197 protein-coding genes, 4 tRNA genes, 14 pseudogenes and 1 riboswitch (2 of these 216 cut by a window edge) are annotated in these 229,516 nt (G+C 73.3%); of the genes and pseudogenes, 126 read left to right on the forward strand and 89 right to left on the reverse strand.

Annotated features, from left to right (window positions below):
• A protein-coding gene (locus QQY24_RS18055) for a DUF2165 domain-containing protein (RefSeq protein WP_301976277.1) crosses the window boundary here: on the reverse strand, positions 1-214 show its 5' end (the start). 311 nt of this gene lie to the left of the window's left edge; only the first 214 of its 525 coding nucleotides appear in the window; its start codon is at positions 212-214; the stop codon falls past the left edge of the window.
• Positions 215-508: 294 nt separating this feature from the next.
• On the opposite strand from QQY24_RS18055, the gene QQY24_RS18060 reads away from it, so the two are divergent.
• Positions 509-1,624: an ADP-ribosylglycohydrolase family protein gene (locus QQY24_RS18060; RefSeq protein ID WP_301973725.1), complete on the forward strand. Its 1,116-nt coding sequence runs from the start codon at positions 509-511 to the stop codon at positions 1,622-1,624.
• 48 nt (positions 1,625-1,672) lie between these two features.
• Here the strand turns inward: QQY24_RS18060 and QQY24_RS18065 are convergent, their stop codons facing one another.
• The 3 genes from QQY24_RS18065 to QQY24_RS18075 all read right to left on the reverse strand — a co-directional run bounded on the left by QQY24_RS18065 (position 1,673) and on the right by QQY24_RS18075 (position 8,118).
• Positions 1,673-3,241, reverse strand: a complete 1,569-nt coding sequence (locus QQY24_RS18065) for a sodium:solute symporter family protein (RefSeq protein ID WP_301973726.1) — start codon at positions 3,239-3,241, stop codon at positions 1,673-1,675.
• Positions 3,242-3,425: 184 nt separating this feature from the next.
• A complete protein-coding gene (locus tag QQY24_RS18070) occupies positions 3,426-5,267 on the reverse strand; it encodes an MFS transporter (protein ID WP_301973727.1) in 1,842 nt (613 codons plus the stop codon).
• A gap of 181 nt (positions 5,268-5,448) precedes the next feature.
• Positions 5,449-8,118 carry a D-alanyl-D-alanine carboxypeptidase gene (locus QQY24_RS18075; protein WP_301973728.1) on the reverse strand — a complete coding sequence of 890 codons (2,670 nt, stop codon included), beginning with the start codon at positions 8,116-8,118 and terminating at the stop codon, positions 5,449-5,451.
• 181 nt (positions 8,119-8,299) lie between these two features.
• On the opposite strand from QQY24_RS18075, the gene QQY24_RS18080 reads away from it, so the two are divergent.
• The 3 genes from QQY24_RS18080 (at position 8,300) to QQY24_RS18090 (ending at position 10,630) form a co-directional block, all read left to right on the forward strand.
• Positions 8,300-9,058 (forward strand): GPP34 family phosphoprotein, encoded by a 759-nt coding sequence (locus QQY24_RS18080; RefSeq protein WP_301973729.1) that lies wholly within the window; start codon positions 8,300-8,302, stop codon positions 9,056-9,058.
• Between the two features lie 333 nt (positions 9,059-9,391).
• Positions 9,392-10,249 (forward strand): helix-turn-helix transcriptional regulator, encoded by an 858-nt coding sequence (locus QQY24_RS18085; RefSeq protein WP_301973730.1) that lies wholly within the window; start codon positions 9,392-9,394, stop codon positions 10,247-10,249.
• Between the two features lie 189 nt (positions 10,250-10,438).
• Positions 10,439-10,630 (forward strand): DUF397 domain-containing protein, encoded by a 192-nt coding sequence (locus QQY24_RS18090; RefSeq protein ID WP_301973731.1) that lies wholly within the window; start codon positions 10,439-10,441, stop codon positions 10,628-10,630.
• Between the two features lie 253 nt (positions 10,631-10,883).
• Here the strand turns inward: QQY24_RS18090 and QQY24_RS18095 are convergent.
• Positions 10,884-11,391, reverse strand: a pseudogene (locus tag QQY24_RS18095) (glutathione peroxidase).
• Between the two features lie 335 nt (positions 11,392-11,726).
• On the opposite strand from QQY24_RS18095, the gene QQY24_RS18100 reads away from it, so the two are divergent.
• The 4 genes from QQY24_RS18100 to QQY24_RS18115 all read left to right on the forward strand — a co-directional run bounded on the left by QQY24_RS18100 (position 11,727) and on the right by QQY24_RS18115 (position 16,349).
• Entirely contained in the window at positions 11,727-12,446 is a 720-nt protein-coding gene (locus QQY24_RS18100) for a Crp/Fnr family transcriptional regulator (RefSeq protein ID WP_301973732.1), read from the forward strand.
• A gap of 123 nt (positions 12,447-12,569) precedes the next feature.
• The gene (locus QQY24_RS18105; RefSeq protein ID WP_301973733.1) at positions 12,570-13,322 is read left to right on the forward strand and encodes a hypothetical protein; all 753 of its coding nucleotides are present in this window, start codon (positions 12,570-12,572) and stop codon (positions 13,320-13,322) included.
• Positions 13,323-13,356: 34 nt separating this feature from the next.
• Complete coding sequence (locus tag QQY24_RS18110) at positions 13,357-15,465, forward strand: hypothetical protein (protein ID WP_301973734.1); 2,109 nt, start codon at positions 13,357-13,359, stop codon at positions 15,463-15,465.
• Positions 15,462-16,349: a hypothetical protein gene (locus QQY24_RS18115; RefSeq protein ID WP_301973735.1), complete on the forward strand. Its 888-nt coding sequence runs from the start codon at positions 15,462-15,464 to the stop codon at positions 16,347-16,349. Before QQY24_RS18110 ends, QQY24_RS18115 begins: the two co-directional genes overlap by 4 nt.
• Before the next feature lie 16 nt (positions 16,350-16,365).
• On the opposite strand, the gene QQY24_RS18120 is transcribed toward QQY24_RS18115, so the two are convergent.
• Entirely contained in the window at positions 16,366-16,905 is a 540-nt protein-coding gene (locus QQY24_RS18120) for a hypothetical protein (protein WP_301973736.1), read from the reverse strand.
• 100 nt (positions 16,906-17,005) lie between these two features.
• On the opposite strand from QQY24_RS18120, the gene QQY24_RS18125 reads away from it, so the two are divergent.
• From QQY24_RS18125 to QQY24_RS18135, 3 genes are all read left to right on the forward strand, one after another.
• The gene (locus tag QQY24_RS18125) at positions 17,006-18,277 is read left to right on the forward strand and encodes an OmpA family protein (protein WP_301973737.1); all 1,272 of its coding nucleotides are present in this window, start codon (positions 17,006-17,008) and stop codon (positions 18,275-18,277) included.
• Between the two features lie 55 nt (positions 18,278-18,332).
• On the forward strand, positions 18,333-19,580 hold the full coding sequence (locus QQY24_RS18130) for a hypothetical protein (protein WP_301973738.1): 1,248 nt from the start codon (positions 18,333-18,335) through the stop codon (positions 19,578-19,580).
• A gap of 380 nt (positions 19,581-19,960) precedes the next feature.
• The gene (locus tag QQY24_RS18135; protein ID WP_301973739.1) at positions 19,961-20,602 is read left to right on the forward strand and encodes a tyrosine-type recombinase/integrase; all 642 of its coding nucleotides are present in this window, start codon (positions 19,961-19,963) and stop codon (positions 20,600-20,602) included.
• A gap of 185 nt (positions 20,603-20,787) precedes the next feature.
• Here the strand turns inward: QQY24_RS18135 and QQY24_RS18140 are convergent, their stop codons facing one another.
• From QQY24_RS18140 to QQY24_RS18165, 6 genes are all read right to left on the reverse strand, one after another.
• Positions 20,788-21,324: a hypothetical protein gene (locus QQY24_RS18140; protein ID WP_301973740.1), complete on the reverse strand. Its 537-nt coding sequence runs from the start codon at positions 21,322-21,324 to the stop codon at positions 20,788-20,790.
• Positions 21,325-21,350: 26 nt separating this feature from the next.
• Positions 21,351-22,643 (reverse strand): NucA/NucB deoxyribonuclease domain-containing protein, encoded by a 1,293-nt coding sequence (locus QQY24_RS18145; protein ID WP_301973741.1) that lies wholly within the window; start codon positions 22,641-22,643, stop codon positions 21,351-21,353.
• 110 nt (positions 22,644-22,753) lie between these two features.
• Complete coding sequence (locus tag QQY24_RS18150; protein WP_301973742.1) at positions 22,754-23,221, reverse strand: hypothetical protein; 468 nt, start codon at positions 23,219-23,221, stop codon at positions 22,754-22,756.
• 99 nt (positions 23,222-23,320) lie between these two features.
• Positions 23,321-24,052, reverse strand: coding sequence for a hypothetical protein (locus tag QQY24_RS18155; protein WP_301973743.1), 732 nt, complete (start codon positions 24,050-24,052; stop codon positions 23,321-23,323).
• A 201-nt stretch (positions 24,053-24,253) separates the two neighbouring features.
• Positions 24,254-24,502, reverse strand: coding sequence for a hypothetical protein (locus QQY24_RS18160; RefSeq protein WP_301973744.1), 249 nt, complete (start codon positions 24,500-24,502; stop codon positions 24,254-24,256).
• A 21-nt stretch (positions 24,503-24,523) separates the two neighbouring features.
• Positions 24,524-24,790 (reverse strand): hypothetical protein, encoded by a 267-nt coding sequence (locus QQY24_RS18165; RefSeq protein WP_301973745.1) that lies wholly within the window; start codon positions 24,788-24,790, stop codon positions 24,524-24,526.
• A gap of 12 nt (positions 24,791-24,802) precedes the next feature.
• On the opposite strand from QQY24_RS18165, the gene QQY24_RS18170 reads away from it, so the two are divergent.
• Positions 24,803-25,093 (forward strand): hypothetical protein, encoded by a 291-nt coding sequence (locus QQY24_RS18170; RefSeq protein ID WP_301973746.1) that lies wholly within the window; start codon positions 24,803-24,805, stop codon positions 25,091-25,093.
• Between the two features lie 47 nt (positions 25,094-25,140).
• Here the strand turns inward: QQY24_RS18170 and QQY24_RS18175 are convergent.
• A tRNA-Arg gene (locus QQY24_RS18175) sits at positions 25,141-25,213 on the reverse strand.
• 277 nt (positions 25,214-25,490) lie between these two features.
• A complete protein-coding gene (locus tag QQY24_RS18180) occupies positions 25,491-26,765 on the reverse strand; it encodes a M6 family metalloprotease domain-containing protein (protein ID WP_301973747.1) in 1,275 nt (424 codons plus the stop codon).
• A 370-nt stretch (positions 26,766-27,135) separates the two neighbouring features.
• Between QQY24_RS18180 and QQY24_RS18185 the strand changes: the two genes are divergently transcribed.
• Complete coding sequence (locus QQY24_RS18185; protein ID WP_301973748.1) at positions 27,136-27,780, forward strand: TetR/AcrR family transcriptional regulator; 645 nt, start codon at positions 27,136-27,138, stop codon at positions 27,778-27,780.
• A 231-nt stretch (positions 27,781-28,011) separates the two neighbouring features.
• Complete coding sequence (locus QQY24_RS18190; RefSeq protein ID WP_301973749.1) at positions 28,012-29,550, forward strand: MFS transporter; 1,539 nt, start codon at positions 28,012-28,014, stop codon at positions 29,548-29,550.
• Between the two features lie 42 nt (positions 29,551-29,592).
• Here QQY24_RS18190 and QQY24_RS18195 read toward each other — a convergent pair whose 3' ends face one another.
• The gene (locus QQY24_RS18195) at positions 29,593-30,102 is read right to left on the reverse strand and encodes a MarR family winged helix-turn-helix transcriptional regulator (RefSeq protein ID WP_301973750.1); all 510 of its coding nucleotides are present in this window, start codon (positions 30,100-30,102) and stop codon (positions 29,593-29,595) included.
• Between the two features lie 144 nt (positions 30,103-30,246).
• Here QQY24_RS18195 and QQY24_RS18200 point away from each other — a divergent pair, with 144 nt between their 5' ends.
• Positions 30,247-31,059 carry a dioxygenase gene (locus QQY24_RS18200; RefSeq protein ID WP_301973751.1) on the forward strand — a complete coding sequence of 271 codons (813 nt, stop codon included), beginning with the start codon at positions 30,247-30,249 and terminating at the stop codon, positions 31,057-31,059.
• Positions 31,060-31,063: 4 nt separating this feature from the next.
• On the opposite strand, the pseudogene QQY24_RS18205 reads toward QQY24_RS18200, so the two are convergent.
• A pseudogene (locus QQY24_RS18205) lies at positions 31,064-31,563 on the reverse strand (N-acetyltransferase family protein).
• Positions 31,564-31,777: 214 nt separating this feature from the next.
• Here QQY24_RS18205 and QQY24_RS18210 point away from each other — a divergent pair.
• Positions 31,778-32,779 (forward strand): RNA polymerase sigma factor RpoD/SigA, encoded by a 1,002-nt coding sequence (locus QQY24_RS18210; RefSeq protein WP_301973752.1) that lies wholly within the window; start codon positions 31,778-31,780, stop codon positions 32,777-32,779.
• A 648-nt stretch (positions 32,780-33,427) separates the two neighbouring features.
• Positions 33,428-34,204: a TetR/AcrR family transcriptional regulator gene (locus QQY24_RS18215; protein ID WP_301976278.1), complete on the forward strand. Its 777-nt coding sequence runs from the start codon at positions 33,428-33,430 to the stop codon at positions 34,202-34,204.
• Between the two features lie 15 nt (positions 34,205-34,219).
• Here the strand turns inward: QQY24_RS18215 and QQY24_RS18220 are convergent.
• Positions 34,220-34,330 (reverse strand): annotated as a pseudogene (locus tag QQY24_RS18220) (transcriptional regulator); the annotation flags it as partial.
• 172 nt (positions 34,331-34,502) lie between these two features.
• Here QQY24_RS18220 and QQY24_RS18225 point away from each other — a divergent pair.
• The 4 genes from QQY24_RS18225 (at position 34,503) to QQY24_RS18240 (ending at position 38,994) form a co-directional block, all read left to right on the forward strand.
• Positions 34,503-35,264: a DeoR/GlpR family DNA-binding transcription regulator gene (locus tag QQY24_RS18225; protein ID WP_301973753.1), complete on the forward strand. Its 762-nt coding sequence runs from the start codon at positions 34,503-34,505 to the stop codon at positions 35,262-35,264.
• Positions 35,261-36,208 (forward strand): 1-phosphofructokinase, encoded by a 948-nt coding sequence (gene pfkB / locus QQY24_RS18230; protein ID WP_301973754.1) that lies wholly within the window; start codon positions 35,261-35,263, stop codon positions 36,206-36,208. Before QQY24_RS18225 ends, pfkB begins: the two co-directional genes overlap by 4 nt.
• Positions 36,209-36,421: 213 nt before the next feature.
• Positions 36,422-38,626, forward strand: coding sequence for a fructose-specific PTS transporter subunit EIIC (locus tag QQY24_RS18235; RefSeq protein WP_301973755.1), 2,205 nt, complete (start codon positions 36,422-36,424; stop codon positions 38,624-38,626).
• Positions 38,627-38,733: 107 nt separating this feature from the next.
• Complete coding sequence (locus tag QQY24_RS18240) at positions 38,734-38,994, forward strand: hypothetical protein (RefSeq protein WP_301973756.1); 261 nt, start codon at positions 38,734-38,736, stop codon at positions 38,992-38,994.
• A gap of 109 nt (positions 38,995-39,103) precedes the next feature.
• On the opposite strand, the gene QQY24_RS18245 is transcribed toward QQY24_RS18240, so the two are convergent.
• From QQY24_RS18245 to QQY24_RS18255, 3 genes and pseudogenes are all read right to left on the reverse strand, one after another.
• The gene (locus QQY24_RS18245; RefSeq protein ID WP_301973757.1) at positions 39,104-39,850 is read right to left on the reverse strand and encodes a DUF6227 family protein; all 747 of its coding nucleotides are present in this window, start codon (positions 39,848-39,850) and stop codon (positions 39,104-39,106) included.
• Positions 39,851-40,007: 157 nt separating this feature from the next.
• Positions 40,008-40,268: pseudogene (locus tag QQY24_RS18250) on the reverse strand (hypothetical protein); the annotation flags it as partial.
• A 47-nt stretch (positions 40,269-40,315) separates the two neighbouring features.
• Positions 40,316-41,365 (reverse strand): P1 family peptidase, encoded by a 1,050-nt coding sequence (locus QQY24_RS18255; RefSeq protein WP_301973758.1) that lies wholly within the window; start codon positions 41,363-41,365, stop codon positions 40,316-40,318.
• A gap of 177 nt (positions 41,366-41,542) precedes the next feature.
• On the opposite strand from QQY24_RS18255, the gene QQY24_RS18260 reads away from it, so the two are divergent.
• Positions 41,543-41,719 carry a hypothetical protein gene (locus QQY24_RS18260; RefSeq protein ID WP_301973759.1) on the forward strand — a complete coding sequence of 59 codons (177 nt, stop codon included), beginning with the start codon at positions 41,543-41,545 and terminating at the stop codon, positions 41,717-41,719.
• Positions 41,720-41,748: 29 nt separating this feature from the next.
• Here the strand turns inward: QQY24_RS18260 and mscL are convergent, their stop codons facing one another.
• The 6 genes from mscL to QQY24_RS18290 all read right to left on the reverse strand — a co-directional run bounded on the left by mscL (position 41,749) and on the right by QQY24_RS18290 (position 47,702).
• Positions 41,749-42,237: a large conductance mechanosensitive channel protein MscL gene (gene mscL, locus QQY24_RS18265; protein WP_301973760.1), complete on the reverse strand. Its 489-nt coding sequence runs from the start codon at positions 42,235-42,237 to the stop codon at positions 41,749-41,751.
• A gap of 137 nt (positions 42,238-42,374) precedes the next feature.
• A complete protein-coding gene (locus QQY24_RS18270) occupies positions 42,375-42,980 on the reverse strand; it encodes a hypothetical protein (protein ID WP_301973761.1) in 606 nt (201 codons plus the stop codon).
• A gap of 262 nt (positions 42,981-43,242) precedes the next feature.
• Entirely contained in the window at positions 43,243-44,076 is an 834-nt protein-coding gene (locus QQY24_RS18275; RefSeq protein ID WP_301973762.1) for an S-methyl-5'-thioadenosine phosphorylase, read from the reverse strand.
• 103 nt (positions 44,077-44,179) lie between these two features.
• Complete coding sequence (locus tag QQY24_RS18280; protein WP_301973763.1) at positions 44,180-44,497, reverse strand: FmdB family zinc ribbon protein; 318 nt, start codon at positions 44,495-44,497, stop codon at positions 44,180-44,182.
• 67 nt (positions 44,498-44,564) lie between these two features.
• The gene (locus QQY24_RS18285; protein ID WP_301976279.1) at positions 44,565-45,791 is read right to left on the reverse strand and encodes an MFS transporter; all 1,227 of its coding nucleotides are present in this window, start codon (positions 45,789-45,791) and stop codon (positions 44,565-44,567) included.
• Positions 45,792-46,157: 366 nt separating this feature from the next.
• Complete coding sequence (locus tag QQY24_RS18290) at positions 46,158-47,702, reverse strand: potassium/proton antiporter (protein ID WP_301973764.1); 1,545 nt, start codon at positions 47,700-47,702, stop codon at positions 46,158-46,160.
• 236 nt (positions 47,703-47,938) lie between these two features.
• Here QQY24_RS18290 and QQY24_RS18295 point away from each other — a divergent pair, with 236 nt between their 5' ends.
• Entirely contained in the window at positions 47,939-50,737 is a 2,799-nt protein-coding gene (locus tag QQY24_RS18295) for a penicillin acylase family protein (RefSeq protein WP_301973765.1), read from the forward strand.
• Positions 50,738-50,822: 85 nt separating this feature from the next.
• On the opposite strand, the gene QQY24_RS18300 is transcribed toward QQY24_RS18295, so the two are convergent.
• Complete coding sequence (locus QQY24_RS18300) at positions 50,823-51,398, reverse strand: 5-formyltetrahydrofolate cyclo-ligase (RefSeq protein WP_301976280.1); 576 nt, start codon at positions 51,396-51,398, stop codon at positions 50,823-50,825.
• A gap of 133 nt (positions 51,399-51,531) precedes the next feature.
• On the opposite strand from QQY24_RS18300, the gene galU reads away from it, so the two are divergent.
• The 7 genes from galU (at position 51,532) to QQY24_RS18335 (ending at position 57,097) form a co-directional block, all read left to right on the forward strand.
• The gene (galU, locus tag QQY24_RS18305; RefSeq protein ID WP_301973766.1) at positions 51,532-52,443 is read left to right on the forward strand and encodes a UTP--glucose-1-phosphate uridylyltransferase GalU; all 912 of its coding nucleotides are present in this window, start codon (positions 51,532-51,534) and stop codon (positions 52,441-52,443) included.
• Entirely contained in the window at positions 52,440-53,762 is a 1,323-nt protein-coding gene (gene glp, locus QQY24_RS18310) for a gephyrin-like molybdotransferase Glp (RefSeq protein WP_301973767.1), read from the forward strand. The genes galU and glp overlap by 4 nt, the downstream gene beginning before the upstream one ends.
• A gap of 198 nt (positions 53,763-53,960) precedes the next feature.
• Positions 53,961-54,389, forward strand: coding sequence for a cyclic pyranopterin monophosphate synthase MoaC (moaC, locus tag QQY24_RS18315; protein ID WP_367658049.1), 429 nt, complete (start codon positions 53,961-53,963; stop codon positions 54,387-54,389).
• On the forward strand, positions 54,386-54,892 hold the full coding sequence (locus tag QQY24_RS18320; protein WP_301973769.1) for a molybdenum cofactor biosynthesis protein B: 507 nt from the start codon (positions 54,386-54,388) through the stop codon (positions 54,890-54,892). Before moaC ends, QQY24_RS18320 begins: the two co-directional genes overlap by 4 nt.
• A 20-nt stretch (positions 54,893-54,912) precedes the next feature.
• Positions 54,913-55,524: a GNAT family N-acetyltransferase gene (locus QQY24_RS18325; protein ID WP_301973770.1), complete on the forward strand. Its 612-nt coding sequence runs from the start codon at positions 54,913-54,915 to the stop codon at positions 55,522-55,524.
• A gap of 174 nt (positions 55,525-55,698) precedes the next feature.
• Positions 55,699-56,919: a gephyrin-like molybdotransferase receptor GlpR gene (gene glpR / locus QQY24_RS18330; protein ID WP_301973771.1), complete on the forward strand. Its 1,221-nt coding sequence runs from the start codon at positions 55,699-55,701 to the stop codon at positions 56,917-56,919.
• 104 nt (positions 56,920-57,023) lie between these two features.
• Positions 57,024-57,097: transfer RNA gene (locus QQY24_RS18335), tRNA-Ala, on the forward strand.
• A gap of 49 nt (positions 57,098-57,146) precedes the next feature.
• Here QQY24_RS18335 and QQY24_RS18340 read toward each other — a convergent pair.
• The gene (locus tag QQY24_RS18340) at positions 57,147-57,623 is read right to left on the reverse strand and encodes a GNAT family N-acetyltransferase (protein ID WP_301973772.1); all 477 of its coding nucleotides are present in this window, start codon (positions 57,621-57,623) and stop codon (positions 57,147-57,149) included.
• A 71-nt stretch (positions 57,624-57,694) separates the two neighbouring features.
• On the opposite strand from QQY24_RS18340, the gene QQY24_RS18345 reads away from it, so the two are divergent.
• Positions 57,695-58,498, forward strand: a complete 804-nt coding sequence (locus QQY24_RS18345) for an exodeoxyribonuclease III (protein WP_301973773.1) — start codon at positions 57,695-57,697, stop codon at positions 58,496-58,498.
• Here QQY24_RS18345 and QQY24_RS18350 read toward each other — a convergent pair.
• The gene (locus QQY24_RS18350; protein WP_301976281.1) at positions 58,476-59,132 is read right to left on the reverse strand and encodes a MerR family transcriptional regulator; all 657 of its coding nucleotides are present in this window, start codon (positions 59,130-59,132) and stop codon (positions 58,476-58,478) included. The two genes, QQY24_RS18345 and QQY24_RS18350, sit on opposite strands and share 23 nt — an antisense overlap.
• Positions 59,133-59,334: 202 nt before the next feature.
• Between QQY24_RS18350 and QQY24_RS18355 the strand changes: the two genes are divergently transcribed.
• The 4 genes from QQY24_RS18355 (at position 59,335) to QQY24_RS18370 (ending at position 63,077) form a co-directional block, all read left to right on the forward strand.
• Entirely contained in the window at positions 59,335-60,888 is a 1,554-nt protein-coding gene (locus tag QQY24_RS18355; protein WP_301973774.1) for an NAD(P)/FAD-dependent oxidoreductase, read from the forward strand.
• Entirely contained in the window at positions 60,885-61,856 is a 972-nt protein-coding gene (locus QQY24_RS18360) for an alpha/beta fold hydrolase (RefSeq protein WP_301973775.1), read from the forward strand. Before QQY24_RS18355 ends, QQY24_RS18360 begins: the two co-directional genes overlap by 4 nt.
• Entirely contained in the window at positions 61,853-62,737 is an 885-nt protein-coding gene (locus QQY24_RS18365; RefSeq protein ID WP_301973776.1) for an SDR family oxidoreductase, read from the forward strand. Before QQY24_RS18360 ends, QQY24_RS18365 begins: the two co-directional genes overlap by 4 nt.
• Positions 62,738-62,825: 88 nt before the next feature.
• Positions 62,826-63,077, forward strand: coding sequence for a hypothetical protein (locus QQY24_RS18370; protein WP_301973777.1), 252 nt, complete (start codon positions 62,826-62,828; stop codon positions 63,075-63,077).
• Between the two features lie 67 nt (positions 63,078-63,144).
• Here the strand turns inward: QQY24_RS18370 and QQY24_RS18375 are convergent, their stop codons facing one another.
• Positions 63,145-66,546, reverse strand: coding sequence for a S41 family peptidase (locus QQY24_RS18375; protein WP_301973778.1), 3,402 nt, complete (start codon positions 66,544-66,546; stop codon positions 63,145-63,147).
• A 179-nt stretch (positions 66,547-66,725) separates the two neighbouring features.
• Here QQY24_RS18375 and QQY24_RS18380 point away from each other — a divergent pair, with 179 nt between their 5' ends.
• The 12 genes from QQY24_RS18380 to QQY24_RS18435 all read left to right on the forward strand — a co-directional run bounded on the left by QQY24_RS18380 (position 66,726) and on the right by QQY24_RS18435 (position 76,321).
• Positions 66,726-67,325 (forward strand): TetR/AcrR family transcriptional regulator, encoded by a 600-nt coding sequence (locus QQY24_RS18380; RefSeq protein WP_301973779.1) that lies wholly within the window; start codon positions 66,726-66,728, stop codon positions 67,323-67,325.
• Positions 67,326-67,428: 103 nt separating this feature from the next.
• Positions 67,429-69,633 carry an MMPL family transporter gene (locus QQY24_RS18385; RefSeq protein ID WP_301973780.1) on the forward strand — a complete coding sequence of 735 codons (2,205 nt, stop codon included), beginning with the start codon at positions 67,429-67,431 and terminating at the stop codon, positions 69,631-69,633.
• A gap of 301 nt (positions 69,634-69,934) precedes the next feature.
• Positions 69,935-70,339, forward strand: a complete 405-nt coding sequence (locus QQY24_RS18390) for a hypothetical protein (RefSeq protein WP_301973781.1) — start codon at positions 69,935-69,937, stop codon at positions 70,337-70,339.
• Positions 70,340-70,503: 164 nt separating this feature from the next.
• A complete protein-coding gene (locus QQY24_RS18395; RefSeq protein WP_301973782.1) occupies positions 70,504-71,733 on the forward strand; it encodes a helix-turn-helix transcriptional regulator in 1,230 nt (409 codons plus the stop codon).
• Between the two features lie 98 nt (positions 71,734-71,831).
• Positions 71,832-72,230, forward strand: a complete 399-nt coding sequence (locus tag QQY24_RS18400; RefSeq protein WP_301973783.1) for a recombinase family protein — start codon at positions 71,832-71,834, stop codon at positions 72,228-72,230.
• Between the two features lie 26 nt (positions 72,231-72,256).
• Entirely contained in the window at positions 72,257-72,409 is a 153-nt protein-coding gene (locus tag QQY24_RS18405) for a hypothetical protein (RefSeq protein ID WP_301973784.1), read from the forward strand.
• 85 nt (positions 72,410-72,494) lie between these two features.
• Complete coding sequence (locus QQY24_RS18410; protein WP_301973785.1) at positions 72,495-73,130, forward strand: hypothetical protein; 636 nt, start codon at positions 72,495-72,497, stop codon at positions 73,128-73,130.
• A gap of 102 nt (positions 73,131-73,232) precedes the next feature.
• Positions 73,233-73,919, forward strand: a complete 687-nt coding sequence (locus QQY24_RS18415) for a hypothetical protein (RefSeq protein WP_301973786.1) — start codon at positions 73,233-73,235, stop codon at positions 73,917-73,919.
• 70 nt (positions 73,920-73,989) lie between these two features.
• Positions 73,990-74,343 (forward strand): hypothetical protein, encoded by a 354-nt coding sequence (locus QQY24_RS18420; RefSeq protein ID WP_301973787.1) that lies wholly within the window; start codon positions 73,990-73,992, stop codon positions 74,341-74,343.
• 11 nt (positions 74,344-74,354) lie between these two features.
• Entirely contained in the window at positions 74,355-75,023 is a 669-nt protein-coding gene (locus tag QQY24_RS18425) for a cupin domain-containing protein (RefSeq protein ID WP_301973788.1), read from the forward strand.
• Between the two features lie 131 nt (positions 75,024-75,154).
• A complete protein-coding gene (locus QQY24_RS18430) occupies positions 75,155-75,439 on the forward strand; it encodes a hypothetical protein (RefSeq protein ID WP_301973789.1) in 285 nt (94 codons plus the stop codon).
• Between the two features lie 303 nt (positions 75,440-75,742).
• Positions 75,743-76,321 carry a hypothetical protein gene (locus QQY24_RS18435; RefSeq protein ID WP_301973790.1) on the forward strand — a complete coding sequence of 193 codons (579 nt, stop codon included), beginning with the start codon at positions 75,743-75,745 and terminating at the stop codon, positions 76,319-76,321.
• Here the strand turns inward: QQY24_RS18435 and QQY24_RS18440 are convergent.
• Together QQY24_RS18440 and QQY24_RS34790 are read right to left on the reverse strand one after the other, a co-directional pair.
• Positions 76,318-76,725: a hypothetical protein gene (locus tag QQY24_RS18440; protein WP_301973791.1), complete on the reverse strand. Its 408-nt coding sequence runs from the start codon at positions 76,723-76,725 to the stop codon at positions 76,318-76,320. The genes QQY24_RS18435 and QQY24_RS18440 overlap by 4 nt on opposite strands.
• A gap of 402 nt (positions 76,726-77,127) precedes the next feature.
• On the reverse strand, positions 77,128-77,259 hold the full coding sequence (locus QQY24_RS34790; RefSeq protein ID WP_367658005.1) for a hypothetical protein: 132 nt from the start codon (positions 77,257-77,259) through the stop codon (positions 77,128-77,130).
• Positions 77,260-77,291: 32 nt separating this feature from the next.
• Between QQY24_RS34790 and QQY24_RS34795 the strand changes: the two genes are divergently transcribed.
• Positions 77,292-77,672 (forward strand): hypothetical protein, encoded by a 381-nt coding sequence (locus tag QQY24_RS34795; RefSeq protein ID WP_367658006.1) that lies wholly within the window; start codon positions 77,292-77,294, stop codon positions 77,670-77,672.
• A gap of 980 nt (positions 77,673-78,652) precedes the next feature.
• Here the strand turns inward: QQY24_RS34795 and QQY24_RS18450 are convergent.
• Positions 78,653-79,078, reverse strand: coding sequence for a DUF2000 domain-containing protein (locus QQY24_RS18450; RefSeq protein ID WP_301973792.1), 426 nt, complete (start codon positions 79,076-79,078; stop codon positions 78,653-78,655).
• Positions 79,075-80,757, reverse strand: a complete 1,683-nt coding sequence (locus tag QQY24_RS18455; protein ID WP_301973793.1) for an alpha-keto acid decarboxylase family protein — start codon at positions 80,755-80,757, stop codon at positions 79,075-79,077. The genes QQY24_RS18450 and QQY24_RS18455 overlap by 4 nt, the downstream gene beginning before the upstream one ends.
• A 209-nt stretch (positions 80,758-80,966) precedes the next feature.
• On the opposite strand from QQY24_RS18455, the gene QQY24_RS18460 reads away from it, so the two are divergent.
• The 6 genes and pseudogenes from QQY24_RS18460 to QQY24_RS18485 all read left to right on the forward strand — a co-directional run bounded on the left by QQY24_RS18460 (position 80,967) and on the right by QQY24_RS18485 (position 85,996).
• Entirely contained in the window at positions 80,967-82,076 is a 1,110-nt protein-coding gene (locus QQY24_RS18460) for a CdaR family transcriptional regulator (RefSeq protein WP_301973794.1), read from the forward strand.
• Positions 82,077-82,258: 182 nt separating this feature from the next.
• Positions 82,259-82,780: a hypothetical protein gene (locus QQY24_RS18465; RefSeq protein WP_301976282.1), complete on the forward strand. Its 522-nt coding sequence runs from the start codon at positions 82,259-82,261 to the stop codon at positions 82,778-82,780.
• Positions 82,781-82,814: 34 nt separating this feature from the next.
• A pseudogene (locus QQY24_RS18470) lies at positions 82,815-83,261 on the forward strand (EamA family transporter); the annotation flags it as partial.
• Between the two features lie 45 nt (positions 83,262-83,306).
• Positions 83,307-84,200, forward strand: a complete 894-nt coding sequence (locus tag QQY24_RS18475; protein ID WP_301973795.1) for an NAD(P)-dependent oxidoreductase — start codon at positions 83,307-83,309, stop codon at positions 84,198-84,200.
• Positions 84,201-84,262: 62 nt separating this feature from the next.
• Positions 84,263-84,529: pseudogene (locus QQY24_RS18480) on the forward strand (transposase); the annotation flags it as partial.
• Between the two features lie 285 nt (positions 84,530-84,814).
• A complete protein-coding gene (locus tag QQY24_RS18485) occupies positions 84,815-85,996 on the forward strand; it encodes a PP2C family protein-serine/threonine phosphatase (protein ID WP_301976283.1) in 1,182 nt (393 codons plus the stop codon).
• Positions 85,997-86,658: 662 nt separating this feature from the next.
• On the opposite strand, the gene QQY24_RS18490 is transcribed toward QQY24_RS18485, so the two are convergent.
• Together QQY24_RS18490 and QQY24_RS18495 are read right to left on the reverse strand one after the other, a co-directional pair.
• Positions 86,659-86,832, reverse strand: coding sequence for a hypothetical protein (locus QQY24_RS18490; protein ID WP_301973796.1), 174 nt, complete (start codon positions 86,830-86,832; stop codon positions 86,659-86,661).
• A 35-nt stretch (positions 86,833-86,867) separates the two neighbouring features.
• Entirely contained in the window at positions 86,868-87,224 is a 357-nt protein-coding gene (locus QQY24_RS18495) for a PRC-barrel domain-containing protein (RefSeq protein ID WP_301973797.1), read from the reverse strand.
• Between the two features lie 663 nt (positions 87,225-87,887).
• On the opposite strand from QQY24_RS18495, the gene QQY24_RS18500 reads away from it, so the two are divergent.
• Positions 87,888-88,952, forward strand: coding sequence for an acyl-CoA desaturase (locus tag QQY24_RS18500; RefSeq protein ID WP_301973798.1), 1,065 nt, complete (start codon positions 87,888-87,890; stop codon positions 88,950-88,952).
• 4 nt (positions 88,953-88,956) lie between these two features.
• Here the strand turns inward: QQY24_RS18500 and QQY24_RS18505 are convergent.
• Positions 88,957-89,220: pseudogene (locus QQY24_RS18505) on the reverse strand (hypothetical protein); the annotation flags it as partial.
• Between the two features lie 105 nt (positions 89,221-89,325).
• On the opposite strand from QQY24_RS18505, the gene QQY24_RS18510 reads away from it, so the two are divergent.
• A complete protein-coding gene (locus QQY24_RS18510) occupies positions 89,326-89,601 on the forward strand; it encodes a DUF1876 domain-containing protein (RefSeq protein WP_301973799.1) in 276 nt (91 codons plus the stop codon).
• Here the strand turns inward: QQY24_RS18510 and QQY24_RS18515 are convergent.
• The 4 genes from QQY24_RS18515 to QQY24_RS18530 form a co-directional block, all read right to left on the reverse strand.
• A complete protein-coding gene (locus tag QQY24_RS18515) occupies positions 89,591-90,775 on the reverse strand; it encodes a serine hydrolase domain-containing protein (protein WP_301973800.1) in 1,185 nt (394 codons plus the stop codon). The two genes, QQY24_RS18510 and QQY24_RS18515, sit on opposite strands and share 11 nt — an antisense overlap.
• A 110-nt stretch (positions 90,776-90,885) precedes the next feature.
• A complete protein-coding gene (locus tag QQY24_RS18520; RefSeq protein ID WP_301973801.1) occupies positions 90,886-91,650 on the reverse strand; it encodes an energy-coupling factor ABC transporter ATP-binding protein in 765 nt (254 codons plus the stop codon).
• Entirely contained in the window at positions 91,638-92,399 is a 762-nt protein-coding gene (gene cbiQ / locus QQY24_RS18525; protein WP_301973802.1) for a cobalt ECF transporter T component CbiQ, read from the reverse strand. Before cbiQ ends, QQY24_RS18520 begins: the two co-directional genes overlap by 13 nt.
• Position 92,400: 1 nt before the next feature.
• Entirely contained in the window at positions 92,401-93,453 is a 1,053-nt protein-coding gene (locus tag QQY24_RS18530) for an energy-coupling factor ABC transporter permease (protein ID WP_301973803.1), read from the reverse strand.
• A 149-nt stretch (positions 93,454-93,602) separates the two neighbouring features.
• On the opposite strand from QQY24_RS18530, the gene QQY24_RS18535 reads away from it, so the two are divergent.
• A complete protein-coding gene (locus tag QQY24_RS18535) occupies positions 93,603-93,941 on the forward strand; it encodes an SsgA family sporulation/cell division regulator (protein ID WP_301973804.1) in 339 nt (112 codons plus the stop codon).
• On the opposite strand, the gene QQY24_RS18540 is transcribed toward QQY24_RS18535, so the two are convergent.
• From QQY24_RS18540 to QQY24_RS18550, 3 genes are all read right to left on the reverse strand, one after another.
• Positions 93,942-95,606 carry a penicillin-binding transpeptidase domain-containing protein gene (locus QQY24_RS18540; protein WP_301973805.1) on the reverse strand — a complete coding sequence of 555 codons (1,665 nt, stop codon included), beginning with the start codon at positions 95,604-95,606 and terminating at the stop codon, positions 93,942-93,944. It abuts the gene before it with no gap.
• 96 nt (positions 95,607-95,702) lie between these two features.
• Positions 95,703-97,370, reverse strand: a complete 1,668-nt coding sequence (locus QQY24_RS18545) for a penicillin-binding transpeptidase domain-containing protein (protein ID WP_301973806.1) — start codon at positions 97,368-97,370, stop codon at positions 95,703-95,705.
• 249 nt (positions 97,371-97,619) lie between these two features.
• A complete protein-coding gene (locus tag QQY24_RS18550; RefSeq protein WP_301973807.1) occupies positions 97,620-99,368 on the reverse strand; it encodes a dolichyl-phosphate-mannose--protein mannosyltransferase in 1,749 nt (582 codons plus the stop codon).
• 105 nt (positions 99,369-99,473) lie between these two features.
• Here QQY24_RS18550 and rsmI point away from each other — a divergent pair, with 105 nt between their 5' ends.
• From rsmI to QQY24_RS18600, 10 genes are all read left to right on the forward strand, one after another.
• Positions 99,474-100,325 carry a 16S rRNA (cytidine(1402)-2'-O)-methyltransferase gene (gene rsmI / locus QQY24_RS18555; protein ID WP_301973808.1) on the forward strand — a complete coding sequence of 284 codons (852 nt, stop codon included), beginning with the start codon at positions 99,474-99,476 and terminating at the stop codon, positions 100,323-100,325.
• A gap of 403 nt (positions 100,326-100,728) precedes the next feature.
• Complete coding sequence (locus tag QQY24_RS18560; protein ID WP_301973809.1) at positions 100,729-101,163, forward strand: hypothetical protein; 435 nt, start codon at positions 100,729-100,731, stop codon at positions 101,161-101,163.
• A gap of 57 nt (positions 101,164-101,220) precedes the next feature.
• A complete protein-coding gene (locus QQY24_RS18565) occupies positions 101,221-102,117 on the forward strand; it encodes a TatD family hydrolase (protein ID WP_301973810.1) in 897 nt (298 codons plus the stop codon).
• A gap of 112 nt (positions 102,118-102,229) precedes the next feature.
• Positions 102,230-103,594 (forward strand): resuscitation-promoting factor, encoded by a 1,365-nt coding sequence (locus tag QQY24_RS18570; RefSeq protein WP_301973811.1) that lies wholly within the window; start codon positions 102,230-102,232, stop codon positions 103,592-103,594.
• A gap of 106 nt (positions 103,595-103,700) precedes the next feature.
• Positions 103,701-104,573, forward strand: a complete 873-nt coding sequence (rsmA, locus tag QQY24_RS18575) for a 16S rRNA (adenine(1518)-N(6)/adenine(1519)-N(6))-dimethyltransferase RsmA (protein WP_301973812.1) — start codon at positions 103,701-103,703, stop codon at positions 104,571-104,573.
• Positions 104,570-105,472, forward strand: coding sequence for a 4-(cytidine 5'-diphospho)-2-C-methyl-D-erythritol kinase (locus QQY24_RS18580; protein ID WP_301973813.1), 903 nt, complete (start codon positions 104,570-104,572; stop codon positions 105,470-105,472). The genes rsmA and QQY24_RS18580 overlap by 4 nt, the downstream gene beginning before the upstream one ends.
• A 125-nt stretch (positions 105,473-105,597) precedes the next feature.
• The gene (locus QQY24_RS18585; protein WP_301973814.1) at positions 105,598-107,406 is read left to right on the forward strand and encodes an ABC-F family ATP-binding cassette domain-containing protein; all 1,809 of its coding nucleotides are present in this window, start codon (positions 105,598-105,600) and stop codon (positions 107,404-107,406) included.
• 286 nt (positions 107,407-107,692) lie between these two features.
• Positions 107,693-109,420, forward strand: coding sequence for a PQQ-binding-like beta-propeller repeat protein (locus tag QQY24_RS18590; RefSeq protein WP_301973815.1), 1,728 nt, complete (start codon positions 107,693-107,695; stop codon positions 109,418-109,420).
• Between the two features lie 91 nt (positions 109,421-109,511).
• On the forward strand, positions 109,512-111,347 hold the full coding sequence (locus QQY24_RS18595; RefSeq protein WP_301973816.1) for a PQQ-binding-like beta-propeller repeat protein: 1,836 nt from the start codon (positions 109,512-109,514) through the stop codon (positions 111,345-111,347).
• Between the two features lie 230 nt (positions 111,348-111,577).
• Entirely contained in the window at positions 111,578-112,252 is a 675-nt protein-coding gene (locus QQY24_RS18600; protein ID WP_301973817.1) for a response regulator transcription factor, read from the forward strand.
• A gap of 68 nt (positions 112,253-112,320) precedes the next feature.
• Here QQY24_RS18600 and QQY24_RS18605 read toward each other — a convergent pair whose 3' ends face one another.
• Positions 112,321-112,692: a hypothetical protein gene (locus QQY24_RS18605; RefSeq protein WP_301973818.1), complete on the reverse strand. Its 372-nt coding sequence runs from the start codon at positions 112,690-112,692 to the stop codon at positions 112,321-112,323.
• 21 nt (positions 112,693-112,713) lie between these two features.
• Positions 112,714-114,405, reverse strand: a complete 1,692-nt coding sequence (locus QQY24_RS18610; RefSeq protein WP_301973819.1) for a sodium:solute symporter family protein — start codon at positions 114,403-114,405, stop codon at positions 112,714-112,716.
• A 203-nt stretch (positions 114,406-114,608) separates the two neighbouring features.
• On the opposite strand from QQY24_RS18610, the gene galT reads away from it, so the two are divergent.
• The 3 genes from galT to galK are packed head-to-tail and all read left to right on the forward strand — an operon-like array spanning position 114,609 to position 117,795.
• Entirely contained in the window at positions 114,609-115,670 is a 1,062-nt protein-coding gene (gene galT / locus QQY24_RS18615; RefSeq protein WP_301973820.1) for a galactose-1-phosphate uridylyltransferase, read from the forward strand.
• Positions 115,667-116,629: a UDP-glucose 4-epimerase GalE gene (galE, locus tag QQY24_RS18620; protein ID WP_301973821.1), complete on the forward strand. Its 963-nt coding sequence runs from the start codon at positions 115,667-115,669 to the stop codon at positions 116,627-116,629. Before galT ends, galE begins: the two co-directional genes overlap by 4 nt.
• Positions 116,629-117,795, forward strand: a complete 1,167-nt coding sequence (gene galK, locus QQY24_RS18625; protein WP_301973822.1) for a galactokinase — start codon at positions 116,629-116,631, stop codon at positions 117,793-117,795. The genes galE and galK overlap by 1 nt, the downstream gene beginning before the upstream one ends.
• A 14-nt stretch (positions 117,796-117,809) precedes the next feature.
• Here galK and QQY24_RS18630 read toward each other — a convergent pair.
• Positions 117,810-118,264, reverse strand: a pseudogene (locus QQY24_RS18630) (GNAT family N-acetyltransferase).
• A gap of 256 nt (positions 118,265-118,520) precedes the next feature.
• Between QQY24_RS18630 and QQY24_RS18635 the strand changes: the two are divergent.
• A complete protein-coding gene (locus tag QQY24_RS18635; protein ID WP_301973823.1) occupies positions 118,521-119,258 on the forward strand; it encodes a response regulator transcription factor in 738 nt (245 codons plus the stop codon).
• A 112-nt stretch (positions 119,259-119,370) separates the two neighbouring features.
• Here QQY24_RS18635 and QQY24_RS18640 read toward each other — a convergent pair.
• Positions 119,371-119,867 (reverse strand): annotated as a pseudogene (locus tag QQY24_RS18640) (MarR family winged helix-turn-helix transcriptional regulator).
• An 88-nt stretch (positions 119,868-119,955) separates the two neighbouring features.
• Between QQY24_RS18640 and QQY24_RS18645 the strand changes: the two are divergent.
• Positions 119,956-120,768 (forward strand): trans-aconitate 2-methyltransferase, encoded by an 813-nt coding sequence (locus tag QQY24_RS18645; protein WP_301973824.1) that lies wholly within the window; start codon positions 119,956-119,958, stop codon positions 120,766-120,768.
• 49 nt (positions 120,769-120,817) lie between these two features.
• Here the strand turns inward: QQY24_RS18645 and QQY24_RS18650 are convergent, their stop codons facing one another.
• Positions 120,818-121,495, reverse strand: a complete 678-nt coding sequence (locus QQY24_RS18650; RefSeq protein ID WP_301973825.1) for a TetR/AcrR family transcriptional regulator — start codon at positions 121,493-121,495, stop codon at positions 120,818-120,820.
• Positions 121,492-122,499, reverse strand: a complete 1,008-nt coding sequence (locus QQY24_RS18655; RefSeq protein WP_301973826.1) for an acyl-CoA desaturase — start codon at positions 122,497-122,499, stop codon at positions 121,492-121,494. The genes QQY24_RS18650 and QQY24_RS18655 overlap by 4 nt, the downstream gene beginning before the upstream one ends.
• A gap of 301 nt (positions 122,500-122,800) precedes the next feature.
• Here QQY24_RS18655 and ppc point away from each other — a divergent pair, with 301 nt between their 5' ends.
• The gene (gene ppc, locus QQY24_RS18660) at positions 122,801-125,533 is read left to right on the forward strand and encodes a phosphoenolpyruvate carboxylase (RefSeq protein ID WP_301973827.1); all 2,733 of its coding nucleotides are present in this window, start codon (positions 122,801-122,803) and stop codon (positions 125,531-125,533) included.
• 334 nt (positions 125,534-125,867) lie between these two features.
• On the opposite strand, the gene pth is transcribed toward ppc, so the two are convergent.
• The 6 genes from pth to QQY24_RS18690 all read right to left on the reverse strand — a co-directional run bounded on the left by pth (position 125,868) and on the right by QQY24_RS18690 (position 130,974).
• On the reverse strand, positions 125,868-126,470 hold the full coding sequence (gene pth / locus QQY24_RS18665) for an aminoacyl-tRNA hydrolase (protein ID WP_301973828.1): 603 nt from the start codon (positions 126,468-126,470) through the stop codon (positions 125,868-125,870).
• Positions 126,471-126,539: 69 nt separating this feature from the next.
• Positions 126,540-127,127 (reverse strand): 50S ribosomal protein L25/general stress protein Ctc, encoded by a 588-nt coding sequence (locus QQY24_RS18670; protein ID WP_301973829.1) that lies wholly within the window; start codon positions 127,125-127,127, stop codon positions 126,540-126,542.
• A 212-nt stretch (positions 127,128-127,339) separates the two neighbouring features.
• A complete protein-coding gene (locus QQY24_RS18675; protein ID WP_301973830.1) occupies positions 127,340-128,320 on the reverse strand; it encodes a ribose-phosphate diphosphokinase in 981 nt (326 codons plus the stop codon).
• Between the two features lie 139 nt (positions 128,321-128,459).
• A complete protein-coding gene (gene glmU / locus QQY24_RS18680) occupies positions 128,460-129,908 on the reverse strand; it encodes a bifunctional UDP-N-acetylglucosamine diphosphorylase/glucosamine-1-phosphate N-acetyltransferase GlmU (RefSeq protein ID WP_301973831.1) in 1,449 nt (482 codons plus the stop codon).
• Between the two features lie 116 nt (positions 129,909-130,024).
• Positions 130,025-130,095 (reverse strand) — tRNA-Gln (locus QQY24_RS18685).
• Between the two features lie 6 nt (positions 130,096-130,101).
• Positions 130,102-130,974 (reverse strand): helix-turn-helix domain-containing protein, encoded by an 873-nt coding sequence (locus QQY24_RS18690; protein ID WP_301973832.1) that lies wholly within the window; start codon positions 130,972-130,974, stop codon positions 130,102-130,104.
• A 166-nt stretch (positions 130,975-131,140) separates the two neighbouring features.
• On the opposite strand from QQY24_RS18690, the gene QQY24_RS18695 reads away from it, so the two are divergent.
• A complete protein-coding gene (locus tag QQY24_RS18695) occupies positions 131,141-132,454 on the forward strand; it encodes a sensor histidine kinase (RefSeq protein ID WP_301973833.1) in 1,314 nt (437 codons plus the stop codon).
• A gap of 182 nt (positions 132,455-132,636) precedes the next feature.
• Here the strand turns inward: QQY24_RS18695 and QQY24_RS18700 are convergent, their stop codons facing one another.
• Positions 132,637-133,131 (reverse strand): SUKH-3 domain-containing protein, encoded by a 495-nt coding sequence (locus tag QQY24_RS18700; protein WP_301973834.1) that lies wholly within the window; start codon positions 133,129-133,131, stop codon positions 132,637-132,639.
• A 48-nt stretch (positions 133,132-133,179) separates the two neighbouring features.
• Entirely contained in the window at positions 133,180-133,695 is a 516-nt protein-coding gene (locus QQY24_RS18705; RefSeq protein ID WP_301973835.1) for a YwqJ-related putative deaminase, read from the reverse strand.
• Positions 133,696-133,981: 286 nt separating this feature from the next.
• Between QQY24_RS18705 and QQY24_RS18710 the strand changes: the two genes are divergently transcribed.
• The 7 genes from QQY24_RS18710 (at position 133,982) to QQY24_RS18740 (ending at position 148,073) form a co-directional block, all read left to right on the forward strand.
• A complete protein-coding gene (locus QQY24_RS18710; protein WP_301973836.1) occupies positions 133,982-134,977 on the forward strand; it encodes an SMI1/KNR4 family protein in 996 nt (331 codons plus the stop codon).
• Positions 134,978-134,987: 10 nt separating this feature from the next.
• Positions 134,988-137,975: an SUKH-4 family immunity protein gene (locus tag QQY24_RS18715; protein WP_301973837.1), complete on the forward strand. Its 2,988-nt coding sequence runs from the start codon at positions 134,988-134,990 to the stop codon at positions 137,973-137,975.
• A gap of 205 nt (positions 137,976-138,180) precedes the next feature.
• On the forward strand, positions 138,181-139,068 hold the full coding sequence (locus QQY24_RS18720; protein WP_301973838.1) for a cellulose-binding protein: 888 nt from the start codon (positions 138,181-138,183) through the stop codon (positions 139,066-139,068).
• 619 nt (positions 139,069-139,687) lie between these two features.
• The gene (locus tag QQY24_RS18725) at positions 139,688-140,476 is read left to right on the forward strand and encodes an ABC transporter ATP-binding protein (protein WP_301973839.1); all 789 of its coding nucleotides are present in this window, start codon (positions 139,688-139,690) and stop codon (positions 140,474-140,476) included.
• On the forward strand, positions 140,473-143,052 hold the full coding sequence (locus tag QQY24_RS18730) for an ABC transporter permease (protein WP_301973840.1): 2,580 nt from the start codon (positions 140,473-140,475) through the stop codon (positions 143,050-143,052). Before QQY24_RS18725 ends, QQY24_RS18730 begins: the two co-directional genes overlap by 4 nt.
• A gap of 402 nt (positions 143,053-143,454) precedes the next feature.
• Positions 143,455-146,988, forward strand: a complete 3,534-nt coding sequence (gene mfd, locus QQY24_RS18735) for a transcription-repair coupling factor (RefSeq protein WP_301973841.1) — start codon at positions 143,455-143,457, stop codon at positions 146,986-146,988.
• Positions 146,989-147,356: 368 nt separating this feature from the next.
• On the forward strand, positions 147,357-148,073 hold the full coding sequence (locus QQY24_RS18740) for an HNH endonuclease family protein (protein WP_301976284.1): 717 nt from the start codon (positions 147,357-147,359) through the stop codon (positions 148,071-148,073).
• A 56-nt stretch (positions 148,074-148,129) separates the two neighbouring features.
• Here the strand turns inward: QQY24_RS18740 and QQY24_RS18745 are convergent.
• Positions 148,130-148,489, reverse strand: a pseudogene (locus tag QQY24_RS18745) (hypothetical protein); the annotation flags it as partial.
• Between QQY24_RS18745 and QQY24_RS18750 the strand changes: the two are divergent.
• The 12 genes and pseudogenes from QQY24_RS18750 to QQY24_RS18805 form a co-directional block, all read left to right on the forward strand.
• Positions 148,489-149,646: pseudogene (locus tag QQY24_RS18750) on the forward strand (N-6 DNA methylase); the annotation flags it as partial. The pseudogenes QQY24_RS18745 and QQY24_RS18750 sit on opposite strands and share 1 nt — an antisense overlap.
• A gap of 149 nt (positions 149,647-149,795) precedes the next feature.
• Entirely contained in the window at positions 149,796-150,473 is a 678-nt protein-coding gene (locus tag QQY24_RS18755; protein ID WP_301973842.1) for a hypothetical protein, read from the forward strand.
• 38 nt (positions 150,474-150,511) lie between these two features.
• A complete protein-coding gene (locus tag QQY24_RS18760; RefSeq protein WP_301976285.1) occupies positions 150,512-152,005 on the forward strand; it encodes a serine/threonine-protein kinase in 1,494 nt (497 codons plus the stop codon).
• A gap of 337 nt (positions 152,006-152,342) precedes the next feature.
• Complete coding sequence (locus QQY24_RS18765; protein ID WP_301973843.1) at positions 152,343-152,990, forward strand: SurA N-terminal domain-containing protein; 648 nt, start codon at positions 152,343-152,345, stop codon at positions 152,988-152,990.
• Between the two features lie 121 nt (positions 152,991-153,111).
• Positions 153,112-154,125 carry a nucleoside triphosphate pyrophosphohydrolase gene (locus tag QQY24_RS18770; protein ID WP_301973844.1) on the forward strand — a complete coding sequence of 338 codons (1,014 nt, stop codon included), beginning with the start codon at positions 153,112-153,114 and terminating at the stop codon, positions 154,123-154,125.
• A gap of 204 nt (positions 154,126-154,329) precedes the next feature.
• On the forward strand, positions 154,330-155,610 hold the full coding sequence (locus tag QQY24_RS18775) for a cytochrome P450 (protein WP_301973845.1): 1,281 nt from the start codon (positions 154,330-154,332) through the stop codon (positions 155,608-155,610).
• 247 nt (positions 155,611-155,857) lie between these two features.
• Positions 155,858-156,937, forward strand: a complete 1,080-nt coding sequence (locus QQY24_RS18780; protein ID WP_301973846.1) for a transglycosylase family protein — start codon at positions 155,858-155,860, stop codon at positions 156,935-156,937.
• Between the two features lie 182 nt (positions 156,938-157,119).
• Positions 157,120-157,287: riboswitch (cyclic di-AMP (ydaO/yuaA leader) on the forward strand.
• Between the two features lie 4 nt (positions 157,288-157,291).
• Positions 157,292-158,038: a transglycosylase family protein gene (locus QQY24_RS18785; RefSeq protein ID WP_301973847.1), complete on the forward strand. Its 747-nt coding sequence runs from the start codon at positions 157,292-157,294 to the stop codon at positions 158,036-158,038.
• Positions 158,039-158,403: 365 nt separating this feature from the next.
• Positions 158,404-159,684, forward strand: a complete 1,281-nt coding sequence (eno, locus tag QQY24_RS18790) for a phosphopyruvate hydratase (RefSeq protein WP_301973848.1) — start codon at positions 158,404-158,406, stop codon at positions 159,682-159,684.
• A gap of 101 nt (positions 159,685-159,785) precedes the next feature.
• The gene (locus QQY24_RS18795; protein WP_301973849.1) at positions 159,786-160,271 is read left to right on the forward strand and encodes a septum formation initiator family protein; all 486 of its coding nucleotides are present in this window, start codon (positions 159,786-159,788) and stop codon (positions 160,269-160,271) included.
• 46 nt (positions 160,272-160,317) lie between these two features.
• Entirely contained in the window at positions 160,318-160,923 is a 606-nt protein-coding gene (locus tag QQY24_RS18800) for a DUF501 domain-containing protein (RefSeq protein ID WP_301973850.1), read from the forward strand.
• Positions 160,920-161,873: a Ppx/GppA phosphatase family protein gene (locus tag QQY24_RS18805; RefSeq protein WP_301973851.1), complete on the forward strand. Its 954-nt coding sequence runs from the start codon at positions 160,920-160,922 to the stop codon at positions 161,871-161,873. Before QQY24_RS18800 ends, QQY24_RS18805 begins: the two co-directional genes overlap by 4 nt.
• 36 nt (positions 161,874-161,909) lie before the next feature.
• Here QQY24_RS18805 and QQY24_RS18810 read toward each other — a convergent pair whose 3' ends face one another.
• Both QQY24_RS18810 and QQY24_RS18815 read right to left on the reverse strand, forming a co-directional pair.
• The gene (locus QQY24_RS18810; protein WP_301973852.1) at positions 161,910-162,179 is read right to left on the reverse strand and encodes a type II toxin-antitoxin system RelE/ParE family toxin; all 270 of its coding nucleotides are present in this window, start codon (positions 162,177-162,179) and stop codon (positions 161,910-161,912) included.
• Positions 162,176-162,448: a type II toxin-antitoxin system Phd/YefM family antitoxin gene (locus QQY24_RS18815; RefSeq protein ID WP_301973853.1), complete on the reverse strand. Its 273-nt coding sequence runs from the start codon at positions 162,446-162,448 to the stop codon at positions 162,176-162,178. The genes QQY24_RS18810 and QQY24_RS18815 overlap by 4 nt, the downstream gene beginning before the upstream one ends.
• 562 nt (positions 162,449-163,010) lie before the next feature.
• Here QQY24_RS18815 and QQY24_RS18820 point away from each other — a divergent pair.
• Both QQY24_RS18820 and QQY24_RS18825 read left to right on the forward strand, forming a co-directional pair.
• Positions 163,011-164,387, forward strand: a complete 1,377-nt coding sequence (locus QQY24_RS18820) for an NAD(P)/FAD-dependent oxidoreductase (RefSeq protein ID WP_301973854.1) — start codon at positions 163,011-163,013, stop codon at positions 164,385-164,387.
• 203 nt (positions 164,388-164,590) lie between these two features.
• Positions 164,591-165,883 (forward strand): cyclopropane-fatty-acyl-phospholipid synthase family protein, encoded by a 1,293-nt coding sequence (locus QQY24_RS18825; protein WP_301973855.1) that lies wholly within the window; start codon positions 164,591-164,593, stop codon positions 165,881-165,883.
• Positions 165,884-165,941: 58 nt separating this feature from the next.
• On the opposite strand, the pseudogene QQY24_RS18830 reads toward QQY24_RS18825, so the two are convergent.
• Positions 165,942-166,330: pseudogene (locus QQY24_RS18830) on the reverse strand (ABC transporter permease); the annotation flags it as partial.
• Positions 166,323-166,739: pseudogene (locus QQY24_RS18835) on the reverse strand (ATP-binding cassette domain-containing protein); the annotation flags it as partial. The pseudogenes QQY24_RS18835 and QQY24_RS18830, both read right to left, overlap by 8 nt.
• Positions 166,740-167,216: 477 nt before the next feature.
• Here QQY24_RS18835 and QQY24_RS18840 point away from each other — a divergent pair.
• A tRNA-Leu gene (locus QQY24_RS18840) sits at positions 167,217-167,299 on the forward strand.
• A 492-nt stretch (positions 167,300-167,791) separates the two neighbouring features.
• Positions 167,792-168,652, forward strand: coding sequence for a Bax inhibitor-1/YccA family protein (locus QQY24_RS18845; RefSeq protein ID WP_301973856.1), 861 nt, complete (start codon positions 167,792-167,794; stop codon positions 168,650-168,652).
• A 57-nt stretch (positions 168,653-168,709) separates the two neighbouring features.
• Here the strand turns inward: QQY24_RS18845 and QQY24_RS18850 are convergent, their stop codons facing one another.
• Positions 168,710-168,940: a DUF4287 domain-containing protein gene (locus QQY24_RS18850; RefSeq protein ID WP_301973857.1), complete on the reverse strand. Its 231-nt coding sequence runs from the start codon at positions 168,938-168,940 to the stop codon at positions 168,710-168,712.
• Between the two features lie 99 nt (positions 168,941-169,039).
• Between QQY24_RS18850 and QQY24_RS18855 the strand changes: the two genes are divergently transcribed.
• Positions 169,040-169,351, forward strand: coding sequence for a hypothetical protein (locus QQY24_RS18855; RefSeq protein ID WP_301973858.1), 312 nt, complete (start codon positions 169,040-169,042; stop codon positions 169,349-169,351).
• Between the two features lie 64 nt (positions 169,352-169,415).
• On the opposite strand, the gene QQY24_RS18860 is transcribed toward QQY24_RS18855, so the two are convergent.
• From QQY24_RS18860 to QQY24_RS18870, 3 genes are all read right to left on the reverse strand, one after another.
• On the reverse strand, positions 169,416-170,216 hold the full coding sequence (locus tag QQY24_RS18860; RefSeq protein ID WP_301973859.1) for a hypothetical protein: 801 nt from the start codon (positions 170,214-170,216) through the stop codon (positions 169,416-169,418).
• 273 nt (positions 170,217-170,489) lie between these two features.
• Positions 170,490-171,710 carry an acetyl-CoA C-acetyltransferase gene (locus tag QQY24_RS18865; protein ID WP_301973860.1) on the reverse strand — a complete coding sequence of 407 codons (1,221 nt, stop codon included), beginning with the start codon at positions 171,708-171,710 and terminating at the stop codon, positions 170,490-170,492.
• A gap of 196 nt (positions 171,711-171,906) precedes the next feature.
• Complete coding sequence (locus tag QQY24_RS18870; protein ID WP_301973861.1) at positions 171,907-172,923, reverse strand: SGNH/GDSL hydrolase family protein; 1,017 nt, start codon at positions 172,921-172,923, stop codon at positions 171,907-171,909.
• A 160-nt stretch (positions 172,924-173,083) separates the two neighbouring features.
• Between QQY24_RS18870 and QQY24_RS18875 the strand changes: the two genes are divergently transcribed.
• The 3 genes from QQY24_RS18875 (at position 173,084) to QQY24_RS18885 (ending at position 176,662) form a co-directional block, all read left to right on the forward strand.
• A complete protein-coding gene (locus QQY24_RS18875; RefSeq protein WP_301973862.1) occupies positions 173,084-174,475 on the forward strand; it encodes a cystathionine beta-synthase in 1,392 nt (463 codons plus the stop codon).
• A 649-nt stretch (positions 174,476-175,124) separates the two neighbouring features.
• Entirely contained in the window at positions 175,125-175,967 is an 843-nt protein-coding gene (locus QQY24_RS18880; RefSeq protein WP_301973863.1) for a MurR/RpiR family transcriptional regulator, read from the forward strand.
• A 110-nt stretch (positions 175,968-176,077) separates the two neighbouring features.
• Positions 176,078-176,662: a hypothetical protein gene (locus QQY24_RS18885; RefSeq protein WP_301973864.1), complete on the forward strand. Its 585-nt coding sequence runs from the start codon at positions 176,078-176,080 to the stop codon at positions 176,660-176,662.
• A gap of 13 nt (positions 176,663-176,675) precedes the next feature.
• On the opposite strand, the gene QQY24_RS18890 is transcribed toward QQY24_RS18885, so the two are convergent.
• The 5 genes from QQY24_RS18890 to QQY24_RS18910 form a co-directional block, all read right to left on the reverse strand.
• Entirely contained in the window at positions 176,676-177,050 is a 375-nt protein-coding gene (locus tag QQY24_RS18890; RefSeq protein ID WP_301973865.1) for a hypothetical protein, read from the reverse strand.
• Between the two features lie 9 nt (positions 177,051-177,059).
• Entirely contained in the window at positions 177,060-177,560 is a 501-nt protein-coding gene (locus tag QQY24_RS18895) for a roadblock/LC7 domain-containing protein (RefSeq protein WP_301973866.1), read from the reverse strand.
• A 31-nt stretch (positions 177,561-177,591) separates the two neighbouring features.
• Positions 177,592-178,413 carry a transcriptional regulator gene (locus tag QQY24_RS18900; protein ID WP_301973867.1) on the reverse strand — a complete coding sequence of 274 codons (822 nt, stop codon included), beginning with the start codon at positions 178,411-178,413 and terminating at the stop codon, positions 177,592-177,594.
• Positions 178,410-178,799 (reverse strand): hypothetical protein, encoded by a 390-nt coding sequence (locus QQY24_RS18905; protein WP_301973868.1) that lies wholly within the window; start codon positions 178,797-178,799, stop codon positions 178,410-178,412. Before QQY24_RS18905 ends, QQY24_RS18900 begins: the two co-directional genes overlap by 4 nt.
• Before the next feature lie 135 nt (positions 178,800-178,934).
• Positions 178,935-180,350 carry a diaminopimelate decarboxylase gene (locus tag QQY24_RS18910; RefSeq protein WP_301973869.1) on the reverse strand — a complete coding sequence of 472 codons (1,416 nt, stop codon included), beginning with the start codon at positions 180,348-180,350 and terminating at the stop codon, positions 178,935-178,937.
• Between the two features lie 140 nt (positions 180,351-180,490).
• On the opposite strand from QQY24_RS18910, the gene hutU reads away from it, so the two are divergent.
• The 4 genes from hutU (at position 180,491) to hutI (ending at position 186,052) form a co-directional block, all read left to right on the forward strand.
• The gene (hutU, locus tag QQY24_RS18915; RefSeq protein ID WP_301973870.1) at positions 180,491-182,155 is read left to right on the forward strand and encodes a urocanate hydratase; all 1,665 of its coding nucleotides are present in this window, start codon (positions 180,491-180,493) and stop codon (positions 182,153-182,155) included.
• A gap of 149 nt (positions 182,156-182,304) precedes the next feature.
• On the forward strand, positions 182,305-183,507 hold the full coding sequence (locus tag QQY24_RS18920; RefSeq protein ID WP_301976286.1) for an allantoate amidohydrolase: 1,203 nt from the start codon (positions 182,305-182,307) through the stop codon (positions 183,505-183,507).
• Entirely contained in the window at positions 183,504-184,883 is a 1,380-nt protein-coding gene (locus QQY24_RS18925) for a formimidoylglutamate deiminase (protein WP_301973871.1), read from the forward strand. The genes QQY24_RS18920 and QQY24_RS18925 overlap by 4 nt, the downstream gene beginning before the upstream one ends.
• Positions 184,880-186,052 (forward strand): imidazolonepropionase, encoded by a 1,173-nt coding sequence (hutI, locus tag QQY24_RS18930; RefSeq protein ID WP_301973872.1) that lies wholly within the window; start codon positions 184,880-184,882, stop codon positions 186,050-186,052. The genes QQY24_RS18925 and hutI overlap by 4 nt, the downstream gene beginning before the upstream one ends.
• Positions 186,053-186,186: 134 nt before the next feature.
• On the opposite strand, the gene QQY24_RS18935 is transcribed toward hutI, so the two are convergent.
• Positions 186,187-187,083: an RNA polymerase sigma factor SigF gene (locus tag QQY24_RS18935; protein ID WP_301973873.1), complete on the reverse strand. Its 897-nt coding sequence runs from the start codon at positions 187,081-187,083 to the stop codon at positions 186,187-186,189.
• A 248-nt stretch (positions 187,084-187,331) separates the two neighbouring features.
• Between QQY24_RS18935 and QQY24_RS18940 the strand changes: the two genes are divergently transcribed.
• Positions 187,332-187,709: an STAS domain-containing protein gene (locus tag QQY24_RS18940; RefSeq protein WP_301973874.1), complete on the forward strand. Its 378-nt coding sequence runs from the start codon at positions 187,332-187,334 to the stop codon at positions 187,707-187,709.
• Positions 187,710-188,006: 297 nt separating this feature from the next.
• Positions 188,007-188,567, forward strand: coding sequence for an ATP-binding protein (locus tag QQY24_RS18945; RefSeq protein ID WP_301973875.1), 561 nt, complete (start codon positions 188,007-188,009; stop codon positions 188,565-188,567).
• A gap of 194 nt (positions 188,568-188,761) precedes the next feature.
• Here QQY24_RS18945 and QQY24_RS18950 read toward each other — a convergent pair whose 3' ends face one another.
• Positions 188,762-190,267, reverse strand: a complete 1,506-nt coding sequence (locus tag QQY24_RS18950; RefSeq protein ID WP_301973876.1) for a peptide MFS transporter — start codon at positions 190,265-190,267, stop codon at positions 188,762-188,764.
• Positions 190,268-190,790: 523 nt separating this feature from the next.
• On the opposite strand from QQY24_RS18950, the gene QQY24_RS18955 reads away from it, so the two are divergent.
• The gene (locus tag QQY24_RS18955; RefSeq protein WP_301973877.1) at positions 190,791-191,468 is read left to right on the forward strand and encodes a response regulator transcription factor; all 678 of its coding nucleotides are present in this window, start codon (positions 190,791-190,793) and stop codon (positions 191,466-191,468) included.
• A gap of 113 nt (positions 191,469-191,581) precedes the next feature.
• A complete protein-coding gene (locus QQY24_RS18960) occupies positions 191,582-192,859 on the forward strand; it encodes an ATP-binding protein (RefSeq protein ID WP_301973878.1) in 1,278 nt (425 codons plus the stop codon).
• Here the strand turns inward: QQY24_RS18960 and QQY24_RS18965 are convergent.
• The gene (locus QQY24_RS18965) at positions 192,856-193,371 is read right to left on the reverse strand and encodes a GtrA family protein (RefSeq protein ID WP_301973879.1); all 516 of its coding nucleotides are present in this window, start codon (positions 193,369-193,371) and stop codon (positions 192,856-192,858) included. The genes QQY24_RS18960 and QQY24_RS18965 overlap by 4 nt on opposite strands.
• A 183-nt stretch (positions 193,372-193,554) precedes the next feature.
• On the opposite strand from QQY24_RS18965, the pseudogene QQY24_RS18970 reads away from it, so the two are divergent.
• The 3 genes and pseudogenes from QQY24_RS18970 (at position 193,555) to QQY24_RS18980 (ending at position 196,395) form a co-directional block, all read left to right on the forward strand.
• Positions 193,555-194,693 (forward strand): annotated as a pseudogene (locus QQY24_RS18970) (5-(carboxyamino)imidazole ribonucleotide synthase).
• Positions 194,690-195,211: a 5-(carboxyamino)imidazole ribonucleotide mutase gene (purE, locus tag QQY24_RS18975; protein WP_301973881.1), complete on the forward strand. Its 522-nt coding sequence runs from the start codon at positions 194,690-194,692 to the stop codon at positions 195,209-195,211. The pseudogene QQY24_RS18970 and the gene purE overlap by 4 nt, the downstream one beginning before the upstream one ends.
• Positions 195,208-196,395, forward strand: coding sequence for a dipeptidase (locus tag QQY24_RS18980; RefSeq protein WP_301973882.1), 1,188 nt, complete (start codon positions 195,208-195,210; stop codon positions 196,393-196,395). Before purE ends, QQY24_RS18980 begins: the two co-directional genes overlap by 4 nt.
• A 62-nt stretch (positions 196,396-196,457) precedes the next feature.
• Here the strand turns inward: QQY24_RS18980 and QQY24_RS18985 are convergent, their stop codons facing one another.
• Together QQY24_RS18985 and QQY24_RS18990 are read right to left on the reverse strand one after the other, a co-directional pair.
• Entirely contained in the window at positions 196,458-196,850 is a 393-nt protein-coding gene (locus tag QQY24_RS18985) for a VOC family protein (RefSeq protein WP_301973883.1), read from the reverse strand.
• 65 nt (positions 196,851-196,915) lie between these two features.
• On the reverse strand, positions 196,916-197,275 hold the full coding sequence (locus tag QQY24_RS18990) for a VOC family protein (protein ID WP_301973884.1): 360 nt from the start codon (positions 197,273-197,275) through the stop codon (positions 196,916-196,918).
• Between the two features lie 115 nt (positions 197,276-197,390).
• Here QQY24_RS18990 and QQY24_RS18995 point away from each other — a divergent pair, with 115 nt between their 5' ends.
• Positions 197,391-197,897, forward strand: coding sequence for a CGNR zinc finger domain-containing protein (locus QQY24_RS18995; protein ID WP_301973885.1), 507 nt, complete (start codon positions 197,391-197,393; stop codon positions 197,895-197,897).
• A gap of 108 nt (positions 197,898-198,005) precedes the next feature.
• On the opposite strand, the gene QQY24_RS19000 is transcribed toward QQY24_RS18995, so the two are convergent.
• Complete coding sequence (locus tag QQY24_RS19000) at positions 198,006-199,349, reverse strand: UDP-glucose/GDP-mannose dehydrogenase family protein (RefSeq protein WP_301973886.1); 1,344 nt, start codon at positions 199,347-199,349, stop codon at positions 198,006-198,008.
• Positions 199,350-199,541: 192 nt separating this feature from the next.
• On the opposite strand from QQY24_RS19000, the gene QQY24_RS19005 reads away from it, so the two are divergent.
• Positions 199,542-200,699, forward strand: coding sequence for an acyl-CoA dehydrogenase (locus QQY24_RS19005; protein WP_301973887.1), 1,158 nt, complete (start codon positions 199,542-199,544; stop codon positions 200,697-200,699).
• A 175-nt stretch (positions 200,700-200,874) separates the two neighbouring features.
• Complete coding sequence (locus tag QQY24_RS19010; protein WP_301973888.1) at positions 200,875-201,237, forward strand: four-helix bundle copper-binding protein; 363 nt, start codon at positions 200,875-200,877, stop codon at positions 201,235-201,237.
• A gap of 60 nt (positions 201,238-201,297) precedes the next feature.
• On the opposite strand, the gene QQY24_RS19015 is transcribed toward QQY24_RS19010, so the two are convergent.
• Both QQY24_RS19015 and QQY24_RS19020 read right to left on the reverse strand, forming a co-directional pair.
• Positions 201,298-202,923 (reverse strand): LCP family protein, encoded by a 1,626-nt coding sequence (locus QQY24_RS19015; RefSeq protein ID WP_301973889.1) that lies wholly within the window; start codon positions 202,921-202,923, stop codon positions 201,298-201,300.
• A 524-nt stretch (positions 202,924-203,447) separates the two neighbouring features.
• Entirely contained in the window at positions 203,448-204,764 is a 1,317-nt protein-coding gene (locus QQY24_RS19020; RefSeq protein WP_301973890.1) for an LCP family protein, read from the reverse strand.
• Between the two features lie 119 nt (positions 204,765-204,883).
• On the opposite strand from QQY24_RS19020, the gene QQY24_RS19025 reads away from it, so the two are divergent.
• Positions 204,884-205,432 (forward strand): acyl-CoA thioesterase, encoded by a 549-nt coding sequence (locus tag QQY24_RS19025; RefSeq protein WP_301973891.1) that lies wholly within the window; start codon positions 204,884-204,886, stop codon positions 205,430-205,432.
• A 40-nt stretch (positions 205,433-205,472) separates the two neighbouring features.
• Here QQY24_RS19025 and QQY24_RS19030 read toward each other — a convergent pair whose 3' ends face one another.
• Entirely contained in the window at positions 205,473-206,849 is a 1,377-nt protein-coding gene (locus QQY24_RS19030; protein WP_301976287.1) for an LCP family protein, read from the reverse strand.
• A gap of 248 nt (positions 206,850-207,097) precedes the next feature.
• On the opposite strand from QQY24_RS19030, the gene QQY24_RS19035 reads away from it, so the two are divergent.
• Positions 207,098-208,141 carry a glycosyltransferase family 2 protein gene (locus QQY24_RS19035; protein WP_301973892.1) on the forward strand — a complete coding sequence of 348 codons (1,044 nt, stop codon included), beginning with the start codon at positions 207,098-207,100 and terminating at the stop codon, positions 208,139-208,141.
• 85 nt (positions 208,142-208,226) lie between these two features.
• On the opposite strand, the gene QQY24_RS19040 is transcribed toward QQY24_RS19035, so the two are convergent.
• From QQY24_RS19040 to QQY24_RS19050, 3 genes are all read right to left on the reverse strand, one after another.
• On the reverse strand, positions 208,227-209,975 hold the full coding sequence (locus tag QQY24_RS19040) for an LCP family protein (RefSeq protein WP_301973893.1): 1,749 nt from the start codon (positions 209,973-209,975) through the stop codon (positions 208,227-208,229).
• Between the two features lie 231 nt (positions 209,976-210,206).
• Entirely contained in the window at positions 210,207-211,373 is a 1,167-nt protein-coding gene (locus QQY24_RS19045; RefSeq protein ID WP_301973894.1) for an LCP family protein, read from the reverse strand.
• Between the two features lie 204 nt (positions 211,374-211,577).
• On the reverse strand, positions 211,578-212,333 hold the full coding sequence (locus tag QQY24_RS19050; RefSeq protein WP_301973895.1) for a TIGR03089 family protein: 756 nt from the start codon (positions 212,331-212,333) through the stop codon (positions 211,578-211,580).
• A 243-nt stretch (positions 212,334-212,576) separates the two neighbouring features.
• Here QQY24_RS19050 and QQY24_RS19055 point away from each other — a divergent pair, with 243 nt between their 5' ends.
• Positions 212,577-213,659 (forward strand): NDP-sugar synthase, encoded by a 1,083-nt coding sequence (locus tag QQY24_RS19055; protein WP_301973896.1) that lies wholly within the window; start codon positions 212,577-212,579, stop codon positions 213,657-213,659.
• 197 nt (positions 213,660-213,856) lie between these two features.
• Here QQY24_RS19055 and QQY24_RS19060 read toward each other — a convergent pair whose 3' ends face one another.
• The 4 genes from QQY24_RS19060 to QQY24_RS19075 form a co-directional block, all read right to left on the reverse strand.
• The gene (locus QQY24_RS19060; RefSeq protein WP_301973897.1) at positions 213,857-214,876 is read right to left on the reverse strand and encodes a DNA-3-methyladenine glycosylase; all 1,020 of its coding nucleotides are present in this window, start codon (positions 214,874-214,876) and stop codon (positions 213,857-213,859) included.
• Positions 214,877-215,007: 131 nt separating this feature from the next.
• Entirely contained in the window at positions 215,008-216,339 is a 1,332-nt protein-coding gene (locus tag QQY24_RS19065; RefSeq protein ID WP_301973898.1) for a coenzyme F420-0:L-glutamate ligase, read from the reverse strand.
• Entirely contained in the window at positions 216,336-217,295 is a 960-nt protein-coding gene (cofD, locus tag QQY24_RS19070; RefSeq protein ID WP_301973899.1) for a 2-phospho-L-lactate transferase, read from the reverse strand. Before cofD ends, QQY24_RS19065 begins: the two co-directional genes overlap by 4 nt.
• A gap of 33 nt (positions 217,296-217,328) precedes the next feature.
• Positions 217,329-217,823 carry a cysteine dioxygenase family protein gene (locus QQY24_RS19075; protein WP_301973900.1) on the reverse strand — a complete coding sequence of 165 codons (495 nt, stop codon included), beginning with the start codon at positions 217,821-217,823 and terminating at the stop codon, positions 217,329-217,331.
• Between the two features lie 638 nt (positions 217,824-218,461).
• On the opposite strand from QQY24_RS19075, the gene QQY24_RS19080 reads away from it, so the two are divergent.
• The 3 genes from QQY24_RS19080 (at position 218,462) to QQY24_RS19090 (ending at position 224,150) form a co-directional block, all read left to right on the forward strand.
• On the forward strand, positions 218,462-218,725 hold the full coding sequence (locus QQY24_RS19080) for a WhiB family transcriptional regulator (RefSeq protein WP_164338682.1): 264 nt from the start codon (positions 218,462-218,464) through the stop codon (positions 218,723-218,725).
• Positions 218,726-218,895: 170 nt separating this feature from the next.
• Positions 218,896-222,624, forward strand: a complete 3,729-nt coding sequence (locus QQY24_RS19085) for a glycosyltransferase family 2 protein (protein WP_301973901.1) — start codon at positions 218,896-218,898, stop codon at positions 222,622-222,624.
• Positions 222,621-224,150 carry a DUF5719 family protein gene (locus QQY24_RS19090; RefSeq protein ID WP_301973902.1) on the forward strand — a complete coding sequence of 510 codons (1,530 nt, stop codon included), beginning with the start codon at positions 222,621-222,623 and terminating at the stop codon, positions 224,148-224,150. Before QQY24_RS19085 ends, QQY24_RS19090 begins: the two co-directional genes overlap by 4 nt.
• Positions 224,151-224,229: 79 nt before the next feature.
• Here QQY24_RS19090 and QQY24_RS19095 read toward each other — a convergent pair whose 3' ends face one another.
• Positions 224,230-224,682 (reverse strand): metallopeptidase family protein, encoded by a 453-nt coding sequence (locus QQY24_RS19095; RefSeq protein ID WP_301976288.1) that lies wholly within the window; start codon positions 224,680-224,682, stop codon positions 224,230-224,232.
• Between the two features lie 293 nt (positions 224,683-224,975).
• Here QQY24_RS19095 and QQY24_RS19100 point away from each other — a divergent pair, with 293 nt between their 5' ends.
• The 5 genes from QQY24_RS19100 to manA all read left to right on the forward strand — a co-directional run.
• Positions 224,976-225,401, forward strand: a complete 426-nt coding sequence (locus QQY24_RS19100; protein WP_301973903.1) for a DUF3499 domain-containing protein — start codon at positions 224,976-224,978, stop codon at positions 225,399-225,401.
• Between the two features lie 183 nt (positions 225,402-225,584).
• Positions 225,585-226,949: a phosphomannomutase/phosphoglucomutase gene (locus QQY24_RS19105; protein WP_301973904.1), complete on the forward strand. Its 1,365-nt coding sequence runs from the start codon at positions 225,585-225,587 to the stop codon at positions 226,947-226,949.
• 124 nt (positions 226,950-227,073) lie between these two features.
• Entirely contained in the window at positions 227,074-227,244 is a 171-nt protein-coding gene (locus tag QQY24_RS19110) for a Trm112 family protein (protein ID WP_301973905.1), read from the forward strand.
• Positions 227,245-227,308: 64 nt separating this feature from the next.
• Positions 227,309-228,436: an SIS domain-containing protein gene (locus QQY24_RS19115; protein WP_301973906.1), complete on the forward strand. Its 1,128-nt coding sequence runs from the start codon at positions 227,309-227,311 to the stop codon at positions 228,434-228,436.
• A 110-nt stretch (positions 228,437-228,546) separates the two neighbouring features.
• Positions 228,547-229,516: the 5' portion of a mannose-6-phosphate isomerase, class I gene (gene manA / locus QQY24_RS19120; protein ID WP_301973907.1), read on the forward strand. It continues 182 nt past the right edge of the window; only the first 970 of its 1,152 coding nucleotides appear in the window; its start codon is at positions 228,547-228,549; its stop codon lies off the right edge, out of view.

The following is a 229,516-nucleotide window of genomic DNA, read 5'->3' on the forward strand; positions in this document are numbered from 1 at the left end:
TGGTGATCGCCCGCCCCATCAGGTCGTCGTCCTTGAACGTCGTGTCCATCGCCAGCACGTGCCGCACGAACTGCTGGTTGGTGCCGAAGTCGGTGATGTTCCCCAGGGCGACGAGGGCGATGTAAAGGGCGAGGATCCCCGTGAGCACACCGGCGGCGAGCGTGAGGCCGGTGGACCGGGCGGGGGTCGTGGAAGCGGTGGGTGTGGTGGTCATGGTCATGCCTGGATTCTTCCCGGCGCCCGCCCCCTCCGTCATGCGCTTGCGCCACTTGCCGGCCCCGGTCCGCGAACCGGGAGCGCGGCCCGGGAGGCACCGGTGACGGCGCGGGGGACGGCCGTGTCCGGGGAGCGGGGAGGACCGCTCTCCCGGCGACCGCTGGTGGAGGACCGCCCGGCGTTCGCGGCTGTACGGAAATGGTGCTGTGGAGGGGATCCGCCCCCTGAACGGACCGTTCCCGGTCGATTACAGTGCACAGCATCGGACGGGCGGTGCCGTGAGGAGGTCTGGATGGGTGCGACATCCGGTGCCGTCTGGGGCCGCGCCGAACAGCAGGACTTCCGCAGCCGGGTGCGCGGCGCCCTCCTCGGCGTCGCCGTCGGGGACGCGCTGGGCGGGCCCGCCGACGCGCTCGGCCTGGCGGAGATCCGGGCCGCGTACGGCCCGGGCGGCCTGCTCGACCTCGCCCGGGGGCACGGGCGGCGCGGAGCGGTCACCCACCACACCCAGCTCACCCTGTTCACCGTGGACGGGCTGATCCGCGCCCAGGTGCGCCGGGACACCGGCGCCTGGCACCCGCCGACCGACCTGCACCGCGCGTACCTGCGGTGGGCCGCCACCCAGCGGGACTGGGGGCCGGACGAGCGCCGCGCGGAAGACGGCTGGCTGGCCCGGGAGGAGTGGCTGTACGCCCGCCGGAACCCGACCCGGGCCCTCCTCCTCGGCCTCGGCGACGCCACCATGGGCACGCTGGAGTCCCCGAAGAACCCCGGTGAGCCGGGCCCGGAGGCGGTGGCCCGCTCGGCGCCCTTCGGCCTGCTGGTCGGCTGGGAGCCCCAGCTCGTCGTCCAGCTCGCCGTGGAGTGCGCGGCCCAGACCCACGGCCACCCCGTCGCCTGCCTGTCGGCGGGCGCGTACGCCGTCATCGTGCACGCGCTGGCCCGCGGCGACAGCCTGGACGGCGCCGTGCAGCGGGCCCTGGCGCTGCTCGGGGCCCGCCCCGGCCACCAGCCCGTCACGGAGGCCCTCCAGCAGGCGCTCGGCGCGGTCCGCCAGGGCGTGCCCGGCCCGCCCCGGGTCGAGGAACTGGCCGGCCACGGCACCGCGGACGGCCTGCTCGCCGCGTCCGTGTACTGCGCGCTGGTCGGCGAGGACGTGCGCCACGGACTGTGCCTGGCCGTCAACCAGAGCGGTCCCTCCGCGGCGGCCGGCGCCCTCACCGGCGGCCTCCTGGGCGCCCTGCACGGCGAAACGGCCCTCCCGCCGGCCTGGCTGGCCGAACTGGAGGGCCGCCCCACGATCCTGGAACTGGCCGACGACTTCGCGATGGAGATGACCCAGGGACCCGCGCTGCACGGCCCCGCCGGCTCCTCCCCGGGCTGGCTGGCCCGCTACCCGCGGGCCTGAGCCCGGGCGGGCACCCGCGGCCGGCGGCCGTCCGCGCCCGCCCGGCGCTCAGTCGGTCACCGGCGTCCCCGCCACGTCGTCTCCGTCCCCCGCCGGCACCGGCACGGCCGCCCCCGCGTCCCCGTCCGTGTTGATCCGCTCGATGAGCGCCAGCCGCTCCGGGGTGTCCTCCGGCTTGAGCAGACCGATCACGACGTACAGGACCAGGGAGACGGCCAGCGGGACCGAGACCTGGTACTGGAGCGGGACGCCCCCGTCGACGTTCCCGTTGACGGGGTAGTTGACCAGCCAGAACGTCAGCAGACCGGTCGCCCAGCTGGTGAGCGCGGCCGTCGGCCCCGAGCGGCGGAACGGCCGGAGCAGGCCCAGCATCATCGGGATCGCGATCGGCCCCATCAGACCCGCCACCCACTTGATGACGACCGTGATGATGTCCTTGAAGGCGGGGGAGTCCACCTGCGTGGCCACCGCCATGGACAGGCCGAGGAAGACGACCGTCGTCACCCGGGCCGCGGCCAGGCCCGAACGCTCGCCCCACGCCCGCGCCCGGGACGACAGCACCGGCGCCACGTCCCGGGTGAACACCGCGGCGATGGCGTTGGCGTCGGAGGAGCACATGGCCATGGTGTGCGAGAAGAACCCGACGACGACCAGGCCCAGCAGGCCGTGGGGGAGGAGCTGTTCGGTCATCAGGGCGTAGGAGTCGGAGCCGTCCGGCTTTCGCGCGTGGACCAGCAGCGGGGACATCCACATCGGGAAGAAGAGGACCACCGGCCACACCAGCCACAGGGCCGCGGACAGGCGCGCCGAACGCTCGGCCTCCCGCGGGCTGCCCGTCGCCATGTAGCGCTGGGCCTGGTTGAGCATGCCGCCGTTGTACTCGAAGAGCTTGATGAAGAGGAACGCGAGCAGGAAGACCGTGCCGTAGGGCCCGGCGAGCAGCTTGCCGTGCCCGTGCAGCGCGGGTTCGTCCCAGGCGCCGAGGAAGCCGATGCCCTTGTCGCCCAGCTTCAGCACGACCGCGACGAACATCGAGGTTCCGGCCAGCAACTGGATGACGAACTGGCCGAGTTCGGTCAGCGCGTCCGCCCACAGGCCGCCGATCGTGCAGTAGAAGGCGGTGATCGCGCCCGTGATGAGGATGCCCTGGTTCAGCGACACCCCCGTGAACACCGACAACAGGGTGGAGATCGCCGCCCACTTGGCGCCGACGTCCACGATCTTCAGCAGCATGCCGGACCAGGCGAGCGCCTGCTGCGTGGAGAGGTCGTAACGGCTCTTCAGGTACTCCAGCGGGGAGGCCACGTGCAGCCGGGACCGCAGCCGGTTGATGCGCGGCGCGAACAGCCGGGAGCCGATGGCGATGCCCAGCGCGATCGGGAAGGACCAGGTGACGAAGGAGGTGACGCCGTAGGTGTAGGCGATGCCCGCGTACCCGGTGAACATCACCGCGCTGTAGCCCGACATGTGGTGCGAGATGCCGGACAGCCACCAGGGCATCCGGCCGCCGGCCGTGAAGAAGTCGCTGACGTTGTCCACGCGCTTGTGCGACCAGACGCCGATCGCGACCATCACACCGAAGTAGCCGATGAGTACCGCCCAGTCGAAACCGTTCATGTGTCCCCTTCCAGGGTCCGCAGCCGGAGTCAGGCAGTCAGGCATGTGAACTCTGGTTTTGCAGGTGGACATACGGCAAGGAAGCGTCTGGTCAAGAGCGGGTAAAATCGTCCGCCGAGATGACCTGCGTTCACCTACATGAACAATTACGGTGGTAATCAGCCCTCGGCCGCGCGGCGCCGGCTCACGGCGTCCTCAGCTCGTCCGGACACGGCGTGCCGCGCGGCAGCTGGTACGGCGCCGCCAGCCGGTACGTCCCCGCACGCGGCGCGAGCAGCACCGTCCACTTGTCGCCCTCGGCGTCCTCCGGCGTCTCCATCAGGCACCCGTTGGGGTTGTCGTACGTCCTCGGCGTGCCCTCCGCCCGGTGCTTGGACGCCTCCGTCTCCCGCGGCGGTTCGAGGCTCCTGCCGTGCGCGTCGACGACGCTCAGCCACGGCGAGTACGGGATCTTGATCAGGATCCGCCCGGCCCTGCGCACCCGGAGCGTCATCTCGCCCTGCTCGGCCCGCTGCACCACCGCGCCGGGCTCCGCGAGCGGCGCCGGGTCCGTCACCTTGAACAACTGCCAGTTGGCGTCGCCCCAGACCTGCGTCAGGTACGGCATCCCGCGCTGGACCAGGGCCCGCTCGCGCTCACCGCCGTCCCCGTCCGGCTCGTCCTTGGGCACCACCACGAAGTGCACGGCCCACCGCTGGAGCCACTCGTGGTAGTTGGCCGAGTTGAGCGTGTCGTCGTAGAAGAGCGGGTTGCGCTCCATGTCGGCCTGCCGGTTCCAGCCGCGCGCCAGGTTCACGTACGGCGCGAGCGCGGAGGCCTCGCGGTGCGAGCGCGCCGGGACCACCTCCACCCGGCCCCGCTCCGCGCCGACCTCCTGCAACTCGTTCACCAGCGGGGCCAGCTCCCGGGCCCAGGAGGCCGCCGGGGTCGTGTGGACGACGTCGTCGACCGACTTGAAGCCGATCCAGCCGGCGAAGCCCAGGAGCGCCAGGACGGTCACGTACCACTTGCGCGAGCGCGGCACCGTGAACGGCAGCGCCGCGATCAGCGTCGCACCCGCGAATAGCATCGGCAGTCGCGAGATGTTGGAGCCGATCTGCGAGCTGATCAGCCACACGAGCACCACCGCGAGGCTGTAGACGGCCGCCGTCAGCCGGACGGTGACCCACTGCCTGGGCACCAGGAACAGGCACAGCAGGCCGTACAGCAGCGGCATGACCACCGAGCCGAACGTCATCGGCTGGGTGCCGGAGAACGGGAACAGCCACGCCGAGACGGCCACCACGGCCGCCGGCGCGAGCCCCAGCGCCCAGGCCCCCGGCCGCCGCTTCTGCAGGAACAGCGCGACCGCGACCAGGCCCACGAACAGCCCCGCGACCGGCGAGGCCATCGTGGCGAGCGCGGCCAGCGGGGCGGCGACCAGCGCCTTGGCCCAGCGTTTGAACCGCCACCGGTGCGGCCAGCAGAACACGGCCGCGACCGCGCCGAGCGCGAACATCGTGCCGAGCCCGAAGGTCACCCGCCCCGACACGGCGTTGCACAGGAGCGCGAAGACCCCGGCGAGCGAGGCCCACAGGGGGTTGCGCACCACGCGGCTGCGGATCAGGACCACCGTCAGCAGGCCCGCCGAGACGGTGCCGGCGATCATCATCGTCGTGCGGACGCCGAGGACGGACATCAGGTACGGCGAGACCACGCTGTACGACACCGGGTGCATGCCGCCGTACCAGGCGAGGTTGTACGCCGAGTCCGGGTGCCGGCCGACGAACTCCGCCCAGGCGTCCTGGGCCGCGAGGTCGCCGCCGCTGTTGGCGAACGTGAAGAACCAGATGACGTGCAGGACGCCCGCGAGGGCGGTGACGGACAGTGCCGGGCGGCGCAGGAGCCGCCGGCGCAGCCGTTCCGCACGGCTGGGCGCGCGGTCCTCGCGACCACCGCCCGGATCAGTCGAGGACAGGCGTATTCGCGGTCCGGACCCCGGTCCCGGACCGGCGTCGTCGGCGCGTGTCGGCTCCGCAGTGGCCACCTGAAGGCACTCCCCGTGTCCCGTCTTCCGTTCTCGGCCGGGTTCCCCGGTGTCCCGGCCGCTTGCCGTCAGTTCGCGGCCGTGTCCCGCGACCGGCGACCTGCCCCGGTTCGCGACGCTAGCACGCACCCCGCCGCGGAGCTCCGTCAGCGGGGTGCGGTGCCCGGGTGCGGGGCCGGGTTCAGCCGAGGCGGGTCAGCTTGTCCGTGAGGCCGGGCTCGGCCAGGTCCTCCCGCAGGGCCACCGGCACCTTGACGGCACCGGCCGAACCGTCGCCCACGGTGAGCGAGCCGACCCGGGTCCCGGCCTTCGCGGTGTGCGGCAGGTCGCCCGCGCCGAACGACAGCCTCACCTTCAGGCCGGACCAGCCGGCGGCCGTGACGTCCTTCGTGGTCACGACCGGCGTACGGCCGCCGAGCCCGTCGTCGACGTACCCGACGACCTCGCCCTTCCTCAGCACCGTGGCCGGCTTCAGCGCCCTCTGCGCGGACCGGATGAGCTTGTCCGCGGCGTCCAGGGCCCCGCTGAGGATCGTGTTGTCCGAGCCGCCGGCGGGCTGGCGGATCACGGCGCCGACGATGGTCCGCGTCTGGCCGCCGACCTCCTGCTTGGCGGCGAAGACGAGGTTGCCGAGGGCGGAGGTGGTGGTGCCGGTCTTGATGCCGACGACGTTGTCGTGGCCGACCAGGTGGTTCCAGTTGGGGTGGTTGACCCCCTTGTAGTCGTCGTACGACATCATCGCCGCGACCTCGCGGAAGGCGGGCTCGGTCATCGCGGCCTTGGCCAGCTTCACCTGGTCCACGGCCGTGCTGACCGTGGAGTCCGTCAGACCCGACGGATCGGTGTACGTGGTGTTGGCCATGCCGAGGCCCTTGGCGGTCGCGTTCATCTTCGCCACGAAGGACTTCTCCGAGCCCGCGTCCCAGCGGGCCAGCAGGCGCGCGATGTTGTTCGCGGACGCGATGAGGATGCTCTCCAGGGCCTCGCGCTGGGTGATCGCGTCACCGGCGGTGACGTCGACGGTGGACTCCTGGCCCGCCTGCGACTGGTCCTGCGCCGCCTGGTCGATCTTGATCTTCGGCCCGCGGGCGCCGCTCTTGAGCGGATGGTCGCGCAGCACGATGTACGCCGTCATCACCTTCGCGACGCTCGCGATCGGCACGGGCTTCTGCGTGCCGGACGAACCGAAGCTGCCGATGCCCTGCACGTCCAGGGCCGCCTGGCCCTGCGCGGGCCACGGGATGCCGGCCTTCGCCCCGCCGAAGGTGAACGTGTCCTTCGCCGTGAGGTCCAGTGTGGGCGCGGGGAGCGGGCGGAACGCCTGCACGACCGCGAGGACGATCGCCAGGAGCAGGACCAGGGGGGTCCAGATCTTGACCCGCCGCACCAGCGTGCGCACCGGGGTCTCCGGCGGCGGTGGCGTGTTCGTCAGTTCCGCCAGCAGGTCCAGCGGCGGCTTGGGCGGCAGCGGCTGCTGGGTGGTGCGCTCCGGACCCACCTGGGGGACGGCCGTGGTGACGTCCGGCTTCACGGCCGGGGCGACGTCCGACTTCAACGCGACGAACTTGCTGGTGCGCTCGGGGGCGGGGGCGGGGGTGGGAGCGGGGGCCGGGGTCTTCTCGGCGGTCCCGGCCTCGGGTTCCGGAGCCGCGCTCTTCCCGGCGGCCGCGGTCCCGGCTGCGGCCGGGGCCGCGGCTTCCGGCTCCGCGGCCTTCCGGGCCGCGCCGGTCTTCAGCATGGTCGTCGGCTGGTCGACACCGCCCTTGCCGGGCCGCGCGGCCTTGAACAGGGTGGTGGGCTGGTCGACGGCCGCCCGGGGGTCGCCCTCGGCTCCGGCCGCCGCGTCCGGGCCCGCCTTCTTGCCCACCCCGGCGTCCGGAGCGGCCTCGTCGTCCGGCCCGCCCTTCGCTGCCCGGGAGGCCGTGGCGCCCGTCCTCGCGGCCGGGGCAGCCGTGCGGCCCGTGTCCGCCTCCGCGTCCGTCCCGGCGTCCTCCGCGGCCGGGGCGCCTGCACCGCCGGTGCCGGTGTGGGTGTCGCTGTCGGCTTCGGCTTCGGCCTTGGCGGCGGCGGTCGCGGGGCCCGCCTCGCCCTTCGCTGCCCGGGCGGCCGTGGCTCCGGCTCCGGCGCCCGTGTCCGCCTCGGCGCCGACGGCGTCCTCACCGGCCGGAACGGTCCCGCCGTCCGCCCGCGGCCCGGCCCCGACGCCCGGGCCCGCGTCCGGCTCCGTGTCGGGGTCCGGGTCCGCGTCCGCGTCGCCCTCGGAGGCCGGGACAGCCCCGGCGTCCGCCTCGGTCGCCGTCCCGGGCGTCACGGCCGCCTCCGTGCCCGACCCGGCGTCCCCGTCCGCCCCGGCCGCCGCGGGCCCCTCCCCGCCCCTGCCGACGGGCTCCTCCGCACCCCGGCGCCCGGAGCCGTCCCCGGCCGTCTCGCCGTCCCCGGAGGCCACCGGTCCGGGCTTCCCGGCCTTCGGCGCCTCCGCGTCCGGCTCGGTCCCCCTCGTGTCGTCCGCCGAGCGCACCCACGCCGAGACGGCCTCGCTCAGACCGGCGTCCTCGGCCGGCGCCGCGTCCTGTGCGGAGTCCGCCCGTGCCGGCTCCTCGGCCTTGCGCTTCCCGGACTCCGCCGCGGCCTTCACGCCCCGGGCCGAGAGGACCTTCGTCGCCGTGTCGGCTCCGGCGCTCCCGGCACCCCCGGCGCCCCCGGCCCCCGAGGAGTCCTCGTCGCGGGCCACCGCGAGACGCGGATCACGAGCCTCGGGAACCCGGCCCGCTCCCCCCGAAGCCGGTTCCGCCGACGACTCGTGCTGCTTCGACCTGTCGGGGGACTCGCCCGCCACCGGTGCCTCCTCCATGCGCCGCACGCCCACTCGCGCGCCCTGTCCGAACCATGTACCAGTGTCCTGTGTGGGGGCTTGTCCGCCGCGGCAGACGAGAACGACATACTTGCCGATTCCCTCGCAAACCGGTCACGCACCCTCGACAGACCAATGTGAGAGGGGTCACCCTGTCATTCATCCACGCGGGGAGGCATGGATGGGCAGGAGCCGCAGAACACTTCCGGAAGAGCTTCTGCTGCTGGCACTGGACCCGGCCACGGGTACCACTGCACAGCCGCAGTCGCTCGACCTGGGTCTGGCCGGTGCGCAGCTAGTGGAGCTGGCGCTGGCCGGACGGATAGCCCCGGACGGGGATCGTATCGCCGTGGTGGTGCCACGGCCGACAGGAGATCCGACTCTGGACTGCGCACTGGAATTGCTGCGAAGGCGCGGCGCTCCGGTACGCGCCGTCCACTGGATCGGCGGGCCGCGCCTAGGGCTCCGCCAGACCTACCTCTCGCACCTGGAGCGGTGCGGCATGGTGCATGCCGTGGCCGGCCAGATGTGCGGGGTGCTGCCGACGACGCGTTATCAGGCGACCGACAACGAGATCAGCCGGGAGATCCGGGCCCGGCTGGACTCCGCGATCCGCACCGGCGTACCACCGGACCCGCGGACCGCGGCGCTCGCCGCCCTGGCGCACGCCGTCGGCCTCGGCAAGCACCTGTATCCGGGCAACGAGGGCCGGTCCTCACGGTCCCGGCTGCGCGACCTCATCCGCCACGACCCCATGGGCGGACTGGTGGCGCACGCCGTGATGGACGTGCAGAACGGCGCCGTGGCCCAGCCGCGGCGCGGTCCGGCCGCCCCTGCCGGACGGCAGGCCGGGCCCGGGGCCGGGCCGGTCGCGGAACCCGCGCACGGCGTTCCGATGCAGCCGCACCACGGGTCCATGGCACGCGCCGTGGCCCACTGATCCGCACCCGGCCTCCCGGGGCCGGTTCGTAAGCCGCCGGTTCGAGCGGGGCGGCGGGACCTCCGTGGTCCCGCCGCCCCGCTCGACCGCGTTCACCTCTCCCGCATCCCCCTCCGCGCCGCCCCGGCCCGGCGCGCCCGGGCCCGCGCACCGGCTCGCGCACCGGCTCGCGCGCCGGTTCCCGCACCGCGCACGGCGCCCGCGCCCGAACGGACGCGTACGCGCCGCATATCCACCATTTCCCAGCGGTGGAAAGGGCGTTGGTGGCAGTCTGCTCAACAGCAGATACGCAAAGTGCCAGAGTGCAGGCAGGCAGCCGGAGGTGCGCGTCCCGTGGCGTCCAATGTCAATCCCACCGTCAGGCGGCGCCGGCTCGGCCAGGAGCTGCGCAGGCTCCGCGAACTCAAGGGCATGACGGCCGAGGAAGTGGCGGAGCGGCTGCTCGTGTCGCAGTCGAAGATCAGTCGACTGGAGAACGGCCGGCGTTCCATCAGCCAGCGCGACGTGCGCGACCTGTGCGGGGTCTACGAGGTCGAGGATCAGCGGATCGTCGACTCGCTGATGGAGATGGCCCGGGACTCGCGGCAGCAGGGCTGGTGGCACACGTTCGGGGACATCCCGTACAGCGTCTACATCGGCCTGGAGACCGACGCCGAGTCGCTGCGGGTGTACGAACCCCAGCTGGTGACCGGCCTGCTGCAGACCCACGCGTACGCGGAGGCCCTGGTGCAGGGCGCGCTGCCGGAGACGTCGGCGGCCGAGATCGAGAAGCGCGTCCGGGTGCGCATGCGGCGACAGGAACGTATCACCGCCGAGCACAACTTCCTGCGGCTGTGGGTGGTGCTGGACGAGGCGGCGCTGCGCCGGGTGGTGGGCAGCGAACTGGTGATGCGGGAACAGCTCGAGCACCTGATCGAGATGTCCCAGCTGCCGCACGTGACCGTACAGGTGCTGCCCTTCGAGGTCGGCGCGCACCCGGGGCTCAACGGCCAATACGCGATCCTGGAGTTCACCGACGCCGCCGACTCCAGCGTGGTCTACCTGGAGGGCGTCACCAGCGACCTGTACCTGGAGAAGGCGCAGGACGTGCAGAAGTACGCCGTGATGTACGAGCACTTGCGGGCACAGTCCCTCAATGTGGAAGCATCCCGGCAATTCATCGCCAAGGTGGCCGAACAGTACGTCGACTGAGTCCTGCCCGACAGAAGTGCCGGATCGTACACCGTTGGTCTGCTCCGGTGGAAGCCACACCCTGGATGTGCCATCCGCTTGAGTGAACGGCTCCTCCGGCGAGGGCGGTTGCCCGGTAGCGTCGATCGGGCCGGTCAATCGACCGGGTTGGCGTGAACCGCACCCCCGCAACTCGTAACAGGAGTGGACATGGCACTGATTCAGGGCGCTTCGGAGACGTGGACGAAGTCTTCATATTCCGCGGGCAACGGAGCCTGCGTCGAGGTCAAGGCGCCCACCGCCGCGGAACTCGCCGTACGCGACTCCAAGGTCCCCGAGGGCCCGATCCTGGCCTTCCCCACCGACGCGTGGACCGCCTTCGTGGCGTCGGTCAAGGCATAAGGACCGGTCACCGCCCCCAGGCCGTAGGCCCGTCGACGACACCTCGCACCGCACGTCTCCGCAGCTCCACAACTTCACAGGCAGCAAGCACAGAGCCCTCTCGACCATTCGCCGTCCTTGCCGAGAGGGCTCGGCCCACCCCCGGGTCGGGGCCCCCGGGGCTCACCTCACCGGGAAGGCCGCCTGACGGACCGGACCACCGGCGAAGACGCCCCCGCCCCGGGGGGTGAGGCTAGCCGGGATCCGCACGTCCCTAGGCCAGCTGGGCCTCGATCGCCGCGACGACCTCGTCCGCCTCGGGCTCGGTGCGCGGCGAGAACCGGGCGACGACCCGGCCGTCCCGGCCGATCAGGAACTTCTCGAAGTTCCAGCGGATGTCACCGCTGTGCCCCTCGCCGTCCGCGAAGCCGACCAGCCGCTCGTACAGCGGGTGCCGCCCCTCGCCGTTCACCTCGACCTTCTCGGTCAGCGGGAAGGTCACGCCGTAGGTCGCCGAGCAGAACGCGGCGATCTCCTCGGCGCTGCCGGGCTCCTGCCCGAGGAACTGGTTGCAGGGCACCCCGAGCACGGTGAACCCCTTGCCGGCGTACCGCTCCTGCAACCGCTCCAGCCCCTCGTACTGCGGGGTCAGCCCGCACTTGGAGGCCACGTTCACGATGAGCACGGCCCGTCCGCCGTACTGCGCCAGATCGGCGGAACCCCCCCCGGAGGGCCCCGATCTCCACATCCAGCACGGAACCGCTGTGGTCAGTAGTCGTCATGAACGGATGCTAGCCCCGGCGGGCGACGAGCGGAGCACGCCGCCCGCACGCCGCACCGGTCCGCCGAGGACGGCGGCGGGGAGACCCGGTGGTCCCGGCGGGGCCCGGAAGGTGACCGCCCCGGGGTTCCGCGCGGATCCCGCGGCAAGCGGTCACCGCACTGGCCGACGTGGGGCGCTCATTCACCCGGCGCGCGCCCCGGAGCGCGCTCGGGCGCATCAAGTGGGACCCCCGCGCACTCTGCCCTGGCGTCCTGGCAGCTGCTTCCCTGGAACACCTGGTCCCCGCCGATCGGAAACGGATCGGAGGCGTAGCGGAGAAGGAAAGGAAAGCCCTTGACGCCGCAGTTCACATCCCAGGGTCAGGAGGATTGGCCTGCCCGCAGTTTCCTCGGTGGCCTGTCGGAACCCGTCCGCAGCAAACTCCTCGGGATCGGTACCCGCTGCCGTTACTTACCCGGAGAGGTCCTGATCCGCGAGGGCGACCGCTCCAACCACGTGGTGCTCCTGCGCTCGGGGTTCGTCAAGGTCACCGCGTCCCTCGACAACGGCCACGAGGCGCTGCTCGCCATCCGGGTCGGAGGGGACATCGTCGGTGAGATGGCCGCCATGGACGACGGTGCGCCGAGGTCGGCCACGGTCACCGCTTGCGGGGAGATCGCCGCCAGCATGGTGCGCGAGTCCGATCTCCGCTTCTTCCTCGAGTCCCACCCCGAGGCGGCGCGCGCGGTCAACCGGATCGTCATCCAGAGGCTGCGCTGGTCGAACCAGCGGCGGGTGGAGTTCGGCGGGTACTCGGTCAAGGTGCGGCTCGCCCGCGTACTCGCCGAACTGGCGGCCTCGTACGGGCATCCGGTGCCGCGCGGAATCGTCATAGGGGTGAACCTCACCCAACCGGAACTGGCGGCGCTCACCGGCTCGGCCGAGGTCACCATTCACAAGGCGCTCGCCGAACTGCGCAGGGACGGGCTCATCACCACCGGTTACCGCCGCACCACGGTCCTCGACGTCAACCGGCTGCGAGAAACCGCCCGGCTGCGAAAGGCCGCCCCCTGACGCGGACGTCACCCGTCCCGCCTGCGAAAACCGTATTTCTACGATCCACTCGGCGTTCCCCGTCCCCTGGCGCACAGTTGACCCCCGACTTCGCTCGCCCACGGCAGATGGAGACCCGAGCCCATGAAACCGCACTTCGATGCGCAGGAGATCATCACACGCCACCTGTGCATGGCCGCCGACGTGGAGAAGTACAGCCGCCTCGACACCCCGGCCCAGGAGGCCTTCCAGTCCGACCTGGTGCGGGTGCTCGAGGAAGCGGCGGTGCTCAGCGGCCTGGACCGCACGTCCTGGGAGCGTCAGCCGCAGGGTGACCAGGAATTCGCCGTCCTGCCGCTGGAAACCCGCGAACCGCTGGTGGTGGGGAGCTTCGTGCGCAACCTTGCCGTCCGGCTCGGCGAGCGCAACGCCAACCTCGCCGAAGGAGCGCGGATGCGGCTCCGGCTCGCCATCGACTTCGGCGTGGCCCGCACGGCGGCCCTCGGCTACAGCGGGCCGGCCCCGGTCTCCGTGGCCCGGTACCTCAACGCCTCCCAGCTCAAGCGGGTACTGGGGACCTTGGACTCGACGGATCTCGCAGTGATCGTCTCCGACCGGGTCTACCAGGATGTCGTCCGGCTCCGGGGCGAGGGCGAGGGGCTGGACCCGGACCGGTACGTCAGGGTGCACGTCCAGGAGAAGGAGTTCAGCGGCTACGGCTGGGTCCACGTCCCCGAGCACGGCCCAGAAGAGCTGGAGCCGCTGGTGGCCGACCCGAAGCCGGACAGCGCCGCGGCCCCCGCGCCCACCCACGTCGTGAAGGGGAACAGGGACGGCGTCTTCCACTTCGGCAGCGGCGACGCGGCCAGGACCATGCACAAGAAGTACTACAGGTGACGGCGCGGCGACCATGGATGAAACGACCGAGCCCGTGAACGAGCTCGCGGAGCAGTTCTCGACGGAGCCGTCCGCGGACGGGGAGGCGGAGGTGCCCGCGCCCGTCGCCGTCGAGGCGTCCGAGGAAGAGGCCGACTACATCAGGCAGTTGCGGGAGCGGGGCTTGCCCCGGACCGTCGTCGAAGGAGGGGTGAGGGGGCGGGCCGTCGGCTTCGGCAGCGGTGACGCGGCCGGGACGATCTACAAGAACTACTACGGCACCCCCCTTGTCGATCCGGTCGACGGCAGGGTCCCCGAGGAGGACCTGGACCGGCTGCGTGAGCTGTATGTGGCGCCCAACACACACACCGCCCTGGTCGACCACCTGGCCAAGCACGGAGTCGCGGTTCTGCGCGGGGCCCCCGGTTCGGGGCGCTACACCACGGCGCTGCTCGCAGCACAGGAAGCGATGGACACCGCAGTGGTCGTCCTGGACGCGCAGGCGGGTGTGCGTCGACTGGTGCGGGAGGACGGGGGACTGCAGCCGGGCCGGGGCCACGTCATCGAGAGTGACGGCACGGAGTGGGCGAACGGGTTGCGTTCGCAGATGCTCATCCGGCTGCGCGAGGCGACGTACCGCCGTTCGCCGCTGGTGATCGTCGTGGACGACCAAGTGCCGGTCGGAGACCTGACGGGGCACGTGGTCGAGCACGAGGCGGCGGACCGAACGCGGTTCCAGGTGCTGGACCGGCACCTGACGGTGCTGCTGGCCAACCGCCCGCTGGACTGCCGCAAGCTGCTGGAGCACGAACGCCTCCGGGAGGACCTGCGCGGACGCAGGTCCATGGCGGAGGTCGCCGGCCTGGCCGGCCGACTGGCACGACGGGTGCGCGACGGCGACGACATCGACCAGATCGTGCAGGGGCTCGGGGCCGGGCTGCGGGACAAGGCGGTGAAACTCCTCGCCGGCTCGCAGAAAGCCGGGCCCGACGGTGTCCGGAGGCAGGAGGTGTCCCTTTGGTCCCGGGCGTTCCTGCTGGCCTGCGTGGTGCTCGACGGGACCACGCTGAGCCGGGTCAGCCGGGAGTCCCACCGGCTCGCGGAACTGCTGCACGGGGTGCGCTCACCCTCCTCGGTACCGGAGATGCCGCTGTTCGAGGAGAGCGTGCAGGACTGGCTGGACCACTCCGACGTGGAGTTCACCGACCGGACCGGGGAACCGGTCGGAGCACGGCACCCGGAGTGCCTGGTGCGGGTCAGCCAGCGCGGTCTCGGCGAAGCGGTCATGGAAGTGCTGTGGCACGACCACAGTGGTGCACGCGGCCCCCTGCTGGAGTGGCTGGACAGCCTGGTGGTCCGGGGGGAGGAGGACATCCGGGTGTCGGCCGCCCAGACGGTCGGTCTGCTGGCGACCTTCGACTGGGCCTACGTGCACGAGGAACTGCTCGTGCGGTGGGCGTCCGACAGGGGGGAGCACGCCGATCGCCGGCGATTCGCGGCAGCGTGGGCGCTGGAACGGGCGGTGGCCGATCCGCTGCTCGCCTCCCGGGTGCAGCGCCTGCTGTGGCGCTGGTCCCGGCGGCGTGAGTTCCGGACCTGCGCCCAGGCCGCGTACGGCACCCGGATCGGCGCGAAGTTCCCGGCCGAGGCGCTGAGCAGTCTGGAGCGGATCGCGGGGGCGGGGACGAAGAGCGTCTGGGCCCCGGTGCGGGAGATCTACGCGGCCGGATCACGCGTCCAGGTCCTGGAAAGGCTGGCCGAGTGGTCGGCATCGTCGCACCACTGGCTGCGCGACGATGCGGCGAAGTGTCTCCAGGGGCTGAGCAGGTTCCGCGGGGAGCGGGCGGTCACCGCTCTCCTGAGGGAACCGCACGCGCGTGACCACCTGCTGCTGCTCGGCCGGCGGGTCCTGCTCAGCAGCAACGGTCCGCACCGGCAGTGCGGCTGGGACGCCATGCGGCTGTGGGTGGAGCGGGCCGGGGACGAGCCGGGCCTCGACGAGCTGGTGGCCGGGTTCCTGGCCGACCTGCCCGAACCGGGCGCGGAGGGCGACGCCCTGCGTGAGCGGCTTCTGTTCTACCTGCGGTTGTGGAGCCACCAGCTCTCCGACGGCGAGACGGCCGTCCGGGTCCGTTCCCTCATGAAGGAAAGGTGGTCGATGTGAACAGCACATCGCGTCGTGGTCCGTTCGCCTGGTTGCGGGCCCTGTTCGGCGGTGGTCCGAAGTCCGTCGCCGGCGTGCCCTTCGAAGCGGTGACGGTCGACGTGCCGGAGATCGTCTCGGTGCACCGGAGTTCCACCGTCGCGTTCGAGACCCCCGCCAGGGGCGACGGGTTCGGCTTCCTGGTCGAGGTCCGCTGCGACTGGTGCGCCGAGGGGCGCCTCGACCAGGAGGGGCTGAGCCGCGCCATCGACGGTTACCGGGCGGCCATGCCCCAGCGGCTCGCCGAGCGGGTCCGTGACGTCGCCCGCGGCTACGAGCCGTTTCACGTGGAGGAGGCCGAACTCGCCGTCAACCATGCCCTGCGGGAAGGGGAGTGCTTCGAGAACGGGCTGGTGAGCTGCCGTACCGTGGCCCACCTCCGGCCCGCCCCGGAAGTGCTGGAACAGCAGCGCAGGGCGGCCCTGGAACTCCAGGACATCGAGCACCGGTACGCGAAGTCGGCGCTCCAGGTGAAGCTGCTGGGCGAGGTCGCCGAGAAGTGGCGCTCCTTCCTCGCCGGCGGGCTGGCGGGAGTGCAGCAGGACGGTGACGCCCTGTCCTGGCTCACGCCGTGGGCGGTGCTGCTGGCCGAGCAGCCGGACAAGGCGGCCACCGAAGTCGGTGACATGTTCCGGCAGCGGCAGGAGGAGGTCGACAAGTTCATCAAGATCCTGGAGAAGCAGGTGAAAACGTACCAGGCGCAGGACCTCTTCGAGTTCGTCGTCACCAACGAGCAGCAGCTCAGCCACGCGATGCGGCTGTTCGGCCTTCCCCTGCCGGGCGGGCTGGACTCCGGAGGCGGAGTGCCGGAGCCCCTGCCCCGGGCTCAGCCGGCCCGGGACTGAGGCGACGGACCGTGGCTCAGGCCAGCAGCGGACCGACGAGGAAGGAGAGCCCCGCGGTCACCGCCATCAGTCCCGTCCAGACGACCCCCTTGGCGATGTACCGGTGCTTGGCCATCGCCACCTGGGCGAGCACCGGGATCAACTGCCAGATCTCCTTGCGTTCGCTGTCCTCGTCCGGCGGGGGAGGAGTGCCGTCGGCGGTGGCCAGCAGGGGCAGGCTGAACCTGTTCGGGGCGGGCGGCGGCCCGAGGCGCGGGCGGAGCGCCTGGACCACGCAGTAGACGGCGGGCAGGAACGCCGCCACGTGCAGTGACAGCAGTCCGACGGCGATCCAGGCGCCGGGGCCGCCGCGCTCCCACGCCTCGCGTACGACGCCGCCCTGCGGGACGGCCATGGCCATCAGTCCGGCCTGGACGGCGCCGAGGATGCCGACCTTGGTGTCGGCGAACTGGGCCGACGCCAGGAGCGACGTGTAAACGGCCAGACCGGAGCGGAGGCCGGCCGCCCCTTCCTCTCCGGCGGTGCTGTCTCCGGCGGCGGGGACGGAACTGGACACGGAGGGCCTCCTCGCATCGAGTGACTGGGGACTCCCAGTAACTCCCCCGTCACCGTCCGAGAAAAGTCACAAATGCGTGTTTCCCTACTTGGAGGACCCGATGAGTTCCCTGCACCAGGCACGCCCCGGCCGGCTCCTGGCCACGGCGCTGTCGTTGGCCGCCCTCGCGGCGGCCAGCGGCTGTGGCGCGTTCGAGACGCCCGCGAGCCGGCCCTGCGCCTGGCTGGACCGCGGCTCCGACGGAGCGGACGGCGCCCGGCGGGAGACCGCCGTGCTGGTGGACCGGAGCCCGTCCACCCGGCCGGGCAGGACCCCTTCGGCACACGACCGGGCACCGGACTGGGCGGCCACCCTGTTGGCCACCCGGGAACTCGCGCCGTCGGCGTTGGAGGGCGGGTCGCTCTCCGCGGCCGGCTTCGACGGCACGAGGGCCACCGTCGACTGGCGGGTGGACGGCGCGTTCGTCACCCCCGTGAAGGGTGATCGGAGGCTGAGGAGGGACCGGTGGAACGGCCGGCGCGGCTGTCTGGAGAAGCGGCTGCGGCAGCTGTCCGCCGGAGCGCCGGGCACCGGTCGTACGGACGTGCTCGGCGCGCTCGCCGCGGCCGACGACCAGCTCGGCGCGGGGGCCGGCCGCCGCCGGATCGTGGTGGCGACCGACGGGCTGACCAACACCGGCTGCGCGGACCTGCGCTCCGCCGGATTCGACGGCACGGCGGAGATCGGGGCGGTGGTGGAGCGCTGCCGCAGATCGGGTGAACTGCCCGACCTGACGGGCGTCGAGGTCAGCCTCGTCGGCATAGGCCGCGCGGCACGCGGCAAGCAGCCGTCCTCACCGCAGACCGCCTGGTTGTCCACCCTGTGGACCAGGCTGTGCGGGGCCACCGGCGCCTCCTCCTGCGAGGTGGCCGCCACCGCCCGCATCCGCGGGGCGGGGGAGGACGCCGGCACCGCGAAGACGGAACCGGAGGTCGTGTTCCCGGCCGTCTCGGAGCGGTCGACCGGGCGGGTCACCAGGATCGTCCTGCCCGGTTCCGTCCTGTTCGCGACCGACCGGGCGGAGCTGTCCCGGGCGGCGCGCAACACGCTGGACGATGCTGCGCGCCGGATCAGGAACCTCGGTCCCGTCTCGGTCGCCGTCTCCGGGCACACCGACTCGCGCGGCACCGAACAGCACGGCAGGCGACTCTCGCTGGCGCGTGCCCTCACCGTCCGGGCCGCCCTCGCGGAGCGCGGGGTCGCGGTGGCCTCGGCCCGCGGCTACTCCGACGACCAGCCCCGGTGCACCCCCGAATACCGCCACGGAGCACCCGACTACGCGGCCATGGCGTGCAACCGCCGCGTGGAGATCACCGTAACGGTCCACGGCTGAACGCTCCGCCGGAGCTCAACCGTCCAAGAAGCCCATACAGCAAAGGACACCGTCCATGCCCCAGACCCATCGAGGCGTCCCGTGCCACCACGGCTGCGGATGCGACGTCCGCCACCTGGTGAAGAGCGCCGAGTACGGTCCCGAACGGGAGCCGGAGCACCTGGACAACGCTGAAATGCGGATGCTCCTGCGCGCGGCCCGCGAGGTCGCCGAACTCGTCGGCCGCAACCGCGAGCAGCTCGCCGCCGCCCGGGCCCGCGCGATCGGCGCTCACGCGCGGACCGAGGAGGCGGTCCAGTCCCTGGCGCGGTTCGAGGCCACCGCCGCTCTCCGGGCGGGCCGGGCGGCCCAGGAGGCGGTCGAGTCGCGGCACGCGGAGGACGGCGCCCACGACCGGCGCCGCCGCGAGATGTGGATACGCGTACTGCGCTGGCCGGTCGTCGCCGCCATGGCCGTCTTCGACGCCTGGTACTTCATGCGCGTCTTCCAGTACCTCACCGCCAGTGAGGAGACGGCCTCCCTGACCGAGCAGACGGTCGCCTTCCTGCCCGGTGCCGTCCTGGCGCTGGCCCTGATGCTGTCCGGGCACGCGATCGCGGCCCCGTTGTACCGGGTGCGCGAGGGGCTGCGGTCCCTCCGCGACCGCCGGCCCCGGCTGTCGTTGCTCGCTTCGCTCGCCCTGCCCGCCCTCTACCTGACCGCCGTGCTGGCCACCGTCACCGTGTGGGCGGTACTGCGGGCACGCGACGCGGGAATGGAGGAGGTCGAGGGCGCTCGCTACGCACCCGGCTGGGTGGCGATGCTGATGCTGGTGCTCGCGATCACCGCCGTGGCGATGAAGGCCGTCGCGCACAACCCCCATGCGGACAGCGCCGCGGAAGCCCGCCGTGGCCTCCTGCGGGCCCAGCTGACGTACGCCTGGCTGGTACGGCGGGTCGGTGCCGCCCTGCGCGAGCACGAGATGGCCTGGAGCGACCTGTGCGCACTCCGTGACGAACTGGCCTCGCAGGTGCGCCTGGAGAGCATGCGCGTCTGGGAGGCGGCCATCCTCACCGCCCGCATGCTGCACGGGCAGGCCGGTCACCTCCCGCCCGCTCCGGCCGTCCCGCCCGGCGGAGCGGAGGCACAGGCGCCGGCGGCCGCATGGGTGGCGCCGCTCTTCACCGGCGTGGTCGAGCCCCCACCGGAGCTCGGTCCCCTGGTCGAGGCCCACCGGATCGCCGTCACCTGTGCCCCGGCCGAGCTGCGCGCACGCCGGGCCGAGCTGATCAGCCGCCTCGACGTCCAACTCGGCCCGACGTGACGGTCGCGCGTCCACAACCGCGGAAGCCCGCCACGCTTCCGGCCGCCCCGCGCCCCGGCAGGACTCGAACCCGCGACACCCGCCCGAGGGGCCCGACCCGTGCCCCTCGGGCTGCGGACGCCGACCGGCGCGACGGCCGGACGGAGGCGCTGGTGCGCACCCGCGTCCGCGTCGGGGTTTGTACGGTGACCGGTGCGACTCCCCGGCTGAAAACGGCGGTTGATGACTGACGTGACGAGTGGCATCGAGGCCGGGGAGGCCGCTGCGGGTGCGACGAGCGCCGTGGAGGACGGGCTGGTGGCCCGGGCCGGGGGTGGCGGTCTCAGACCGCGAGGCGCTCCGCGAGCTGCTTCGCCTTCGCGGCGGCCTCCTCCAGGGAGGTGTACGAGGACGACCCCAAGACCGACGCCGGCGCGCGCACAATCGCGCTCGACTCCGACACGGTCCAGGCTCTCAAACGGCACCGAGCCCAGCAGGACAAGGACCGTAAGGAGTGGGAGAACGCCTGGGTGGAGACCGGACGCGTCTTCACCAAGGAGAACGGCGAGATGCTCCACCCCGCCAACGTCACACGGCGGTTCATCGAGCTGTACGAGGAGATCGATCTCCCGCCGGTCCGGCTCCACGACCTCCGTCACGGTGCTGCGACCCTCGCCCACGCGGCCGGGGCCGACCTCAAGGACATCCAGGAAATGCTCGGCCACTCCTCGATCACCATCACGGCCGACACGTACACGAGCCTGCTCCCCGGGGCCGACCTGGCGATCGCCGAGGCCGCAGCCAGGCTCGTCCCGCGCGCCCGCGCCACCTCCGAAAACACCGCCCCGAAGCGGAGGCCGAGCCCGACGACGCGGAGCATCCCGGCCCGGAGCCCGTGCCGGATGATGCTGATCCGTCGGGAGAAAATCCGGAGGTCAACTCTCCGTCCGCTCACACACCGCTCACGCAAACGGCCCCGGACGAGACGTCCGAGGCCGAGTAGAAGCCCACCCTGGGGGAGAAATCCCAGGTCAGAGTGGTGACGCGTCGTGCTCCCGGCGGGGCACCAGACAGATGGGAACCATTACGGGTCGTGGTCCCTGGGGTCACGGATCGCCATCGAGTCCACTCTGTGCCTATGAATCGGCTCGGCCGTCGGCCGCAGGTTCGAGTCTTGGGTCTGAGTCGCACTCTGCCCGGGGCGCCGTCGTCTCCGAACGCGACTTGTTCATTCGTCGTCTGCGTCGTCCTCGTCGTCCGGGGAGGGGTCCCGTACGAAGGACAGATCGAGGACGTAGCGTTCGTCGACGGGACACCGGTTCCATGCTTGCCGGATCTGTTCGGGTGGCCAGTCGTCGTCGATATTGCTGAGGGTTTCGTCGTAGTAGGCGGAGGCCGCTGCGCGCCCGGCCCACCACGCGTATCCCTCGTACACGCCCGGGCGGGGCAAGGTCATCTCGCCGGCCGGGCCCAGGGTTAGCTGACCGAAGACCAGGGTGCCGGTCGCGGACTCGATGTTGACCGGGACGTGGCCCTCGGCGTCGGCGGGAGGCTTGGGGGGCGTGTCCCAGACGCGGACGGTGATTCGTACGTCGATGTCGGGCTGGAGACTGAGGAGGTACAGGTGGTAGCCATTGCCCGCCACCACCTGTACCTCCGCGGCGCCCATGGCTTCTTCGTCGCCCAGGTAGGCGTCGGCGTCGTAGACCTCGACGAGCCGGCGGTCGGGGCTTGCGGTGACGCTGAATTCGGCGAGGAGCGCCATGGGATGCCTTTCTGTCGGATCGTCCGTCAGTCGGTGATCTTCACGTAGAAGGCGTCGCCGTCCAGGACGCGGTTGGTGGTGTACATCGCGTCGAGCCGGTTGCCGCCGTTGCGGTTGTCCGTGCCGCTGATCAGGCGGACGGAGTAGCGGTTGTCGCCCTTGTTCGACCCTTCCTTGGTGCTGGCGAAGGGGTGCTCGTCGCACTCCAACCCGCTGCCCGAATAGTCACCCCATACCTTCTTACACTCCTTGATGGACTTGGTGCGGTTGGCCTGCTGTTTGTCCTTGTCGATCAGCCGGTGAAGCGGGTCCTTCTCGCCGGGGACGGTCTTGCCCTGGAAGGACGGGAACGTGCGCTCCGGGCGCTTCAGCGCGTCGTAGATGTGCAGGGCGCTCTCCTTGACGGCGGAGTCCTTGCGGCTCATCACGAGCTGTACGCGGGCCCCGGTGAGGACGGTGCCCAGGAACTTGCCTGCCACGGGGCCGGCGTAGTCGAAGCGGACGGCCGAGTGGTAGGCGTCGACCTCCTGGTACGGGGAGACAGTGGGCGAGGAGACGGTGAGGTCCAGGAAGACCGTCGCGGCGACCTTCTGCTGGTTGCCGTTGTTGTACTGGGCTCCCAGGTCGGGGGAGGTGTACGTGAGCGTCCACGTGGGCTTCGTGTCCCAGACACCGAGGAGTTCGTCCCGCGAGACCGTGTCCGGGGCGGTCACCTGCGGGTTGGGGTCGCTGGAGCTGGCGTTGACGCTGTGCCGGAAGAACTGGCCCACGCTCCACTTGGTGGCGTCCTCGGTGCCGACGGTCTGCACGCGGATGTTCTCGACGCTGGCGACGTAGTCGACCCGGCGGCTGCCGTCGTAGGCGAAGCCCAGGGTCCACATATCGAACCAGAGGCGGCCGATGGCTTCGGTGCCGTTCTTGTCGCGAAGGACCAGGTCGTACGGCTTCTTCTGGCAGCTCTCGAAGCGGCTCTTGATCCAGCCGGTCTGGGTCTTCGCGGCTGTCGCCTGATTCGCGCACTGCTGGCGCAGGTCGGTCTGGTCGTCGGCGGGTGCGCGTCGGAGTGTGCGGTCGAGCGGTACGTGCTCGCCGTGCCGGCGCTGGTAGGTGGCAAGCCGAACGGGGCGGTTCAGCTTTTGGAGTTCGGACTTGGGGACGGCCGAGGCGTTGACGAATCGTGCGGCGGTGGTCCGTCGAGGGGTGTCCGTCCGGTCAGTAGCCGCGGTGGCCGCGGTCGTGGTCAAGAGGGTCATGGCGCAGGCGGCTGCCGCCAGGCGGGCCCAACGGACCAGTCGTATTCGATGGTTCAGGTGCTGCATGTGGAAGTGCTCCCTGTGAAGCGATGCGAAGTGGGGTGGCCTGGAAGGGGCGTTGGCTCGGAATGGCCCGTGACGGCCTTGGTCGACGGGGAGTTCCTGACCGTCTCCGGTCAGGAACGGCACATCCCGCCCCAGCACGCTTCGAGGAGCTGGCCGGTCTGGGCGGAGTAGATGGCGGTGAAGCCGCGGTAACGCCGGTGCTCCTCGTGCCCCAGCCCCGCTGTCATCTGCCGGGACGTGACGGTCCACGTCGTCTCCGCCTGCGCCGCGGTGCTCAGGGAGTACTCACCGTCGGCGGACGACTGGGTCAGGCTGATCTGCCGCGGGTCGACGGCGAAGGAGCGTGCCGCGCGCTCGCGGAGGGATGCCGCGCTGGGGGAATCACCTGAGTCACCCGTCCCGGCTGCGGCGCGGGTGGTCATGGCCTGCGGACGAGCGTGCACTGCGACGGCGTTGCACACGCGGATGGTTCGCACACACTCCGACAGGCCCGGAACCGTCCGGAGGCAGCTGTCGGGGTCCTGGTCCAGGCAGGCGGACAGGGCGTTCTGGTCGACGCCGTTGAAGGTGGTCGGCACATCATCGGACTCCCGTAGGGAGGCCCACGACGAAGGCGCGGTCGTGGCCCGTGCCGTGGTGGTAGAGGCCGCCGCGGGTTTGCGCGGCTTGCTCACCGTTCACTGCGTGAAGTTGGTGTTGTCCGTCAGCTTGCTCTTGAAGCAGTACGGCGGCTTCTTCGTGCTGCTGCACGTGGCCAGGGAGAGGACCTTGGCGACGTCCTTGGTGGCGACCTGGTGCCAGGACTTGTTGCCGTCCATGAACTGCATGCGGCTGGAGATGTCCGGGACGTTCGTGTACTGCGGGCCGGTCACCTCAAGGCCGACGTCGATGCGGTTCGTGTTGCCCCCGACGACCTTGAGCTGGTCGGTGGTGCTGCCCACCGTGTTGAAGTCGTACAACACGTCCCACTGATTGCCGCTGGCCTTGCGGACCAGCATGTAGGTGTGGTTCCGCTTGTCCTGCTTGGTCGGGTTGACTCCGGCGGTGATGGCCTTGGTGCGTCCGCCGTTCGCGCCGAGCTCGGTCCAGCGGGGCCCGTACGTCATGGTGGTCTTGCCGGTCTTCTCGGCGTATAGGCCGATCTCGATGTTCCGGCCGAACTCGCTGCTGGACGTATTGGGCGTGAGGCGCAGATAGTTCGACGTCTGCACGGTCGCGCTGGTGCTGACCTGGTCGTAGGTGATCGGTACGTTTCGCCAGGTGGCGAAGCCGCCGATCATGGGTTCGCCCGGGCGGGCGCACGTCATGGCCCAGAACGTGATCTGGGCGCTGTACATGGTGTTGCAGGCGGTCTTCGGAGCCACCGCCTGCGCCGGTGCCGCGCCGGTGAGCGGAAGGGCTATGCCCACGCCGACGGCGGATATGAAGGCCGCAAGTCTCGTACGTATGCGCAACGTTGTTCCCCCCTGCGCGTGAAAGTGGTGGTCGCGGGCAACGTATCGAGCAGATGATCTAACAGTCTGCTCATAGGATCGTGTCGCGTCGATCATGACGCGTGACAACCATCACGTGTAGCGGGTGCAGATGGTCGCGGGACCGTGCGGGTTCGATCACCTGCCGCCGATTGCCGACCAGACGGCGACCGTCAAGGCGGCGAGCCCCGTGAGTGCGCTGATGGTAGGGAGCAGCCAGCGGGTTCGCTCAAAGGCGGTTACACGGGCGTCGAGTTCGGCAATGGCCTTGTCGACCTGGTCGGATCGCTGGACCAGGAGCGCGAGTTGGCCGTCGATGCGCGCGAGCCCGACTTCGAGGGCGCGGCGGAGTTCGGCGAGCTCCAGGGCGATCTCTCTGTCGGGCATGGCGACTTCTTCGTAGGGGAGTCAGACGACGGGGGTGGAGGCCGGGTCGGTCTTGGCGGGGAGCCAGGAGGCTGTGCCGGTGCGGCCGAGGAGGGTGCCGACTGCTCCCTTCGCGACGGCGAGGCCGGCCGGGATCGCGGCGACGGCTGCCGACAGCACAGTGGACAGGTGGATGAGGGCGGTGGTGCCGGAGGCCAGGAGCAGTCCGAGGAACGCCTCGACGTACGCCGGTACGGTCCGTTCGGTGACGTCGGCGAAGAGCTTCCGGGCGCTGTTGTTGGGGGCCATGGGGTCACTCCAATGCTCGGCCACTCCTCGATCACCATCACGGCCGACACGTACACGAGCCTGCTCCCCGAAGCGGACCCGGCGATCGCCGAGGCCGCAGCCCGGCTCGTCCCGCGGGCCCGCGCGACCTCCGAAAACACCGCCTCCGAAGCGGAGGCCGAGCCCGACGACGCGGAGCATCCCGGCCCGGAGCCCGTGCCGGATGATGCTGATCCGTTGGGAGGAATTTCGGAGATTAACTCTCCGTCCGCTCACGCACCGCTCACGCAAACGGCCCCGGACGAGGAGTCCGAGGCCGAGTAGGAGCCCTCCCTAGGGAAGAAAACCCAGGTCAGGGCGGTAATGCGTTGTGCCCCCGGCAGGATTCGAACCTGCGACACCCGCTTTAGGAGAGCGGTGCTCTATCCCCTGAGCTACGAAGGCGGGGTGGTGTGGCTGTGCCACCGACCACAGTGTAGCGGCTGCTGCCGGGGCGCCCGGTGCGTCGGGTGGGGTGTTGTCGGGAGCAGGTCATGAAGGGGCTCGGTCTGGCCGACAGGGGACCAGCCGCAATGCCGCCCGCCAACTCGTCCGGCCGCTCGGGAGCAGACCGGCCGGCACGCCGGTCACGGTGCCCGAGCCCGGCCCGCCGAGCACCAGGGGCAGCGCCGCCCCGGCGCGTCCGCGCCCGGGCGCCCGTCGCCCCCCGCCCCCCGCCCGGCTAACTCCGCGTCACCCGTATCCGGTAGTTCCCCCCGTGGTCCAGGCCCGTGATCCGTACGGTGATCCCGTGCCGGGGGTCCTTGAAGGACTCGCCGGAGGCGAAGGGGGCGTCGGAGAGTTCGGCGTGGACGTTGGGGCTGCGGGTGCAGCCCCCGCTGTCGCGGTGGGCGTCGTAGACGGTGATCGGGCCGCGGCCGGTGTCCACGGACGAGTCGATCCGGTAGACGAGGACCCCGGGCCGGCACACCGCCTCGTCGTTGCCGCCCCGGGTGCGCAGTTCCAGCGCGTAGCCGGTGCGGCCGTCGACCGGCACGATCACCAGCTTCTCGCCGCCCGTCCGCGACAGCGGCGTCAGCGTGTACTCGGCGGTGCCCCGCAGCGCCGCGCAGGTGACCTGGTTCGCGTCCAGCCAGCCCAGCTTCCACTTGTGCCAGCCGAGCAGGTCGTTGTTGGCGCCCCAGTCCTCGCTCATGATGTCCCAGTGCCCCACCGCGCCCCCGCCGTCCTGGGTGTACAGGTCGGGCAGGCCGAAGGTGTGGCCGTTCTCGTGGGGCAGGACGCGGTAGCCCGTGCGGTCGTAGGTGCCGGAGCCGTCGTCCTGGCGGGAGTAGACGAAGGACGCGTTGGCGACGGGCACGCCGTCGGCGACCGGGGCCTCGCTGTTCCCGGCGAAGGTCACGGACAGCACGGTGTCCAGCGCGGACGGCCCGGCGTTCGGGGTGACCAGGACGTTCAGCAGGTCGTAGGAGCGGAAGTCCACGCCGGGGTCGGCGGCGGCCACGATGTCCCGCACCAGCCCCCGGTAGCCGGGGTCGAAGGGGGCGCCGCGCTCTATGCCGTAGGCGCTGAAGGGCTTCGGCATCCGCAGCCAGGTGGCGAGGGGTGTCTCGGGGCGGTAGTCGAGACGCCCGTACGACGCCCTGCGGAACCACTCCTGGGTCTGCGGGAAGAACTCGTGGAAGCGGTCGAGCGCGCTGCCCCTGCCGGGCGCGTCGGAGAAGTCGACCATGAGGGTCAGGGCGTGGACGGTGCCGGTGGAGCGGGAGTAGCCGGCCGGGGTGGGGACGCCCTCCGTCATCTGGACGTCCGGGCCGCTGCGGATCATGCAGGGCGCGAGGGCGGGGATGCGGGCCAGGCCGACCGGCCCCGAGGTCGTGCGCGCCGGCGGGCGCCCCGCTCCGGCCGAGGTGCTGACCGCGAAGGTCAGCGCGGTCATCGCGGCGAGGGCGGCCACACGGCGCGGGCGTATGCGGCGGGGCGACTGCGACTGCATGCACGGACCCTTCGCTCCACGGCAGCCGCGGGTCCGGCTGCACCCTTGCGCTCACCCTGGGTCGGCGGGTCGGCAGGCGCGCGCTGGAACGGACCGATCGTGGGAATCCCGTCCGGAGCGGGAGTGAAACCCGGCCCGAGCAGGTGTGGGGCGCCGGCTCAGGGGCCGGCGGGAGGCCGTCGGGCGGTCCCGGCGTCGGTCCGCCCCGAATGTGCTCCAGGTCACAGGGATTCTTTCCGGGAAGGGAAATAACCGGGGAGCCCTTCCCCGTTTGAACCTGCGTACGTGCGAAACGGGGACTGCTTCCCCGGATCGCCACCCCAGTCCGTCACCACTCCGTCGCACCACCCTCTGGCAGTTGGAGTACGCCGTGCAGACCGCAGCCCCCGTCCGGCGCAAGGTGTCCCGGCCCCGCGCCGACGCCCTGCGCAACCGGGAGCGGATCGTCACCGCCGCCCGGGAGATGTTCGTCGAGCACGGCCCCGAGGTGCCGCTCGACGAGATCGCCCGCCGGGCCGGCGTCGGCAACGCCACGCTGTACCGCAACTTCCCCGACCGCGACGCCCTCGTCCGCGAGGTCGTCTGCTCCGTGCTGGACCGGACGGCCGGGGCGGCCGAGCGGGCCCTCGCGGACACCGGCGACGCGTTCGCCGCCCTGGAGCGCTTCGTGCACACCACCGCCGACGAGCGGATCGGCGCGCTGTGCCCGATGGTCTCCAGCACCTTCGACCAGCGCCACCCGGACCTGGAAGCGGCTCGCGAACGCGTCGAGCAGCTCGTCGAGGAGGTCATGGACCGGGCCAGGGCGGCCGGGCAGCTCAGGCCCCACGTCGAGGTCAGCGACCTGCTGATCATCGTGGCCCAGGTCAGCCGGCCCCCGGCCGGCACGGACTGCCTCCGCGGCGACCGCTTCGTCCACCGTCATCTGCAGCTGTTCCTGGACGGGCTGCGGGCTCCGGCCCGCTCCGTCCTCCCGGGTGCGGCCGTCGCCGTGAAGGAGCTGCGCCGGCCCTGACGCCCATCCAGTGCGCCCGATGCACCCAGCGCACCCGGTGCACCCAGTGAGAACGTTCCCGAACGCCCGCCGGTGAGCGCCTGACCGCTCGGTCCGCCCCGCCCGATCCGCCCCGTACACCGGCCGTCACCGTCGACGCGCCGCCCTCCGGCCTTCCCGCCCTCCCTCTCTTTTCTTCTTTCCTCTTCTTCCTTACTTCTTCCGTCACGAAGTCCCGAAGTGGGTACCTCCATGTCCGAAACAGCCCTCAAGGCTCCCGGCGCCACCGTCCCGAGCGGGGACGCCAACCGCTGGAGAGCGCTCGTCTTCATCGCGCTCGCCCAGCTGATGGTCGTCCTCGACGCCACCATCGTGAACATCGCCCTGCCCTCCGCCCAGGCCGACCTCGGCATCTCCGACGGCAACCGGCAGTGGGTCGTCACGGCCTACGCCCTCGCCTTCGGCGGCCTGCTGCTCTTCGGCGGCCGGATCGCCGACCTGTGGGGCCGCAAGCGCGCCTTCGTCACCGGTCTGGCCGGCTTCGCCGCAGCCTCCGCGCTGGGTGGTGCCGCCACCACCGGCACCATGATGTTCGGCGCCCGCGCCCTGCAGGGCGTCTTCGGCGCCCTGCTCGCCCCGGCCGCGCTGTCCCTGCTGGCCGTGATGTTCACGGACGCCAAGGAGCGCGCCAAGGCGTTCGGCATCTACGGCGCGATCGCCGGCGGCGGCGGTGCCGTCGGCCTCATCCTCGGCGGTTTCCTCACCGAGTACCTGGACTGGCGCTGGACCTTCTTCGTGAACGTCCCGTTCGCCGTCGTGGCCGCGGCCGGCGCCTACTTCGTCATCCGCGAGCCGCAGGGCGGCCGCAACCGCTCGCCGCTCGACATACCCGGCGTGGTGCTGTCCACCCTCGGCCTGGTCGCGCTGGTCTACGGTTTCACCCGCGCCGAGTCCGACGGCTGGGGCGACTCGGTGACCATCGGCATGTTCGTCGCGTCCGCCGTGCTGCTCCTGTCGTTCGTCCTGGTCGAGTCCCGGGTGAAGGCCCCGCTGCTGCCGCTGCGCGTGGTCAGGGACCGCAGCCGCGGCGGCATCTACCTCTCCCTGGGCCTGGCGATCATCGGCATGTTCGGCCTGTTCCTCTTCCTGACCTACTACCTGCAGGTCGTGAAGGGCTACTCGCCGGTCAAGACCGGCTTCGCGTTCCTGCCGATGGTGGCCGGCATGATCACCGGCTCCACCCAGATCGGCGCCCGGCTGATGACCCGCGTCCCGGCCCGGCTGCTGATGGGCCCCGGCTTCCTGGTCGCCGGCCTCGGCATGCTGCTGCTGACCCAGCTGGAGATCGGCTCCTCGTACGCCACCCTGCTGCTGCCCGCGATGGTGCTGCTCGGCCTCGGCATGGGCACGGCGTTCATGCCGGCCATGTCGCTGGCCACCCAGGGCGTCCTGCCCCGGGACGCCGGTGTCGCGTCCGCGATGGTCAACACCTCGCAGCAGGTGGGCGGCGCGATCGGCACCGCCCTGCTGAACACCGTGGCCGCCTCGGCGACCACGTCGTACATCGCGGGCCACATCGCCGGTGCCACCTCCGGGCCGCAGCGGCAGCTGGTCCAGCTGCAGGGCATGGTGCACGGCTACAGCACGGCGATCTGGTGCGCCGTCGGCATCCTGATGCTGGCCTCGCTGATCGCCTTCACGCTCGTCAACGCCGGCCGTCCGGACACCACCAGGGTGGCCTCCGGCGAGGGTGCCCAGGACGAGGTGCCGGTGCCGGTGGTCGCCCACTGAGCCCCCGCGCGGTGCCCCGCCGCTGAGCCCCCGCGCGGGGGCTCAGCGGAGCCAGGGCAGGTCCGCCCCCGCTTCGTCGGGCTGGAGGCCCTCGGCGACGATCTCCATGATCTCGCCGAGGGCCTTCTGCTGGTCCGGGGTGAGCCGCTCGAACATCGCCTGCCGCACCGCGGCCACGTGGCCGGGCGCGGTGCGCCGCAGCACCCCGGCGCCTTCGTCGGTGAGCACCGCGAACTGGCCGCGCTTGTCGGAGGGGCACTCCTCGCGGCGGACCCAGCCGTTCCTCTCCAGGCGTGCGACCGCGTGCGAGAGCCGGGACCGGGTGATCTTCGACTTCATGGCCAGCTCGGTCATCCGCAGCCGGCGGCGTGGCGCCTCGGCGAGGGTGACGAGGAGGCCGTAGTAGACGTGCGGCATGCCCGCGTCGCGCTGCAGCTGCCGGTCGAGGTGGTCCTCCAGCAGGGTGGTGGCGTGCAGGTAGGCGCGCCAGACGCGCTGCTCCTCGTCGGTGAGCCAGCGGTGGCGGCCGCCGGATTCCGTTGCCGTGTTCATGTGTCCCACTGTACGGGGCATCTCTTTGAAATTTGAACAATTTGTACGTATGCTGAGGGGCAAGAGCTTGAGAGTTAAAGCAACTTGCCAGCCGAAGCACCCAGTACCCCCCTGGGGGTGGGCCGAGCACCGGGAGCCGCCGCCATGTCCGCCGCACCGCAGGAGACCTCCGCCGCAGGCCGCGGGCGCATGCCCGCCCTCTACCTGAGCCACGGAGCCCCGCCGCTCGCCGACGACCCGGTCTGGCCCGGCCAGCTCGCCGCCTGGTCCGCCGCCCTGCCCCGGCCCCGGGCGATCCTCGTGGTCTCCGCGCACTGGGAGGAGGCCCCCCTCGCCCTCGGCGCCACCCGCACCGTCCCGCTCGTCTACGACTTCTGGGGCTTCCCCGAGCGCTACTACCGCGTCCGGTACGCCGCGCCCGGCGCCCCCGGGCTGGCCGACTCCGTCCGCAAGCTGCTGCGCGCCCCCGGCGTCCCCGTCCAGGACATCCCCGACCGCGGCCTCGACCACGGTGCCTACGTCCCGCTCGTCGAGATGTTCCCGGACGCCGACATCCCCGTGCTGCAGGTCTCCCTGCCCACCCTCGACCCGGTCCGCCTGATGGACCTCGGCCGCAGGCTCGCCCCGCTGCGCGACGAGGGCGTGCTGATCGTCGGCTCCGGCTTCTTCACCCACAACCTGGCCGCCCTGCGCCACACCGGCGGCGGCGTGCCGAGCTGGTCCGCCGAGTTCGACGACTGGGGCAGGCGCGCGCTGGAGGCCCGCGACTGGGACGCCCTGCTGGACTTCCTCCACAAGGCCCCGGCCGGCCGCTACGCCCACCCGCGCACCGAGCACTTCGCCCCGCTCTTCGTCACCCTGGGCGCGGCGGACGCGGGCGGCGGGCCGGACGCGCAGAAGTCGGTGATCGACGGGTTCTGGATGGGCATGGCGAAGCGCTCGGTGCAGTTCGGCTGACGCTTCAGCCCGGCTCGTTCTCGTGCCGGGCCACGTCCCGGTGGCGGCCGAACTCGCGGCCCACCTCGTGGTGCGTGCCCACGTGCCGGAAGCCGAAGCGTCGTGCGGCCGCGTCGACGCCTCGTTCGGCTGGGCGGTCCCGGCGTGGGCGCGGTGCGCGTCCTGCCCGGCCAGCGCCTCGAAGAGGGCGCCGTGGAGCGGCGGGCCGATGCCGCGCCGGCCGGCGTGCGGGGCGACGTACACCGACGTCTCCACCGAGGTGGCGTACGCCGGCTTCGTCCGGTGGGGGCCGGAGGTGGCGTACCCCAGGATCCGGCGGGAACCGGTGTCGGTGGCAACCATCAGGCGGTGCGGGCCGTCCTCCGGGTGGGAGAGCAGCCGGGGGCGGCGCTCCCGGGCGGTGCGGACCGCCGTGCGGAATGTGACGGCCGTCTCACGCGCGTAGTGGTTGTAGGGGTTCGTGAGGGCGTCGAGGTCCGCCCCGGTCCCCGGCCTGACCTGCACCTCTGTACCTGCGGACGACCTCGCGCCCCTCTGCGTGGCGGAACAGGGTACTGCATGATCAGAAAATTTGAGGGACGGGTTGGGAATTCTGTCCGGATTCCAGTCGTTGTTTCCCTCGGATGCAGGGCACTCGAGAAGAGTTCCGGAAGTCGGACCCGAGTCCCCGAGCGTTCGTCAGGACCACCTGCCAGCCCACCATCGCAAGGGAGCACGCATGGCAACCCGTGCCGTCGCCCGTCGTCAGTCCGCCGCCTCCGGCGAGACGGCCGACTCGGCAAGCAGTGTTCGCGCACACGGCGGCGAGATCGCCGACCGTGATCTGGTCGGCATGTACCTCGACGAGATCGCGCGGACACCGCTGCTCGACGCGGCCAAGGAGGTCGAGCTGTCCCAGACCATCGAGGCGGGTGTGTTCGCGCGGCAGGTCCTCGACGGGTACGAGGAGACGAAGGCGGACGCCACCCGGGAGGAACTGGAGGTGCTCGTCGAGGAGGGTGAGCGCGCCAAGGACGTGTTCATCCGCTCCAACCTCCGGCTGGTCGTCGCGGTGGCCCGGCGCTACCCGCGCAGCGGCCTCCCGCTCCTCGACCTGATCCAGGAGGGCAACGCCGGCCTGGTGCGCGCCGTCGAGAAGTTCGACTACCGCAAGGGCTTCAAGTTCTCCACGTACGCCACCTGGTGGATCCGCCAGGCCATCACCCGCTCGATCGCCGACCAGTCCCGCACGATCCGGCTCCCCGTCCACCTGGTGGAGGAGCTGGGCCGCATCCGCCGCGTCCAGCGCGAGTTCAACCGCGAGAACGGCCGCGACCCGGAGCCCGCGGAGGTCGCCTCCGAGCTGGGCACCACACCGGAGCGCGTGACCGACGTGCTGGACTGGGCCCGTGACCCGGTCTCGCTGAACATGTCGGTGGACGACGAGGGAGAGACGCAGTTCGGCGACCTGCTGGAGGACACCTCCGCGGTCTCGCCCGAGCAGTCCGTCATGACCCTCCTGCGCAGCGAGGAGCTGGACGACCTGATCGGCCGCCTGGACCAGCGCACCGCCTCCATCATCAAGATGCGCTACGGCATCGAGGACGGCCGCGAGCGCACCCTGACCGAGGTCGGCAAGGAACACGGCCTGACCCGCGAGCGCATCCGCCAGATCGAGAAGCACGCCCTGCTCGAACTGAAGAAACTGGCCCGCGACACCGGGTTCGACGCGGCGGCCTGACCGCCGCGGGCGTACGGTGGCCCGGTACGGCCCCGTGATCGCCCCGGGCGCCGCGCGGCGGCGGATGCATGCCGCGTGCGCCGGGTGGCGAAAGACGGCGCAAACATGGCGCGGTACCGCCGCTTCAAAGACGGGGAGCGAGGGAAAAGTCCTGCGGGCCCGGGAACCGGACCCGCAGGACCGCACTCCCCGCTCCCTCCGCACCCGGCCCGCGGCACCCCGCGTGCCACCGCAACCACCGTGCCGGCCGGACCGGCTCGGCCGACCGAGCCACGTCCCGACGCAATCCCCCCGGCGCCGGGACCTCCCAGAGCCGGGCCTCGGCGCCTATCCCCCCCGGGCGCCGGGGCCCGGCCTCTTCCGTCAGGACCCGGACAAGGGCGGGCCGCGGCGGGGGGAGGGCGCGGGAACCGCGAGCCGGACGGGCGGGCCGGCGGCGGGCGGAGGGCCGGACGGCAGGCCGAAGTGGGGGTCACCCCGTACCTGAACCCCGGGGTGACCCACCGGATGGCAGATTCTGCCACAGCGGCATAGCCTGCCGACGTGAGCACCCCCCGCAACACCGGCACCACCGCAGAGCAGTCCGTTTCCGCCGCGCCCCCGCCCTCCGCCCCCTCCCTCACCGAGCGCCGCAAGGCCGAGACCCGGATGGAGATCGCCCGTGCGGCGGCGGCCCTCTTCGTCCGCCAGGGTCTGCGGGCCACCCGCGCCGAGGACATCGCCCAGGCGGCCGGCGTCGCCCCGCGCACCTTCTACCGCTACTTCGCCGCCAAGGAGGAAGCGGTGGCCCCCCTCTACGCGGCGGGCGCCCAGCGCTGGACGGACGCGGTCCGCGCGGCCCCGGCCGGCCTGTCCGTCCCGGCGGCCCTGGAGCACGCCGTGGAGCACACCCTCACTCCGGGACAGGGGGTCACCTCGGCCTCGTGGGAGTGGGTCCGCACCCTGATCCGCCTGGCCGACGCGAGCCCCGCGCTGCGGAAGGTGTGGGCGGAGGTGTGCCAGGCGTCGGAGGTGGCCCTGGCGGGGATCCTGGCGGAGCGGCAGCGCGAGCGGGTGCGGCGGTCGCCGGGTGGGGGAGGGGCGGCCGGCGAGAGGGGCGACGGGGCGGCCGGCCGGGCGGGCGATGCCGGGGACGACGCGGCCGGAGGCCGGTCCGCCGGCACGTACGGCACCGGCGACGGGGCCACCGACCCGCCCCCCGTCACGCCGCAGCTCCGCTTCGCCGCCGCGGTCGCCGGGGCGGCCGTGCGGGTGGCCGTCGAATGCTGGGCCGCCACCGGGGCCGCACCCACCGGCCCGGACGGCCCCGCGGCCCTGGCCCTGCGCAACCTGGCGGCGCTGGGGGACTTCGGCTGGGACGAGGACGGCCCGAAGGGTCCCGCCCGCCCCGCGGGCGGACGGCGGGATCCGGACGAGGCACCCTAGGCCCGCGCGCCCCCCCGCCCTGCTCGGCCGTCCGCCCAGCTCCCGGACGCACACCACGAGCTCCTCCGGCGCCCGCACCACGAACTCGCACCCCGCCCTCGCCAGCCGCTCCGCCAGCCACTCCACGCGGGAGCCGACCCGGTGCGGGCGCTGCCGGATCCGGTCCCTGCTTCCCGAGCGAGCACCGGCATTGTCCGTTCGTGTCCGGACGGTGCCCGAATCCGTTTACTTTCCGGACGTCAGTGCGTAGTCTCTCGATGAAACCACATGTTCGGGCGCGAATCGGAGGCAAGTGGGCATGTACGCACCGGAGCGGCAGCAGGAGATCCTCCGGCTCGCCCGGGACGGGGGCCGGGTGGACGTGCTGTCCCTGGCCGAGGAGTTCCAGGTCACGGCGGAGACGATCCGCCGCGACCTCAAGGCCCTCGACCGCGCCGGCCTCGTCCGCCGGGTGCACGGCGGCGCCATCCCGGCCGGCCGCCTGGACTTCGAGCCGGACCTCGCCGAACGCGAGTCCACCGCCTCCGGCGAGAAGGACCGCATCGCCAAGGCGGCCCTGGCCGAACTGCCCACCGAGGGCACGCTGGTCCTCGACGCCGGTACGACGGTGGCGCGGGTGGCCGCCGCGATCCCGCTGGAGGCCTCCCTCACGGTCGTCACGCACAGCCTGCCCATCGCCACCCGCCTCGCCGACCACCCGGGCATCCAGCTCCACCTGGTCGGGGGCCGGGTGCGGCACCGCACCCGCGCCGCCGTGGACGCCTGGGCACTGCGCGCGTACGGCGAGATCCGCGCCGACGTGCTGTTCGTCGCGGCCAACGGCTTCTCCGCCGAGCACGGTCTGACCACCCCCGACCTCGCCGAGGCCGCGGTCAAGCGCGCGGCCGTGGCCGCCGCCCGCCGTGTGGTCCTCCTCGCCGACTCCGCCAAGCACGGCCAGGAGCACTTCGCCCGCTTCGGCGACCTGGGCGACGTGGACCTGCTGATCACCGACAGCGGGCTGGACGAGGAAGACGCCGCCGCCATCGAACGCGGCGGCACGGAAGTGGTGCGCGCATGATCCTCACCGTCACCCCCAACCCGTCCCTCGACCGCACCTACGAGGTCCCCGCCCTGGAGCGCGGCGAGGTCGTCCGCGCCACCGGCGAGCGCACGGACCCCGGCGGCAAGGGCGTCAACGTCTCGCGCGCCGTCGCCGCCGCCGGACGGCGCACGGTGGCCGTCCTGCCCCTGGGGGGCGCGCCCGGCGCGCTCGTCGCCGAGCTGCTGGACGCGCAGGGCATCGAGGTCGCCCCGGTCCCGGTCGCCGGGGCCACCCGCTCCAACATCGCGCTCGCGGAGGCGAACGGCGTGCTGACGAAGATCAACGCGCCGGGTCCCGAACTGTCGGCGGCGGAGCAGGAACTCCTCCTGGACACCGTGCGCGAACAGTCCCGGGACGCCGACTGGATCGCCTGCTGCGGCAGCCTGCCCCGGGGTCTGGCGCCCTCCTGGTACGCCGACGCGGTCACGCGGGCGCACGCCGGGGGTGCCCGGATCGCCCTGGACACCTCGGGGCGCGCGCTGCTGGAGGCGCTGCGGGCCCGGCCCGACGTGGTGAAGCCCAACGCCGAGGAACTGGCGGAAGCCGTCGGGCGCCCGCTGGCGACCGTCGGGGACGCGGTGAAGGCCGCCGAGGAACTGCGCGAAATGGGCGCGCGCACCGTGCTCGCCAGCCTGGGCGCCGACGGCCAGCTCCTCGTGGACGACGCCGGCACCTGGTTCGGCAGCGCGCGCGTGAGCGCCGTACGCAGCAACGTGGGTGCCGGCGACTCCTCCCTCGCCGGCTTCCTGATCGCCGGCGGCAGCGGCCCGGAGGCGCTCGCCTCCGCCGTCGCCCACGGCGCCGCGGCCGTGCGGCTGCCCGGCAGCGTGATGCCCACCCCCGCCGACCTGGACCCGGCCGCGGTCGGCGTCACCGCCGAGGTCCCCGTCGACCGCGAACTGACGGAGCCGGTGACATGAACGCCTCCCCACCGGCCGTTCTCCCACCGGCCGTTCTCCCACCGGCCGTCTTCCCGCCGGCCGTTCCCCCACCGATCGTCTCCCTGCCGGCAGCCGGGCCGCCGGCAGCCGGGCCACCCGTCGTCCGCCCACCCGCCGTATCCCCCACCGCACCCCCGTCCCCCCGTCCGCCCGCACCACCGCCCGGGCGATACGCGCGCAGAGGAGCCCGCGATGAGTGACATGATCACCGCGGACCTGGTCGACCTCGACCTGTCCGCCGACACCAAGGAAGCGGCGGCACGCGCCCTCGCCGCACGCATGGTGGCCCAGGGCCGGGTGACCGACCTGGAGGGCTTCCTCGCCGACGTCGCCGCCCGCGAGGCGCAGCTGCCGACCGGCCTGGACGGCGGCATCGGCATCCCGCACTGCCGCAGCGCCCACGTCACCGAGCCGACCCTGGCCTTCGGCCGCAGCGCCGCCGGCATCGACTTCGGCGCCCCCGACGGCCCGGCCGACCTGATCTTCCTGATCGCCGCACCGGCCGGCGCCGACGACGCCCACCTGACGATCCTGTCCGCCCTGGCCCGCCGGCTGATGAACCCCGACTTCACCGCCGCCCTACGCGCGACGGCCGACGCCGGCGCGGCGGCGGCGCTGATCCGGGGCGAGGCGCCGACGGCGCAGGCCCCGGACCCGCAGACGGCCCCGGACCCGGCGAAGGACTCCGCTCCCGCCGGTGCCGGCGCCGCAACCGGTGCCGGTCCGGGTGCCGCCGGCGCCTCCCAGGACACCGCCGCGGTGCCGGCGGCGGCCTCCACCGGCACCGCGGAGGGCGGTACGGTGTCCGCACCGGGTGAAGGCGCCGGGAGCGGCGCGTCCGCCGCGGCGCAGGCCGCCCCGCCGGCCGCCCCGGAGCCCGGCTCCGACGCGGCCCCCTTCCGGATCGTCGCCGTCACCTCCTGCCCGACCGGCATCGCCCACACCTACATGGCGGCCGAGTCCCTGGCGAACGCGGGCCGCGAGGCGGGCGTCGAGCTGGTCGTCGAGACGCAGGGCTCGGCCGGTTTCACCCGGCTCGATCCGGCGGTGATCGCGGCGGCGGACGCCGTGATCCTCGCGCACGACGTCCCCGTGCGCGACAAGGACCGCTTCGCGGGCAAGCCGACCGTCGACACCGGGGTGAAGGCGGGCATCAACCGCCCCGCCGAACTCATCGCCGAGGCACGCGGGAAGGCGGCGCGCGGGGAGGCGAGCGCCCCGGCGCCCGCGTCCGGCGACACCCCGGTCGAACGCGCCGGCGGCTCCGCCGAGGGTTACGGCACCAAGCTCCGCACCTGGCTGATGTCCGGCGTGAGCTACATGGTCCCGTTCGTCGCCGCGGGCGGCCTGCTCATCGCCCTCGGCTTCGCCATCGGCGGCTACGAGATCAAGACGGCGCCCTCCGTCACGCAGCACTTCGTGTGGACCCAGACCGACAGCTGGGGCGCCCTGCTGTTCCAGATCGGCGGCGTCGCCTTCGGCTTCCTGGTCCCGGTCCTGGCCGGCTACATCGCCTACGGCATGGCGGACCGGCCCGGTCTGGTGCCCGGGTTCGTGGGCGGCATGATCGCGTCCACGATCAGCGCGGGCTTCCTCGGCGGCCTCGCGGCCGGTCTGATCGCCGGTGGCGTGGTGATGGCGATCCAAAGGGTCCACGTGCCCGCCGCGCTGCGCGGCATCATGCCGGTGGTGGTGATCCCGCTGATCTCCTCGGCGGTCGTCGGATTCCTGATGTTCGTCGTGATCGGCAAGCCCATCGCCTCCGCGCAGAAGGCGATGACCGACTGGCTGAACGGCCTCACCGGCACCAACGCCGTGCTGCTGGGCGGCCTGCTCGGCCTGATGATGTGCTTCGACCTGGGCGGCCCGGTCAACAAGGTGGCCTACACCTTCGCCACGGCCGGCATCGCCGTCGCCAACCCCGGCGACTCCGCGATGAAGATCATGGCCGCGGTGATGGCGGCCGGCATGGTCGCCCCGCTGGGCATGGCCCTGGCCACCACCGTGCGCGGCAAGCTGTTCACCCCGGCCGAGCGCGAGAACGGCAAGGCCGCCTGGGTGCTGGGCGCCTCCTTCATCTCCGAGGGCGCGATCCCGTTCGCCGCGGCCGACCCGCTGCGGGTCATCCCGGCCTCCATGGCGGGCGGCGCGGTCACCGGTGCGCTGTCGATGGCCTTCGGCGCCACGCTGCGCGCCCCGCACGGCGGCATCTTCGTGGTCCCGCTGATCGGCAACCCGTTCCTCTACCTGCTCGCCATCGCGGCCGGCGCCTGCGTCACCACGGCACTGGTGGTCCTCCTCAAGGGCCTGCGCGGGCGGACCCCGCGGACCACGGCCGACGACCTCGCCGCGGGCGCGGCCACGGCGGCGGAGCCCCAGCAGCCGGTCGCCGCCTGACGGTCCGTCGCCACCCCCCTTTTTTGGTGCTGTGAGCGGTTCACGTCACCTGCGAGATACGTCACGGTACGGGCCCAGGTCCCGGACCGTGGTGTGTACTGGGGTGCATGCCTGAGCACGTCTCGACTCTCCAGCTGATCGGCGTGGCCGTCCTCGCCGTGGCGGCCGTCGCTTGGGTCGTCGTCGTGGCCCGCCTGACCCGCCTGCTGTGCCGTTCCTCCGCCGGGGCCGCCGGCCGGCGCCCCGTCGGAGTCCTTCCGGGCCTCCCGCACCAGTCCCGGATCGGCCCGGCCGCGGAGTCCGTCGAGCTGACCCCGGCCGAACAGGACGCCTTCGCGGGCCTGGTGCGGCAACTGGGCCACCGCTGACCGCTGACCGCCGGCCGCTGACCGGCGGTGACCCGCCGCGGGGACGGCTGGGGCCTGTCATGCGGATCCTGCCGGGCTCGCGGGTCCGGCCCGATCCGGACGGAAGACCCTAGGCCCACCGTGCCGCGCGCCGCTCCATGGCGTCCCGGGCCGCGTCCTGCGAGGTGTACACCTCGCACATGTGCCGTCCGTCGGGCGTCGCCGTGTGCTCGACCTCCCACAGGGAGACCTCCCGGCCGTCCGGCAGCAGGAACGCGTGCTCGTACAGGGCGTAGTTCAGGCTCGCCCGTCCCGCCCGCCCGGGCCGGCCGAACGCCTGGGTGATCTGGTGCGCGGACGCCGTCGCCAGCAGCTCCGCCACGTCCCGGCCCGGCCGGTCGGCGTTCTCCGCGCGGCGCAGCAGCCGGCGCGCGTGGTCCGCCGAGTCGTCCGTCGCGTACACGTGCCGGGGCTCGGGGATCGCGAAGAGCTGCAGCAGGCTCGGCAGTTCGAAGTCCGGCGCGTCCGGGGGCAGCGCGAGCCGGGCGGTGGCGGTGTGCAGTTCCTCGTCGTCCACGTACACCTCGTGCTGTGCGTCGCCTCCCGGCACCGTGTTGTGGACCAGCTCCCACAGGGTCACCGTCGAACCGTCGGCGAGCAGCCAGGTGTGCCGGTAGGTCTCGCGGTGCAGGCCCGCGCTGTGGTGGGCGGAGTGCAGGGAACTGTCGTGCGCCAGCGCGCAGTCGAGCTGCCGTATCACCTCGTCGGGCAGCTCGAAGGAGTTCAGTGCGCGACCGAGGAGCCGCGCGAGGTGCTCCTCCGGAGACTCGGGCGACTCGGCTGGTTCGTACGCTGTCGTCTCGTACGGAACGCTCAAGGTTTCTCCCGGCGTTGCTGCATGTCACCTTGTGGGTGCATACCGTAGCCCCTAGGTCGGACATCATGTCCGCGAACGCGGAAAACGTACGCCGGGAAAACGCGGAGGGCGCGCGAGATGTTCCCGCGCGGCCGCAAGTCGACCTGAAACCCGCCGGTCAGGCGCCCGTGTCCGTCCCGGCACGCCAGGACGTGTTCCAGCCGTTGAGCCCGTTGTCCGGGGCGTCCGTCGTGTCCGGGGAGTTCTTCACGACGACGTCCCCGACGAAGGAGTTGTCGTACACCCACTTGGCCGGCGTGGCGCCCTGCGCGCCCCGGACGTCCGCCAGGCCGACGCGGCCGTGGCCGGCGCCCTCCCGGCCGAAGGGCGGGCTGCCCCGGTCGTACCGGTGGTTGCCGTGGTTGAAGGTGCCCGAGGTCACGTGGCAGAACCGCGACGAACGGGAGCCCGGGACACGCGGGACCGCTATCCCTCCCCGTGCCCCTCCCCGGCGCCCCGCCCGTACAACTCCCGGTACGACGGCCACGCCCCGCCCGGCCCGTCGACCGGCTCGGCGGCGCGCACGGCCCGTACGATCGCCCGCGTCACGACGTCGGCGCCCGCCGCGAGGACGTCGTTGAGCGCCAGGGGGCCGGTGCCGAGCGGACGCACGCCGGTCGCCAGCGCGAACACCGTGTCCCCGTCGTGCAGCAGGTGCACCGGCCGGACGGCGCGTGCGATGCCGTCGTGCGCCGTGCCCGCCAGTTTCTGCGCCTGTGCCCTGGAGAGGTCCGCGTCGGTCACCACCACCGCGAGGGTGGTGTTGAGCGGCGCCGGAGTGTTCTGCGAGGCGGTCCGGGCCAGACGCCGGCGCGCGGCCTCGTGTACGCGCTCGGACGGATACGCCACCCGGCCCAGGAAGAACTCGCCGTAGAGCGCGCCCGTCCCGGGGTCCACCACCGACCCCGCGGCGTTCGCGACCACCAGCGCGGCCACCGTGACCCCCGAGCGGAGGACCACGCTCGCGGCCCCCACCCCGCCCTTGAACAGCCCCGCGACGGCCCCCGTGCCGGCGCCCACGCAGCCCTCGGCCACCGGCGTCCCCGGCGTGCTCGCCGCCGCCGCCTCGACCGCCGCCCGCCCCGTCGCCGCGTCGGGGCGGGCACGGAAGTCCCCGCCCCGGCCCAGGTCGAAGACGCACGCCGCCGGCACCACCGGCACCACGTGCCCCGGGTCCGTCCCGACCGGCACCCCGCGCCCCCGCTCCTCCAGCCAGGCCATGACCCCGGAGGCGGCGTCGAGCCCGTACGCGCTGCCCCCGGTCAGGACGACCGCGTCGACCCTCTGCACCACGTTGCGCGGGTCGAGCGCGTCGGTCTCCTTGGTGCCGGGGCCGCCGCCGCGCACGTCCACGGCCGCCACGGCACCGCCCTCGGGGGCGAGGACGACCGTGGTGCCGGTGAGCCAGCCGTCCCCGTCACGGGTCGCGTGCCCCACCCGCAGCCCTGCCATGTCCGTCGGCGCGTCATCCGTCATGCGGGCCAGTGTGGCCCACTCCGGGGGCGTCTCCGAAGGGGGCGGACACCCGGCTCCGCGCCCTCCGCCCGGCGCCCGCGGAACGCCGGGGCGCCGACGACGTCACCGTGACCGCCGACGGCCGCGACCGCCGGCAGCGCTCGGCGTCCCGCCGGGCCGGGGCCGTACCCTGGAGGCATGAGCAGCGCCCCCGCGCCCGAGCCGCGCGACCCGAAGAACGCGCTCGTCTTCGACGATCCGCTGAACCAGCAGTCCTCGGACGACACCGACCGCGGATGGGGCGAGCGCGGGGGCGGCGACGGCGCCGCCGATCTGAAGCGCTTCCTCGACGAGAAGCCGCCCCACCACCTGTGAGCCGCCCGTGACGACGCGGCCGGCGGGCCCTACGTCCTGTCGTCGTGGCCGGCACCCCGCCGGGCGACCAAGGCGTCGCGGATCTCCTTCAGGACCTCCAGCTCGGTCACCTCGATGACCTCCTGCGTGCCCTCGCGCGCCTTCCTGCGGGCCTCGGCCCGCGCCAGGTACTTCGACATCGGCAGGACCATCAGGAAGTACACCACCGCCGCCGTGATCACGAAGGTGAGCGCGGCCCCGATGACGGAGCCCCACAGGATCGGCACGCCGCTCCTGACCGTGCCGTCCGCGCCCACCGAGCACGGGGCCTTCAGGCAGGAGCTGTAGCGGTCCAGGTTCTGCGTGCCGATCGCCCCGACCAGCGGGTTGATGATCCCCTTCACGATCGAGTTGACGATGTTCGTGAAGGCGGCGCCGATGACCACGGCCACGGCCAGGTCCACGACGTTGCCACGCATCAGGAAGGCCTTGAAGCCATGCCAGACGCTCCGTGCGGCCGGTTCCTTCTTCGCGCTCACCTGGGGGACTCTCCTCACGTGCACAGGGTGTGAGACGAAACGTTCGGCAACCTACGGCACGCCGGGCCGGTCGTCTCCCTCCCCCCGGCCCGGGCGGGCGTCCCGGCGCCGGACCGACCCGGGACGCCCGCGCCGGCTCAGCACAGCGTCACCGCCAGCCGGGCCGTCGCGCTCGCCCCCACGAGCGCCGCCGCCGTGGCACGCGGCACCGACAGCACGACCAGCGCCCCGCTCTCGGCCGCGCCTTCCAGGGGCTCGGGCACCCCGGTCACCCGCACCCCGCGCGCGAGCACCCGCGCACCGCCCCCGTCGGCCGGGTCCCCGGCGGCGATGACGTCGACCCGGTCACCGGGCCGCAGCAGCCGGACGGTGGCGGCGTCGGCGATCCGCACCGGCGCCGTCACCGCCTCCCCGGTGTCCCGCTCCCCGGCGTCCCGCCCCGGCACGGGCCCGGCGGCCGGACGCCCGCGCGGGCGCTCGGCGTGGTCCGCCCGCGGCGCGGCCCGTGGCCCGGCCGCCACGAGTGCCGCCGCGGTCACGGCCAGACCGGCCGCCAGGGCTCGCCGCCGCTGCCGCACGAACCGCCGCGCCCGGTACCGTCCGCCGCGCACCCGTACCGGCGCGAACGGCGGGACTCCGCGGGTCGCGGGGGCGTCGGTGCCCGGCGGACGCGGCGGACGGGCAGGCCCGGGAAGGCGCGGGGCGGCCGGGAGAGCGGGGCCGCCGGGCGGCGCGGCCGGCACGCAGGGACGGGGGAAGGGTGGGGAGGGAAGAGAGGAGGAAAGAGGAGAGGAAAAGGAAGGAGAAGGGGAGGGCGAAGAAGAAGGGGAGGGCGAGGAGGAGGGCACGGGGATCACCGCCTGCGACGAGGAACCTGCTTGCGGGTCCCACGATGAGGCCTCGCGCCGAAGTCCGCCGGAGCCGGTGTGCTACCGGCCGGTTGTGGAGAACTCGGCCACCCGGACGGGTACCGGGTGCCTCCGCCCGCCCTCGCCCCCGGCCCGCCTACGGCAGTTCGAAGCCCGGGTCCATCCCGCCGAGCGCGTTCACGCACAGGCAGTCCCGGTCACCGGTCGCGGGCAGCTCCGCGACCGCGTCGAACAGCACGCCCCGCAGCCGGTCCACGTTGGCCGCGAACACCTCCAGCACCTCCTCGTGCGAGACGCCCTCGCCCGTCTCGGCACCGGCGTCGAGGTCGGTGACCAGGGTCAACGACGTGTAGCACAGCTCCAGTTCGCGGGCGAGCGCCGCCTCGGGGTGGCCGGTCATGCCCACCACCGACCAGCCCTGCGCCCGGTGCCACAGCGATTCGGCGCGGGAGGAGAAGCGCGGTCCCTCGACCACGACCAGCGTGCCGCCGTCGACCGGTTCCCAGTCGCGCCCGCGGGCCGCCTTCAGCGCCACGGCCCGGCCGGCCGGGCAGTACGGGTCGGCCATGGACACGTGCACCACGTTCGGGACGGTGCCGTCGGGCAGCGGCAATCCGTCGAAGTACGTCTGCGCCCGGGACTTCGTCCGGTCCACGAACTGGTCCGGGACGAGCAGGGTGCCGGGCCCGTGCTCGGGGCGCAGCCCGCCCACCGCGCAGGGGCCGAGGACCTGCCGGACGCCGACCGAGCGCAGGGCCCAGAGGTTGGCCCGGTAGTTGATGCGGTGCGGCGGCAGGTGGTGGCCGCGGCCGTGCCGGGGCAGGAACGCGACCCGCCGGCCGGCGACCTCGCCGAGGAAGAGGGAGTCACTGGGCTGCCCGTAGGGGGTGTCCACCTGGACCTCGGTCACGTCGTCGAGGAACGAGTAGAAGCCCGAGCCGCCGATTACACCGATCTCTGCGTTCGCCATGGCATGCACATTAGCGGCCCGACGGCTCTCCGGGGAGTCGGTGCCGGGTGCGGGGCAGGCCCTGCCGTCACGCGACGGCAGGGCCGACGGGGCCGGGAACGCCTCAGGCGGCGGAGCTGCTCGTGGAGCCGGACGACGACGAGGAGGCCGACGCCGACGGCTTGGAGTCGGACGACGGCTTCGCCTCGGACGAGGAGGCCGAGGCGCCGGACGACTTCGACGCCGGGCTGCTGCTCGACGTGGAGCCGCGCGAATCGTTCCGGTAGAAGCCGGAGCCCTTGAAGACGATGCCGACCGCGGAGAACACCTTCTTCAGGCGGCCACCGCAGCTCGGGCACTCGGTCAGGGCGTCGTCGGTGAACTTCTGCACCGCCTCGAGGCCCTCGCCGCACTCGGTGCACTGGTACTGGTAGGTCGGCACTGTCTTCCTCCTGGCACTCTCACTCAATGAGTGCTAACGACGGTCCATAGTGACGCATTCCCCGGGATCAGTCCACCGTGACGGTCGAGCGGTGACCGACGCCACGTGCCGCGGTGCGGTCGTGGGGCCGGCCGGACAGCAGGGAGCGCAGGGTCAGCAGGGTGGCCAGCGCGAGCAGGGTGCCGGCCGCCGGCACCAGGAACCCGGCGCCGGTCCACAGGCGGTCCTCCAGTTGTCCGGCGACGGTGACGGCGGCCGCCTGGCCGAGGGCGACCGCCCCCGTCAGCCAGGTGAACGCCTCGGTGCGGGCGCCGGCCGGGACCAGGCCCTCGACCAGGGTGTAGCCGGTGATCAGGGACGGCGCGATGCACGTGCCGACCAGCAGGCCCAGGCCCGCGAGCAGCGGGACCGAGTGCGCCGTCCACAGGGCGGAGGCGGTCAGCGCGAGCGCGCTGTAGCCGACGACGAGGCGCCGCTGCGGGGCGGCCTTCCAGGCGAGGGCGCCGCAGACGAGGCCGGAGAGCATGTTCCCCGCGGCGAAGACGCCGTACAGGACGCCGTTCAGGCCGGGCTCGCCGATCGACTCGGTGAACGCCGCCAGCGAGACCTGCATGCCGCCGAAGACGGAGCCGATGCCCAGGAAGGCCGTGACCAGCACGCGCACGCCCGGGACGCGCAGGGCGGAGGCGTGCCGCACGCGGGCGTGCCCGCTCCCGCCGTCCACGCGCGGCTGGGTGCCCTTCTGGGCGGCGAACAGCAGACCGCCGAGGAGCGTCAGCGCGGCCTCGGTGACCAGGCCCGCGGACGGGACCACGGTCGTGCACAGGGCGGTCGCCAGCAGCGGGCCGAGGACGAAGGTCAGCTCGTCCGTGACGGACTCGAAGGCCGCCGCGGTGGTCATCAGGGGCGAGTCCTGGAGCTTCACGCCCCAGCGGGCGCGCACCATGGGGCCGACCTGCGGCACCGAGGCACCGGTCGGCACGGCCGCCGCGAACAGTGCCCACAAGGGCGCGTGGGCCAGGGCCAGCGCGGTCAGGGACAGGCCCGAGGCGGTGTGCACGAGGACGCCGGGGACCAGGACGGCGCGCTGGCCGAAGCGGTCCGCCAGACGGCCGCCGTAGGGGGCGAACAGCGCCATGGAGACGCCGGTGACGGCCGCGGCGGCGCCGGCGGCGCCGTAGGAGCCGGTGGTGTGCTGCACGAGCAGCACGATGGAGATCGTGAGCATCGCGAACGGCTGGCGCGCCGCGAAGCCGGGGAGCAGGAACGTCCAGGCGCCGCGCGTGCGCAGCAGCGGGCCGTATCCGGGGCGGGAGGAGGCCGTCGGTGCCGTCGCCGGTTCGGTGCGGGTGCCCGCTTCGGTGGAGGTGACCGTGGATCCCACGGCCCGTGCCTTTCTGCCGCCTGGTAGCGCGGGCCCCGTGCGGGTCCGGGCGCCGAGAGCTGTCCTCTTGCGCGGACTGCGGTAGATGCCGGCGTCCGCCACGGGAGGGGGACCCGGCCGCCATACGGTCGCGCCAGCTCTGCGTCAGGCAGAGTTGGTTCGATCAGGGTGCGCCTTCATCGTACAGGGATCACCGCGCCGCCGCCCTGTGAAACCGGGCACCACTGGGCCGGTCACCTGTGATTGCCAGCGGTGTGAGCCGTACGGAACACGCCCTCAGCGCGAGGAACTGGGGCCGTTCCGGTCCTCGCCCAGCCAGTCGGCCAGCTTGCCGCCGTGGGCGACGGCGCGCAGCCGCCGTTCCGCCGCGTCGCGCACCGGGTCGGTGGCGACCACCAGCAGCTCGTCGCCGTGCCGCAGCACCGTCGTGGGAAGCGGCACGAAGGACGTGCCCTCCCGGACGACCAGGGTGACGGCGGCGCCGGGCGGCAGCCGCAGCTCGTTGACCTCGACGCCGTGCATCCGTGAGCCCTCGGGGACCGAGATGGACAGCAGGTGCCCGCGCAGCCGCTCCAGGGGCGCGGACTCGATGCCGAGGTCGGAGGCCTCGCCCTGTTCGCCCAGGCGCAGGGTGCGCGCCAGCCAGGGCAGGGTCGGCCCCTGCACGAGGGTGTAGACGACCACCAGCACGAAGACGATGTTGAAGATCCGGCGGCTGCCGCCGACGCCGTTCACCATGGGGATGGTCGCCAGGATGATGGGCACGGCCCCGCGCAGGCCGGCCCACGACATCAGCGTCTGCTCCTGCCACGGCATCCGGAACGGCGCCAGGCTGAGCACCACGCTCAGCGGACGGGCCACCATGGTCAGCACCAGCCCGATGATCAGGGCCGGCCAGACGTCGTCGCCCAGCTCGTGCGGGGTGACGAGCAGGCCGAGCAGGACGAACATGCCGATCTGCGCGATCCAGCCGAGTCCTTCGGCGAAGCCCCGGGTGGCGGGCCAGTGCGGGAGCTTGGCGTTGCCGAGCATCATGGAGGCCAGGTAGACGGCCAGGAAGCCGCTGCCGTGCGCCAGTGCCCCGGCGGCGTACGCCGTCACCGCGATCGCCATCACGGCGATGGGGTAGAGGCCGGAGGCGGGCAGGGCGACGTGCTTGAGGCCCCAGGAGCCGAACCAGCCCACCGCGAGCCCCATGGCAGCGCCGATGGCCAGTTCCAGGACGATCTCTCCGAGCAGGACGTACCAGTGGCCGACGGGTCCGGCCGCGGAGAAGGCGACGACCAGGATGACCACCGGGGCGTCGTTGAAGCCGGACTCCGCCTCCAGCGTGCCGGCCACGCGCGCGGGCAGGGGGATCCTGCGCAGGACCGAGAAGACGGCCGCCGCGTCCGTGGAGGAGACCACCGCGCCGATGATGAGCGCCTGCCGCCACTCCAACCCGACCAGGTGGTGCGCGCCCGCCGCGGTGACGCCGACGCTGACCGCGACCCCCGCCAGCGCCAGCACGGAGGCGGACGGCAGGACCGGCCGGATCTCCTTCCACTTCGTGCCCAGACCGCCCTCGGCGAGGATCACGACCAGGGCCGCGTATCCGATGACCTGGGTCATCTCGGCGTTGTCGAAGTGGATGTCCCCGATGCCGTCCTGGCCCATGAGGACGCCGATCCCCAGGTACACGAGCAGGCTGGGGAGCCCGGTGCGGGAGGAGATCCGGACGGCCGCGACGGCGACGAGCAGGACCACGGAGCAGACGAGCAGGAGCTGGTTGAGATGGTGGACGGTCAGCGGCGGTTCCCTTCCTCGGCCCGCGCCGGGCACGCGCAAGGCTTGCGTACAAAGACCCGAGGCTGCGGCGCACCGCACCCAAGTACTTCGTTACGTTACCTAATTCTTGACGATTTCTTGACGCTCGACGAGGCAAGATCGAACGCCTGTGTGCGCTGGTTCCCGACTCCGCGTCAAGTGGCCGGAGGCCCTGCGCCTATGGTTGCTCCCAGCGCTCATTCGAAGTCACAGCCCGACCTGCCGCTCGCGTTAGGACAGCAAGGACAGCGATGCCCCCCAACACCACCGCCACAACGGGTGACAAGCCCGGCAAGTCCGGCAGGAAGAAGGGGCGCAAAGCCCGCCTGATCGTGCTGGTGCTGGTCCTGGCCCTCATCGGAGCGATCGCCTACGGCGGTTACTGGTCGGTCAGCACCGTCCGCGCCTCCTTCCCGCAGACCAAGGGGTCGATCACGCTCGCCGGCCTGTCGGGGCCGGTCGACGTCAAGCGGGACGGCTACGGCATCCCGCAGGTCTACGCCTCCTCCGACGAGGACCTGTTCATGGCGCAGGGCTACGTCCAGGCGCAGGACCGGTTCTACGAGATGGACGTGCGCCGCCACATGACCTCGGGCCGCCTGTCGGAGATGTTCGGCAAGGGCCAGGTCAAGAACGACGAGTTCCTGCGCACCCTCGGCTGGGACCGGGTCGCCCGGCGGGAGTACGACACGAAGCTGTCCGCCTCCACGAAGAGGTACCTCCAGGCCTACGCCAAGGGGGTCAACGCCTACCTGCGGGGCAAGGACGGCAAGGACATCTCCCTGGAGTACGCGGCCCTGGGACTCACCAACGACTACCGGCCGCAGGAGTGGACCCCGGTCGACTCCGTCTCCTGGCTGAAGGCGATGGCCTGGGACCTGCGCGGCAACATGCAGGACGAGATCGACCGCGCCCTGATGACCAGCCGGCTGGGCCCGCAGCAGATCCGGGACCTGTACCCGGAGTACCCCTACGGCCGCAACAAGCCGATCGTGCAGGAGGGCCAGTACGACGAGCTGACGCGGACCTTCCGGCAGGACGGCACCACGGCCGGCTCCGCGGGCACGACCGGTTCGGCGGGCACGGCGGGCACGACCGGCGGCTCCGCGGGCACGGCGGGCTCCGCGGGCACGACCGGTTCGGCCCTCACGAGCCAGCTGGCGGGCCTGTACGACGTCCTGGACGACGTCCCCGCGGCCGTCGGCGTGAACGGCCAGGGAATCGGCTCCAACTCCTGGGTCGTGGGCGGGAAGTACACCATCACCGGCAAGCCCCTGCTCGCCAACGACCCGCACCTGTCGGCGTCCCTGCCGTCCGTCTGGTACCAGATGGGCCTGCACTGCCGCACCGTCTCCGACAAGTGCCGGTACGACGTCACGGGCTACACCTTCGCCGGCATGCCCGGTGTGATCATCGGACACAATGCGGACATCGCCTGGGGCATGACCAACTCCGGGGTCGACGTCACCAACCTCTACCTGGAGAAGCTCACCGGCGACGGCTACCTGTACGACGGCAAGGTGCGCCCCTTCAGGACGCGCGAGGAGACCATCAGGGTCGCCGGCGGCGCGTCGAAGAAGATCGTCGTGCGCGAGACCGCGGACGGGATGCCGCTGCTGTCCGACCGCGACGACGAACTCGTCCAGGTCGGCAGGAAGGCCACCGTCAACACCGCCGCGCCCGACCGCGGCGACGGCTACGGCATCGCCTTGCGGTGGACCGCGCTCGACCCGGGCACCTCCATGGACGCCGTGTTCGCCCTCGACAGGGCGGCGGACTGGAGAGAGTTCCGCGACGCGGCCGGCCTGTTCGACGTGCCCTCGCAGAACCTGGTCTACGCCGACACCAGGAACAACATCGGCTACACCCTGCCCGGCGCGATCCCCACGCGCCCGGCGGCCGACGACGGCTCGGTCCCGGCGCCCGGCTGGGACTCCAAGTACCGCTGGACCGGCTTCGTCGAACAGGACGAGCTGCCCTACGAGTACAACCCGAAGCGCGGCTACATCGTCACCGCCAACCAGGCCGTCGTCGGCAAGGACGCCTACCCGTACACCCTCACCACCGACTGGGGCTACGGCACCCGCAGCCAGCGCATCACCGACCTGATCGAGTCCAAGATCAAGGACGGCGGCAAGATCTCCACCGACGACATGCGCCAGATGCAGCTGGACAACAGCAGCGAGATCGCCAAGCTCCTGGTGCCCAGGCTGCTGAAGCTGAACCTGGACGACAAGGACGTCCGCGCCGCCCAGAAGCTGCTCGAGGGCTGGGACTACACCCAGGACGCCGACTCGGCCGCCGCCGCCTACTTCAACGCGGTCTGGCGCAACATCCTCAAGCTCGCCTTCGGCAACAAGCTCCCCAAGGAGCTGCGCGCCAAGGGCCAGTGCCTGTGGGTCGACAAGATCGACAGCACCGGTCCGGTGGACGACGACACCAAGGTGCGCGAGTGCGGCCGGCGCGACGGGGACCAGGCGCAGCCGGACGGCGGCGACCGCTGGTTCGAGGTCGTGCGCAAGCTGATGGACAAGCCGGACAGCGCGTGGTGGACGACCCCCCGGCCGCGCACCGGCGACCGCCCCGGGGCGGACAACATGGACGAGCTGTTCGAGCGGGCCATGATCGACGCCCGCTGGGAGCTGACCGCCAAGCTCGGCAAGGACATCGACACCTGGAGCTGGGGCCGGCTGCACCGCCTGTTCCTGAAGAACCAGACGCTCGGCACCGAGGGCCCCAAGCTCCTGCAGTACGCCCTCAACCGCGGCCCCTACGAGCTCAGCGGCGGCGAGGCCACGGTGAACGCGACCGGCTGGAACGCCGCCGGCGGCTACGACGTGGTCTGGGTGCCCTCCATGCGGATGGTGGTCAACCTCGCCGACCTCGACAAGTCCAGGTGGATCAACCTCACCGGAGCCTCCGGGCACGCCTACAGCGCCCACTACACCGACCAGACGGACAAGTGGGCCGAGGGCGAACTGCTGCCCTGGTCGTTCTCCGGCAAGGCGGTCGACCGGAGCACGAGCGACACCCTCAGCCTCAGGCCGTGAACCGCTGACGGCACGCCCGGCACCCGGGAAGGGGCCCTCCACGCGCGTGGAGGGCCCCTTCCCGTGCGGACCGGGCGGGCCCGTATCAGGTGAAGCGGCGCACGCCCGACGGCGTCACCACCGCGTGCACCGGCCGGTCGTGCGCCTCCGCCGGGACCCGCGCGACGACCTCCGCGTCGTACAGCAGCACCACCAGCGCGGGTCGCGCCCCGGCGCGCTCCAGGCGGGCCAGGACCCGGTCGTAGGACCCCCCGCCGCGTCCCAGCCGCATCCCGCGCGCGTCCACCGCGAGCCCGGGCAGCAGGACGACGTCCGCGGCGGTCACCGCGTCCGGCCCGAGACGCTCCCCCGAGGGCTCCCACAACGCCGTTTTCCGGCCGTGCCGGACGGGCGCGAGGGAGCCGGGACCGGTGTACTCGCCCCAGTCCAGGTCGTTGTCGGGCAGGAGCGCGGGCAGCAGGACGCGCACGCCCCGCGCGCGCAGCGCGTCCAGCAGCGCCCGCGTGTCCGGCTCGCTCCCGACGGAGACGTACGCCCCCACCGTGCGCGCACGCGTCAGTTCGGGCAGCCCAAGGGCGCGTTCGGCCAGCGTGCCGCCCGCCACGCGCACGTCATCCCGCGTCAACCTGTTCCTCACCGCGAGGAACTCCCGCCGCAACATTCGCTTGTCAGGCTCACCGGTGCGTTCGACGTGTTCCACTGGTCGTTCCCGCCCCTTTCCCATTGTGTTGATATGAGGGTCAACCGGCCGGAGCCACAGTTTCCCCGCAAAGGCACCGGATAAGGTTGCGGGCATGACTCAGTCGCACCCCAGGATCAGCAAGGCTGTCATTCCCGCAGCAGGCCTCGGCACCCGGTTCCTGCCGGCCACCAAGGCCACTCCCAAGGAGATGCTGCCGGTCGTGGACAAGCCGGCGATCCAGTACGTGGTTGAGGAGGCCGTGGCGGCGGGACTGGACGACGTCCTCATGATCACCGGGCGCAACAAGCGCCCGCTGGAGGACCACTTCGACCGCAACTACGAGCTGGAGTCCGCCCTGCAGAAGAAGGGCGACGCCGGCCGGCTCGCCAAGGTGCAGGAGTCCAGCGACCTCGCCACCATGCACTACGTGCGCCAGGGCGACCCCCGGGGCCTCGGCCACGCCGTGCTGTGCGCCGCCCCGCACGTCGGCCGCGAGCCCTTCGCCGTCCTGCTCGGCGACGACCTGATCGACCCCCGCGACCCGCTGCTGCGGCGCATGATCGAGGTGCAGGAGCGGCACGGCGGCAGCGTCGTCGCGCTCATGGAGGTGGCCCCCGAGCAGATCCACCTGTACGGGTGCGCGGCCGTGGAGGGCACCGCCGACGGCGACGTGGTGAAGGTGACCGGCCTGGTCGAGAAACCGGACGCGGCGGACGCCCCCTCGAACTACGCGATCATCGGCCGGTACGTGCTGGACCCGCACGTCTTCGACATACTCCGCAAGACCGAGCCGGGCCGCGGCGGCGAGATCCAGCTCACCGACGCCCTCCAGCAGCTCGCCCAGGACGAGAAGGTCGGCGGCCCGGTGCACGGTGTCGTCTTCGAGGGCCGCCGCTACGACACCGGCGACCGCGGCGACTACCTGCGTGCCATTGTCAGACTGGCGTGCGAACGTGAAGACCTGGGCCCGGACTTCAGGGCCTGGCTTCGCAGGTACGTAGCCGAGGAGATGCAGCAACGTTGAGCAGCGCCGCGACCCGCCCCGCCGGCCCGGACCGCCTGTGGTCGGTGGAGGAGCACCTGGAGGACATCCTCACCACCGTCCGCCCCCTCGACCCCATCGAGCTGCAACTCCTCGACGCCCAGGGCTGCGTCCTGGTCGAGGACGTCATGGTGCCGGTGTCCCTGCCGCCGTTCGACAACAGCTCCATGGACGGGTACGCGGTGCGGGTCGTGGACGTGGCGGGCGCCAGTGAGGAGTTCCCGGCGGTCCTGGAGGTCGTCGGGGACGTCGCGGCGGGCGCGTCGGACCCGGTGCGGGTCGGCCCCGGACAGGCGGCCCGCATCATGACGGGCGCCCCGCTGCCGCCCGGCGCCGAGGCCGTCGTCCCCGTCGAGTGGACCGACGGTGGGCTCGGCGAGGGACCGGTGAGCGGGATGCGGGCGCGCAGCCTGGCCCCCGAGGGCGCCGAGGGGCACGTGCGGGTGCACCGCTCCGCCGAGGCGCGCGCGCACGTGCGCGCCCAGGGCAGCGACGTGCGGGCCGGCGAGCGCGCCCTGAAGGCCGGCACCGTCCTCGGCCCGCCGCAGATCGCGCTGCTCGCCGCGATCGGCCGCGGCACGGTGCGGGTGCGTCCGCGCCCGCGCGTGGTCGTCCTGTCCACCGGCAGCGAACTCGTCCAGCCCGGCGAGGAACTGGCACCCGGCCGGATCTACGACTCCAACAGCTTCGCCCTGACCGCCGCCGCGCGGGACGCGGGCGCCATCGCCTACCGGGTGGGTGCCGTCGCCGACGACGCCGAGACCCTCCGCTCCACCATCGAGGACCAGCTCGTCCGCGCCGACCTGATGGTCACCACGGGCGGGGTGAGCGTCGGGGCGTACGACGTCGTCAAGGAGGCGCTGGCCCACGTCGGCGACGCGGACGAGGCGGGCGGCGGCGTCGACTTCCGCAGGCTCGCCATGCAGCCCGGCAAGCCCCAGGGCTTCGGCTTCGTCGGCCCCGACCACACCCCGCTGCTCGCCCTGCCCGGCAACCCGGTGTCGTCGTACGTCTCCTTCGAGCTGTTCGTCCGTCCCGCGATCCGCACCCTGATGGGCGTCGGGGACGTCGAGCGGCCCCGCACCACGGCCGTCCTGAGGACGGACCGCCCGCTCGGTTCGCCCAAGGGGCGCCGGCAGTTCCTGCGCGGCACCCACGCCGACGGCGTCGTCACCCCCGTGGGCGGCGCCGGCTCCCACCTGATCGCGGCGCTGGCCCGCGCCGACGCGCTGATCGTCGTCCCCGAGGACGTGGAGTCCGTCGAACCCGGCACCGAGGTGGAGGTCGTCCTCCTGGGCTGAGCGCGGCCCGGGGGTCCTGCCCGGCTGGACGGAGCGGTTTGGCGGTAGCGTGTCGCGTTACAGCAGGCCCGTGCGCCACCACGGCCACGGGCCCGGACCGGGAGCGCCGCAGAGCATGACTGAGCCTTCCCGGGGGCAGACCCCGGACCCCCTGTGCAGGACCGGCTGACGCACCTCGACGAGGCGGGCGCCGCCCGCATGGTCGACGTGTCCGGCAAGGACGTCACCGCGCGCACCGCCCGCGCCAGTGGCCGGGTCCTGGTGTCACCCCGCGTGGTGGAGCTGCTGCGCGGCGAGGGGGTCCCCAAGGGGGACGCCCTGGCCACCGCGCGGATCGCGGGCATCATGGGCGCCAAGCGCACCCCGGACCTGATCCCGCTGTGCCACCCGTTGTCGGTGTCGGGTGTGAGACTGGACCTGTCGGTCGCGGACGACGCCGTGGAGATCCGGGCCACCGTGAGGACCACGGACCGCACGGGCGTCGAGATGGAGGCCCTCACCGCGGTGACGGTCGCCGCGCTCACCGTGATCGACATGGTCAAGGCGGTCGACAAGGGAGCGGTCATCACGGACGTGCGGGTGGAGGAGAAGACGGGCGGCAAGTCGGGCGACTGGAGCCGGACATGAACTACCGCGCACTGGTGGTCACCGCCTCCAACAGGGCTGCCGCCGGGGTCTACGCGGACCGGGGCGGCCCCCTGATCGCCGAAGGCCTGCGCAGCCTCGGCTTCGAGGTCGACGGCCCCCGGGTCGTCCCCGACGGCGATCCCGTGGAGGAGGCCCTGCGCGCCGGGGTGCGGGCCGGCTACGACGCCGTCGTGACCACGGGCGGCACCGGCATGTCGCCCACCGACCGCACGCCCGAGGCGACCCGGAAGGTGATCGACTTCGAGGTGCCGGGCATCGCGGAGGCCATCCGCGCCCACGGCCGGGAGAAGGTGCCCACCGCCGCGCTGTCCCGGGGACTGGCCGGGGTGGCCGGGCGCACGCTGATCGTCAACCTGCCGGGCTCCACCGGCGGCGTGCGCGACGGCCTGGCCGTCCTGGGGCCCCTGCTGGCCCACGCCGTCGACCAGCTCCGCGGCGGCGACCACCCCGCACCCGGCGCCGAGCGTGGGGGTGCGAGCTGAACAGCCTGTCCTGGCCCGCCGTGCTCGCGGACGAAGACGTCGTCCTGCGGCCGATAAAACTGCGCGACCAGCGGGCCTGGCGTGAGGTGAACCGGCGCAACCGGGACTGGCTGCGCCCCTGGGAGGCGACCATCCCGCCGCCCACGCCGAGCGGCCCGATCACGCACCGTCCCACCTACCGCCAGATGGTCCGGCACCTGCGGGCCGAGGCCAACGCGGGCCGGATGCTGCCGTTCGTCATCGAGTACCAGGGGCGGCTCGTGGGGCAGTTGACGGTCGCCGGGATCACCTGGGGGTCGATGTGCTCGGGACACGTCGGCTACTGGGTGGACGAGGCGGTGGCCGGGCGCGGGGTGATGCCGACGGCCGTCGCGCTCGTGGTGGACCACTGTTTCCGCACCGTCGGGCTGCACCGCGTCGAGGTCTGCATTCGCCCCGAGAACCGGCCCAGCCGCCGGGTCGTGGAGAAACTCGGATTCCGCGCGGAGGGGGTGCGGCCGCGTTATCTGCACATCGACGGGGCCTGGCGCGACCACCTCGTCTTCGCCCTCACCGCGGAAGAGGTGCCCGAGGGGCTGCTCGTGCGCTGGCGCCGGACGCGGTCACGGAATGCCGCCGAGACCGGAAATTGAATAAGTGTTCGAAATTGATCGGCCGATGGCCGTTCTCGGCGGTATTTCGTTCGTGACTGTGGTGATCCCCTGATCGCACACGTTGTAAAAAAAGCAGGAAATATCAGCCAGATCGTGCGACACACCGGCTCAATTGGCGGATGGCCTCACGCAAACCCCTCTACCGTGTGAGGCGTGAGCAGCAGCGGCCTGATCTACGCAGTCATCGTCGGGGCCTGGGCCGCCTACTTGGTGCCGATGTGGCTCCGTAGGCAGGACGAGCTGAACGAGGCCCGTCCGACGGAACGCTTCAGCACCGCCATCCGGCTGCTGTCCGGACGGGCGGGCATGGAGCGCCGGTACGCCAAGGACCTGCGGGCGCGCTCCGCCCAGGAGGGGGAGCCGGACGCCGGTGAACCGGACGCCACCACCGCCTTGGTGGACGTCCGGGCCTTCGCCGTGCCTCCGACCCGCCGTCAGGTCCGGGCGGACGCGGAACCGGAGACGCCCGGGTGGCCGGAAGAGGCCCTCGACCGGGCCGACGCCCCGGCACCCCGGCCCGCCTCCGCGCCCGAGCACCACGCCGCCAGCGCCTCCGTGCCCGCACAGCAGCGCGGGCCGGACGCGCACGACACTTCCTCGCAGGCGGCAGCGGCGCGCGCCCGGCGCCTGAAGGTCCTCGCGCGCCGGCGGCGCACCACCGTGGTGCTCTTCCTCGCCTTCACCCTCGGCACGATCGTCGCCGCCGTCGGAGGGCTCGCCTTCCTCTGGGCGCCCGGCGTGCCCGCGGTGATGCTCAGCGCGTACATCGCCCACCTGCGCGCCCAGGAGCGCCGCCGCTTCGCCTACCACATGGACCGCCGCCGCGCCGAGGTCGCGGCCGAGCGCCTGCGCGAACGCCAGCCGCGCCGGCGCACCCCCCTCGACCCGGGCGCCGGCCCCGGCGAATCCGACGAGGGGCCGGAGACCGAAGTCGACGCCGGCCTGTCCGCACTGGCCGCCGACCGGCGCGCCCTGGTCGAGCAGACCGACCACGCCGAATGGGTCGACCAGCAGCGCGAGCGCCGGCGGCGGCCCGGCCACGGCGACAGCTGGGACCCGGTGCCGGTGCCGTTGCCCACGTACGTGACCGCGCCGGTCGCGCCGCGGGCCACCTCCGACGTGGACCTGGGGGCGCCCGACACGTGGAGCTCGGCGAGATCGAGCGCGGTGACGCCCGAGCAGGACGCGGCCCACGCGCCGGGGACCGAGGCCGACGAGACGGCGTCCGAGGCCGAGGACAGGCCGGCGGACGGCCGCAGCGACGCCCGCCGCGCCGCCTCCGCGCGCCGGGCGCGCGAGCGCGGACACACGCCCCTGTTCGACCAGTGCGACCCGTACGAGGACGACGACCGCCCGCGCGCGGTCAACGAGTGACAGCCGTCACGCCCGTCCGTCCCGGCGGAAAGGCCGCCTCTGACCAGTCAGGGAACGGATTTCCAAGCACCCCGACGGGGATGCTAGAGTTTCACTCGTTGCAAGGGCCTGTGGCGCAGTCCGGTAGCGCACCTCGTTCGCATCGAGGGGGCCAGGGGTTCAAATCCCCTCAGGTCCACGCAGCATGAAGCCCCGGTCGGCGGAAGCCGACCGGGGCTTCAGCACGTTCACAGTCTCTTCGCGTAGCAGAGGCTCTCCTCGTGGTGGCGGTAGTAGCCGAACTTGGTGCACGGCTCGTAGCCGCTGGAGGTGTACAGGGCGACGGCCTCCGGCTGCTTGGTGCCGGTCTCCAGGACCATCCGGACGCGGCCGGCCATGCGGGCGTCCTCCTCCAGGGTCGCGAGGATGCGGCGGGCCAGGCCCAGGCCGCGCGCCTGCGGCACGACGTACATCCGCTTCAGCTCGGCGTCGCCGTCCTCGTTGCCCTCGCCGTTGCTGTCCTGGCTGCGCCAGCCGCCGGTGGCGACCGGGCGGTCGTGCTCGTCGTACGCGATCAGGAACGCGCCCCGGGGCGGGTCGAAGTCCGTGGCGTCGAGGACCGTGGCGTCGCCGCCGTCGCCGTAGCGCAGGTGGTACTCGGCCTGGACCTCGTCGTTCAGCTTGACGGCGTCGGGGTGGTCGAAACGAACACGGCGAATAATCATGCTGGGTATCGTACTTCTATGCAGTGATCGGGGTGCGCGGACACCCACCAGTGTGCCGGTATCGTGCCCGGGTGCTGACTGTGACCTCGGTGAACGTGAACGGACTGCGGGCCGCCGCCAGGAAGGGCTTCGTGGAGTGGCTCGGCCGGACCCGGGCGGACGTGCTCTGCCTGCAGGAGGTGCGCGCCGAGCCGCACCAACTGCCCGAGGAGGTCCGCGAGCCCGCCGGCTGGCACGTCGTGCACGCCCCGGCCGCCGCCAAGGGCCGCGCGGGCGTCTCCCTCTACACGCGCCGTGAGCCCGACCGGGTCCGGACCGGGTTCGGCTCGGCCGAGTTCGACGGGAGCGGACGCTACGTCGAGGCCGACCTGCCCGGCGTCACCGTCGCCTCCCTGTACCTGCCCTCCGGCGAGGTCGGCACCGAACGCCAGGACGAGAAGGTCCGCTTCATGACCGAGTTCCTCGCCCACCTCAAGGACCTGCGCGAGCGGGCCGCCGCCGACGGGCGCGAGGTGCTGGTCTGCGGCGACTGGAACATCGCCCACCAGCAGGCCGACCTGAGGAACTGGCGCGGCAACACCGGGAACTCCGGCTTCCTGCCCGAGGAGCGGCAGTGGCTGACCCGGGTCCTCACCGCGCGGGACGGCGGCTACGTCGACGTCGTGCGCGCCCTGCACCCGGACACCGAGGGGCCCTACACCTGGTGGTCGTACCGGGGGCGGGCCTTCGACAACGACTCGGGCTGGCGCATCGACTACCAGCTGGCCACGCCCCGGCTCGCCGGGAAGGCGGTGGAGGCCTTCGTGGAGCGGGCGGCCTCCCACGCCGAGCGGTGGTCCGACCACGCGCCGGTCACCGTGGTCTACGACCTGTAGGGCCGGCCGCGCCCGGCCGGAGCCGGCCGCTCAGCCGCCGGTCCAGCGCCAGGGAGAGTTCGGCCTCCGCCACGCTGCGGGCCAGGGGGCGCAGGCGCTGGAGGTCCTCCTCGGTGCCGTGGCGCAGGATCAGGTCGGTGAAGAGGTCGGCCAGGGCCTCGGCGTGGTCGCGGACGCGGACCCCGGCGGACAGGACCTCGGCGAGCGGGATGCCTTCGCGGACCAGGGCGGAGGAGACGTCCAGCAGGCGGCGGCTGATGTGGACGATCTCGTCGCCGTCGGTGCCGAGGTAGCCCAGGTCCATCGCGGCGGCGAGGTTGTCGGGGGTGACCTCGCCCTCGAAGCGGGCGGCGAGTTCCTCGGGGGTCAGGCGGACCGGCTCCTCCTCGGTGGGGGTGACGCCGAGGACGTCGGCGACGTCGCGGCCGTGGTCGAAGGCCTCGGCCAGCTCCGCGATGCCGCTGAGGGTGTGGCCGCGTTCCAGCAGGGCGGCGATGGTGTGCAGGCGGGCCAGGTGGTGGTCGTCGTACCAGGCGATGCGGCCCTCGCGGCGGGGTGGCGGGAGCAGCTTGCGCTCGCGGTAGAAGCGCAGGGTGCGCACGGTGATGCCGGCCAGGCGGGCCAGTTCCTCCATGCGGTACTCGCGTACGCCGCCGGACTGCCCGGTTTCCTGCCGGTCGGTGCGTTCCCCGTGGTCTGCCACGTGGGCAGCCTATGTCGTACCGACGGTAACTTTCCTTCCCCGCCCCCCTACCGCTCGGTACGCAAGCTGCTCTACAGTCCCATTGCGCCAGTGTTCACTGGCAGGGTCCAAGGCGATGCGTGGAGGCTTCGGGATGGCCGAGCACGAGCATGTTCGAGTGGCGGTGATCGGGTCCGGCTTCGGCGGTCTGGGGGCCGCCGTGCGGCTGCGCCGCGAGGGGATCACCGACTTCGTCGTCCTGGAGCGGGCCGACAGCGTCGGCGGCACCTGGCGGGACAACAGTTACCCCGGGTGCGCCTGCGACGTCCCGTCCCACCTGTACTCCTTCTCCTTCGCGCCGCACCCCGACTGGCCGCGCACCTTCTCCGGGCAGCGGCACATCCGCGCCTACCTGGAGCACGTCGCCGACGTCTTCGGGCTGCGGCCGCACATCCGCTTCGGCTCCGAGGTCAAGCTGATGACCTGGGACCGCGAGAACCTGCGGTGGGACATCGAGACCGCGCGCGGCACGCTCAGCGCCGACGTCGTCGTCTCCGCCACCGGCCCGCTGTCCGACCCGAAGATCCCGCAGATCCCCGGGCTGGACTCCTTCCCGGGCAAGGTGTTCCACTCGGCCCGCTGGGACCACGACTACGACCTGCGCGGCAAGCGGGTCGCCATGGTCGGCACCGGCGCCTCGGCCATCCAGATCGTGCCCGCCATCCAGCGCGAGGTTGGCCGGCTCACCCTCTTCCAGCGCACGCCCCCGTGGGTGATGCCCCGCATGGACCGCGCCATCACCGGCGCCGAGCGGTGGCTGCACCGGACGCTGCCCTTCACCACCCGGGCCCGGCGCGGCGTGCTGTGGGGCATCCGGGAGCTGCAGGTGCAGGCGTTCACCAAGCGCCCCGACGAACTCGGCCTGGTCGAGCAGCTCGCCAAGCGGAACATGGCCCGCGCCGTCAAGGACCCGGCCCTGCGCGCCAAGCTCACCCCCGACTACCGCATCGGCTGCAAGCGGATCCTGCTGTCCAGCGAGTACTACCCGGCGCTGGCCCGGCCGAACGTGGACGTCGTCGCCAGCGGGCTCAGCGAGGTCCGGGGCTCGACCGTGGTCGCGGCCGACGGCAGCGAGGCCGAGGTCGACGCGATCATCTTCGGCACGGGCTTCCACGTGACGGACATGCCCATCGCCGAGCGCGTGGTGGGCGCCGACGGCATCACCCTGGCGGAGTCCTGGAAGGACGGCATGCAGGCGCTGCGCGGTGCCTCGGCCGCCGGGTTCCCGAACTGGATGACGATCATCGGGCCCAACACCGGCCTCGGGAACTCCTCGATGATCCTCATGATCGAGTCCCAGCTGAACTACATGGCCGACTACCTGCGCCAGCTCGACGTGCTCGGCGGCCGGACCGCCCTCGTCGCCCGGCCCGCGGCGGTGCGGGCCTGGAACGACAAGGTCCAGGAGCGCATGAAGCGGACCGTGTGGAGCACCGGCGGCTGCACCAGCTGGTACCTCGACCCGAGCGGCCGCAACACCACCATCTGGCCCGGCACGACGGCGGAGTTCCGGCGCGCGACCCGCCGGGTGGACCTGGCGGAGTACGAGGTCGTCCGGGCGGCGCGGACGCCGGACGGACCCGGGAGGGCACAGGTCGGGGCCGCGACGGCCGCGGCCCCCGCGACGGCCGGCGAGGCCGCCGCGTGAGCCGCCCCGCCTTCGCCGACCACGGCCCCTACGCCCCGCCCGAGCCCTCCCGCGTCCTCACCGTCGTCTCCGGCGACGGCGCCCCGCTGCACGTCGAGGTGCACGGCCCCGAGGACGCGCCCCCGGTCGTCCTCTCCCACGGCTGGACCTGCTCGACCGCCTTCTGGGCGGCGCAGATACGGGAGTTGGCGGCCGACCACCGGGTGATCGCCTACGACCAGCGGGGACACGGACGCAGTCCGGCGAGCCCCGCCTGCACCACGGACCTGCTGGCGGACGACCTCGAAGCGGTGCTCGCGCAGACCCTCGCGCGCGGCGAGAAGGCGCTGGTCGTCGGACACTCCATGGGCGGCATGGCCATCATGGCCGCCGCCGCGCGCCCCCGCTTCGGCGAGCACGCCGCCGCCGTCCTGCTGTGCAGCACGGGCAGTTCGCGGCTGGTCACCGAGTCGCGCGTGGTGCCCATGCGCGCCGGGCGCGTGCGTACCTGGATCACCGGGCGCATCCTCGGTTCGCGCGCTCCGCTCGGACCGGTCACGCCGGTCGCGATGCGGATCCTCAAGTACGGGACCATGGGCGCCGGTTCCTCCCGGCACATGGTGGAGGCCTGCGCCCGCATCGTGCACGCCTGCCCGCGTGCCGTGCGCCACGCCTGGGCCGGCGTGCTGGAGACGCTCGACCTCGACCACGGCGTGCGGGAGCTGCGGGTGCCCACCGCGGTGGTGCACGGCGCCTCCGACCGGCTCACGCCCCCGGTGCACGCCCGCGCGCTGGCGGCCGCGCTGCCGCAGTGCGTCGGGCTCACCGAACTGCCCGGCATCGGCCACATGACCCCCGTCGAGGTCCCCGGACCGGTGACCGGCCGGATCCGGGACCTCGTCGCCGCGTACGTCACGGGGAGCGCCGTCCCCGGCCCCCGCACCGGTTCCCGCCCCACCCCCGTGCAGCAGACCAAGGAGGACGCATGAGCAGGGTCAGCCTCGAAGGGCAGGTCGCCGTCGTCACCGGAGCGGCCCGCGGTGTCGGCGAACTGCTGGCGCGCAAACTCTCCGCGCGCGGCGCCAAGGTGGCGCTGGTCGGGCTGGAGGAGGAGGCGCTCAAGGAGGTCACCGCCCGGCTGCACAGCGACAGCGCCCACTGGTACGCCGACGTCACCGACCACGAGGCGATGAGCCGGGTGGCGCAGGAGGTGAAGGAGCGGTTCGGGAAGGTCGACATCGTGGTCGCCAACGCCGGTGTGGCGACCGGCGGCCCGTTCATCGACTCCGACCCGCAGGCCTGGCGCCGCGTGATCGAGGTCAACCTGATCGGATCGGCGGTGACGGCGCGGGCGTTCCTGCCGGTGCTGGTCGAGAGCCGCGGCTACCTGCTGCAGGTCGCCTCGCTCGCGGCGATCACCCCGGCGCCGATGATGTCGGCGTACTGCGCCTCCAAGTCGGGCGTGGAGGCGTACGCGCACAGCCTGCGCGCCGAGGTCGGCTACCAGGGCGTGCGCGTCGGCGTCGCCTACCTGTCGTGGACCGACACCGACATGGTGCGCGGCGCCGACCGGGACGACGTCATGCGGGAGCTGCGGCAGCGGCTGCCGTGGCCGTCGAACAAGACGTACCCGCTGGGCCCGGCGGTGGACCGGATCGTGGAGGGCATCGAGCGGCGTTCGGCGCACGTGTACGGGCAGTGGTGGCTGCGGGGCATGCAGGGCGTGCGCGGATACCTGCCGGCGATCATCGGGACCGTCGGCCGGCGCGAGATGCAGCGGTTCGCGCCGCGGCTGCAGGGAATGCGTTCCGGACTCGTCGGCGCAGGTGGGGAGGCGGACGAGGCGGCGCGCGCCACGTACCGTAACTGATCGACATGCGCAGCGTGTTCGCCCGTGTGAGTCTGGTCGAGGCCCCACCGGGGGGCCGACCCCCAGCCTCACACGGGAGTGAACCCACATGGGTATGAAGGACCAGTTCCAGGAGAAGGCCGGCGAGCGGCAGGATCGGGCCGGGCAGAGGATCGGCGAGGCCCGTGAGAAGGCCGGCCGGCGCGGCCAGCAGCGGCCCGAGCGCGGCCAGCAGCGGCCCGAGCGGGACCGGCAGCGGCCCGAGCGCGGCCAGGAGCAGCCGGAGCGCGGTCGCCCGGGCACGCCCGGCGCGGGCGAGCGGGACAGGGGGGACCGCTTCGAAGACGGCCACCGGTCCTGACGCCGGCCCGGACCCGTGGCGTGGGGTGTCCTCCGCTCCGGAGGGCGCCCCGCGCCCGTGCGGACCCTCACGCGGTCGGCCTCGGCGGCAGTTCCGGCCGGGAGCGGTCCGGCACGTCGCCGCGGTCCGGGGGCACCGCCGCCGGGTCGGCCTCCAGCAGGTCCAGCGCGAGCCGCACCGCGTCGTCCAGTTGGGCGTGGCGGCCCTCGGCCCAGTCCAGGGGGGTGCGCAGGACCTCCAGGTCGGGGGCGACGCCGTGGTTCTCCACGGACCAGCCGTAGGCGTCGAACCAGGCGGCGTTCATCGGGACCGTGATGACGGTGCCGTCCCCGAGGCGGTGGCGGCCGGTCATGCCGACGACGCCGCCCCAGGTGCGCTGGCCGACCACCGGGCCGAGTCCGAGCAGTTTGAAGGCGGCGATGATCATGTCGCCGTCGGAGGAGGTCGCCTCGTCGGCGAGCGCCACCACCGGCCCGCGCGGGGCGTCCGAGGTGTACGACACCGGCTGCGCGCCCCGGGTGAGGTCCCAGCCGAGGATCGTGCGGGTCAGCTTCTCGACGACGAGTTCGCTGATGTGTCCGCCCGCGTTGCCGCGCACGTCCACGATCAGCGCGGGCCGGGACACCTCCATGCGCAGGTCCCGGTTGAACTGCGCCCAGCCCGAGCCGCCCATGTCCGGGATGTGCAGGTAGCCGCACTCACCGTCGCTCAGCTCCCGGACGACCCCACGGCGTTTGGCCACCCAGTCCTGGTAGCGCAGCGGCCGCTCGTCGACGAGCGGGACGACGGCGACCCGCCGGGCCCGCCGCGTCCCGCCCGGTTCCGGGACGAACGTCAGCTCCACCGTCGTGCCGCCCGAGCCGGCGAGCAGCGGGTAGGGCCCGGCCACCGGGTCGACGGGACGGCCGTCGACGTGGGTCAGCACGGCGCCCTCCCGGATCCCCGTGCCGGCCAGCGGCGAGCGTGCCCTGGAGTCGGAGGAGTCGCCGGGCAGGACCCGCCGGACCGTCCAGCCGCCGTCCCGCAGGACGAGGTTGGCGCCGAGCAGGCCCTGCCGGCGCTGGTAGTGGGCCGGGCCCTCGTCGCGGCGGGCGGCGGTGACGTAGGCGTGCGAGGTGCCCAGTTCGCCCAGGACCTCGCGCAGCAGGTCGGCGAACTCGTCGGGGGAGCAGACGCGGTCGACCAGCGGCCGGTACTGGCCGAGCACGGCGTCCCAGTCGATGCCGCACATGCCCGGGTCCCAGAAGTGGGCGCGGATGAGGCGGCCGGCCTCCTCGTAGGCCTGGCGCCACTCGGCGGCCGGGTCGACGTGGTGCAGGATGCGGCGCGAGTCGATCCACACGGTCGAGTCGCCGTCGCCGGGCTCGGTCGAGGGCACCGCCCGCAGGTCGCCCTCGTCGACCACCACCAGCCGGGTGCCGTCGCCGCTCACCGCGAACCAGTCGAGGTGGTCGACCAGTTCGGACTTCTTCGCCTTGGCGATGTTGAAGTACTCCAGCGTCGGCCGCCCGCTGGTGTCGGCCGGGTTGGCGAAGGTCTCGCCGAGCGCGCCGGAGATGGGCCAGCGCAGCCAGACCAGTCCGCCGCCCGCGACCGGGTACAGCGCCGAGTACTTGGAGGCGATGACCGGGAACGGGGTCACCCGGTTCTCCAGGCCCTCCACCTCCACGGTGACCGTGCCGCTCTCGCCGGCCCCCTCGTCCGCCAGGGGGTCCAGTCCGCCGGCGGCCGGGCGGCCCTCGGGGCTCAGCGCGAACGGGGAGGGGGTGGCCGAGGACAGCGGGACCAGGTACGGGCGGCAGCCCAGCGGGAAGGAGAGGTCGCCGGTGTGGACGTCGTAGACCGGGTCGAAGCCGCGCCAGGACAGGAAGGCGAGGTAGCGGCCGTCGCGGGTGAAGACGGGGTTCTCGTCCTCGAAGCGGCCGTCGGTCACGTCCACGGTGTGCCGGTCCTCGATGCGGGCCAGCTTGATCTGCCGCAGGGAGCGGCCGATGCCCGGGTGGGACCAGGCCAGCCAGCCGCCGTCCGGGGAGAAGGCGAGGTCGCGCACGGGCCCGTTGCCGGACCGCACCAGCTCGGTCACGCCCCCGGACGGACGGCCCCCGCCGCCCCCCGGGTCCCCGCCCCCCGCACCACCCTCCCCGCTCCCCGTGCCCCCCGCATCCTCCGTGCCCTCCCCGCTCCCCGTGCCCCCCGCATCCTCCGTGCCCTTCCCGCTGTCCCCGCCCCCCGTGCCCTCCGCATCCTCGCTCGCGTCGATCAGCAGCAGCCGTCCGTCGTGCGAGGCGACGGCCAGGCGTCCGCCCGGCGGGTCCGACACCATCTCCAGGACGCGTCCCAGCTCGCCGGAGGCCAGGCGGCGCGGGGCGCGGTCGCCGGTGGCGCGGGGCAGCTGGGCGATCTCGACGGCGTCCTCGCCCTCGGCGTCCGTCACGTACGCCACCCGCCCGGTCGAGCCGAGCATCTCCGGCAGCCGGACCCGCACGCCCGGCCGGTCCGTGATCGTGCGGGCCGGGCCGTCGCGGTGCGTGAGCCAGTACAGGCTGCCGCGGACCACGACGGCACTGGCCCGCCCGGTCTCGTCCACGGAGACGCCGTCCACGTGGTGCGCGGCCGGCACCTGGTAGCGGCGGCGCCCCGGACACGCCCCGCCGAGCCGGACGTCGAGCCGGCGGGGCGCGGCGCCCGCGGCGAGGTCGTCCACGAGCCACAGCTCGCCCGCGCACTGGTAGACCACCCGGGTGCCGTCGCTGGCGGCGTTGCGGGCGTAGAAGGCGTCGTGGTCGGTGTGGCGGCGCAGGTCGGTGCCGTCGTGGGCGCAGGAGTACAGGTTGCCGACGCCCTCGTGGTCGGAGAGGAAGGCGATCCGGCCGCCGGCGAACACGGGCGAGTCGAGGTGGCCGCCGATGTCCGGCAGCAGCCGCTGCCCGTGCAGCCACAGCCGTCCCGTGGCACCGCCCCGGTACCGCTTCCAGGCGGCCGGTTCGTGCGGCGGGGTGCCGGTGAGCAGCAGCGTCCTGCGCTCGCCGGCGAGGTCGGCGACCTGCAGGTCCGAAACGGGTCCCCAGGGCAGTCTGCGGCCCGGGTCGCCGTCGGTGGTCACCTTGTGGGCCCAGGTGAAGTAGGAGAAGGGCTCGCCGTGCGAGGCGACGGCGAGGATGTCGCTGCGGCCGTCCGCGTCGGGCGGCGTCCAGCCGCGGACCCGGGTGTCGGCGCTGCCCCAGTACGTCAGCTGCCGGGCGGGCCCGCCGTCGACGGCGACGAGGTGGATCTCGGGCGCCAGGCTGCGCCAGGTCGTGTAGGCGATGTGGCGGCCGTCGGGCGAGAAGCGGGGGTGTCCGGCCTTGGTGCGGTCCACGGTGAGGCGCCAGGCACGGCCCGGGGCGTCCAGGGGGGCCAGCCACAGGTCGTCCTCGGACACGAAGCAGACCAGGTCGCCGCTGAGGTGGGGAAGGCGCAGATAGCTCACCTCCCCATGCTTTTCCGGGTGCGGAAGCCGGGCAACTTATATGGAACCGACACTCGTGACCCACGGCACGTACGAAACCGTTTCGTTTCGCAGAGTGGTGCGGTACATTCAGTGGTGTACGAAACCGTGTCGTCCGAAGCGGGACGCCGGGCCGTCCGGGAGCGGAGAGGGTGAGGCAGATGACCGAGGCCGCCACCGCGCGCCGCAGCCGGATCACGCCCGAGCGCGAGGCCGAGCTCTACGGGGCCGTCCTCGACCTGCTCCGGGAGGTCGGGTACGACGCCCTCACCATGGACGCCGTGGCCGCCCGCACCCGGTCCAGCAAGGCCACCCTCTACCGCCAGTGGGGCGGCAAGGCCGAACTGGTCGCCAGGGCGATCCGCCAGACCAAGCCGGTCCGGATCTCCGACGTCGACACCGGATCGCTGCGCGGTGACTTCCACGCCTTCGTCGCCCGCGAGGACGACTGCGGCATGGAGCAGAACAACGCGCTGATGCGGGGCCTGGCCATGGCGACGCACACGAACCCGGACCTGCTCAAGGCGTTCCGCGAGCAGGTCGTCGAACCCGAGATGGCGGAGTTCCGGCGGGTGCTCCAGCGGGCCGTCGACCGGGGCGAGGTCGCCCCGGACAACCCGGCCCTGCAGTTCGTGGTGCACATGGTGATCGGCGCGCTCGCCATGCGGGCGATCATCGAGGACAGGCCACCCACCCAGGCGTTCCTGCGTTCGTACATCGACGCCGTGGTCCTCCCCGCCCTCGGCGTCCCCACCGCCTGACCACCTTCCCCAGCAAGCCCACCACCTGACGTCACCGCTCACGTCGTCGGGCTGACAGCCCCTGCCCAGACACACCAAACGACCTGATCGGGAGTACGCCCCCGTGGCCACGTTGCTCTACAAACTCGGCCGTCTCGCCTTCCGGCGGCGCCACTTCGCCGCCCTGCTGTGGGTCGCCCTGCTGACCCTCGCCGGGGTGGGCGCCGCCTCCGCGCCGGCCGCCGGCAACACGTCCTTCTCCGTTCCCGGGACGGAGGCCCAGAAGGCCTTCGACCTGCTGGAACAGCGCTTCCCCGGCGTGAGCGCCGACGGCGCGACCGCCCGGGTCGTCTTCAAGGCGCCGAACGGCGGGAAGATGACCGGCAGGCGGAACAAGGCGGCCGTCGAACACACCGTCGAGGAGCTGCGCAGCGGCTCCGAGGTCGCCTCCGTCGCCGACCCCTACACCGGGCACGCCGTCAGCAAGGACGGCACGATCGCCTACGCCTCGGTGCACTACGGGGTCTCCGGCATGGAGCTGGAGGACTCCTCCCGCGACGCGCTGAAGCGGGCCGCGCAGGACGCGCGGGACGCCGGGCTCACCGTCGAGATCGGCGGCGACGCGCTCAACGCGACCCCCGAGACCGGCTCCAGCGAGGTCATCGGCATCGCCGTCGCGGCCGTCGTCCTCGTCATCACCTTCGGCTCACTGCTCGCCGCCGGACTCCCGCTGCTGACCGCGCTCATCGGCGTCGGCATCGGCGTCTCCGCCGTCACCGCGCTCGCCGCCCCCCTCGACCTGGGCTCCACCACCTCCACCCTGGCATCGATGATCGGCCTGGCCGTCGGCATCGACTACGCCCTGTTCATCGTCTCCCGCTACCGCGCCGAACTGGCCGAGGGGCGCGAGCGCGAGGAGGCCGCCGGACGCGCCGTCGGCACCGCCGGCTCCGCGGTCGTCTTCGCGGGCCTCACCGTCGTCATCGCCCTGGTCGGCCTGTCCGTGGTCAACATCCCGACGCTCACCAAGATGGGCGTCGCCGCCGCCGGCACCGTCGCCATCGCGGTCCTCATCGCCCTCACCCTGATCCCGGCACTGCTCGGCTACGCCGGCCGCAGGGTCAGGCCGGCCGGCGAGAAGAGCAGGCTGCTCGGCGGCGGACGCACGCCCGAGCGACCGGCCCGGCCCAACATGGGCACCCGCTGGGCGGGCTTCGTCGTCCGCCGCCCGGTCGCCGTCCTGCTGCTCGGCGTGGTCGGCCTCAGTGCGGCGGCGGTCCCGGCCGCCTCCCTCGAACTGGGCCTGCCCGACGACGGCTCCCAGCCGGTCTCCACCACCCAGCGCCGCGCCTACGACCTGCTGTCCGAGGGCTTCGGACCGGGCTTCAACGGCCCCCTGACGGTCGTCGTCGACGCGAAGCGCAGCCCGCACCCCAAGACGGCCTTCACCGAGGTCGGTGACGAGATCAAGGGACTGAAGGACGTCGTCACGGTCACCCCGGCGGCGCCCAACAAGGCGGGCGACACCGCGATGATCACCGTCGTCCCGCGCTCCAAGCCGTCCTCGGCCACCACCGAGGACCTGGTGCACGCCATCCGCGACAAGGGCGCCGACATCAGCCGGGACACCGACGCCCGGATCCTGGTCACCGGCTCGACGGCGATGAACATCGACGTCTCGCAGAAGCTGAACGACGCCCTGCTGCCCTACCTCGCCCTGGTCGTCGGCCTGGCCTTCCTCCTGCTCATCGTGGTGTTCCGCTCGGTCCTCGTCCCGCTGAAGGCGGCCCTCGGCTTCCTGCTCAGCGTGCTGGCCGCCCTCGGCGCGGTGGTCGCGGTCTTCCAGTGGGGCTGGCTGTCCGGCCTCATGAACGTCGAGCAGACCGGACCGGTCATGTCGATGATGCCGATCTTCATGGTCGGCGTGGTCTTCGGCCTCGCCATGGACTACGAGGTGTTCCTCGTGACCCGCATGCGCGAGGCCCACGTCCAGGGCGAGAAGCCGAGCCAGGCGGTGGTGACCGGCTTCCGCCACAGCGCCCGCGTCGTCACGGCCGCCGCCGTCATCATGATCGCCGTCTTCTCCGGCTTCATCGGCTCCAGCGAGTCGATGGTCAAGATGATCGGCTTCGGCCTCGCCGTCGCCGTCTTCTTCGACGCGTTCGTCGTCCGCATGGCCATCGTCCCCGCGGTCCTCGCCCTGCTCGGCAAGCGGGCCTGGTGGCTGCCCGGCTGGCTCGACCGCGCCCTGCCCGACGTCGACGTCGAGGGCGAGGGGCTGCGCGCGGCGGCGGACCCCGAGGGGCAGAAGGAACTGGTGGGCGTCTGACGCACCGCGCCCGGCGGCAGAGCGGCCGCTCCCGGACCCGACGCCTCCGACTTCGCCCGATGCCCCCGTCCGGGAGCGGCAAAACGGTCCACATCACGAACCACAACCGGTGGGGAGGCCGCTCCTCCACGCGCGCATGACCCTCCTGCACGACAGAAGCCCCGGCCCGCTTGGGTTCTAACGGTCCTCGCAACACCCGCGATGTGTGGGGGTTGCGAGGACCGCGGTCGTTGGACGCGATGATTTTTCGGGGCTGCGGGAGCGTTTCGTCGCGCGGCTGGATGCCGTGGGGAGCGTGACCGTGGCGGCCGCGAGCGGCTGCAGCAGCCCAAGCGACGAGGACACCGCGGCGAAGCCGGCCGGGAAGGCGAAGGCACTGAGCGTGGCGGAGGCGGCCACCACGTTCCAGCACGCGGTCACGAAGTTCGACGAAGACGGCGGCTGCATCGAGCAGGAGCCGGGGATGTGTGGGGAGCAGATGCAGGCGCTCATGGAGCCGGCGCGCGACCTGCGGAAGGCGGCGAACACCGACAAGAGCGCTGGGGCGGAGTTCTGGTCACCGGCGTACGCGCTGATCGACACCATGGAGGACGGCATCACGGTCGGTGAGGACCAGGGCGCCACGGCCGTGGGGACGAACCGGCCGGACGTCCTCGGCTCCGCTCACAAGCTGTCGGACTGGCTCGACGAACATCCCACCACCTGATGAGGTGGCTCCGGTCCCTTCCCGCGGAGCCTGCGCCGGGGCCACGCAAGTATGAGTGCTGACGTCCGAAAGCCCCCAACATCAAGTAGACGTAGGGGGCTTCGCGGTCTCTCCCCCTCCGAGCAGGGGTACCGTTCCTAGTGAGCGCTAGGAATGGAGCCGGTATGCCCCACTACAGCGACACTGGGGGGAGCGTAGAGAGCAACGGGCAGCGCCTTGCCCGACTCCGTGCGCGCCGTCGGTGGACCCAGCAACGCCTGGCCACGGAGGCCGGGTACTCACTCGCCGCCGTCAAGGCGATAGAGCAGGGCCGGCGCAGCCTGGACCGGCCGCAGGTCGTCCTCGCCTTCGCCAAGGCCCTGGACTGCCACCCCAACGAGATCACCGGAGGCCCGTACGTGCCGGTCGCCTCCGACACCGACGGGCAGGACGCGGTCGCGTCCGTCGCCGCGGTCCGCCGGGCCCTGCTGCGGCACGGCCGGCCGACACGGCCTGCGGAATACGAGGTCGCGGCCGTCGACCTGGTCGAGCTACGCCGGCGGGTTGCCGAGGCGAACGGCTTCCGGCAGGCCGCCGCGCTGGCGCGGTCCGGCGCGGTACTGCCGGCGCTGCTCTGCGACCTCCAGGTGGCGTGCGAGGTGAGCGAAGGCGACGCACGCCGGGAGGCGTTCGGGCTGCTCACGTCCGGCTACGAGTGCGCGATGCAGTACCTCTACAAGCTCGGGCACACGTCGGACGCGACCCTCGCGACCGAACGTGTGGTGTGGTCGGCGCGGGAGACCGAGGACCCGCTGCGGATGCTGGCCGCGCAGTGGTACGACGCCGGCGAGTTCCTCGCGATCGGCGAGCACGACGAGGCCGGCGACATCATCGATGATGCCCTCACTGGCCTCGGCGCCGTCCGGGAGTCCCGCCCGGAGGCCGTCTCGCTGCGCGGCGCGTTCCACCTCAAGGCGGCACTCAACTCGGCCCGCTCAGCCGATCCGCAGGCAGCGGAACGGCACTGGGCGAAGGCGAAGGAGGCCGCGGACGAACTCGGCGAGGACCGCAACGACTTCCAGCTCCAGTTCGGGCCAACGAACGCCGCGATCTGGGGTGTCTCCCTACCCGTCGAACTGGGCAAGGGACGCGTCGCCGTCGACCGGGCCGACCGGGTGCGCCTGCCGGCGCGGTTCTCCCCGGAACGGCGCTCCCACCACTACATCGACGTGGGCCGGGCGTACTTCTACAACGGGCAGAGGGAGGCGGCGCTGGGGGCGTTCCTCAAGGCCGAACGCATTGCCCCGCAGGCGACCCGGACGCACGCCGGTGTGCGGGAGACGGTGGGAACGATGATCCGCACGCAGAAGGCAAGCAGCCTGGTCGAGCTGGGTATCCGGCTCGGCGTCGTGTGAGCGTGCAGAAGGGATACATTCTGTAGCCCTCGTGTCACCCCCTGGTCGCTAACGTCGGTTGTGTAGTCACCGACATGATCTCGACCGGGGGGTTTCCCATGACCGCGCCGCCGGTGCTGGCGTTCGTGTACGACCGTTGCGCGACGACGAACCGGGCAATGCTCGAGTTACGTCTCGCCGCCTGCACCGAGCACCTCGTCGAACACGGGTGGGACTCCGCCGGCCAGTTCGTCGACCGCGGCGACGACGCCCTGACGAACGACACCCGGCCGCAGTTCGACGAGATGCTGCGCACGATCACCCAGGCGGCCGGCCGCGAGCGGGTATGCCTGATGTTCGACTGGGGGCGGCTGTCCCACGACGTCGGCCACCGACAGGATTTCACCCACGCCGCCCTGGGGGCCGGCGCCTGGCTGGCGACGGTCAACGGCGAGTCGGTCCGTATGGGCGCGGTCCCCGACGGCCGGCTCACCGGTGCCCCGCAGGTGATCGCATGAGGATGCGACCCCAGGACCCGCTTAGCGTGGCCGCTGGCGCACTGTTCGCTGCCGCCCACTTCGCCGGCTTCACCCTCCTGGGCGTCATCATCGACGACGACCTCGCCAAGCACCGCACGGCCGCCGCGCCTGACACGCCGCTGACCGAGCCGGATCCGCCGTCGGCGGACGCCGCATAGACCGGCGCCGGCCGCGCGTACCCCCTCGTCACATGCGCGGCCGGCGCCTCCCTCCCCTTCCGCCTCACCACCGCGAAGAGAGACCATGCCCGCGCCCAAACCGCTCAGGTACAAGGGTCGTCCCGTCCCGTACATCTCTGTGTGGAGCAGCGAGCGCATCGAACTGCCTAAGCTCACGGTCGTATCCGGCGCGCTGGCCCTGAGGGGAGAGCGGCGGGCGGCGGGCGTGCTGTGGAAGCCGTGGCGGGCACGGCTCGGTGTGGGCGAGCCCGCGCTCGGTGACGTCCACGGGCCGCGGCAGCGGGAGTGCATGCTGCGCAAGTTGTGCCAGGTGTGCGGGTGCCAGGTCGTCCGGGATGAGCTTGGCTGGCCGTGGTTGCTGGAGGATGACCGCGGCCAGGACGGATGGCCTGAGCGGGAGGTGACGACGCACCCGCCGACGTGCGAGACCTGCCAGCCCGTGGCACAGGTCCAGTGCGACCCGAACCGTGGCCGTTTCGCCTCTGTGCGCGTCGGCCGAGTGGTCACCGACGGTGTGTACGGCCAGATGTACCGGCCGGGCGCACGGCCGATGCCGGTCGGGAGGGAACGGGTCGTGTTCGCTGGCGACCCCGGGCTGCGGTGGATGCTCGGCGGTCAGATCGCGGCCACGCTCCTGGATGTGACGGTCGTCGACATGCGCACACAGGCCCCGGTGTCCCAAGAGACGGTACGGGGATGACTGTCCCGCCGCGGCCATGCCGACCAGCGCCGAGCTGGTGCAGCGCCTGGACGGGACCGCCAACCCGGCCAGGTAGCCGACCGCCGACTCACACATGATCCGATGAGAAAGAAGACCCGACCCGTGCGCTCGCTTATCGACAGCCGCATAGTCCCCTACACCGTGCTGAGGGAGCCGGAACGGACTCCTTCCTGTGAGCTGATCATCCTGCACCACAGGTCGGGACCGAGGCTCTACTACCTCGACGAGCACCCCCTGGACCGGCCCGCCGCGGGCGTGCTCTGGGAGCGAGTGGAGTTCAATCCGGTGGATGCGAGCGGCATGCCCACGGGTAATCCCGATGGAGCACACGTGCACGCCTACCGGCAAGTGATGACAATGCAGGCCCTGCGCTGCCAGGTGTGTACAGAACCCGCCCGTACCCCCCTGGGATACGTCTACCTGGCAGGACCGAACAGCCACAGTCCTACCGGCTCGGCGGTTCTGGTGGATCAGCCGCCTGTGTGCGCGCTGCACGTCCGCGTCGCCGCCGAGTTCTGGCCCCACCTCGCCGATAGCCCGAAGGCCTTCCTCGCGCAGAGCGCCCCCATCTACGGCGTTCACGGCACGGTCTACGGCCTCAGCGAGGACACACAGAAGGTGTGTGTCGTAGCGAAGCCGGACCACGCCCTGCCGCTCAGCCACAGGAGCATACCGACCACGCTCGCCGCGCGGCTGGTCCGCCGTCTGATCTCCTTCCGGCTCCTCAGCCTGGACGAGCTGGAGCACGCGCTGAAGACGGCCGCGTAGACCCTGCCCGGCGACGTCAGCGCCGTTGGACAGACCCGTGAAGAAGAACAGCCCACAGGAGAGAACCGAAATGCCCCTCGCCTCCCCCACGCTCGTCGAGCAGCAGGCCGACTTACTCAGCGACCTCAATGAGGTGTTGCAGCGGCATGCCGTCGGAGGAGCTTTCCGGCTCATGTACGCCCCGCAGGAGTTGGACCTGGCCCTGGACCAGGTGCTCGTGCAGAAAGTGGACAGCGACCGGGGTGTGGTGGAACTGCATCCTCGGAAGCTGCACGAGATCGGCCCCAGTGACCTGCTGCACGAGACCCAGGTCATCGACCCCGCAGACGTCACCTTCGGCGCCCACGCGCGAAGCCTGCACGGCGCCGAGTGCTATGCCAGCACTCGGCCTGACGGCACCACCGGCCACCTGCTCCTTCCGTGAAGGGGCCCGCGATGATGCAGGCACAGGAGTCGCCGCACGCGGTAGCCAGTGCGTTCCTCGCGCATCTTGGGCCCGTCGTCTTGCCCGGGGTGAGGCTGGCGTCCGAGCGCCTGGCGTATGCGGAAGGGGTGTTCGATGCGGCCTGGATCGGGGGCGTTCCCCTGCCGATGGCGGACGAAAAGCCGGCGGGCCAGACGGTCGCGCTGGTCGACGGCCTCGACTTCCAGCGCACGACCAGCGTTGACGACGTCGAGCGCGCCTATCAGGACCGCCCGAGGACCCAGGTGTACGAGAGCCTGGACGTCCGCAGTGACACCTGGATCAGCCTGGTGTCACTGCACCTCACCGGAATGCTGCGGCGCCGCGTGATCTGCACGGCATACGCGTCACGCGCCGGGGATCGCACTCTTGATGCGCACGACGACCAGTGGCTCGGGGTGATCGTGCAGATGCAGGGTGCGAAACGGTGGCTCATCCGGCCGGCCCGCGACAGCAGACCCACGGAGGTGTTCACCCGGGTGGGAGACGTGCTGATCCTCCCTCAGGGGATGACTCACGAAGTGCAGACTCCGGATGTCCCCGGGCACTCGGTGCACCTCCTCTTCGCAGTGACGGACCAGCCCGTTCCACCGCCCCCGCAAGCGCCACCGCCCGGCACCGCATGGACCCCTGCCCGGTGATCGCACGACTCCGACTCTGCGGTCACCGGGCAGGCCGAGCCTCCTGTACCTGGCTCGCAACCCGACTTGAAACCACCTCCTGGGCCGCGCGCCCCGCAAGCACGCGCAAGACCCTGCTACTGGAGCATCCGTTGACCAATCACCAACTTCTCGTCACCGTCCTCGTCTTGCTCATTTGGGGCGCCTGCGGCATGGCCGCCATGCAGGTCCTGAGCAAGGGCGAGGGCTTCGCCGGCCTGAAGGCCCGCATGTGCGACGAGCACCCGGTCATCCGCGCCGTCCAGCAGGGCTCCCCCGGGGCCTTCGCCGTCATCTTCCTGATGAACTACGGGCTCGGCGTACTCACCTGGCCCGCGATCCTGATCAGCGAGTACAGGGACCACAGGAAGAAGAAGACGGAGACCGACGCCCGCTGATCCCGCGGCGTTCTTCCCCCCGGACTCCTGCCCGATGGCCCGGGTGACGTCCGGCCGCGGCCATCGGGCAGGTCAGACCCCCGGCGCGGGGGTTGTACCGAATCTTGCTCCCCCACGGCGACGTCATCACCCCGCGCCGGGCCCCCGACGCCCCGAAAGGCGGTACGCCGATGACTGCCCCAGAGCGCCAGCCAACGCCGCCTAAGGGTGGCCCATGGACCCCTGCCTGGGGCCGGAATGACACCGGTCCGGCCCCAGGCAGGCACCAAGGCACCATCCCCCATCGAGGAGAGGAAGCCGTACATGTCTCAGATCGAATTGCCCGCTGCGGACGTCGTCGCCGACGCCGCGAAGCAGATCCTGGACAACATCAAGGGCGACCCGGAGTTCCCGGCGTTCCGGGCCGCATCGCTGGAGTACAGCGAGGACTGGCAGTGCTTCACCGGGTTCCCCGTCGTCGAGCGGTGGCACCTGGAGACCGACGCAGCACCGCTGTTCGAGGAGGGCCTGCGCGCCCTGGCGCTGAAGGCCGCGGTGTACGAGGCGACCGGCGACGACCAGGACGCGGAGATCGCCATCGCGGTACCAGTCGACGAGATGACACACGCGATGCTGGCACAGGCGCAGCTCGTGATGCGGATCGCGGCGCGCACCGGGGCGGTCATCATCCACCAGACCGACCAGGAGCACACCGACTACCGGGCCGACGGGTACACCAATGCCTGCTACCGCGCGGCGTGGGGTGAGCCGCCGGCCCGGTACTGGCTGGACCACGAGGAGGTGAAGCGGCGCCGCGGCATGCTCGCTGACCTGTACGCAAGCATCGGTATGGATCGCTCCGGTCGGGAGCACAGCATCGACTTCGCCGCGGCCGCGGTCTAGCCGAGCGCGGCGCGCAGTACCGTCGTGATGTCCGTGGCAGGGTCCGAGGCGAGCAGGATGTCCGTCGCCTGCCGGATCACGTCGTCCACGGCCTCCGGCGGTGCCGCGTCCAGCGCCGCGCGTACCCACGCGGGGACCTCGCCAGCCTCTACGGGTGGTGGGGTCTCCCACGGCAGCGAGAGGCTGTCGGTGGCGTACGGTGCGGCCGGGAGGCCGACCCGGTCGGGGTGCACGCACACGGGTACGCCGGCCGCGGTGAATCGGTGGCCGGTCTCCGGGTCGAACGGGCAGTCCCGGGAGGGACGTGCGGCGACGTCGAACCGGCCGCCGGGGAGCTGCAGGGACGGGCACACGCCGCACACCGGCCGGCCATCCCGCGCGAACGGCTCGTCCTGCTCTGCCATCCCTGCACCGCCTCCCGCTTCGTGGTGCGCAGCACGGTAGCCGAGGCAAGCCCTGCCGCGTGCCGTATGGCGAAGTCCGGTCAGTCATCCGCGCGGCTGCCGGGCAGTTCCGACCCCTGGCGCGGCGAAGTCACCGCCCCCGCGCCGGGCCCTCACGAGACAGAGAGCGACCAACCCGATGATGTGACTCCCGAAAGCCCAGGCTCTGGCGCACCAGGTGGTGCGGCCGGAGTCCCGCTGGCACACGGCCGTGGCCAGCGCGCCCCGGCACCCGTTCGTCCCCAGTTGGTGGGAGCAGCGTGACGGGGGCGGCTGGGTGGCGCGCACGGGCCCCGACGACGAGGGCGCCTGGCTGGAAGCGGCCTACAGCGACCGCACGCTGGTCACCCGTATAGGCGACCGTCACGCCGACAGCGCGCGCGCCGGCGACGTCCTGGACGGCGGAGCCCCCACGTCGTCCTCGACGCTGCCCAGCCTCGTCGTACGCATGTACCGGCACGCGATGATCGCCGACGACAGTCGGCTGCTGGTCACCACAGGCACCGGGTACGGCACCGCGCCCGCCCGTGCCCGGCTCGGTGATTTACAGGTCACGAGCATCGACCGTCAGCCGCTACCCGCTGCTGTACCCGGAGGACGCGTGGGACGTCATGTCGGTGCCGGAGCTGAAGCTCCCCGGCATCGACTACCGGCGCACGCAGGACGGCGACGACCGCACGGTGTGGCTGCTGCACCCCGACGGCCCATGGGCCCGCGCCACGGCGAGGGGATTCCTCGAGTCGCCGGTCGTGCACGAGGGCGGCCCCCGACGGCTGTGGACGGAGCTGGAGCGTATCCGCCACCGTCTCAACCGGGAGGGAGCCCTGCCCGTGTACGGGGCCCGGGTCAGCATCGATCCGGACGGCGCCACCCCCTTGTCCCGCGGGTCCTGGGCGGTCACCCTGTAGCCGACCGGCCCGGTCCGCCTGTGGGTGCGCGAGCCGCGCAGGGCCTTGCCGTCGACAGCGATCGCCCGCAGTCTGGGGTCGGCCGGGGTGACACGGGCGGCGAGGAAGGCGCCGATCGCCCGGTCCGGAGCGTCGGCGTCGAGCTGGACGAGCAGACGGCGCAGGGTGTGGGGGTGCGGGACGGACACGGTGCCGGAGAGCGGGTCGGTGGGGAAGCCGAGAACCCGGCAGGCCCGCGCGGGGGCGTCGCCGATCCATTCGTGATGCGGTGAGTGAGCGGGCACCGGCCAGGACACTCGCCGCGACCGCGGCGACCAGGGCGGACAACCGGTAGCGGCGGCCACGGACGCCTCGCGGGTCGGGCACCAGGTCCAGGAAGCCGGACAGTGCGACCGCGTCCGCCAGCGGGACCGGCGCGGCAGTCCGGTCCAGTTGGGCCAGCGCGGTGGGCACGGCAGAAGATGCGGGAGCAGGCACGGACTCGCCAGGTGTTCACGGGAATTCGACACTCACATGATCACTGAGACCGTGCCTGTACTGCGGCCGCCCCCTGCCCGAACCGGGATGTCCCTTCCAAGGACGGGTCAGCACGACACTCCGGACGAAACATGATCATGCAACAGCCCCTGCCTCCGGCGAGGCCCGTGAGGTCGTCGCGTTTGATCCACAGGTCCTCGGCGCGCAACCCGAGGGTCGTGGCGAGCCAGGGAGCCGGGGAGCCGGTTCCAAGGGGGTGGGCCGGGTGGCCAGTCGCAGAGGCGAAAAGGGCGGGTCGGCCCGGTCTGTGTCGCCCTGTGCCCGCTCGGTGCTACGCAAGTCCATGAACGTCTCCTGTCCCTGAAGCGGTCTGGCAGGCACGCTGTTTCCTCACCGTGCGTCCGCGCAGTGACTTCGGCGGTTCGGCCGCGTCGCTCCGCGAGCGTGCGGGTTCGTCGGCTGTGGCGTTCTGCCCGGTCGGCGGCGGTCCGGCTCGGGCCTGCTCAGCGCAGCAGGGGGAGGCTGCCGGTGAGACTGTTGACCGCCTTACGGGTGCCGTAGAGCGCGATGGCGGCCGGCTCGAGCTTTTCCGTGGGGGTGGAGGCGACCAGTTCGGTGAGTTCGGCGTAGCTGTTGGTCGTCTGCGCCACCGCCGGGAACTCGCAGAGGCCGACGCCCCGTTCGACGGCGCGGTCGCAGATGCGGGATAGCTGCGCGCGGTCGGCGCGGAGCACCGGCAGGCCTGTCGTGTACGTTCCGGTATGCGCTTGGCCGTCGGCGTCTTCGAGGGGAGTGCCCAGTAGGTGTGGCATCGAAGCGCCGACGATCAGGCCGGTGACGCTCACCGCATTGGCAAGACGTCCGAGGGGCAGATCCTGGTCGACGACGATGACGAGCCGCTCGATGACGGGTTCACAGGTCTCGTTCACGCTTCTCCTCCGTTGCGGGCCTGCACGTTCCCGGCGAGCCGGTGCAGCAGCTCCGGCACGTCGTCCATGTCGGTGCGGACCTCGATGAAGACCATGCGGTCGGTGGTGTGTGCGGCCGTGTGCAGGGCCGTGTCCAGTTGGGCGGGGGTGATCGCACTCAGCACCAGGGCGTCGGCGGCGCCGAGTGCGGCCGGCACCGCCTGCCAGTTCCACTCAGCGATGTCGTTGTAGGCGGCACGTGGGCCGTGGATCGCCCGCTCGACGGTGTAGCCGTCGTTGTTCACGAGGACGATGACCGGGTTCAGATGCTGCCGGGCGAGGGTGCCGAGTTCCTGGATGGTCATCTGGGCGGAGCCGTCACCGATCAGCAGCAGTCCGCGCCGTGTGCGATCCGCGAGCTGGGCGCCGAGCAGCGCGGGCAGTGTGTAACCGATCGAACCCCACAGTGGCTGTGCGATGAATCGTGCTCCGCTTGCCAAGGTTTCGGTGCACATGCCGAAGAACGAGGTTCCTTGCTCGGCGATCACGGTGGTGTCCGGGGTGGTCCAAGAGGCCACCGCCGTCCAGAGGTGGTCCTGGGTCAGCGGTCCGGCCGGGTCGACCGGGTCCGGTGGGGCCGCTGCGGGCAGGGGTGCTCGCTTCGGGCCGGCGAAGCGGCGTTCGACGAGTTCGGCGAGGACGCCGAGCCCAGCCGCCAGAGGTACCCCGTCGAAGGGCTTACCGTCCACGCTCGCGGAGTGCGGAGCCAGATCGATGCCCGCCTCCGCTTCGAAACGGTGGGTGAAGCCGCCGGTCGTGGTGTCCGCCAGGACGACGCCGGCCCGGATCAGCAGGTCGGCGCCCTCGATGGCCGCGCGTGCTGCGGGAGCGGCGAGCTCTCCGGAGTACACGCCCGTGAAGCCCGGAGTGTCCGCAGGCAGCACCGTTTTCCCTGAGGACAGGACGGCCCAGGGCAGTGACCCCGCGTCGAGGAGGCCGGCGAGGGCACTTCGTGCCTGGAACCGGTCGACCAGGAAGTCCGCCAGTACGGCGGCGCTGCGGGCCGAGCTGATCCGCTCCTCGGCGGCGGTTCGGAAGGCGGCGAGGTTCTTCTCGTTCACCTCGGGTGGCCGGCGCAGCGTGCCGGTGGGGGCCTGGACCTGGGCGAGCGCCACGTCCGAGGGCAGGCGCAAGTAGACGGGGCGGCTCTCGTGCAGCGCGGTGGAGAGCACCCGGTCGATCTCGCGGGCGGCGTTGTCCGGCCGCAGTACGGCCGACGCGCAGACCACGGAGGCGTGGGCACGGGCGAAGCGGTCGTAGTCACCGTCTGCGGCCGTGTGGTGGACGATGGCTCCGGCTCGCTCGGCTGCCTGCGAGGGGCCGACTGTGATATGTACGAGAGGCACGCGCTCGGCGTAGCTGCCGGCGACGCCGTTGACGGCGCTCAGCTCACCGACACCGAACGTGGTCAGCAAGGCTCCGAAGGAGCGGGTGCGGGCGTAGCCATCGGCCGCGTAGGCGGCACCCAGTTCGTTGGCGGTGCCTACCCACGAGATGTGGGGGGAGGCGAGAACGGTGTCCAAAAATGCCAGGTTGTAGTCACCTGGCACGCCGAACAAGTGGTGTACGCCGAGGGACACGAGACGGTGCAGCAGGTACTCCCCGACCGTGATTGTCGGCGGTGGCTCAGTCATGCTCATGTGCCTCAGCTTCGTCGGGCGAAGGGGTCTTCGGCAGAGAGAAATCCGAGAGCGAGTCGTTGGGAGAACTGTGAAATCCACAGATCGCGGCTAACGTGTGGGGCACGGCCGCTGGCCGGAAGAAGGGGCGCGGCAGAATGGCAGGCAAGCACCACTCGGCAGGTTCCAGGCGAGCGGGTCGGGAGGCGATCGTCGCACTGTGCCGTGCGGTGAACGACGACCTGGGCGACCTGGTTCCAGGCATCGTCGATCTCATTCGCCGGGAGGTCCACGGCTACGCGGTGGTGGAGCGCGCCGAGCACGAGCACGCAGTGACCGTGCAGTACGAGGGGTTGCTCACCGGCCTGATCACACGTCGGCCTCCCTCTCGCGAGGAGAGCGAGCAAGCCCGGGATCTGGGGCGCCGTCGAGCTCAGCAAGGGCTGGCGTTGGAGTCCGTGGTCAGTGCCTACCACGTCGGCTACCGCGAGATGTGGAACATCCTGCTGCTCAGAACCGGTCCCGACGACCAAGTCATGCGCTCGGAATTGGCAGGGCTCGTAGGCACGGTGTGGATGTGGATCGAGCGGGCGAGCAGCGCGGCGGCCGACGCGTACGGCGAGACCGTGCGCGCCGAGGACGCCGCTCGGCTCTCCCTCACGCACCGCTTCCTCGGAGCACTGATGGCGGGCGGCCCGCCCGCGACGGAGCACGCCCACATGGCGCACGTATTCGGGTTTGACCCCGACGGCCTGTTCCAGGCTGTGTGCTCGCCGGGCGAGGCCTGGGCGGAGCAGGACATCACGGAACTGCGTGACCGGCTGCGCCGTTCGCGAGGCGTGACGCTGTGCGCCGGCCGGGACAACGTGCTGATAGCCGTCCTCCAAGATATGTCCGCTGACACATTCCTCGAGGTCCTGAGCGCCGTAAACCCTCGGGCCTCGGCGGGGGTCGGTCTGGCTCGGAAGGGACTGGCCGGGGCAGGGGTGAGCGTCATGGACGCGATGGAGGTCCTACCCGCTTCGGGCAACGGTGTGGCTCGCTTCGCGGACGATTGGCTGACGGCATCCGTCCGGCCCCAGTCCGGCAGGCTGAGTGCCCTGCTCGGCCCGTGCGTACGGGTGGGCCGGGAACACCCCGATCTGGCGCAGACCGTCCGCGCCTTCGCCCGGCACGGCTTCTCCCTGACCGACACGGGCCGCGCCCTGCACATCCACTCCAACACCGTCAGGTACCGGCTGGACCGCTGGCAGCAGCTGACCGGGTTCGATGTACGCACCTGGGCCGGCCTGAGCGCGAGCGTCGTCGGCCTTGACCTGTCCGATCGCTTGGATGTGTGAACCGGCACGGGTGGAGGCGGAGCGTGTGGCAGGGGGGCGGGTGCCTCCGGTTCTGTCCCGTTGGCGGAGTGCGATACGCGATGGGGAGTCAACGGCTGGAGAGGCCGGAGCAGTGACTGTCCGACGCGCTGCACACCCAGCACGCTCACGGCACCTACCTCCGCGAGCGCGGTGCCCACTACATCGCCCAGGTCAAGGCCAGCCATCCCAGCCTGTTCGACCGCGTCCGCCGCCTGCCCTGGCGCGAGATCATGCTCGACCACTACGACCGTACGCGGGCCCACCACCGCCTGGAGATCCGGCGGCTGAAGGCCACGGCCTTCGCCCACCTCGACTACCCTGATGCCCGCCAAGCCCTGCAAGTCGTGCGCTGGAGGAAGGACTTCACCAGCGGCAAGCTCACCATCGAGCGCGTCCGCCTGATCACCAGCCTGCCGCCCGGCGCGGTTACCGGCGCCCAGCTCGCCGACTGGATCAGGGGACACTGGAAGATCGAAAATCTTCTGCACCACGTCCGCGACCGCACGTTCCGCGAGGACGACTCCGAGATCCATGCCGGCCATCTCCCGCGCATCATGGCCGGCCTGCGCAACCTCGCCATCGGCGTCCACCGCCAGGACGGACACACCAACATCGACACCGCTCTACGGCGCACTGCCCGCGACTGGCGAAGGCCTCTGGTCGCCCTCGGCCTCACCGGATGAATCCGGACGTACCTCGATCATGCAAGGGACCCTGGGGCTGCGGGGGCGCCGGCCGGACTGGGCGGCGATCGGCGCGGCCCTGGCGACCGGCATGACCATCGCCGCGTACACCGTGATCGACGGCCTGGGGGTACGGGCCTCGCACGCGCCGCTCGGCTACGTCGCCTGGCTGATGGCCGTCCAGGGGATCGCCGTCCCGGCGTACGCGTACACGCGCCTGCGCGGTGACACGGTGCGCCTGCTGCGGCCGTACGCCGCCCTCGGCCTCCTCGGCGCCGCCCTGTCCGTCACCGCGTACGCGCTGGTGTTGTGGGCCCGGACACGGGCCGCGCTCGCCCCCGTCGCCGCCCTGCGCGAGTCCTCGATCATCGTCGGCGCGGCCATCGGCGCGCTGTTCTTCAAGAAGCGCTTCGGCGCGCCCCGGATCGCGGCGGCGGGTCTACTGGTCGTGGGCATCGGGTTGATGCTGCACGCGGGGTAGCAGGATGGCGTTGGACGGCGAAGAACAGTGAGACTGGGAGCAACGATGAGCGACAAGCCGACCGTCGGTGTGCTGGGCACCGGGATCATGGGGGCCGCCATGGCCCGCAACCTCGTCCGGGCGGGGCTGGAGGTCCGGGCCTGGAACCGGACGCGGGAGAAGGCCGAGCCGCTGGCCGGGGACGGGATCGGGGTCGCCGGTACGCCCGCGGAGGCCGTCGAGGGCGCCGACGTCGTGCTGACCATGCTGTACGACGGCCACACCGCCCTGGAGGTCATGCGCGAGGCGGCCCCGGCGCTGCGTCCGGGCACGGTGTGGGCGCAGTGCACCACCGCCGGGACCGAGCTGGTCGCCGAGCTGGCCGCGTTCGCGCGCGAGCACGGGCTCGTCTTCTACGACGCCCCCGTGCTCGGCACCCGCGAGCCCGCCGAGGCCGGCCGGCTGACGGTGCTGGCCGCGGGGCCCGAGGACGGGCGGAACACGGTGACGCCCGTGTTCGACGCGGTCGGTGCCCAGACGGTGTGGACCGGGGAGGACGGCGGCGCGGGCAGCGCCAGCCGGCTGAAGCTGGTCGCCAACAGCTGGGTCCTCGCGGCCACCGCGGCGGCCGGTGAAGTGCTGGCCCTGGCCAAGGCCCTGGACGTCGACCCGCAGGACTTCTTCGGCCTGATCGAGGGCGGCCCGCTCGACATGGGCTACCTGCGGGCCAAGTCCGCCCTGGTGCTCGACGGGAAGCTGTCGCCGGCGTCGTTCGCCGTGTCCACCGCCGAGAAGGACGCCCGGCTCATCGTCCGGGCCGGGGAGCGCAACGGCGTGCGGCTCGACGTCGCCGCCGCCACCGCCGAGCGCCTGGCCCGGGCCGCCGCCCAGGGGCACGCCGACGAGGACATGGCCGCCGCCTACTTCGCCAGCTTCGAGGAGCGGGCCGGCTCCTGGTAGGGCCTGGTCAGGTTCGTTCGCCGCTGGCGCGTCCGTTTGCCCGGGTGGGCCGTTGACCTGGTGTGCTGGGTGGGGAGGCGGCCGAGGTCCGGTGTGATCCGGAGGACTTCACGGCGGAGGTGTTCGAGCCGTTCGCGCGGGCGGACCAGCGCCAGTGGGGCGAGGCGTACCTGCGGGGACCGCTGCTGGAGGGGCGGCGCGAGCCGGTGGAGCCGATGGCCGCCCGGCCGGGGGAGGACGGCGACCGGCAGGCCCTGGCCCACTCCAGCACCTCCAGCCCGTGGGAGGCGGCGCGCGTGCGTGCCCGCCTCGCCTGGCGGATGCCGCAGGGGCCCTGCTAGGGGAAAACGGTCCTCGGGACTCAGGGGTGGCAGACTTCTGACCGGGGTGGGACCGGCGGTATGCCCAGTCACGCCTCCGCGGCCGGCCTTGTCGGCCTCTCGTCCTGTGCGGCGAGGCGCCTGCGGGTCATCAGACAAGGGGAGACGTACCAGGTGAGTGCACATCCGCCGCATGCTGACAGTGCGGCCGGCTCCCGGCTCGCCCCGGACGACGACGAGCGCATTCGGACGGGGCTCGCCGGGGCCCTGGCCGCGGCGGAAGCCGCGGCGCCGGTGGAATCGCTCGACGTTGTCGCCCGCGTGCTGAGCCAGAGCCTCAACGCGAGGAGCGTCTCCTTCCTCCTCATGGACTTCACCGGTGCATCCGTGGTGCGCCTGGGCGCCGCCGGGGACGTGGACACCGGTGAACCGCCCCGGCGCATGGATGTGCCCGGCACCGTGTACGACCAGGTGATCCGCACCCAGCGGCCGGCCACACGGACCGAGGACGGCGGGAGCACGGTACGGGTCATCGCCCCGGTCACCAACCGGGGAGACGCCATCGGCCTGCTGGAACTCTCCCTCCCCTCGGCACCCGACGAGGCCGCGATGCGGGAGATCGGCGAGACCGCGCACGCCCTGGCCTACATCGTCATCGCCAACCGGTCGTACACCGATGTGTACCAGTGGGGCCGCCGCACCAAGCCGCTGAGCCTGGCCGCGGAGATCCAGCACCGGTTGCTGCCCTCGTCCCTGGCCTGTGAGGCCGCACAGTTCACGGTCGCAGGATCGCTGGAGCCCGCCGACCACGTCGGAGGCGACACCTTCGATTACGTGATCGACCGCGACACCGTGCAGCTGTCCGTCACCGACGCCATGGGCCACGACGTCGACGCCTCACTCCTGGCCACCCTCGCCGTCGGCGCGCTGCGCGGGGCCAGGCGGACCGGCGCCGACCTGGCGGAACAGGCCCTGCAGGCGCATCGGACGATGCTCGACCACGGCAGGCAGGGCTACGTCACCGGTCAGCTCCTGCGCATCAACCTGCTCGACGGCGGCAACGAGTTCGTCAACGCGGGCCATCCCTGGCCGCTGCGGTTGCGCGATGGGAGGGTGGAGCAGCTCGGTGTCGGCATCGACATGCCGTTCGGCTTCCCGTTCCCGCACACCTACCGGGTCCAGCGGTTGGATCTGCGGCCCGGCGACCGGCTGGTCATGCTCACCGACGGCATGCTGGAGCACAAGGCCAAGCATGTGGACCTGGCGGGTCTGATCGCGCGCACCGGCGACCTGCATCCGCGTGAGGCCACCCGCACGGTGATCGCGAAGATCGTCGCCGCCAACGGCGGTCACCTGCGGGACGACGCCACCATCATGTTCCTGGACTGGCACGGCGTCAGGCACTCCCGGCGGAGAGACGCCGGCACCGGTGCGCAGCTCGCCGACGCGTCGTCCTCTCCGGCACCGGCGTCCTGACGGGTCACGGGCGCTGATCGTGGGAGCCGAACACGAACCGGACGGCCCACGCGAGTGGATCAAGTGGTCCGCGGCCTCGAAGAGGATGCTCCACGAGCATCACTTCACCCACCGGCGAGAGGGCGGGACGGACCAGCGGGCCCACCGTCGCCTCGTGCACCGCGAACGCCGTCGCCGGCACCACGCAGGCGACGGTGAACGCCCTCCACCCCTGCTGACCTGCGAAGTCCTCGTGGCTTGCTTGAACCGGATGCGCCGAAAGGCGCACGACCGGTTCTGAGGGGCCGGAGATCAGCAACGGGCTCCGGCTCCCCGGCCACACCTCGCCCAGCTGCGCGACACCGCAAGGTGGCCAGAGCGGAGGCCAGCGCTTTGGTACGGCCGTGACCGCGATGACCGCACGGCCGGTGCCCTCCGCGCCGGCGGTCCGCCGCAAGACAGTGGGGCGTGTGGTGTCCGGCCAGGCGGACGGGGAGCGGACGATGCCGGCAGGCCGCTGCCCGCGGCCCACCCGATGGACCGGCGTCGGTGTGACTGCTTTCCCCGGGGCACGCACCACGCCGTCCGGTCGGCAGCCCCGCAAGCCTGCCCGGCCGCCCGGGGCTGCCGGGACCGGCCGGTGAGGGTGGGGCCCCCTCCCGGCCCGGCGGCCTCGGGACGTCTCAGCGCAGCGTGCGCCGGTGCCGGCCGGAGCGTCGAATGTGCAGGCCCAGGTGCACCAGGGCCGCGACGAACACCACGATCCCGATGATGAGCAGGTAGAACAGCCCCTTGGCGACGACGCCGATGATGCCCAGCACGATTGCCGCAATGACGAGGAGCAGGAAGAACGTCATGACGTGGGGCGCCTCTTCGATTCGACGGGGGCCGGTCAGCGGCGGGCGAGCTGCCGCTCACCGTTCGCGCCGGGCTGATAGGGCAGGCCGTAGTGCGCGAACACCGCCGCCTCGTCCTCGACGGGCAGCACATCGTCGGTGCCGATCGCGGGGCACTTCTTCACCAACGACCGGTCGTAGTCGACCTTGACGTAGCCCGGCCCCGCGACCGCGCCGTTCAGCGGGACGAAGACCAGGTGGCGACGGGTGGGCAGCCCGACCTGCACGGTGGCCATGGCGGGCTCGTCGGTGCTGGTGTCCACGTAGACGGCCTCCAGCGTGCCGATTCTGTGGCCACCCGCGTCGACGACGTCATGGGTGCGCCACTCACGGATGTCCGCGCTCTGGATCATTCCCGGTTTTCCCTTCGCACGGCGGTGTGCCCGAAGAGGGCACCTTTCAGCGTGCCCGGACCAGCTCTGGCGACACCTCCAGCGGCAGGCCGGCGCGGACCGGTGCCCTGGACCGGAACGACCGGGACGGCCGAAACCCGATGGTCGGGAAGCCCGGTCCCGAGGAGTGCCCCGACTCGCGCACGTGCACGCGTCGGCCGGGGAACCCCGTCGAAGCGGCCGATCCGACGGCTGGTTCGGAGCGGCGCGCACAGCGGATGGGCCCGGCACGGACGCGGATCAAGCGCTGGGCGGAGGTGGGGCCGATCTCGGCCACACCTGGCCCCTACACCGCCTTGTGTACTCTGAAATCAGGATGCTCCGGCCCATGGCCGCTCTTCCCGGACCTTCCGGAGAAGTACCGGTGTCCGCGCCAAGATCGTGACATGCGCTGAATCCAAGTGCTGCGCCAGCACCGCACGGAACCGATCCGTTGGACACGTCGCCACGGTGGCGTGACAGATGCAATCCCCCTACCGTCCCGACCCGATTCGGTGTACGACGCGCCGTTGTGACGTCGTCCGCCCGCGGGCTGGTGCCGGGAAACGAGACATCATGCCGACCACTCGTCGTCCTTCGACGACGGTCCGTCCTCCGCTCCATTCGCGAACGACGGGACCGACGATGACCACGGACACGACGCAACGCGCCAGCGACACCGTCGCACCGACCCGGGAACGCCGCGCCGGCAGTGACTTCTCGCGGCTGTCCACGCAGATCAAGGACGCCGGACTGATGCGGCGCCGTCCCTTCTACTACGGCGTGCGCATGGCGCTGGTGACCGCGGCCTACACGGTGGGCTGGCTGGCCTTCGTGACGATCGGCGACAGTTGGTGGACGCTGCTGGCCGCCGTGTTCCTCGCTGCGGTCTTCGGGCAGGTCGCGCTCGTCGCGCACGACGTCGGTCACCGTCAGGTGTTCCGGCGCGGCCGCTCGAGCGCGCTGATCGGGCGGCTCGCCGCCAACATGGGGATCGGCATGGGGTACGGCTGGTGGCAGGACAAGCACTCCCGCCACCACGCGAACCCCAACCACGAAGAGCTCGACCCCGACGTGGCCCCCGACATCCTGGTCTGGAGTCAGGCCCAGGCCCGCAGGGCCACCGGTCTGCCCCGTCTGCTGGGCAGGGTGCAGGCGTACCTGTTCTTCCCGCTGCTGACGCTGGAGGGCTTCAACCTGCACGTCGCGGGGGTGCGGGCGCTGGCGGACCGTTCCCTCAAGCAGCGCCGGATCGAAGGGACGCTTCTCGTCGCCCACTTCGTCCTGTACCTCGGCGCGCTGTTCCTCGTGGTGTCTCCGGGGAAGGCCGTGGTGTTCCTCCTCGTGCACCAGTGTCTGTTCGGGGTCTACCTGGGAGCCATCTTCGCCCCGAACCACAAGGGCATGCCGACCCTCACCGGCGGCGACCGGCCCGACTTCCTGCGTCGCCAGGTCCTCACTTCCCGCAACGTGCGCGGAAACTGGTTCACGGACGTGGTGCTGGGCGGACTGAACTACCAGATCGAGCACCATTTGTTCCCGAGCATGCCCTCGCCGAATCTGCGCAGGGCACAGCTCCTCGTGCACCGTTACTGCGACGAACTGGGCGTTGCCTACCTCCAGACCTCACTCATCGCCTCCTACGGACAGGCGCTCAGAAGCCTGCACCGGGCAAGCAGCCCCCTGCGGCAGCAGTCACGGCTCGTCTGACGCCGGCATCCCACCCGATCCGGTCCAGCCGCCGACGGACACGGCCGGGACCGGCGTGTCCGGCCTCCTCGGTCGGCGTCCAGCCGTTCTTCCACTCCAGCGGAGCGATCATTCCCCGCATGCAGGCCAGTGCCGACCGATGCGGCTCCTCCCGGTTGAACCGGTGCGCGAACCGCTCGGGGAGCGCGTCCAGCTCCCCGGTCCGCAACCTGACATCAGCAGGTCCCCGCCCATGACCACGCCAACGGCCGAACCGGCCGACAGTCACGGCAGACACCGTTGCAGAACCGGGAACGACGCCGGGATGACGTGGGCCGCCCGCGGTCGCACCCTGGAAGCAGTGGCACATCGGCGAGGTCCGGAGGTGGTCCCGATGACGCACACCGCTGTGGGATGGCACGTCGAGCTGGAGTTCGAGGAGGACGGTCAGCACACGCGGGCCGCCGCCCTGGTCCGCCTGGCCGACGGAACCGAGGTGCGGGCGCGCGGCCAGGCCAGCCGGCACCGCGTCGACGCCGACCAGCCCCGGGTCGGCGAGGAGATCGCCGGTGCCCGCGCCCTCAACGAACTGGCCATGCGGCTGCTGACCAAGGCGCACGACGAGATCGACGCGGACTCCGGGCGGACCTCGCACCCGATCAACGTGTGAGGCCGCCGGCCCGCCGGCCGAGCGCCGTGCGCAGGGCCCGGACCAGCGCCTGGGCCCTGGGGTCCGCCGTCACGCTCTTCCGGAAGCCGTTGGTGACGTAGCCGAACGCGATGCCCGCCTCCGGGTCGGCGAACCCGAGGGGGCCGCCGCGGCCCGGGTGGCCGAAGGAGGCGGGGGACAGCAGCGGGGACGCGCTGCCGTGCAGCATGTAGCCGGCGCCGAAGCGGGTGCCGACGATCAGGACGCGGTCCGCCCCGGCCGACTGCTCGGCGCGGGCCAGCTCCGCCGTCGCCGGGGTGAACAGGCGGGTGCCGCCGTCCACCTCGCCGATGAGCGAGGCGTAGAAGCGGGCCAGGCCGTCGGCGGTGGCGATGCCGTTGGAGGCGGGCAGCGCGGCGGCGCGGTAGGCGGGCGCGTTCTCGTCCGGGAGCGGGGTGATCGCGGCGAAGGCGCGGCGGGTGAGCGAGCCGGGGTCGGCGTAGGCCTCGGTGACCGTCTTCTTGGGCCGGATCCGCAGCCCGCCGGTCGGCTGCGGCGCCTCGACCGGCCCCATGCGGCCGACGCGGTCCTGCGCCGCCTCGGGCAGGCCCAGCCACAGGTCGGCGCCGACGGGCCCGGCGACCTCCCGGGCGATCCACTCGCCGACGCCCAGCCCGGTGATCCGCCGGACCAGTTCGCCGGTGAGCCAGCTGTAGGTCTGCGCGTGGTAGCCGTGGTCCGTGCCCGGCTCCCACACCGGTGCCTGCGCGGCGACGGCCGCCGCCCCGAGGCCGGGGTCCGCGGCCTCCCCGGGGGTCAGCGGGCGGTCCAGCACCGGCACCCCGGCGCGGTGCCCGAGCAGGTGCCGCACCAGCGTGCGGTCCTTGCCCGCCGTCTTGTACTCGGGCCAGTACGTGCCCACGGGGGCGTCCAGGTCCAGTTCGCCGCGCTGGTGCAGCAGCAGGAGCGCGGCGGCGGCGACGCCCTTGGTGGCGGAGCGCACGACCTGCGCGGTGTCCGGCTCCCAGGGGGCCGTGCCGTCCACGTCCCGGGCCCCGCCCCACAGGTCCACGACCTTGTGCCCGTCGCGGTACACGGCGACGGCGGCGCCGCGCTCCCCGCCCCGCGCGAAGTTCGCGGCGAACGCCTCCCGGACCGGCTCGAAGCCCTCGGCCACCACGCCGTTCACGTCCACGCCCGCTCCACCCCTTCGGCCCTGCCTTCGACAGTGAGACCAACACGGACCGCAAGCCTGCGATTCCTTCGTTTCACCGGCCGGTGGGGATCGTTACGCCGCCGTTGCCGTCAGGTCCCGGTGGCCACCGACCTCGGGTCGAAGCCGAACGGCAGTTCCAGGCGGTGGGCCCGCATCAACGCCTCGTCGGACAGCAGCCGTCCGGTCGGGCCGTCCGCCGCGATCACGCCGTCGCTCAGGATCAGCGCGCGCGGGCACAGCTCCAGCGCGTACGGCAGGTCGTGCGTGACCATGAGGACGGTGACGTCCAGCGAGCGCAGGACGTCGGCCAGTTCGCGCCGGGAGGCCGGGTCGAGGTTGGAGGACGGCTCGTCCAGGACGAGGATCTCCGGCTCCGTCGCGAGCACCGTCGCCACCGCGACCCGGCGGCGCTGCCCGAAGGACAGGTGGTGCGGCGGCCGGTCGGCGAAGTCCTGCATGCCGACCCGCTCCAGGGCGGTGCGCACCCGCTCCTCCAGCGCGGCCCCCCTGACCCCGGCGGCGGCCGGACCGAACGCCACGTCCTCCCGCACGGTCGGCATGAACAACTGGTCGTCCGGGTCCTGGAAGACGATGCCGACCTTCTGCCGGACCGTGGCCATGTGCTTCTTGCCGACCGGCAGCCCGGCCACGGTCACCGTGCCGGTGCCGCCGCCCAGGATGCCGTTCAGGTGCAGTACGAGGGTGGTCTTGCCGGCGCCGTTCGGGCCGAGCAGCGCGACGCGTTCGCCGCGCGCGACGGAGAAGTCCACGCCGAACAGGGCCTGGTGGCCGTCGGGGTAGGCGAAGGCGAGGCCGGAGACCTCCAGGGAGGCGGGTGCAGTCACAGGGTCCATCCCAGCACACAGACGGCGAGGGCGGCGCAGGGCAGGGCGAGGGCGGAGGACCACTGCGCCCGGGACGCGGTCACCTCGTCGATCACCGGCATCGAACCGGCGTACCCCCGGCTCACCATGGCCAGGTGCACCCGCTCCCCGCGTTCGTAGGAGCGGATGAACAGCGCGCCGGCGGACTTGGCGAGCACCCCCCAGTGCCGCACGCCCCGCGCCTCGAAGCCGCGCGACTCACGGGCGATGCGCATCCGGCGCATCTCGTCGGTGATGACGTCGCCGTAGCGGATCATGAAGGAGGCGATCTGCACGAGCAGCGGCGGCAGTTTCAGCCGTTGCAGTCCGAGCAGCAGTTCGCGCAGCTCGGTGGTGGCGGCCAGCAGCACCGACGCGGCGACGCCGAGGGTGCCCTTGGCGAGCACGTTCCAGGCGCCCCACAGTCCGCCGGCGCTCAGCGACAGCCCGAGCACGTGCACCCGCTCGCCCTCGGCGACGAACGGCATCAGCACCGCGAACGCCACGAACGGCACCTCGATCAGCAGCCGTTTGAGCAGGAAGCCGGCCGGCACGCGCGCGCGGCGCGCGACGTGGGCGAGCAGCACGGCGTACACCGCGAACGCCCACACCGCCCCGCGCGGGGTGGACACCACCACCACCACGAAGGCGAAGGCGGCGGCCAGCTTGGTGTGCGGCGGCAGGGCGTGCACGGGCGAATGCCCGTGCCGGTAGAGCCGGTGCGCGTGTCCCGCTCCCACGTCAGACCCCGGTGCCCGCGGTCGAGGCGGGCGACACGTCGGTGCCGCGGCGCCTGCGCACGGCCCAGAACACCGTGCTGCCCGCGACGACGGTGACGCCGACGCCGATCACGCCCGCCAGGCCGCCGGACAGCCGGGCGTCGGCGACGTCCTTCACGCCGTAGCCGGCGAGCGGGGAGCCGGACGCCGTGTGCGGCCTGGCCCCGGCGTCGATGCCCTTGTCGTGCGCGACCTTCTCCAGGCCGTCGGGGCTGGAGGAGGCGTAGAAGCTGACGAACCCGGCGAGCACCAGCGAGGTGACCAGCCCGGTGACCCACAGCGTGCGCCGGGAGGTGCGCGCCGCCACGGGCTCCGCGGCGGCCGGGACGTCCACCAGCTCGCCGTCGACCCGCAGCTTGAGCCGTTGGCGCAGACCGCGCGCGCCGTGCACCAGGTCCGGGCGCACGGCGACGACGGCGCTCACCGTGAGCGCCGTGATCACGGCCTCGCCGACGCCGATCAGGACGTGGACGCCGATCATCGCGGTCGCCACCTTGCCGATCGGGACGTCGGTGGTGCCGCCGATCGCGTAGACCAGCGTGAACACGCAGGCCGCGGCCGGCACGGACACCAGCGCGGCGACGAAGGAGGCGACGGTCACCGCGCGCCGCCTGCGGGGCAGCACGGACAGCAGGGCGCGGAAGACGGCGTACGCCACGACCGTCGTGGTGACCGCCATGTCGGTGATGTTCACGCCGAGCGCGGTCAGCCCGCCGTCCGCGAACAGCACGCCCTGCATGAGCAGCACGACCGACACGCAGAGCACGCCCGTGTACGGCCCGACGAGTATCGCGGCGAGTGCTCCTCCGAGCAGGTGACCGCTGGTGCCGGCCGCCACCGGGAAGTTGAGCATCTGGACGGCGAAGATGAAGGCCGCCACCAGGCCCGCCAGCGGGGCCGTGCGTTCGTCGAGTTCGCGGCGGGCACCGCGCAGGCTCACCGCGAGGGCGCCGGCGGCGACCACCCCGGCGACGGCGGAGGTGGGGGCGTCGATGAATCCGTCAGGTACGTGCACCGTACGATTTTAGGCCCTTGTTGCGAAGACCTTGCAAGAGAGACCCGATGTCATCGCCCGGCGGGGTGTGTGCCGGGAAATATGGGACATTGGAGAGGAAGCGGAGGCACAGCTTTCGCATAGGTGACTCAGCGTGAAGGGGCGAGCCGATGCCCGTGGTCGAACAGTACGCGCGCGTCCACATCGTCACGGACGGGGAGGACCCGGGGGCCGTGCCCGTGCTGCTGCGCTACGACCCCGACGCCGATCCGCGGTCGGTCCGCGTCGCACTGCCCGGCCCGCACGAGTGGACCTTCCCCCGCGCGCTGCTGGAGCGCGGGCTGCGGACGCCGGCCGGGAGCGGAGACGTCCGGGTCTGGCCCTGCGGACGCGTCCAGGCCATCGTGGAGTTCCACTCCGAGCGCGGTGTCGCGGTGGTGCAGTTCGAGACCAGGACGCTGCTGCGGTTCCTCCGCCGCACCCACACGGCGGAGCCGGTCCACAGCTGATCAGCCACCCGCCCGCAGCAGCGCCGCCACGATCGGGCCGGCCGTGTCGCCGCCGTGGCCGCCCGCCTGCACCACGCCCGCCGCGGCGAGGTCGCCCCGGTAGGCGGTGAACCAGCCGTTGGGCTTCTTCTGCCCGTCGACCTCCGCCGAGCCCGTCTTCGCGCCGTAGTCCGGCCCGAGCCCCGACATCGCCTCGGCGGCCGTGCCGTACGCGGCGGTGTACCGCATCAGCTCGCGCAGCTGGGACAGGGTCGAGGACGACAGCGTGCGGGACGCGGTGGCCAGCGCCCGGTGGTCCACGGAGGGCGGGACCAGGTAGGGCTGGTGGAAGGCGCCCGTGCGCACCGTCGCGGCGACCGAGGCCATGTTCAGCGGGTTCATCCGCACCCCGCCCTGCCCGATCAGCGAGGCCGCCTTCGGCGCCGCCGACTGCACCGGCACCGAGCCGTCGAAGCTCGGCACGCCGATCGCCCAGTCGTTCCGGGACAGCCCGAAGACCTGCTGGGCCTGTTTCGTCAGGTCGGCGTCGCCCAGCTTCTTCGCCTGGCTGATGAAGGCGGTGTTGCAGGAGCGGGCGAAGCTCGCCCTGAACGTGCCGCCCTTGATCTGGAAGTCGTCGTCGTTGTGGAACGTCCAGCCGCCGTAGGTGACCGTCTTCGGGCACGGGTGCGGCTTGTCCACCGAGGCCAGGCCCTTGTCGATCAGCAGCGACGAGGTGATGATCTTCATCGTGGAGCCCGGGGCCAGCGAGCCCTGGAAGGCGGTGTTGAAGCCGTGCCCGCTGTTGGCGACCGCGAGGATCTCACCCGTGGAGGGCCGCAGCAGCACCACCGAGGCCCGCGCCCGCCCGGTCACCTGCTGCTCGGCCACCGCCTGCAGGGCGGGGTCCAGCGTGGTGCGCACCGTGCCCGCGGTGCCCCTGCTCAGCTCCAGCAGCGTCTTGTCGGACAGCTTCGCCGCCCTGGCCGCCTTGCCGCGCACCACCCGCAGCTCCACGCCCGCCCTGCCGCCGGCCGTCTTGCCGTACTTCTCCCGCAGCCCGTCCAGCACCGTGCCCAGCGACGGGTACTTCGCGGCCGTCAGTTCGCCGCCGTCCCGGTCCAGCGCCTTGACCGGCGGGGTGCCCGACTCGCCGGTGACCAGCGTGTCCCCGTCCCTGAGGTCGGGGTGGACGACGGAGGCGTGCCAGTCGACCAGCGGCTTGCCGTCACCCGCCCGCCGCACGACGGTCAGCGCGCTGTCGTAGGCGAGCGGCTTGGCCAGGCCCCGGTACGACACGGTCGCCCGCACGGAGAAGGGCACCGTGTCCCCCTTGGCCGGGCCGGGAGCCAGCGTGACGTCCTTCAGGTGGGCGTCCTCGGCGGAGCCGGTGAGGAGGGCGGTGGCGGCGGACGGGTCGTCGGTGGCCGCCGCGGCCCGTGCGACGCCACCCTGCTGCCAGGCGGTGAGGAAGCGCGTGGCGGCGGTGCGCACCTCGGCCGCGGACAGCGGGCCCGTCCTCACGGCCGGGCGGGCGGCCAGGGTGGACGCCCGCCCGTCGGCCGCCGCTCCGCCGCCGTACAGGGCGTACACGCCCACCCCGGCCCCGACGGCGACCACGGCGACCGCGCCCAGCACGACCACGCCGGTCTTCCGCCGCCCGGCGACGTGTCTTCTCTTGCCCACAGCCTCAGTTCCTCCGCACCTTTCCCGGGTGTCCCGCGGCCCCCGCACACCCCAACGACGTCAACCACCCTAGAGTCCCCGCCCGTGCGGGTGACGTCACGCCGCACTCCGTAGCACGCTTGCGACAATGGGCCCGGCCGCGTCGACGCCGTGGCCGCCGTCCTGGACCATCGCGGCTGCGGCGACGTCGCCCCGGTACCCGGTGAACCAGCTGTCGGGCCGGGCGTGCCCGTCCACCTCGGCCGAGCCCGTCTTGGCGCCGACGTCCCCGCCGAGCCCGGCCATCACACCGGCCGCGGTGCCGCTGCGCGCGGTGCGGTTCATCATCGCGCGCAACTGCCGGGTGGTGCCGGCCGACAGCCCCCGCGCGCGGGCCGGGGTGCGGTCGTCCAGGCCCAGCGGCACGATCACCGGCTGCCGGAAGACGCCGGTCGCCGCGGTCGCCGTCGCCGAGGCCATGTTCAGCGGGCTCATCTGCACCTGGCCCTGGCCGATCAGGGCGGCGGCGGTGTCGGGGCCGCCGGCCGCGGGGACCCGGCCGTCGAAGGACGGCACCCCGATCTTCCAGTCGTTCCGGCCGAGCCCGAAGCGGTCCTGGGCCTCCTTGGTGAGGGAGTCCACCCGCACCGAGTCCGCGAACTTCACGAACGCCGTGTTGCAGGAGCGCGCGAAGCTCTCGGAGAGGGTGGCGTGCTCGTCGGGCGCCAGGCCCCTGAGGTTCTGGAAGGTCTGGCTCTGCCACACCGCCGACGCCGGGCACGGCGCCGGGCCGTCCGCCGTGGTCAGGCCGCTGTCGATGAGGGTCGCCGCGCTGATGATTTTCATGGTGGAGCCGGGGGCGCGCTCGCCGAGCAGGGCCGCGTCGAAGCCGTCGACGCGGTTGTTGGCGACGGCCAGGATCTCGCCCGTGCTGGGCTTGACGGCCACCACGGAGGACTCGCCGTACTTCGCCACCTGCGTCTCCGCCGCCGCCTGCGCGCCCGCGCTGAGCGTCGTGCGCAGCCTGCCCGCCCGGCCCTCGGCGAGGGTGAGCAGGGGGGTGTCGGCGCTCCCGCCGTCCCCGGCGCCGTAACCGCCGTCCGTGCCGTCCCCCACGGCGCCCTCGTGCCGGATCACCAGCTCCACCCCCGGCCGGCCGCCCGCCTTGTCGCCGTAGCGCCGGCGCAGCTCGTCCAGGATCGGCCCGAGGGAGGGGTACTTCTCCTTCGTCAGCACCGCCCCGTCACGGTCCACGGCGTCGATCGGCGGGTCCGCGGACTCGCCCGTCACCAGCGTGTCCCCCGTCCGCAGCCGCGGGTGGACGACGGAGGGCTGCCAGTCGACCAGGGCCCGGTGGGAGGTCCTGCCGCGCACGACCGTCAGCCGGCTCCGGTAGGTGAGCGGCCGGGACCTGCCGCCGTACGACACCTTCGCCCTCACCGTGAACGGCACGGTGGCGCCGCTGGGCGTGCCGGGCGTGATGCGCACGGCGCCGATGTGCGCGTCGTCGGCGTAGGCGGTCAGCAGCGCACGGGCCGCGTCGGGGTAGTTGGTGTACCGCGCCGCGGTGGCGGCCTCCCCCTTCTCCCAGGCGGCGAAGAACTCCGCGGTCGTCGCCCCGACCTCGTCGGCGCCGGGCGGCCCGGTCCGCACGGGCGCGGGGCCGCCGCCCGCGGTCCCGCTCCCGTTCAGCGCGGACGCGATGTTCATGAGCCCGTACCCGGCTCCGCCCACCAGCGCCGCACACACCCCGCCGACGACGGCGGCCTTGGCCCCCTTGCGCATGACGCGAGTCCCTCCCCGATCCCCGTGAGTACCTGTCCGGTTCATCCCTGAACACGTTCAAAAACAGGTTGTACCCTGCACTGTAAGCGGTTTCGAGGCTTCCGGGACAGGGGTTTCGGAGAGTTTCCCGAACAGGGGGACGGGCGTTCACCGGGGTCTGCCGGGCCGGCGGGCCGGCAGACCCCGGCGGCCGACGACGACCACGGGGGCACGGCGTGCTGCCGTGCCCCCGTGGTCGTGTCCGCCCGGCTAGACCCAGGTGTCCAGCCACATCCGCGACCGCCAGCTGTCCAGGGGGATCGCGGTGCCGGTGTACAGGGGCCAGAAGTAGATGAAGTTCCAGGCGATCAGGAGGACCAGGGCGCCCGCCGCCGAGGCGCCGACCACGCGGCGGGTGTCGGAGGAGCCCGGGGGGCCGACGACCGCGCCGAGCAGCATCGCCACCGCCAGGCACAGGAACGGCACGAAGACCACCGCGTAGAAGAGGAAGATCGTGCGCTCCTGGTACAGGAACCAGGGGAGGTAGCCCGCCGCGATGCCGCAGGCGATCGCCCCGGCCCGCCAGTCGCGGCGGAAGGCCCAGCGCCACAGCACGTACAGGATCGCGAAGCAGGCCGCCCACCACAGCAGCGGTGTGCCCAGGGCCAGCACCTCCCGGGCGCACTTCTGGCCGGCGTCGGCCGGGCAGCCGTCGGCGCCGGGGGAGGGGGACTCGTAGAAGTACGACACCGGGCGGCCCAGCACGATCCAGCTCCACGGGTTGGACTGGTAGGTGTGCGGGGACGACAGCCCGATGTGGAACTCGTACACCTCGTGCTCGTAGTGCCACAGGCTGCGCAGCCAGTCCGGCAGGAAGGTCCAGTGGCCGCCCCTGCCGTCGGTCGCCGCCCAGTCGCGGAAGTAGCCGCCGCTGCCGTCGGCCGGGGAGAGGATCCAGCCGGTCCAGGACAGCAGGTAGACCGCGATCGCCACCGGGACCGTCGCCAGGAAGGTGATGCCGGTGTCGTACTTCAGGACCGCCCGGTACGGGTGGCGGGCGCCGGCCACCTTGCGGGCGCCCACGTCCCACGCCACCGCCATCACGCAGAACGCGACCAGGACGTACAGGCCGTTCCACTTCGTGCCGAGGGCCAGGCCCAGCATCAGCCCCGCCCCCCAGCGCCAGGGCCGCCACCCCGGGCGGAAGGCGTCGGCCACCCGCTCGTCCGGCCGGACCCGGCCGTCGGGCCCGGCCGGCAGCGCGGCGGCCAGCCTCGCCCGGGACCGGTCGCGGTCGACGACCAGGCAGCCGAACGCGGCCACCACGAAGAACATCAGCACACCGTCGAGCAGCGAGGTCCGGCTCATCACGAAGTGCAGGCCGTCCACCGCCATCAGCGCGCCCGCCAGGCAGCCGAGGAACGTCGAGCGGAACATCCGGCGGCCGATCCGGCACAGCAGCAGCACGGAGAGGGTCCCCAGCAGCGCCGTCATGAACCGCCAGCCGAACGGGTCGAACCCGAAGACCAGCTCGCCGAGCCCGATGACGTACTTGCCGACCGGCGGGTGCACGACGTAGGCGGCGTCCGTGGGGACGGCCAGGTGGCCGTTCGTCTGCAGCACCAGGTCGTTGGCGTTCTTGTCCCAGTTGACCTCGAAGCCCCGGTGGACGAGCGCCCAGGCGTCCTTGGCGTAGTACGTCTCGTCGAATATCACCGCGCGCGGGCTGCCCAGGTGCCAGAACCGCATCAGGCCCGCCACCAGCGTCACCAGCAGCGGCCCGCCCCAGCCCGACCAGCGCGTGATGCGTTCCGCCAGGACCGGGGGCACGCCCAGCGCCTGCCACAGCCGGGGGGCCGGCCGGGTGTACGGCGGCACCAGCCGGTCGCGTACGTCGCCGGCGGGCGCGTCCGGGGCGGGTGTGTAGCCGAACGGGCGCAGCCGCTGCCGCCACGACGGCGGCCCGTCGTGCGCTGCCCGGCCCTGCCGGAGGTCCGTGGAGGACGCGGTACTGGTCACCGCGCCATCGTAGGGAAACGTTCTGTGTGAGTCCCGTGCAAGGGCGCCGCGGACCCGGAAGCGGTCGTTTTCCCCCGCCCGCGCACGGGCTGGGAGGATGGGGAGGTGACTGGAACCCTTGTGCTGGCAGGTACCCCCATCGGCGACACCGCGGACGCGCCGCCCCGGCTGGCCGAGGAGCTGGCGGGCGCCGACGTCGTCGCCGCCGAGGACACCCGGCGGCTGCGCCGGCTCGCCCAGGCGCTCGGCGTGACCCCCCGCGGGCGCGTGCTGTCCTACTTCGAGGGCAACGAGTCCGCCCGCACCCCCGAACTGGTCGGTGAACTGCTCGGCGGGGCGCGCGTGCTGCTGGTGACCGACGCCGGCATGCCGTCGGTCTCCGACCCCGGGTACCGGCTCGTCGCCGCCGCCGTCGAGAAGGACATCCGGGTCACCGCCGTCCCCGGCCCCTCCGCCGTGCTCACCGCGCTCGCGCTGTCGGGGCTGCCCGTCGACCGGTTCTGCTTCGAGGGCTTCCTGCCGCGCAAGGCGGGCGAGCGGCTGTCCCGGCTCCGGGAGGTCGCCGGCGAGCGGCGCACGCTCGTGTACTTCGAGGCCCCGCACCGGCTCGACGACACCCTCGCCGCCATGGCCGAGGCGTTCGGCGCCGACCGGCGGGCGGCCGTCTGCCGCGAGCTGACCAAGACGTACGAGGAGGTGCGGCGCGGCCCGCTCGCCGAGCTGGCGCGGTGGGCCGCCGAGGGCGTCCGCGGGGAGATCACCGTCGTCGTGGAGGGCGCGCCGGAGAGCGGGCCCGAGGACCTCGACGCGGGGGAGCTGGTGCGCCGGGTCCGCGTCCGGGAGGAGGCCGGCGAGCGGCGCAAGGAGGCCATCGCGGCGGTCGCGGTGGAGGCGGGGGTGCCCAAGAGGGTGGTGTTCGACGCGGTGGTCGCCGCCAAGAGGGACGGGACGGCCTGAGTCGGAGGGGGCGTGCCGGAGGGAGCGTGACCGGCGGGCCGGCAGGACCGGCGGGGCCGTCGTGGCCGGCGGGCCGTCGTGATCGGTGGGAGAGGGCTGCGGGGCGGGTGGGGCCGGGTGCGGGGGCGGTCGGGGGAGTGGGTCCGGGATGCGACGCGTGCGCCCCCTGGCCTGCGGAAACACGCCCTCTGAGCACGGCGCGCCTCGGCTGAGCGCGCGCCCCATGGGCCGGCAAAAGCGCGGTGCCGAAGGCAAAGGGCGGCCCCCCGCCCGGGGCCCGTTCGGCAAGCGGCGCCCAAATCGTCTCCAACACTCGACAGGCCTGCTGCGCCCGCGCCGGCCAGGGCGTCCACTGGGCGCAGGGACGCACCCGTCCCACGTCCAGCGGACAAGAGGAGCTGGCATGAGTGAGATCGCAGGGCGCACCGGGCTCCGCGGTACGGCCACGGCAGTCGTCCACGAGTCGTATTCCTTCGCCTGCATGCGCTGCGGGCACGGCTGGGAGCAGTCGTACGAGATAGAGCACCACCGGGACGGCGAGGGACGGCGGTTCGTCCTCTACGTGGCCGACGACCGGGTCGTGCCGTCCCCGCTGAGCCGGCCGGCCTGCCTGAACTGCGACGGCCACGTCGTGCGGATCATGCGCGCGGGCCAGGTGTCCTCGGCGCGCGGCGCGGCCGGGCCGGCCCCGCACGGCGCGCCGCAGGCGGGGCCGGTCGAGGTGCCGGGCGTGCCGGGCGCGCCCGCCGGCGGGCGCGCCGGGGGCGGGAGGGCCGGGGAGCACCACCACTGGCACCTGTCCGACCTCCTGCACCCCTTCCAGCGCCGGGCGAGCTGATCGCCGGGCGGTCCGAGCGGTGACCGGGCGGGCGTGCCCCTTTCGTAGGATCGGGGCATGCCTTCGAACGCCGGCCTCGCCGCCCAGGACGACAAGAACGCGGCCCCGCCGCTCCCGGCGCCCCTGCGGGTGCCGGTCGCCGACTCGCACACCCACCTCGACATGCAGTCCGGCACCGTCGGGGAAGCCCTCGCCAAGGCCGCCTCCGTGGGCGTCACGACGGTGGTCCAGGTCGGCTGCGACCTCAAGGGCTCCCGGTGGGCCGCCGAGACGGCCGCCGCGCACGCCGCCGTCCACGCCGCCGTCGCCCTGCACCCCAACGAGGCCCCGCGCATCGTGCACGGCGACCCCGACGGCTGGTCCCGGCAGGGCGCCCGGGAGGCGGGCGGCGACGCGGCGCTGGACGAGGCCCTCGCCGAGATCGACCGGCTGGCCGCGCTGCCCCAGGTGAAGGGCGTCGGCGAGACGGGGCTGGACCACTTCCGCACCGGCCCCGGGGGCAAGGCGGCGCAGGAGCGCTCCTTCCGCGCCCACATCGAGATCGCCAAGCGGCACGGCAAGACCCTCGTCATCCACGACCGCGACGCCCACGCCGACGTCCTGCGCGTGCTGAAGGAGGAGGGCGCCCCCGAGCGCACCGTCTTCCACTGCTACTCCGGCGACGCCGAGATGGCCGGGGTCTGCGCCCGCGAGGGCTACTTCATGTCCTTCGCCGGCAACGTCACCTTCAAGAACGCCCGGAACCTGCGCGACGCCCTCGCCGTGGCCCCGCTGGAGCTGGTCCTGGTGGAGACCGACGCGCCCTTCCTGACGCCGGTGCCCTACCGCGGACGGCCGAACGCGCCGTACCTCGTCCCGGTCACCGTGCGCGCGATGGCCGAGGTGCGCGGCATCGGCGAGGACGCGCTGGCGACGGCCCTGGACGCCAACACCGCCCGGGCCTTCGGCTACTGACGCCCGCGCAAGGAGACGCTGCGTAGTCGCGCCGCTTTGGAGGGTGACGAACGCTCCGCTAGGTTCTGGGGGCCCGATCCGGACCCCTGCTGGCCCTCTGGAGCGTGTCGGCGTGACCAAGTCGCAGTACGAGGCGTACGGCCCCCACGGCCCGGACGGCTGCGCGCACACCGCGAGGACGCCGCCCCACGGGGGGCCGGCGAACACCCGCCGGCCCGCCCACGGGGACGGGGCGCACCTCGTCACCGGACCCGCGCCGCCCCCGCCGGGACGGGGGACGGGCCCGGACCGGGCGGGGGACCCCGGCCCGGGCGCGCCCGGACCCGCGGCGCCCGACGGCGGCGGACGGGCCGCGCGCCGGCGCCGGGCCCGCGCCGAGCGCTCCGAGGCCGCCGTGCGCCGGCTGCTGCCGCAGGCGCTCGTCGTCGCGTTCCTGGCCGGCGGCACCACCGCGTTCGTCGCCCAGGACAAGGCCGTCGAGCTGAGCGTCGGGGACGGGACGCGCACCCTGCACACCTTCGCCGACGACGTCTCCGCCCTGCTCGCCGAAGAAGGCGTGCACGTCGGGGCGCACGACACGGTCGCGCCCGCCCCCGGCACCGCACTGGACGGCGGCGACGAGGTCACGGTGCGCTACGGCCGCCCCGTGCGGCTCACCCTGGACGGCGAGCCGCACGTGGTGTGGACGACGGCCGACACGGTGGACGGCGCGCTGCGGGAGCTGGGCGTGCGCGCGGAGGGCGCCCGCCTGTCGGTGCCGCGCTCCCGGAGCATCGGACGCGCCGGGCTCGCCCTCGACGTGCGCACCGAACGCACCGTCACCGTCCTCGCGGACGGCCGCGCCCGCACCGTCCGCACCAACGCGGCCACCGTCCGCGAGGCCGTCGGGGAGGCCGGCGTCACCCTGCGCGGCCAGGACGCCGCCTCCGTGCCGCTCGACGGCTTCCCGCGCGACGGGCAGACGGTGACCGTGCTGCGGGTGACCGCCACCCGCGAGGTCCGCGAGGACCCGATCCCGTTCGCCGTGCGGCGCGCCCCGGACCCCTCCCTCTTCGAGGGCACCGAGGTGATCGACCACCCCGGCCGGCCCGGACTGCGCCGGACCGCCTACTTCGTGCGCAGCGTCAACGGGGTGCGGGACAGGCCGCACCGGACGGAGGCCGAGGTGGTCCGCGTCCCGCGCACGCAGGTGGTCAGGGTCGGCACCAGGGTCCGGCCGGCCGCCGGACGGGACGCCGACGGCCTCGACTGGCCGGCCCTGGCCGCCTGCGAGTCCGGCGGCCGGCCGGACGCCGTCGACCCCTCGGGCACCTACGGGGGCCTCTACCAGTTCGACACCCGCACCTGGCACAGCCTCGGCGGCCGGGGACGCCCCCAGGAGGCGCCGGCGCCCGAACAGACCCGCCGCGCCAAGAAGCTGTACCTCGCCCGGGGCGAGAGCCCCTGGCCGCACTGCGGGGCCAGGCTGCGCACGTAGCGGCGGGGCGGCGGGCCCCGCGCCCGCGGGCCGGGCGGCCGGGCCGCGCACCGGGGCAGGACGAGGCCTGGCGGGAGGGCCCGTTCCTCCCCCGTACCCTTGTCCCGTGAGCAGCCCCCTCCCCGACGCCCTCCTCGGCCCGGCCGACATCCGCGAGCTGGCGGCAGCGCTCGGTGTCCGTCCCACCAAGCAGCGCGGCCAGAACTTCGTCATCGACGCCAACACGGTCCGCCGGATCGTCCGCACCGCCGGGGTCCGCCCCGACGACGTGGTCGTCGAGGTCGGCCCGGGGCTCGGCTCCCTCACCCTGGCCCTGCTGGAGGTCGCCGACCGGGTCACCGCCGTCGAGATCGACGACGTGCTGGCCGCCGCGCTGCCCGCGACCGTCGCCGCGCGCACGCCCGCCCGCGCCGACCGGTTCGCGCTGGTCCACTGCGACGCGCTGCACGTCACCGAGCTGCCCGGTCCCGCCCCGACCGCCCTGGTGGCGAACCTGCCGTACAACGTGGCCGTACCCGTGCTGCTGCACATGCTCGACACCTTCCCGAGCATCGAGCGGACGCTGGTCATGGTGCAGTCCGAGGTCGCCGACCGGCTCGCCGCCACGCCCGGCGGCAGGGTGTACGGCGTGCCCTCCGTGAAGGCCAACTGGTACGCCGAGGTCAAGCGCGCCGGGGCCATCGGACGCAACGTCTTCTGGCCCGCCCCGAACGTCGACAGCGGACTGGTCTCCCTCGTGCGGCGGGCCGAGCCGATCAGGACGACGGCCTCCAGGCGGGAGGTCTTCGCGGTCGTGGACGCGGCGTTCGCACAGCGCCGCAAGACCCTGCGGGCGGCACTGGCCGGCTGGGCCGGGTCCGCGGCGGCGGCCGAGGCGGCCCTCGTCGCGGCCGGGGTCTCACCGCAGGCGCGGGGAGAGGCGCTGACCGTGGAGGAATTCGCCCGCATCGCCGAACACAAGGAGTCCGGTCAGCAGTGAGCGTCACGGTCCGCGTCCCCGCCAAGGTCAACGTCCAGCTCGCCGTCGGCGCCGCCCGCCCCGACGGCTTCCACGACCTCGCCAACGTCTTCCTCGCCGTCGGCCTGTACGACGAGGTCACCGTCACCCCGGCCCGCGAACTGCGCGTCACCTGCGAGGGCCCCGACGCCGGCCAGGTCCCCCTGGACCGCACCAACCTCGCCGCGCGCGCCGCGCTCGCGCTCGCCGGGCGGCGGGGCGTGGAGCCGGCCGTGCACATCCACATCGTCAAGGACATCCCGGTCGCCGGCGGCATGGCGGGCGGCAGCGCGGACGGCGCGGGCGCCCTGCTCGCCTGCGACGCCCTGTGGAACGCCGGCGCCTCCCGCACCGAACTCCTCGCCATCTGCGCCGAACTCGGCAGCGACGTGCCGTTCAGCCTGGTCGGCGGTGCCGCCCTCGGCACCGGGCGCGGCGAACGGCTGATGGCCCTGGAGACGGGCGGCACCTTCCACTGGGTGTTCGCGATGGCCGGGCGCGGCCTGTCCACCCCGGCGGTCTTCCGCGAGTTCGACCGGCTGGCCGAGGGGCGGCGGATCTCCGCGCCCGCGGCCTCGCCGGACCTGCTCCGGGCACTGGCGGAGGGCGACCCGGACCTGCTGGCCGCGGCCGTCTCCAACGACCTCCAGCCGGCCGCGCTGTCCCTCTTCCCGGACCTGGCCCGCACCCTGGACGCGGGCCGCGCGGCGGGCGCGCTCACCGCGCTCGTCTCCGGCTCCGGCCCGACCACGGCGTTCCTCGCGCGCGACGCCGGGGCGGCGGAGCAGGTGGCCGGGGCGCTGCGGGCGTCGGGCACCTGCAGGGCGGTGCGGACGGCGGCGGGACCGGTGCCGGGCGCGACCGTGCTCCCGCCCGCCTGAGGGCCCGGCGGCCGGGTGACCGCGCCGCCACCCTCCGGGGGCCGGCGGCCGGATCCCGCCCACCCCGCCCCACCCCCGCAGGGCCTACGCTAGAAGGCTGACCGACCCCCGCGCACAGGAGTGAAATGGCCGTCAACCTGGTCAATGTCGAGAACGTCAGCAAGGTGTACGGCACCCGTGCCCTGCTGGACGGCGTCTCGCTCGGTGTGTCGGAAGGGGACCGGATCGGCGTCGTCGGACGCAACGGCGACGGCAAGACCACCCTGATCCGGATGCTCGCCAAGGTGGAGGAGACCGACACCGGGCGCGTCACGCACTCCGGCGGCCTGCGGCTCGCCGTGCTCACCCAGCACGACTCCCTCGACCCCGCGGCCACCGTCCGGCACGAGGTCATCGGTGACATGGCCGACCACGAGTGGGCCGGCAACGCCAAGGTCAGGGACGTGCTGACCGGACTGTTCGGAGGGCTCGACCTGCCGGGCTTCCCCAAGGGGCTCGACACCGTCATCGGTCCGCTGTCCGGCGGCGAGCGGCGCCGCATCGCGCTCGCCAAGCTGCTGATCGAGGAACAGGACCTGATCGTCCTGGACGAGCCCACCAACCACCTCGACGTCGAGGGCATCGCCTGGCTCGCCGAGCACCTGCGCAACCGCCGCTCGGCCCTGGTGTGCGTCACGCACGACCGGTGGTTCCTCGACCAGGTCTGCACCCGCATGTGGGACGTGCAGCGCGGCACCGTGTACGAGTACGAGGGCGGCTACTCCGACTACGTCTTCGCGCGCGCCGAGCGCGAACGGATCGCCGCGACCGAGGAGACCAAGCGGCAGAACCTGGTCCGCAAGGAGCTGGCCTGGCTGCGGCGCGGCGCCCCCGCCCGCACGTCCAAGCCGCGCTTCCGCGTCGAGGCCGCCAACGAGCTGATCGCGGACGTGCCGCCGCCCCGGGACAGCAGCGAGCTGATGAAGTTCGCCTCCTCGCGGCTCGGCAGGACCGTCTTCGACCTGGAGGACGTCACCGTGCAGGCCGGGCCCAAGGTGCTGCTCAAGCACCTCACCTGGCAGCTCGGACCCGGCGACCGCGTCGGCCTGGTCGGGGTCAACGGCGCGGGCAAGACCTCGCTGCTGCGGGCCATGGCCGACGCGGCCGGTACGGAGGGCGAGGCGCAGCCCGCGGGCGGGCGCATCGCCGTCGGCCGGACCGTCAAGCTCGCCTACCTCTCCCAGGAGGTCGCCGAACTCGACCCCGACTGGCGGGTCCTGGAGGCCGTGCAGCGCGTGCGCGAGCGCGTCGACCTCGGCAAGGGCCGCGAGATGACCGCCGGTCAGCTGTGCGAGACGTTCGGCTTCAGCAAGGAGAAGCAGTGGACGCCGGTCGGCGACCTGTCCGGCGGTGAGCGGCGCCGCCTGCAACTGCTGCGCCTCCTCATGGACGAGCCCAACGTCCTCTTCCTCGACGAACCCACCAACGACCTGGACATCGAGACCCTCACCCAGCTGGAGGACCTCCTCGACGGCTGGCCCGGCTCGATGGTCGTCATCTCCCACGACCGGTTCTTCGTGGAGCGCACCACCGACCGCGTGTTCGCCCTCCTCGGCGACGGCACCCTGCGCATGCTGCCGCGCGGCATCGACGAGTACCTGGAGCGGCGCCGGCGGATGCAGGAGGCGGTCGCCGCGCAGACCGCCGCCGCGGCGCCCAGGCCGGCCGCCACCGAGAAGAACGCCGCCGACCAGCGCGTCGCCAAGAAGGAACTGCAGAAGATCGAGCGCCGGCTGGACCGGATCTCCGAGAAGGAGACCGCGCTGCACGCGCGGATCGCCGAGAACGCCACCGACTTCGCGAAGGTGGCCGAACTGGACGCCCAGTTGCGGGACCTGGCCGGCGAGCGCGAGGAGCTGGAGCTGCGCTGGCTGGAACTGGCGGAGGACGCGTAGGTTCCCGGGGGACGGAGCCCGGTCCGGCCGGACGTCACCATCCGCGCGCGGCCTGAATCAGGCCGCGCGCGGTGCCGTCGCGCGTGCCGCGTGAAGGGGGCGTGAAGGCGCGTAACGGCGGCATCACGAGGCGGTCCTCCCTTGGGAACAGCGGCAATCCACGCCTCTGCGGTGTCGGTACCGAGTGATAGAAAGAGCCGTCTGAAAATCGTCTGAGTACGGCCTTGGGTCCTTCGCGAACCTCGGGGCGTGGCTAGAAATCAGTGAACGAGGGGGAAGAGCGCTGATGACCCAGCCGCCCGACCAGCCGCCGCGGGGCGGCTTCGGAGCACCGCAGGACCAGCCGCCGCGGGGCGGCGGATTCGGCGCCCCGCAGACCCCGCCACCGCCACCGCCCCAGCCCCCGCGGCCCGGTTACGGCCACCCCCAGCAGCCCGGCCCCTACGCCCAGCCGGGTCCCTACGCCCAGCCCGGCCCGTACGGCCAGGCCCCGCAGCCCGGCCCGTACGCGCCCCAGCCCGGCTACGGCTACCCGCAGCAGCCGCCGTACCCGGGTCCGCCCGGCACCCCGCCCGGCGGGCGGGGCCCGTCCGGGCGCAGGACGGCCCTGATCGCCGGTGCCGCGGTGGCCGCGCTGCTGGTCGTCGGCGGCACCGTGTACGCGGTCACGGGCGGCGACGACGGCGGTGCGAAGAAGCCGGCCGCCCGGTCCAGTGGTGACGGCGGGCAGTCCGCGACCGCCGCGCCGGTCAATCCCGGTGACGGCAGCGGCGACGGCGGCGAGGACCCCGACGACCTCAACGCGGGCCGCGCGTCCGGCGAGGCGAAGGTGCTCTGGTACAAGTCGGCCCCGGACGCCCCCGGGTCGGGCGCCGACGCACCCGGCATGTGGATCACCGGCAGGACCGCGGTGAAGGCGGCGTACAAGCAGGTCCTCGCCTACGACGTCGGCGACGGCAACCCCGCCTGGGACCCGATCGCCTTCCCGCAGAAGATCTGCGCGGTCACCCCGGGCCAGTCGGCCGACGGCAAGGTCGTCGTGGCCTACATGAGCGGCGTCAGCGACCGCGCCAAGTGCAACCAGCTCCAGCAGATCGACCTCGGCACCGGCAAGAAGGGCTGGAGCGGCGAGGTCGCCGACGGCGGGCTGTTCGACAGCGCGCTCAACGTCGAACTGAGCATCAGCGGCAGGACGCTGATGGTGGGCCGCTCGCAGTCGGGCACGGCGTACGACATCGACAGCGGCAAGAAGCTGTACGACAAGAAGAAGTACGGCACGAACTGCTTCCCGGTCGCGTTCGCGGGCGGCGAGGGCCGACTGGTCCAGGTGGCGTCCTGCGACGCCGCCGGCAGCGACGAGCACGACGAGATCCAGGAACTCGACCCGGCCACCGGCAGGGCCACGTGGACGCAGCCGGTCAAGAAGGGCTGGCGGGTCGCGCGGACGTACTCCCTCGACCCGCTCGTGGTCTACCTGACCAACGAGGACAAGAAGGCCTGGAACATCTCCACCATCGGCGCCGGCGGCACCTTCCGCTCCGAGGTCAAGGTGGACGAGAAGTTCGCCCCCCGCTGCGGCTGGGCCATCCTCGAACGCGACCTGCAGGGCTGCCAGGGCGTCGCCGTGGACGCCGACACGCTCTACCTGCCCACGGACGCGACGACCGGCGCCAACGAGATCGTCGCCATCGGCCTCGCCGACGGCAAGGAGAAGTGGCGCGTCAAGTCGCCCACGGACGAGTCGATGTCGCCGCTGAAGGTGGAGGGCGGCAGGCTCGTCGCCTATGTGCGGCCGTCCTACGACGCCGGCGGCCAGGTGGTGTCGATCCCGGTCACGGGCTCCTCCCACACCCCCGCCAAGCTGCTGCAGAACCCCGCGGGCACCGCCGAGATCGAGAACACCTTCTACAACGGTGCCGTCGACTGGTCCGGCGGGCGCTTCTTCATCTCCTCCACCCGGCTGTCCGGCAACGACGACTCGAAGGAGAAGCTGATGATGGCCTTCGGCAAGTGAGCCCCGGCCCGCTTCCCGGTCCGTCCACCGGCCCCTGCCCCGCCGTCGTCCCGCCGTCCGGCCCCGAGCGCTTCACCGAGGTACCCCCGCCATGACCCAGCCGCCCCCACCGCCGAACCAGCCGCCGAACCAGCCCCCGCAGCCGCCGCAGGGCGGTTTCGGCCCGCCCCGGGACCAGCCGCCCGCACCCCCCGCGGCCCCGCCGGCCGCCCCGCCGAGCCTGCAGAAGGGCCCGCAGCCCGGGTACGGCCACCCGCAGCAGCCGGGCGGCGAGCCGCCCCAGCAGCCGCAGCCGGGCTACGGCTACCCGCACGCGCCCCAGGCCCCGCAGCCGCCCCAGCCCCCCGCGGGCCACGGCTACCCCGGCCAGCCGTACAACCCGTACGCCCAGCAGCCCCCGGCCCCCGGCCAGCCGCCCCACCCGTACGCCCAGCCCGGCTACGGCTACCCGGGCCGGCCGACCGTGCCGATGCCGCCGCAGCCCGTGCCGTCCGGCGGCGGCCGGAACAGCGCGGCGGTGGCCATCGTCGTCTCGGCGCTCGTCGCGATCGCCCTGATCATCGGCGGCGGGGTCTGGTACGCCAAGTCCTCCGGCGACGACGGCAAGAAGCAGGACACCGCCGGCACCGCCGGCACGGACGACAAGGGCGGCACCGGGGGCACGACGTCCGGCGGCCGGGAGGAGGTGCCCTCGAACACCGCCTCTAAGGTCCTCTTCGAGGTCCCGATGCCCAAGACGGACGACACCGTCGTCACGTCGGGCTCCTGGCTGACCGACACGGTGTACGCCAAGGCCGGGATCGCCGAGATCGTCGGTTACGACCCCGCCAAGGGCACCAAGCTGTGGACGATCAAGCTGCCCGGCCCGGTGTGCACGGCCAGCGAGCACGTCACCGACAACGGCAGGACCGCGGTCGTCTTCCAGCCGAAGATGCCCGCGAAGAACTCCTCCGCCGGCTGCAGCCAGGTCGCCGCCATCGACCTCGCCGCGGGCAAGAAGCTGTGGACCAGGTCGGTGGAGTCCGGTGACTACCCGGTCACCTTCCAGAACGTGACCGTCGCCCAGCACACCGTCGCGGTCGGCAGCACCGACGGCGGCGCCGCGTTCGACATCGACACGGCCAAGGCGCTGTGGCGGCCGAAGCCGGGCGACTCCTGCTACGACGCCGGGTACGGCGGCGGCACCAAGCTGGTCGCGGTCCGCAAGTGCGGCAGCTACGACAACCGCCAGCTGCACATCCAGACCATCGACCCGCGGACCGGGAAGGTGATCTCCGAGTACGAGATGGCCGCGGGCATCGAGTACGCCGGCATCGTCTCCACCGACCCGCTCGTGGTGGCCGCCGACGTCGGCGACAGCGCGGGCGACGGCAGCGGCATCTCGGACTACTTCTCCATCGACAACAGGACCGGCAAGCTGCTCACCCGCATCTCCGCGCCCGGCGACGAATACGGCGGCCGGTGCGACGACATCAGCCGCATCGAGGACTGCAAGGAGGTCGTCGCCGGCAACGGCAGGCTGTACGTGCCCACCGAGGAGCACGAGGGCAGCGGCGACTACTCCCGGACCAACGAGATCATCGCCTTCGACCTGGCCACGGGCAAGCAGACCGGCCAGCGCCTGGAGGCCGGCGACGGCTCCACGCTCTCCCCGCTGCGCATGGACGGCACCGACCTGCTCGCCTACAAGCGCCCGCCGTACGACAAGGGCGGCCAGATCGTCAGCGTCGACGGCGGCTCCTTCAAGGCGACCACGCTGCTGCAGAACCCGGCCACGCGGGGCGTCAGGGACGCGGAGACCAGCATGCTGCCCGACTTCGCGGAGATCCTCTACGCCAAGGGCCGGCTGTTCATGTCGGCCGTGTACGCCGACAAGTCCTCCTACGGCGACGACGACCTGGTGATCGCCTTCGGCACGGACGGCTGACCCGTACGCCCCCGGCGCTTCCGTGCGCCGGGGCGGACGGCCAGGGGCGACCGGGAAGTGCCCCGGATCTCCTCGATCCGGGGCACTTCCCGTCCATAGCGGCAGCACCGGGGCGCACGAGCGTGTAGCTTCCAGGGGGCACGGGGGGCGGAGGCCGCGAGCCCCCTGTCCGTGCGGACGGGGGGCGTCCATAGTGGGGCATCCACGGGCGGGGACTGAGGGGGTGCTCTGTGGGAGTGCGGCTCATGGTCGTGGACGACCACCGTCTGCTCGCGGAGGCGCTCGCCTCGGCGCTGAAGCTGCGCGGGCACCGGGTCCTCGCGGCGGCGGCACCGGCGGCGGGGGCCGCCGAGCTGGTGATCGCGCGGGCGCCCGAGGTGTGCCTGCTGGGCACGGCGGCGCCGGCCGGGCCCGGGGTGTTCGACCCGGTGGTGCGGATCAAGCGGGAGCGGCCGCAGGTGGCGGTGGTGGTGCTGGGGCCGGTGCCGTCCCCGCGGGGCATCGCGGCGGCCTTCGCGGCGGGGGCGTCGGGGTACGTGCGGCACGACGAGCGCATCGAGGGCGTGGAGCGGGCGATCGCCAAGGCGCGGGCGGGGGAGGCGGCGGTCGCCCCGCAACTGCTCCAGGGGGCGTTCGGCGAGCTGCTCAACCCGGCGGCCCAGCCCGATGACGAGGGCCGGCGCCTGCTGCAGGTGCTCACCCCGCGCGAGGTGGAGGTCCTGGTCCGGGTCGCCGACGGCGAGGGCACCCGGCTCATCGCGGCCGGCATGGGGATAGCACCCAGCACCGCGCGCACCCACGTGCAGCGGGTCCTGGTGAAACTGGGAGTGGGCTCCCGCCTGGAGGCGGCGGCCCTGGCCGCCCGCACGGGCCTGCTGGACAGGGCGAGAGGGCCGGAGTCCTGAGGACTCCGGCCCTCTCGCCCCCGGGGGGCGGGGGCCGCGTGACCGGCCCCGCCCCCGCCGGCCCCGCGCTATCCGGCCGAACCCCGCTCCTCCTCCGGGGGGAGCGGCGGCGGGGTGGGCCGCAGCTTCAGCCAGGCCAGGAAGAAGACGCCCAGGAGCAGCATGCCGATGCCGGTCCACAGGTTGATGTTGACGCCCTGGGCCTTGTCGATGGCGGATCGGGAGTCGGTGATCCCGGCGATCGTGACGATGACGCCGTACAGGACGAACAGCCCGCCGATAATGCGCCGCAGGTCGAAGATGCGGGCGGCGGTCGCCGACTTGCCCTCCAGCTCGGTGACCTCCCGCGCGACGTCCTGCTCGGAGTAGCCGGAGCGGCCGGAGTCGCCGGGGCCCTGCCCGGGCTGGGGCTCGGGCCGACGGTCGGAGTGATCGGTCATGGTTTCCTCATCCTCCCGCGATCAGATCGAGAACGGGATGTAGCAGGCGGCGGCGAGGACGACCGCGCCCCAGCCCAGCAGGGCCGGCTTGCGGTACCAGGCGTCGTCGCCGGCGGCGGGCGCCTCGGACATACCGGGGGAGCGGGTGCCGTAGACCAGGCCCTGCAGTTCCTCGGCCGACTTCGGCTTGGTGAACAGGGACACCGCGACCATGACGACCGCGCCGGCGACGAAGCCCGCGATGGCGGAGACGAAGTTGGCGCCCTGGTCGGAGGGGATGTCGACGATGCCCTGCTTGTAGATCACGAAGTAGTTGACCATCGCGGTCACGGTGCCGGCCAGCAGACCCCAGAAGCCGGACTTCATCGACGCCCGCTTCCAGAACATGCCGACGATGAAGACGACGAACATCGGCACGTTGAAGAAGGAGAACAGCGTCTGCAGGTAGCTCATGATGTTCGAGAACGACGACGCCAGGAACGCGGTGCCGATCGAGGCGAGGACACCGATGACGGTGATCAGCCGGCCGAAGCGGACGTAGTACGCGTCCTCCCGGCCCTTGACCACGTACCGGGCCCAGATGTCGTTGGTGAACACGGTGTTGAACGACGACACGTTGGCGGCCATGCCGGCCATGAACGCGGCGAGCAGACCGGTGACCGCGATGCCGAGCACGCCGTTGGGCAGCAGCTCCTGCATCAGGTAGGGGATGGCGTCGTTGTACTGCAGGTCCGAGCCGGCGGTGCCGATCCTCGGCACGAGCGCGGCGGCGACCAGGCCCGGGATCATCACCAGGAAGACGATGAAGATCTTCGGGTAGGCGGCGATGAGCGGGGTGCGCTGGCCGGCGGAGAGGTTCTTCGCGGACAGGGCGCGCTGCACCTCGGCGAAGTTGGTGGTCCAGTAGCCGAAGGAGAGCACGAAGCCCAGGCCGAGGACGATGGTCAGCCAGTTGGCGCCCAGCGGGTTGACGCTGCCGATGCCGGTGCCGCCCCAGGCCGTGGTGAAGTCGGGCCCGTGGGCGGCGGTGAGCTTGTCGGTCAGGCCGCCCCAGCCGCCGACCTTCTTCAGGCCGAGCACGGTGATCGGGATGAGGGCGGCGAGGATCACGAAGAACTGCAGCACCTCGTTGTAGATCGCCGAGGACAGACCGCCCAGGGTGATGTACGCGAGCACGAAGGCGCCGGCGACCACGATGGCCACCCACTGCGGCCAGCCCAGCAGCGCCTCGACGACGATCGCGAGGGCGTACAGGTTGACGCCGGCGATCAGGATGGCCGCGAAGGCGAACAGGACCGAACTGAGCAGGTGGGCGGCCTTGTCGAAGCGCAGCAGCAGGAACTCGGGGACCGAGCGGACCTTGCTGCCGTAGTAGAAGGGCATCATGACCAGGCCGAGGAAGACCATGGCCGGGATGGCGCCGATCCAGTACCAGTGCACGGTGTAGGCGCCGTACTGGGCGCTGTTGGCGGCCATGCCCAGGATCTCGGTGGCCGCCAGGTTCGCCGAGATGAAGGCGAGGCCGGTGATCCAGGCGGGCAGCGAGCGTCCGGACAGGAAGAAGTCGAGGCTGGTCTTCACCGAGCGACGGGCGGCGAAACCGATGCCGAGGACGACCACGAAGTAGATCGCCAGGATCGTGTAGTCCAGCCAGTTGGTGGGGAGCCGTAGCTCCGCCGCCAGCTCTGTGGTGGCGTATGTGGGGGTTTGCATGAGTACTCGCTTCGTTGCGCGAACTGATCCAGTGCGGAACCTACGCCTCTGTGTTCAGTGATTGAACAGTTCGAGTGGTGTTCTTTGTTGGATTGTGATCGTCAGTGGGGTGATCGAGTGTGGTGTGTTATGTTTGATTGTGTTGAGTACATGGGTCCACAAGCCCAGGCGAGCCCCTCGGGGCGGCGGACAAGGAGCCCGGCGTGAAGAAGACCTCGACCCGGCTGGCCGACGGTCGTGAGCTGATCTACTACGACCTCCGCGACGACAGCGTGCGCGACGCCGCCGACCGGCGCCCGCTGGAGCGGACCGTCACCACGTCCGAGATCCGCCGGGACGTGCTGCTCGGCGACGCGGTGGCCGTCGCCTCGCACCGCCAGGGCCGCACCTACCACCCGCCGGCCGACGAGTGCCCGCTGTGCCCGACGCGCGGCGGGCGCCTCAGTGAGATCCCGGACTCCTCCTACGACGTCGTCGTCTTCGAGAACCGTTTCCCCTCGCTCGCCGGCGACTCCGGCCGCTGCGAGGTCGTCTGCTTCACCTCCGACCACGACGCCTCCTTCGCGGACCTGACCGGGGAACAGGCGCGGCTGGTGCTGGACGCGTGGACGGACCGCACGTCGGAGCTGTCCCATCTGCCCTCCGTGGAGCAGGTCTTCTGTTTCGAGAACCGGGGTGCCGAGATCGGGGTGACGCTGGGCCACCCGCACGGACAGATCTACGCCTACCCCTTCACCACCCCCCGCACCGCCCTGATGCTCCGCTCGCTCGCCGCCCACCGGGAGGCGAACGGCGGGCAGAACCTGTTCGACGCCGTCCTGGAACGGGAACTCGCCGGGGAGCGGGTCGTCCTGGAGGGTGAACACTGGGCGGCCTTCGTGCCGTACGCGGCGCACTGGCCGTACGAGGTCCACCTGTACCCGAAGCGCCGCGTGCCCGACCTGCTCGCGCTCGACGAGGCCGCGCGCGCGGAGTTCCCCCGGGTCTACCTGGAACTCCTCAAGCGCTTCGACCGTATCTTCGGTGAGGGCGAGCCTCCGACGCCGTACATCGCGGCCTGGCACCAGGCCCCGTTCGGCGCGCTGCCGGCGTTCGACGGCGTGTCGCGGGACGACTTCGCGCTCCACCTCGAGCTTTTCACCATCCGCCGTACTTCCGGCAAGCTGAAGTTCCTCGCGGGTTCCGAGTCCGGCATGAACGTGTTCATCAACGACGTGCCGCCGGAGCGCGCGGCCGAGCGACTGCGAGAGGTAGCGAGTTCATGAAGTACCTGGTGACAGGCGGCGCGGGATACGTGGGCAGTGTCGTGGCCCAGCACCTGGTGGAGGCCGGCCACGAGGTCACCGTCCTCGACAACCTCTCCACCGGCTTCCGCGAGGGCGTGCCCGCCGGGGCGGCGTTCGTCGAGGGCGACATCCGCGACGCCGCCAAGTGGCTGGACGCCTCCTACGACGGCGTGCTGCACTTCGCCGCCTTCTCGCAGGTCGGCGAGTCGGTGGTGAAGCCGGAGAAGTACTGGGAGAACAACGTCGGCGGCAGCATGGCGCTGCTCGGCGCGATGCGCGAGGCGGGCGTGCGCCGGCTCGTGTTCTCCTCCACCGCGGCCACGTACGGCGAGCCCGAGCAGGTCCCGATCCGCGAAACGGCGCCCACCTCGCCGACCAACCCCTACGGCGCCTCCAAGCTCGCCGTCGACCACATGATCACCAGCGAGGCGCACGCCCACGGCCTGGCCGCGGTGTCCCTGCGCTACTTCAACGTCGCCGGCGCCTACGGCGCCCACGGCGAGCGGCACGACCCCGAGTCGCACCTCATCCCGCTGGTCCTCCAGGTCGCCCAGGGCCGCCGCGACGCGATCTCCGTGTACGGCGACGACTACCCGACCCCGGACGGCACCTGCGTCCGCGACTACATCCACGTCGCCGACCTCGCCGAGGCCCACCTGCTGGCCCTGGACGCGGCCCGGCCGGGCGAGCACCTGATCTGCAACCTCGGCAACGGCAACGGCTTCTCCGTCCGCGAGGTCATCGAGACCGTCCGCCGGGTCACCGGCCACCCGGTCCCCGAGGTCACCGCCCCGCGCCGCGGCGGCGACCCGGCGGTCCTGGTCGCCTCCGCCGACACCGCCCGCGAGAAGCTCGGCTGGACCCCGTCCCGCGCGGACCTCGCGGGGATCGTCGCGGACGCGTGGGAGTTCGCGCAGAACGTCACGAGGGAGCAGTAGTGGAGGCACAGCAGGTGGCCCAACAGGTGGCTCGGCGCTTCACCGAGCTGTACGGGGCGCGGCCGGAGGGGGTGTGGGCGGCACCCGGCCGGGTCAACCTGATCGGTGAGCACACCGACTACAACGACGGCTTCGTGATGCCCTTCGCACTGCCGCACCAGGCGACGGCGGCGGTCTCCCGCCGCACCGACGGCGTCCTGCGCCTGCACTCGGCGGACGTCGCGGACGACGTCGTGGAACTGCGCCTGGACGACCTCGCCCCGCAGAGCGACCGCGGCTGGACCGCCTACCCGGCGGGCGTGGTCTGGGCCCTGCGCGAGGCGGGCCACGAGATCACCGGCGCGGACGTCCACCTGTCCTCGACGGTGCCGACCGGCGCCGGCCTGTCCTCCTCGGCCGCCCTGGAGGTCGTGGTCGCGCTCGCGCTGAACGACCTGTACGGCCTCGGCCTGCAGGGCTGGAGGCTGGCCCGCCTGTGCCAGCGCGCCGAGAACGTCTACGTCGGCGCGCCGACCGGGATCATGGACCAGACGGCGTCGGCCTGCTGCGAGTCGGGGCACGCGCTGTTCCTCGATACCCGCGACCTGTCCCAGCAGCAGATCCCCTTCGACCTCGCCGCCGAGGGCCTGCGCCTGCTGGTGGTCGACACCCAGGTCAAGCACGCCCACAGCGGCGGCGAGTACGGCAAGCGCCGGGCGGGCTGCGAGAAGGGCGCGGCCCTGCTGGGCGTCGACGCCCTCCGGGACGTCCCGCACGCCGGCCTGGACGCCGCCCTGGCCCGGCTCGGGGACGAGGAGGAGGTCCGCCGCCTGGTCCGGCACGTGGTCACCGAGGACCGGCGGGTGGAACGGGCCGTGGCCCTGCTGCGCTCCGGCGAGACCCGCGCCATCGGCCCGGTCCTCACCGAGGGCCACGCCTCGCTGCGCGACGACTTCCGCGTCTCCTGCCCCGAGCTGGACCTGGTCGTCGACACCGCCCTGTCCGCCGGCGCGCTGGGCGCCCGGATGACCGGCGGCGGCTTCGGCGGTTCGGCGATCGTCCTCGCGGAGGCCGCCGACGTCGAGACCCTCACCAAGGCGGTCGGGGAGGCCTTCGCCGGCGCGGGCTTCACGGCCCCCCGGGTGTTCGAGGCGGTGCCGGCGGCCGGCGCGCGCAGGCTGGCCTGAGACGGCGCGGCGGCTCAGCCCAGCCGCTTGGTGAGCGTGAACTCCGTGATCCCCGGGGGTAGTCGGGGATCACGCACACCACGTCGTAACCCTGCTTCGTGTAGAACCCCGGCGCCTGGAAGTCCCAGGTCTCCAGGCGGGCGGCGGTGCAGCCGCGCTCGGCGCGGGCGATGCGCTCCGCCTCCGCCAGCAGGCGGCTGCCGAGCCCCGCGCCGCGGTGGCGGGCGTCCACCCACAGGTAGGTGACGTGCAGCCAGGTCGTCCAGGTGTGGCCGGCCAGGCCGCCGGCCAGTCCGCCGGAGTCGTCCGACGCCCACACCTGCAGCGGCGCCTCGCGCTCACCGGGCGTGCCGCGCAGGGCCGCGAGGACGGGGGACGCCGCCGTGTTGGTCTCCAGCAGCCGGGAGCGGAGCAGCTCACGCCGGGTCTTGTCGACTTCCGCCTCAATTCGAAACATGCGGCACACCATAAACGCGCCCGGTGGCCAGTTCCGCGAAATTCCTCCCGCTCCCGGCCCCCGCCCGTACCCTGAGTCGCAGCGCGGTGGGTGACCGGTACCGATGGGGGACGCGACCGGCGGGTACGGCGCCAGCGGTGGGGGCGGCGGTGTCCGCGGCGGCAGCCGTGCGGTGCGCGTCCTTCCACGGATGCCGTGTCCGCGCGGGCCGCCGTTCTCCGGGCCGCCGGTACCCCTGCTCCGCGCGGAGCCCGGGGAAAGGGGTTTCGTGGTTCGCATCCGAGTCCTGGTCGTCGACGACCACCGCATCTTCGCCGAGTCCCTGGCCGCCGCGCTGGCCGCCGAGCCCGACGTCGACGTCTCCGCCGCCGGCAGCGGCCCGGCCGCGCTGCGCTGCCTGGAGCGGGCGGCCGGCGAGAACCGCCGCTACGACGTCCTGCTGGTCGACGCCGACCTGGGCGGCCGGCCGCCCGGCGGCCGCCCGGCGGCGCCCGGGCGGCAGGGCGGCGAGGAGGGCCCGGCCGACGGGATCTCCCTGCTCCCGGGCGTCCGCTCGGCCCATCCCGGGGTGCGGATCGTGGTCCTCGCCGAGCGGGACGACCCCCGGCGCGCGGCTGCCGCCCTGCAGGCCGGCGCGTGCGGCTGGGTCGCCAAGGACTGTTCGCTGTCGCGGCTGCTGACGGTGGTCCGGGGGGTGCTGAGGGAGGAGACCCACCTGCCGCCCGCCCTGCTCACCGGCGTCCTGCGGGAGCTGACGGCCACGCGCCGGCACCGCACCGAGAGCGAGCGGCTGGTGGAGTCGCTGACCCCGCGCGAGCGGGAGGTGCTGCGCTGCATGGTCGCGGGGCTGGGCCGCAAGGCCGTCGCCGAACACCTGTTCCTCTCGCCGCACACGGTGCGCACCCACATGCAGAACGTCCTCGGCAAGCTGGGCGTGCACTCGACGCTGGCCGCCGTGGCACTCGCGCGGCGGGCCGGGGTCGGCCCGGTGGACCTGGTGCGGTGACCGGAAGGGCCGCCCGCGCGCCCGGCCGGTCGCCGGGACCGGGACCCTTCGTCCGGATCCTGCCGGGCCCGGTGCCGCACCGCGCCCCCCGATCCGGCCCGGCCGAAGGACCCTAGCCGGGGATGTTGTCGAACGGGGCGGTCAGCCGGCGCAGCAGGCCGGCGAGTTCGCCGCGCTGGGCGCCGGACAGCTCGGCGAGGATCGCGCGCTCCTGCTCCAGCAGGCCCGCCAGCGCCTCGTCCGCCCGGTCCCGCCCGGTGTCGGTCAGCCGGACCAGTACACCGCGCCGGTCGTTCGGGTCGGGCAACCGCTCCACCAGGCCCTTCTTGGCGAGCCGGTCGATCCGGTTGGTCATCGTGCCCGAGGTGACCAGGGTCTGCGTCAGCAGCTGCCCGGGGAGAGCTGGTACGGCGTCCCCGCGCGCCTGAGCGCGGTCAGCACGTCGAACTCCCAGGGTTCGAGCTGGTGCTCGGCGAAGGCCAGCCGGCGCGCGCGGTCCAGGTGCCGGGCCAGCCTGCTCACCCGGCTGAGCACTTCGAGCGGTTCCACGTCGAGGTCCGGGCGCTCCCGGCGCCATGCTGCGACCAGCCGATCGACCTCGTCCTCCATGGGATCAGTGTAGTGGTTGTGTCGACATGAAGTCTCTTGACGCCGGTTATCTTGACATCGAGATAAATTGGCGGGGACAGTGGACGACATGACGACGCCCGCCTGGGACCCCGCCCAGTACCTCCGCCACGCCGGCCACCGCGCCCGCCCCTTCACCGACCTCCTCGCCCGCGTCCCCGCCCTCCCGGGCGACCCGCCCCGCATCGCCGACCTCGGCTGCGGAGCGGGCAACGTCACCGCCCTGCTCGCCGACCGCTGGCCCACCGCGCACATCACCGGCTACGACAACTCGCCCGAGATGCTGGACGAGGCCCACGCCGGCCACGAGGGGCCCACGGCGGGCGGCGGCCGTCTCGGCTTCGCCCCCGCCGACGCCCGCACCTGGACGCCCGGGCAGCCCTGCGACCTGATCGTCTCCAACGCCACCCTGCAGTGGGTGCCGGGCCACGCCGACCGCTTCCCCGACTGGATCGCCGCCCTGCGGCCCGGCGGCACCCTCGCCCTCCAGGTGCCCGACAACCTCGACGCCCCCCTGCACGCCCTGATGCGCGGCCTCGCGGCCGGTCCCCGCTGGCGGAGCCGCCTCGCCGGCGTGCCGCGCGCGACCGGCTCCGTCCACACCCCCGGCGCCTACCTGGACCGCCTGGCCCGCCTCGGCTGCGCGACCGACGTCTGGCGCACGACGTACTTCCACGTGCTGCCCGGCGAGGACCCGGTCCTGGACTGGGCCAAGGGCACCGGCCTGCGCCCCGTCCTGACCGCCCTCGCCGACGACCCCGAGGCCCGCGACGCGTTCCTCACCGAGTACCGGGACCTGCTGCGCGCGGCCTACCCGCCCGCCCCGTACGGCACGGTCCTGCCGTTCCGCCGGCTGTTCGCGGTGGCCGTGAAGCAGGGGTGAGCGAACGGGGCCCCAGGGCCCCGGAGCCGGTGGCCGGCGCGGGACCCGGCTAGCTCTTCCGGTGCCCGATCAGGCGCGGCTTCTGCTCCAGCCCGTCCAGGCCGTGCCACGCCAGGTTCACCAGGTGGGCCGCCACCTCCGCCTTCTTCGGCCGGCGCACGTCCAGCCACCACTGGCCGGTCAGCGCGACCATGCCGACCAGGGCCTGCGCGTACAGCGGGGCGAGCTTGGGGTCGAAGCCGCGGGACTTGAACTCCCGGCCCAGGATGTCCTCCACCTGGGTGGCGATGTCGGAGATCAGCGAGGCGAAGGACCCCGTGGACTGCGGGATGGGGGAGTCGCGGACCAGGATGCGGAAGCCGTCCGTGTACTCCTCGATGTAGTCGAGCAGCGCGAACGCCGCCTGCTCGCACAGTTCGCGGGGGTGCCCGGCGGTCAGCGAGCCGGTCACCATGTCCAGCAGGCAGCGCATCTCGCGGTCCACCACCACCGCGTACAGTCCCTCCTTGCCGCCGAAGTGCTCGTACACCACCGGCTTGGACACCCCGGCCTTCGCCGCGATCTCCTCCACCGAGGTGCCCTCGAAGCCCTTGGCCGCGAAGAGGACGCGACCGATCTCCAGCAGCTGCTGGCGGCGCTCGGCGCCGGTCATGCGGGTGCGACGCGCACGCCGCGGCTTGTCATTGCTCGGGGTGCTGCTGGAGTCGGTCGCCACGGCGTCAATCATGCCGCCTCGGCGCCCGCCCCCCGGTGCCGGGAACCGCCTTCCCCGGTGTCACGGCGCGAATCGATACGCGAGCGTGACGGCCAGCGCACGTCGTGCGCCCAGCCGAGCTGCTCGAACCAGCGGATGAACCGCGCGGAGGAGTCGAGCTGGCCGCGCATCACACCGTGGCGGGCCGAGGTCGGGTCGGCGTGGTGCAGGTTGTGCCAGGACTCGCCGCAGGACAGGACCGCCAGCCACCACACGTTGCCCGAACGGTCCCGGGACCTGAACGGGCGCTTGCCCACCGCGTGGCAGATCGAGTTGATCGACCACGTGACGTGGTGCAGCAACGCCACCCGGACGAGTGACCCCCAGAAGAACGCGGTGAACGCGCCCCACCACGACGCCGTCACCAGACCGCCGATCAGCGCGGGCAGCGCCAGCGAGACGGCCGTCCACAGGACGAACTGACGGGAGATCGTCCGGATCGCGGTGTCCTTGATCAGGTCGGGCGCGTACTTGTCCTGCGGGGTCTGCTCCTCGTCGAACAGCCAGCCGATGTGCGCCCACCACAGGCCCTTCATCAGCGCGGGCACCGTCTCCCCGAACCGCCACGGGGAGTGCGGGTCGCCCTCGGCGTCGGAGAACCTGTGGTGCCGGCGGTGGTCCGCCACCCAGCGCACCAGCGGTCCCTCGACCGCCATCGAACCCATGATCGCCAGCGCGATCCGCAGCGGCCGCGCCGCCTTGAAGGAGCCGTGGGTGAAGTACCGGTGGTACCCGATCGTCACGCCGTGGCAGGTGAGGAAGTAGAAGAAGACCAGCAGGCCCAGGTCGAGCCAGCTCACCCCCCAGCCCCAGGCCAGCGGCACGGCCGCCACCAGCGCCACGAACGGCACGGTGATGAACAGCAGCAGCGTGATCTGCTCGATGGAACGCTTCTGCTCACCGCCCAGCGTGGCCGAGGCGGAGGAGGTGCCGGTGGTCCTGCGGGCTTCGTCGATCAGGTCGGAACTCGAGGTCATGCGCGTCCCCTGTGGGGTCGAGGGTCTGGGCGGTGCCGGGCCGCGGGCCGTGGGGGTGGAGCTTTCATTCCTACGGTTCCGTAACCTACGGCATCGTAAGTATGGCAGCGCGTCGTCCGGCGGCAAGAGCCCGAGAGCCTGCGCGTCCGAGTGGACACCTATCCTTGGAGTCGGTCGGACAGCGCGGTCCGCTCTGACTTCCTTCCCGGACGTCCAGGCCCGTAAGCGGCACCGCCGCCAGACGGACGTGGTGCCCGGGTTCCCTCCCAGACGAGCTTCAACACTGCAAGGAGCCGCACCTGTGAGCAGTGCCGACGACCAGACCACCACGACCAGCAGCGCATTGCGCGCCGACATCCGTCGACTGGGTGACCTCCTGGGCGAGACCCTCGTACGGCAGGAAGGTCCCGAACTCCTCGACCTGGTCGAGAAGGTCCGCCGCCTCACCCGCGAGGACGGCGAGGCCGCCGCCGAACTGCTGCGCGGCACCGAACTGGAGACCGCCGCCAAGCTGGTCCGCGCCTTCTCCACCTACTTCCACCTGGCCAACGTCACCGAGCAGGTCCACCGGGGCCGCGAACTGCGCGCCAGACGCGCCGCCGAGGGCGGCCTGCTCGCCCGCACGGCCGACCGCCTCAAGGAGGCCGACCCCGAGCACCTGCAGCAGACCGTCCAGCACCTCAACGTCCGCCCCGTCTTCACCGCCCACCCCACCGAGGCCGCCCGCCGGTCGGTGCTGAACAAGCTCCGGCGCATCGCCGCCCTCCTGGACACCCCCGTCCTCGACTCCGACCGCCGCCGCCACGACGTCCGCCTCGCCGAGAACATCGACCTCGTCTGGCAGACCGACGAACTGCGCGTGGTCCGCCCCGAACCCGCCGACGAGGCCCGCAACGCCATCTACTACCTGGACGAACTGCACGCCGACGCCGTCGGCGACGTCCTGGAGGACCTCACCGCCGAACTGGAGCGCGTCGGCGTCACCCTGCCCGACGACGCCCGCCCGCTCACCTTCGGCACCTGGATCGGCGGCGACCGCGACGGCAACCCCAACGTCACCCCCCAGGTCACCTGGGACGTCCTCATCCTCCAGCACGAGCACGGCATCAACGACGCCCTGGAGATGATCGACGAACTGCGCGGCCTGCTCTCCAACTCCATCCGCTACACGGGCGCCACCGAGGAACTGCTGGAGTCCCTGCGGGCCGACCTCGAACGCCTGCCCGAGATCAGCCCCCGCTACAAGCGCCTCAACGCCGAGGAGCCCTACCGGCTCAAGGCCACCTGCGTCCGGCAGAAGCTGGAGAACACCAAGCAGCGCCTCGCCAAGGGCACCCCGCACCAGGACGGCCGCGACTACCTCGGCACCGCCGAACTCCTCGCCGACCTCAGGCTCATCCAGACCTCCCTGCGCGAACACCGCGGCGGCCTCTTCGCCGCCGGCCGCCTCAACCGCACCATCCGCACCCTGGCCGCCTTCGGCCTCCAGCTCGCCACCATGGACGTCCGCGAACACGCCGACGCCCACCACCACGCCCTCGGCCAGCTCTTCGACCGCCTCGGCGAGGAGTCCTGGCGCTACGCCGACATGCCCCGCGAGTACCGGGCCAAGCTCCTCGCCAAGGAACTGCGCTCCCGGCGGCCCCTCGCCCCCACCCCGGCCCCCGTCGACGCGGCCGGCGAGAAGACCCTCGGCGTCTTCCAGACCGTCAAGCGCGCCCTGGAGGTCTTCGGCCCCGAGGTCGTCGAGTCCTACATCATCTCCATGTGCCAGGGCGCCGACGACGTCTTCGCCGCCGCCGTCCTCGCCCGCGAGGCCGGCCTCGTCGACCTGCACGCCGGCTGGGCCAGGATCGGCATCGTGCCGCTGCTGGAGACCACCGACGAACTGCGCGCCGCCGACACCATCCTGGAGGACATGCTCTCCGACCCCTCCTACCGGCGCCTGGTCGCCCTGCGCGGCGACGTCCAGGAGGTCATGCTCGGCTACTCCGACTCCTCCAAGTTCGGCGGCATCACCACCAGCCAGTGGGAGATCCATCGCGCCCAGCGCCGCCTGCGCGACGTCGCCCACCGCTACGGCGTCCGCCTGCGCCTCTTCCACGGCCGCGGCGGCACCGTCGGCCGCGGCGGCGGCCCCTCCCACGACGCCATCCTCGCCCAGCCCTGGGGCACCCTAGAGGGCGAGATCAAGGTCACCGAGCAGGGCGAGGTCATCTCCGACAAGTACCTCATCCCCTCCCTCGCCCGGGAGAACCTCGAACTGACCGTCGCCGCCACCCTGCAGGCCTCCGCCCTGCACACCGCGCCCCGCCAGTCCGACGAGGCACTCGCCCGCTGGGACGCGGCCATGGACATCGTCTCCGACGCCGCCCACGCCGCCTACCGCCGCCTGGTCGAGGACCCCGACCTGCCCGCCTACTTCTTCGCCTCCACCCCCGTCGACCAGCTCGCCGACCTCCACCTCGGCTCCCGGCCCTCCCGCCGGCCCGACTCCGGCGCCGGCCTCGACGGCCTGCGCGCCATCCCGTGGGTGTTCGGCTGGACCCAGTCCCGGCAGATCGTCCCTGGCTGGTTCGGCGTCGGCTCCGGCCTGAAGGCACTGCGCGAGGCCGGCCTGGACACCGTGCTCGACGAGATGCGCGAACAGTGGCACTTCTTCCGCAACTTCATCTCCAACGTCGAGATGACGCTCGCCAAGACCGACCTGCGGATCGCCGGCCACTACGTCGACACCCTCGTCCCCGACGAACTCAGGCACGTCTTCGACACCATCAGGGCCGAGCACGAGCTGACCGTCCGCGAGGTCCTCCGGATCACCGGCGAGGACGAACTCCTGGCCGCCCAGCCGGTGCTGAAGCAGACCTTCGCCATCCGCGACGCCTACCTGGACCCCATCTCCTACCTCCAGGTCACCCTGCTCAAGCGCCAGCGCGACGCCGCCGCGGCGGGCACCTCCCCCGACCCGCTGCTCGCCCGCGCCCTGCTCCTCACCGTCAACGGCGTGGCCGCCGGCCTGCGCAACACCGGCTGACCCGCCCGCGGCACACGCGTGCCCCCGGGGACCGCACGGTCCCCGGGGGCACGCTCCTCCCGCCACCCGGCCGCCCCGGCACACCGGCAGCGCCCCGCACCCCCGCGGAAACCGTCGCCGGTGGCGCCGCGCCCGACCCGGCCGGCACCCGCGCCGGCCGCCCGCGACCGCCACCGCGGCCGGCGGCAGCGCCCCGCCGGACGGCACCCGGACGCACCGGACGCCGTCCGGTCCCGGCCGGACCGTCCTCAGCGCACCGCGCCCGCGCCCCCCGGCCCGCACCACGTGCCGCGCGGCCCCCCAAGGCCCCCGCACACCGGCGACGTCCCCCGGCTCACGAGTTGTACGAATCCTGCGCCCGCTGGAGCCCCTCGACCACCAGGCACTCCACCGCGTCCGCCGCCCGGTCCACGAAGTAGTCCAGCTCCTTGCGCTCCGCCGACGAGAAGTCCTTCAGCACGAAGTCCGCCACCTGCATCCGCCCCGGCGGCCGGCCGATCCCGAACCGCACCCGGTGGTAGTCCGCCCCCATCGCCTTCGTCATCGACTTCAGGCCGTTGTGCCCGTTGTCGCCGCCGCCCAGCTTCAGCCGCAGCGTGCCGTAGTCGATGTCCAGTTCGTCGTGGACCGCGACGACCTGTGCCAGGGGCACCTTGTAGAAGTCCCGCAGCGCGTTCACCGGACCGCCGGAGAGGTTCATGTACGACATCGGCTTGGCCAGGACCACCCGCCGGTTCGCCGGCCCCACCGGACCGATCCGCCCCTCCAGCACCTGCGCCTGCGCCTTGCCCGCCCGCTTGAACCTCCCCCCGATCCGCTCCGCGAGCAGATCCGCCACCATGAAGCCGACGTTGTGCCGGTTCATGGCGTACTCCGGCCCCGGATTGCCGAGCCCGACGACGAGCCAGGGGGCGTTTGCAGGGGTGGTCACGTCCATGTCTCCTTGAATGCGCGCCAGCCGCCACCCCCACCGGGGGCAGCGGCTGACCGGATGGTGACGGCGGGATCAGGCCTCGGCGCCCTCGGACTCCTCGCCCCCGGTGGACTCCTCGGCCTGCGAGGCCAGGACCTGCAGGACGACCGTGTCCTCCTCGACGGCCAGCGTGGTGCCGGACGGGAGCGGGATGTCCTTGGCGAGGATGGAGGCGCCGGCCTCCAGGCCCTCGACGGAGACGGTGACCGACTCGGGGATGTGCGTGGCCTCGGTCTCGACGGGCAGCGCGTTCAGCACGTGCTCCAGCAGGTTGCCGCCCGGTGCCAGCTCGCCCTCGGTGTGGACGAAGATCTCGACCGTGACCTTCTCGCCGCGCTTGACCAGCTGCAGGTCGACGTGCTCCAGGAAGCCCTTCAGCGGGTCGCGCTGCACGGCCTTCGGGATCGCCAGCTCGTTCGACTCGCCGTCGATGTCGAGCGCGATCAGGACGTTCGGCGTACGCAGCGCCAGCAGCAGGTCGTGACCCGGCAGGGTCAGGTGCAGCGGGTCGGCACCGTGGCCGTACAGCACGCCGGGAACCTTGTTGTCACGGCGGATGCGGCGGGCGGCGCCCTTGCCGAACTCGGTGCGCGTCTGGGCGCTGAGCTTGACCTCGGACATGTCGATCACTCCTCGGAACGGGAACGGACGTGGTCACCCGGCCACGAACGGCCTGCTACGAAGAGCGCGTCGATAACGGACCACCGTGACCGCGTACGTTCGCGTACACGAGTACGGCCTCCCTCGCCGAGCAACTGCAGCAGTCTACTCGGAGAAGGAGGCCGTACCCAAAAGGATCTTCGGCTAGCGCCGGCGCGGGGGGTGCGGAAACCTCACTGCTCGTCGAAGAGGCTCGTCACCGAGCCGTCCTCGAACACCTCGCGCACCGCACTCGCGATCGTCGGGGCGATCGACAGCACCGTGATCTTGTCCAGGTCCGCACCCAGCTCACCCGGCGTCGGCAGCGTGTTGGTGAAGATGAACTCGCTCACCCGCGAGTTCTTCAGCCGGTCCGCCGCCGGACCCGACAGCACGCCGTGCGTGGCCGTCACGATCACGTCCTCGGCACCGTGCGCGAACAGGGCGTCCGCCGCCGCGCAGATCGTCCCGCCCGTGTCGATCATGTCGTCCACCAGGACGCACACGCGCCCCTCGACCTCGCCCACGACCTCGTGGACGGTCACCTGGTTCGCCACGTCCTTGTCGCGCCGCTTGTGCACGATCGCCAGCGGCGCACCGAGCCGGTCGCACCACCGGTCCGCCACCCGCACCCGGCCCGCGTCCGGCGACACCACCGTCAGCTTGCTCCGGTCCACCTTGCGGCCCACGTAGTCCGCCAGCAGCGGCAACGCGAACAGGTGGTCGACCGGCCCGTCGAAGAAGCCCTGGATCTGGTCCGTGTGCAGGTCCACGGTCAGGAGCCGGTCCGCACCCGCCGTCTTCATCAGGTCCGCGATCAGCCGCGCCGAAATCGGTTCACGGCCCCGGTGCTTCTTGTCCTGCCGCGCGTAACCGTAGAACGGCACGATCACCGTGATCGAACGCGCCGACGCACGTTTCAGCGCGTCGATCATGATCAACTGCTCCATGATCCACTTGTTGATCGGAGCCGTGTGGCTCTGGATCAGGAAGCAGTCCGCACCGCGCGCCGACTCCTGGTACCGCACGTAGATCTCACCATTGGCGAAATCGAAGGCCTTCGTCGGGACGACCCCGACACCCAGCTGCTGGGCGACCTCCTCGGCAAGCTCGGGGTGGGCGCGGCCGGAGAAGAACATCAGTTTCTTCTCGCCGGTCGTCTTGATCCCGGTCACAGCACTGTCTCCTAGAGGTGTCTCAGCCAGCCGGCTGTTCGAGCGACCTCTCGGCTGGGCAGGAGAGGCCGTATCAGCTGGTAGGGGTGCGGGTTGTGCACTTATCACGGTACGCCGTGTTTGGCGCACCCGTTTCCGGTCAGTCCTCGCCCTCGCCCTTCCGGGACGCCGCCTCGGCCGCCCTCGCGGCCGGGCTCCCCGGACGCTTGCGAGCCACCCAGCCCTCGATATTCCGCTGCTGACCGCGGGCCACGGCCAGTGAACCGGGCGGCACGTCCTTCGTGATCACGGACCCGGCGGCGGTGTACGCACCGTCCCCGACCGTGACAGGAGCCACAAACATGTTGTCCGAACCCGTACGGCAATGCGACCCCACCGTCGTGTGGTGCTTGCTCTCCCCGTCGTAGTTCACGAACACGCTCGCCGCGCCGATGTTCGTGAACTCGCCGATCGTCGCATCACCGACGTACGACAGGTGCGGAACCTTCGTCCCCTCACCGAGCGAGGCGTTCTTCGTCTCCACGTACGTGCCGACCTTCGCCCCCGCACCGAGCCGGGTACCGGGACGCAGGTACGCGTACGGACCCACCGACGCCCGCGCACCGATCCGCGCACCCTCCGAGACCGTGTTGTCCACCCGCGCCCCCGCGCCCACCCGGGTGTCCCCCAGCCGGCTGTTCGGCCCGACCTCCGCACCCTCGCCGACATGCGTCGACCCGGTGAGCAGCGTGTTCGGATGCACGACGGCGTCCTGCTCGAAGGTGACGCCCACGTCCACCCACGTCGTCGCCGGATCCACCACCGTCACACCGTCCAGCATGGCGCGCGTGAGCAGCCGCTCGTTGAGGGTGCGACGGGCCTCGGCCAACTGCACCCGGTTGTTGATCCCCGCGATCTCCCGGTGGTCGGCCGCCACCGACGCCCCCACCCGGTGCCCGGCCTCCCGCAGGATCCCGAGCACGTCCGTCAGGTACTCCTCGCCCTGGCTGTTGTCCGTCCGCAGCTTCTTCAGCGCGTCCGCGAGCAACTGGCCGTCGAACGCGAACACCCCGCTGTTGATCTCCCGGATCGCCCGCTCGGCCTCGGAGGCGTCCTTGTGCTCCACGATCGCGGTGACCGCGCCGGTCGCCCCGTCCCGGACGATGCGGCCGTACCCGGTGGCGTCCGGGACCTCCGCCGTCAGCACGGTCACCGCGTTGCCGCCGCCGTGGTGCGCGGCGACGAGCCGTGCGAGGGTGTCCCCGGTCAGCAGGGGGGTGTCCCCGCAGACCACGACCACCGTGCCGTCCACGGCCCCGCCCAGTTCCTCCAGGCCCATCCGCACGGCGTGCCCCGTACCGTTCTGCTCCTCCTGCACGGCCGTCCGGACGTCCGGGTCGATCCCGGTCAGGTGCGCGGCGACCCGCTCACGGGCGTGGCCCACGACGACGACCAGGTGCGCGGGGTCCAATTCGCGGGAGGCGGCCAGCACGTGGCCGACCAGGGAACGGCCGCAGATCTCGTGCAGGACCTTGGGTGTGGCCGATTTCATACGGGTGCCCTCACCCGCTGCGAGAACGACGACGGCTGCCGGGCGAATGGCGCTCACGGGGTTGCCCTTCGGCTCTGGATGGGTGGGGGTGACAGCCGCAGGATACCGGGGTGGGTCGGGGGCGACATGAGAGCGGGCCCTGACGGTGCTGTCAGGGCCCACCTTCGCTCGGGCTCCCGGGGAAGGATTCGAACCTCCATAAGCGACACCAAAAGACGCTGTCCTGCCCTTAGACGACCCGGGATCGCCCCTATGTCCGGTTCGACGCATCGCCCGGAAGGACAGCCCCTACTATGCCGTACCAGGCACCTTCGACGCGACGGTACAGATCCGCTCCTCGCCGTACCTCGATGCCGAGGCACCCCCGGTACGACTCCCCCGTGTTCTTGCGCACCGTCTTCGGCCCGTACCGCTTGAGAACCGTCCTGCCCAGGTCCGACCTCTCCCTACCGACGAGGTCGGCCCAATGGCGCTCGGCGGCCGCGACGTCCGCGGAGTCGTGGATCACCACCCGGCAGTGCAGCCGGTCGCGCCCCACTCCGAGCAGGTCCAGCCAGGCGAGGAAGACGCCGATCACTCCCGGGTCGCTGTTGACGAACTCCACGCTCTGCCGGCGGGCGTGCGGCTTGTCCTTCGTCCCCTCCGCCCAGTAGAGGGCGACACCCGCGAGGTACGGCTCGCGGTCGGACAGCGCGCCGACGGCCTCGGCCGCCGCCTGCTTCGCCGCCCGGCGCTCCTGGTCGCGTGCGGCGTGCAGTCGCGCGAGTCCGGCGTTCATCCGCGCCTGCCGTTCCTCCGGCGTGCACGTGGGCTCCGGCCGGGGCAGGTCCCGTACCCAGAGGGAGACGGAACTCTTCGAACACCCCAGCTCCGCCCGGATGCGGTCGTACGTCCAGCCCTGGAGCCGCAGCGCGCGGGCCCTCTCCCGCAGGTCGTCCTTCGCGCGGGGGCGCTTCGTCCACTCCGGCGGCGCTTCCCCCTTCACCAGACGGCTCAGGACGTCCTTGTCGCGGACCCCCAACTCGTCCCCGATCCGCCGGAGGCCGTGACCCCCGCGGCGCAGCGCGACCGCCCGCTCGCGCAGGCCTTCGAAGTCCGCGTACTTGCCCGATGAAGGTGTCATGGGCATACGGTCCGGGCGGAACGGCCCGTTCCGGTGTCGAACGCACAAGGTTCGCTTGTTCGGGGGGTTCCGGTGCGTTCCGACGGTGTTCGGCCGGGAGACGTGGTTCGGGCGGGCGGGCGGAAGTCACCGGAAAAGGCGCGGTGGGCGATCGTAGGCTGGGGGCATGACCACGACGGGGGAAGCCCATGCCGCGGCCCTGACCGGCCCGTGGTGGTGGGAGCGGTGGCGCGGTGCGGCGCTCGACGGGAGCCTCGCGCTGGTGTCCGCCGTGGAGTGCGGTGCGGAGGGGATTCCGTTCGCCCGGGACGCGGGGGTCCCGGTGGCGGTGGGGATCGTGTTCGGGCTGGTCACCGGTTCGGTGCTGCTCGTGCGCCGGAGGTGGCCGGTCGCCGTGGTGCTGGTCGCGATCGCGATCACGCCGGCCCAGATGGGTTTCCTGATGGGCATCGTCGGCCTGTACACGCTGGCGGCGTGCGAGTTGCCGCGGCGGATCATCGTGGCGCTGGCGGGGATGTCGTTACTGGGCACGATGATCGTGACGTTCGTGCGCGTGCGGCAGGACATGGCCCGGGGCGACCTGACGCTCGGCGACTGGTTCGTTCCGTTCGCGTCCATCACGACGTCGCTGGGGTTGACGGCGCCGCCGCTGCTGCTGGGTCTGTACGTGGGCGCGCGGCGCCGGCTGATGGAGAGCCTGCGGGAGCGGGCGGACAGCCTGGAGCGGGAGCTGCAGTTGCTCGCGGAGCGGGCCGAGGAGCGGGCCGAGTGGGCGCGCAACGAGGAACGGACGCGGATCGCGCGGGAGATGCACGACGTCGTCGCGCACCGGGTGAGCCTGATGGTGGTGCACGCGGCCGCGCTGCAGGCGGTGGCCCGCAAGGACCCCGAGAAGGCGGTGCGCAACGCGGCGCTCGTGGGGGACATGGGGCGGCAGGCGCTGACCGAGTTGCGGGAGATGCTGGGGGTGCTGCGGGCGGGGGAGGGTGCGGGCCGGCGTGCCGCGCCGGTTCCGTTGGTGGCCGTGGGGGCGGCGGCTGCGCAGGCGGCGTCCCGGGCGGCCGGTGGGGAGGCGGCCCCGGACGGGCCGAGCCTGTCGGAGCTGGGGGAGCTGATCGGGCAGTCGGCCGCCGCGGGTATGGCGGTCGACCTGTCGGTGGAGGGGGAGGTGCGTTCGTACGCGGCGGAGGTGGAGCAGACGGCGTACCGGGTGGTGCAGGAGGCGCTGACGAACGTGCACAAGCACGCGGCGGGTGCGAAGACGTACGTGCGGCTGGCGCACCGGGGGGTGGAGATCGCGATGCAGGTGGAGAACGAGCCGCCGCCGGAGCCCGCGTCGGCGTCGGCGGCGCGCCTGCCGTCGGGCGGCAACGGCCTGGTGGGCATGCGGGAGCGGGTGCTGGCGCTGGGCGGGGTGTTCGTGTCGGGGCCGACGGACGCGGGGGGTTTCCGGGTGTCGGCGGTGATTCCGGCGTCGTAGGGCGGGGGTTGGGCCCGGGGTCCCGGCGGGGCCGCGAGGGGCTTCGGCGGCTCGGGGCGGGGGCTCGGGGCGGGGGAGGTTCCTCCCGGGTGCGCCGGCCGGCGGTGCGTGCGGTCCGGCGGTGGCGTGTCCGGCCCGGTGGCGTGTCCCGGCCCCGCGGCGGCCCGCGGCGGTGTGTGCCGTCAGGCGGTGGTGAGGCGGGCGGGGGTGATGCCGGTGACGAGGGTGGTGAGGGCGCGGTCGATGTCGGCGCCCAGGTACCAGTCGCCGGTGTGGTCGAGGGCGTAGACGCGGCCCTCGGTGTCGATGGCGAGGACGGCCGCGGTGTCGGTCTCCGCGCCGAGGGGGCTGACTTCGGTGCCGAGGGCGCGGCCGAGGTCGCCGAGGGTGCGGGCGAGGTGGAGACCGTGCATCGGGTCGAGGTGGAGGGCGGTGGGGGCGATCTGGCGGCCGGGGCCGGTGGGGACGACGTGCAGGCCGCCGAACTCGGCCCAGGCCTCGACGGCGGCGGGGAACACGGCGTGGCGGTGTCCGGCGGGTGAGGTGTGCGCGCGCAGGGTGTCGGCCCAGATCTCCGCCTGTCCGATGTCCCAGCGTCCGGGTTGCCAGCCGGCGGTGCGCAGGGCGGCGTCGACGGGTACGGAGAAGCGCGTGGTGGAGGTGCGGTCGGGGTGCATCGGCTCTTCGTTCGTCGTGCGTGCGGGTGGTGCGCGGTCCCGGCGGGGCTAGCCGTCGGCCGGGGCCGGGTCGACGATGCGGACGCCGAAGTGGGCGCTGAGGGCCGTGCAGGCGCGGCAGGGGGCGGCGAAGCTGCCGTGCAGGGGGTCGCCGTCCTCCCGGATGCGGCGGGCGGTGAGTTTGGCGTGCTTGAGGGCTTTGCGTGCTTCGCCGTTGGTCATGGGCTTGCGGGCGGCGCGTTTGCTGCGGGCGGCGTCGGCGGCGGTGATGTGCCGGGAGATGAGGATGGTCTCGGCGCAGCGGCCGGTGAAGCGGTCGCGCTGGCCGCTGGTGAGGGTGTCGAGGAAGTCCTGGACGAGGGGGTGCAGGGGCGGGGGCTGGTCGCCGCGGGCGGCGGTGCCGGTGAGGGTGGCGCCGCGGACGGAGAGGGCGGCGGCGGCGGTGGGCAGGATGCCGTCGCGGCGGTGCAGGAGGGTCGGGACGGGTGCGGCGGCGGTGTCGCTCCAGCCGACGCGGGGGTCGCCGGCCCGCACGTCGCCGCCTCCGGTCTGCACGGCATTCATGATCGTCTTCCCCTCTCGGGCATCCCCCCGAAGGACACAGACTGCCAAATGCCGTGGCCGGTGGGAAAGCTGGGGCGGTGCGACACGCCCGGGCATGGGTGTTCGGTCACGGTGGGGTGACGGCATGTCACGGGGGCGGGCCGGTGCTGCTCCCCGGGGGTCCGGTGCCGCTGGCAGGGTGCGGGAGGCGGGCCGGTGACCGGGATGGGCGTACCGCATAGGCTGTCGGCATCCGCGATCGACACCGCCGTTCAGGCCAGAGAGAACGCCGCAGGGGGCTACCGCCATGACGACAGGCCGGCTCGGGCAGCAGGCCCCGCCGCCGAACGCGGCTTATGCCGGGCAGGTCGTGCACTTCCCGGATCCGGTCCGGGCGGCACGTCACCCGAGAGGAGTACGGGTCGACGAGCGGGGCTACCCCGATTTCTCGCCGTACGCGCGCGCGGCGGCGGAGGTCGCCGAGCCGCCGGAGGGCTTCGGCGTGGACGAGCTGCGGCTGACGGACTACGTGTCGGCGAACGCGGCGCTGGCTGCGGCCGGGCACGAGTTGTGGGACACGGTGCCGGACGTGGCGACGCCGCACGGCTGGACGTGGCACCACGTGGCCGGTTCGCGGCGGCTGGAGCTGGTCCCGGTGGAGGTGAAGGCGCTGCTGCGGCATCACGGCGGGGTGGCGACGGCCCGGGTGGACCAGGGCAAGCGGGGGACGCGGCCGTTGCAGGAGCCGCGTCCGGCGCACTTCGGGCTGCCCAAGTCGGGTGTGGCGGTGACGGAGTCGCAGGTGCAGGGCGTCGAGGAGGACCTGGGGTACCGGCTGCCGGGCGCCTACCGTTCGTTCCTGAAGGCGGCGGGCGGTTGCGCGCCGGTGGGCGCCGCGCTGGACGCCGGGCTGGGGCTGCTGCTGGACCAGCCGTTCTTCACGGTGCGGGACGAGGCGGCGGTCAACGACCTGGTGTACGTCAACAAGTGCCTGCGCGACCACCTGACGAAGGATTACCTGGGGGTGACCTTCGTGCAGGGCGGTCTGCTCGCGGTGAAGGTGAGGGGCGAGCGGACCGGTTCGGTGTGGTTCTGCGCGTACGACGACGTGCGGGACGTCGATCCGTCGTGGTCGCCGGCGGAGCGGGTGGAGCGGTTGCTGCTGCCGTGCGGTGAGGACTTCGACGTCTTCCTGTCGCGGCTGGCCGGCGATCCGCCGGAGTTGGAGACGGTGGCGAACCTGATGGTGGACGGCGGTTTCGCGCGTCCGGTCGCGGTGTCCTCGGCGCCGGTGGGGGAGTGAGCTTTCAGCGATGGTGACGTTCGCGCAGGCGCAGGAGCGCGCCGAGGAGTGGATCAACGGGGATGTCCCGGTGTACCAGCACCGTGAGGTGCGGGTGCGGGAGTTCGACCTGGGCTTCGTGGTGTGGGGCGAGGACCGTGCCGGGGGTCCGCGGTCGGACGCGGGCGGGCAGCGGCTGGTGATCGCCCGGGACAGCGGGGAGGCAACGCTGTGGCCGGCGCTGCCGGTGGGTGAGGTGATCCGCCGGTACGAGGAGCAGTACGGCCGTGGTGACGGCGTCGGGGACGCGGTGCCGGCGCCGGCCGCCGTCCGGGCCGACCTGAACCAGACGTCGTTCCTGCTGAGTCCTCCGGAGTGGTTGCAGGAGGCGGCGGACAGGATGGGGATACCGGACCGGCGGACGCAGGGGGGTGCCGCCGGGGCGGGGGCTCCCGCGTCCGGGCCCGGGGGTGCTTCCGGCGCCTTCGCGGGTGCGGCGGGGGGCCCGGACGACGAGGTGCCCGGGGCCGCGGGCGCCGGGGCCGGTACGGGTGCGGGTGCGCCCGGGGGTGCCCCGGGCGGTGCGGCCGCGGGGGGTTCCGGTGCGCGTGCGGATTCCGGTGGGGGCGCGGGTGCGCCTTCGGCGGACTCCGGTGCGGGTGGCGGGTCGGACGCCGCCGGCGGGGCCTTCGCCGGGGGCGGGGGGCTCGCGCGGCCGCGGGCCGGGGTGCCCGCGGGCGCGGCGGACTCCGGGTCCGGCGCGCCGGGGACCGGGGGCGCGGGTGCGGCCGGTGGTTCCGGCAGCGGCGCGTCATGGCCCGCGGCCGGGGCGGGCGGCGCCGGGGTGCCGGGCGCGGGGGCCCCTTCCGGGGCGACGCCGTGGGCCGGTACGGACACCAACGCGGAGGCGGGCGAGGACCGTTCGGTGCCGCTGCCCGCGACGGTGTTCGCGCCGCCGCTGGGTGACGCGGACGGCGGGGCCGCGGGGCCGCCGCTGGTTTCCCCGGAGGCGAAGACGGCGTTGCTGAAGGGGGGCAGCGGGCTGCCGCGCACGGCGGTCGCGCCGGTGCTCGGCTCCCCGGACGGACGCGGCACGCAGGACGGGACGCCGGGTGCGCCGCAGGGCAGTACGCCTCCGCCGCCGGGCGCCGTCCCGGGTGCGCCGCAGGCTCCCGCCGGTCCCGGACGGCCGCCGGAGCCGGACGCCGGGGACATCGCCGACGCCGCGACGAGCAGGGCCGCACCGCCGTCGCGCAGGCCGCGCGGCGGGCCCGGCGTGCCGCCTCCGCCTCCGCCGCCGGGCGCCCCCGGTGTCCCGGGCGGCGCGCCCGCGGGCGGGTACGTCCCGACGCAGCTCGTGTCGGCCGTCGGCCCCGAGGGATCCGGGGCGGTCGGGGCGTCCGGGGTTTCCGAGGGCGGCCCGGCGGGCGCGGCGCAGGCGCCGGGCGTGCCGAAGGCTCCGGGTGCTCCCACCCCGCCCGGTGCGCCGGGTGCGCAGGGCGGCACGCCGGCGGGCGGGGTGCACCACGCGGCCACGATGCTGGCCGACCCGGGCCGGGCGGGAGGGACCGTGCCGCAGCCTCCCGGCACCCCGCAGCCCCCGGCTGCTCCGGGCGTTCCGGGTGCCCCGGGCGCGGCGGGCGGCTCCGGCACGCCCACCCCGCCCGGCGTCCCGGCGGCTCCGGGTGCTCCCGGCGCTCCGGGCGGTGCCCGGGGTGCCGTGCACCACGCGGAGACCGTGCTGGCCGCACCGCCCGTGGGCGGCCCGGCCGCGCCCGCGCCGCCGCCCGCGCCGGGCGCTCCCGGCATGCCTCCGGGCGCTCCCTGGCCGGTGCCGCCCGGCGCCATGCCGCCGCCCGGCATGATGCCGCCCCCCGGTGCGGTGCCGCCCGGCATGATGCCGCCGCCCAACGCCGTGCCCCCCGGTGTCATGCCGCCCCCGGGTGCCATGCCCCCGTCCCCGCCCGGTGCCATGCCCCCGCCCGGCGCCCCCCTGCCCGGTCGGCCCGGCCTTCCCCCCGCCTACGGGTATCCGCAGCAGGGGCAGCCGACCGTGGGCCCGGGGTATCAGGCCGTGCTGCGGTACCGGGCGCAGGACGGGTCGGAGCAGCAGCTGATCCGGCGCTCGGCGCCGGGCACGCCGCACCCCGAGTGGCAGATCTTCCACGAGCTGCGCGCGCTGAACGTGCCGCCGGACCAGGTACTGGAGCTGCACACGGAGCTGGAGCCGTGCGAGCTGCCGGGCGCCTACTGCGCGCGGATGATCCGGGAGCAGTGGCCGCAGGCGCGGCTGGCGAGCATCGCGCCGTACGGCACGGACCACGCGAGCCGGCAGCAGGGCATGCAGCAGTTGCTGGCGCACCAGGGTGAGCTGCACCAGGTGGCGGACGGCCCCGCGCGTCCCGCGCCGGTGCGCGCGCCGTTGCCGCCGGTGCAGGTCGCGCCGCCGATTCCGCCGGAGGGCGTGGCGCAGGAGCTGGCGGCGGCGTTCGGGCCGGGCGTCTTCCGGTTCGAGCATCCGGCGGTGTCCCGGCAGGGCGTGCCGCCGATCGTGGCGCACACGCTGGTGGTGGCCGGGCTGCCGCTGGACATGGGCCCGTTCTTCTGGGCGCAGGCGCAGCCGGGCCGTCCGGTGCCGACGCTGGCGGAGCTGGCGGTCGAGCGCGGGGTGCGGCCGGCGCCGGACGCGGGGTCGTACCTGGTGATGGGGACGGACTTCGGCCGGGCGATCTGCGTGCAGTACGGCACGGCGAGCATCGTGGCCGTTCCGGTGGAGGCGGGGCCGGGCGGTGCGCCGGTGCCGCCGCAGTTCGTGAACACCGGGCTGCCGGAGTTCACGCGCTGCCTGGCGCTGCTGGGCCGGATGTGGCGGTTGCGCTACGGCCTGAACCAGGAGCAGGCGGGCCGCTGGACGGTCGACTTCCAGGCGCAGTTGGCCTCCCTGGACCCGGCGGCGCTCGGTTCGCCGGAGACCTGGTGGTCGGTGCTGCTGGAACAGATGTGGGACGGCCTGCTCTAGCGGCGACCGCTCCGGCCGAGGCCCCCGGCCCCTCCCGTACGCCCCGTGCCCTCCACACGCCCGTGTGGAGGGCACGGGGCGTTGTGCCGCGGATGTCGGCCGCAGGGTGTCTGCGGAGTGTCGCGGCATGAACACTTGTGCCCGATCCATCAGGATATGCACGAAATCATTCTGTCGTGTATGTCCGGTGGAGAGGGGTTTTCAGGTGAGCAGCGCATCGATGACGCCGCACGGCTTCGTGACCGTCCGGGGGCGCGGCTACCGCCCCGACCAGGTGGACGCGTACGTGGCGGCGCTGTCCGACGACCGGGACGCCGCGTGGGAGCGGGCCGCGCGGCTGACCGTCCTGGCCAAGGACATGCGGGCGGAGGCCGCGCGGCTGGGCGAGGTCGTCGCCGGCCTCCCCCCGCAGACGTACGAGGCGCTGGGGGAGGGGGCGCGGCAGCTGTTCCAGTTCGTGCTGGACGAGGCGGCGGACGTCCGCGACCGTGCGCGGCGCGCGGCGCAGGAGGAGGCCGTGCGGGCCGGGGAGTACGCCGAGAGCGCGCACCGCGCGGCGCGGGAGGCCGCGGACGCGCTCCGCGCGGAGGCGGAGGAGTACGCCCGGCAGCGGCTTGACGCGGCGCGCGCGGAGGCCGAGGACCTCCGCAAGGACGCCCGGCGCGACGTGCGGGCGTGGCGCGGCGAGGCGCTGGCCGCGCTGCGCGAGGCGCGGCAGCGCACCGCCGGCCTGCCCGCCGAGCAGGCCGGCAGGCACGCCGGGCGGTGGGCGGCGGCCGGGCGCGAGGAGGCCGCACGGGCGGCCGCGTTCGACGCGTGGCAGGCCGAGCGGGTGGCCGGTGCCGAGGCCGCGCTGTCGGAGGCGAAACGGGCGCTCGGGCAGGCCGAGGAGGCCGCGCACCGTTGCCAGGAGGAGGCGCGCGCGCGGGCCGCCGGGATCGTCGCGGAGGCCCGGGCGCGCGCGGAGCACATCGCCCGGGAGACGGAGCGGCTGCTGCGCGAGCACGGGGAGGCCTGGGACGACGTCCAGGCGCAGATGGACTCCGCGCGCAGCCGCCTGATCTCGCTGACGGGCCGGACGGCCTGGGAGTAGGGGCCGGGCGGGCGCGCGCGCCGGCGGGACCCGGCCGCGGCGGGCGCGCGTACGGCCTCCCGCCCCGTCGTGCCCCCGCCCCGCCCGCAGCGGTGCGGTCCGGATCCCGGCCGGGGTCCCGCCTGCTCCCCGTGATCGGGAGGCGGCACCGCGCCGCCTCCCGGTCACAGTGCGCCGAACGCCGGGCCGGCGGCCGTGAACCGTGCCCCTTGCACCCATCCGCCGGTGCCGGCCGGCCGCGCGGGCCGGGAGCCGGCCCCGGCGTGCCGGGAGGGTGGACGCTCCCCGGATCGCGGGGCGGAGCCGACCCCGAGGAACGCTCCGTCCGGGGGTGGAGAACCCCTAGGGGCCCTCTCCCGCCGGGGCCCGGGAAGGGGTCGTCCCCGCGGAGGACGAGAGGGACCCGGGGCCGTCCCTAACCTGGTTCCACGCCACCGGGGGGCGGCCGGCCCAACCGGCGGGGGTGGGGTTTTCCCCCGGCAAGAGGGGGCTTCGCACCAGCGCGCGGCACCCCCTCCTCCCGTGAGACTCGGCGCCGTACCCGAGGACGTACCCGGGCGACGCACCGGCCCCGCCGGGACGCGACCGCGAACCTCTTGACCGACTTAGGAGACATACCGTGACATCGGCTGTGAGCATCCCCAGGCACGGGGGCACTGGAGGGCGTACGGCCGTTGCCGCGCGGGCACGACAGGTCGTGAAGGCCTACGGAGCCGGGGAGACCCGCGTCGTCGCCCTCGACCACGTCGACGTGGACATCGCCCGCGGCCGGTTCACCGCGATCATGGGTCCCTCGGGGTCCGGCAAGTCCACGCTGATGCACTGCCTCGCCGGACTCGACACCGTCACGAGCGGTCGGATCCACCTGGACGACACCGAGATAACGGGGCTGAAGGACAGGAAGCTCACCCAGCTGCGCCGGGACCGGATCGGTTTCGTCTTCCAGGCGTTCAACCTGCTGCCCACGCTGAACGCGCTGGAGAACATCACGCTGCCCATGGACATCGCCGGCCGCAAGCCGGACCGGGCCTGGCTGGACCGGGTCGTGGAGACCGTCGGGCTCGCCGGGCGGCTCGAGCACCGGCCCGCCCAGCTCTCCGGCGGCCAGCAGCAGCGCGTCGCCGTGGCCCGCGCGCTCGCCGCCCGCCCCGAGATCGTCTTCGGTGACGAGCCGACCGGAAACCTCGACTCCCGCGCGGGGGCGGAGGTGCTCGGCTTCCTGCGCCGCTCGGTGGACGAACTGGGCCAGACCATCGTCGTCGTCACCCACGACCCGGTGGCCGCCTCCTACGCGGACCGCGTGCTCTACCTCGCCGACGGCCGGATCGTCGACGAGATGCACCGGCCGACGGCCAACCAGGTCCTGGACCGGATGAAGGACTTCGACGCCCGGGGACGCACGTCATGACCGTCCTGAAGACCTCGATGCGCAACTTCTTCGCGCACAAGGGCCGCATGGCCCTCTCGGCGATCGCGGTCCTGCTGTCGGTGGGGTTCGTCAGCGGCACGCTGGTGTTCACCGACACCATGAACACCACCTTCGACAAGCTCTTCCAGGCGACGTCCTCCGACGTGACGGTCAGCGCCGGGAGCGCCTCCGACAGCGGTGAGACGACCTCGCGCACCGGCAAGCCGCCGGTCATGCCCGCCTCGGTGCTCGACGAGGTGCGCAGGGCGCGGGGCGTGCGGTCGGCCGAGGGCACGGTGTCCTCCTCGGCGGCGACCGTCGTCGACGCCGACAAGGACGGCCTCTCGCCCAGCAGCGGCTCACCGACCATCGTCGGCAGCTGGAACCGCAACGACGCCCGCACCATGAAGATCACCTCCGGTACGGCGCCGAAGGGGCCCGGCCAGATCGTGGTCGACGCGGACACCGCCGGCAAGCACCACCTGGGGCTCGGCGACCGGATCGGCGTGATCACCGCGGTCGGCACGCACACCGCCCGGGTCTCCGGCATCGCCACCTTCACCGCCACCAACCCCGGCGCGGCGATCTTCTACCTGGACACCCGCACCGCCCGGCGGGTCCTCGTCGGCAGGACCGGCGTCTACACCGGCGTCAACGTCACGGCGGCGCAGGGCGTGAGCGACGCCCGGCTGAAGGAGAACGTCACCGCCGAACTCGGCGGCGCCTACAAGGTGCGCACCGCCAAGGAGGTCGCCGACGCCAACCAGAAGGAGGTCGAGAGCTTCCTGAGCGTGATGGAGTACGCGATGCTCGGCTTCGCCGGGATCGCCTTCCTCGTCGGCATCTTCCTGATCATCAACACCTTCTCCATGCTGGTCGCCCAGCGCACCCGCGAGATCGGCCTGATGCGGGCCATCGGCTCCTCCCGCGGGCAGGTCAACCGCTCGGTGCTGACCGAGGCGCTGCTGCTGGGCGTGTGCGGGTCGGTGCTCGGCGTCGGCGCGGGCGTCGGCATCGCGGTCGGCCTGATGAAGCTCATGGGCACCATGGGCATGCACCTGTCCACCGACGACCTGACGGTCGCCTGGACGACCCCGGTGGTCGGCCTGCTCCTCGGAGTCGTGGTCACCGCCCTGGCCGCCTGCCTGCCCGCCCGGCGGGCCGGCAAGGTCTCCCCGATGGCCGCGCTGCGCGACGCGGGCGCCCCGGCCGACGCCCGGGTCGGCCGGGTGCGCGCCCTGCTGGGCACCCTCCTCACCGGTGCCGGCGGCCTGAGCCTGTACGCGGCCGCCGCCGCCGACCGGGCCAAGGACGGCTCCCTGTGGCTGGGCCTGGGGGTCGTGGCGACCCTGATCGGCTTCGTCGTGATCGGCCCGCTGCTCGCCGGCGTCGTGGTGCGCGTGCTCGGCGCCGTGCTGCTGCGGGTCTTCGGCCCCGTCGGGCGGATGGCCGAGCGCAACGCCCTGCGCAACCCGCGCCGCACCGGCGCCACGGGCGCGGCCCTGATGATCGGCCTCGCGCTGGTCGCCTGCCTGTCGGTGGTCGGCTCGTCCATGGTGGCCTCCGCCACCGAGCAGCTCGACAAGACCGTCGGCACCGACTTCATCATCCAGAACGACAACGGCGGCCCCCTCACCCCGCAGGCGGTGCGGGCCGTGAAGGCGACGGCGGGGCTGGAGCGGGTCACGGAGTACAGGACGGCCCTCGCCGACTGCACCACCCCCGACGGCCGCACGCTCAGGGACACGGACATCACGGCGGCCGACCCGACCTACGCGACCGACCTGCGCAAGAAGACCGTCGCCGGCGACCTCGAGGACGCCTACCTGCCGGACTCCATGTCCGTCCACGAGGAGTTCGCCAAGGCCCACGGCATCCACCTCGGCTCCAGGATCACCGTGGCGTTCAGGGGCGGCTCCACCGCCCACCTGACGGTCCGTGCGATCACCAGCAGCGACGAGGTGATCGACCAGGGGGCCAAGTACACCTCCATCGCCACGCTCGCCACGTACGTGCCGGCCGCCAGGATGCCGCTCGACCGGCTGGTCTTCGCCACCGCCGAGGAAGGGCGGCAGGCGGCCGCCTACAAGGCGCTCAAGGCGGCCCTGCACGACTACCCGCAGTACACCGTGCGCGACCAGACCGACTACAAGAAGGCCCTCAAGGACCAGATCGGCCAGCTGCTGAACATGATCTACGGCCTGCTGGCGCTCGCGATCATCGTCGCGATCCTCGGCGTGGTGAACACGCTGGCCCTGTCGGTGGTCGAGCGTACCCGCGAGATCGGCCTGATGCGGGCGATCGGGCTCTCCCGCCGCCAACTGCGCCGCATGATCCGCCTGGAGTCCGTGGTGATCGCCGTCTTCGGCGCCCTGCTCGGCCTCGGCCTCGGCATGGGCTGGGGCGCGACCGCCCAGAAGCTCCTCGCCCTGGAAGGCCTGAACGTCCTGGAGATCCCCTGGCCGACGATCACCGGGGTCTTCCTCGGCTCGGCCGTGGTGGGCCTCCTCGCCGCCCTGGTCCCGGCGTTCCGCGCGGGCCGGATGAACGTGCTGAACGCGATCGCGACGGAATAGCGGCGCGGCGCACGGGCCGCGCGGACCGGCGGCCGCGGTGCACGGGGGAGACGGGGGAGACGGGAGAGACGGGGATGAGGAGGACACGGGGGACACGGGGCGGAGCCCGGTGCGGGGGAAGGCATGGGGCTTCCCGGTACCGGGGTCCCGCGCGTCTTCCCACGCCGTCCCATCGGTCGGCGGCTCCGGAGGCGCGCAGGGGCGAACGGCCGTCCGGGGGACGGAGCCCCCGGACGGCCCGCACCCGCACCCGCGCCCCACCGGCACCGGAGCCCGGCCGGGCGCGCGTCATCCACAGGCCCCGCACCGCCGGGCGCAGCGTCGTAGGCTGGAGATCCCCCGGCCGCCCCCGCGCCGGGCCCTTCGCGTTGCCCACCCCCGGACCCCCGGACGGATGCCCACATGAGCCTGCACGGTCTGCTCGACGCCGTCGTCAAGGACCCCGCCCTGGCCGAAGCGATCAGCGCGGCCGCGGACGGCAACCGCATGCACGTCGACCTCGTCGGCCCCCCGGCGGCCCGCCCCCTCGCGGTCGCCGCCCTGGCCCGCGAGGCCGGCCGCCCGGTGCTCGCGGTCACGGCGACGGGCCGCGAGGCCGAGGACCTGGCCGGCGCCCTGCGCTCGCTGCTGCCCCCCGACGGCGTCGTGGAGTACCCCTCCTGGGAGACGCTGCCGCACGAGCGGCTCAGCCCGCGCAGCGACACCGTCGGCCGCCGCCTCGCCGTGCTGCGCCGTCTCGCCCACCCCGACCCGGACGACCCCGGCACCGGCCCGGTCTCGGTGATCGTCGCACCCGTGCGCTCCGTGCTCCAGCCGCAGGTCAAGGGCCTCGGTGACCTGGAGCCGGTCTCCCTGAGGACGGGTCGGACGGCCGACCTGAACGCCGTCGTGCAGGCCCTCGCGGCCGCCGCCTACGCGCGCGTGGAGCTGGTCGAGAAGCGCGGCGAGTTCGCCGTGCGCGGCGGCATCCTGGACGTGTTCCCGCCCACCGAGGAACACCCCCTGCGCGTCGAGTTCTGGGGCGACGACGTCGAGGAGATCCGTTACTTCAAGGTGGCCGACCAGCGCTCCCTCGAGGTCGCCGAGCACGGCCTGTGGGCCCCGCCCTGCCGCGAACTGCTGCTGACCGAGGACGTCCGCGCCCGCGCGCGCGCCCTCGCCGAACGCCACCCCGAGCTGGGCGAACTGCTCGGCAGGATCGCCGAGGGCATCGCGGTGGAGGGCATGGAGTCCCTGGCACCGGTCCTGGTGGACGACATGGAGCTGCTGCTCGACGTGCTGCCCAAGGGCTCCATGGCCGTGGTCTGCGACCCCGAGCGGGTCCGCACCCGTGCCGCCGACCTGGTGGCGACCTCGCAGGAGTTCCTGCAGGCCTCCTGGGCGGCCACCGCGGGCGGCGGCGAGGCCCCCATCGACGTCGGCGCGGCCTCCCTGTGGTCCATCGCCGACGTGCGGGACCGCGCGCGCGAGCTGGAGATGATGTGGTGGTCCGTCTCGCCCTTCGCCGCCGACGAGGAGCCGGACGCCGACACCCTCAAACTCGGCATGCACGCCCCCGACACCTACCGCGGCGACACCGCCAAGGCGCTCGCCGACACCAAGGGCTGGCTCGCCGACGGCTGGCGCACCGTGTTCGTCACCGAGGGCCACGGTCCGGCCGCCCGCACGGTGGAGGTGCTCGGCGGCGAGGGCATCGCGGCCCGCCTGGACGTCGACCTCGGCGCGCTGTCCCCGTCGGTGGTGCACGTGGCGTGCGGCTGCGTCGACCACGGCTTCGTGGATCCCGGCCTGAAGCTGGCCGTCCTCACCGAGACCGACCTGACCGGCCAGAAGACGGCCGGCCGCGACGGCACCCGGATGCCCGCCCGCCGCCGCAAGACCATCGACCCGCTCACCCTGGAACCGGGCGACCACATCGTCCACGAGCAGCACGGCGTCGGCCGCTACATCGAGATGGTGCAGCGCACCGTGCAGGGCGCCACGCGCGAGTACCTGGTCGTGGAGTACGCCCCCGCCAAGCGCGGCCAGCCCGGTGACCGCCTCTACATCCCCACCGACCAGCTGGAGCAGATCACCAAGTACGTCGGCGGCGAGGCGCCCACCCTGCACCGGCTCGGCGGCGCCGACTGGACGAAGACCAAGGCCCGCGCGAAGAAGGCGGTCAAGGAGATCGCCGCCGACCTCATCAAGCTCTACAGCGCGCGCATGGCCGCGCCCGGCCACGCCTTCGGCACCGACACGCCCTGGCAGCGCGAACTGGAGGACGCCTTCCCGTACGCGGAGACCCCCGACCAGCTCACCACCATCGCCGAGGTCAAGGAGGACATGGAGAAGTCCGTCCCCATGGACCGCCTGGTCTGCGGCGACGTCGGCTACGGCAAGACCGAGATCGCGGTGCGGGCCGCCTTCAAGGCCGTGCAGGACGGCAAGCAGGTCGCCGTCCTGGTGCCCACGACGCTGCTGGTGCAGCAGCACTTCGGCACCTTCTCCGAGCGGTACGCCCAGTTCCCGGTCAACGTGCGGGCGCTGTCCCGCTTCCAGACCGACACCGAGGCCAGGGCCGTCCTGGAGGGCCTCAGGGACGGCTCGGTGGACGTCGTCATCGGCACCCACCGCCTGTTCTCCTCCGAGACCAGGTTCAAGGACCTGGGCCTGGTCGTCGTGGACGAGGAGCAGCGCTTCGGCGTCGAGCACAAGGAGCAGCTGAAGAAGCTGCGCGCCAACGTGGACGTGCTGACCATGTCCGCCACCCCGATCCCCAGGACCCTGGAGATGGCGGTCACCGGCATCCGCGAGATGTCGACCATCACCACCCCGCCGGAGGAACGGCACCCGGTGCTCACCTTCGTCGGCCCCTACGAGGAACGGCAGATCGGCGCCGCCATCCGCCGCGAACTGCTGCGCGAGGGCCAGGTCTTCTACATCCACAACCGGGTCGAGTCCATCGACCGCGCGGCGGCCCGGCTGCGGGACATCGTCCCGGAGGCCCGCATCGCCACCGCCCACGGCCAGATGTCGGAGGCGGCGCTGGAGCAGGTCGTGGTCGACTTCTGGGAGAAGAAGTTCGACGTGCTGGTCTCCACGACCATCGTCGAGTCCGGCATCGACATCTCCAACGCCAACACCCTGATCGTGGAGCGCGGCGACACCTTCGGCCTGTCCCAGCTGCACCAGCTGCGCGGACGCGTCGGCCGGGGTCGCGAGCGCGGGTACGCGTACTTCCTGTACCCGCCGGAGAAGCCGCTGACCGAGACGGCCCACGAGCGCCTCGCCACCATCGCCCAGCACACCGAGATGGGCGCCGGCATGTACGTCGCCATGAAGGACCTGGAGATCCGCGGCGCCGGCAACCTCCTCGGCGGCGAACAGTCCGGCCACATCGCGGGCGTCGGGTTCGACCTGTACGTCCGCATGGTCGGCGAGGCCGTCGCCGACTACCGGCGCCAGCTGGAGACCGGCGAGGTCGAGGAGGAGCAGCCGCTCGAGGTCAAGATCGAGCTGCCCGTCGACGCGCACGTCCCGCACGACTACGCGCCCGGCGAGCGGCTGCGCCTGCAGGCCTACCGGGCCATCGCCTCCGCCAACTCCGAGGAGGACGTCAAGGCCGTCCGCGAGGAACTCGCCGACCGCTACGGCAAGCTGCCCGAGCCGGTCGAGAACCTGCTCCTGGTGGCCGGCCTGCGCATGCTCGCGCGCGCGTGCGGCGTCGGCGAGGTCGTCCTGCAGGGCACCAACATCCGCTTCGCCCCCGTGGAACTGCGCGAGTCGCAGGAGCTGCGGGTCAAGCGGCTGTACCCGGGCACGGTCGTCAAGCCGTCCGCGCACCAGTTGCTGGTCCCGCGCCCGAAGACGGCGAAGGCGGGCGGCAAGCCGCTCGTCGGCCGCGAACTGCTGGGCTGGGTGGGCGAGTTCCTGGCCTCGGTCCTGGGGTCGTAGGCACGGGGGAGCGCGTCGCGCGTGGGGAGCGCGGCGCGCGCCGGGGCGGTGGCCGCACCGCGGCGCCCCCGCGCCCGCGACCGCGGCGCCCCCGCGCCCGCGACCGCGGCGCCCCCGCGCCCGCGACCGCGGCGCCCCCGTGCCCGCCGCCGCGGCGCCCTCGCACGGCCCCGGTGCCGGTGTCAGCCGCGAGTACCGGGGCACAGGGGTGAAGAGGGGCCCGGCAACGGTGCTTCGAGCCGCCCTCCGGACGCTCCGGCCCATCCCCTCGGGCCGCGTCCGGCCCGCTGGCGCGGCCGTTGCCGTGGGGGCGGGACCGATCCGTCGCACGCCGGGTCGGACGAGGTCGAGCAAGGGGAGGGCACGTGATGCGTCCGAGGGGCGGAGCGGTGGCCGCGGTGGCCGTCATGACGGTCGCCCTGGCCGGCTGCAGGGCGGGGCAGGCCCCGGGTGCCCCGGAATCCGGGGAGACCGGCGGCGGGGGGCCGGCGCTGACCGCGGCCGGCTCGCTGACCGTCAAGGGGCGTGCCCCGAAGACCGGCTACTCCCGGGAGCGGTTCGGCACCGCGTGGGCCGACACCGACACCAACTCCTGCGACACCCGCGACGACATCCTCAAACGCGACCTGAAGGAGGTGCGGTTCACCGGCGGCACCTGCAAGGTCTCCTACGGGGTGCTGGACCCGGACCCCTACTCCGGCAAGGACGTCACCTACCGGCGCGGTCGCAGCCAGGTCGACATCGACCACGTCGTCGCCCTCTCGGACGCCTGGCAGAAGGGCGCCAAGTACTGGGACGCCGGCAAGCGCATAGCCCTCGCCAACGACCCCCTCAACCTGCTGGCGGTCGACGCGAGCACCAACCGCGGCAAGGGGGACGGCGACACGGCCACCTGGCTCCCGCCCAACAGGGCCTACCGCTGTCCCTACGTGGCCGCCCAGGTGGCGGTGAAGAAGAAGTACGGCCTGTGGGTCACCTCGGCGGAGAAGGCCGCCATGCGGAAGGTCCTCGCCACCTGCCCGCACCAGAAGCTGCCCTCGGGCGGCAACCCGACCGAGGCCCCGGAACGCTTCCACGCCCGGTGAGCCCGGCACGGGGCCGGTGGCCCCCGGCGGGGCGGTGAGCCGCCCCGCACCCCGTCTCAGCCGCCGAGCGCGTCCAGGTCGATCACCCTTCCGGCGGGCGCCTTCGCGGGCACCGGCTTCTGGTAGTCGCCGAAGGCCAGGTGCACCGGCTCCTCGGCGCCGGACGCGCTGTCCACCCGCAGCAGGTACGGCTTGCCCACGGTCGCCACGTACAGCGTGTAGCGGTCCTTGCCGTCCTTCTCGTGCAGCACGATCGCCGGGGTGCCGTCGAGGGTGGTGGTCCCGCCGCGGGTGGCGTCCGAGCTGACGTCGTCCGCGCCGGCCAGCACCGAGTCCAGGTCGCAGAAGCCCGCGATGTCCTTGGCGTCCTGGCCCTTCACCGCCATCTTGGCCCACTTCCCGGCCAGCATCGCCACACGACCCGCGCTGGGAGTACGGCTCCCCGGCGCGCACCGAGTCCGAGCTGGCGTGGGTGCAGCACGCGCTGGCCCGGCTCGCGGCCGGCGGCACCGCCGTCCTGCTGATGCCGCCGGCCGCCGCCTCCCGCCGTTCCGGGCGCCGGATCCGCGCCGACCTGCTGCGCCGGGGCGCGCTCAGGGCCGTGGTCGCCCTGCCGGTCGGGGCGGCGGCGCCGCACAACATCCCGCTGCACCTGTGGGTGCTGCGGCGCCCGGACCGGACGCCCGCGGCGCCCGAGGTGCTGCTCGCCGACACCGGGCGGTTCGCCGGGGAGGCGCGCGGCGGTCCGGACTGGCGGTCGGTGCGGGACGCCGTCCTCGACGCCTGGCACGCCTTCGCCCGCGCCGGCCGGCTGGCGGAGCGTCCGGGGCTGGCCCGTTCCGTGCCGGTCATCGACCTGCTGGACGACGACGTGGACCTGGCGCCCGCCCGCCACCTGCCGCCCCCGGCCGCCGGCGGCGCCGAGGCGCTCGCGGCGGTGCGCGAGCGCCTCGGCGCGACGCTGCGCCTGGCCGCCGACCTCACCCCGCCCCCCGCCGGCCCGGCGCAGCCCGCCCGCTGGCCGCTCACCACCGTCGGCGAACTCGCGCGCGGCGGAGCCCTGGTGCTGCGCACCGGCGGGAACGGCGGCCGCGCGCGCGTGCCCCTGCTCACCGACCACGACGTCCTGGCCGGGACGGCGCCGTCCGGGACGCTGCCCGAGGGCGACGAGGAGGCCGTGCTGACGGTGCCGGGCGACGTGGTCGTGCCGGTGCTCGGTGGCGGCTCCACGGCGCGCGTGGTCGACGACGCGACGGCGGGCGCCGCGCTGGGGCGCAACCTCGTGCTGCTGCGCCCGGACCCCGCGGCGCTCGACCCGTGGTTCCTCGCCGGCTTCCTGCGCGGCACCGCCAACCACCGGCAGGCCAGCAGCTACGCCTCCACCGCCACCCGCCTGGACGTGCGCCGCCTCCAGCTGCCCCGCCTGCCGCTGGCCGACCAGCGGCGCTACGGCGCGCGCTTCCGCGCCCTGGACGAGTTCGAGCGGGCGCTGCGCCACGCGGGCCGGCTCGGGGAGCAGCTCGTGCGCGGGATGTACGACGGACTCACGGAGGGCACCGTCGCGCCCGGTTGACCCGGGGGCCCGGACAACGGTTCGGTACAACCCGAACCGGTTGTCCGCGCCGGGCCATATGCTCGATGCGACCACCGTGCGGGCGGTGCCGCCCGACCGGGAGCACGCCGGGCGGACACGCACGCCCATTCCAGGCATCAGGAGCAACCATGCGAGGCCACGGCTACGCACCGCCGGTGAAGCAGCCGCCGCACACCGCGGTGCTGGTCTTCCTGCGCGTGCTGTTTGTGGCGGTCGGGGTCTGCAGCATCGGCTTCCTGACCTGGGTGATGCTGCTGCGGCTGGCCGTCGTCACGCGCAGGTCGCTGGACTGGGGCCTGTTCGTGGCGGTGCTGGCGGCCGACGTCCTCAGCATCGTGCTGCTGGGCAGCGAATCCGGTGAGGAGATCCACACCCCCGGTGGCTACCTGGGCCTGTTCCTGCTGCTCGGCACCCTGGTGGCGGCGGGCGTGTACTACCTGGTGGTGGACGTCCGCCACTTCGGGCAGCGGCAGCGGGCCCACGCGGCACCCGGACCGGCGGCGTACGGCTACCCGGGCCACGCGGCCGCGTTCGCCGCACCGGCCGTACGGAGCGCGCACACGGGCCCGGCCGTCCCCGTGCCCCCGGCCCCGCACACCCCGCCCCCGCACGCCCGGCCCCCGATGGCGCACACCCCCGTCCCCCGGCCGCCGCTGACCGCCCCGCCGCAGCGTCCCGCGCCCGCCCGCATCGACCAGGTGCGGGCCGAACTGGACGAGCTGAGCGACTACCTGCGCAAGCACGAGGGCCACCGGGACGGGCAGCACGACGGCAGGCGGGACGCCGGTCACGAGGGCGGAAGGTGAGCGTGGCGACGGGACGTGTCGTCGCCGCCCGTTACGAGCTGTCCACGCTCATCGGCCAGGGCGGCATGGGCCAGGTCTGGACGGCGTACGACCAGCGGCTCGACCGGCGGGTGGCGGTGAAGCTGCTGCGCCCGGACAAGGTGGCCGGGCAGGAGGCGGACGAACTGCGCCGCCGCTTCGTGCGCGAGTGCCGGGTGACCGCCCAGGTCGACCACCCCGGCCTGGTCACGGTGCACGACGCGGGCAGCGAGGGCGAGGAGCTGTTCCTCGTCATGCAGTACGTCGACGGCGCCGACCTCTCCGACCACCTCGCCGAGCACGACCCGTACCCGTGGCAGTGGGCGGTCGCGGTCGCCGCTCAACTGTGCGCCGTGCTGAGCGCCGTGCACGCCGTGCCGATCGTCCACCGCGACCTCAAGCCGCGCAACGTCATGGTGAAGCAGGACGGCACCCTCACCGTCCTCGACCTGGGCGTGGCCTCCGTGATGGACTCCGACACCACCCGGCTCACCCACACCGGATCCCCCATCGGCTCGCCCGCCTACATGGCGCCCGAGCAGGCGATGGGCGGCGCCGTCGGCCCGTACACCGACCTGTACGCGCTCGGTGTCCTGCTGCACGAACTGCTCAGCGGTGACGTGCCGTTCGCCGGTTCCACGGCGCTCGGCGTGCTGCACCGGCACCTGTACGAACCGCCGCTGCCCGTGCGCCGCGTCCGCCCCGAGGTGCCCGAGGCCCTCGAAGGGCTGGTGCTGCGCCTGCTCGCCAAGGACCCGCAGCACCGTCCGGCCTCCGCGCAGGAGGTGTACGAGCACCTGGCGCTGCTGCTGCCCGCGCGCGGCATGCCCACGGGTGCCCCCCTGGACCCCACGCGCCCCTTCCTGCGCCCGCACGCCCCCTGGCCGGACCGCGCCCGGACCCCCGCGCCGCAGCCCGCCCCGGTCGCGCCGGTGCCGCCCGGGGCCGGCAAGCCCGACGTCGCCGCGGCCGTGGACGAGGTCAAGCGGCTGCTCGGGGAGGGCCGGATCACCCAGGCCGTGGACATCCTCGGCGCGATCCTGCCGGTCGCGGCCGACCGGCACGGCGAGCACTCCCCGGTCGTGCGCACCCTGCGCAAGCAGTACGCGGCGACCCTCCTGGACGACGGCCAGTACCGGCGCGCACTGCCCGAACTGCGCCGCCTCGCCGACGAGCGCGCCGCCGAGGCCGGCCAGGCCGACCCGCAGTCCCTGCGCCACCGCTACGAGGCCGCCCAGTGCCTGGAGCAGCTCGGCGAACCGGCGGCGGCGCTCGCCGAGTACCGGGCGCTGCTGCCGTACTACGAGAACCAGTACGTCTCCGGTGACCCGCAGCTCGCCCACGACGTGCGCCGCCGCATCGGCCACCTGCTGCTCGCCCTCGGTGACCGGCCGGCCGCGCACGACACGCTCGCGCGCCTGGTGATGGACGTCGAGCGCCTGCACGGCCCCGGCCACCCGCTGGCCGAGGAGGTCCGCCGCACCCTGCACTGGCTGGGGCAGGTGCGCGGCTAGGGCCGTGGCGCCGGGTCCTTGGCGTTCACCGGGCCGTTCCCGTGGCCCTGGCGGCCGGAGTTCCCCGGCGGCGGACACACGCCGGACACGTTGCGCCTCGTTCCGCCGGGCAGGACGGACCAGGGGCGGGGTCCACGGCCGGACACCGGTGGTCCGGGAAGCGCGGGCACGTCACGTGGGCGGTGGCCGGCGCGGCCGTCGTCGCCGGGGTGACGCGGCGGTGCCCGAAGTCGTGCTGAATCGTTGGTCGAATGGGTTGGCCAGAGCCGGGCCGCTGCCTACCATCGATCATCGCAAGACTTTGTGCACCGCCGCACAATCTCCTCAGGAGGTCCCCTTGCACCGCCGCCGTAGCACCGCGTTCGTCCTCACCGCCGCGATCGCCGCAGCGGCCCCCCTCCTCACCGCCTGCGGGAACGACGCGCACCCCGGCGCCGCGGCCGTCGTCGGCGGCCAGCGGATTACGGTCTCCGAGCTGGAGAACCGGGTGAACGAGGTGCGCCGGGCGCAGCGGGCCGCGGTGGCCGACGACACCCAGTACCAGCAGGTCCTCGCCTCCACCGGCAGCCTGACCCGCGACACCCTGCACAACATGGTCCTGGACCGGGTGCTGCACCGCGCCGCGCGCGACGAGGGCGTCACGGTCACCCGCAAGGAGGTCCAGCAGATGCGCACCGGTCTGGAGCAGCAGGCCGGCGGCGCCAAGGGGCTGGAGACGGCCTGGCTGCAGAAGTACGGCATCGCACCCGGGCGCCTGGAGGACAACCTGCGCCTCCAGCTGGAGGCGCAGAAGCTCGCCACGAAGCTCGGCACCGACACCACCCAGCCCGCGTTCTGGAAGGCCCTGTCCAAGGCCTCCGGCGAACTCCACGTCGACCTGAACCCGCGCTACGGCTCCTGGGACGTGCAGAAGAGCAGCCGCGTGGACGCGAAGACACCGTGGGTGCGGGAGGTCACGGCGACGGGAGCGCAGCAGCCGGCGTAGCGGACGGGCCGCGGGCAGGGCGGGGGCAGGCTGGCACGGTGCCGGTCATACGGTCATACGGCATCCCCGCCCCTGTGGACAACCGATCCCGTCCGTCCGCGCCGTGGGTTACGTTCGGACGGTGAACGCAACCAGCCCCGAAGCCGCCGTCCCCGAGGCCGGTCCCGGCCGCATCGTCCTGCTCACCACCAGCCACCGCGTCGCACCCGGCCTGCTGTCCTGGCCCGCCTGGCAGGCGCTGCGCGCGGCCGACGCCGTGCTGTGCGCGGACGGCGCGCATCCGCAGCTGCCGTATCTGCGGGAGGCCGGGGCCGCCGTCCGCGAGGCGTCGCCCACCGCGCGGGAGCTGGTCGACGCCTGCGCGGGCGGGCGCACGGTGGTGGTCGTGGCCACGGGTGAGGGCGAGCCCGCCCTCACCGACGGCCTGGCCCGCCTGGCCGGCTCCGGCCGCGTGCGGATGCCGGATCTGGAACTGCTGCCGGCCTCCTACGACCTGCCCGGCGCCCGCCTCCTGGACCTGGTCCAGGTCATGGACCGCATCCGTGCCGAGTGCCCCTGGTCATCCCGGCAGACCCACCGGGGACTGGCGAAGTACGGCATCGAGGAGGCGTACGAACTCGTCGAGGCGATCGAGGCCGGCGACCGCGACGAACTGCGGGAGGAGCTGGGCGACGTCCTGCTCCAGGTCGTCTTCCACTCCCGCATCGCCGAGGAGGACCCTGAGGCGCCGTTCTCCGTCGACGACGTGGCCGGCGGCATCGTCGCCAAGCTGGTCCACCGCCACCCGCACGTCTTCGGCGACGAGAGGGCCGAGACGCCGGAGGACGTCAAGGAGCACTGGCTGCGGACCAAGGCCGAGGAGAAGCGGCGCGGCTCGGTCACCGAAGGCGTCCCCCTCGGCCAGCCCGGACTCGCCCTCACCGCCAAGCTCGCCTTCCGCGCCCGCACGGCCGGCCTGGACGTCCCGCTCCCGCGGGGCGAGGGCATCGGCTACGAACTGCTGGCCCTGGCGGCGCGGGCCGAGGCGGAGGGTGTGGACCCGGAGGCGGCCCTGCGGGCGGCGGCCCGGGTCTACCGGGACGCGATACGGGCGGTGGAGGCGGAAGGAAAGGACGGCACGGCGGCCGCGCAGTAGTTAAGGAGGGGCACCGCGGCGGAGCGGCGGGAGCGGCACCGCGACACGGAGCCGGCCGACTCCTCGAAGGGCGCGGCGGACCGCAACGGAACGCGGGGCGTCCCGCACAGCCACGGTGCGGGACGCCCCGGAGCGCCGGAGCGCGGTGTCCGCCGGCCCCGGTCCCCGTGAGGCGCGCCGCGGCGGGCCCGATACCGTCGGGGGGTGACCGACCAGCCCCACCCCCCGACGGCCGACGACTCCGCCCCCGCCCTGTTCACCTGGGAGTTCGCCGCCAACCCCTACCCCGCCTACGCCTGGCTGAGGGAGCACGCCCCGGTGCACCGGACGCGGCTGCCCAGCGGGGTCGAGGCATGGCTGGTCACCCGGTACGGCGACGCCCGGCAGGCCCTCGCCGACCAGCGGCTGAGCAAGGACCCCGCGCACCACGACGAGCCCGCGCACGCCAGGGGCAGGACCGGCATCCCCGGCGAGCGCAAGGCCGAGCTGATGACGCACCTGCTGAACATCGACCCGCCGGACCACACCCGCCTGCGCCGGCTGGTGAGCAAGGCGTTCACGCCCCGCCGGGTCGCCGAGTTCGCGCCCCGCGTGCAGGAGCTGACCGATCTGCTCATCGACCGGTTCGCGCGGACCGGCTCCGCCGACCTCATCCACGAGTTCGCCTTCCCGCTCCCCATCCACGCCGTCTGCGACCTGCTCGGCGTCCCGCGCGAGGACCAGGACGACTTCCGGGACTGGGCGGGCATGATGATCCGGCACGGGGGAGGACCGCGCGGCGGGGTCGCGCGGTCGGTCAAGAGGATGCGGGGCTACCTCGCCGACCTCATCCACCGCAAGCGGGCGGCGCTGCCCGCCGAGCCCACCCCGGGCGAGGACCTGATCTCCGGCCTCATCCGCGCCTCCGACCACGGCGAGCACCTCACCGAGAACGAGGCCGCCGCCATGGCCTTCATCCTCCTCTTCGCCGGTTTCGAGACCACCGTCAACCTCATCGGCAACGGCACCTACGCCCTGCTCACCCACCCCGGGCAGCGCCACCGGCTGCAGCGGTCCCTGGCCGCGGGCGACCGGGACCTGCTGGAGACCGGCGTGGAGGAACTGCTCCGCTACGACGGCCCGGTGGAGCTGGCCACCTGGCGGTTCGCCACCCGGCCGCTCACCCTCGGCGGACAGGACATCGCCGCCGGGGACCCGGTGCTCGTCGTCCTCGCCGCCGCCGACCGGGACCCGGAGCGGTTCGCGGACCCGGACGTGCTGGACCTCGCCCGGCGCGACAACCAGCACCTCGGCTACGGCCACGGCATCCACTACTGCCTCGGCGCCCCGCTCGCCCGGCTGGAGGGCCAGACCGCGCTCGCCACCCTCCTGACCCGCCTGCCCGACCTGCGGCTCGCGGCGGACCCGGCCGAACTGCGCTGGCGCGGCGGACTCATCATGCGCGGCCTGCGCACACTCCCCGTGGAGTTCACGCCGAGCACCTGAGCCCACCGCCTGAGCCCACCGCCACCGAGCCCGCCCGACCCGTGAACGCACCGTCCCCCACCTGCACGGCAGACCCGAACCTCACGTCCCCCGCGCGAAGGTGACAGGTATTCAACTTCGTGATCTTCATGTGATCTGTGCGGCATGAACTTGTGACAAGTGATCGCCTGCCGATACGTTCACCCCTCAGCGCGGCGCCGAGCCCCATCCGCCGCGCGGACCCCGCTGTCGCACGAAAGGCTTCCGCATGCTCTCCGGGAACGGCCGTCACCGTCGCCCCCGCCAGGCTCCGGCCCTCCTCGTCGCGGCCGGAGTGACCGGCTCGGCCATCGCCATCCCGCTCCTCGGCGCCGCGAGCGCCAGCGCGGCCGACGGCACCACGTGGGACAAGGTCGCCGAGTGCGAAAGCGGCGGCTCCTGGAGCGCCGACACGGGCAACGGCTACTACGGCGGCCTGCAGATCTCCCAGGAGGACTGGGAGGCCCACGGCGGCACCCGGTACGCCTCCAGCGCCGACCAGGCCAGCCGCTCGCAGCAGATCGCCGTCGCCGAGAAGATCCTGGCCGACCGGGGCACCACGCCCTGGGCGACCTGCGCCCTGCTCTCCGGGCTGACCTCCGACTCGGGCTCCGTGGACGTCGACACCGGCGTCGACGGCTCCGGCGCGGCGGACCCGGGCACGGACGACGCGCCCGGGTCCGGCGACTCCGCCGGGCCCACCGACTCCCCGGGCCCCGCCGGCGGATCGGACCCGTCCGGCCCACCGGACGCGACGCCCTCGGCCGGCTCCGGCCCCTCCTCGGGCGCGGCCGACACCCCGGCCCCGGCCCCGGGTTCGCGTTCGGGGACGGACGGCCACGAGACCGGCAAGGCAGGCAAAGCGGACGGGGCCGGCGATGCCGCCAAGTCGGACACGTCCGCATCCGCCGGACCGGAGGGCGGGGGGAGCGGTGGCCCCACCACCACCGGCTCCGCGACCGGCGATCCGGACGATTCCTGGCAGAGCGGCGGTTCCTGGAGCCTGGTCGACACCGGCTCCCTCGACACCGGCTCCCTCGACAATGGCGGACGCCACCGCGGCGGCAGTGCGGACGAAAAAGTGACAAACGGTCAAAGTGCCGCGCCCTCCGGCCGTCACGCCTCCCGGGGTGCGGACACCTACACGGTCCGGCGGGGTGACACCCTCGCCTCCATCGCCGACTCCCTCGGCCTCGACGGCGGATGGCACGCGCTCTACGCCGCGAACGAGAAGGCCGTCGGCGCCGACCCGAACCACATCTCCGCCGGTCAGACCCTGGAAGTAAGGGCGGAAACAGGCGGAAAGTAGCGGGAGTTGACGTCCCGTTTCGCGACCCATGTCCGTTTTGGCGAAAGTGTGGGATGAGTCTCAGAAGCCCTGATCGTCTTTGAAATTTCGCCGGTCCCGTGTCTACGGTCGTGATCGCTCGTCACCACGGGCCCCGGCGACCGCAACGCCGAATCCTGCCAGCGGTCGCCCGGGAACAGTCGTCGCGTCATGCGCCGCAGGCAGGAGCGGGGGACCCAAGGTAAGCGCCAGGACCGGCAGTTCGGCCGGACCCGGCTAGGGGTAAAGCCACCCTCCCGCAGGAGGGTGGCCGGGCAACTCAACCGGCCCGAACCCGACAGCTCACCTCGCAGGCGTCGGTGAGGGGATCCATCCATGCTGTTTTCCGGCAAGGGCAAGCACCGCCGTCCGTCCAAGGCCGTCCGCGCCGTCGCGCTCGCCGGTGTCACCGGCGCCGCCGTCGCCGCCCCGCTGATGGCGGCCGGCAACGCCTCCGCCGCCACCGCCTCCGAGTGGGACACGGTCGCCCGGTGCGAGTCCGGCGGCAACTGGTCCATCAACACCGGCAACGGCTACTACGGCGGCCTGCAGTTCTCCGCCTCCACCTGGGCCGCCTACGGCGGCACGCAGTACGCCGCCACCGCCGACAGGGCCTCCAAGGCGCAGCAGATCGCCGTCGCCGAGAAGGTCCTCGCCGCGCAGGGCAAGGGTGCCTGGCCGGTCTGCGGCACGGGCCTGTCCGGCGCCGCCTACGGCGGTTCCGCCCCGACCGGCAACTCCGCCCCGACCGGCAGCTCGGCGGGCACCTCCGGCAGCTCGGCGGGCACCTCGGGCGGCTCCACGTCGAACAGCGGTGGCAGCACCGCCGCCCGCTCCGGCGACCAGCAGGCCGCCTCCCGCTCCGCGGAGCGTCCGGCCGCGAGCAGGACCGTCACCACCCCGACCGGCGAGAAGGTCAAGAAGGGCGACGGCGAGTACAAGGTCGTCGCGGGCGACACCCTCAGCACCATCGCCCAGAAGCGCGGCGTCGCGGGCGGCTGGAAGAAGCTGTTCGAGCTGAACAAGGGCATCGTCGAGGACGCCAACCTCATCTACCCGGGCCAGCAGCTGCACCTGAAGTGACATCCGGCGCCCACGGCGGCCTCACCGCCCCCGCGGCACGGGTCCGCACGCCGAACCCCTCGTGAGGGCCCCGCCCCGCCGGCCTCCCGCCCCGGCGCGTCCTTCCCGGACGCGCCGGGGCGGGGCTTTTTCCGCCCGCCCCCCGCGCGCCGCGCCCGCCCCGGGCTCCCCCTTCCCCGCCTCCGGCCCGTCCCGACTTCTCCGGTCCTTCCGGGCACCCCTTTGTTTCGGGCCAAAACAAAAGGTACCGTCGGCATGTCCACGGGACGGTCGGTCGCCGGCCGACGCCCCCGGGACGGTTAGGCTCTAGTCGCAAGGCACACCAGCCCCGCACAACCAGCGTCACATCCACGAAGGAGATGCTCGTGCCGTCCATCGACGTCGTCGTAGCCCGGGAAATCCTGGACTCCCGAGGCAACCCCACGGTCGAGGTCGAGGTCGGCCTCGACGACGGCAGCACGGGTCGTGCCGCCGTCCCCTCCGGCGCCTCCACCGGTGCCTTCGAGGCCATCGAGCTCCGCGACGGTGACTCCAACCGCTACCAGGGCAAGGGCGTCGAGAAGGCCGTCCTGGCCGTCATCGAGCAGATCGGCCCCGAGCTGGTCGGCTACGACGCCACCGAGCAGCGCCTGATCGACCAGGCCATGTTCGACCTGGACGCCACCGACAACAAGGGCTCCCTCGGCGCCAACGCGATCCTGGGCGTCTCCCTCGCCGTCGCCCACGCCGCCTCCGAGGCCAGCGACCTGCCGCTGTTCCGCTACCTGGGCGGCCCGAACGCGCACCTGCTGCCGGTGCCGATGATGAACATCCTGAACGGCGGCTCGCACGCCGACTCCAACGTGGACATCCAGGAGTTCATGATCGCCCCGATCGGCGCGGAGTCCTTCTCCGAGGCCCTGCGCTGGGGCGCCGAGGTCTACCACACCCTCAAGAAGGTGCTGAAGAGCAAGGGCCTGTCCACCGGCCTCGGCGACGAGGGCGGCTTCGCCCCCAACCTCGGCTCCAACCGCGAGGCCCTCGACCTCATCCTCGAGGCCGTCAAGGAGGCCGGCTACACCCCCGGCGAGCAGATCGCGCTCGCCCTGGACGTCGCCGCGTCCGAGTTCTACAAGGACGGCTCCTACGTCTTCGAGGGCAGGAACCGCACCGCCGAGGAGATGACCGAGTACTACGCCGAGCTGGTCGAGGCGTACCCGCTGGTCTCCATCGAGGACCCGCTGTTCGAGGACGACTGGGACGGCTGGAAGACCATCACCGCCAGGCTCGGCGACAAGGTCCAGCTGGTCGGCGACGACCTGTTCGTCACCAACCCCGAGCGCCTCGCCAAGGGCATCGAGGAGGGCGCCGCCAACGCCCTGCTGGTCAAGGTCAACCAGATCGGCTCGCTGACCGAGACCCTGGACGCCGTGGAGCTGGCCCAGCGCAGCGGCTACAAGTGCATGATGTCCCACCGCTCCGGCGAGACCGAGGACGTCACCATCGCCGACCTGGCCGTCGCCACCAACTGCGGCCAGATCAAGACCGGCGCCCCGGCCCGCTCCGAGCGCGTCGCCAAGTACAACCAGCTGCTGCGCATCGAGGAGATCCTCGACGACGCGGCGGTGTACGCCGGCCGCAGCGCCTTCCCGCGCTTCAAGGGCTGATCCCGACCCGGGAGCGGGCCGAGCCAGTCGTCCGTACGTCCCCGCACCCGGTCCCGTACCGTGTGCGGGGACGTACGTGCGTGTGAACGGGAGGCGGGGACATGGCAGTGAAGGGCCGCAACGACCGGGACCGGTTCTCCACCGCGACACGGCTGCGGGCCCTCGGCGAGCAGACGGCGGCCCGGGTCTACCGCTCGCAGACCAAACGGCAGGCCCGCCGCTCCCGGCTCACCGGCCGCGCCGCGCTGCTCGCGCTCGTCCTGTGCTCGCTGATCGTCGCCCTGGCCTACCCGATGCGCCAGTACGTCTCCCAGCGCGCCGAGATCGCCGACCTCCAGCACCGGCAGGAGCAGGCGCGCCGGCGCGTCGAGCAACTGCGGGACCTCAAGGCGCGCTGGCAGGACGACGCCTACGCCGAGCAGCAGATCCGGCGCCGGCTGCACTACGTGATGCCCGGGGAGACCGGGTACGTCGTGATCGACCCCGGCGCGGCCGAGCAGTCCCGCGCCGACCTCGGGGCCGCCCAGCGGCCCTGGTACGCGAACGTCTGGGACGGGGTCGACAAGTCCGACGCCTCCGACCAGTGACCGGCCGCCGGCCGGTGACCGACAGAAAGCCATCCTGAAAGCAGTCATGCACACGCCTCCGCCGCCCACTCCGCGCACCGAGCCCACCGACGCGGACGTGCAGGCCTTCCAGCAGCAGCTCGGCCGTCCCCCGCGGGGCCTGCGGGCCATCGCGCACCGCTGCCCGTGCGGACAGCCGGACGTCGTGGAGACGGCGCCCCGCCTGCCCGACGGCACACCGTTCCCGACGACGTACTACCTGACGTGCCCGCGCGCCGCCTCGGCGATCGGCACGCTGGAGGCGAACGGCGTCATGAAGGAGATGACGGAGCGCCTGGGGAGCGATCCCGAGCTGGCCGCCGCCTACCGGGAGGCCCACGAGGACTACCTGCGGCGCCGCGACGAGATCGAGGTCCTGGCGGGCTTCCCGAGCGCCGGCGGCATGCCGGACCGGGTCAAGTGCCTGCACGTCCTGGTCGCCCACTCGCTGGCCGCGGGCCCGGGGGTGAACCCGCTCGGCGACGAGGCGCTCGCCATGCTGCCCGAGTGGTGGAGCAAGGGCCCGTGCGTGGTGCCCGCCCAGGGGCCGCCGGGCGACGGGTGGCGGACGGAGGCGGCGGAGGACGGCTCGGGACACTTCGCCTCCAAGCCCGTCGAGGAGGGCGGCCGGTGACGCGCGTCGCCGCCATCGACTGCGGTACGAACTCCATCCGGCTCCTCGTCGCCGACGTCGACCCGCGCACCGGCGAGCTGACCGACCTGGACCGGCGCATGACGATCGTGCGGCTCGGCCAGGGCGTCGACCGCACCGGCCGGCTCGCGCCCGAGGCGCTGGAGCGCACCTTCGCCGCCTGCCGCGACTACGCCGGGATCATCGCGGAGCACGGCGCCGACAAGCTCCGCTTCGTCGCCACCTCCGCCTCCCGGGACGCCGAGAACCGGGACGAGTTCGTGCGGGGCGTCGTCGGTATCCTCGGTGTCGAGCCCGAGGTCATCACCGGCGACCAGGAGGCCGAGTTCTCCTTCACCGGCGCCACCGGGGGGCTGGCGGGCCGCGACGACCTCGGCCGGCCCTACCTCGTCGTGGACATCGGCGGCGGCTCCACCGAGTTCGTCGTCGGCGACGACCGCGTGCGGGCCGCGCGGTCCGTGGACGTGGGCTGCGTGCGGATGACCGAACGGCACCTGGTGCGGGACGGCGAGGTCGCCGACCCACCCGCCGAGGAGCAGATCGCCGCCATGCGGGCGGACATCGAGGCCGCCCTGGACCTCGCCGAGCGGACGGTCCCGCTGCGTGAGGCGCGCACCCTCGTCGGCCTGGCCGGCTCGGTCACCACCGTCTCGGCCATCGCCCAGGACCTGCCCGAGTACGACTCCGCGCGCATCCACCACTCCCGGATCCCCTACGACCGCGTCCGCGCGATCACGGGAGAGCTGCTGCGCTCCACGCACGCCGAGCGCGCGGCGATCCCCTCCATGCACCCGGGCCGCGTCGACGTGATCGGTGCGGGCGCCCTGGTACTGCTGGCGATCATGGAGCGGATCGGTGCCGGGGAGGTCGTCGTCAGCGAGCACGACATCCTCGACGGCATCGCCCACTCCACGGCGAGCGAGGTGCGCTGAGGGGCGGTGCCCGGCGGTCTCGGTGTCGGTGGGGCGTCACAGGTTGCGGTAGACGTCCCGCCGGTCGCCCACCTTGACTACGAGGACGACGAGTTCACCATCGTTGATCTGATAGGCGACCCGGTAGCTTCCGACCTGGAGGCGGTAGAGGCCCGACGGGCCGGTGAGCTTCTTGACGTCGGCGTCTTGGCGGTACGGGTCGTCACCGAGTGCGGTCAGTGCGGTCAGGATGCGCATGGCGTCGGGCCTGGAGATGGCCCGGAGCTGCCGCTGCGCCGCCGTGGTGAACCGGAAGGCGTACTTCACGCCGCCTCGCCGTCCTGCTCGCTGAACAGGTCCGCCAGCAGTTCCGCCATGGTCACGGTGGTGCCGCCCTCGGCCAGCACCGTTTCGGCCTCGCGCGCCAGCATCACGTCGGCCGCTTCCTCCAACGCCTCGAAGTCCGAGATCGGCACCACGGCTGCCACCGGGGCGCCGTTGCGGGTGATGACAGTCGGGACGCCTTCCTCAGCCCGGTTGATGTGGTCGGCGAGGTGTGCGCGGGCTTCCCGTACGGTCACGGTGTTCTCAGTCATGAGGCCAGTGTACGCAAGTGTGTGTACACGTGGGTGTCTGGAGGGAGTCGCGTCCGTGCGCGATCCTCGACGGCATCGCCCGGTCGACCGCACAGGAGCCGGTCGGGCGGCGCGGGGAGGCCCTTTCCGGCCTCTTTCCTGCTCGGCGGCAGCCTCGCCTGAGCAGGTGGGACATCGTGTGAGCGACCCCCGCGCCCACTCCGGCGGCACCCCGCCGGGAAAGTTCGTGAAGTTCTTCACAAGAGATTCGGGTCCGGCGGACGATCAAAGAGCCCCCCGGGGGCCGTTCGGGGGCCCGGCGGGCTCCGGAGGGTGCTCGCGAGGGCGACGGGCGGGGCTCGTGGGCGGCCCCAGGGAGGGGGGTTTCCGGAGCGCCTCACGGGACTCGAAAAGACCCGGAAAAGCAGCTCACGCGCCCTTGACAACGGGGCGAAGCGGTCTTTGGTTCCACCGCGCCGACGCGACCTGCGCCGCACGGGTCGCGGAGTTTAACACAGGCTCTGTCGGACCTTGTGAAGGGGCGCACGAACCCCCCTCCCGCGGCGGGTGGATACTCGATGCCATGAGCACCACGGAGCGTCCCAGGATCCTCGTAGTAGGCGGTGGGTACGTAGGCCTGTACGCAGCTCGGCGCATCCTCAAGAAGATGCGCTACGGCGAGGCGACCGTCACGGTCGTCGACCCCCGGTCGTACATGACCTACCAGCCCTTCCTCCCCGAAGCCGCCGCCGGCAGCATCTCCCCCCGGCACGTCGTCGTCCCGCTGCGACGCGTGCTGCCGAAGGCGGAGGTCCTTACCGGTCGGGTCACCACCATCGACCAGGACCGCAAGGTCGCCACGATCGCCCCGCTGGTGGGCGAGGCGTACGAGCTGCCCTTCGACTACCTGGTCATCGCGATGGGCGCGGTATCCCGCACCTTCCCGATCCCCGGCCTCGCCGAGCAGGGCATCGGCATGAAGGGCATCGAGGAGTCCATCGGCCTGCGCAACCACGTCCTCGAACAGCTCGACAAGGCCGACTCCACCCACGACGAGGAGATCCGCCGCAAGGCGCTCACCTTCGTCTTCATCGGCGGTGGCTTCGCGGGTGCGGAGACCATCGGCGAGGTCGAGGACATGGCCCGGGACGCGGCCAAGTACTACAAGAACGTGTCCCGCGAGGACATGCGCTTCATCCTGGTCGACGCCGCCGACAAGATCCTCCCCGAGGTCGGCCCCAAGCTCGGCCAGTACGGCAAGGAGCACCTGGAGAGCCGGGGCGTGGAGATCTACCTCTCCACCTCCATGGACTCCTGCGTCGACGGCCACGTGGTGCTGAAGAACGGCCTGGAGGTCGACTCCCACACGATCGTGTGGACCGCGGGCGTCAAGCCCAACCCGGCGCTGACCCGCTTCGGCCTGCCGCTCGGCCCGCGCGGCCACGTCGACTGCGAGCCCACGCTCCAGGTCAAGGGCACGGACTACATCTGGGCCGCCGGCGACAACGCACAGGTCCCGGACCTCGTCGGCCGCAAGGCGGGCAACGAGAACGCCTGGTGCCCGCCGAACGCCCAGCACGCGCTGCGCCAGGCCAAGGTCCTCGGCGACAACGTGGTCTCCGGCATGCGGGGCTTCCCGCAGAAGGAGTACAGCCACGCCAACAAGGGCGCGGTCGCGGGCCTCGGCGTGCACAAGGGCGTCGCGATGATCGTCATGGGCAAGATGAAGATCAAGCTCAAGGGCCGTCTCGCCTGGTACATGCACCGCGGCTACCACGGTCTGGCGATGCCGACCTGGAACCGCAAGATCCGCATCTTCGCCGACTGGACCCTCGGCATGTTCCTCAAGCGCGAGGTCGTCTCCCTCGGCGCCGTGGAGAACCCGCGCGAGGAGTTCTACGAGGCCGCCAAGCCGGCGCCGGTCGCCGCGAAGACCGAGGAGAGGGCCAAGGCCTCCTGACCTCACACGGTCGCCGGACCACCCGAGGGACCTCCCGCCATCCGTGGTGCGGGAGGTCCCTCGGCGTTCCGGGAGCCGGCCAGCTGCATGCTCTGTACAGCTATTTTGCTGAGTCGTAACTCCTTCGCGGGACTGCGCCGAGCACTCCGCGATGTTTACGTGGTGAACGACATCCGGGATCCGCTGTTTTGGAGGTGTGCGCCATGGCCGACGCCGCGTCGCGGCTGAGGAGTCTTGCCGAACAGGCGCTGGGAGCACCGCTCCCGGTGCGGCTGCGGGCGTGGGACGGATCGCAGGCGGGGCCGGCCGACGCGCCGGCGCTCGTCCTGCGCAACCGCCGCGCCCTGCGCCGCATGCTGTTCAAACCCGGCGAACTGGGCCTGGCCCGCGCCTGGGTCGCCGGCGACCTGGACGTCGAGGGCGACCTGTACACGGCCCTCGACGCCGTGGCCGGGCTGGTCTGGGAACGCGACGAGGACGCCCGCGGCCTCGTCCAGGCGCTGCGCGACCCGGACGTGCGGGCCGCCGGGCGGGAGCTGTTGAAGCTCGCCGGGCCGCCCGTCCCGCCCGCCCCGCCCCGCGAGGAGGTCCGCAGGCCCCGCCGCGGGCTGCACACGCGCCGCACCGACAAGCGGGCCATCAGCCACCACTACGACGTCGGCAACGACTTCTACGAGATCGTCCTCGGCTCGTCCATGGTGTACTCCTGCGCCTACTGGGAGCCGGACGCGACGCTGGAGTCGGCCCAGCGCGACAAGCTCGAACTGGTCTGCCGCAAGCTCGGCCTGACACCGGGGCAGCGACTGCTGGACGTCGGCTGCGGCTGGGGCTCGATGGCCGTCCACGCGGCCCGGGAGCACGGCGTGAGCGTCGTCGGCGTCACCCTCTCGCAGGAACAGGCGGCCTACGCCCGCAAGCGCGTGGCCGACGAGGGCCTGACCGACCGCGTGGAGATCAGGGTCCAGGACTACCGGGACGTCGTGGACGGCCCCTACGACGCGATCTCCTCCATCGGCATGGCCGAGCACGTCGGCGCCGAACGCTACCTGGAGTACGCCAGGAACCTGTACGCCCTGCTCAAGCCCGGCGGCCGGCTGCTCAACCACCAGATCGCCCGCCGGCCCCGGCGCGACGAAACGGCCTACGAGGTCGACCCGTTCATCGACTCCTACGTCTTCCCGGACGGCGAACTCGCCCCCGTCGGCACCACCGTGACCCAGTTGGAGCGCGCCGGCTTCGAGGTCCGGGACGTGGAGTCGATCCGCGAGCACTACGCCCTCACCCTGCGCCGCTGGGTGACCAACCTCGAGGCCGACTGGGACCGCGCGGTCCGCCTCACCACCCCGGGCCGCGCCCGCGTCTGGCGCCTGTACATGGCGGCCTCCGCGCTCGCCTTCGAGCGCAACCGCATCGGCGTCAACCAGGTCCTCGCGGTCCGCACCCCGGAGTCCGGCCGGTCCGGCCTGCCGCTGCGCACCCGCACCTGGAACGCCTGACACACCCCGAGGGGGCCGCGCTCCGTCACGGAGCGCGGCCCCCTCGGGCCGCGCGCGGCTATTCGGCCCTGATCGCCGCGAGCATGTCCAGACCGGCCGCCCGCCGGGCCGGCCACAGCGCGGCCGGTACGCCGACCACCGCCGCCAGCAGCAGGAGGAGCGCCATCCGGCCCAGGGCGGGACCAGTTCGCACGTCGGCATCCTCGCGCCCAGCAGTTCACCGGCCGCCCAGCCGAAGAACACCCCCAGCGCGAGGCCCAGCACCCCGCCGAACAGGGAGATCACCAGGGACTCCAGGCGGACCATGCGCCGGACCGCCCTGCGCTCCAGGCCGACCGCGCGGAGCACGCCGATCTCCTGGGAGCGCTCGAAGACCGACATGGCCAGGGTGTCGACGACCCCGAGGACGGCGACGACCACCGCCATGCCGAGCAGGCCGTAGACCATGTACGGTGTCCAGCCACTGCCGGTCCGGCTTGCGGCCCGCGATGTCCATCGGGAGGGTGACGTTCTCCAGGGCGGTCAGCGTCGGCAGCAGGTTGAACGCCTGGAAGATGAAGCCGATCCTGTCCCGGCGCAACCTGGTGAGCTGCTTGTCCTTCAGGGAGCCCGGTTCGGTCCCGCCGATCCGCACGAACCCCGAGGAGAAGGTGTCCGGACCGGCCACCCAGTGCATCAACGTGGACCTGCCGGAACCCGACGGCCCCATGATCGCGGCGAACTCGGCCTGCCGGGAGTCGACGGAGGCCCGGTCCAGCGCGACCACCCGGGTCTCGCCCTGGCCGTAGGTCTTCGACGGCTCCGTGGCGCGCGCGGCCACGGCGGTGTTCCGGTCGGCTGTGCGTGTGGTGGTCACGGGGCGGCGCTCCTGCCGGGACGGCGTTCGCGGGGACCGGTTCATCGTCCCGGCCGCCGGCGCCCGTGCAGTCAGTCGCTGTTCCGGTTCCGGGGGCGACTCGGGTCGCGCGGAGCGGCTCCGGGTCATACCTGGGGAGGAGGGACGACCCCGGGAGCCGCCGGCCCGCCCGCCCGTCCGCCGGCCCGCCCGTCCGTCCGTCCGTCTGCCCACCTGTGCCGCCTCTGCCGGAGAACGGCGCCTTGTACCCGTCCGGTCGAGAACAGGTGGAGCGCCCTCGTTCGGTAGGTGAAATTCCGTCATTCCGCGTACGCGCGCGGACGCGCCCCGTCACGCTTTTGGCAAGTGTGGATGGCCGTACCAGGGTCTGATGCACCCTCAGACATCAATAAAATAAGACAACATCGGCCGGTCCCGTCCGCTGTGCGAGGGACGCCGCCCGATAGGCTCTGGATCTCCAAGCGGACCCCAAGGCCTGCCCGGATGGTGGAATGCAGACACGGCGAGCTTAAACCTCGCTGCCCCTCGCGGGCGTACCGGTTCAAGTCCGGTTCCGGGCACTACCGCCTTCACCGCGAGTGATCAATGGGAACGGTGTGTGCCCGTTTCCGGCTCCGCCTCCGGCCCCGGTCGTGCGCCCCGGCTCGTCCCGCCTCGCGCACCCTGTTCCCCCGGCGGCGCTGCTTGCACCGCGGCCGGCCTCCCGATCACCCCGGTCCGAACGCAGCCGGGACCATCGCCGCCGTTCCCGTCCGCCCGTCGACGGCGGATGCGCCCCGCCCGGACCCCATCCCCTTCGGCGCCCGCCTCCGGCCGGCCCGGCCGGAACGGTCCGCCTCCCCGCGCGCCGCCGGGCGGCCCCGCCGGGGCCCGCACGGGGTTCCCGCTGGACCGGGGCGGGAATGAGAGCTTCCGTGGCCGGGCATCAGGCTTCCACGCGGCGTGGTGCGCGGGCCGGCAGGGGAAGGATCACCCTCAAGTAGGACGAGCCGTCTTTTGCCAATCCATTACTCTGGAGCCAAGGCCGTGTCGTGCGGCCATGGAGGAGTGAAATGAGGAGCAGCAACCCGGTCTTCTCGCGACGGGGGTTCAGCCGCGACAACGGCTACGCCGGCTTCAACACCGCAGCGCAGGCCGGGTACGCGCAGGGCAACCCGTACGCGCAGAACCCCTACGCCCAGAACCCCTACGCCCAGCAGGGCGCGCAGTACGGCGCGCCGCCGCAGGCCCCGGCCGCCACCGGCCGGATGACGATGGACGACGTCGTCCTGCGCTCGGCCCTCACGCTCGGCACGGTCGCCGTCGGCGCCGTCCTCGCGTGGGCGCTGCTGCCGGTCTCGGGGACCAGCTACGGCCTGGCCTTCGGCGCCGCCATCATCGCGATGGTCCTGGCGCTCGTGCAGAGCTTCAAGCGGACCCCGTCGCCCGCGCTGATCCTGGGGTACGCCGCCTTCGAGGGCGTCTTCCTCGGTGTCATCAGCGAGATGTACAACAGCCGCTGGAGCGGCGCCCCCTTCCAGGCGGTGCTGGGCACCATGGCGGTCTCGGCCGCGACCCTGCTCGTCTACAAGGCGGGCTGGATCCGCGTCACCGCCCGCTACGCCCGGATCGGCATGGCCATCGCCGTCGCGTTCGTGCTGGTCATGGCGGTCAACCTGCTGCTGGTCGCGTTCGGCGTCGCCGAAGGCGGCGGCCTGCGCAGCTTCGGCCCGCTCGGTGTGGCCGTCGGCGTCATCGCGATCCTGCTCGGCGCGTTCTTCCTGACCCTCGACTTCAAGCAGATCGAGGACGGCATCGCCTACGGCGCTCCGCGCGACGAGTCCTGGCTCGCCGCGTTCGGCCTCACCCTGACCCTGGTGTGGATCTACGTGGAGATGTTGCGACTGGTGGCGATCTTCAACAACAACGACTAGCCGGTCCCACCTGCCGTGTGCGGAGGGCCCCGGGTGACCCCGGGGCCCTCCGGCGTCCTAGAGCAGCTTCCGCGCCGCCCTCCTGAGGTCGTACTCGTGGACGATCGCCTTGGCGTGGCCGTACGCCAGGTCGTGTTCGGCCCGCAGCCAGCTGACCTTCTCCTCGAAGCGGAAGAGGGCTGGACCTTCCTCGACGGTGCGCAGCCAGTCGGTGACTTCACGACCGGTGCAGTGCGGGATGCGGGCGAGCAGGTTGCGGTGGGTCTCCTCGGAGAAGAGTTGGGACATCGGCGCCTCCGAACGCAAAGGGGATGTAAGCCGGTCCTTGACGCCACCGTGCCCGAGCGTCCGCCTCTTGGCAACAGTGCGGCGCGTTACGCTCGGCGCGTGGTTGATACGACGCCCCTGAGCCGAGCCGTGGATCATTTCGCCGACCGGTTGCGGGCGGCCCCGCAGAGCCGGCTGCAACGCAGCGCCGCCGCGGAGGCGCTGGCGCTGGCCAGGGAGTTGGCCCGGTGGGCGCAACGCGTCGAGGAGCCGTCCGCTGAACCCCGGGAGATGCCGGACGCGGGGATGTTCGCGGCGGCCGACCAGATCCTGGTGGCCGCGCACGACCTGGCCCTGGTGCTGGAGAGCGAGGAGCAGGTCGGCGAGGCGGTCCGGCTGGTGGAGGAGGCGCGCAAGAGGGCGGGCGTCTGAGGCGCGCGGGCGCCGGCGCACCCGCCCCGTCCGCTCGCACCGCCGCCCCGGAAGGACGCGTCCGTCAGAACGACGCGATGACCCTGTCCGCCAGGATGTAGACCGTGTCCTCGCCGCAGGTGAAGGTCAGGGTGTAGGCGCCGGAGATGCCGGAACCGCCGAGCAGGTACGGCGTCCCGCCCTCCCGCAGGGCCGCCGCCAGGCGCTCGGCCGTCTCGCGGTGGCCCGGGGTCATGCACAGGGTGGTGCCGTCCGTGAAGACGTACACGTCGAGTGTGCCCAGGGGGCCGGGGCGCACGTCGGAGAGTTCGGTGCGGTCGGCGGCCAGGCGCTCCAGGGTGTCCACCGTGCGCTCGTGGTCGTTGGCGACCGGCGACTGCACCGGGACGAAGTCGGGGTGCGAGGGGTGGCGGCGGCGGGCCGCGGCCAGCTCCGGGGACTCGCTCCCCGCGGGGGCACCGCCGGCGAGGTCCTCGGACTCGGCGGTCGGTTCCGACACCGGCTCCAGGCCGGCGAAATCGGCCTGCCGGGGCAGGAACAGGTCCGCGTCGGCCAGGCCCAGCAGCGAGGGCGCGTCGGAGGCGTCGCGCGCCTCCTGGGCCGCCCAGAACGCGCGCGCCTCCGCCAGCTCCCGCTCCCGCTCCTCGGCCAGCGCCTCGGCCACGGCCGCGCGTATCTGCTCGGCGTCGGCGGTGGTGCGGGCGGCGGGCAGCAGCGCGCGCAGGGCGGCCGCCTGGTTCTCGGCGAGCTGCGCCTGCAGCTCGCCGAGCTGGCGGCGCAGTCTCAGCACGGTGCGCAGGACGGCGACGCCCACGGCGCCCGTGGCGGCCGTGGTGAGCAGCAGGGCGATCGGCATGGCGCTCACTGACGTACTCCCAGGTTCAAAGTCGACCCCGACTTCCTACATCAGCTTGAAGGGCGGACTGACCGCCTGTCAGTGCGTAACGTCACGAAATGGGCGGGATTTTGATCGCGCCGTTTCCGGGTTCGCGGCACTGACCTGCGAAGACGCCCCCGGCGAGGGAGATAGGTCACATCCTGGGGGAGATTGGATCACAAAACGGCCCGGAAATCGGGCGTTGTCCGGTTTCCGGGCCGCTTCCTGACGTACGGTGGCCGGTTGGCTACCGAAGGTGGGTCAGCTGAGGCGCTCGATGACCATCGCCATGCCCTGGCCGCCGCCGACGCACATCGTCTCCAGGCCGAACTGCTTGTCGTGGAACTGGAGCGAGTTGATGAGCGTGCCGGTGATGCGGGCGCCGGTCATGCCGAAGGGATGACCGACGGCGATGGCGCCGCCGTTGACGTTGAGCTTGTCCAGGTCGATGCCCAGGTCCTGGTAGGAGGGGATGACCTGGGCGGCGAAGGCCTCGTTGATCTCGACCAGGTCGATGTCGCCGACGGTCAGGCCGGCCCGGCCCAGCGCCTGCTTGCTGGCCTCGACCGGGCCGAGGCCCATGATCTCCGGGGACAGGCCGGAGACGCCGGTCGACACGATGCGGGCGAGCGCGGTGAGGCCCAGCTCGCGGGCCTTGGTGTCGGACATGATGACGAGCGCGGCGGCGCCGTCGTTGAGCGGGCAGCAGTTGCCGGCGGTGACCAGTCCGTCCGGGCGGAAGACCGGCTTGAGGCCCTGGACGCCCTCCAGGGTGACGCCGGGGCGCGGGCCGTCGTCCTTGCCGACCACCGTGCCGTCGGGCAGGGTCACCGGGGTGATCTCACGGGCCCAGAAGCCGTTCTTGATGGCTTCCTCGGCGAGGTTCTGCGAGCGGACGCCGAACTCGTCCATCTCCTGCCGGCTGACGCCCTTCCAGCGGGCGAGGTTCTCGGCGGTCTGGCCCATCGCGATGTAGGCGTCCGGGACGAGGCCGTCCTCGCGCGGGTCGTGCCAGGTCGTGCCCTCCTGCTGGGCGACGGCGGCGGTGCGGGCCTCGGCCTCGGCGAAGAGCGGGTTGTGCGTGTCGGGGAGGCTGTCGGAGTTGCCCTTGGTGAACCGGGAGACCATCTCGACGCCGGCCGAGATGAAGACGTCGCCCTCGCCGGCCTTGATGGCGTGCAGCGCCATGCGGGAGGTCTGCAGCGAGGAGGAGCAGTAGCGGGTGATCGTGCAGCCGGGCAGGTGGTCCATGCCCATCTGCACGGCGACGATGCGGCCGAGGTTGTTGCCCTGCTCGCCGCCCGGCAGGCCGCAGCCCAGCATCAGGTCGTCGATGTCCCGGGGGTCCAGCTCGGGGATCTTGGCGAGCGCGGCCTGGATGACGGTCGCGGTCAGGTCGTCCGGGCGCAGGTCCTTGAGGGAGCCCTTGAAGGCGCGGCCGATGGGGGAGCGGGCGGTCGAGACGATGACGGCTTCGGGCATCACGGCTCCAGTGGCGTGCGAGGTGTGGGCGGACCGGTTGGGAAGTTACCCGGCCGTAGGCTTCCGGTCACCGGTGTTGCGGTGTGACACTCACCGCATCTTACTAAGCGCTTGCTTTTTCGTGTCGGTCCGGGGGCCCCGCCGCAGGAGCGCCGCCGCACCCTCCGGCCGGCCGGGCCGGAGGGGCGGGTGCCGGTCACGCCGGCCGGGTCGCCGGCTCGGCCTCCGGCACCCGGCGCCGGCGCCTGCGCTTCAGCAGGGCCCACGGACCCCGCGGCCCCGTCGGCATCGCCGCCGTCACCTCCGTGCCCGCCTCCGAGGCGGCCTCCGCCGCGGCGCGGGCGACGGGCAGGAACCCCTCGCGGCGGGACGCGTCCGGCCGCTCCTCCTCCGCCGGCCACAGCCCCAGCGCCGCGCACACCGTCGGCAGCACCGCCATCGCCGCCGTGGCGTACCCCTCCGCCGAGGGGTGGTAGCTGTCCGGCCCGAACAGCTCCCGCGGGTTCGCCGCGAACTCCGGGCCCAGCAGGTCGCCCAGCGACACGGTCCGCCCGCCCTGCCCGACCACGCCGATCGTCTGCGCCGCCGCCAGCTGCCGCGAGGCCCGCCGGGCCAGCCAGCGCAGCGGCTGCCGCACCGGCTCGATGGTGCCGAGGTCGGGGCAGGTGCCCACCACCACCTCGGCACCGGCCGTGCGCAGCCGCCGTACCGCCGCCGACAGGTGCCGTACCGAGCGCGTCGGCGGCATCCGCTGCGTCACGTCGTTCGCCCCGATCATGATCACGCAGACGTCCGGGGCGGGCGCGGGGGAGGACAGGACCAGCGCCACCTGGCGGTCCAGGTCGTCCGACCGGGCCCCCGGCAGGGCGACGTTGCGCAGTTCCACCGGGCGTTCGGCCACCGCCGCCAGTCCCGACGCGAGCAGCGCGCCCGGTGTCTGCCCGGCCCGGTGCACGCCCTGCCCGGCGGCGGTGGAGTCGCCGAGCATGGTCAGCCTCAGGGGCGGTTCGCCGGGGGTGTCGTACCCGTGCCCGTAGACGCCGTCGGCCGCCGGTACCCGGCCGCCGCCGTTGCCCACACGGCGCCGGGCCTGCCTCAGTTCGGCCAGCAGCAGGCCCACCGCGGCCGCGCCGGCCAGCCCGGCCCCGCCGCCCCCGTAAGCCGCTCCGGCTGCGATGCGCCGGGCCACCCGCGCCCTCGACGTGCTCGTCATGCCTGCCCGCCACCTCCTCGTAGCCGTACACCCACTCCTTGCCCCGTACCGACCGTGCGTCAATCCCAACGGGGAGTGAACGCCCGTCCCGCGCCGTGCGGGGGCCTTAGGCTGGCGGGACCACCACGACCACATTTTTTGCAAGCAACCGGAGACAACGGTGCGATTCCACGACTCGATGATCAGCCTCGTCGGCGACACCCCGCTGGTGCGGCTCAACAACGTGACCAAGGGCATCCAGGCGACCGTCCTGGCCAAGGTGGAGTACTTCAACCCGGGCGGTTCCGTGAAGGACCGCATCGCCCTGCGCATGATCGAGGCCGCCGAGCAGAGCGGGGAACTGAAGCCGGGCGGCACCATCGTCGAGCCGACCAGCGGGAACACCGGTGTGGGCCTGGCCATCGTGGCTCAGCAGAAGGGCTACCGGTGCATCTTCGTCTGCCCCGACAAGGTGAGCACCGACAAGATCAACGTGCTGCGCGCGTACGGCGCCGAGGTCGTCGTCTGCCCGACCGCCGTGGCGCCCGAGCACCCGGACTCCTACTACAACGTCTCCGACCGCCTGGTCCGCGAGACCCCCGGCGCGTGGAAGCCCGACCAGTACTCCAACCCCAACAACCCGCTCTCCCACTACCACTCGACCGGTCCCGAGCTGTGGGAGCAGACGGAGGGGCGGATCACCCACTTCGTGGCGGGCGTCGGTACCGGCGGCACCATCTCCGGCACCGGCCGCTACCTGAAGGACGCCAGCGACGGCCGGGTCCAGGTGGTCGGCGCCGACCCCGAGGGCTCCGTCTACTCCGGCGGCTCCGGCCGGCCCTACCTCGTCGAGGGCGTCGGCGAGGACTTCTGGCCCAGCGCCTACGACCGGGCCGTCGCCGACGAGATCGTCGCGGTCTCCGACAAGGACTCCTTCCAGATGACCCGCCGGCTCGCCAAGGAGGAGGGCCTGCTCGTCGGCGGTTCCTGCGGCATGGCCGTCGTGGCCGCGCTGCGCGTCGCCGAGCGGCTCGGCCCGGACGACGTCGTGGTCGTCCTGCTCCCGGACAGCGGGCGCGGCTACCTCAGCAAGATCTTCAACGACGAGTGGATGGCGGACTACGGCTTCCTGGAGGACGAGGGCCCCAGCGCCCGCGTCGCCGACGTCCTGAGCGACAAGGCCCACGGCGCCATCCCCTCCCTGGTGCACATGCACCCGGAGGAGACCGTCGGCCAGGCCATCGAGGTGCTGCGCGAGTACGGCGTCTCGCAGATGCCGGTCGTCAAGCCGGGCGCCGGCCACCCGGACGTGATGGCCGCCGAGGTCGTCGGGTCGGTCGTGGAACGGGAGCTGCTGGACGCCCTGTTCTCCCAGCGGGCCTCCCTGGAGGACCCGCTGGAGAAGCACATGTCGGAGCCGCTGCCCCAGGTCGGTTCCGGCGAGCCGGTCGGCGACCTGATGTCGGTGCTCGGCTCGGCCGACGCGGCGATCGTCCTGGTCGAGGGCAAGCCCACCGGGGTGGTCAGCCGACAGGACCTGCTGGCCTTCCTGGCCAAGGGCGGCAACAGGTAGCGGACCCGCGGCGAACACGCGGTGACCTCGGCCGATCGGGCCGTGTCGGAAGTGGTACGAGCGCGTCACGCGCGCGCAGCACCCGCTTAACACGGGCCCGGCACAGTAGTGGGTGCCGGCAGGGCGGGAGCGGCTCCCCGCCCGGGCCGGCGCCGAACGGCGCCAAGGACCTCCGGAGCGGCTCCCGGACCTCCACGGACGCCAAGGACGCGCAAGCCCGGTCCTGACCCGGCCCGCGTCCCCCGCGGGGACCGCCGTCGTCCCGCCCCCCGGAAACGGGGGTGCGGCGGTCCCCGCGCAACTCCTCCCCGCCGCCCGCGACCGCCGTCCGGTCCGCTCCCCTGCGGCCGGTCCGCCGTCTCGCCGGGTTCCCCGCGGGCCCGCACGGCGGCGACCGGCTCCTTCGTGAGGTCGGCGTCCCCCGACTCCAGCGGGCTCATGCGGCCACCCCAGGAAGCGCGCCCGGCCGCCGCACCGGGGTGAACCCCCTTTCCCGCGGGGTGGTTCCCGGCCGGACCGCTGCGGTGCCGCCGCTCTCGCTGTATAAAGGTATGCAGATCCGTCACGTGTGAATAGTTGGGTGGTGTCCGCCCGTGTCCCGGCGCCGTACCCTCCCGGACGTCGAGGACACCGGGAGGGGGAGTACGTCATGAGCGCGACCGACAGTGCCGCGACCCGGCTGCAGGCGCTCTTCGAGGGCCACCGGCTCACGCCGACCCAGCGCCGCATCGCCCACAGCATGGTGCGGCGTGCCGCCGACGTGCCCTTCCTGTCCAGCGTGGAGCTGGCGGAGCTGGCCGGGGTCAGCCAGCCGTCGGTGACCCGGTTCGCGGTCGCCCTCGGCTTCGACGGCTATCCGGCCCTGCGCAGGCACCTGCGCGAGGTGGTGCCCGCCGAACCCGCCCCCGAGGCGGGTTCCCACAACGAGTACCAGCAGGCCGTCGAGGCCGAGATCGAGAATCTCAGGCACCTCGCGGAACTGCTCGCCGACCCCCGCCCGGTGCGGGAGGCCGGCCGGGTCCTGGCCGCCTCCCGGCCGCTGCCGGTGCTCGGGCTGCGCGCCGCCGCCTCGCAGGCGTACGGCTTCGCGTACTTCGCCGCCAAGGTCCACCCGGACGTCCGGCTGCTCAACGAGGGCGGCACGATGATCCAGGACCGTCTGGACGCGGCCGTCCGCGCGGGCGCCACCGCGCTGCTGTGCTTCGCGCTGCCCCGGCACCCGCGCGAGGTCGTGGACACCCTCGCCTACGCCAGGGGGGCGGGCCTGACCGTCGTCACGGTCGCCGACTCCGCGTTCGCGCCCGTCGCCGGACACTCCGACCTGCTGCTGCCCGCCGCCGTCGGCACCGGGCTCGCCTTCGACACCGCGTGCGCGCCGATGCTGCTCGGGCGGGTGCTGCTGGAGGCGGTCTGCGACGGCCTGCCGGACGCCCAGGCCCGCCTGGAGGAGTTCGACGCCCACGCGGCGGCCCGCGGACTGTTCGTGGAGTGACCTCCGGGAGGCGGCGGGCCGCCCCTCTCAGACTCGTCTCACGTTCTGCCGTTAACTTGCTGCGCGCAGACACAGGTACCGGATGGAACTCGTGACACGGGGAGGCCGACGTGGCGCGTGGAGGACAGGGGCTGGCCCGGGTGGCCGTCGTCGTACGGGCCGGAGCCGCACCGCTGTGGTGGACCGGGGCGTGCGCCGCGGGGATCGGGGTGCTCCCGCCCGGGCTGACCGGGCGGCGGACCGGGGTCGCGGCGGGGGCGGTGCTGTTCCTGCTCGCCGCGGCCGTCGTGGCGCTGGCGCGGCGCAAGCGGTACGCCCTCCTCGCCCGCGGGGCGGTCCGCGCGGGCAAGTACGACGTCCTGCAGGACCGTGCGGTGACCGTGCGCACCTGGCGCCGGGGGCACCGCTGGTGGCTGCTGCTGGCCTTCGCCGTCGCGCTCGCCGGCTCCTTCGCCGTCCCCGCGGCCGGCGGGATGCTGCTCGCCGGGGCCGGTACCGGGCTGCGGCTGAAGGCCGCCTGGCTCGGCCGGCGGGAACGGGCCGGGGACACGCTGCTGTGGGTGCGCGTCGACTGGCTCGACGAGCGCGGCGGGCGCCCGGCGGGCAGGTCCGTCAAGGGCCTGCGCGGTACGGGCATCGCGGCCGGCGACGCGGCCCCGGGCGGGGCGCGCCGCCGTACCGCCGCGCTCGTGTGACCCGGCGGGCCGGTCAGACCTCCAGCTCCTCCTCGATCCGCTTCAGCCGGTGCCGGGCCATCGCCAGGTTGGCCCGGCCGGAGTCCAGCACCAGGTAGAGGAACAGGCCGTTGCCGCCGCGGCCCTTGAGCAGGCGGATCAGGTGGTACTGGTCGGACAGGGTGATCAGGATGTCCTCGATCTCGGTCTTGAGGCCCAGGTGTTCCATCGTGCGCATCTTGGCGCGGATGACGTCCGTGTTGCCGGCGGCCGCCACGTTCAGGTCGAAGTTCTTGCTGCCGCCCATCGTGCCCAGCGCCATTCCGCTGGTGTAGTCGACGAGCGCGACGCCGGTGGCGCCCTCGATGGAGGTGAGCGCTTCCTCCAGTGCGGCCTCGGTGTTGGCCATGGTGTCCTCTCAGCTGTCGGTTGCGGCGCGCGCGTCGGCGGCCGTGGCGCGCGGCGCGCGCGGGGTGCGGGTGCGGGCCGGCGGGGTCCTGGCGGCGGGTGCGGCCGGGCCGGCGGTCCGGGCCGCGGCCTCGGCGGCGTCCAGCAGCTCTCCCAGGCGGGTCGCGGAGCGGCGGCCCTCCAGGTGCAGCCGGCCCACGTTGACCCGGTCCTGGGCGAGCAGGGTCAGCACGGCGGTGCGGCCGGCCGCGTAGGTGGCGACGTAGCCGTGCTCGCCGCGCACCAGCAGTTCGCGGAAGTCGCCGTTGCCGGTGGCGTCGGCGACCCGGACGGCCACGCCGAGCGAGGCCGCGGTGAGCGCCGCCAGGCCCTCCGGGTCGACACCGGGGGTGTCGTGGGCGACGACGAGTCCGTCGACGCCGGCCGTGAGGGCGCCGGTGAGCTGCGGCACGCGGGCGCGCAGCCGGCGCAGTTCCTCCAGCACGGCCTCCAGGTCCACTCCGGCCACCATCAGCTCTCTCCTCTCGGCGGGGCGGTACCGCTCACAGCGCCTCCAGCGCATCCCTGAGCCTCTTCAGCAGCGTGACGTCGGGGTCGGTGACCGTGAGCGGGGGAGCCGGGACGGCCGGGGGCGGCGGGCCGGACGCCGCGGGAACCGGGGCGAGCAGCCCGGCCGCCGCCAGCCGCCGTACGTCCACCAGCGTGTGGAACGCCTGCCGGCCCAGGTCCCGGGCGATCTCCGGGGCCGTGCGGACCCCGTCCACCCGGTCCAGGACCGCCCGCCGGCGCGGGGGGACCGGCACCGGCGCGGCCGGGTCGGCCCGGACCAGCGGGGCGCTGTCGGTCGCCGGGTCGGGCCACAGCCGGTGCAGCAGCAGGCGGCGGCGCAGCGTCTCGCGTTCCAGCGCGACGACCGGGACCGGGGGCAGCGGGCCGGGGTCGGGCACGCCGTCGTAGTGGAAGCGGCCCGGGACGCCGCTCGGCGCCAGCGCGAAGAACCCGGCGTCGTACAGCGCGTCCAGGTGGCACAGTTCCAGCGCGCCCGCGGGCAGCAGGCCGGCGTCGAGCAGCAGGCGGACGGTTCCGGGGACGTCGGAGGCCCGCCGCGCCGCCCGCTGCCAGGCGGTGGCGGCGAGGGTGCCGTGGGCCGTGAGGAGCACGTCGAGGCCCGGGGCGTGGGGGCTCTCGGCGTGCACCACGCGGCCCCGGGCCAGGTACAGGGTGCCGTGCTCGCGGACGAGGACGCCGGTGGCCCGCTCCTCGGCGAGCCGGCCGAGCATCGGCGACAGGGCGCCGGCGGTCCGGTCGCCCGCGGTGGCCTTGTCCCGCACGGGCAGCGGGGGAGGGGTGGCCACCGTGATCATCCCAGCACCAGCCGGGCGGCCACCTCGCCGAGCCGGATCCGGGCGAGCGCGAGGTTGCCGTCCTCGCGGCCGACCCACAGGTGCAGGAAGACGCTGCTGTCGAAGGACGTGTCCACGAAGCGCAGCAGGTGGTAGCTGTCGCGGTTGCTGATGATGACGTCCTCCACCGGGGGGCGCCCGTCCCCGTCCGCGCCGGCGGTGAAGGCGCCGTGCTCGGCGGCCATCCGGGCCAGTTCGGCGGCCTCGGCGGCGGTGGTCTCGTGATCACCGCCGGGGGCCTCCCCGACCGTGCCGAGGGCGAGTCCGCTCGTCCAGTCCACCAGTGCGGCCCCCCGGGCACCGGGCAGTCGCATCGCTTCCAGCAGGCACGCGTCGATTCCGGGCACCGTGGTTCCCCTCCCGCCTGGGCTCCGGCCGAGTGACCACGACACTACGCATCGTGTGTGCGGCGGGTGAGGTGTTTGGCAATTTCCGGTGGAACATGCGTCCGATCCACCGGGATGGATCAACTGGCTTGCCACTCAACCGAGTTGTCCCGTACGCCGGACACGCCGGGAGGACGGGTCAGCGCCTCCCGGGGCCCGCGGGGCGATGAGCGCGGACGCCTGCGCCCCGCCGGACTCGGCCACCACCTGCGCCACCGTCTGCGGCTCCCGCACGGTCGCGAAGGCCACGGACCCGGGCCCGTCCACCGTGAAGCCGTGGACGCCGGGCCGCGCCAGGGAGTTGTAGGCGTAGTGGTGGGCGAAGTAGTACGCGCCCGTGTCCAGCGCCGCCGCGTAGTCCCCCTGCTCCAGCAGGGGCAGCGTGCGCCCCTCGGCGAGCAGGTCGCCGGAGAAGCAGGCCGGCCCCGCCACGTCCTGGACGGTCCCGGGGCACGTCTTGGGCCGCCCCCCGGCGTCGTACGCGGCGATCCTGAGCGGCCACGCCCCCGGCGCGTACACCGTCCGGGCGGCGACCTGCACGCCCGCGTGCGTCACCGCTATCCGCCGCCCGCCGGCGCTCTTGGTGTACTCCACCCGGGCCACCACCGTGCCGTTCTTGGCCAGCAGCGAGCGCCCGAACTCGGTCACCAGCCCGTACCGCCCGTCGAACAGCCCCGGCACCTCCCCGGCCAGCAGGCGCGCGTACTGGGCGTACGTCGGCGTCGTCGCCTCCGACGCGAAGTTCACCGGCAGTCCGCCGCCGAGGTCGAGCGTGTCGATCTGCCGCCGCCCGGCGCGCGCGTTGACCTCCTCCGCGAGCGCGTACGTCCGCGCCACGCCCCGCGCCATCAGCGACAGCGGGACGCCCTGCGAACCGGTGTGCGTGTGCAGCCGGGTCAGCCACGGCCGGTCCAGGAAGGCCCGGACGACCCACTCCCGGGCGCCCTCGTCCCGCAGCGCCACCCCGAACTTGGAGGTCCGCGTGGCCGTCGAGGTCGCCCCGATGGTGCCGCCGCCGACCTGCGGGTTGACCCTGAGGCCCAGCGGCGAGCCGGTGGGTGCCGCCCGTACGAGGGCGTCGAGGCGGTCCAGCTCCTGGGGGTTGTCGGCGTTGACGGCGATCCCCAGCGCCAGCGCCTCGCGCAGCTCGGCCGGGGTCTTGGCCGGGGAGTCCAGCACCGTGCGGGCCGGTGGCACCCCGGCCGCCCGCGCCAGCGCGAGCTCCCCCGCGCTCGCCACCTCAGCGCCGATGCCCTCCGCGTGCAGCAGCCCCAGCACCGGCACCAGCGGGGCCGCCTTCACCGCGAAGGCGTGCAGCACCGGCGTCCCCGGCGCCACGACCGCGTCGAACGCCTCCTTCAGGGCCGCCGCCGACCCGCGGATGCCGGTGACGTCGAGGAGTCCCACCACGGCCGTGTCCGGCCCCAGCAACCCCTGCTCCACCGCCGCCCGCACCGCCTCGTCGCGCCGTGCGGCGCGCCCCCGGGCCTCCTGCTCGACGTCCCGTTCCACGGCTCCCCCGTCCTGTCGGGTCCTTCCGGTGCCTCCAGCCAAACATCCCCCGGGCGCGGGCGCGGGCACCTCCCTGTATTGACTAGGTCTATTCAGGCAGACAGGATGTGAATATACGCAGTAACAGGAGGAGGCAGACGATGTCGGGACCCCGCCCCGTACGAGCCCCGCGCGGCACGGAACTGAGCGCCCTGGGATGGCAGCAGGAAGCCGCCCTGCGGATGCTGCAGAACAACCTCGACCCCGAGGTGGCCGAGCACCCCGACAAGCTCGTCGTCTACGGCGGCACCGGCAAGGCCGCCCGTGACTGGCGCTCCTTCGACGCCATGGTCCGCACGCTGCGGACCCTCAAGCAGGACGAGACCATGCTGGTCCAGTCCGGCCGCCCGGTCGGCGTCATGCAGACCCACGAGTGGGCCCCGCGCGTCCTGATCGCCAACTCCAACCTCGTCGGCGACTGGGCCAACTGGGAGGAGTTCCGCCGCCTGGAGGCCCTCGGCCTGACCATGTACGGGCAGATGACCGCCGGCTCCTGGATCTACATCGGCACCCAGGGCATCCTCCAGGGCACCTACGAGACCTTCGCCGCCGTCGCCGCGAAGAAGTTCGGCGGCACCCTGGCCGGCACCATCACGCTCACCGCCGGCCTCGGCGGGATGGGCGGCGCCCAGCCGCTCGCCGTGACCATGAACGACGGCGTGGCGATCTGCGTCGACTGCGACCCGCGCGCCATCGACCGCCGCATCGAGCACCGGTACCTCGACGTCAGGGCGGATGGCCTCGACCACGCGCTGCGCCTGGCCGTCGAGGCCCGCGACGCCCGCCGCCCGCTGTCCATCGGCGTCCTCGGCAACGCCGCCGAGCTGGTCCCGCAGCTGCTCGCGATGGACGCGCCGATCGACATCGTCACCGACCAGACCTCCGCCCACGACCCGCTGGCCTACCTGCCGCTCGGCGTCGCCTTCGAGGACATGGCCGACGCCGCCGCCAAGGACCCGGCCGGCTTCACCACCCGCGCCCGCGAGTCCATGGCGCGCCACGTGGAGGCCATGGTCGGCTTCCTGGACGCCGGCGCGGAGGTCTTCGACTACGGCAACTCCATCCGCGGCGAGGCCCGGCTCGCCGGATACGACCGCGCGTTCGCCTTCCCCGGCTTCGTCCCCGCCTACATCCGGCCCCTGTTCTGCGAGGGCAAGGGCCCGTTCCGCTGGGCCGCCCTGTCCGGGGACCCGGCCGACATCGCCAGGACCGACCGGGCGATCCTCGACCTGTTCCCGGAGAACGAGTCCCTGGCCCGCTGGATCGGGATGGCCGGCGAGCGGGTCCACTTCCAGGGCCTGCCCGCCCGCATCTGCTGGCTCGGCTACGGCGAGCGGGACAGGGCCGGCGAGCGCTTCAACGACATGGTGGCGAGCGGCGAGCTGGCAGCCCCGCTGGCGATCGGCCGCGACCACCTGGACTGCGGATCGGTGGCCTCCCCCTACCGCGAGACCGAGGCCATGCTCGACGGCTCCGACGCGATCGCCGACTGGCCGCTGCTGAACGCCATGGTCAACGTGGCCTCCGGGGCGTCCTGGGTGTCCCTGCACCACGGCGGCGGCGTCGGCATGGGCCGCTCCCTGCACGCCGGCCAGGTGACGGTGGCCGACGGCACGAAGCTGGGCGGCGAGAAGATCCGCCGGGTGCTGACCAACGACCCCGGCATGGGTGTCATCCGGCACGTCGACGCGGGGTACGACTCCGCTGAGTCGGTGGCACGGCAGCGGGGGGTCCGGGTGCCGATGCGCGAGGGTGACGAGGCGTGAACCGCGAAGAGGACGCGCACGGCGGCGCGCCGGCTCCCGCCGGCGCGCCGCCGGCGGCCGCGGCCGTGCCGGACGCCCGTTCCGCCGTGCCGGACGCCCGCCCGCGGCCCGCACGGCCCGCTGCCGGGGACGTGCCCTCCTTCCAGGAGATGTGGCGCGAACTGCTCCCCGTCGGACGGCACCGCGACTCCGGCGGCTACCGCCGCTACGCCTGGACCGGCGCCGACGCCGAGTGCCGGGACTGGTTCCGGGAACAGGCCGAGGCGCGCGCCCTGGCCTACGAGGTGGACCGGAACGGCAACCAGTGGGCCTGGCTGGGTGACCCGGCCGCCGGGGGCGCCGTCGTCACCGGGTCGCACCTGGACTCCGTACCCGACGGCGGCGCCTTCGACGGGCCCCTGGGGGTGGTGTCCTCCTTCGCCGCCCTCGACGAACTGCGCGCCAGGAACACCCGGCTCGCCAGGCCCCTGGCCGTCGTCAACTTCGGCGACGAGGAGGGCGCCCGGTTCGGGCTCGCCTGCGTCGGCTCCCGGCTCACCGCCGGGCAGCTCACCGCCGAGCAGGCGCACCGGCTCACCGACGGGGACGGCGTCACGCTGCCGCGCGCCATGGAGGCCGCCGGGTACGACCCCGACGCCATCGGGGCCGACCCCGAACGGCTCGCCCGCATCGGCGCCTTCGTGGAACTGCACGTCGAGCAGGGCCGCGCGCTGGACCTGTCCGGCGACCGGGTCGGCGTCGCCAGTGCCATCTGGCCGCACGGCCGCTGGCGGTTCGACTTCCGCGGCCAGGCCAACCACGCCGGCACCACCCGGCTGGCCGACCGCCGCGACCCGATGCTGCCGTACGCCGAGACGGTGCTCGCCGCCCGCCGCGAGGCCCGCCTCGCCGGTGCCGTCGCCACCTTCGGCAAGGTCTCCGTCGAGCCGAACGGCGTCAACGCCGTCCCCTCCCTGGTGCGCGGCTGGCTCGACTCCCGCGCCGCCGGCCAGGAGGCCCTGGACGCGGTCGTCGGCGGCGTCGAGAGGGCCGCGCGGGAGTACGCCGACGCCCACGGGGTCGACCTCGACGTCGTCCGGGAGTCCTTCACCCCCGTGGTCGAGTTCGACCACGCCCTGCGCGACGAGCTCGGCCGCATCCTCGGCAAGGACACCGGCCTGACCGTGCCCGTCCTCGGGACCGGCGCCGGACACGACGCCGGGATCCTGTCCGCGAGCGTCCCCACCGCCATGCTGTTCGTGCGCAACCCCACCGGCGTCTCGCACTCCCCGGCCGAGTCCGCGGCCGAGGACGACTGCGTGGCCGGGGTGCGCGCGCTGGCCGACGTACTGGAAGGACTGGCCCGCACGTGACGACACGCTCGTACTGGCTGGAACACGCCTGGCTCGGCACCCGCGTCGAACCGGGCGTCCTGGTCGAGGCCGCGGACGGCCGGATCACCGCCGTCCGCACCGCCGTACCCGCCCCGCCGCCCGGCGCCGAGGTGCTGCGCGGGCTCACCCTGCCCGGACTGGCCAACGCCCACTCGCACGCCTTCCACCGGGCGCTGCGCGGCACCGTCCAGGTCGGCAGCGGCACCTTCTGGACCTGGCGCGAGGTGATGTACTGCGTCGCCGAACGGCTGACCCCGGACACCTACCACGCGCTCGCCCGCGCGGTGTACGCCGAGATGGCCCTGGCCGGCATCACCTGCGTCGGCGAGTTCCACTACGTGCACCACGCCCCCGGCGGCACCCGCTACGCCGACCCCAACGCCATGGGCGAGGCGCTGATCGCGGCCGCCGCCGAAGCGGGCATCCGCATCACCCTCCTGGACACCGCCTACCTCTCCGCCGGCTTCGGCGAGCCGCCCACCGCCCACCAGCTGCGCTTCTCCGACGGCAGCGCGGAGGCCTGGGCCGAACGCTGCGCGGCCCTCCAGGAGCGCGAGCACGCACGGATCGGAGCGGCCGTCCACTCCGTGCGGGCCGTGCCCGCCGACCAGCTGGCGACCGTCGCGCGGTGGGCCGGGGAGCGGCGGGCCCCGCTGCACGTGCACCTGTCCGAGCAGACCGCCGAGAACGACGCCTGCCGGGCGGTGCACGGCCGCACCCCCACCCAACTGCTCGCCGACCACGGCGTCCTCGGCCCGCGCACCACCGGGGTGCACAACACCCACCTCACCGAGGAGGACGTCGCGCTGATCGGCGGCTCCGGCACCGGCACCTGCGTGTGCCCGACCACCGAGCGCGACCTGGCCGACGGCATCGGCCCCGCCCCCGCCCTGCAGCGGGCCGGTTCCCCGCTCTGCCTCGGCTCCGACAGCCACGCCGTCATCGACATCCTCGAAGAGGCGCGCGCCATGGAGCTGGACGAGCGGCTGCGCACCCGCACCCGGGGCCACTGGAGCGCCGGGGAGCTGCTGCGGGCCGCCACCGCCGACGGCCACGCCGCACTCGGCTGGGACGAGGCCGGCACCATCGAGCCCGGCGCGCTCGCCGACCTGACGACGATCGCGCTCGACTCGGTCAGGACGGCCGGGCCGCCGCCCGCACTGGGCGCCGAGACGGCCGTGTTCGCGGCGGGCGCGGCGGACGTGCGGCACACGGTCGTGGGCGGCCGGCAGATCGTGCGGGACGGCGCGCACACCCTCGTGCCCGACGTGCCGTCGGCGCTGGCGGACGCGATCGCGGCCCTGCACGACCACCGCCCGCCGACCCCCGCCCGGCCATCCCCGAGGACGCCATGAGCAGCACCGTCATCACCAACGTCGCCACGCTGGTCACCAACGACCCCTCCCGCGGTGACGGATCCCCCCTCGGACTGATCCGCGACGCGGCCGTCGTCCTCGACGGCGACCGCGTCGCGTGGACCGGTGGGTCCGGCAGGGCGCCCGCCGCCGACAACCGGGTCGACGCGGCCGGCCGGACGGTGCTGCCCGGCTTCGTGGACTCCCACTCCCACCTGGTCTTCGCCGGTGACCGCACGCAGGAGTTCAACGCCCGCATGTCCGGCCGCCCCTACACGGCGGGCGGCATCCGCACCACGGTCGCGGCCACCCGTGCCGCGAGCGACGCGGACCTGGAGGCCAACCTCACCCGCTACCTGGCCGAGGCCCTCCGCCAGGGCACCACCACCCTCGAGACGAAGTCCGGCTACGGCCTGACCGTCGCGGACGAGTCCCGCGCCCTGCGCATCGCGGCGCGCCACACCGACGAGGTGACCTACCTCGGTGCCCACGTCGTCCCCCCGGAGCACGCCGGTGACCCGGCCGGCTACGTCGACCTGGTCACCGGCGCGATGCTGGACGCCTGCGCCCCGCACGCCCGCTGGATCGACGTCTTCTGCGAGCGGGGCGCCTTCGACGGCGACCAGGCCCGCGCCGTCCTCACCGCGGGCCGCGCCAAGGGCCTGCTCCCGCGCGTCCACGCCAACCAGCTCTCCCACGGCCCCGGCGTCCAGCTGGCCGTGGAGCTCGGCGCGGCCAGCGCCGACCACTGCACCCACCTGACGGACGCGGACGTCGACGCCCTCGCCCACGGCGACACGGTGGCCACCCTGCTGCCCGGCGCCGAGTTCTCCACCCGGGCCGAGTGGCCGGACGCCCGCCGCCTCCTGGACGCGGGCGCGACGGTCGCCCTGTCCACGGACTGCAACCCGGGCTCGTCCTTCACCTCGTCCGTGCCCTTCTGCATCGCCCTGGCCGTACGGGACATGCGCATGACCCCGGACGAGGCGGTCTGGTCGGCCACGGCGGGCGGTGCGGCGGCCCTGCGCCGGACCGACATCGGCCGGCTCGGTCCCGGCACCCGCGCCGACCTGGTCCTGCTGGACGCCCCCAGCCACGTGCACCTGGCCTACCGGCCGGGCGTGCCGCTGGTCGGCGGGGTGTGGCGCGGGGGCGTGCGGGTGGTGTGAGCACCGGTGCCGCCGGGGCCGGCGGCACCGCGCCGGCCCCGGCCGGCCCGGTGGGCGGCGAGGCGGCCGGACACACGGCGAGGCGGCCCCGGCACCGCGTGCCCGGCCGCCTCCCGCACGTGTGCGGGAGCCGGTCACTCCTCCACGGTCAGCCCCTTGCGCAGCCGCACCAGCGTCCGCGACAGCAGCCGCGAGACGTGCATCTGGGAGATGCCGAGTTCCTCGCCGATCTCCGACTGGGTCATGCCCGCCACGAAGCGCAGGGACAGGATCCTGCGGTCCCGCGGCGCGAGCCCGGCGATCAGCGGCTTGAGCGACTCGACGTACTCGATGCCCTCCAGCCCGTGGTCCTCGTACCCGATGCGGTCCGCGAGCGCGCCCTCGCCGTCGTCCTCGTCGGGCTGGGCGTCCAGTGAGGAGGCGGTGTAGGCGTTCGAGGCGGCCATGCCCTCGACGACCTCCTCGCCGGAGATGCCGAGGCGCTCGGCGAGTTCCGCCACGGTGGGGGCGCGGTCCAGCCGCTGGGCCAGCTCGTCGCCGGCCTTGGCCAGGTCCAGGCGCAGCTCCTGCAGCCGGCGCGGTACGCGCACGGACCACGAGGTGTCACGGAAGAAGCGTTTGATCTCGCCGATGATGGTCGGCATCGCGAACGTGGGGAACTCCACACCGCGGGAGGTCTCGAAGCGGTCGATCGCCTTGATCAGGCCGATGGTGCCGACCTGGATGATGTCCTCCATCGGCTCGCTGCGGGAGCGGAAGCGGGAGGCGGCGAACCTGACCAGGGCGAGGTTGAGCTCGACGAGCGTGTTGCGGACGTACGCGAACTCGTGGGTGCCTTCCTCCAGCGACTCCAGCCGCTCGAAGAGGGTCTTGGACAGGGCCCGCGCGTCGACCGGGCCCACCTCCTCGTAAGGGGGGATCTCCGGGAGGCCTTCGAACGGGTCGAGGGGATCGATGGGATGATCCGATTGTTCCGGTGGGGGTGTCGACGTCGCGAGCCGGGTATGCGATGCGTCGAGCCGGGGTGACATGGGTGTCCTCCATCGTTCTCGGCATATGGCTGCCGAAGCCGTAACGTGCACTGCGGTGTGCGGCGCCTCCGAAGCCGGCGTGTAGGGGCAGGTGTCTTTACTAGCCCTACCCGCTCCGGCAAGCCGGTCGCAAGTGCGGTCTGTAGTCATATGTCCGTTTGTGTGAGGTTGTTCGGGTGTCGGAGTGCGGTTGGAAGGCGTAATGTTCGAGGGCATCAGCAGCCACGACCTCGGGAGAGAGAGACGGCATGGACCACGGGACGGTCGGCAGCGCACAGTCGGGCCGGCTTCTGGTGGAGGTGCGGGAAGAAGGCTCCACCGCCGTAGTGACACCGGCGGGTGAGCTGGATCACCACACCGCCGATCTTTTGCGCGAGCCGCTCGACGACCTCCTGGGCAAGGGGTTCTCACGGCTCGTGGTGGACTGCTCACGACTGGAGTTCTGCGACTCCACGGGGCTGAACGTCCTGCTGGGGGCCCGGCTGCGCGCCGAGGAGGCCGGCGGCGGGGTGCACCTGGCGGGCATGCTCCCGGTGGTCGCTCGCGTGTTCGAGATCACCGGTGCGGAGGCGGTCTTCACCGTCCACGAGTCCGTGGAGGCGGCCTTGGCCGACGAGACCGGCTGACCTCCCGCCCGGCCGTCCCGCGCCGTCGGTGAATGCACGACGCACCGGCCGGGCTCGGCCCGGGGGGTGTTCCACCGCCCCGGTAGGGCAGGAGACTCCCTGGAGCCCGACGGCCGCCCGGCCGTCGACCGCCCGGTGGGCGGCGAACGGCCCGGGTGTGGCGCAGCGCGCGGGTGGACGACGAACGGACGACGGAGGCACCACGTGCGGACTGCGGGCGGACGGTGTACGGACCGGCCGGCATCGCGTGCCGGAAATTTCCATCATGAACTGGTGAATCGGTGAGGTGAAGCGCTGATGAGCACCACCCGGCCTTACTCGCCGGGCGACCGCGGCCCGGAGCCGAGCGGCGCTTCCGGGGCGTCCGAGGAGGGTGCGCCCGCGGCGGGCGCGTCCACGGGGGCAGCCGCGCCGTCCGCGCCTACCGAGGGTGCGCAGGGGGGCCGGGCACGGCAGGTCCGCAGACTGCGGCTGGACGGCGAGAGCGGGGTCGTCCCGCTCGCCCGCGACTTCACCCGCCAGGCGCTGTACGCGTGGGGATGGCTGCCCGCCGACGCCGCGGACCGGCGGGCCGCCGCCGAGGACGTGCTGCTCGTCGTCTCCGAGCTGGTCACCAACGCCTGCCTGCACGCCGAGGGCCCGGACGAACTCGTCCTCGCCTGCGACAACAAGGTGATCAGACTGGAGGTCACCGACCGTGGCAGCGGCCAGCCGACCCCGCGCACCCCGCACCGCGCCGGCCGTCCCGGCGGCCACGGCATGTTCATCGTGCAGCGCCTGTGCCTGGACTGGGGCGTCGTCCGCGCGCCGGACCACCCGGGCAAGACCGTCTGGGCCGAGCTGGGCGCCCCGGCCTGAGCGGCCCCGGCCGACCGCACCGAGGACCCCTGCCCCCCGGCAGGGGTCCTCGTGCTCCGGCGGCAGGCCGCGTCCCGCCGCCCGGCCCCCGCGGTCCGCCTCCACGGCCGGGCCCGGCGCCGTGCCGCCGTACGCCGGAGGGCCACCGCACCCCTGGGGTGCGGTGGCCCTCCGGCGGCCCGTCGCGGCGGCGCCTAGCGCACGTCGCCCATCAGCCGCTTGACCTTGTTGCGGTACATCCACACCGCGAGACCGGCGACGACGGCCAGGACGGCCTCCAGGGCGACGAAGCCCGTCCGGTCGAGGTTGACCCCGCCGACGGCCGGGTTGGACAGCAGCGCGGTGACCGAGTCGCCCGCGGTGACCGCGAGGAACCACACGCCCATCATCTGGGAGGCGTACTTCGCCGGCGCCATCTTCGTCGTCACGGACAGGCCCACCGGCGACAGCGTCAGCTCGCCGACGGTCTGGACGAAGTAGATCGCCACCAGCCACATCGCCGCGGCCTTGTGACCGTCCCCGGCGATCGACAGCGGGGCGAGGAAGAGGAAGAAGGACGCGCCGACCAGGACGAGGCCGGAGGAGAACTTCACGATCGTGCTCGGCTCCTTGCCCCGCCGGTTCAGCCACAGCCACAGCCAGGCGAGCACCGGCGCCAGGACCATGATCATGACCGGGTTGACCGACTGGTACCAGGAGACCGGGAAACCCCAGCCGAAGACCGTGTTCTCGGCCTTGCCGTCGGCGAACAGCGACAGGGTCGAACCGCCCTGGTCGTAGATCATCCAGAACACGGCGGCGGCGACGAAGAACCAGATGTACGCCGACACCTTCGAGCGCTCGGCCGCGTCCAGGCCCTTGTCCCGGTGGATCCGGGCGATGACCAGGATCGGCACGACCAGGCCGATCAGCGTGAGCGGGATCAGCGCCCAGTTCAGCGTGAAGTGGCCGGAGAAGCCGACGGCCGCGTAGAAGACGGCGGCGACGGCCAGCCAGGCCAGGCCCTTGCGGAGCACGGCGGCCTTCTCCGGGGCCGACAGCGGCATGGGGACGACGTCGCTGCGCGGGCTCAGGTGACGGCTGCCGAGCAGGTACTGGGCCAGTCCCAGCGCCATGCCGAGGGCGGCCAGCGCGAAGCCGAAGTGCCAGTTCACGTTCTCGCCGATGGTGCCGATGACCAGCGGCGCGGCGAAGGCGCCCAGGTTGATGCCGACGTAGAAGAGCGTGAAGCCGCCGTCGCGGCGCGGGTCGTCCGGGCCCTTGTAGAGGTGGCCGACCATCGTGGAGATGTTGGCCTTCAGCAGGCCCGAACCGATGGCGACCAGGACGAGGCCCACGAAGAAGCTCGCGGCCACCGGCAGCGCCAGGCACAGGTGACCCAGCATGATGATCAGGCCGGCGACGGCAACCGTCCTGCGGGGGCCGAGGAAGCGGTCCGCGACCCAGCCGCCCGGAAGGGTGAGCAGGTAGACGAGCGAGACGTACACCGAGTAGATCGCGGTGGCCGTGCCCGCGCTCAGGTGCAGGCCGCCGGGGGCCACCAGGTACAGCGGGAGCAGGGCCCTCATGCCGTAGTGCGAGAAGCGCTCCCACATCTCGGTCAGGAAGAGGGTGGCCAGTCCGCGGGGGTGGCCGAGGAAGGCATTCTCGGAACCGGGGGTGCCCGGACGGACCGAGTCCTTCGTCAGGCTGGACGCCATGGTCGTTCCTTGCTGTCGGGGCGCGCCGGTGGGGGTCCCCGGCCCGGGCGGAGCCGTGGGCCGAAGGGGGGCGGTGCGCCCGTGGAGGTGCGGCCGGCGCCGGCGGGCCGGCCGCCCGCCCCCACGCCCAGGGGGAGTCCGCTCCGGATCGCGCAGCGGTGGACGGCGACCACCGGGATCCACGCCCCGCGACGCGTCGGTGCGTCCGGGGCCCGGCCAGGGGTCATTCCTTTCGGGGCCGGCCCGGGCCGGCCCGCACACAAAAGAGACCTTCGGCGTCTGTGCTCGCCAAAGGTCACCTGTGCACTACAGGCGTTCTGTTCACCATACGTCAGCACAGTGCCGGATATGGAAGGACTTGAGACGCGGATCACAGGTTTCAAAGGAACCGGAGTACCACTTTCGAAGATCATCTCTATGATCGCACCCCACAGGTGATGGTTCGTACCACCGGCATCCCAAGGTAAGAATCCGGGCGCCGATCCCACCGCAGCACCTCACGCGGGCGGTCTACCATCACTCCATGACTCGTGTACTGCTCGCCGAGGACGACGCGTCCATCTCGGAGCCGCTGGCCCGCGCCCTGCGCCGGGAAGGTTACGAGGTCGAGGTGCGCGAGGACGGCCCCACCGCGCTCGACGCCGGCATCCAGGGCGGTGTCGACCTGGTCGTGCTGGACCTGGGCCTGCCCGGCATGGACGGCCTGGAAGTCGCCCGCCGGCTGCGTGCCGACGGCCACGCCGTGCCGATCCTCATCCTGACCGCGCGGGCCGACGAGGTGGACACCGTCGTCGGCCTGGACGCGGGCGCCGACGACTACGTCACCAAGCCGTTCCGCCTCGCCGAACTGCTCGCCCGCGTGCGGGCCCTGCTGCGGCGCGGTGCCGCCGAGCCCCAGCAGCCGCCGGCGACGCACGGGGTGCGGATCGACGTCGAGTCGCACCGGGCGTGGATGGGCGACGAGGAACTGCAGCTCACGGCGAAGGAGTTCGACCTGCTGCGGGTCCTGGTGCGGGACGCCGGCCGCGTGGTCACCCGCGACCAGCTGATGCGCGAGGTCTGGGACACCACGTGGTGGTCGTCCACCAAGACGCTGGACATGCACATCTCCTGGCTGCGCAAGAAGCTGGGCGACGACGCGGCGAACCCCCGGTACATCGCCACGGTGCGGGGAGTGGGCTTCCGTTTCGAGAAGAGCTAGGCGCGCTGTCCGGGGCCGGTGCCCGCGCCGCCGCGGGAGAGCGCCGGCACGGCCCCGCGCCGCCCGGGGTGTTGCCACACTGGGGGTCGTAGAGCCAACCCCGGAGGGCCCCTGTGCGTCGCCGTCTCATCCAGTCCACCCTCGCCGTCGTCCTCGTGGTGATCGCCGTCTTCGGCGTCTCCCTGGTCATCGTCGAGTCGCGGACCATCAGCAACAGTGCGCAGGAGCGGGTCGACTCCGAGGCCGTGCGGCTGGCCAGCATCGTCGACAGCCGGATCCTCGCGGCGGAGAACGTCAACGCCGACGTGCTGCGCAACCCGGTCAGCAAGGAGCAGTACGCGGTGATCCGCGTCCCGGGCCGGGAGCCGATCGAGATCGGCGACGAACCCACCGGTGACGTCATCCACTCCACGCAGCACGGCGAGGAGGGCGAGACGGTCACCGTGCAGGAGCCCCGCTCCGCCGTGACCCGCGAGGTCGGCCGCACCCTGCTGATCATCGGCCTGGTCGCGCTGCTCGCGGTCGTCGCCGCCGTGCTCCTCGCGGTGCGCCAGGCCAACCGCCTCGCCTCCCCGCTGACCGACCTCGCCGAGACCGCCGAGCGCCTCGGCTCGGGCGACCCGCGCCCCCGGCACAAGCGCTACGGCGTTCCCGAGCTGGACCGGGTCGCCGACGTGCTGGACTCCTCCGCCGAGCGCATCGCGCGCATGCTGACCGCCGAACGGCGCCTGGCCGCCGACGCCTCCCACCAGCTGCGCACCCCCCTGACGGCCCTGTCCATGCGGCTGGAGGAGATCACCCTCACCGACGACCCGGACACCGTGAAGGAGGAGGCGACCATCGCGCTGACGCAGGTGGAACGCCTGACGGACGTGGTCGAGCGGCTGCTGACCAACTCCCGCGACCCGCGCACCGGCTCCGCCGTCACCTTCGACCTGGACGAGGTCATCCAGCAGCAGCTCGCCGAGTGGCGGCCCGCCTACCGCAGCGCCGGGCGGGCCGTCGTCAGCTCCGGCAAACGGCACCTGCAGGCGGTGGGCACGCCGGGCGCGGTCGCCCAGGTGCTCGCGGCGCTGATCGAGAACTCCCTCATGCACGGCGGGGGCACGGTCGCCCTGCGCACCCGCGTCACCGGCAACCAGGCCGTGGTCGAGGTCACCGACGAGGGGCCGGGCGTCCCGGCCGACCTGGGCGCGCGGATCTTCGAGCGGACCATCAGCGGACGGAACTCGACCGGCATCGGCCTGGCCGTGGCCCGGGACCTCGCCGAGGCCGACGGGGGCCGCCTGGAACTGCTCCAGTCCCAGCCGCCGGTGTTCGGCCTGTTCCTGTCCCGCACGCCCCCGGCCCGCAAGCCCGACGAGGAGGGGGAACGGCCGACGGTGCGCTAGGGCACGCTCTGCCTGGGCGCGGGCTTCCCCGCCGCCCGCGACGACGCCGGCACGACGGCCGGCTCCGCGTGGGCGGAGCCCTCCCGCGCGGGCAGCGCCCGGAACACCCAGCTGCGGTAGGACCAGAACCGGAACAGGGTCGCCACACCGATGCCGACGAACTTGAAGACGTTGCTCTGCAGCGGGCTGTCCCAGCCGAAACCGTAGGTCGCGAGGTACAGCACGCCGTTCTCGATGACCAGGCCGATGGCGCTGAACAGCAGGAACAGCGTGAGTTCCCTGGTGCGCCCGCCCTTGTCGCGGTCCCGGTACGTCCAGTACCGGAAGCCGACGTAGTTGAAGACGATCGCGACGACCGTCGCGATGACGCTGGCGCGCACCACCGGCAGGTCCGAGACGTGCCGGACCAGGTTGAACACGCCGAGATTGACAAGGACGCCGACCGCGCCGACGACGCCGAACTTGGCCACCTCGCGCACGAGCCGTTGCAGCCCCGAGGAACGACGTTCCATGGCTGTGCAGCCCCCGTCCGTAGGTTTTGTGACCCAGCCATGCTAACCAGCGGGCCCCCGCGCCGCCCGCGCACCGCGGCCCACGGCTCGGGAAGGGGCCGGAAAGCGCCGGGAGAGCCCCGGCGGGAGGGGCCGGGGAGGGATGCTGCCGGGACCGCTCGGCGCGGCCGATACGCTAGGGGTGTGACGTTCCCGGTAGTCGGCATGGTCGGCGGGGGCAGCTCGCGCGTATGACGCACGAGGCGGGCATCCCGTTGGGCATCAGGTTCAAGCTCCTCAGTGACACTCCTCAGGATTCCGCGGCGCAGGTGGTGAACGACGTCGTCATCGGCGACTATCGCGACCTGGACACGCTGCGTGCGTTCGCGCGCGGGTGCGACGTGATCACCTTCGATCACGAACACGTGCCCACCGAGCACCTCAGGGCCCTGGAGGCGGACGGCATCGCCGTGCGCCCCGGCCCCGACGCGCTCGTGCACGCCCAGGACAAGGGCGTCATGCGCGCGAGGCTCACGCGGATCGGCGTGCCGTGCCCGCGCCACCGGATCGTGAGCGATCCGCAGGACGTCGCGGCCTTCGCCGCCGAGGGGGACGGCTTCCCGGTCGTCCTCAAGACCGTCCGCGGCGGCTACGACGGCAAGGGCGTGTGGGTCGTCGACTCCGCCGAGGAGGCCGCCGACCCGTTCCGGGCGGGCGTCCCGGTCCTCGCCGAGGAGAAGGTCGACTACGTCCGCGAGCTGGCCGCCAACGTCGTGCGCTCCCCGCACGGCCAGGCCGTCGCCTATCCGGTGGTCGAGTCGCAGCAGGTGAACGGCGTCTGCGACACCGTGATCGCGCCCGCGCCCGGCCTGGAGGCGGACCTCGCGCTGCGGGCCGAGGAGATGGCCCTGACCATAGCCAAGGAGCTGGGCGTCGTCGGCCACCTCGCCGTCGAGCTGTTCCAGACCCGCGACGGACGCATCCTCGTCAACGAACTGGCGATGCGCCCGCACAACTCCGGCCACTGGTCGATGGACGGCGCGGTCACCTCCCAGTTCGCCAACCACGTCCGCGCGGTCCTCGACCTCCCGCTCGGCGACCCGCGCCCGCGCGCCCGCTGGACGGTCATGGTCAACGTCCTGGGCGGCGACTACCCGGACATGTACTCCGCGTACCTGCACTGCATGGCGCGCGACCCCCAGCTCAAGATCCACATGTACGGCAAGGACGTGAAGCCCGGCCGCAAGGTCGGACACGTCAACACCTACGGCGACGACCTGGACGACGTACTGGAGCGCGCCCGTCACGCAGCCGGCTACCTGAGAGGCACGATCACCGAATGAGCCCCGTTGTAGGCATCGTCATGGGGTCGGACTCCGACTGGCCCGTCATGGAGGCCGCCGCCAAGGCACTCGACGAGTTCGAGATCGCCTACGAGGTCGACGTCGTCTCCGCGCACCGCATGCCGCGCGAGATGATCGCGTACGGCGAGCGGGCCGCCGACCGGGGCCTGAAGGCGGTCATCGCCGGTGCCGGGGGCGCCGCCCACCTGCCGGGCATGCTCGCCTCCGTCACCCCGCTGCCGGTGATCGGCGTACCGGTGCCGCTGAAGCACCTGGACGGCATGGACTCGCTGCTGTCGATCGTGCAGATGCCGGCCGGCGTGCCCGTCGCCACCGTCTCCGTCGCCGGCGCCCGCAACGCCGGCCTGCTCGCCGTCCGGATGCTCGCCGCGCACGACGAGGACCTGCTGCAGCGGATGCGCGAGTTCCAGCAGGAGCTGAACGACCAGGCCACCGAGAAGGGCAAGCGGCTGCGCTCCAAGGTCGAGGGCGCCGGCGGCTTCGGCTTCGGGAAGTGACCGCCGTGACCGCGCTGGAGGAGGCCCGCGCGCTGCTGCGGGAGTTCCCCGTCGCCGACGGGCACAACGACCTCCCCTGGGCCCTGCGCGAACAGGTCCGCTACGACCTCGACGCCCGCGACGTCGCCGTCTCCCAGACCGCCCACCTGCACACCGACCTGCCCCGCCTGCGCGCGGGCGGGGTCGGCGCGCAGTTCTGGTCGGTGTACGTGCGCTCGGACCGGCCGGACGCGGTGCCGGCCACCCTGGAGCAGATCGACTGCGTGCGGCAGCTGATCGACCGGTACCCGCGCGAGCTGCGCGCCGCGCTGAGCGCCGCCGACATGGAGGCGGCCCGCGCCGAGGGCCGGATCGCCTCCCTGATGGGCGCCGAGGGCGGCCACTCGATCGCCGACTCGCTCGGCACCCTGCGCGGCCTGTACGCGCTCGGCGTGCGCTACCTGACGCTGACCCACAACGACAACGTCGCCTGGGCGGACTCGGCGACCGACGAGCCGCGCGTCGGCGGTCTGTCGGCCTTCGGCCGCGAGGTCGTGCGGGAGATGAACCGGCTCGGCATGCTGGTCGACCTCTCCCACGTGGCGGCGACGACCATGCGGGACGCGCTGGACGCCACCGACGCCCCGGTGATCTTCTCGCACTCCTCCTCCCGGGCCGTGTGCGACCACCCCCGCAACATCCCCGACGACGTCCTCGAACGCCTCCCCGCCAACGGCGGCGTGGCGATGGTGACGTTCGTGCCGAAGTTCGTGCTCCAGGCGGCCGTCGACTGGACGGCGGCGGCGGACGAGAACATGCGCGCCCACGGCTTCCACCACCTCGACACCACGCCCGGGGCGATGGAGGTGCACCGCGAGTTCGAGGAGCGCAATCCGCGCCCGGTCGCCACGGCGGCCACCGTGGCGGACCACCTCGACCACATGCGCGAGGTGGCCGGCGTCGACCACCTCGGCATAGGCGGCGACTACGACGGCACCGCCTTCACCCCGCACGGCCTGGACGACGTCTCCGGCTACCCGAACCTGATCGCCGAGCTCCTCGGCCGGGGCTGGTCCAAGACCGACCTGGCCAAGCTGACCTGGCGCAACGCGGTCCGGGTCCTGTCGGCGGCGGAGGACGTCGCGCGTGACCTCCAGGCCACGCGCGCGCCGTCCAACGCCACGATCGAGTCGCTGGACGGCTGAGGGACCCCTCGGCGCGGCGGAGGCGCCGTCCCGGCAGCCGTCCCGTGCGCGGGACCGGGCCCCTACGGGTGCTCGATGCGGCACAGGCAGAACGGGTGCCCGGCCGGGTCGGCGTACACCTGGAAGTCCTTCTTCTCCCGGTCCTCCGTCTCCAGCGGACGGGCGCCCAGTTCGAGCACCCGCTCATGGGCCGCGTCGACCTCGGCCCAGGTCGAGCCCGCGTCGAAGTCCAGGTGGAACTGCTGGCCGTTGCGGTCGGCGCGCGGCCACTCGGGCGGGGTGTGGCCCTCCGCCCGCTGGAACGCGAGCCGTGGCCCGTCCGGAACCGCCAGGACGACCCAGTCGTCGTCCTCGGCCCGGGGGGTGCCGCCGGCGACCGCCGCGTAGAACGCGGCCAGCGCGCGCGGGTCGGGGCAGTCGAGCACTACGGAACGCAGACGGGCGACGGGCGCCATCGTTTCCTCCTTGATGCGAAGCCTTATGGATCGTGCGCGGGGCGCACCCCGGTGCCGCGCCCGGATCAGCAGGCGCAGAGACAGAAGGGGTGCCCCGCCGGGTCGGCGTACACACGCCAGCCGCGGGAGCGGTCCCCGGTGTCCAGGGGCCTGGCGCCCAGCTCCAGCACCCCCCGCTCCGCCGCGTCCAGGTCCGCCACCTCCAGGTCCAGGTGGAACTGCTGGGAGTCCTCCGGGGCCGGCCACTTCGGCGGGACGAACCCGGGCGCCCGCTGGAAGGCGAGCGTCCGCCCGCCGGGCAGCCTCAGGTCCACCCAGTCGTCCTCGCCCTCCACCGCGCCGCCCAGCACACCGGCGTAGAAGCCGGCCAGGGCGCGCGGGTCGGGACAGTCCAGGACGACCGCATCGAGCACGGCGAGGGCCATGACGTCCTCCTCGAAGCCGGGGTTACCGCTAGATCCGGGTAACCGGTAACCGTTACCGCATGCTCCCGCCAAGCGGGTGACTCCGCAACCGGATTCCGGGAGGTAACTTGCAGGCATGAGTGACCGATCGCCCGCGCCGGGAGGTCTGGCCCTGGTCCAGTCGCTGGTCAACACGCTGGACATCGAGACGGGCGCCGACTCACTGGACACCCCCGAGGGCCGCGACCGCCTGGCGCTCACCGAGGACCGGCTCGCCGAGGCCCGGGAGCTGCGCGAGTCGCTGCGGGCCGCGCTGCTCGCCCACGCCGGGCACCCGCCGCACCGGACCGTCACCCCGCTCGGCGACCTCCTGGCCCGCGCCCCCCTGTACGTGTCCGTCGACCCCCGCGACGGCTCCGCCCGCCTCGCCCCGGCCGACCCCGGCCCGCTGCCGGCCCGGGTCGCCGCCGCCGTCGCCGAGGCACTGGCCGCCGGCACCTGGAACCGCCTGAAGGCCTGCGAGGCCGACACCTGCCACTGGGCGTACTACGACCGCAGCCCCGCCGGCCGCGGCCGCTGGTGCTCGATGCGGGTGTGCGGGGCGCGGGCGAAGATGCGCCGCTACCGGGCCAAGGAACGGTAAGGCCCGGGAGGTCCACCGGCCGCTCCGCCGCCCGCTGGTGCAGAATGCGGGCAGACGCCGGTTCGGCCGACTGAGCCTCGGCCGAACCGGCGTCGCCCGGCCCGGCGCCTACGCGGTCGGGCGGCCCATCGCCCGGTACGTCCACCCGGCCCGCCGCCACAGCTCCGGGTCCAGGGCGTTGCGCCCGTCCAGCACCACCCGGGCCGCCGCCGCCTCGCCCAGCGCCTGCGGGTCCAGCTCGCGGAACTCGCGCCACTCGGTCAGGTGCAGCACGACGTCGGCCGCCCGCACCGCCTCCAGCGCCGAACCGGCGTAGCCGAGCGTCGGGAAGATCCTGCGGGCGTTGTCCATGCCCTTCGGGTCGTACACGGTGACCTGACCGCCCTGGAGGTGGATCTGGCCGGCCACGTTCAGCGCCGGCGAGTCCCGCACGTCGTCCGAGTCGGGCTTGAAGGTGGCGCCGAGCACCGCGACCCGCCTGCCCAGGAACGAGCCCCCGCCGAGGGCCTCCCGGGCCATCTCCACCATCTGGCCGCGCCGGCGCATGTTGATCGAGTCGATCTCCCGCAGGAACGTCAGCGCCTGGTCCGCGCCCAGCTCGCCCGCCCGCGCCATGAACGCCCGGATGTCCTTGGGCAGGCAGCCGCCGCCGAACCCGATCCCGGCCCGCAGGAACTTCCTGCCGATCCGGTCGTCGTGCCCGATGGCCTCGGCCAGCTTCGCCACGTCACCGCCGGCGGCCTCGCACACCTCCGCCATCGCGTTGATGAACGAGATCTTCGTCGCCAGGAACGAGTTCGCGGCCGTCTTCACCAGCTCGGCGGTCGGGAAGTCGGTCACCACGAACGGCGTGCCCTCCCCGACCGGCGTCGCGTACACCTCGCGCAGCAGCTTCTCGGCCCGCTCGCCGCGCACCCCGACCACGATCCGGTCCGGGTGCAGCGTGTCCTGCACCGCGAAGCCCTCCCGCAGGAACTCCGGGTTCCACGCCAGCTCGGCGTCCGCGCCGGCCGGCGCGTGCTCGGCCAGGTAGGCGGCCAGCCGCTCGGCCGAACCGACCGGCACGGTCGACTTGCCGACCACCAGCGCCGGACCGTGCAGGTGCGGGGCGAGGGAGGCGACGGCGGCGTCGACGTACGACATGTCCGCCGCGTAGTCGCCGTGCCGCTGGGGCGTGTTGACGCACACGAAGTGCACGTCGCCGAAGGCGCCGACCTCCGCCCAGTCCCGCGTGAACCGGAGCCGCCCCGAGGAGCCCTCCAGGCCCGCGACGTGCCTGCGCAGCAGCTCCTCCAGCCCCGGCTCGTACATCGGGGTCTCACCGCGCTCCAGCATCGCGATCTTCTCGGGCACCACGTCCAGGCCGAGCACCTCGAAGCCCAGTTCGGCCATGGCCGCGGCGTGCGTGGCGCCGAGATAGCCGGTGCCGATCACGGTGATCTTCAGGCTCATGGATGCTCCAGCCGGGGTCTGTCGGTCGTACGCGGTGATGCGCTGATGCGGAGCCCGAGCATAGTCGGGCCGCGCGCCGGGCAATTTCCCCGCTGTCACCAAACTCACGTAGGCGGGCCCGCGGACGGGCCTCTAGAATTCGAGTTACTTAACGGTAATTAGCGTCGCTGCGTCTTTGGAGCGTGAGAGACCTTGGCCGGATCGGCTGACTTCGACCTGTACCGCCCGTCCGAGGAGCACGACATGCTCCGTGACGCCGTCCGCTCGCTGGTCGAGGCGAAGATCGCGCCGCACGCGGCGGCGGTGGACGAGGAGGCCCGCTTCCCGCAGGAGGCGCTGGACGCGCTCGTGGCCAACGACCTGCACGCCGTGCACGTCCCCGAGGAGTACGGCGGCGCCGGCGCGGACGCGCTCGCCACGGTCATCGTGATCGAGGAGGTGGCCCGCGCCTGCGTGTCGTCCTCCCTCATCCCGGCCGTGAACAAGCTGGGCTCCCTGCCGGTGATCCTCTCCGGCGGCGAGGACCTGAAGAAGAAGTACCTCGCCCCGCTCGCCAAGGGCGACGCGATGTTCTCCTACTGCCTGTCCGAGCCGGAGGCGGGCTCGGACGCGGCCGGCATGAAGACCCGGGCGGTCCGCGACGGCGACCACTGGGTCCTCAACGGCGTCAAGCGCTGGATCACCAACGCGGGCGTCTCCGAGTTCTACACGGTCATGGCGGTCACCGATCCCGCCAAGCGCTCCAGGGGCATCTCCGCCTTCGTCGTGGAGAAGTCGGACCCGGGGGTCTCCTTCGGCGCCCCCGAGAAGAAGCTGGGCATCAAGGGCTCCCCGACCCGCGAGGTCTACTTCGACGACGTCCGCATCCCCGCCGACCGCATGATCGGCGAGGAGGGCACCGGCTTCGCCACCGCCATGAAGACCCTGGACCACACCCGCATCACCATCGCCGCCCAGGCCCTCGGCGTCGCCCAGGGCGCCTTCGACTACGCCAGGGGCTACGTCGCCGAGCGCAAGCAGTTCGGCAGGCCGATCGCCGACTTCCAGGGCATCCAGTTCATGCTCGCCGACATGGCCATGAAGATCGAGGCCGCCCGCCAGCTGACCTACGCGGCGGCGGCGAAGTCCGAACGCGGCGACCGCGACCTCACCTTCCAGGGCGCGGCCGCCAAGTGCTTCGCCTCCGACGTGGCCATGGAGGTCACCACCGACGCGGTCCAGCTCCTCGGCGGCTACGGCTACACCCGGGACTACCCGGTGGAGCGGATGATGCGCGACGCCAAGATCACCCAGATCTACGAGGGCACCAACCAGGTCCAGCGCATCGTCATGGCACGCAACCTGCCGTAACGGCCCCGGGCCCCCGCCCGCCCCGGGAGGCGCCCCGCGGGGCGCCTTCCCGCTGTCCGGGCCCGCCGGTCCGGACGCGCCTTACGACTGGTCGGTCACATGCGGGCCGGGCCGGGTGGGCGTAGGACGGAAGCACACGGGGCCCGCCCCGGGTCCCTGCCTCCGAGGAGGAGCCATGACCCAGTCAGGGATGATGCCCGCGATGACCCGGCAGATGCAGGAGTGCGTCGAGGCCTGCATGAACTGCCACAGCATGTGCGAGCAGACCGTCTGTTCCTGCATGCAGCAGGGCGGCCAGGAGCAGATGCAGGTCATGAGGGCGCTCATGGACTGCTCCGAGATGACGCGCATGTGCGCCGACATGATGATGCGCCGCTCGCCACTGGCGGCCGAGATGTGCGCACTGTGCGCCAGGGCCTGTGACATGTGCGCCGAGGCGTGCATGTCCATGCCGGACGACGAGCAGATGATGCGCTGTGCCGAGGCGTGTCGCCGCTGCGCCGACACGTGCCGCACGATGGCGGGCGCCTCCATGTGACACGGCCGCGACGGCCTCCGGGGGCGCCTCAGGGCCGCCCCCGGAGGCCGGACCGGGGCGCTACCAGGTGAAGCCCTGCTGGACCTCCATGCAGGCGTCCTTCTTGTCGCCGTTCAGCACGGCGGCGGTCTCGGGGGCCCTCGTCGGCTCCGCGGACGCCGGGTAGGCGTCCCCGGTGCGCCAGTCCGCGCCCACGGTCAGGACGATCCCGGAGACGTCGGTCGACCTGCGCACCGAGTCCAGCGGCAGCCCGATCGCCTTGGCCACCGCCTGGGCATCGCCCTCCAGGTCGGCGCTGGGGAAGAGGAGCGCGGTCCGCGCCTCGGGGGTGAGCCGGGCGTCGACCTCCGTCCGGGCGAACCCCTTGCCCCGCAGGACCCGCGCCACCGCCGAGGCCCGTTGGGACGCGGGCACCCGGCCGTCGACGCCGGTGCCGTTGCGGACCTGCACGGCGATCTCGCCGTCCGGTGCCGCCGGATCCCGCGAGGCCTTCTCGGTCCGGTGCTTCGCACCGCGGCCGTCGAGCGGGGCGTCCCGGCGGACCATGGAGATGAGCTGGTCGGCGTCCCCGGGCATGGGCACCACCCGGTCGTGGTCCTGCGACCACTGCTGCGTGGGCAGCGTCGTCATGGTGATGCGCCCGGTGGGCACCTTCTTGAACTCCTCGGACAGGTCGTACAGCTCCTTGATCGTGCCGAGGCCCTCGTCGACCTTGAGCGCCTTCGTCGCGGTCTCCGCCAGCCTGCGCATCTCGTCGGGGTTGCTCAGGGTCGCGTTCTCGCGCAGCTGGCGCACCATCGCGTTCATGTACATGTGCTGGGCGTGGGTGCGGCCGAGGTCGGTGCCGTCCTCGAAGCCGTAGCGGGTGCGCAGCCACTGCAGGGCCTGCTTGCCCTGGACGGAGGTGGTGCCCGCCTTCAGCTTCAGGCCCGAGCCGTGGCCGTCCGGGGTGTGGGAGTAGATGTTCTGCTTCACGCAGACCGGGACGCCGCCGATGGCGTCCGCCATCGACACCACCCCGGAGAAGTCGACCATCATGAAGTGGTCGACGTGCACGCCGGTCAGCTTCTGCCAGGTGGCGACGGTGCAGCCCGGGCCGCCGCGGCCCAGGGACTCGTTCGCCATGGCGAGGGGGAGCGCCTGGTACACCTTGTGGGTGTGCGGGTCGGTGCACCTGGGTATGGGGATCATGGTGTCGCGCGGGAGGCTCACCACGGACATGTTGCTGCGGTCGGCCGAGACGTGCACCAGCATCTGCACGTCCGCGAGCGCCGGACGGCCCACGTCGGCCCTGGACCCGCCGAGCTTGAGGTCCTCCGCCGTGTTGCGGCTGTCGGAGCCGATCAGCAGGACGTTCAGCGGCGTCTGCCCCGCGGCGTTGGGAGTCGCCTTGGGCACGTCGGAGTCGCCGAGGTTCAGCTTCTCCTTCCTGATGTTGCCGTTCAGGTGCCGGTAGTAGAGGCAGCCCGCGCCGGCGGCGCCGAGTATCACCACCGACAGGGTCAGCGCCGACCAGCGCAGTATCCGCCGGCTCCGGTGGGGCGGTCTCGGCCCGCCGTCGCCCCGGCCGCCGGACGGCGCGGGCCCGCCGTCCGGCCCGGCCTCCGCGTCCCGCGCCCGGTCCGCCCCGCCGGGCTGCCGGGTGCGCGGCACAGCCCCTTCTCCGCGCACGCTGCCTCGCGTCATCTCCTGCCCCTCCCGCGCCCGGCATCCCTACCGCGGCTTCGTTCCGCGCCCCGGCTGCGCGTACGTCCTCGTACGGCCGGGGCCACCAAGTCGGCTGTGTCAGCCGTGCACCGGGGAAGGCCGGGCACGGGCCGTACCGCGCTCATGCGCTGAGTGGGACGCGAAACCGCACACCGGGGTCACGGGCCCCGCGTGCCGCCGTGAGACGGGGCGCGTCCGTTCCTCCGCCCTCGCCGGGCGTCAGGGCCGCAGCCGGAGATCCGGTGGGGCCGGGGGGCGCGCGCACCGGAGCGGGCCGGCGGCGCGGACGTGGGCGGTCACCCGCTCGGCCCGGCCGCGGCGCCGCGCGCCCGCGGCCGTGGTGTCCTTCGTCGGGACCACGCGGCGTCCACCCCCCAAAGACCTCGGTCGGTCTCGAACAGTGCGCGACCCGACGGCCGGGTGCCCTGGACCGCTCACCTTATCGGCCGGGCCCCGGGCCGGACGACGGCGGTGAGATAGTCCACTTCCGTACAACCTTTGGGCTAGGTGCCGGAAACGGTGACCTTCTCGTCGTTGTTCAACTCGTCGACCAGGGTCTTCACCTTCGCCTTGTCCCACAGGAGGTTGCCGCCGACGGAGCCGGAGACCGGCATGTTCATCGACGTGCCCTCACCGCCGCTGACGCCCTTCATCGCCCAGAACATCGACGCCAGGTCCCACAGGCTCATGTCCTTGTCGACGGTCAGCGAGTCCAGGCCCGCGCCCATGGCCGGGTAGAACGCGAACGGGTTCAGCACCGTCGACGGGGTGGCCACCTGGTGGGCCAGCGCCGACAGGAACTTCTGCTGGTTCTTCGTGCGCTGCAGGTCGCTGGCCGCGAACGCGTGCCGGGTGCGGACGAAGGCGAGGGCCTCCTCGCCGTTCAGCTTCTGCTTGCCGGCCTTGAAGTCCGCGCCGGAGTACTTGTCCTTGAAGCCCTTGTCGATGGTGATCTCGACCCCGCCGACCGCGTCCACGATGCTCGCGAAGCCGGCGAAGCCGATCTCCACGTAGTGGTTGATGCGCAGGCCGGTGTTGTACTCGACCGTGCGGACCAGCAGCGTCGGGCCGTCCTCGGCGTAGGCCGCGTTCAGCTTCGTGTGCCGGCCGGTGCCCTGGTAGACCTTCCCGGACCCCGATCCCTTGTACGTCGGTATCTCCACGTCCGAGTCGCGCGGCAGCGAGACCAGCGTGTCGCCGTTGCCGCCGACGTGCAGGATCATCATCGAGTCGGTGCGCTGGCCGTCGGCGGAGCCGGTGTGCAGCTTCTTCTTCTCCTCGGTGGACATGCCCTTGCGGCTGTCGGAGCCGACGATCAGGTAGTTGGTGCCGTCGCCGCCCTCGGGACGGTCGATGACCTTCGACAGGTCGACGTCCCGGTGCAGCTTGGAGTCGGCCCAGAAGTACGTCGCCACCGAGGTGACGACCAGCACGCCCGCCACCGCGATCGCGGTGAGCTTGATGCGCCGCCGCCAGTCGGGCGCGGGCCGGGCCCCGCGGCCGGACCCGCCGCCCGGGCCGCCCGGCCCGTGGCCGCCGGGGGTGCCGTAGACCTGGCCGGTGTTGTAGCCGCTGTCGTAGCCGTCGTCCGCCCCGTGTCCCCGGCCGTCGACGTACGACGACTGCTGCGGGACCCCGGCGCCGTGCGGCGGCGCGGACGGCCCGGGGGTGCCGTACGAGCGCTGCCCGGGCGGTACCGCCCGGCCGCCGCGCCGCACCTGACGCATCACGCGAGCGCTCTCCGGCTGCTCGCCGCCGCTGCCGCGTCCGTAGCGCGGGCCGCGGTTGTCGTCGGACCATCCCTCGGGCCAGTCATTCATGCGCCCAGTGTGCAGGGCCGGGCGGTGTGCCCCACAAGTGATGTCGGAAAATCAGAGCGTCGCTGTAGCGAAGCTGACACAAAATTCCGTGAATGTCGCTTCGGCATAAGGTGGAGGGCATGACAGACCAGGTCCCGGCCGTGGATCCGGACATCCCGGGCAAGCCCACCTCCGCCTCCCGCACCACCCTCAGCCACATCATGACCCACAACGACACCAACCTGCTGGGGACGGTGCACGGCGGGGTGATCATGAAACTGGTCGACGACGCGGCGGGCGCGGTCGCGGGCCGGCACTCCGGAGGCCCCGCCGTCACCGCGTCGATGGACGAGATGGTCTTCCTGGAGCCGGTCCGCGTCGGTGACCTGGTCCACGTGAAGGCCCAGGTCAACTGGACCGGCCGGACCTCGATGGAGATAGGCGTCCGGGTCCTGGCCGAACGCTGGAACGAGTCGGCCCCGGCCACCCGGGTCGGCTCGGCCTACCTCGTCTTCGCGGCCGTGGACGCCGACGGCAGGCCGCGCCGGGTGCCCCCGGTCGTCCCGGAGACCGACCGCGACCGCCGCCGCTACCAGGAGGCCCAGATCCGCCGCACCCACCGCCTGGCCCGCCGCCGCGCCATCCGCGAACTGCGCGAGAAGCGGGCGGCGGAAGGCTTCGAGGACTGAGCCCCCGGGCTCCCGGGGCCCGGGACCGGCCGGGGCGCGCTCAGGCCGTGTTCGAGCACACCACCTCGCTGCCGCGCACCACGCCCTGCCCCGGCTGGGCCGGGTCGTCCGCCCGGACCGCGCGCACGGCCCGGAAGTCGCTCCCGGCGGTCACCTTCAGCAGCGGCCCCTGGCCCGCCACCGGGCGCAGCGCGCTGCCCGGCAGGGCCGCCGCCAGGGACCTGGCCGAGCGGTCCCAGCGCGGGTCGTAGGAGATCACCGTGCGCCGCACGTCGTGGGCGGCGGCGCTCACGGGCCGGCGGGTGGTGGCGAAGCCGGCCGCCGCGAGCGCCGCGTCGACCCGCTTGGCCAGCCCCGCGGTGCCGGTGCCGTTCTCCACCTGGACGCGGATCCGCTGCGGGGCGACCTCCACCGGCGCCGGCCGGGGCCCGCGCGGCGGGCGGCCGGTGCTGAGCGGCTTGTCGTCGCGCAGTGACCGGAAGAGCCTGCCGGACGCCGCCGGGTCCCACTTCAGGGTCGAGCCGATCCCCTTGACCCGGAAGTCCAGCTGTCCGACGGGCACGGTGGCGAACTCGGAGGAGGAGGGGGAGAAGTTCCGCATCGCCCGGCCGAGGTCGAGCAGTTCGTCGGTGCCGAAGCCCTCGTCCGCCCGTACCGAGCCGAGCACGGCCCGGGTCACGTCCCGGAACCGCATCGGGTTCAGCAGCACCCCGGAGGAGGTGGCCCGCTCGATGAGCGAGGCCAGGAACCGCTGCTGCCGCCTCATCCGGCCCAGGTCGCTCGCCCCGTCCAGGTGCCGGGCGCGCACGTACTGCAGTGCCTGCCCGCCGCCGAGCGTGTGGGTGCCGGCCGCGAGGTCGAGCCCGGTGTAGGGGTCCTTCAGCGGCGCCGGCGTGCAGATCCGCACCCCGCCGAGGACGTCCACGGTCCGCATGAAGCTGGTGAAGTCGACCTCCAGGTAGTGGTTGATCTTCACGTGGGTCATGTCCTCGACCGTGCGCACGGTCAACTGGGGGCCGCCCTCGGCGTAGGCCGCGTTCAGCCTGACCGGGTGCGGGCCGTGGCGCTGCCCGGACTTCCCGTCGACGTGCGCGGGCACCTCGGCGTAGGAGTCGCGGGGCAGGCCGACCACGCTCGCCCGCTCCCGGTCCTCCGAGATGTGCACGATCATGATCGTGTCGGTGCAGTGGCAGGGCTCGCCGCCCAACCGGTAGGCGCGCCGCTCGGCGGCGCCGATCCCGTCGCGCCCGTCGGTGCCGACCAGCAGGACGTTCGTGCCGTGCCCGGCGCGGGGCCGGTTCTTCATGTCCTTGAAGGCGTCGACCCGGGCGATGCCGGCGTCCAGGCTGGTGACGACCGCGTGGCCGATGCCGGCGGAGGCGAGCACCACCACCGACAGCGTGGTCACCGCCCGCACGGCCCAGCGCGGCCGCCTGGGCCGCGGGGGCTTCGCCACCCGTTCGGGCGCTCTGGGCACACGGTGGGGCGGCTGCGGGCGGCGCTGGGGCCGGGTGGGGGACCGTGGCGGGCTGGACAAGGGGACACCTCCGGACGACGGCCGTACGTGGGATCCGTGAGCACGGTAGGCCGGTACGATCCTCAGCCCGGCTCTTGGCCCCGGCGGCGCGCACCGGTGTCCCCCGTTCGCGGTAACGTGAGCGTCCTATGAACGCCAAGCCCGACGTGCGGTTCCCCGCCGTGTCCGTGATCATGCCCGTCCTCAACGAGGAACGGCATCTGCGCGGAGCCGTCCAAGCGATCCTCGCGCAGGAGTACGCCGGCGACATGGAGGTCGTGATCGCCCTCGGTCCGTCCACGGACCGCACGGACGAGATCGCCGCCGAGCTGGTCCGGGAGACCGCGTCCCACGACACCAAGCGCGTGCACACCGTCCCGAACCCGACCGGCCGCACGCCCGCGGCGCTGAACGCGGCCATCAAGGCCTCCCGGCACCCGATCGTGGTCCGCGTCGACGGCCACGGCATGCTCTCGCCGGACTACATCGCCACCGCGGTGCGGCTCCTGGAGGAGACCGGCGCGCAGAACGTCGGCGGCATCATGCACGCCGAGGGCGAGAACGACTGGGAGCACGCGGTCGCCGCCGCCATGACCTCGAAGATCGGCGTCGGCAACGCGGCCTTCCACACCGGTGGCGAGGCCGGTCCCGCCGAGACCGTCTACCTCGGCGTCTTCCGCCGCGAGGCCCTGGAGCGGCAGGGCGGCTACAACGAGGAGTTCATCCGCGCCCAGGACTGGGAGCTGAACTTCCGCATCCGTGAGGCGGGCGGCCTGATCTGGTTCTCGCCCGAACTGAAGGTGTCGTACCGGCCCCGGCCGAGCGTGCGGGCGCTGGCCAAGCAGTACAAGGACTACGGCCGCTGGCGCCACGTGGTCGCCCGCTACCACGAGGGCTCCATCAACCTGCGCTACCTCGCCCCGCCGACGGCGGTGTGCGCGATGGCGGCGGGCCTGGTGGTGGGCGCGGCGCTGACCCCGTGGGGCTTCGTCGTCCCCGGGGGGTACCTGGCGGCGATCGTCGTGGGCTCGGTGCCCGCGGGCAGGGGCCTGCCGCTGAAGGCGCGCCTGCAGATCCCGGTGGCCCTGGCGACCATGCACATGTCCTGGGGCTGGGGCTTTCTGACCAGCCCGAAGTCCCTGGCCAAGAAGGTCATCGCCTCGCGCCGGCCGGCGGTCCCCGCCACCGGCTGACCGCACCGCCGCGGGGACACCGCACGCACGCGCAGGGGGCCCGCCGCGGTGGACGGCGGGCCCCCTCGTCACGTCCGGCGCCGCCTCAGCCGGCGCACTGCACCTTGTCCGCCGTGGACTTGTTCACCTTCGGCGCCGGCGCCGTCCCGGTGAGGGAGACGCCCGCGCCCTTGAAGTCCTTGCCCAGGGTCAGCGTCATCGCGGGCAGGCCCTGGGAGTTGGTCACGCTCCTGCCCGGCTTCAGCGCGCTTCCGGACAGCCCCATGAGGGAGGCCAGCTCGCGCGCCTGGGCCGCCTGGTCGGGCGCGTACTCCAGCGTGGTCCGGCTCGCCCGCGCCGGGGCGTTGCCCGCGTTCTCGGACTTGAGCACGCCCTCGTCGGTCTGCAGCCACTGCAGGGTCTCCTGCGCGCTGCCGGCCTCGGCGCCGCCGTTGAGGACCCGCACCCGCACCTCGGAGGGCGCGGACCTGGTGCCCTTCAGCCGGGCCGCCGCCGCGTCCTTGGCCGCCTTCTGCTTCTTCTTCACGCCGGTGAAGGAGACGTCGTTCCTGATCGCGTCGAAGACGGAGGGCGCCGTGGACTGGTTGACGACCACGGTCGCGTGGACGGTCTCGGCCGGGTTGTCCACCACCGGCACGGTGACGAAGCTGATGTTCTTCGGGGGCACCTTCTTCAGCTGCAGCGCCACGTCCTTGAGCGTGCCGACCGATCCGAGGCCCTGGTCGACGGTCAGCGCCTTCGTGGCGGCCTCCGCCAGCTTGTAGAGCTTGCTCGGACTGGTCAGGGTGTCGCCGGAGGACATCTTGCGCATGAGGGAGGCCATGAACTGCTGCTGCACCTTGATGCGGTCCAGGTCGCCCTGGTTGCCCCAGCTGTGCCGGGTGCGCACGAACGCCAGCGCCTGCTCGCCCTCGACCTTGGACTTGCCGGCGGGCAGCTTGAGGTGCGACTCCTTGTCGTCGACCGCGTGCGACAGGCAGACGTCCACGCCGCCCACGGCCGTGGTCAGCGTCTTCACCGCGTTGAAGTCGACCATCATGAAGTGGTCGGGCTTGATGCCGGTGACCGCCTGCACGGTGCGCATGGTGCAGCCCGGGTCGCGGCCGTCCTGGCCCAGGCTGGTGTTGAACCGGACGTCCGTCGAGCCCGGGATGACCTTCTTCGAGCCGTCGGGCTGGGTGGTCTCGCAGTCCGGCACGTCCACGATCAGGTTGCGCGGGATGCTCAGCGCGGTGGCGTTGGTCCGGTCCTTGGCGACGTGGAGCAGGATGTTGGTGTCGGCGTGCCCGACGCTGCCCTTGTCCCCGTAGCCCTCGTTGCCCGCGCCGGTGCGCTTGTCCGTGCCGATGATGAGGATGTTGAAGGCGCCGTCCTTGCTGAAGCCGCTCTTGGCCGCGTCACCGACGTTCGTCGTGGTGACGTTGCCCTCCAGGTGCTTGAGGTAGAGGTAGCCGGCCGTGCCGACGGCGACGAGCACGAAGGCCATGCCGCCGCCGGTCCAGGCCACGACCTTCTTCGCCCTGGTCCGCTTCTTCGCCGGCCGCCGGCCGCGCCGCCCCGCCGGGGGCTCGGCCTCGCCCCGGCGCCTGCGCTGCGGCGGGATCTCCGGCTCCGGCTTCGCCGGCTCCGCCGCCTTCGGCGCCGCAGCCGTCCCCGCGCGCCGGCCGGCTCCCGCGGCGCGGCCGCCGCGGGGCCCCCCCGCGCGCGGGGACGGCACCGTCGGCTGCGGTGTGGAAGGGGTCAGTCGCAGTTCGTATTCGCCGGTGCTCGGGTTGAGTACCCACTGGTCTGCGGGGTCGATGTTGTCCGCCCGCCCACGGCCTTGCGCGTCCACGGTTGTCCGAATCCTCCGTCGGGGCCACGCGGCGCCTTCCCCCTCAAAGGCGCTCGGGTCTCGGTGAATCAGTGCACGACCCCAGGACGGACCTCGCGGCCGGGTGCACCGGATCGCTCACACTATCCGGCCAGTTCAGCGCCGAGCGACGCCGGTGACAAATTCCACGTTCCGAGAAGCGGGCAATTCCTCCCATACTCTGAACAGAAGTGCGTCACCTTGGTTTGCGCATTACTCACAGCCGTGTGCGGCGGCGGTGTTCCCGCGGAAGGTGGGCGTGGGGGATGGGTCGCGCGAGGAACCGTTCCGCTGGGCGTTCCGCGGCGGATCCGCCGCCACCGCCACCGGCCGGTCCGCCCGCAGCCGCGCGAACAGCCTTTCGGCGTCCGGCTCCACGAGCTGGTCCCGGTCGGCGTCGTAGACGTACGACTCCCGCGGCACCGTCAGGAACTGCGCGCGGTCGGCGGGGACCTCGCGCAGCCCCCGCGCCAGTTGGTACAGGCCGCGCAGGCTCGCCAGTTCCGGGTCCGTGGTGAGCGCGGAGGTGGCCGCGTCCAGCACCGGGTACAGCTTCACCGGATTCAGCAGGACGCCGTCGGCGCGCACCTTGTCGACGAGCGCGCCGAGGAAGCGCTGCTGACGCTCCATCCGCTCGGTGTCGCTGCCGTCGCCGAGCGACTTGCGGGCCCGCACGTACCCGAGCGCCTGCTCCCCGTCGAGCGTCACCCTGCCCGCGGGCAGTTCCAGCTTGGCCGCCTCGTCGTCGACGGGCTCCTCCAGGCACACCTGCACCCCGCCGACCGCGTCGACCAGTTCCTTGAACCCGCTGAAGTCGACGACCACGTGGTGGTCGACGCGGATGTCCGTCAGCTTCTCGACGGTACGGACGGTGCAGGCCGAACCGCCCACCTGGAAGGCGTGGTTGAACATCGTGAACACCGGCTCGCTGCGGCTGCCGTCCGCCCGGCGGCAGCTCGGGACGTCCACCATGAGGTCCCGGGGCAGCGAGACGGCGGTGGCGGCGCGCCGGTCGGCGGCCAGGTGCAGCAGGATCGTCGTGTCGGACCGCTCGCCGCCCAGGTCCCGCCCGTACGCGCCGTTGCCGTCCCCGGCCCGCGTGTCGGACCCGATCAGCAGGATGTTCTGCGCCCCCCGCACCAGCGCGGTGGGCCGCTCCCGCTCGTAGCGGGCCAGTTCGGCGGCGGCCGCCCGGTCGGCGGTGATGTTGCCGCTGAGCCCGGCGTACGCGGCCCACCCGACCCCGCCCGCCGCGGCGACGAACACGACCGCCGCCACCGCCGGGCACCGCAGCCGCCGCCTGCGCCGCCGCGCGAGCCCGTCCCCGGTGGCGGAGGAGCCGGGACCGGGACCGGGGGGGCCGCCTGCGGTGTCGGTCACGGTGGGGCCGTCCCCTCATGGCGTACGGGCGTCGCGTCCTGCTCCTACGACCATGGCCGGGCGGACGCCCGGGAGCCGCCCTTTGCTGCTCCACCCGGGTGAGGGCGGCCGGAGCACGGCGCGGGCGGGGAACGGCGCGGGCGGGGAACGGCGCGGGCGGGGAACGGCGAGGGCGGCCCGTGCCCGCCCGCGCCGCCCTGCCGCTCAGCGGTGCACCGCGGTCACCCTCTCGCTCTCCACCCGCTTGGCGAACCCCTCCTCGTCCAGCCGGTCCGCGTTCCGGCACAGCACCACGGAGCCCCCGGCGGCCAGCGGCGCGTACAGCCCCGCGCTCAGCCCGTCCCACGTGTCGTACGGCAGCCCCGACAGCAACCGCGCCCCGGGCCCGGTCAGCCCCAGCGGCGCCGAGTCGGCCACGGCCCGCCGGACCACCTCGTCCCCGCTGTACTCGGCGCCCGCGACGACCAGCGCCGGCTCCTCGGGATCCACGGGCGCGAACGGCACGAACCGGTCGCCCTGTCCCGGCACCTCCACGGCGTAGTCGGCGAAGCCCTCCGGGGGCCGCGGGAAACGCCCGCCCAGCGGGCGCAGCGCGAGAGCGACCCGCTCCCCGCGGCAGGCCCGCGCGGCCTCCAGGGAATCGGGCCCGCTGACGACGACGTCCGCCGCCGCCGGGTCCCCGGCCACGTCCGCCACCGCCCCGACCGACGCGCACGCGATCAGCCACACCGCCGTCTGCCAGTGCGCGGGCAGCAGCAGCGCGACCCGGTCACCCGGGCCGGCGGACAGGTCGCCCTGCAGGAGGTTGGCGGTCTTGGCCACCCAGTTGGCGAAGGTGGCCACGGACAGTTCGACGCGTTCGCCCGTGGCGTCGTCGTAGAAGGTCACCAGGGGACGGCCGGGATCCGCGACGAGCGCGGAACGCAGCAGGTCGGCAGGGGTGCGATCGGTGGCGTTCACCCGCGCAAGAGTACGCCGGGAGGGCCGCGCGCACCGAGCGGCGGTCCGGCGGGGCGTTCGCCGGCGGTCCGCCGGCCCCCGCGGCCCCCCGCGGGCGGCCGCGCCCGGCTTCGCGGCCGGAAGAACCGCGTGCCGATCCCGCGCGACACCGCGCGGCCACCGGGGCGCCGCCGCCCGCACTGCATACACTGACCGGCCGGAACGAGTAGTCCGGCCGGTCCCGGCAGGAAGCGGAGACGACAGGTGACAGAAGCGATCCTCCTGGTCGGCGGCAAAGGCACCCGGCTGCGACCGCTCACGGTCCACACGCCCAAGCCCATGGTCCCGGCGGCCGGCGTGCCGTTCCTCACCCACCAGCTGGCGAGGGCGGGAGCGGCCGGCGTGGACCACGTCGTCCTCGCGACGAGCTACCTCGCCGAGGTCTTCGAACCCCACTTCGGCGACGGCTCCGCGCTCGGCCTGCACATCGAGTACGTCACCGAGGAGGAACCCCTCGGCACCGGCGGCGCGATCCGCAACGTGGCCTCCCGCCTGCACTCCGGCCCCGACGACCCGGTGCTGGTCTTCAACGGCGACATCCTGACCGGCCTGGACATCGGGGCCCTGGTCGCCACCCACGAGTCGGCCGGCGCCGACGTGTCCCTGCACCTGACGCAGGTCACCGACCCGAGGGCGTACGGCCTGGTGCCCACGGACGCGACGGGCCGCGTCCTCGCCTTCCTCGAGAAACCGCAGACGCCGGAGGAGATCGTCACCGACCAGATCAACGCGGGGGCGTACGTCTTCCGCCGCTCGGTCATCGACACGATCCCCCGGGACCGCCCGGTCTCGGTCGAACGCGAGACCTTCCCCGGCCTGCTGTCCGCCGGGGCCCACCTGCAGGGCATGGTCGACTCCACCTACTGGCTGGACCTCGGCACGCCCGCCGCCTTCGTCCGCGGCTCGGCGGACCTCGTCCTGGGCCGCGCCCCGTCCCCCGCCGTCCCCGGACGCTGCGGGGACCGCCTGGTGCTGCCGACGGCCACGGTCGCCCCGGACGCCAAGCTGATGGGCGGCACGGTGGTCGGCGAGGGCGCGTTCGTCGCCGAGGGCGCCCGGGTCTTCGGGTCCGCCATCCTGCCCGGCGCGGTGATCGAACCCGACGCCGTCATCACCGACTCCCTCATCGGCACCCGTGCCCGCGTGGGCGAACGCTCGGTCCTCACCGGCACGGTCGTCGGCGACGGCGCGGTCGTCGGCGCCGACAACGAGCTCCGGGACGGCGTGCGGGTGTGGTGCGACGCGCGCATCCCGGCGGGGGCGGTGCGGTTCTCCTCGGACCAGTAGTCGTCCACGGGAGACGGGGCGCCGTCCGCGCCGTCCGCCGCGACGCTCCGGGGTGCCCGGCCCGGTGCCGTCCGCAGGGCGCGCGGTGGGGGTCCGCGCCGTTCCCCGCGTCCCGGGCAGGTGCGGCGCGCCCCCGGGCAGGTGCGGCCGACGGTGCCCGCACGCGCGCCCCGCCGTGGCACCGGGCGCCCCGGCGCCTACAGCAACCCGATGTCCACCCGGGGCATCTTCGGTGCCCTGCGCGCGGGCGTCCTCCCGCTCAGCAGGATCAGGCGGACCGCCCTGTGCCGCTGCCCGGCGTAGGGTTCGAGCAGCTCCAGCATCACCGAGTCGTCCGCGTGCCGGTTCCCGGCCAGCGCCCAGCCGACGATCCCCGGCAGGTGCAGGTCCCCGACGGTCACCGCGTCCGCCGCGCCGTGGCTGCGCTGCACCACCTCCGCCGACGTCCACGGCCCCACCCCCGGCACGAGCTCCAGCCGCGCCCGGGCCTGTGCCGGGGGCATCCCCACCGCCTGCTCCAGCCGCGCGGCGACCCGTACCGCCCGCAGAACGGTCGACGCCCGCTTGTCGTCCACTCCGGCCCGGTGCCACTCCCAGGAGGGAATCAGCGCCCAGGTCCGCGGCGCGGGCATCACCCACATCGGCCGCTCGCCCGCTCCCGCGGGCCCCGGCGCCGGCTCCCCGAACCGCCGCACCAGCAGCCGCCACGCCCGGTACGCCTCGTCGGTCGTGACCTTCTGCTCCAGCACCGACGGGATCAGCGACTCCAGCACCAGCCCGGTCCGCGTCAGCCTGAGCCCCGGCCGCCGGTGCCGCGCCAGTGCCACCACCCGGTGCCGGGGCACGAACGCCTCCGGATCGTCGGCGGCACCGAGGAGCTGCGGCAACTGGTCCAGCAGCCACTCGGCCCCCGGCCCCCACGCCTCGCCGCACACCTCACCGCCGTGGGCCCGCACCCGCAGCGTGCCGGGCCCGGCCGGAGTCCGGAAGGCGCGCCACACGGAGCCGTCCGGCGCCGCGCGGAAGGTCGGATCGCCGGGCCCGCGCCGCAGCGGGCCGAGCACCAGCCCGAGGTCCAGCGGCCCGTCCGGCACCCAGCGCCGCACCCGCCCCGGCCCCGTGGCCTGCTGCGGCATCCCACCGGGCACCGCGGGCACGCCGGTTCGGCCCCCGCGCGCGGTCGTGCGTGGGGGCCGCGGAGCGAAGCGTCCTGCCATCGACGAGTCCTGGGGTGCGGGGCCGTCCCAAGAGAGTAGGCGGTGGGCGCCCCGGTCGTCCCCGGCACCCCGCTCCGGCGCCCGGCGCACACCGGTGCACACTGGCGGCCGGTGCCCACCGGCCGCCGGGCTCAGCGGACTTCGACGAACGCCCCGGCGTCCCGCTCGGCACGCGGAGACGGGTCCCGGGCCGGGTGCCCGACCGCCACCGCCCCCATCGGGTCCCACTCCCCGGGCAGGCCCAGCACCTCGCGCACCACGTCACGGCAGAACATCGTCGACGACACCCACGCCGACCCCAGCCGCTCCCCGGCCAGCGCGACCAGGAGGTTCTGCACGCCCGCGCCCATGGCGACCACGAACATCTCCCGCTCGGCGCCGTCCCGCCGCGCGTCCCCGTAGGTGTGCGAGCCGTCCATGACGAGGCACGGCACGACCAGGTAGGGGGCGTTGCGCAGCACGTCCCCGCGGCGGACCCGCTTGGCGATGGACTCCTCGCCCTTGCCGTCCCGGCGCAGGTCGGCGATCCAGGCGTCCCGCATCGCGTCGAGCAGCCGCGTCCGCGACTCCCGCGACTCCAGCAGCACGAACCGCCACGGCGTGGTGTGGTGCGGGGCGGGTGCGGTCACGGCGGCGGCCACCGCGCGGCGGACCGCGCCGGGGTCGACCGGCTCGTCGGTGAACGCCCGTACGGTGCGCCGCAGGGCCACCGCCTCCCGGACCGCCTCGGAGGTGCCGAGCCGGAACATGTCGTCCCGCGCGCTGCGCACCAGCGCCCGCGCCCCCTCGCCGTGCTCCCGGTCCACCACGTGCGGCAGCCCGCGCACCACGGCGACCGGCCGCCCGGCCGCCTTGCCCTTGACCAGGTCGCCCGCGGCGGCCAGTTCGTCCGCCGTGGCGACGACGGTGGCGCTGAGCGGATTGCCGTACGCGTCCGTGCCCCCGCGCAGGTCGTCCAGGACGCGCACGCCCGCGGCGCCGATCGCCACGTCCGTGAGCCCCGCGCGCCAGGGTCGCCCGGAGGTGTCGGTGACCACGACACCCACGTCGACGCCGAGGACGTCACGCAGTCCGCCGCGGATCGCACGTGCGGAGGCGTCCGGGTCCTCGGGCAGCAGCAGCACCGTCCCGGCGGGGGTGTTGGAGGCGTCGACCCCGGCGGCGGCCATCACCAGGCCCTGCCGGTTCTCGACGATGCGCAGCGCGCCGCGCCGGGCCACCACCCGCACGGTCTCGGCGTCGATCGCCGCCTCCCGGTCGGCCGCCCGAACGATCCGGCCCTCCGCCTTGGACACGATCTTGGAGGTGACCAGCAGCACGTCCCCGTCGGCCAGCGCGGGTTCGGCCGCGGCGATCAGCTTGGCCAGGTCGTCCCCCGGCTGCACCTCGGGGAGCCCGGCCGGCGCCCACACCCGGTACCCGGGCCGCTCGTCCGGCGCCGCCGGCGAAGTCCCGCCGCTCACGCCGTCCGCACCTCCTCCGCCAGCGCCAGTGCCTCCCGCGCCATCCGCGCGGCCGCGTCCACGTCGGTCATCATCAGCGGCACGGCCCGGCAGCGGATCCCGTCCGCCTCGACCCGCCCGACCGCGTCCGCGTCCACGGTGTCGACCAGCCAGCCGTCCAGCAGCCCCGAGCCGTAGTGCTCGGCCACCGCGGCGGCCGTGGACTCCACGCCGACCGCGGCGAGCACCTTGTCCGCCATGCCGCGCACGGGCGCGTCCCCGACGATGGGGGACAGGCCCACCACGGGCACGCCCGCGTTCGCGATGGCCTCCCGGACGCCGGGCACGGCCAGGATCGTGCCGATGGAGACGACGGGGTTGGACGGCGGGAAGAGGATGACGTCCGCGCCGGCGATCGCCTCCAGGACGCCGGGCGCGGGCTTGGCCTGCTCGGCGCCGACCGGCACGACCGCCTGGGCCGGCACGGAGGCGCGCAGCCGCACCCAGTACTCCTGGAAGTGCACCGCCTTGCGCTCGCCGTCCACCTCGACCGCCACGTGGGTCTCCACGCGGTCGTCGGTCATCGGGATCAGCCGCACGCCCGGCTGCCAACGGTCGCACAGCGCCTCGGTGACCGCGCTCAGCGGGTAGCCCGCGCCCAGCATCTGCGTCCGCACGATGTGCGTGGCGAAGTCCCGGTCGCCGAGCCCGAACCACTCCGGGCCGACGCCGTAGGCCGCCAGCTCCTGCTTGAGGTGGAAGGTCTCGTCGGCCCGCCCCCAGCCCTGCTCCTCGTTGATGCCGCCGCCCAGCGTGTACATCACCGTGTCGAGGTCCGGGCAGACCTTCAGACCGAAGAGGTGGATGTCGTCGCCGGTGTTGCCGATGACCGTGACGTCCGCGTCCGGCACGGCCCGCTTCAGACCGCGCAGGAAACGGGCACCGCCGATGCCGCCTGCCAGAACCACAATGCGCATGGGCCAAGTCTCGCAGGCGGGAGCGCCCGGGTGTCAGGCGGACACCGGACGCGCCTCGCAGTGCGGCGAGGTGTGCATCGGCATCTCGGTCAGCCCGGGGTGGTAGACGTGCAGGCTCACCGCCGGCTCCAGCGCGTCGTTGGCCACCTCGTGCACGTAACCCGGCGCGAACACCCGCTGCGCCCCGGCGGCCAGCGCGCGCGTGCCGTGGGCGGTGCGCTCGGTCAGCGTGCCCGCCAGGACGCTGAGGATGCCGGAGGAGGGGCCGTGGTCGTGCGGCCCGCTGCCCTGTCCGGGGACCCAGGACAGCAGCCACACCTCGTAGCCGGGGCCGGTGCGCAGCCGGTGGTACCAGCGGGCGGTGGCGTCGTAGCGCACCAGGTGCCGCCACTGGGCGGGGTCGGCGGCGATGGCGCGGGCCAGGCCCGCGAACTCGGCCACCGTGGCCGGGTGCTCGCGCGGCGGCTGCAGCAGGTGGGGGACTTCGAGGATGTCGCCGGCGATCTGGAGGTCGTTGTCGCTGTTCATGGGGGTGCGGTGTTCCTCGGCGGAAGAGTGGTGCCCTGGACGGGAGGGATCTGCGAGGGAGGGGACGACCGAGCCGCGACGGAGGGCTCGGCGGCAGCCGGAGCGCGTGGGCTCAACAGCTGCAACGGCGACAACAGCTACAGCGGGACCGGGCAGCACCGTGGGACCCGGCGGGGCGGGTCGAGGCGGGAGCCGGGTACGCGAGCATGCCCACCAGGACACCGGTTCGCACCCGCACTGTCAACTCGGCGACCGCCATGTGGGATCTGTTTCACCTCATCCGGTTGATTCGTCAGGTCAAAGGTTTGTTCCCCGGGATCTCGGGACACATGGCGCACATCCGAGCGCTTCAAGCCTCGCGGAACGCGATCGAACGCCGGGACGTCCTCCTTCGTGCAGAAGGGTGTGCGGAGGTCTGTGCGGAGGAGGACGCCCCCCTCGGTCCCGTCACCGTGTCTGAGTTTATGGCGATTTGAACACTTTCTGCAGGGCCTTGGTTCCGGAGAGTGAATAACGGGCCCAATAGCAGATCTCGGCTTGACTCGCCCGGAGCAGCACACTTGTAATTTCACTCGTGTCGTTCAGCCGAAATCGGTAACGGCCTGGCACGGGGACGCGAAGACAGACGAGGGGCGCACATGACCGAGCTGGTGCAGGAACTGCTGGTCGACGACGCGGACGAGGAACTCGGCTGGCAGGAGCGCGCGCTGTGCGCCCAGACCGACCCCGAGTCCTTCTTCCCGGAGAAGGGCGGCTCCACGAGAGAGGCCAAGAAGGTCTGCCTCGCCTGCGAGGTCCGCTCCGAGTGCCTCGAGTACGCCCTTGCCAACGACGAGCGCTTCGGCATCTGGGGCGGTCTGTCCGAGCGGGAGCGCCGCAGGCTGAAGAAGGCCGCCGTGTGACCGCACGGTCACGCGCTCATCTCGCGAACGGCCCGTCGCCCGTGGGTTGTCCACAGGCGGCGGGCCGTGGTCATGGCAGCCGATAGTGTGGTCGCTCGTCCGAGACGCCCGGCTGTCCCCTCGGGGCACGGGCGTCCACCGCAGTCCATCGAACCGGGGCCCGTACCTCGATGACCGTGCACAGCCATGCGGCAGCCCAAGACGCAGCCGCCCTTCCTGAGTTCCCGCGTCACGTCGTGACCGCGGTCCTCGTCTCCCACGACGGAGCCCGCTGGCTGCCCGACGCGCTCGCCGGGCTGCTCGGCCAGGAGCGCCCCGTCCAGTACGCGGTGGCGGCCGACACCGGCAGCGCGGACGACTCCGCCCAGCTGGTCACCGAGGCCCTCGGCGACGCCAACGTGCTGCACCTGGCCCGGCGCACCGGCTTCGGCCAGGCCGTCGAGGAGGCGAGCCGCACCGCGCCTGTCCTCACCCCGGACGACCTGCCGTACCTCAGGCGCCCCAGCGGCTGGGACCCCGTCACGCGCACCTGGCGCGACGACGCCTACGACCTGCCCGAACTGCCGTACGGCGAACCCGTCCAATGGCTCTGGCTGCTGCACGACGACTGCGCCCCCGAGCCCGGGGCCCTCGCCGAGCTGCTCCGGGTCGCGGACAACGAACTCGAACTCGGCCGGGACGACGTCGCGATCGTCGGCCCCAAGCTCCGCGGCTGGTACGACCGCCGTCAACTGCTGGAGGTCGGCGTCTCCATCGCCCACTCCGGCCGCCGCTGGACCGGCCTGGACCGCCGCGAACAGGACCAGGGCCAGCACGACCACGTCCGCGCCGTGCTGTCGGTCTCCACCGCCGGCATGCTCGTCCGCCGCGACGTCTTCGAACAGCTCGGCGGCTTCGACCGCCGGCTGCCCCTGATGCGCGACGACGTCGACCTGTGCTGGCGCGCCCACCGGGCCGGCCACCGGGTCCTGGTCGCCCCCGAGGCGGTCGTCCGGCACGCCGAGGCCGCCTCCCGCGAACGCCGCGCCGTCGACTGCGCGGGCCGCACCACGGCCTCCCCGCACAAGGTCGACAAGGCGGGCGCCGTCTACACCCTCCTCACCAACACCCGCACGGCCCTGCTGCCCTGGGTGCTGCTGCGGCTCGTCGTCGGCACCCTGCTGAGGACCGTCGCCTACCTCGTCGGCAAGGTCCCCGGACAGGCCCTCGACGAGGTCCGCGGCCTGCTCGGCACCCTGCTGCGCCCCGAGCGCATCCTCGCCGGACGGCGCGGCCGCGGCCCCTCGCGCATCGACAAGGACGAACTGCGCCGGCTCTTCCCGCCTCCCGGCGCCACCATCCGCGCCACGGTGGAGCAGGTCGCCGCCAACTTCTCCAGCGGCTCCGACACCGACACCTCCTCGGCCGGCCGGCACGGCGGCGCCGTGGAGTCCGGGCCCGGCGGCGAGGACGCCGACTTCCTGGAGGTCGAGCAGTTCGCCCGGCTCAAGCGGATCGCCCGCAAACCCGGCCCGGTGCTCTTCCTCGCCCTGCTGCTGGTCTCGCTCGTCGCCTGCCGGGCCCTGCTCGGCGGCGGCGCCCTGGCGGGCGGCGCCCTGCTGCCCGCCCCGGCCGGCGCCGGCGACCTCTGGTCCCGCTACCTGGACGCCTGGCACCCGGTGGGCGTCGGCGGCACCTCCTCCGCACCGCCCTACCTCGCCCTCGTCGCGACCCTCGCCTCGATCCTGTTCGGCTCCGCCGGCCTCGCGGTCACCGTCCTGCTGATCGGCTCGGTGCCGCTGGCCGGCGTGAGCGCCTACTTCGCCTCCCGGCCGCTGGTCACCTCCCGCCTGCTGCGCGCCTGGGCGGCCATCGCCTACGCCTTCCTGCCCGCCGCCACCGGTGCCCTGGCCGGCGGCCGCGTCGGCACCGCCGTCCTGGCCGTCCTGCTGCCGCTCATCGCGCGCGCGGGCGTCGCCGCCACCGGTCTGGCCAACCCCTCCGGCGGACCCGGCAGCTGGCGCGCCACCTGGACCTACGCCCTCCTGCTGACCGTCACCACCGCCTTCACGCCGGTCGTCTGGCCCATCGCCCTGGTCCTCGGCCTCGGCGTGCTGGTGCTGCGCCGCACCGACCTCGTCCCCCACGGCCTGCGCCTGCTCGCCCAGCTCGGCACCCCGCTGCTGGTCCTCGCCCCCTGGTCGCTGACCCTGCTGCCCCTCGGCTTCCTCACCGAAGCGGGCCTGGAGTACGGCCCCTCGACCGCCTCCGCGCTCGACCTGCTCGGTGCCGACCCCGGCGGTCCCGGCACCGTGCACGGCCTGGTGCTCATCGGCATCGTCCTGGCCGCCCTGGCCGCGCTGCTGCGCTCCGAGCGGCAGCTGGGCATCCGCGCCGCCTGGACCGCCGCCCTGGTCGGCCTCGTCCTCGCCGTCGTGTCCAACGGCTCCCACTGGGCCGGACCGGCCACCCTCGTGTACGGCATCGCCCTGCTGGCCGCCGCCGCACTGGGCGCCGACGGCGCGCGCGCCCGCGTGGCCGAGCAGAGCTTCGGCTGGCGCCAGCCCGTCGCCGCCCTGATCGCCCTCGCCTCGGCCGCCGGCCCGCTGCTCGTCGCCGCCGGCTGGATGCTCGGCGGCGCCGACGGCCCGCTGGAGCGCCGCGACCCGGTCCAGGTGCCCGCGTTCGTCGCCGAGGACTCCGCCACCCGCGACCAGGCCCGCACCCTGGTCCTCGACAGCGACTCCACCGCGCGCGTGCGCTACAGCCTCGTCCGCGGCTCCGGTGCCCGCCTGGGAGACGCCGAACTCACAGCCGCCGGCGGAGAGAGCGCCGAGCTCGGCAAGGTCGTCGCCAACCTCGTCGCCGGCTCCGGCGCCGACCAGGCCGACCAGCTCGGCGGCTTCGCCGTGCGCTACGTCCTCGTGCACAAGGGCGCCCCCCGCGAGATCACCCGCGTCCTGGACGCCACCCCCGGCCTGAGCCGGCTCAGCCAGCAGAACGGCAGCGCCCTGTGGCGGGTCGACCAGCAGGTCTCCCGCGCCACCCTGGTACCCGCCGGCGGCTCCGGCACCGCCCGGCCCGTCGCCGCCGGCCCCGTCGAGATCCACACCACCGTCCCGGCCGGCCCGGCCGGCCGGGTCCTGCGCCTGGCCGACGCCGCCTCCGACGGCTGGACGGCCACCCTCGACGGCCGGCCGCTCACCCGCACCACGGTCGACGGCTGGGCCCAGGGCTTCCGGCTGCCCGCCGCGGCCGGCCGGCTGGACGTCACCTACGACGCCCCGATCGCCCGCACCGCCTGGCTGTGGGCCCAGGGCGCGCTCGCCGTCGTCCTGGTCGTCCTCGCCCTGCCCGGCCGCCGCCGGGACGTCGACGACGACCTGCCCGAGGAGCAGCCGCCGCCCGCCCAGGCCGTCGCCGGCGAGGGCCGCCGCGCCCGCCGCCTGCGCGCCCAGGCCGAGGAACAGGCGGCCCCGGAGCAGCCCGGCACCGCCGGTGCGCCCCCCGTTCCCGGGGAAGCCCCGGCTCCCCCCGCACCGGAGCGGGCCCCCGCCGCCGTCCCGCACCAGCAGCAGTACGCCGACTGGGACGGCACGGCCCACCAGGGCGCGCAGTACGCCGGTTACGGCGCCGACCCCTACCAGGACGCCGCGCAGTACCAGGCCGCGGGCTACGACCAGCAGGCCTACCGGCCCGACCCCTACCAGGCCGGCCGGTACGACCCGTACGCCTACGGGGACACGGCCGGGCAGCAGCCCTACGACCCCGCCCACCCGCAGCCCTACGACCCCGCCCATCCGCAGGACTACGACCCCGCCCATCCGCAGGACTACGACCCGGTCCATCCGCAGGACTACGACCCGGCCCGGCACCCCTACGGCACCGGCAGTGAGCGTCCCGACGGGAGCCAGCAGTGAAGCGCACCACCCTGTCCCTGATCGCCGGCACCACCGCGCTGGCCGCCGTGACCGCCTTCGCCGCGCTGGACGCGCCGTCCGCGTCCGGCACGGACTCCGCGAAGGCGGCCGCCGAGCTGCCCGTGGAACGCACCAGCCTGCTCTGCCCGGCGCCGAGCACCTCCGACATCGCCGAGACGTCGTACACGTCGTTCACACCCGTCACCGAGGGCGCGGCGAGCGGCGGCGGGGCCGGACTCCGGGCGGCCGCCGAGGCGGCGGGCGCCACCGGCGGCACCACGGAGGACGGCTCGGCGAAGGGCACGGACGCCGAGGGGCGGACGGGCAAGGCGGACAAGCCGGTCCTCACCCCGAAGGCGCCCGGCACACCCGTCACCGGTGACACCTCCGGCTCCGAGGCGTCCGCGCTCATCGGCACCGCCGACGGGAGGTTCGCGCCGGGCTGGACCGTCCAGGAGACCACCGAGGTCGCCGCGGGCACCGGCCGCGGCCTCCAGGGCGTCAGCTGCACCGCGCCCGACACCGAGTTCTGGTTCCCGGGCGCCGGTACGGCCGCCGGCCGCACCGACTACGTGCACCTCACCAACCCCGACGACTCCGCGGCCGTCGTCGACGTCGAGCTGTACGGCACGGACGGTGCCGTCAAGTCCCCGCTGGGGGACGGCTTCACCATCCCGCCGCACGCGAGCAGGCCGATCCTGCTGTCCACCCTCACCGACGAGCGGCAGACGGACCTGACCGTGCACGTCAGCGTCCGCAGCGGACGGGTCGGCGCGGCCGTGCAGGCCCTGGACGACAAGGCGGGCGGAGACTGGCTGGCCGCGTCCACCGACCCGGCCGGCGCCCTGGTCCTGCCCGGCATCCCGAAGGACGCCACCGACGTCCGCCTGATCGCCTTCACCCCCGGCGACGCCGACGCCGACCTGAAGGTCCGCCTCGCCTCGCCCGACGGTCCGATCACCCCGGCAGGCAACGAGACCCTGCACGTCAAGGCCGGCATGACGACCTCGGCCGACCTCGGCGACGTCACCCGCGGCGAGGCCGGCTCCCTGCTCCTGACGCCCACCGACCGCTCGGTGCCGGTCGTGGCGGCCCTGCGCGTGGTCCGGGGCAAGGGAACCGACCAGGAGACGGCCTACATCCCGGCCACCGCTCCCGTCGGCGCGCGCGCGACCTGCGCCGACAACAGCGGCAAGGGCACGACCCTCTCCCTGACCGCCCCGGCCGCCACCGCCACGGTCAAGGTCACGGCGTCCGCCGGCAGCGGGGGCGGCACCCCGGTGACCAAGACCTACACGGTCAGGTCCGGTACCACCCAGGACGTCACCGGACTCGTCCCCCCGGGCCTGAAGGGCACCTACGCCCTCACCGTGGAAACCCTCACCGGCGGCCCGGTCTACGCCGCCCGCACCCTGGCGGCCACGGAGGACGGCGTCCCCGGCTTCACCGTCCAGACCCTCCCCAGCGACCGGGGCCTGGTGGCGGTGCCGAACACCGCCGAGGACCTGTCGGTCCTGCAGAAGTGACGGCCCGCCCGGCCGCGCGGGCCCGGGCGGTGCGAGCGGGTCCGGGGGGAGGCACCCGCCCGGCGCGGACGGGCGGGTGTCAATCCTCCCCGTACCGGGGATCGACGGTCTCCGGAGTGAGTCCCAGCAGCTCGGCCACCTGCTCCACGACCACCTCGTGCACCAGCGCGGCCCGCTCCTCCCGCCCCTTGGTCCGGATCTCCACCGGCCGCCGGTACACCACCACCCGGGCCCGCTGGCCGTCCCGCGCGGGAACGATCCCGCCCAGCGGCACGGCCTCGTCACTCCACGCGTCCACGCCCCGCTCCTCCAGCCGGGGCACCTCCAGCACCAGGAAGTCGACCTCGGCCAGCTGCGGCCACCGCCGCTCGAGACGGTCCACGGAGTCCTGCACCAGGTCCGCGAACACGTCGGCGCGGCTGGCCGCCAGCGGCACCTGCGGCGGCGCGATCGGCCCTCGCATGCCGCGCCCGTGGCGATCACGACGGCGGGGCCCGGGGCCGGCGGCACGGGGCGGTACACGGTTGTCCATCACCGGTGAAGGGTAGTCCCCGCACGCGCCGCACGCCCTGCCCCACGCGGTGACCCGCCTCCGGCCGGACGGCAACCGGCCATCCCCGCGCTCCAGCACGCAGATCACATTTCGGCCAAGGTGTGGCTCGTCCCCGACCCCCTTCCCGGATCGGTGAAGTCGAGGAGATTGATGCCCTTTGCACCGACTCGTGACGGGGGATGGCCCCGCACGGGACCGTCCCCGCAGGTCAGCGAGGTGTGTTCGGGCGGCAGTGTGGGGCGTTTCACAGCACGACACGGTGGAGTGAGCCGGTGCGGAGTCGTCGCGGCCCGCTCAAGAGTGCGGTACCGTCCAACGTCGTGAGCCCTGTACGTCGCTGTTCGCGCACCGCCTGCGGCCGACCCGCCGTCGCGACGCTGACGTACGTCTACGCCGACTCCACCGCGGTCCTCGGCCCGCTCGCCACCTACGCCGAACCCCACTGCTACGACCTGTGCGCCGAGCACTCCGAGCGCCTCACCGCCCCCCGCGGCTGGGAAGTCGTCCGCCTCCTCGACGCCTCCGCCCCGGCGCGGCCCAGCGGGGACGACCTCGAAGCGCTCGCCAACGCCGTGCGCGAGGCGGCCCGCCCCCAGCAGCGTGCGGCCGGAGCGGGCGGCGGCGGACCGCGCGCGGCGGACCCCATGGAGGTCGCCCGCCGCGGCCACCTGCGGGTCCTGCGCTCCCCGGACAACTGAGCCGCCGCCCGGCGCGACCGGCCCCCGCCCACCGGACCCCCCTCCCGGCGACCGGGCCGCCGCCCACCGGGCCGTCCCGCGCCGCCCGGCGCCGCGAGCGGGGTCCACCTGTGTCCGCGCACCCGCCCCGCACCCCCGTTGGGTAGTTTGTGGGCACCCATAGGACTTTCAGGAGGGTTGGCCGTGGCCGCTGATCTGTCACAGCTCGTGAAGGCGTACGACGTGCGCGGTGTGGTCCCGGACCAGTGGGACGAGTCGCTGGCCGCACTCTTCGGCGCCGCCTTCGCGGAGGTGACGGGTGCGTCGGCGATCGTCGTCGGCCACGACATGCGCCCCTCGTCCCCCGGGCTGTCGCGCGCCTTCGCCCGCGGCGCCGCCGACCGCGGGGCGGACGTCACCGGGATCGGCCTGTGCTCCACGGACCAGCTGTACTACGCCTCCGGCGCGCTGGGCCTGCCGGGCGCGATGTTCACGGCCTCCCACAACCCGGCCCGGTACAACGGCATCAAGATGTGCCGCGCGGGCGCCGCACCGGTCGGCCAGGACACCGGCCTCGCCGAGATCCGCGAACTGGTCGAGGGCTGGCTGGAGTCGGGCGCACCGCGACCGGCCGCCGCCACGGGGACCCTGACCACGCGCGAGACGCTGCACGACTATGCGGCACACCTGCGCTCCCTCGTCGACCTGACCGCCGTCCGCCCGCTGAAGGTCGTCGTCGACGCGGGCAACGGCATGGGCGGCCACACGGTCCCCACGGTCTTCGCGGGCCTGCCCCTGACCCTCGTCCCCATGTACTTCGAGCTGGACGGCACCTTCCCGAACCACGAGGCCAACCCCCTCGACCCGGCCAACCTCGTGGACCTGCGAAAGCGGGTCCCGGCCGAGGGGGCCGACCTCGGCATCGCCTTCGACGGCGACGCCGACCGCTGCTTCGTCGTGGACGAGAACGGCGACCCGGTCCCGCCGTCGGCGATCACCGCCCTGGTCGCCGCCCGCGAACTGGCCCGCCACGGCGGCACGGGCACGGTCATCCACAACCTGATCACGTCCCGCACGGTCCCGGAGGTGGTGGAGGAGAACGGCGGCACCCCGGTGCGCACCCGCGTCGGCCACTCCTTCATCAAGGCGGAGATGGCCCGCTCCGGCGCGATCTTCGGCGGTGAGCACTCGGCCCACTACTACTTCAAGGACTTCTGGAACGCCGACACGGGCATGCTGGCCGCGCTGCACGTCCTCGCGGCCCTCGGCGGCCAGGACCGCCCGCTGTCGGCCCTCGTCGCCCGGTACGACCGGTACGCGGGCTCCGGCGAGATCAACTCCACCGTCGCCGACCGGACCGCCCGCCTCGCCGCGGTCCGCGCCGCGTTCGAGAACCGCCCCGGCGTCACCCTCGACGACCTCGACGGCCTCACCGTCTCCGCCGCCGACTGGTGGTTCAACGTCCGCCCGTCCAACACCGAACCGCTGCTGCGCCTGAACGCCGAGGCGAAGGACGAGCCCACGATGACGAGGGTCAGGGACGAGGTACTGGGCATCATCAGGGCCTGAGCGGGGACACCGCGGGCACGTCCCGCAGGCGGAGCCTCCCGGCAGGGCACGCGGGCCCCCGCCCGGCCCCGCCACCGGCGGTACGCTGACCAGCACATCGGCCACGACCCCGAAGGGACACCTCATGCCGCTCGAAGCCGGCCTCCTGGAGATCCTCGCCTGCCCGGCCTGCCACGCTCCGCTCGAGGAGCAGGACGCCGAGCTGGTCTGCACCGGCCAGGACTGCGGCCTGGCCTACCCCGTCCGCGACGGCATCCCCGTCCTGCTCATCGACGAGGCCCGCCGCCCCGCGTAACGACGAGGCGCCGCCCGGCGCCGACCACCCCGCACAGGACCCCGCCGTCCGGAGGCTGCTGCCCATGCTCGACGAATCGCTGCTCGACACCCCGGAGGGCCTCGCGGAGGCCGACCGCCGAGGCCTCCTCCGCGGCGCGGCCGAGGCCGGTGCCCGCGTCCGCACGGCGGCCCGGTACGCCGCCGAGGCCGGCGTCGGCGACCTCAAGCCCGACGGCCGCCCCCGGTCCGTCCTCATCGCCGGTCCCGGGGCCGCCGCCACCCACACCGCCGACCTCATCGGCACGATGGCCGGCCCCGGCAGCCCCGTCATCCGCCTGGCCCCCATCGGCGTCGCCCCGGCCGCCGGCGCCCTGCGCTGGGAGCTGCCCGGCTGGGCCGGCTCCGTCGACCTGCTGCTGATCGCCACCCCGGACGGCACCGAACCCGGTCTCTGCCTGCTCGCCGAGCAGGCCTACCGCCGCGGCTGCTCGGTCGTCGGCGTGGCCCCGGCCGGCACCCCGCTGGCGGAGGCGGTCGCCGCCGCGCACGGCCTGTTCCTGCCGGTGGCGACGGCGCCGTACGACCAGGAGGAACCCCTCGCCGCGTCCTCCCCGGGCGTCCTGTGGGCCCTGCTCACCCCGCTGCTGGCGGTGCTGGACCGCGTCGGCCTGCTCAGCGCCCCGCCGGACGTCCTGGAGAAGGTCGCCGGCCGCCTGGACCACATCGCCGAGCGCTGCGGCCCGGCCATCGCGACCTACAGCAACGCGGCCAAGACCCTCGCCGCCGAACTGGCCGACGCACTGCCCCTGGTGTGGACGGAGGGCACCTCCGCCGGCCCCGCGGGCCGCCGGTTCGCCGCCGCCCTGGCCGAACTCTCCGGCGTCCCCGCCCTGGTCGCCGAACTCCCCGAGGCCCTGGCCGCGCACAGCGCCCTGCTGGCGGGCCCCCTCGCGGCCAGCGCCGACCCCGACGACTTCTTCCGCGACCGCGTCGAGGAAGCGCCCGCCCTGCACGCGCGCGTGGTGCTGCTCCGCGACCGCCCCAGCAGCGGCCTCACCGCCGCTCCCGCCGCCCGCGACCTGGCCCTCAGCCACGACACGCCGATCAGCGAACTCGAACCGGAGGAGGGCGGCGAACTGGAGACCCTCGCGGAACTGATCGCCGTCACCGATTTCGCCGCCGTTTACCTGGCGCTCGCTTCCGGGGCCTGACCTTGCTCCGGGCCGCCGCCCCGGACCCGTCCGGGGCGGCGGCCCGTGCCCACCGCCGGCGCCGGAACCGGCACGGCCGAGCAGCGCACGTACGGAGACAGAGAAACCACATGGACCGCCTCGACAACACCATCCGCCCCTACGCCTGGGGTTCCACGACCGCCATCCCGCGCCTGCTCGGTGTGGAGCCGACCGGCGAACCGCAGGCCGAGATGTGGATGGGAGCCCATCCGGGCGCCCCCTCGCGCACCGCGCGCGGCACCCTCGACGAGGTCATCGACGCCGCCCCCGAGCGCGAACTGGGCGCCGGGACGGTCGAGAAGTTCGGCCCGCGACTGCCCTTCCTGCTCAAGATCCTCGCCGCCGGCGCGCCCCTGTCCCTCCAGGTCCACCCCGACCTGAAGCAGGCCCGGGAGGGCTACGCCGAAGAGGAGCGGCGGGGCACGCCCGTGGACGCCCCGCACCGCAACTACAAGGACGCCAACCACAAGCCCGAACTGATCTGCGCCCTCACCGGGTTCGACGGCCTGTGCGGCTTCCGCGACCCGGTGCGGGCGGCCGGCCTGCTCGACGGACTCGGCGTCGCCCCCCTCAAGCCCTACGCCGACCTCCTGCGCGCCCACCCCGCCGACGCGGCCCTGCGCGAGGTCCTCACCGCCGTCCTCGGCGCCGACCCCCAGGACATGGCCGGCACGGTCGCCGAGGCAGCCGCCGCCTGCGCCCGCCTCGGCGGCGACTACGCCCCCTACGCCGCCATCGCCCACCACCACCCGGGCGATCCCGGTGTCATCGCGGCCATGCTGCTCAACCACGTCCGCCTGCAGCCCGGTGAGGCCCTGTTCCTCGGCGCCGGCGTCCCGCACGCCTACCTGAGCGGCCTCGGCGTGGAGATCATGGCCAACTCCGACAACGTCCTGCGCTGCGGCCTGACCCCCAAGCACGTCGACGTCCCCGAGCTCCTGCGCGTCGTCCGCTTCGAGCCGGGCGACCCGGGCGTGCTGCGCCCCGTGGCCGCCCCGGACGGCGAGGAGGTCTACGAGACGCCCATCGACGAGTTCCGGCTCTCCCGCCACGTCCTCC

The organism is Streptomyces sp. TG1A-8, assembly GCF_030499535.1.
In the GTDB taxonomy this organism is placed as follows: domain Bacteria; phylum Actinomycetota; class Actinomycetes; order Streptomycetales; family Streptomycetaceae; genus Streptomyces.

Coding starts and splice junctions, on each gene's coding strand:
- QQY24_RS18365 (WP_301973776.1), top strand. CDS start 61,853: ATGAGCAGGGTCAGCCTCGAAGGGCAGGTCGCCGTCGTCACCGGAGCG.
- QQY24_RS18520 (WP_301973801.1), bottom strand. CDS start 91,650: ATGGACCCTGTGACTGCACCCGCCTCCCTGGAGGTCTCCGGCCTCGCC.
- QQY24_RS19095 (WP_301976288.1), bottom strand. CDS start 224,682: ATGGACAACCGTGTACCGCCCCGTGCCGCCGGCCCCGGGCCCCGCCGT.
- QQY24_RS18180 (WP_301973747.1), bottom strand. CDS start 26,765: ATGCAGTCGCAGTCGCCCCGCCGCATACGCCCGCGCCGTGTGGCCGCC.
- QQY24_RS18400 (WP_301973783.1), top strand. CDS start 71,832: ATGACCGCGCCGCCGGTGCTGGCGTTCGTGTACGACCGTTGCGCGACG.
- QQY24_RS18690 (WP_301973832.1), bottom strand. CDS start 130,974: ATGACACCTTCATCGGGCAAGTACGCGGACTTCGAAGGCCTGCGCGAG.
- QQY24_RS18755 (WP_301973842.1), top strand. CDS start 149,796: ATGCGAGGCCACGGCTACGCACCGCCGGTGAAGCAGCCGCCGCACACC.
- QQY24_RS18845 (WP_301973856.1), top strand. CDS start 167,792: ATGAGGAGCAGCAACCCGGTCTTCTCGCGACGGGGGTTCAGCCGCGAC.
- pth (WP_301973828.1), bottom strand. CDS start 126,470: ATGGACGTGACCACCCCTGCAAACGCCCCCTGGCTCGTCGTCGGGCTC.
- QQY24_RS18415 (WP_301973786.1), top strand. CDS start 73,233: ATGAGAAAGAAGACCCGACCCGTGCGCTCGCTTATCGACAGCCGCATA.
- QQY24_RS19010 (WP_301973888.1), top strand. CDS start 200,875: ATGACCCAGTCAGGGATGATGCCCGCGATGACCCGGCAGATGCAGGAG.
- QQY24_RS18850 (WP_301973857.1), bottom strand. CDS start 168,940: ATGTCCCAACTCTTCTCCGAGGAGACCCACCGCAACCTGCTCGCCCGC.
- QQY24_RS18455 (WP_301973793.1), bottom strand. CDS start 80,757: ATGAGCATGACTGAGCCACCGCCGACAATCACGGTCGGGGAGTACCTG.
- QQY24_RS19075 (WP_301973900.1), bottom strand. CDS start 217,823: ATGAACAGCGACAACGACCTCCAGATCGCCGGCGACATCCTCGAAGTC.
- QQY24_RS18225 (WP_301973753.1), top strand. CDS start 34,503: ATGTACGCACCGGAGCGGCAGCAGGAGATCCTCCGGCTCGCCCGGGAC.
- QQY24_RS19015 (WP_301973889.1), bottom strand. CDS start 202,923: ATGACGCGAGGCAGCGTGCGCGGAGAAGGGGCTGTGCCGCGCACCCGG.
- QQY24_RS19035 (WP_301973892.1), top strand. CDS start 207,098: ATGAACGCCAAGCCCGACGTGCGGTTCCCCGCCGTGTCCGTGATCATG.
- QQY24_RS18170 (WP_301973746.1), top strand. CDS start 24,803: ATGCTCGGCCACTCCTCGATCACCATCACGGCCGACACGTACACGAGC.
- hutU (WP_301973870.1), top strand. CDS start 180,491: ATGTCGGGACCCCGCCCCGTACGAGCCCCGCGCGGCACGGAACTGAGC.
- QQY24_RS18705 (WP_301973835.1), bottom strand. CDS start 133,695: ATGAATGCCGTGCAGACCGGAGGCGGCGACGTGCGGGCCGGCGACCCC.
- QQY24_RS18410 (WP_301973785.1), top strand. CDS start 72,495: ATGCCCGCGCCCAAACCGCTCAGGTACAAGGGTCGTCCCGTCCCGTAC.
- QQY24_RS18500 (WP_301973798.1), top strand. CDS start 87,888: ATGACCACGGACACGACGCAACGCGCCAGCGACACCGTCGCACCGACC.
- QQY24_RS19000 (WP_301973886.1), bottom strand. CDS start 199,349: ATGAGCCTGAAGATCACCGTGATCGGCACCGGCTATCTCGGCGCCACG.
- QQY24_RS18995 (WP_301973885.1), top strand. CDS start 197,391: ATGAGTGACCGATCGCCCGCGCCGGGAGGTCTGGCCCTGGTCCAGTCG.
- QQY24_RS18425 (WP_301973788.1), top strand. CDS start 74,355: ATGATGCAGGCACAGGAGTCGCCGCACGCGGTAGCCAGTGCGTTCCTC.
- QQY24_RS18510 (WP_301973799.1), top strand. CDS start 89,326: ATGACGCACACCGCTGTGGGATGGCACGTCGAGCTGGAGTTCGAGGAG.
- QQY24_RS18420 (WP_301973787.1), top strand. CDS start 73,990: ATGCCCCTCGCCTCCCCCACGCTCGTCGAGCAGCAGGCCGACTTACTC.
- QQY24_RS18565 (WP_301973810.1), top strand. CDS start 101,221: ATGCCTTCGAACGCCGGCCTCGCCGCCCAGGACGACAAGAACGCGGCC.
- QQY24_RS18295 (WP_301973765.1), top strand. CDS start 47,939: ATGCCCCCCAACACCACCGCCACAACGGGTGACAAGCCCGGCAAGTCC.
- QQY24_RS18350 (WP_301976281.1), bottom strand. CDS start 59,132: ATGGAGGAACTGGCCCGCCTGGCCGGCATCACCGTGCGCACCCTGCGC.
- hutI (WP_301973872.1), top strand. CDS start 184,880: ATGAGCAGCACCGTCATCACCAACGTCGCCACGCTGGTCACCAACGAC.
- QQY24_RS18605 (WP_301973818.1), bottom strand. CDS start 112,692: ATGACCGATCACTCCGACCGTCGGCCCGAGCCCCAGCCCGGGCAGGGC.
- QQY24_RS18125 (WP_301973737.1), top strand. CDS start 17,006: ATGAGTTCCCTGCACCAGGCACGCCCCGGCCGGCTCCTGGCCACGGCG.
- QQY24_RS18080 (WP_301973729.1), top strand. CDS start 8,300: ATGGGCAGGAGCCGCAGAACACTTCCGGAAGAGCTTCTGCTGCTGGCA.
- mfd (WP_301973841.1), top strand. CDS start 143,455: ATGAGCCTGCACGGTCTGCTCGACGCCGTCGTCAAGGACCCCGCCCTG.
- QQY24_RS18215 (WP_301976278.1), top strand. CDS start 33,428: ATGGAGATCGCCCGTGCGGCGGCGGCCCTCTTCGTCCGCCAGGGTCTG.
- QQY24_RS19060 (WP_301973897.1), bottom strand. CDS start 214,876: ATGGCAGGACGCTTCGCTCCGCGGCCCCCACGCACGACCGCGCGCGGG.
- QQY24_RS18795 (WP_301973849.1), top strand. CDS start 159,786: ATGGCAGTGAAGGGCCGCAACGACCGGGACCGGTTCTCCACCGCGACA.
- QQY24_RS18820 (WP_301973854.1), top strand. CDS start 163,011: ATGAGCACCACGGAGCGTCCCAGGATCCTCGTAGTAGGCGGTGGGTAC.
- QQY24_RS18545 (WP_301973806.1), bottom strand. CDS start 97,370: ATGCGCAAGGGGGCCAAGGCCGCCGTCGTCGGCGGGGTGTGTGCGGCG.
- QQY24_RS18240 (WP_301973756.1), top strand. CDS start 38,734: ATGCCTGAGCACGTCTCGACTCTCCAGCTGATCGGCGTGGCCGTCCTC.
- QQY24_RS18090 (WP_301973731.1), top strand. CDS start 10,439: ATGGCACTGATTCAGGGCGCTTCGGAGACGTGGACGAAGTCTTCATAT.
- QQY24_RS18435 (WP_301973790.1), top strand. CDS start 75,743: ATGTCTCAGATCGAATTGCCCGCTGCGGACGTCGTCGCCGACGCCGCG.
- QQY24_RS18490 (WP_301973796.1), bottom strand. CDS start 86,832: ATGACGTTCTTCCTGCTCCTCGTCATTGCGGCAATCGTGCTGGGCATC.
- QQY24_RS18895 (WP_301973866.1), bottom strand. CDS start 177,560: ATGGTGGCCGGAGTGGACCTGGAGGCCGTGCTGGAGGAACTGCGCCGG.
- galE (WP_301973821.1), top strand. CDS start 115,667: ATGAAGTACCTGGTGACAGGCGGCGCGGGATACGTGGGCAGTGTCGTG.
- QQY24_RS18440 (WP_301973791.1), bottom strand. CDS start 76,725: ATGGCAGAGCAGGACGAGCCGTTCGCGCGGGATGGCCGGCCGGTGTGC.
- QQY24_RS18965 (WP_301973879.1), bottom strand. CDS start 193,371: ATGGAACGTCGTTCCTCGGGGCTGCAACGGCTCGTGCGCGAGGTGGCC.
- QQY24_RS19025 (WP_301973891.1), top strand. CDS start 204,884: ATGACAGACCAGGTCCCGGCCGTGGATCCGGACATCCCGGGCAAGCCC.
- QQY24_RS18610 (WP_301973819.1), bottom strand. CDS start 114,405: ATGCAAACCCCCACATACGCCACCACAGAGCTGGCGGCGGAGCTACGG.
- QQY24_RS18105 (WP_301973733.1), top strand. CDS start 12,570: ATGAAACCGCACTTCGATGCGCAGGAGATCATCACACGCCACCTGTGC.
- QQY24_RS18825 (WP_301973855.1), top strand. CDS start 164,591: ATGGCCGACGCCGCGTCGCGGCTGAGGAGTCTTGCCGAACAGGCGCTG.
- QQY24_RS18935 (WP_301973873.1), bottom strand. CDS start 187,083: ATGTCACCCCGGCTCGACGCATCGCATACCCGGCTCGCGACGTCGACA.
- pfkB (WP_301973754.1), top strand. CDS start 35,261: ATGATCCTCACCGTCACCCCCAACCCGTCCCTCGACCGCACCTACGAG.
- QQY24_RS18990 (WP_301973884.1), bottom strand. CDS start 197,275: ATGGCCCTCGCCGTGCTCGATGCGGTCGTCCTGGACTGTCCCGACCCG.
- QQY24_RS18785 (WP_301973847.1), top strand. CDS start 157,292: ATGCTGTTTTCCGGCAAGGGCAAGCACCGCCGTCCGTCCAAGGCCGTC.
- QQY24_RS18985 (WP_301973883.1), bottom strand. CDS start 196,850: ATGGCGCCCGTCGCCCGTCTGCGTTCCGTAGTGCTCGACTGCCCCGAC.
- QQY24_RS18065 (WP_301973726.1), bottom strand. CDS start 3,241: ATGAACGGTTTCGACTGGGCGGTACTCATCGGCTACTTCGGTGTGATG.
- QQY24_RS18920 (WP_301976286.1), top strand. CDS start 182,305: ATGTGGCGCGAACTGCTCCCCGTCGGACGGCACCGCGACTCCGGCGGC.
- QQY24_RS18165 (WP_301973745.1), bottom strand. CDS start 24,790: ATGGCCCCCAACAACAGCGCCCGGAAGCTCTTCGCCGACGTCACCGAA.
- QQY24_RS18700 (WP_301973834.1), bottom strand. CDS start 133,131: ATGCACCCCGACCGCACCTCCACCACGCGCTTCTCCGTACCCGTCGAC.
- QQY24_RS18880 (WP_301973863.1), top strand. CDS start 175,125: ATGAGCGCGACCGACAGTGCCGCGACCCGGCTGCAGGCGCTCTTCGAG.
- QQY24_RS19115 (WP_301973906.1), top strand. CDS start 227,309: ATGCTCGACGAATCGCTGCTCGACACCCCGGAGGGCCTCGCGGAGGCC.
- cofD (WP_301973899.1), bottom strand. CDS start 217,295: ATGCGCATTGTGGTTCTGGCAGGCGGCATCGGCGGTGCCCGTTTCCTG.
- QQY24_RS18210 (WP_301973752.1), top strand. CDS start 31,778: ATGGCAACCCGTGCCGTCGCCCGTCGTCAGTCCGCCGCCTCCGGCGAG.
- QQY24_RS18890 (WP_301973865.1), bottom strand. CDS start 177,050: ATGGCCAACACCGAGGCCGCACTGGAGGAAGCGCTCACCTCCATCGAG.
- QQY24_RS18190 (WP_301973749.1), top strand. CDS start 28,012: ATGTCCGAAACAGCCCTCAAGGCTCCCGGCGCCACCGTCCCGAGCGGG.
- QQY24_RS18800 (WP_301973850.1), top strand. CDS start 160,318: ATGCACACGCCTCCGCCGCCCACTCCGCGCACCGAGCCCACCGACGCG.
- QQY24_RS18585 (WP_301973814.1), top strand. CDS start 105,598: ATGGCCGTCAACCTGGTCAATGTCGAGAACGTCAGCAAGGTGTACGGC.
- QQY24_RS18815 (WP_301973853.1), bottom strand. CDS start 162,448: ATGACTGAGAACACCGTGACCGTACGGGAAGCCCGCGCACACCTCGCC.
- QQY24_RS18355 (WP_301973774.1), top strand. CDS start 59,335: ATGGCCGAGCACGAGCATGTTCGAGTGGCGGTGATCGGGTCCGGCTTC.
- QQY24_RS18495 (WP_301973797.1), bottom strand. CDS start 87,224: ATGATCCAGAGCGCGGACATCCGTGAGTGGCGCACCCATGACGTCGTC.
- QQY24_RS18145 (WP_301973741.1), bottom strand. CDS start 22,643: ATGCAGCACCTGAACCATCGAATACGACTGGTCCGTTGGGCCCGCCTG.
- QQY24_RS18670 (WP_301973829.1), bottom strand. CDS start 127,127: ATGTCCGAGGTCAAGCTCAGCGCCCAGACGCGCACCGAGTTCGGCAAG.
- QQY24_RS18235 (WP_301973755.1), top strand. CDS start 36,422: ATGAGTGACATGATCACCGCGGACCTGGTCGACCTCGACCTGTCCGCC.
- purE (WP_301973881.1), top strand. CDS start 194,690: ATGAGCCCCGTTGTAGGCATCGTCATGGGGTCGGACTCCGACTGGCCC.
- QQY24_RS18870 (WP_301973861.1), bottom strand. CDS start 172,923: ATGACGAGCACGTCGAGGGCGCGGGTGGCCCGGCGCATCGCAGCCGGA.
- QQY24_RS18160 (WP_301973744.1), bottom strand. CDS start 24,502: ATGCCCGACAGAGAGATCGCCCTGGAGCTCGCCGAACTCCGCCGCGCC.
- QQY24_RS18195 (WP_301973750.1), bottom strand. CDS start 30,102: ATGAACACGGCAACGGAATCCGGCGGCCGCCACCGCTGGCTCACCGAC.
- QQY24_RS18300 (WP_301976280.1), bottom strand. CDS start 51,398: ATGTTGCGGCGGGAGTTCCTCGCGGTGAGGAACAGGTTGACGCGGGAT.
- QQY24_RS18950 (WP_301973876.1), bottom strand. CDS start 190,267: ATGGCGTCCAGCCTGACGAAGGACTCGGTCCGTCCGGGCACCCCCGGT.
- QQY24_RS18075 (WP_301973728.1), bottom strand. CDS start 8,118: ATGGAGGAGGCACCGGTGGCGGGCGAGTCCCCCGACAGGTCGAAGCAG.
- QQY24_RS18780 (WP_301973846.1), top strand. CDS start 155,858: ATGCTCTCCGGGAACGGCCGTCACCGTCGCCCCCGCCAGGCTCCGGCC.
- QQY24_RS18650 (WP_301973825.1), bottom strand. CDS start 121,495: ATGATTGACGCCGTGGCGACCGACTCCAGCAGCACCCCGAGCAATGAC.
- QQY24_RS18740 (WP_301976284.1), top strand. CDS start 147,357: ATGCGTCCGAGGGGCGGAGCGGTGGCCGCGGTGGCCGTCATGACGGTC.
- QQY24_RS18655 (WP_301973826.1), bottom strand. CDS start 122,499: ATGACCTCGAGTTCCGACCTGATCGACGAAGCCCGCAGGACCACCGGC.
- QQY24_RS18255 (WP_301973758.1), bottom strand. CDS start 41,365: ATGACGGATGACGCGCCGACGGACATGGCAGGGCTGCGGGTGGGGCAC.
- QQY24_RS18645 (WP_301973824.1), top strand. CDS start 119,956: ATGACGACGCCCGCCTGGGACCCCGCCCAGTACCTCCGCCACGCCGGC.
- QQY24_RS18865 (WP_301973860.1), bottom strand. CDS start 171,710: ATGCCCGAAGCCGTCATCGTCTCGACCGCCCGCTCCCCCATCGGCCGC.
- QQY24_RS18260 (WP_301973759.1), top strand. CDS start 41,543: ATGAGCAGCGCCCCCGCGCCCGAGCCGCGCGACCCGAAGAACGCGCTC.
- QQY24_RS19020 (WP_301973890.1), bottom strand. CDS start 204,764: ATGAATGACTGGCCCGAGGGATGGTCCGACGACAACCGCGGCCCGCGC.
- QQY24_RS18955 (WP_301973877.1), top strand. CDS start 190,791: ATGACTCGTGTACTGCTCGCCGAGGACGACGCGTCCATCTCGGAGCCG.
- QQY24_RS18695 (WP_301973833.1), top strand. CDS start 131,141: ATGACCACGACGGGGGAAGCCCATGCCGCGGCCCTGACCGGCCCGTGG.
- QQY24_RS18130 (WP_301973738.1), top strand. CDS start 18,333: ATGCCCCAGACCCATCGAGGCGTCCCGTGCCACCACGGCTGCGGATGC.
- QQY24_RS18535 (WP_301973804.1), top strand. CDS start 93,603: ATGCCCGTGGTCGAACAGTACGCGCGCGTCCACATCGTCACGGACGGG.
- QQY24_RS18320 (WP_301973769.1), top strand. CDS start 54,386: ATGAACTACCGCGCACTGGTGGTCACCGCCTCCAACAGGGCTGCCGCC.
- QQY24_RS18945 (WP_301973875.1), top strand. CDS start 188,007: ATGAGCACCACCCGGCCTTACTCGCCGGGCGACCGCGGCCCGGAGCCG.
- QQY24_RS18140 (WP_301973740.1), bottom strand. CDS start 21,324: ATGGCGCTCCTCGCCGAATTCAGCGTCACCGCAAGCCCCGACCGCCGG.
- QQY24_RS19085 (WP_301973901.1), top strand. CDS start 218,896: ATGACCGTGCACAGCCATGCGGCAGCCCAAGACGCAGCCGCCCTTCCT.
- QQY24_RS18275 (WP_301973762.1), bottom strand. CDS start 44,076: ATGGCGAACGCAGAGATCGGTGTAATCGGCGGCTCGGGCTTCTACTCG.
- QQY24_RS18395 (WP_301973782.1), top strand. CDS start 70,504: ATGCCCCACTACAGCGACACTGGGGGGAGCGTAGAGAGCAACGGGCAG.
- moaC (WP_367658049.1), top strand. CDS start 53,961: ATGGTCGACGTGTCCGGCAAGGACGTCACCGCGCGCACCGCCCGCGCC.
- QQY24_RS18475 (WP_301973795.1), top strand. CDS start 83,307: ATGAGCGACAAGCCGACCGTCGGTGTGCTGGGCACCGGGATCATGGGG.
- QQY24_RS18595 (WP_301973816.1), top strand. CDS start 109,512: ATGACCCAGCCGCCCCCACCGCCGAACCAGCCGCCGAACCAGCCCCCG.
- QQY24_RS18715 (WP_301973837.1), top strand. CDS start 134,988: ATGGTGACGTTCGCGCAGGCGCAGGAGCGCGCCGAGGAGTGGATCAAC.
- QQY24_RS18200 (WP_301973751.1), top strand. CDS start 30,247: ATGTCCGCCGCACCGCAGGAGACCTCCGCCGCAGGCCGCGGGCGCATG.
- QQY24_RS18060 (WP_301973725.1), top strand. CDS start 509: ATGGGTGCGACATCCGGTGCCGTCTGGGGCCGCGCCGAACAGCAGGAC.
- QQY24_RS19110 (WP_301973905.1), top strand. CDS start 227,074: ATGCCGCTCGAAGCCGGCCTCCTGGAGATCCTCGCCTGCCCGGCCTGC.
- QQY24_RS18370 (WP_301973777.1), top strand. CDS start 62,826: ATGGGTATGAAGGACCAGTTCCAGGAGAAGGCCGGCGAGCGGCAGGAT.
- QQY24_RS19080 (WP_164338682.1), top strand. CDS start 218,462: ATGACCGAGCTGGTGCAGGAACTGCTGGTCGACGACGCGGACGAGGAA.
- QQY24_RS18590 (WP_301973815.1), top strand. CDS start 107,693: ATGACCCAGCCGCCCGACCAGCCGCCGCGGGGCGGCTTCGGAGCACCG.
- galU (WP_301973766.1), top strand. CDS start 51,532: ATGACTCAGTCGCACCCCAGGATCAGCAAGGCTGTCATTCCCGCAGCA.
- QQY24_RS18560 (WP_301973809.1), top strand. CDS start 100,729: ATGAGTGAGATCGCAGGGCGCACCGGGCTCCGCGGTACGGCCACGGCA.
- QQY24_RS18710 (WP_301973836.1), top strand. CDS start 133,982: ATGACGACAGGCCGGCTCGGGCAGCAGGCCCCGCCGCCGAACGCGGCT.
- QQY24_RS18900 (WP_301973867.1), bottom strand. CDS start 178,413: ATGATCACGGTGGCCACCCCTCCCCCGCTGCCCGTGCGGGACAAGGCC.
- QQY24_RS18380 (WP_301973779.1), top strand. CDS start 66,726: ATGACCGAGGCCGCCACCGCGCGCCGCAGCCGGATCACGCCCGAGCGC.
- QQY24_RS18340 (WP_301973772.1), bottom strand. CDS start 57,623: ATGATTATTCGCCGTGTTCGTTTCGACCACCCCGACGCCGTCAAGCTG.
- QQY24_RS18730 (WP_301973840.1), top strand. CDS start 140,473: ATGACCGTCCTGAAGACCTCGATGCGCAACTTCTTCGCGCACAAGGGC.
- QQY24_RS18940 (WP_301973874.1), top strand. CDS start 187,332: ATGGACCACGGGACGGTCGGCAGCGCACAGTCGGGCCGGCTTCTGGTG.